This is a genomic window from Novosphingobium fluoreni, from assembly GCF_014196615.1.
Classification (GTDB): Bacteria; Pseudomonadota; Alphaproteobacteria; order Sphingomonadales; family Sphingomonadaceae; genus Novosphingobium; species Novosphingobium fluoreni.
Window position 1 is genome coordinate 1 of sequence record NZ_JACIDY010000008.1, and the last position, 197,770, is coordinate 197,770.

At 62.4% G+C, this 197,770-nt stretch carries 183 protein-coding genes, 1 tRNA gene, 5 pseudogenes and 1 riboswitch; of the genes and pseudogenes, 92 read left to right on the plus strand and 97 right to left on the minus strand.

The features are described 5' to 3' along the window. Positions 1-60: 60 nt before the first annotated feature. Complete coding sequence (locus GGR39_RS14200) at positions 61-1,077, minus strand: LacI family DNA-binding transcriptional regulator (RefSeq protein WP_183617883.1); 1,017 nt, start codon at positions 1,075-1,077, stop codon at positions 61-63. 137 nt (positions 1,078-1,214) lie between these two features. Here GGR39_RS14200 and ptsP point away from each other — a divergent pair, with 137 nt between their 5' ends. Genes ptsP through GGR39_RS14220 form a run of 4 tightly spaced genes read left to right on the plus strand, consistent with a single transcriptional unit; the run spans position 1,215 to position 7,769 of the window. Continuing rightward, positions 1,215-3,725 (plus strand): phosphoenolpyruvate--protein phosphotransferase, encoded by a 2,511-nt coding sequence (gene ptsP, locus GGR39_RS14205; protein ID WP_183617885.1) that lies wholly within the window; start codon positions 1,215-1,217, stop codon positions 3,723-3,725. Continuing rightward, positions 3,725-4,693: a 1-phosphofructokinase gene (gene pfkB, locus GGR39_RS14210; RefSeq protein ID WP_183617887.1), complete on the plus strand. Its 969-nt coding sequence runs from the start codon at positions 3,725-3,727 to the stop codon at positions 4,691-4,693. The genes ptsP and pfkB overlap by 1 nt, the downstream gene beginning before the upstream one ends. Continuing rightward, positions 4,690-6,390, plus strand: coding sequence for a PTS fructose transporter subunit IIC (locus GGR39_RS14215; protein WP_183617889.1), 1,701 nt, complete (start codon positions 4,690-4,692; stop codon positions 6,388-6,390). Before pfkB ends, GGR39_RS14215 begins: the two co-directional genes overlap by 4 nt. 20 nt (positions 6,391-6,410) lie before the next feature. Next, a complete protein-coding gene (locus GGR39_RS14220) occupies positions 6,411-7,769 on the plus strand; it encodes a carbohydrate porin (protein ID WP_221226156.1) in 1,359 nt (452 codons plus the stop codon). A 113-nt stretch (positions 7,770-7,882) separates the two neighbouring features. Here GGR39_RS14220 and GGR39_RS14225 read toward each other — a convergent pair whose 3' ends face one another. Next, entirely contained in the window at positions 7,883-8,656 is a 774-nt protein-coding gene (locus tag GGR39_RS14225) for a hypothetical protein (protein ID WP_183617891.1), read from the minus strand. Positions 8,657-8,770: 114 nt separating this feature from the next. Beyond that, entirely contained in the window at positions 8,771-10,012 is a 1,242-nt protein-coding gene (locus GGR39_RS14230; RefSeq protein WP_183617893.1) for a S8 family serine peptidase, read from the minus strand. Between the two features lie 85 nt (positions 10,013-10,097). Between GGR39_RS14230 and GGR39_RS14235 the strand changes: the two genes are divergently transcribed. Both GGR39_RS14235 and GGR39_RS14240 read left to right on the plus strand, forming a co-directional pair. Continuing rightward, positions 10,098-10,595 carry an RNA polymerase sigma factor gene (locus GGR39_RS14235; protein WP_183617895.1) on the plus strand — a complete coding sequence of 166 codons (498 nt, stop codon included), beginning with the start codon at positions 10,098-10,100 and terminating at the stop codon, positions 10,593-10,595. Then, entirely contained in the window at positions 10,592-11,395 is an 804-nt protein-coding gene (locus GGR39_RS14240; RefSeq protein ID WP_183617897.1) for an anti-sigma factor family protein, read from the plus strand. The genes GGR39_RS14235 and GGR39_RS14240 overlap by 4 nt, the downstream gene beginning before the upstream one ends. A gap of 119 nt (positions 11,396-11,514) precedes the next feature. Here GGR39_RS14240 and fghA read toward each other — a convergent pair whose 3' ends face one another. Then, positions 11,515-12,357 carry an S-formylglutathione hydrolase gene (fghA, locus tag GGR39_RS14245; protein ID WP_183618174.1) on the minus strand — a complete coding sequence of 281 codons (843 nt, stop codon included), beginning with the start codon at positions 12,355-12,357 and terminating at the stop codon, positions 11,515-11,517. A 162-nt stretch (positions 12,358-12,519) separates the two neighbouring features. Further along, positions 12,520-13,632, minus strand: a complete 1,113-nt coding sequence (locus GGR39_RS14250; RefSeq protein WP_183617899.1) for an S-(hydroxymethyl)glutathione dehydrogenase/class III alcohol dehydrogenase — start codon at positions 13,630-13,632, stop codon at positions 12,520-12,522. Positions 13,633-13,798: 166 nt separating this feature from the next. Here GGR39_RS14250 and GGR39_RS14255 point away from each other — a divergent pair, with 166 nt between their 5' ends. The 3 genes from GGR39_RS14255 to GGR39_RS14265 all read left to right on the plus strand — a co-directional run bounded on the left by GGR39_RS14255 (position 13,799) and on the right by GGR39_RS14265 (position 16,045). Beyond that, the gene (locus GGR39_RS14255) at positions 13,799-15,034 is read left to right on the plus strand and encodes a zinc-binding dehydrogenase (RefSeq protein WP_343055895.1); all 1,236 of its coding nucleotides are present in this window, start codon (positions 13,799-13,801) and stop codon (positions 15,032-15,034) included. 517 nt (positions 15,035-15,551) lie between these two features. Continuing rightward, positions 15,552-15,758, plus strand: a complete 207-nt coding sequence (locus GGR39_RS14260; protein ID WP_058737499.1) for a cold-shock protein — start codon at positions 15,552-15,554, stop codon at positions 15,756-15,758. 77 nt (positions 15,759-15,835) lie between these two features. Further along, positions 15,836-16,045 (plus strand): hypothetical protein, encoded by a 210-nt coding sequence (locus tag GGR39_RS14265; RefSeq protein WP_183617901.1) that lies wholly within the window; start codon positions 15,836-15,838, stop codon positions 16,043-16,045. An 18-nt stretch (positions 16,046-16,063) separates the two neighbouring features. On the opposite strand, the gene GGR39_RS14270 is transcribed toward GGR39_RS14265, so the two are convergent. The 4 genes from GGR39_RS14270 to GGR39_RS14285 all read right to left on the minus strand — a co-directional run bounded on the left by GGR39_RS14270 (position 16,064) and on the right by GGR39_RS14285 (position 21,661). Beyond that, positions 16,064-19,489: a chromosome segregation SMC family protein gene (locus GGR39_RS14270; protein ID WP_183617903.1), complete on the minus strand. Its 3,426-nt coding sequence runs from the start codon at positions 19,487-19,489 to the stop codon at positions 16,064-16,066. A 24-nt stretch (positions 19,490-19,513) separates the two neighbouring features. Further along, a complete protein-coding gene (locus GGR39_RS14275; RefSeq protein ID WP_183617905.1) occupies positions 19,514-20,269 on the minus strand; it encodes a thioredoxin domain-containing protein in 756 nt (251 codons plus the stop codon). Positions 20,270-20,381: 112 nt separating this feature from the next. After that, positions 20,382-21,062, minus strand: a complete 681-nt coding sequence (locus tag GGR39_RS14280; protein WP_183617907.1) for a thioredoxin domain-containing protein — start codon at positions 21,060-21,062, stop codon at positions 20,382-20,384. Further along, a complete protein-coding gene (locus tag GGR39_RS14285) occupies positions 21,059-21,661 on the minus strand; it encodes a DUF721 domain-containing protein (protein ID WP_082668083.1) in 603 nt (200 codons plus the stop codon). Before GGR39_RS14285 ends, GGR39_RS14280 begins: the two co-directional genes overlap by 4 nt. 29 nt (positions 21,662-21,690) lie before the next feature. On the opposite strand from GGR39_RS14285, the gene mutY reads away from it, so the two are divergent. From mutY to nudC, 3 genes are read left to right on the plus strand one after another with little or no spacing between them, the layout of a single operon-like run. Then, entirely contained in the window at positions 21,691-22,749 is a 1,059-nt protein-coding gene (gene mutY / locus GGR39_RS14290) for an A/G-specific adenine glycosylase (protein WP_183617909.1), read from the plus strand. Positions 22,750-22,751: 2 nt separating this feature from the next. After that, positions 22,752-24,053: a serine hydrolase domain-containing protein gene (locus GGR39_RS14295; RefSeq protein WP_183617911.1), complete on the plus strand. Its 1,302-nt coding sequence runs from the start codon at positions 22,752-22,754 to the stop codon at positions 24,051-24,053. Between the two features lie 2 nt (positions 24,054-24,055). Next, a complete protein-coding gene (gene nudC, locus GGR39_RS14300) occupies positions 24,056-24,949 on the plus strand; it encodes an NAD(+) diphosphatase (RefSeq protein WP_183617913.1) in 894 nt (297 codons plus the stop codon). Between the two features lie 56 nt (positions 24,950-25,005). On the opposite strand, the gene GGR39_RS14305 is transcribed toward nudC, so the two are convergent. Continuing rightward, the gene (locus GGR39_RS14305) at positions 25,006-25,413 is read right to left on the minus strand and encodes a DUF1489 family protein (RefSeq protein ID WP_183617915.1); all 408 of its coding nucleotides are present in this window, start codon (positions 25,411-25,413) and stop codon (positions 25,006-25,008) included. Positions 25,414-25,442: 29 nt separating this feature from the next. Next, positions 25,443-26,870, minus strand: coding sequence for a magnesium transporter (mgtE, locus tag GGR39_RS14310; protein ID WP_082668084.1), 1,428 nt, complete (start codon positions 26,868-26,870; stop codon positions 25,443-25,445). 148 nt (positions 26,871-27,018) lie between these two features. Between mgtE and GGR39_RS14315 the strand changes: the two genes are divergently transcribed. Beyond that, a complete protein-coding gene (locus GGR39_RS14315; RefSeq protein ID WP_058737489.1) occupies positions 27,019-27,474 on the plus strand; it encodes a peptidylprolyl isomerase in 456 nt (151 codons plus the stop codon). A 71-nt stretch (positions 27,475-27,545) separates the two neighbouring features. After that, positions 27,546-28,661, plus strand: coding sequence for a Tle-like phospholipase domain-containing protein (locus GGR39_RS14320; RefSeq protein WP_183617917.1), 1,116 nt, complete (start codon positions 27,546-27,548; stop codon positions 28,659-28,661). Positions 28,662-28,823: 162 nt separating this feature from the next. Here GGR39_RS14320 and GGR39_RS14325 read toward each other — a convergent pair whose 3' ends face one another. The 6 genes from GGR39_RS14325 to GGR39_RS14350 form a co-directional block, all read right to left on the minus strand. Continuing rightward, positions 28,824-31,019 (minus strand): prolyl oligopeptidase family serine peptidase, encoded by a 2,196-nt coding sequence (locus GGR39_RS14325; RefSeq protein ID WP_183617919.1) that lies wholly within the window; start codon positions 31,017-31,019, stop codon positions 28,824-28,826. An 86-nt stretch (positions 31,020-31,105) separates the two neighbouring features. Continuing rightward, entirely contained in the window at positions 31,106-31,990 is an 885-nt protein-coding gene (locus GGR39_RS14330) for a LysR substrate-binding domain-containing protein (protein ID WP_082667966.1), read from the minus strand. 46 nt (positions 31,991-32,036) lie between these two features. After that, on the minus strand, positions 32,037-32,954 hold the full coding sequence (locus GGR39_RS14335; RefSeq protein WP_058736549.1) for a hemolysin family protein: 918 nt from the start codon (positions 32,952-32,954) through the stop codon (positions 32,037-32,039). 15 nt (positions 32,955-32,969) lie between these two features. Further along, a complete protein-coding gene (gene ybeY, locus GGR39_RS14340; protein ID WP_183617926.1) occupies positions 32,970-33,467 on the minus strand; it encodes an rRNA maturation RNase YbeY in 498 nt (165 codons plus the stop codon). Positions 33,468-33,551: 84 nt separating this feature from the next. Continuing rightward, entirely contained in the window at positions 33,552-33,872 is a 321-nt protein-coding gene (locus tag GGR39_RS14345; RefSeq protein WP_183617928.1) for a hypothetical protein, read from the minus strand. 133 nt (positions 33,873-34,005) lie between these two features. Beyond that, positions 34,006-35,028 carry a PhoH family protein gene (locus GGR39_RS14350; protein WP_183617930.1) on the minus strand — a complete coding sequence of 341 codons (1,023 nt, stop codon included), beginning with the start codon at positions 35,026-35,028 and terminating at the stop codon, positions 34,006-34,008. 250 nt (positions 35,029-35,278) lie between these two features. On the opposite strand from GGR39_RS14350, the gene GGR39_RS14355 reads away from it, so the two are divergent. After that, positions 35,279-35,770, plus strand: coding sequence for an RcnB family protein (locus tag GGR39_RS14355; RefSeq protein ID WP_058736545.1), 492 nt, complete (start codon positions 35,279-35,281; stop codon positions 35,768-35,770). Between the two features lie 79 nt (positions 35,771-35,849). On the opposite strand, the gene miaB is transcribed toward GGR39_RS14355, so the two are convergent. Then, entirely contained in the window at positions 35,850-37,184 is a 1,335-nt protein-coding gene (miaB, locus tag GGR39_RS14360) for a tRNA (N6-isopentenyl adenosine(37)-C2)-methylthiotransferase MiaB (protein ID WP_183617932.1), read from the minus strand. Positions 37,185-37,261: 77 nt separating this feature from the next. Between miaB and argS the strand changes: the two genes are divergently transcribed. The 8 genes from argS to tatC all read left to right on the plus strand — a co-directional run bounded on the left by argS (position 37,262) and on the right by tatC (position 44,082). Further along, a complete protein-coding gene (argS, locus tag GGR39_RS14365) occupies positions 37,262-39,022 on the plus strand; it encodes an arginine--tRNA ligase (RefSeq protein WP_183617933.1) in 1,761 nt (586 codons plus the stop codon). Between the two features lie 3 nt (positions 39,023-39,025). Beyond that, complete coding sequence (locus GGR39_RS14370) at positions 39,026-39,805, plus strand: SPOR domain-containing protein (protein ID WP_058736541.1); 780 nt, start codon at positions 39,026-39,028, stop codon at positions 39,803-39,805. 184 nt (positions 39,806-39,989) lie between these two features. Beyond that, entirely contained in the window at positions 39,990-40,997 is a 1,008-nt protein-coding gene (gene nagZ / locus GGR39_RS14375) for a beta-N-acetylhexosaminidase (RefSeq protein WP_183617934.1), read from the plus strand. Beyond that, on the plus strand, positions 40,994-41,761 hold the full coding sequence (locus tag GGR39_RS14380) for a segregation and condensation protein A (RefSeq protein WP_183617935.1): 768 nt from the start codon (positions 40,994-40,996) through the stop codon (positions 41,759-41,761). Before nagZ ends, GGR39_RS14380 begins: the two co-directional genes overlap by 4 nt. A gap of 5 nt (positions 41,762-41,766) precedes the next feature. Continuing rightward, a complete protein-coding gene (scpB, locus tag GGR39_RS14385) occupies positions 41,767-42,363 on the plus strand; it encodes an SMC-Scp complex subunit ScpB (RefSeq protein WP_183618178.1) in 597 nt (198 codons plus the stop codon). Positions 42,364-42,564: 201 nt separating this feature from the next. Then, positions 42,565-42,843: a twin-arginine translocase TatA/TatE family subunit gene (locus GGR39_RS14390; protein ID WP_058736538.1), complete on the plus strand. Its 279-nt coding sequence runs from the start codon at positions 42,565-42,567 to the stop codon at positions 42,841-42,843. 41 nt (positions 42,844-42,884) lie between these two features. Continuing rightward, a complete protein-coding gene (gene tatB, locus GGR39_RS14395; protein ID WP_183617936.1) occupies positions 42,885-43,250 on the plus strand; it encodes a Sec-independent protein translocase protein TatB in 366 nt (121 codons plus the stop codon). A gap of 31 nt (positions 43,251-43,281) precedes the next feature. Further along, complete coding sequence (gene tatC, locus GGR39_RS14400; RefSeq protein ID WP_058736536.1) at positions 43,282-44,082, plus strand: twin-arginine translocase subunit TatC; 801 nt, start codon at positions 43,282-43,284, stop codon at positions 44,080-44,082. Between the two features lie 57 nt (positions 44,083-44,139). Here the strand turns inward: tatC and GGR39_RS14405 are convergent, their stop codons facing one another. The 4 genes from GGR39_RS14405 to GGR39_RS14420 all read right to left on the minus strand — a co-directional run bounded on the left by GGR39_RS14405 (position 44,140) and on the right by GGR39_RS14420 (position 49,203). Beyond that, positions 44,140-45,870: an amidohydrolase gene (locus GGR39_RS14405; RefSeq protein ID WP_183617937.1), complete on the minus strand. Its 1,731-nt coding sequence runs from the start codon at positions 45,868-45,870 to the stop codon at positions 44,140-44,142. A gap of 157 nt (positions 45,871-46,027) precedes the next feature. After that, positions 46,028-46,873: an arginyltransferase gene (locus GGR39_RS14410; RefSeq protein ID WP_183617938.1), complete on the minus strand. Its 846-nt coding sequence runs from the start codon at positions 46,871-46,873 to the stop codon at positions 46,028-46,030. A 194-nt stretch (positions 46,874-47,067) separates the two neighbouring features. Then, on the minus strand, positions 47,068-47,841 hold the full coding sequence (locus tag GGR39_RS14415; RefSeq protein ID WP_058736533.1) for a glucose 1-dehydrogenase: 774 nt from the start codon (positions 47,839-47,841) through the stop codon (positions 47,068-47,070). Positions 47,842-47,886: 45 nt separating this feature from the next. Beyond that, on the minus strand, positions 47,887-49,203 hold the full coding sequence (locus tag GGR39_RS14420) for a threonine ammonia-lyase (RefSeq protein ID WP_183617939.1): 1,317 nt from the start codon (positions 49,201-49,203) through the stop codon (positions 47,887-47,889). Between the two features lie 103 nt (positions 49,204-49,306). Here GGR39_RS14420 and GGR39_RS14425 point away from each other — a divergent pair, with 103 nt between their 5' ends. The 4 genes from GGR39_RS14425 to GGR39_RS14440 all read left to right on the plus strand — a co-directional run bounded on the left by GGR39_RS14425 (position 49,307) and on the right by GGR39_RS14440 (position 54,601). Continuing rightward, complete coding sequence (locus GGR39_RS14425) at positions 49,307-50,203, plus strand: NAD(P)-dependent oxidoreductase (protein WP_058736574.1); 897 nt, start codon at positions 49,307-49,309, stop codon at positions 50,201-50,203. 149 nt (positions 50,204-50,352) lie between these two features. Next, on the plus strand, positions 50,353-52,059 hold the full coding sequence (locus GGR39_RS14430; protein WP_183617940.1) for an MFS transporter: 1,707 nt from the start codon (positions 50,353-50,355) through the stop codon (positions 52,057-52,059). Next, positions 52,059-53,207, plus strand: coding sequence for an HlyD family secretion protein (locus GGR39_RS14435; RefSeq protein WP_183617942.1), 1,149 nt, complete (start codon positions 52,059-52,061; stop codon positions 53,205-53,207). The genes GGR39_RS14430 and GGR39_RS14435 overlap by 1 nt, the downstream gene beginning before the upstream one ends. Further along, positions 53,204-54,601, plus strand: coding sequence for an efflux transporter outer membrane subunit (locus tag GGR39_RS14440; RefSeq protein WP_343055897.1), 1,398 nt, complete (start codon positions 53,204-53,206; stop codon positions 54,599-54,601). The genes GGR39_RS14435 and GGR39_RS14440 overlap by 4 nt, the downstream gene beginning before the upstream one ends. Before the next feature lie 27 nt (positions 54,602-54,628). Here GGR39_RS14440 and GGR39_RS14445 read toward each other — a convergent pair whose 3' ends face one another. The 7 genes from GGR39_RS14445 to pdeM form a co-directional block, all read right to left on the minus strand. After that, positions 54,629-55,453 carry a phosphoadenylyl-sulfate reductase gene (locus GGR39_RS14445; RefSeq protein ID WP_058736529.1) on the minus strand — a complete coding sequence of 275 codons (825 nt, stop codon included), beginning with the start codon at positions 55,451-55,453 and terminating at the stop codon, positions 54,629-54,631. 282 nt (positions 55,454-55,735) lie between these two features. Next, positions 55,736-56,164: a DUF934 domain-containing protein gene (locus GGR39_RS14450; RefSeq protein ID WP_183617944.1), complete on the minus strand. Its 429-nt coding sequence runs from the start codon at positions 56,162-56,164 to the stop codon at positions 55,736-55,738. Between the two features lie 47 nt (positions 56,165-56,211). After that, a complete protein-coding gene (locus GGR39_RS14455) occupies positions 56,212-57,840 on the minus strand; it encodes a nitrite/sulfite reductase (protein ID WP_183617946.1) in 1,629 nt (542 codons plus the stop codon). Between the two features lies 1 nt (position 57,841). Continuing rightward, entirely contained in the window at positions 57,842-58,138 is a 297-nt protein-coding gene (locus tag GGR39_RS14460) for a DUF2849 domain-containing protein (RefSeq protein ID WP_058736526.1), read from the minus strand. Next, positions 58,135-58,911: a uroporphyrinogen-III C-methyltransferase gene (cobA, locus tag GGR39_RS14465; protein ID WP_246388763.1), complete on the minus strand. Its 777-nt coding sequence runs from the start codon at positions 58,909-58,911 to the stop codon at positions 58,135-58,137. Before cobA ends, GGR39_RS14460 begins: the two co-directional genes overlap by 4 nt. A 113-nt stretch (positions 58,912-59,024) precedes the next feature. Next, positions 59,025-59,543 (minus strand): translation initiation factor IF-3, encoded by a 519-nt coding sequence (gene infC, locus GGR39_RS14470; RefSeq protein ID WP_058736524.1) that lies wholly within the window; start codon positions 59,541-59,543, stop codon positions 59,025-59,027. A gap of 164 nt (positions 59,544-59,707) precedes the next feature. Then, on the minus strand, positions 59,708-60,382 hold the full coding sequence (pdeM, locus tag GGR39_RS14475) for a ligase-associated DNA damage response endonuclease PdeM (protein ID WP_183617948.1): 675 nt from the start codon (positions 60,380-60,382) through the stop codon (positions 59,708-59,710). Between the two features lie 44 nt (positions 60,383-60,426). On the opposite strand from pdeM, the gene hemF reads away from it, so the two are divergent. The 3 genes from hemF (at position 60,427) to GGR39_RS14490 (ending at position 65,044) form a co-directional block, all read left to right on the plus strand. Then, positions 60,427-61,290 (plus strand): oxygen-dependent coproporphyrinogen oxidase, encoded by an 864-nt coding sequence (hemF, locus tag GGR39_RS14480; protein ID WP_183617950.1) that lies wholly within the window; start codon positions 60,427-60,429, stop codon positions 61,288-61,290. A gap of 104 nt (positions 61,291-61,394) precedes the next feature. Then, complete coding sequence (locus GGR39_RS14485) at positions 61,395-62,849, plus strand: S41 family peptidase (RefSeq protein WP_246388765.1); 1,455 nt, start codon at positions 61,395-61,397, stop codon at positions 62,847-62,849. 83 nt (positions 62,850-62,932) lie between these two features. Further along, the gene (locus GGR39_RS14490) at positions 62,933-65,044 is read left to right on the plus strand and encodes a RelA/SpoT family protein (protein ID WP_183617952.1); all 2,112 of its coding nucleotides are present in this window, start codon (positions 62,933-62,935) and stop codon (positions 65,042-65,044) included. Positions 65,045-65,160: 116 nt separating this feature from the next. Here GGR39_RS14490 and GGR39_RS14495 read toward each other — a convergent pair whose 3' ends face one another. Beyond that, complete coding sequence (locus tag GGR39_RS14495; RefSeq protein WP_343055898.1) at positions 65,161-66,339, minus strand: peptidylprolyl isomerase; 1,179 nt, start codon at positions 66,337-66,339, stop codon at positions 65,161-65,163. A gap of 74 nt (positions 66,340-66,413) precedes the next feature. On the opposite strand from GGR39_RS14495, the gene GGR39_RS14500 reads away from it, so the two are divergent. Then, positions 66,414-66,504 (plus strand) — tRNA-Ser (locus GGR39_RS14500). A gap of 127 nt (positions 66,505-66,631) precedes the next feature. Then, entirely contained in the window at positions 66,632-68,017 is a 1,386-nt protein-coding gene (locus GGR39_RS14505; protein WP_343055899.1) for a tyrosine-type recombinase/integrase, read from the plus strand. Between the two features lie 42 nt (positions 68,018-68,059). Here GGR39_RS14505 and GGR39_RS14510 read toward each other — a convergent pair whose 3' ends face one another. The 6 genes from GGR39_RS14510 to GGR39_RS14535 form a co-directional block, all read right to left on the minus strand. Further along, a complete protein-coding gene (locus GGR39_RS14510) occupies positions 68,060-68,626 on the minus strand; it encodes a hypothetical protein (protein ID WP_183617954.1) in 567 nt (188 codons plus the stop codon). A gap of 357 nt (positions 68,627-68,983) precedes the next feature. Beyond that, complete coding sequence (locus tag GGR39_RS14515) at positions 68,984-69,850, minus strand: restriction endonuclease (RefSeq protein ID WP_183617956.1); 867 nt, start codon at positions 69,848-69,850, stop codon at positions 68,984-68,986. Position 69,851: 1 nt separating this feature from the next. Then, positions 69,852-71,267 carry a UvrD-helicase domain-containing protein gene (locus GGR39_RS14520; RefSeq protein ID WP_221226157.1) on the minus strand — a complete coding sequence of 472 codons (1,416 nt, stop codon included), beginning with the start codon at positions 71,265-71,267 and terminating at the stop codon, positions 69,852-69,854. Further along, a complete protein-coding gene (locus tag GGR39_RS14525) occupies positions 71,260-72,966 on the minus strand; it encodes an ATP-dependent nuclease (RefSeq protein WP_183617960.1) in 1,707 nt (568 codons plus the stop codon). The genes GGR39_RS14520 and GGR39_RS14525 overlap by 8 nt, the downstream gene beginning before the upstream one ends. A 155-nt stretch (positions 72,967-73,121) precedes the next feature. Next, complete coding sequence (locus GGR39_RS14530) at positions 73,122-73,742, minus strand: hypothetical protein (RefSeq protein ID WP_183617962.1); 621 nt, start codon at positions 73,740-73,742, stop codon at positions 73,122-73,124. A gap of 25 nt (positions 73,743-73,767) precedes the next feature. Beyond that, positions 73,768-74,220, minus strand: coding sequence for a hypothetical protein (locus GGR39_RS14535; protein WP_183617964.1), 453 nt, complete (start codon positions 74,218-74,220; stop codon positions 73,768-73,770). A 268-nt stretch (positions 74,221-74,488) separates the two neighbouring features. On the opposite strand from GGR39_RS14535, the gene GGR39_RS14540 reads away from it, so the two are divergent. From GGR39_RS14540 to GGR39_RS17480, 9 genes are all read left to right on the plus strand, one after another. Continuing rightward, positions 74,489-76,030, plus strand: a complete 1,542-nt coding sequence (locus tag GGR39_RS14540) for a hypothetical protein (protein WP_183617966.1) — start codon at positions 74,489-74,491, stop codon at positions 76,028-76,030. 511 nt (positions 76,031-76,541) lie between these two features. Next, on the plus strand, positions 76,542-77,207 hold the full coding sequence (locus tag GGR39_RS14545) for an SOS response-associated peptidase family protein (RefSeq protein ID WP_183617968.1): 666 nt from the start codon (positions 76,542-76,544) through the stop codon (positions 77,205-77,207). 93 nt (positions 77,208-77,300) lie between these two features. Further along, positions 77,301-78,077: an ImuA family protein gene (locus GGR39_RS14550; protein WP_183617970.1), complete on the plus strand. Its 777-nt coding sequence runs from the start codon at positions 77,301-77,303 to the stop codon at positions 78,075-78,077. Continuing rightward, positions 77,995-79,812, plus strand: coding sequence for a Y-family DNA polymerase (locus GGR39_RS14555; RefSeq protein ID WP_183617972.1), 1,818 nt, complete (start codon positions 77,995-77,997; stop codon positions 79,810-79,812). The genes GGR39_RS14550 and GGR39_RS14555 overlap by 83 nt, the downstream gene beginning before the upstream one ends. Continuing rightward, entirely contained in the window at positions 79,812-83,072 is a 3,261-nt protein-coding gene (locus GGR39_RS14560; protein WP_183617974.1) for an error-prone DNA polymerase, read from the plus strand. Before GGR39_RS14555 ends, GGR39_RS14560 begins: the two co-directional genes overlap by 1 nt. Beyond that, positions 83,059-83,331, plus strand: coding sequence for a hypothetical protein (locus GGR39_RS14565; RefSeq protein ID WP_183617975.1), 273 nt, complete (start codon positions 83,059-83,061; stop codon positions 83,329-83,331). Before GGR39_RS14560 ends, GGR39_RS14565 begins: the two co-directional genes overlap by 14 nt. Before the next feature lie 29 nt (positions 83,332-83,360). Beyond that, positions 83,361-83,771: a thermonuclease family protein gene (locus tag GGR39_RS14570; protein ID WP_183617976.1), complete on the plus strand. Its 411-nt coding sequence runs from the start codon at positions 83,361-83,363 to the stop codon at positions 83,769-83,771. Continuing rightward, on the plus strand, positions 83,759-84,346 hold the full coding sequence (locus GGR39_RS14575; protein ID WP_343055900.1) for an alpha-ketoglutarate-dependent dioxygenase AlkB: 588 nt from the start codon (positions 83,759-83,761) through the stop codon (positions 84,344-84,346). Before GGR39_RS14570 ends, GGR39_RS14575 begins: the two co-directional genes overlap by 13 nt. Next, positions 84,343-84,834: a hypothetical protein gene (locus tag GGR39_RS17480; protein WP_343055901.1), complete on the plus strand. Its 492-nt coding sequence runs from the start codon at positions 84,343-84,345 to the stop codon at positions 84,832-84,834. The genes GGR39_RS14575 and GGR39_RS17480 overlap by 4 nt, the downstream gene beginning before the upstream one ends. A 286-nt stretch (positions 84,835-85,120) precedes the next feature. On the opposite strand, the gene rlxS is transcribed toward GGR39_RS17480, so the two are convergent. From rlxS to GGR39_RS14635, 11 genes are all read right to left on the minus strand, one after another. After that, entirely contained in the window at positions 85,121-87,085 is a 1,965-nt protein-coding gene (gene rlxS, locus GGR39_RS14585) for a relaxase/mobilization nuclease RlxS (RefSeq protein ID WP_183617977.1), read from the minus strand. A gap of 251 nt (positions 87,086-87,336) precedes the next feature. Then, positions 87,337-87,696 (minus strand): hypothetical protein, encoded by a 360-nt coding sequence (locus GGR39_RS14590; protein ID WP_246388766.1) that lies wholly within the window; start codon positions 87,694-87,696, stop codon positions 87,337-87,339. A 232-nt stretch (positions 87,697-87,928) separates the two neighbouring features. Next, positions 87,929-88,540, minus strand: coding sequence for a lytic transglycosylase domain-containing protein (locus GGR39_RS14595; protein WP_183617979.1), 612 nt, complete (start codon positions 88,538-88,540; stop codon positions 87,929-87,931). Continuing rightward, positions 88,528-89,085 (minus strand): S26 family signal peptidase, encoded by a 558-nt coding sequence (locus GGR39_RS14600; protein WP_183617980.1) that lies wholly within the window; start codon positions 89,083-89,085, stop codon positions 88,528-88,530. Before GGR39_RS14600 ends, GGR39_RS14595 begins: the two co-directional genes overlap by 13 nt. Continuing rightward, positions 89,082-89,312: a helix-turn-helix domain-containing protein gene (locus tag GGR39_RS14605; RefSeq protein WP_183617982.1), complete on the minus strand. Its 231-nt coding sequence runs from the start codon at positions 89,310-89,312 to the stop codon at positions 89,082-89,084. Before GGR39_RS14605 ends, GGR39_RS14600 begins: the two co-directional genes overlap by 4 nt. Positions 89,313-89,467: 155 nt before the next feature. Beyond that, on the minus strand, positions 89,468-89,767 hold the full coding sequence (locus GGR39_RS14610) for a DUF736 domain-containing protein (RefSeq protein ID WP_183617984.1): 300 nt from the start codon (positions 89,765-89,767) through the stop codon (positions 89,468-89,470). A 289-nt stretch (positions 89,768-90,056) separates the two neighbouring features. After that, the gene (locus GGR39_RS14615) at positions 90,057-90,692 is read right to left on the minus strand and encodes a GNAT family N-acetyltransferase (RefSeq protein ID WP_221226159.1); all 636 of its coding nucleotides are present in this window, start codon (positions 90,690-90,692) and stop codon (positions 90,057-90,059) included. Between the two features lie 186 nt (positions 90,693-90,878). Further along, the gene (locus GGR39_RS14620; RefSeq protein WP_183617988.1) at positions 90,879-92,642 is read right to left on the minus strand and encodes a ParB/RepB/Spo0J family partition protein; all 1,764 of its coding nucleotides are present in this window, start codon (positions 92,640-92,642) and stop codon (positions 90,879-90,881) included. 123 nt (positions 92,643-92,765) lie between these two features. Then, positions 92,766-93,185 carry a DUF2958 domain-containing protein gene (locus tag GGR39_RS14625; protein WP_183617990.1) on the minus strand — a complete coding sequence of 140 codons (420 nt, stop codon included), beginning with the start codon at positions 93,183-93,185 and terminating at the stop codon, positions 92,766-92,768. Next, positions 93,182-94,171: a zincin-like metallopeptidase domain-containing protein gene (locus GGR39_RS14630; protein ID WP_183617992.1), complete on the minus strand. Its 990-nt coding sequence runs from the start codon at positions 94,169-94,171 to the stop codon at positions 93,182-93,184. Before GGR39_RS14630 ends, GGR39_RS14625 begins: the two co-directional genes overlap by 4 nt. 381 nt (positions 94,172-94,552) lie before the next feature. Then, entirely contained in the window at positions 94,553-94,831 is a 279-nt protein-coding gene (locus GGR39_RS14635) for a hypothetical protein (RefSeq protein WP_183617994.1), read from the minus strand. Between the two features lie 84 nt (positions 94,832-94,915). On the opposite strand from GGR39_RS14635, the gene GGR39_RS14640 reads away from it, so the two are divergent. Then, a complete protein-coding gene (locus GGR39_RS14640; protein WP_183617996.1) occupies positions 94,916-95,134 on the plus strand; it encodes a helix-turn-helix domain-containing protein in 219 nt (72 codons plus the stop codon). Between the two features lie 8 nt (positions 95,135-95,142). Here the strand turns inward: GGR39_RS14640 and GGR39_RS14645 are convergent, their stop codons facing one another. The 7 genes and pseudogenes from GGR39_RS14645 to GGR39_RS17295 form a co-directional block, all read right to left on the minus strand. Then, entirely contained in the window at positions 95,143-95,916 is a 774-nt protein-coding gene (locus tag GGR39_RS14645) for a DUF2285 domain-containing protein (protein ID WP_183617998.1), read from the minus strand. Positions 95,917-95,939: 23 nt separating this feature from the next. Continuing rightward, entirely contained in the window at positions 95,940-96,806 is an 867-nt protein-coding gene (locus GGR39_RS14650; protein WP_183618000.1) for a phytanoyl-CoA dioxygenase family protein, read from the minus strand. Next, on the minus strand, positions 96,803-97,408 hold the full coding sequence (locus GGR39_RS14655) for an acyl-homoserine-lactone synthase (protein WP_183618002.1): 606 nt from the start codon (positions 97,406-97,408) through the stop codon (positions 96,803-96,805). The genes GGR39_RS14650 and GGR39_RS14655 overlap by 4 nt, the downstream gene beginning before the upstream one ends. Positions 97,409-97,476: 68 nt before the next feature. Next, positions 97,477-98,271, minus strand: coding sequence for a helix-turn-helix transcriptional regulator (locus GGR39_RS14660; protein WP_183618004.1), 795 nt, complete (start codon positions 98,269-98,271; stop codon positions 97,477-97,479). A gap of 591 nt (positions 98,272-98,862) precedes the next feature. Further along, complete coding sequence (locus GGR39_RS14665) at positions 98,863-99,975, minus strand: LLM class flavin-dependent oxidoreductase (RefSeq protein ID WP_183618006.1); 1,113 nt, start codon at positions 99,973-99,975, stop codon at positions 98,863-98,865. A gap of 140 nt (positions 99,976-100,115) precedes the next feature. Continuing rightward, positions 100,116-100,615, minus strand: a pseudogene (locus GGR39_RS17590) (flavin reductase family protein). A gap of 132 nt (positions 100,616-100,747) precedes the next feature. Beyond that, a pseudogene (locus GGR39_RS17295) lies at positions 100,748-101,224 on the minus strand (hypothetical protein); the annotation flags it as partial. 258 nt (positions 101,225-101,482) lie between these two features. Between GGR39_RS17295 and GGR39_RS17300 the strand changes: the two are divergent. Beyond that, entirely contained in the window at positions 101,483-101,836 is a 354-nt protein-coding gene (locus tag GGR39_RS17300) for a tyrosine-type recombinase/integrase (RefSeq protein ID WP_246388767.1), read from the plus strand. A 1,034-nt stretch (positions 101,837-102,870) separates the two neighbouring features. Here the strand turns inward: GGR39_RS17300 and GGR39_RS14690 are convergent. From GGR39_RS14690 to GGR39_RS14700, 3 genes and pseudogenes are all read right to left on the minus strand, one after another. Then, positions 102,871-103,310: pseudogene (locus GGR39_RS14690) on the minus strand (IS5 family transposase); the annotation flags it as partial. A gap of 156 nt (positions 103,311-103,466) precedes the next feature. Beyond that, positions 103,467-103,805 carry a VOC family protein gene (locus GGR39_RS14695; protein ID WP_183618010.1) on the minus strand — a complete coding sequence of 113 codons (339 nt, stop codon included), beginning with the start codon at positions 103,803-103,805 and terminating at the stop codon, positions 103,467-103,469. 244 nt (positions 103,806-104,049) lie between these two features. Beyond that, entirely contained in the window at positions 104,050-105,516 is a 1,467-nt protein-coding gene (locus GGR39_RS14700) for a TonB-dependent siderophore receptor (protein WP_183618012.1), read from the minus strand. A 381-nt stretch (positions 105,517-105,897) separates the two neighbouring features. Here GGR39_RS14700 and GGR39_RS14705 point away from each other — a divergent pair, with 381 nt between their 5' ends. From GGR39_RS14705 to GGR39_RS14725, 4 genes and pseudogenes are all read left to right on the plus strand, one after another. Then, positions 105,898-107,463, plus strand: a complete 1,566-nt coding sequence (locus GGR39_RS14705) for a TonB-dependent siderophore receptor (RefSeq protein WP_183618014.1) — start codon at positions 105,898-105,900, stop codon at positions 107,461-107,463. Between the two features lie 45 nt (positions 107,464-107,508). Next, positions 107,509-107,838, plus strand: coding sequence for a TonB-dependent receptor (locus tag GGR39_RS17495; protein ID WP_183618016.1), 330 nt, complete (start codon positions 107,509-107,511; stop codon positions 107,836-107,838). Positions 107,839-107,848: 10 nt separating this feature from the next. Next, positions 107,849-109,048, plus strand: a pseudogene (locus GGR39_RS17305) (PepSY-associated TM helix domain-containing protein). Then, complete coding sequence (locus GGR39_RS14725) at positions 109,035-109,688, plus strand: energy transducer TonB (protein ID WP_183618020.1); 654 nt, start codon at positions 109,035-109,037, stop codon at positions 109,686-109,688. Before GGR39_RS17305 ends, GGR39_RS14725 begins: the two are co-directional and overlap by 14 nt. Here the strand turns inward: GGR39_RS14725 and GGR39_RS14730 are convergent. The 7 genes from GGR39_RS14730 to GGR39_RS14760 all read right to left on the minus strand — a co-directional run bounded on the left by GGR39_RS14730 (position 109,630) and on the right by GGR39_RS14760 (position 119,347). After that, the gene (locus GGR39_RS14730) at positions 109,630-111,249 is read right to left on the minus strand and encodes a GMC family oxidoreductase (RefSeq protein ID WP_183618022.1); all 1,620 of its coding nucleotides are present in this window, start codon (positions 111,247-111,249) and stop codon (positions 109,630-109,632) included. The two genes, GGR39_RS14725 and GGR39_RS14730, sit on opposite strands and share 59 nt — an antisense overlap. Positions 111,250-111,340: 91 nt before the next feature. Beyond that, entirely contained in the window at positions 111,341-112,027 is a 687-nt protein-coding gene (locus GGR39_RS14735; protein WP_183618024.1) for an RraA family protein, read from the minus strand. 80 nt (positions 112,028-112,107) lie between these two features. Further along, a complete protein-coding gene (locus GGR39_RS14740) occupies positions 112,108-112,956 on the minus strand; it encodes a cyclase family protein (protein ID WP_183618026.1) in 849 nt (282 codons plus the stop codon). Positions 112,957-113,012: 56 nt separating this feature from the next. Beyond that, complete coding sequence (locus GGR39_RS14745) at positions 113,013-114,236, minus strand: acyl-CoA dehydrogenase family protein (protein WP_183618028.1); 1,224 nt, start codon at positions 114,234-114,236, stop codon at positions 113,013-113,015. A 270-nt stretch (positions 114,237-114,506) separates the two neighbouring features. Next, on the minus strand, positions 114,507-115,289 hold the full coding sequence (locus GGR39_RS14750) for an SDR family NAD(P)-dependent oxidoreductase (protein WP_183618030.1): 783 nt from the start codon (positions 115,287-115,289) through the stop codon (positions 114,507-114,509). Between the two features lie 149 nt (positions 115,290-115,438). Next, positions 115,439-117,631 carry a TonB-dependent receptor gene (locus GGR39_RS14755; RefSeq protein WP_221226161.1) on the minus strand — a complete coding sequence of 731 codons (2,193 nt, stop codon included), beginning with the start codon at positions 117,629-117,631 and terminating at the stop codon, positions 115,439-115,441. A 1,005-nt stretch (positions 117,632-118,636) separates the two neighbouring features. Then, positions 118,637-119,347 (minus strand): TetR family transcriptional regulator, encoded by a 711-nt coding sequence (locus GGR39_RS14760; RefSeq protein ID WP_183618034.1) that lies wholly within the window; start codon positions 119,345-119,347, stop codon positions 118,637-118,639. Between the two features lie 543 nt (positions 119,348-119,890). Here GGR39_RS14760 and GGR39_RS14765 point away from each other — a divergent pair. The 16 genes from GGR39_RS14765 to GGR39_RS14840 all read left to right on the plus strand — a co-directional run bounded on the left by GGR39_RS14765 (position 119,891) and on the right by GGR39_RS14840 (position 135,421). Next, positions 119,891-121,933 carry a conjugal transfer protein TraG gene (locus GGR39_RS14765; protein ID WP_183618036.1) on the plus strand — a complete coding sequence of 681 codons (2,043 nt, stop codon included), beginning with the start codon at positions 119,891-119,893 and terminating at the stop codon, positions 121,931-121,933. Positions 121,934-121,936: 3 nt separating this feature from the next. Further along, on the plus strand, positions 121,937-122,338 hold the full coding sequence (locus tag GGR39_RS14770; protein ID WP_183618038.1) for a CopG family transcriptional regulator: 402 nt from the start codon (positions 121,937-121,939) through the stop codon (positions 122,336-122,338). After that, positions 122,335-123,321, plus strand: coding sequence for a P-type conjugative transfer ATPase TrbB (gene trbB / locus GGR39_RS14775; RefSeq protein WP_183618040.1), 987 nt, complete (start codon positions 122,335-122,337; stop codon positions 123,319-123,321). The genes GGR39_RS14770 and trbB overlap by 4 nt, the downstream gene beginning before the upstream one ends. Positions 123,322-123,324: 3 nt before the next feature. After that, complete coding sequence (locus GGR39_RS14780; protein WP_183618042.1) at positions 123,325-123,663, plus strand: TrbC/VirB2 family type IV secretion system protein; 339 nt, start codon at positions 123,325-123,327, stop codon at positions 123,661-123,663. Then, a complete protein-coding gene (locus GGR39_RS14785) occupies positions 123,660-123,932 on the plus strand; it encodes a VirB3 family type IV secretion system protein (RefSeq protein ID WP_183618044.1) in 273 nt (90 codons plus the stop codon). The genes GGR39_RS14780 and GGR39_RS14785 overlap by 4 nt, the downstream gene beginning before the upstream one ends. After that, positions 123,926-126,385: a conjugal transfer protein TrbE gene (gene trbE, locus GGR39_RS14790; protein ID WP_183618046.1), complete on the plus strand. Its 2,460-nt coding sequence runs from the start codon at positions 123,926-123,928 to the stop codon at positions 126,383-126,385. Before GGR39_RS14785 ends, trbE begins: the two co-directional genes overlap by 7 nt. After that, on the plus strand, positions 126,385-127,140 hold the full coding sequence (gene trbJ / locus GGR39_RS14795) for a P-type conjugative transfer protein TrbJ (RefSeq protein WP_183618048.1): 756 nt from the start codon (positions 126,385-126,387) through the stop codon (positions 127,138-127,140). The genes trbE and trbJ overlap by 1 nt, the downstream gene beginning before the upstream one ends. A 137-nt stretch (positions 127,141-127,277) precedes the next feature. Then, positions 127,278-128,591, plus strand: coding sequence for a P-type conjugative transfer protein TrbL (trbL, locus tag GGR39_RS14800; RefSeq protein ID WP_183618049.1), 1,314 nt, complete (start codon positions 127,278-127,280; stop codon positions 128,589-128,591). A gap of 3 nt (positions 128,592-128,594) precedes the next feature. Next, positions 128,595-129,416 (plus strand): conjugal transfer protein TrbF, encoded by an 822-nt coding sequence (gene trbF / locus GGR39_RS14805; RefSeq protein ID WP_183618051.1) that lies wholly within the window; start codon positions 128,595-128,597, stop codon positions 129,414-129,416. Then, a complete protein-coding gene (trbG, locus tag GGR39_RS14810) occupies positions 129,413-130,249 on the plus strand; it encodes a P-type conjugative transfer protein TrbG (RefSeq protein ID WP_183618053.1) in 837 nt (278 codons plus the stop codon). The genes trbF and trbG overlap by 4 nt, the downstream gene beginning before the upstream one ends. Then, positions 130,246-131,430 carry a TraB/TrbI/VirB10 family type IV secretion system protein gene (locus tag GGR39_RS14815; RefSeq protein ID WP_183618055.1) on the plus strand — a complete coding sequence of 395 codons (1,185 nt, stop codon included), beginning with the start codon at positions 130,246-130,248 and terminating at the stop codon, positions 131,428-131,430. The genes trbG and GGR39_RS14815 overlap by 4 nt, the downstream gene beginning before the upstream one ends. A 1-nt stretch (position 131,431) precedes the next feature. After that, a complete protein-coding gene (locus GGR39_RS14820) occupies positions 131,432-131,650 on the plus strand; it encodes a DUF2274 domain-containing protein (protein WP_183618057.1) in 219 nt (72 codons plus the stop codon). Beyond that, the gene (locus GGR39_RS14825) at positions 131,647-131,868 is read left to right on the plus strand and encodes a helix-turn-helix transcriptional regulator (RefSeq protein WP_183618059.1); all 222 of its coding nucleotides are present in this window, start codon (positions 131,647-131,649) and stop codon (positions 131,866-131,868) included. Before GGR39_RS14820 ends, GGR39_RS14825 begins: the two co-directional genes overlap by 4 nt. Before the next feature lie 40 nt (positions 131,869-131,908). Continuing rightward, the gene (locus GGR39_RS14830; protein WP_183618061.1) at positions 131,909-132,751 is read left to right on the plus strand and encodes a hypothetical protein; all 843 of its coding nucleotides are present in this window, start codon (positions 131,909-131,911) and stop codon (positions 132,749-132,751) included. A 49-nt stretch (positions 132,752-132,800) separates the two neighbouring features. Further along, positions 132,801-133,913, plus strand: a complete 1,113-nt coding sequence (locus GGR39_RS14835) for an RNA-binding domain-containing protein (RefSeq protein ID WP_183618062.1) — start codon at positions 132,801-132,803, stop codon at positions 133,911-133,913. 449 nt (positions 133,914-134,362) lie between these two features. Next, positions 134,363-135,421 carry a hypothetical protein gene (locus GGR39_RS14840; RefSeq protein ID WP_183618064.1) on the plus strand — a complete coding sequence of 353 codons (1,059 nt, stop codon included), beginning with the start codon at positions 134,363-134,365 and terminating at the stop codon, positions 135,419-135,421. A 21-nt stretch (positions 135,422-135,442) separates the two neighbouring features. Here GGR39_RS14840 and GGR39_RS14845 read toward each other — a convergent pair whose 3' ends face one another. Further along, complete coding sequence (locus GGR39_RS14845) at positions 135,443-136,708, minus strand: hypothetical protein (protein WP_183618066.1); 1,266 nt, start codon at positions 136,706-136,708, stop codon at positions 135,443-135,445. A gap of 122 nt (positions 136,709-136,830) precedes the next feature. Between GGR39_RS14845 and GGR39_RS14850 the strand changes: the two genes are divergently transcribed. Then, complete coding sequence (locus tag GGR39_RS14850) at positions 136,831-137,922, plus strand: hypothetical protein (RefSeq protein ID WP_183618068.1); 1,092 nt, start codon at positions 136,831-136,833, stop codon at positions 137,920-137,922. 20 nt (positions 137,923-137,942) lie between these two features. Here GGR39_RS14850 and GGR39_RS14855 read toward each other — a convergent pair whose 3' ends face one another. From GGR39_RS14855 to GGR39_RS14895, 9 genes are all read right to left on the minus strand, one after another. Beyond that, positions 137,943-138,881 carry a hypothetical protein gene (locus tag GGR39_RS14855; protein ID WP_183618070.1) on the minus strand — a complete coding sequence of 313 codons (939 nt, stop codon included), beginning with the start codon at positions 138,879-138,881 and terminating at the stop codon, positions 137,943-137,945. After that, positions 138,874-139,662 carry a TauD/TfdA family dioxygenase gene (locus tag GGR39_RS14860; RefSeq protein WP_246388770.1) on the minus strand — a complete coding sequence of 263 codons (789 nt, stop codon included), beginning with the start codon at positions 139,660-139,662 and terminating at the stop codon, positions 138,874-138,876. The genes GGR39_RS14855 and GGR39_RS14860 overlap by 8 nt, the downstream gene beginning before the upstream one ends. Beyond that, positions 139,595-141,499 (minus strand): UvrD-helicase domain-containing protein, encoded by a 1,905-nt coding sequence (locus tag GGR39_RS14865; RefSeq protein ID WP_183618072.1) that lies wholly within the window; start codon positions 141,497-141,499, stop codon positions 139,595-139,597. The genes GGR39_RS14860 and GGR39_RS14865 overlap by 68 nt, the downstream gene beginning before the upstream one ends. Continuing rightward, positions 141,496-143,829 carry an AAA family ATPase gene (locus GGR39_RS14870; protein ID WP_183618074.1) on the minus strand — a complete coding sequence of 778 codons (2,334 nt, stop codon included), beginning with the start codon at positions 143,827-143,829 and terminating at the stop codon, positions 141,496-141,498. The genes GGR39_RS14865 and GGR39_RS14870 overlap by 4 nt, the downstream gene beginning before the upstream one ends. Before the next feature lie 485 nt (positions 143,830-144,314). Beyond that, positions 144,315-144,791 carry a hypothetical protein gene (locus tag GGR39_RS14875; RefSeq protein ID WP_183618076.1) on the minus strand — a complete coding sequence of 159 codons (477 nt, stop codon included), beginning with the start codon at positions 144,789-144,791 and terminating at the stop codon, positions 144,315-144,317. A gap of 10 nt (positions 144,792-144,801) precedes the next feature. Then, positions 144,802-146,052, minus strand: coding sequence for a molybdopterin-dependent oxidoreductase (locus tag GGR39_RS14880; RefSeq protein WP_183618078.1), 1,251 nt, complete (start codon positions 146,050-146,052; stop codon positions 144,802-144,804). An 85-nt stretch (positions 146,053-146,137) separates the two neighbouring features. Beyond that, a complete protein-coding gene (locus GGR39_RS14885) occupies positions 146,138-147,289 on the minus strand; it encodes a TDT family transporter (RefSeq protein ID WP_183618080.1) in 1,152 nt (383 codons plus the stop codon). Continuing rightward, on the minus strand, positions 147,289-148,158 hold the full coding sequence (locus GGR39_RS14890; protein WP_183618082.1) for a LysR family transcriptional regulator: 870 nt from the start codon (positions 148,156-148,158) through the stop codon (positions 147,289-147,291). The genes GGR39_RS14885 and GGR39_RS14890 overlap by 1 nt, the downstream gene beginning before the upstream one ends. Positions 148,159-148,241: 83 nt before the next feature. Further along, entirely contained in the window at positions 148,242-148,838 is a 597-nt protein-coding gene (locus tag GGR39_RS14895) for a uracil-DNA glycosylase (protein ID WP_183618084.1), read from the minus strand. A gap of 182 nt (positions 148,839-149,020) precedes the next feature. On the opposite strand from GGR39_RS14895, the gene copM reads away from it, so the two are divergent. The 3 genes from copM to GGR39_RS14910 are packed head-to-tail and all read left to right on the plus strand — an operon-like array spanning position 149,021 to position 151,406. Further along, on the plus strand, positions 149,021-149,404 hold the full coding sequence (gene copM / locus GGR39_RS14900; protein WP_183618086.1) for a CopM family metallochaperone: 384 nt from the start codon (positions 149,021-149,023) through the stop codon (positions 149,402-149,404). Next, complete coding sequence (locus GGR39_RS14905) at positions 149,401-150,837, plus strand: YncE family protein (protein ID WP_183618088.1); 1,437 nt, start codon at positions 149,401-149,403, stop codon at positions 150,835-150,837. Before copM ends, GGR39_RS14905 begins: the two co-directional genes overlap by 4 nt. Further along, entirely contained in the window at positions 150,834-151,406 is a 573-nt protein-coding gene (locus GGR39_RS14910) for a VTT domain-containing protein (RefSeq protein ID WP_183618090.1), read from the plus strand. Before GGR39_RS14905 ends, GGR39_RS14910 begins: the two co-directional genes overlap by 4 nt. Here the strand turns inward: GGR39_RS14910 and GGR39_RS14915 are convergent. The 5 genes from GGR39_RS14915 to GGR39_RS14935 all read right to left on the minus strand — a co-directional run bounded on the left by GGR39_RS14915 (position 151,390) and on the right by GGR39_RS14935 (position 155,960). Continuing rightward, on the minus strand, positions 151,390-152,787 hold the full coding sequence (locus GGR39_RS14915; RefSeq protein WP_183618092.1) for a phospholipase D-like domain-containing protein: 1,398 nt from the start codon (positions 152,785-152,787) through the stop codon (positions 151,390-151,392). The genes GGR39_RS14910 and GGR39_RS14915 overlap by 17 nt on opposite strands. A 67-nt stretch (positions 152,788-152,854) precedes the next feature. Beyond that, positions 152,855-153,670 carry a universal stress protein gene (locus GGR39_RS14920; RefSeq protein WP_246388771.1) on the minus strand — a complete coding sequence of 272 codons (816 nt, stop codon included), beginning with the start codon at positions 153,668-153,670 and terminating at the stop codon, positions 152,855-152,857. Beyond that, on the minus strand, positions 153,667-154,062 hold the full coding sequence (locus GGR39_RS14925) for a DUF190 domain-containing protein (RefSeq protein WP_036528654.1): 396 nt from the start codon (positions 154,060-154,062) through the stop codon (positions 153,667-153,669). The genes GGR39_RS14920 and GGR39_RS14925 overlap by 4 nt, the downstream gene beginning before the upstream one ends. Then, entirely contained in the window at positions 154,055-155,443 is a 1,389-nt protein-coding gene (locus GGR39_RS14930) for a chloride channel protein (protein WP_183618094.1), read from the minus strand. Before GGR39_RS14930 ends, GGR39_RS14925 begins: the two co-directional genes overlap by 8 nt. A gap of 23 nt (positions 155,444-155,466) precedes the next feature. Continuing rightward, positions 155,467-155,537: riboswitch (Fluoride riboswitch) on the minus strand. 66 nt (positions 155,538-155,603) lie between these two features. Beyond that, entirely contained in the window at positions 155,604-155,960 is a 357-nt protein-coding gene (locus tag GGR39_RS14935; RefSeq protein ID WP_183618096.1) for a hypothetical protein, read from the minus strand. Positions 155,961-156,133: 173 nt separating this feature from the next. Between GGR39_RS14935 and GGR39_RS14940 the strand changes: the two genes are divergently transcribed. Further along, positions 156,134-157,387 carry a tyrosine-type recombinase/integrase gene (locus tag GGR39_RS14940; protein WP_183618098.1) on the plus strand — a complete coding sequence of 418 codons (1,254 nt, stop codon included), beginning with the start codon at positions 156,134-156,136 and terminating at the stop codon, positions 157,385-157,387. Here GGR39_RS14940 and GGR39_RS14945 read toward each other — a convergent pair. From GGR39_RS14945 to GGR39_RS14955, 3 genes are read right to left on the minus strand one after another with little or no spacing between them, the layout of a single operon-like run. Beyond that, positions 157,284-157,565, minus strand: a complete 282-nt coding sequence (locus tag GGR39_RS14945; RefSeq protein WP_183618100.1) for a helix-turn-helix domain-containing protein — start codon at positions 157,563-157,565, stop codon at positions 157,284-157,286. The two genes, GGR39_RS14940 and GGR39_RS14945, sit on opposite strands and share 104 nt — an antisense overlap. After that, on the minus strand, positions 157,562-157,786 hold the full coding sequence (locus tag GGR39_RS17310) for a DUF2274 domain-containing protein (protein WP_183618102.1): 225 nt from the start codon (positions 157,784-157,786) through the stop codon (positions 157,562-157,564). The genes GGR39_RS14945 and GGR39_RS17310 overlap by 4 nt, the downstream gene beginning before the upstream one ends. A gap of 1 nt (position 157,787) precedes the next feature. Continuing rightward, entirely contained in the window at positions 157,788-158,015 is a 228-nt protein-coding gene (locus GGR39_RS14955) for a TrbI/VirB10 family protein (protein ID WP_246388772.1), read from the minus strand. Between GGR39_RS14955 and GGR39_RS14960 the strand changes: the two genes are divergently transcribed. The 4 genes from GGR39_RS14960 (at position 157,999) to GGR39_RS14975 (ending at position 161,654) form a co-directional block, all read left to right on the plus strand. Continuing rightward, complete coding sequence (locus GGR39_RS14960; RefSeq protein ID WP_183618211.1) at positions 157,999-159,183, plus strand: DUF3363 domain-containing protein; 1,185 nt, start codon at positions 157,999-158,001, stop codon at positions 159,181-159,183. The genes GGR39_RS14955 and GGR39_RS14960 overlap by 17 nt on opposite strands. A 97-nt stretch (positions 159,184-159,280) precedes the next feature. Beyond that, complete coding sequence (locus tag GGR39_RS14965; RefSeq protein WP_183618201.1) at positions 159,281-159,703, plus strand: very short patch repair endonuclease; 423 nt, start codon at positions 159,281-159,283, stop codon at positions 159,701-159,703. Next, positions 159,700-160,887: a DNA cytosine methyltransferase gene (locus GGR39_RS14970; RefSeq protein ID WP_183618104.1), complete on the plus strand. Its 1,188-nt coding sequence runs from the start codon at positions 159,700-159,702 to the stop codon at positions 160,885-160,887. Before GGR39_RS14965 ends, GGR39_RS14970 begins: the two co-directional genes overlap by 4 nt. Beyond that, positions 160,884-161,654: a GIY-YIG nuclease family protein gene (locus GGR39_RS14975; RefSeq protein ID WP_183618106.1), complete on the plus strand. Its 771-nt coding sequence runs from the start codon at positions 160,884-160,886 to the stop codon at positions 161,652-161,654. The genes GGR39_RS14970 and GGR39_RS14975 overlap by 4 nt, the downstream gene beginning before the upstream one ends. Before the next feature lie 198 nt (positions 161,655-161,852). Here the strand turns inward: GGR39_RS14975 and GGR39_RS14980 are convergent. The 3 genes and pseudogenes from GGR39_RS14980 to GGR39_RS14990 form a co-directional block, all read right to left on the minus strand. After that, positions 161,853-162,617 (minus strand): annotated as a pseudogene (locus GGR39_RS14980) (S8 family serine peptidase); the annotation flags it as partial. 138 nt (positions 162,618-162,755) lie between these two features. Next, positions 162,756-163,793, minus strand: coding sequence for an AAA family ATPase (locus GGR39_RS14985; RefSeq protein WP_246388774.1), 1,038 nt, complete (start codon positions 163,791-163,793; stop codon positions 162,756-162,758). A gap of 98 nt (positions 163,794-163,891) precedes the next feature. Beyond that, entirely contained in the window at positions 163,892-164,671 is a 780-nt protein-coding gene (locus GGR39_RS14990) for a hypothetical protein (protein ID WP_183618110.1), read from the minus strand. A gap of 63 nt (positions 164,672-164,734) precedes the next feature. Between GGR39_RS14990 and GGR39_RS14995 the strand changes: the two genes are divergently transcribed. Further along, positions 164,735-164,965 carry a hypothetical protein gene (locus tag GGR39_RS14995; RefSeq protein ID WP_183618111.1) on the plus strand — a complete coding sequence of 77 codons (231 nt, stop codon included), beginning with the start codon at positions 164,735-164,737 and terminating at the stop codon, positions 164,963-164,965. 159 nt (positions 164,966-165,124) lie between these two features. On the opposite strand, the gene GGR39_RS15000 is transcribed toward GGR39_RS14995, so the two are convergent. The 7 genes from GGR39_RS15000 to GGR39_RS15030 form a co-directional block, all read right to left on the minus strand. Next, complete coding sequence (locus GGR39_RS15000; RefSeq protein WP_183618114.1) at positions 165,125-165,313, minus strand: hypothetical protein; 189 nt, start codon at positions 165,311-165,313, stop codon at positions 165,125-165,127. A 90-nt stretch (positions 165,314-165,403) separates the two neighbouring features. Continuing rightward, the gene (locus tag GGR39_RS15005; RefSeq protein ID WP_183618115.1) at positions 165,404-166,021 is read right to left on the minus strand and encodes a PDDEXK family nuclease; all 618 of its coding nucleotides are present in this window, start codon (positions 166,019-166,021) and stop codon (positions 165,404-165,406) included. A gap of 151 nt (positions 166,022-166,172) precedes the next feature. Then, complete coding sequence (locus GGR39_RS15010; protein WP_183618117.1) at positions 166,173-166,364, minus strand: hypothetical protein; 192 nt, start codon at positions 166,362-166,364, stop codon at positions 166,173-166,175. A gap of 120 nt (positions 166,365-166,484) precedes the next feature. Beyond that, the gene (locus GGR39_RS15015) at positions 166,485-166,697 is read right to left on the minus strand and encodes a hypothetical protein (protein WP_183618119.1); all 213 of its coding nucleotides are present in this window, start codon (positions 166,695-166,697) and stop codon (positions 166,485-166,487) included. 377 nt (positions 166,698-167,074) lie between these two features. Next, positions 167,075-167,254, minus strand: a complete 180-nt coding sequence (locus GGR39_RS15020; protein WP_183618122.1) for a hypothetical protein — start codon at positions 167,252-167,254, stop codon at positions 167,075-167,077. A gap of 135 nt (positions 167,255-167,389) precedes the next feature. Continuing rightward, positions 167,390-167,722: an HNH endonuclease gene (locus GGR39_RS15025; RefSeq protein ID WP_183618124.1), complete on the minus strand. Its 333-nt coding sequence runs from the start codon at positions 167,720-167,722 to the stop codon at positions 167,390-167,392. Next, complete coding sequence (locus GGR39_RS15030) at positions 167,722-168,849, minus strand: ATP-binding protein (protein WP_183618205.1); 1,128 nt, start codon at positions 168,847-168,849, stop codon at positions 167,722-167,724. The genes GGR39_RS15025 and GGR39_RS15030 overlap by 1 nt, the downstream gene beginning before the upstream one ends. A gap of 354 nt (positions 168,850-169,203) precedes the next feature. Here GGR39_RS15030 and GGR39_RS15035 point away from each other — a divergent pair, with 354 nt between their 5' ends. The 3 genes from GGR39_RS15035 to GGR39_RS15045 all read left to right on the plus strand — a co-directional run bounded on the left by GGR39_RS15035 (position 169,204) and on the right by GGR39_RS15045 (position 173,326). Further along, entirely contained in the window at positions 169,204-170,166 is a 963-nt protein-coding gene (locus GGR39_RS15035; protein WP_183618125.1) for a hypothetical protein, read from the plus strand. Then, a complete protein-coding gene (locus tag GGR39_RS17595) occupies positions 170,135-170,377 on the plus strand; it encodes an ATP-binding protein (RefSeq protein WP_425490606.1) in 243 nt (80 codons plus the stop codon). The genes GGR39_RS15035 and GGR39_RS17595 overlap by 32 nt, the downstream gene beginning before the upstream one ends. A gap of 603 nt (positions 170,378-170,980) precedes the next feature. Further along, a complete protein-coding gene (locus GGR39_RS15045; protein ID WP_183618129.1) occupies positions 170,981-173,326 on the plus strand; it encodes a membrane-bound PQQ-dependent dehydrogenase, glucose/quinate/shikimate family in 2,346 nt (781 codons plus the stop codon). Between the two features lie 272 nt (positions 173,327-173,598). Here the strand turns inward: GGR39_RS15045 and GGR39_RS15050 are convergent, their stop codons facing one another. Both GGR39_RS15050 and GGR39_RS15055 read right to left on the minus strand, forming a co-directional pair. Next, positions 173,599-173,919: a 2Fe-2S iron-sulfur cluster-binding protein gene (locus GGR39_RS15050; protein ID WP_183618131.1), complete on the minus strand. Its 321-nt coding sequence runs from the start codon at positions 173,917-173,919 to the stop codon at positions 173,599-173,601. Then, positions 173,916-175,160 (minus strand): cytochrome P450, encoded by a 1,245-nt coding sequence (locus tag GGR39_RS15055; RefSeq protein WP_183618134.1) that lies wholly within the window; start codon positions 175,158-175,160, stop codon positions 173,916-173,918. Before GGR39_RS15055 ends, GGR39_RS15050 begins: the two co-directional genes overlap by 4 nt. Before the next feature lie 241 nt (positions 175,161-175,401). On the opposite strand from GGR39_RS15055, the gene GGR39_RS15060 reads away from it, so the two are divergent. Both GGR39_RS15060 and GGR39_RS15065 read left to right on the plus strand, forming a co-directional pair. Continuing rightward, a complete protein-coding gene (locus GGR39_RS15060; protein ID WP_183618136.1) occupies positions 175,402-175,938 on the plus strand; it encodes a nuclear transport factor 2 family protein in 537 nt (178 codons plus the stop codon). Between the two features lie 186 nt (positions 175,939-176,124). Then, the gene (locus GGR39_RS15065) at positions 176,125-177,306 is read left to right on the plus strand and encodes an MFS transporter (RefSeq protein ID WP_183618138.1); all 1,182 of its coding nucleotides are present in this window, start codon (positions 176,125-176,127) and stop codon (positions 177,304-177,306) included. Positions 177,307-177,700: 394 nt separating this feature from the next. Here GGR39_RS15065 and GGR39_RS15075 read toward each other — a convergent pair whose 3' ends face one another. Both GGR39_RS15075 and GGR39_RS15080 read right to left on the minus strand, forming a co-directional pair. Continuing rightward, complete coding sequence (locus tag GGR39_RS15075) at positions 177,701-178,924, minus strand: cytochrome P450 (protein ID WP_183618142.1); 1,224 nt, start codon at positions 178,922-178,924, stop codon at positions 177,701-177,703. A gap of 10 nt (positions 178,925-178,934) precedes the next feature. Further along, on the minus strand, positions 178,935-179,258 hold the full coding sequence (locus tag GGR39_RS15080) for a 2Fe-2S iron-sulfur cluster-binding protein (protein WP_183618144.1): 324 nt from the start codon (positions 179,256-179,258) through the stop codon (positions 178,935-178,937). A gap of 526 nt (positions 179,259-179,784) precedes the next feature. Between GGR39_RS15080 and GGR39_RS15085 the strand changes: the two genes are divergently transcribed. The 9 genes from GGR39_RS15085 to GGR39_RS15125 all read left to right on the plus strand — a co-directional run bounded on the left by GGR39_RS15085 (position 179,785) and on the right by GGR39_RS15125 (position 191,146). Next, the gene (locus GGR39_RS15085; RefSeq protein ID WP_183618146.1) at positions 179,785-180,270 is read left to right on the plus strand and encodes a VOC family protein; all 486 of its coding nucleotides are present in this window, start codon (positions 179,785-179,787) and stop codon (positions 180,268-180,270) included. A gap of 165 nt (positions 180,271-180,435) precedes the next feature. Next, positions 180,436-180,711 carry a hypothetical protein gene (locus GGR39_RS15090; RefSeq protein WP_183618148.1) on the plus strand — a complete coding sequence of 92 codons (276 nt, stop codon included), beginning with the start codon at positions 180,436-180,438 and terminating at the stop codon, positions 180,709-180,711. Between the two features lie 81 nt (positions 180,712-180,792). Continuing rightward, the gene (locus GGR39_RS15095; protein ID WP_183618150.1) at positions 180,793-181,965 is read left to right on the plus strand and encodes a DUF1214 domain-containing protein; all 1,173 of its coding nucleotides are present in this window, start codon (positions 180,793-180,795) and stop codon (positions 181,963-181,965) included. A 15-nt stretch (positions 181,966-181,980) separates the two neighbouring features. Continuing rightward, a complete protein-coding gene (locus GGR39_RS15100) occupies positions 181,981-182,367 on the plus strand; it encodes a VOC family protein (RefSeq protein ID WP_221226164.1) in 387 nt (128 codons plus the stop codon). 83 nt (positions 182,368-182,450) lie between these two features. Continuing rightward, a complete protein-coding gene (locus GGR39_RS15105) occupies positions 182,451-184,052 on the plus strand; it encodes a GMC family oxidoreductase (protein ID WP_183618152.1) in 1,602 nt (533 codons plus the stop codon). 280 nt (positions 184,053-184,332) lie between these two features. Further along, a complete protein-coding gene (locus tag GGR39_RS15110; RefSeq protein WP_183618154.1) occupies positions 184,333-186,744 on the plus strand; it encodes a TonB-dependent receptor in 2,412 nt (803 codons plus the stop codon). A 322-nt stretch (positions 186,745-187,066) separates the two neighbouring features. Beyond that, positions 187,067-188,638, plus strand: a complete 1,572-nt coding sequence (locus tag GGR39_RS15115) for a hypothetical protein (protein ID WP_183618156.1) — start codon at positions 187,067-187,069, stop codon at positions 188,636-188,638. A 32-nt stretch (positions 188,639-188,670) separates the two neighbouring features. Continuing rightward, positions 188,671-189,834 carry a sulfotransferase family protein gene (locus tag GGR39_RS15120; protein ID WP_183618158.1) on the plus strand — a complete coding sequence of 388 codons (1,164 nt, stop codon included), beginning with the start codon at positions 188,671-188,673 and terminating at the stop codon, positions 189,832-189,834. Continuing rightward, a complete protein-coding gene (locus GGR39_RS15125; RefSeq protein WP_246388775.1) occupies positions 189,740-191,146 on the plus strand; it encodes a sulfotransferase family protein in 1,407 nt (468 codons plus the stop codon). The genes GGR39_RS15120 and GGR39_RS15125 overlap by 95 nt, the downstream gene beginning before the upstream one ends. 73 nt (positions 191,147-191,219) lie before the next feature. Here GGR39_RS15125 and GGR39_RS15130 read toward each other — a convergent pair whose 3' ends face one another. Beyond that, on the minus strand, positions 191,220-192,014 hold the full coding sequence (locus GGR39_RS15130; RefSeq protein WP_183618160.1) for an aldolase/citrate lyase family protein: 795 nt from the start codon (positions 192,012-192,014) through the stop codon (positions 191,220-191,222). A 205-nt stretch (positions 192,015-192,219) separates the two neighbouring features. Between GGR39_RS15130 and GGR39_RS15135 the strand changes: the two genes are divergently transcribed. Genes GGR39_RS15135 through GGR39_RS15155 form a run of 5 tightly spaced genes read left to right on the plus strand, consistent with a single transcriptional unit; the run spans position 192,220 to position 197,733 of the window. Next, positions 192,220-193,149 carry a DODA-type extradiol aromatic ring-opening family dioxygenase gene (locus GGR39_RS15135; protein ID WP_183618162.1) on the plus strand — a complete coding sequence of 310 codons (930 nt, stop codon included), beginning with the start codon at positions 192,220-192,222 and terminating at the stop codon, positions 193,147-193,149. Further along, positions 193,146-194,018 (plus strand): alpha/beta fold hydrolase, encoded by an 873-nt coding sequence (locus GGR39_RS15140; protein WP_183618164.1) that lies wholly within the window; start codon positions 193,146-193,148, stop codon positions 194,016-194,018. The genes GGR39_RS15135 and GGR39_RS15140 overlap by 4 nt, the downstream gene beginning before the upstream one ends. A gap of 60 nt (positions 194,019-194,078) precedes the next feature. Further along, the gene (locus GGR39_RS15145) at positions 194,079-195,530 is read left to right on the plus strand and encodes an aldehyde dehydrogenase family protein (protein ID WP_183618166.1); all 1,452 of its coding nucleotides are present in this window, start codon (positions 194,079-194,081) and stop codon (positions 195,528-195,530) included. Continuing rightward, a complete protein-coding gene (gene hpaH, locus GGR39_RS15150) occupies positions 195,523-196,353 on the plus strand; it encodes a 2-oxo-hept-4-ene-1,7-dioate hydratase (RefSeq protein ID WP_183618168.1) in 831 nt (276 codons plus the stop codon). Before GGR39_RS15145 ends, hpaH begins: the two co-directional genes overlap by 8 nt. A gap of 60 nt (positions 196,354-196,413) precedes the next feature. Then, on the plus strand, positions 196,414-197,733 hold the full coding sequence (locus GGR39_RS15155; RefSeq protein WP_183618170.1) for a phytoene desaturase family protein: 1,320 nt from the start codon (positions 196,414-196,416) through the stop codon (positions 197,731-197,733). Positions 197,734-197,770 lie beyond the last annotated feature (37 nt).

The following is a 197,770-nucleotide window of genomic DNA, read 5'->3' on the forward strand; positions in this document are numbered from 1 at the left end:
CGGAAAGCTCGTCGACATCTTCCAGCCCGCCGAATGCGCCAACTACTTCAAATCATGCGGCTATGAACCGGAATGAACGGAAACTGCTCTAGCCGCCGACCTGATGGTTGACCCACGGACGATGCAACGCCCGCCCAGGACCATTTTGCGCGGAGGGCCGTCCGGGTGATCCAGCCGCTCTGACAACATCGCCATCGCGGCGCGGCCGATCTCCTCGACCGGCTGCTCGATAACGGTCAGCCCGCCGCCGACCAGATCCATCCACGGCTCGTTGTCGAAACCGGCGAGGGCCACGTCTTGCGGAACCGACAGTCCCAGCGCGTGGATCGCGCGCAGCATCGCGGTGAGCATGACTCCGTTGCTGGCGATCAGGGCTGTGGCGTGCCCGGGCGTGTTCATCAATGTGGTCATCGCACGCTCAGCCTCGCCCTCGCCATGAGCCACCGGGACCGGCTCGGGCGTCAGACCCAGATCGGCCATGGCCTTGGTGTAACCGGCGCTGCGCTCGCTGCCGGTGGTGCTGCTGGCTCCGAAGAAGCCGGCGATCCGCCGATGGCCGCCCGCGTGGAGTTGGTGAACCAGCAGCGCCGCCATCGCCTCATTGTCCAGCACGACAGAATCCTGCGCGGCGCCGGGAATTGTGCGATCGATAAGCACCACCGGAAAGTCGAACCGCTGACGTGCCGCTTGCTCGACGCCGGATTGCGTCGGCGCCAGGATCACGCCGGTCACCCGCTCCTCCTGCATCAGTTGCAGATACATCGATTCCTTGGCCGGATTCTCGTCGGTATTGCACAGGATGACGCGCAAGCCGCGTTCATAAGCGATGTCCTCGACCGTGCGTGACACGGCGGTGAAGAACGGATTGCGGATGTCTGCAACCACCAAGCCGATCGTGTTGCTGTGGCGCGAGCGCAGCCGCCGGGCGGCGAGATTGGGGCGGTAACCCGTCTCGGTGACAGCGGCGAGGACGCGCTTTTGCATCACGGCATCGACCGCACGGCCCGAAAGCACGCGCGAAACGGTGGCGGCGGACACGCCAGCCACGCGGGCGACATCCTTGATTCCAACGGGCATGCGGGAAATCGTTCTCCACGGAAGTGATCGTCACACTCTGTCGCTTGCCGCTTCGACTTGCAAGATCCCTAATGCATCTTGACAATTCTTACAGAAAACGTTTTCTATGCGGAGTGAGAGTCTGAGGAGAGGCCGCAATGACGCTACGAGAACCGGCGGATGCGCTGGCCCGTGATTTGATTCGCATTGATGCCCAGGTCACCGACAAGGCGGATGCGATCCGCCAGGCGGGGCAATTGCTCGTTGCCGCCGGCTGCGTCGCGCCCGGATATGAGGCCAGCATGGCCCAGCGCGAAGCGGTGGCGAACACCTACCTCGGTTCGGGCGTGGCGATCCCGCACGGGCTGGGCGAGGACAAAGGCCTGGTCCGTCAGGACGGGATCGTGGTCCTGCAAGTGCCTGGTGGTATCGAGTGGAACCCCGGCCAGATCGCGCATCTGGTGGTGGGCATCGCCGCCAATTCGGACAGCCACATCGCGATTCTGCGCCGCCTGACTCGCCTGATCCAGGACGAAGCCCGGCTGAAAGGCCTGTTCACCACCAACGATGTGGCGCTGATCGCCGATGCCTTGCACCGCGATGGGGCGGACGCCGCGCCTGCCTCACCTGCCGAAGACCTGGCCGAAACGATCGCATGGACCGTCGACTACCCCTCAGGCCTGCACGCGCGTCCTGCGGCTGCATGGGTCGAGGCGGCGAAGGCCAGCGGCGTCACCATGCGCGTGCGCCACGGCGATGAAACCGGTGATCCGCGCAGTCTCATTTCCCTGCTCCAGCTTGGCCTAAAGGCGGGCGATAGCGTCACCATCAGCGCCACCGGCGACGGGGCCGCTCAAGCGATCGAGCGCTTCCATGGTGTGATCACCCGCCTGTCATCGCGCGAGAAAGCGGATGCGGCGCGCGCTGCCGAAAAGGCGCTGGCTCCGGTGCGCGGCTGGAAACCCGCTGGCACGCCGCGAATGGTGGCGGGCGTAGCGGCCAGTCCCGGCCTTGCCATCGGCAAGGTGCATCTCCTCGCCGCTGCCGAGCTTGAGGTTGTCGATCAGCCGGTCGCACTGATCGAGGGCGGCCAGTTGCTCAATGATGCCTTGGTCCGCACGCGTGCTCAGATGAAGGCGCTGGTCGATGATACCGCGCGCCGACTGGGTGCGGGGGATGCAGCCATTTTCACGGCGCAGGCCACCTTGCTGGACGATACCGACCTGATCACGCTGACCTGCCAGCTGATGGTCGAGGGGCACGGCGTCGCCTGGTCGTGGAATGAGGCGATCCAGCGGCTGGCCGGCCAGTTGACCGCGCTTGGCAACCCCGTCCTGGCGGCCCGCGCGGCCGATCTGCACGACGTGGGTCGGCGCGTGTTGGCGCAGATCGATCCCGGGCTTGGCACCGGCACTCTCGCCGACTTTCCTGACGAGCCTTCGATCCTCGTCGCCGCCGACCTTTCGCCTTCGGACACGGCGTCGCTCGATGTCGCCAAAGTGGCCGGCATCGCTACGGCGCTGGGCGGACCGACATCGCATAGCGCCATCCTGGCGCGCACTCTGGGGCTGCCGTCTGTCGTCGCGGGTGGTGCGGAGCTGCTGGCTCTGGCGGCTGGGTGCACCGCGATCGTCGATGGCGACAGTGGCCGCATCTGGCTCAACCCCTCGGAAGAGGACCTCGCCAGCGCCCGCGCTTGGATCGCCACTCTTGCCGATCAGCGCGCCGCGCAGGAAGCAGAGCGCAGCCGCCCAGCGGTGACGACCGATGGTTGCTCCATCGCCATCGGCGCCAACATCAACCAGCCGGAGCAGGCACCCTTCGCCTTGGCTCAAGGCGGCGAAGGCGTCGGCCTGATGCGCACCGAATTCCTGTTCCTTGAACGCGGTGACAGCCCTAGCGAGGATGAGCAGTTTGCGATCTACCGAGCGATGATCGACGCGCTCGATGGCCGCCCCCTGATCGTGCGCGCGCTCGACATCGGTGGCGACAAGCAGGTGCCGCATCTGGACTTGCCGCGAGAGGAGAACCCGTTCCTAGGGGTTCGTGGCGCACGACTGCTGCTGCGGCGGCCCGACCTGCTCGATCCGCAGTTGCGTGCGCTATATCGCGCAGCGAAGCTGGGCGGCGATCTTTCGATCATGTTCCCGATGATCACCTCCGCGTCAGAGCTGATCACGTTGCGGGATCGCTGCGATGAGATCCGCGTCGCACTTGACGCACCGCAAGTGCCGATCGGCATCATGATCGAGGTGCCCGCCGCCGCCGTGCAAGCCCAGGCGCTGGCCGCCCATGCCGACTTCTTCTCGATCGGCACGAACGACCTTACCCAATATGCGCTCGCGATCGATCGCCAGAACCCCGAGCTGGCAAGTGAAGCGGACAGTCTGCATCCGGCCGTGTTGCGCCTGATCGCGATGACGGTGGAAGGCGCACGCTCGCATAACCGCTGGGTGGGGGTGTGCGGCGGGATCGCCGGCGATCCCTTCGGCGCGGCCTTGCTGGTGGGGCTGGGCGTGGACGAACTGTCGATGACCCCGCGCGATATCCCGGCGGTGAAGGCACGCATCCGTGCCGCCGATCGAACGGCGCTGGCAACTCTGGCCGCCCGGGCCCTGGCGGCCGAGAGCGCGGCGGATGTACGCGCCCTTGATGGAGAAGGCGCGTGATGCGCGTTATCACTGTCACGCTCAACCCGGCGGTGGACGAGACGATCACGATCGATCGGCTGGTGCCCGGCACGGTCCATCGTGCGCGGGATGTGCGGCGGAACGCAGGGGGCAAAGGCGTCAACGTGGCGAGTTGCCTGGCCGACTGGGGCATCCGCGCCAGGGCATTCGGCCTGCTGGGCACCGAAAACGCCGCACCGTTCGAGGCGCTTTTCACCGCTGGCGGTATCGAAGACCGCTTTGAGCGCGTGGCCGGGGCCACTCGGGTGAACCTCAAGATCGTCGACGCGAACGACACCACGGACATCAACCTGGGCGGATTGCCGGTCCGTTCCGAGGATGTCGCGAGCCTTGTTACCAAACTTGAAGCACTGGCGGGACCGGATACGCTGGTGGTGCTGGCAGGTAGCCTGCCGCCCGGTTGCCCGCCGTCCATCTACGCCGATCTGTCTGCCAGGCTGTGCGCACGAGGGGCGCGGGTTCTGCTCGACAGTAGTGGACCCCCGCTGTCCCTGGCACTGGCCGCGCCGGAGCTGCCTTATTGCCTCAAGCCAAACCGCCACGAACTGGCCGAATGGAGCGGCAACGCACTGGATGATCTCGCAGACGTCGTTTGCGTGGCGGACCAGCTGCGCGATCGCGGGGCAAAGCTGATCGCCGTGTCGCTAGGGGCCGATGGCGCGCTTTTCCTGTCTGAAAAGGGCACGATCCGGGCGCAGTTGGCGGCTCCAACCGTCGTCAGCACGGTGGGCGCAGGCGACGCGATGGTGGCAGGCCTCGCAGCCGCGATGGCCGAGGGCGCTTCGCTTGAGCGCACCGCGCGACTGGCGACGGCATTCGCGGTCGCCAAGCTGAGCCTCTTAGGACCGCATCTGCCCGGCCGCGTCGAGGTCGAAGCGCTTACACACAAGGTCAAGATCGTCGCGGTCGAAACGGCCGACGCGAAAGGCATGGGAGAGACACGATGAGCAGGATCCTGGCGGTCGTCGAGGCCGAAGGGGCTGGCGTGACCGGCGTGCTGGCGGGTGAAGCGCTGCGCAAGGCGGCGCGCGCCAGCGGACGGACGATCGAGATCGTCCCGTCCGGGCAGGAAGCTGTTCCGCAACCAGACAAGGGTGACACCCTGCTGCTTGTCGCGCCAAGCGACGACGCCTTGCGGTTCGGCGATCGGCCGCATCGGCATCTGACGCTGGAGCAAGTGCTCGCTGATCCCGATGCCGCGATCGCGGCCACTGACGCGGATGTCACATCCGGGACCGCAACCGTGCCGACCGGTACCCGGCGGATTGTCGCCGTGACCTCATGCCCCACCGGCATCGCGCATACCTTCATGGCAGCCGAAGGCCTGACAGAAGGCGCGCGCCAGTTGGGCTACGATATCCGTGTCGAAACCCAGGGCTCCGTCGGTGCAGGTAACGCGCTGACGCCTGAAGAAATCGCTGCCGCCGACGTGGTGCTGATCGCTGCCGACCGCGAAGTCGATCGCGCGCGCTTTGTCGGGAAGCGTGTCTTCTCCAGCAGTACCAAGCCTGCGATCACCGGCGGGGCGAAGCTGGTCGAGCAAGCGCTCGCCGAAGCGAAAGTGCAGGCCGGCAATGAGCAGGACCATGCCGCGTCAGCCGGCAAGGAGCGCACGGGACCCTACAAGCACTTGATGACCGGCGTGTCGTTCATGCTGCCGTTCGTGGTCGCGGGCGGTTTGCTCATCGCGCTCGCCTTCGCGTTGGGCGGCATTCAGGCGAATGAGGATGCCGCGGCGGGCACCCTGGCCCATGCGCTGTTCGAGATTGGCGCCAAGGGCGGCTTCGCGCTGATCGTGCCCGCATTGGCAGGCTATATCGCGTTCTCCATTGCCGACCGCCCGGGCATAGCGCCGGGCATGATCGGCGGCATGATCGCCGCCAATCTCGGCGCAGGCTTCCTGGGCGGTATCGTTGCCGGATTTATCGCCGGCTATGGCGTTGCCGGGCTTAACCGGGCGATTCAACTGCCCAAGAATCTGCAGGGCCTGAAGCCGGTGCTAATCCTGCCGCTGCTGGGCACTGTGCTGACTGGCCTGCTGATGATCTACGCTGTCGGTACGCCGGTTGCGGCACTGCTGGCTTTCCTTACCGAATGGCTGCGCGCCATGCAGGGATCGAGCGCGATCCTGCTGGGGCTGATCCTGGGCGCGATGATGGCGTTCGACATGGGTGGTCCGGTCAACAAGGCCAGCTATGCCTTCTCGGTCGGGCTGATCGCCAGCCAGGTCTATACACCGATGGCGGCGACCATGGCAGCCGGAATGACACCGCCGCTGGCCGTCGCTCTCGCGACCCGCTTGTTCGCCAACCGCTTCACCGCCGAGGAGCGCGAGGCGGGAAGCGCCGCGGCCGTGCTGGGCCTGGCGTTCGTTACCGAGGGCGCAATTCCCTTCGCCGCGCGCGATCCGTTTCGGGTGATCCCCGCGCTGATGGTGGGCTCGGCGATTACCGGCGCGATCTCGATGGCTGCGGGTGTTGAACTGCGCGTCCCGCACGGCGGGGTATTTGTACTGCCGATCCCCGGCGCGGTGACCCACCTGATCGCCTACGCTGTCGCGATCGTCGCCGGAACGCTGATCAGTGCCGTGCTGCTCGGCATTCTCAAGCGTCCGATCGCCTCAGTCATGGCTGCGCAGGCTTAAGCGAACTCAGGAGACGACGGATGAAAAAGGCCAAGCTTGCCGCAGCTTCGCTAGCGGCGGTCATGGCGCTATGCGCCCCGTTGGCACAGGCACAGGACAATCCCACACCGCAGGACGCACCGCCCCCGACCTTGCCGAAGGTGACAGAGAGCGCTCAGTGGCAGCCGCTCGCAGACCAGGGCATCACCTTGTCGCTCAGCTATACGGGCGAGGCGGCGAGCAACCTTAGCGGCGGATTGCGCCGCGATGCTGCCTACGCCGGCCAGGTCTATGTTGGCGCCGATCTGGACATGGCGAAGATTGCCGGGATCGACGGTGCCACGATCCACGCCGCAGTCACCAACCGGCACGGTGAGAATTTGGCCGCGATCGCGCTGGGTAACAACACCTCAGTCCAAGAGATCTACGGTACGCAGAACACCCACCTGGCCATCCTGACCTGGGAGCAGAAGCTAGGCCCTCTGACGGTGGAGGCTGGCCGCAGTCAGGCCAACGTCCATTTCCTGAGTTCGCCGTTGTATTGCAACTTCCAGACCAATTCGGCCTGCGGCAATCCGACGTTCGTTTTCAAGAACAGCAATTTCACGTACTTTCCGGCATCTAGCTGGATGGCCCACGCCAAGCTCAACCTGACACCGCAAGTATTTGCCCATGTCGGGATGTACGAAGTCAATCCCGATCGCAAGCGGCCCAATGACAACGGCTTCAACTTCTCGACGCGCAATGCCACCGGCGTAATCGTCCCGGGGGAAGTCGGCTACGGAACCGACTTCGCGACCGATCGATTACCGCGTCATTATATCCTGGGCGGCTGGTTCGATCGCGGCGACTACAGCGATCCTTTGCGCGACGATCAGGGTGGCATCGCGATCATTTCCGGTCGGCCAGCGGCCAAGCGCAAGGGGCGCTCTGGCATCTATGTCCGGTTCGACCAGATGCTTACGCGGCCTGACCCCATGAGCGAACGCGGCCTGTCATTGTTCGGTGTGGCGATGACCAATTTATCGGGTCGTGTTGAGGAACGGCACTTCCTGGAACTGGGCTTGCTCCAGACCGGCACCTTCAAGGGCCGCGACAAAGACACATTGGGCTTCGTGATCAACCAGCAGAGCTTCAGCGATCTCGCGCTCGCCCGCATGAATGCTGCCCGCGTGTTCGGCGGCGGCACGCCCGGAGTCCGGCGCAACCAATACATGATGGAACTGGCGTATGGCGCGCAGCTGGGCCCCGCCTTGCGGATATCACCCAATCTTCAGTACATCCTCCACCCCGACCAGACAGGCGCACCGTTCCGCACGCGGCACATCGACGATGCCTTCGTGGTCGGCTTCAAGTTCACCGTAGACGCGATGTCGCTGGCTTCGGCATTCAAGCGCTGAGATTGTTCCGCAACGGCAAACTATCGATACTGACCGCCGTCATATGTCCCACGGGCAGGTCGGCCCCGCAACTCGGTGAAAGTGCGGGGCCGATATTGAAATCATCTAGGCGGTTAGTTGCCGCTGGCGCTCCCGCTCAGGCTCACCGATCCACCAGAAGTCGAGCGTGATGCGGATGCGGAGCCGGAGCCGGAGATGGAGTGCTGCCCCGCCTGGGTTCCGGCCGCGCCGCTGCCAGAGCCTTGCGCCTCGGTACTGCGCGCGGTGTTAGCGGTTTCGCCCGCGTACGAGCTCGCGTCCGTAGCTGCCTGCGTTATTTTGTCGCGCGCACCGCTGGCGGTTGCCGAAACCGCTCCAAGCGTGGGCTGCACCGAACCGGTGAGATTGCCGCTCGCCGAGCCGCTGCCGGAGGCGGAGCCAGTGGCGGTGGAGCGGTCGATACTGCCCGAAGCCGCACCTGAGCCAGCCGTCGCCGCGCTGCCGCCGACCGTGTCCAATTGGCTGCGCATGCCGTCGGCCAGGCCGCTGCCGGTAGACCGGACTGAACCGGCAAGGTTTCCGGCGGCGTTGCGGGCAGGCGAACCCTCGGGAGCAGGCGTGGTGGCGGCATCACGGCGTGATTTGCGCACGTGCCCTTCGCCGCTGCCGTTGACTGCCGAAGTCACCGAACGTCCAGCGCGCGACACGGCGATTTCGCCCATGCCGCTGCCCGCGCCGTCGAGGGCGCTGCCAGCCGAGCCGATGCTGCCACCAAGCGTCCCGCCCAGCGATCCACCGATCGCGCCACCAAATCCACCGCCCCCGCCCAGCAATTGGGCGTTAGCAATGCCGGGCAGTGCGAGGAGTGCGAATGCAGTCAGGCCGGTGCTAAAAAGATGCTTGTTCATGATCGCGGTTCCTTCTCGTTCTCCCGATGGCAGCTGTCATTCGGGATCGTCTGAGAGAGGAACGGGTGGCCCCGGGAACTTCATCCGTAGCGCGCGAACTTTTTTGTCGAGTATCTACGTTCCGGCGCGACAAGTCGCGCACAGGATGCCCCGCCCCGTTCGTTTGGAGGCGCCGCGTGCCTCCCCGTTGGCACCTTGTAGTGCTGCTACCGCGCCGCCGCCTATTCGGGCCGCAATGCGAGATGCGACCAGCGGAGCGGCGTAGGAGGTCCCGCGCAGCTTCACCTGCCCCTTGCCCGGCACCTTGGCGGTGATATCCGCGCCTGGCGCTGCATAGTCGAGATGGGTGGCGCGGCCAGCCTCGATCAGCACGCGACCGCGGCCATCAACGCCGGTCACCGCGATCACATTCGGATAGGAAGCGGGATAGGCCGGTGGAGCGGCGGGTCCGTCGTTGCCGACTGCAGCGACGATCACGGTGCCCTTGGCCTGCGCCGCTGCAACGGCACGCGAAAGCAGCGGATTGGCTGGGCCAACCAGGCTGATCGAGACGACGCGCACACCTTGCCCGGTCAGCCAACCCACGGCGCGTGCGATGGCGAGCGCATTGCCGCCGGCCGGGTCCGAACCATAGACGTCGGCGGAATAGAGCCGCGCTGTTCCTGCGCCTTTCAGCAGCGAGGCGATGGCCGAGGCATGGTTGCTGGCCTTTGGCGCACCAACGGCAAATCCACGCTGCATGACGACTCGGTCGGACCCGGCAATCGCCCCATCGATCACACCAACGGTTCCACCGCGAAGTAGGGGCGTGGCCGGCTCTTTCGTAAGGGCTGGCGCGGATGCGGCACCGGAAGGAAAATGGATCTGGTCAGCCGTGATCTCATGCCCAGGGGCTGCTGCGCGCAATGTCTTGAGCGCGCGCGGCAAGCTTTGGCCGTGCGGGACGGACAACCGGGCATAGGCGATGCCCAGATCGTCGATCGTACCTTGTTCGATAACCGCATATCCTGCGTCGCTCACGGCGGTGAGGCTCTGCGCGTCGGGATCGAGCAAAAGCACCTCGCCCGCACGCGCGGGCTCATGGTTGTCATCCCACTCTATCGCGCCGTCGCTCTCCCCTACAAGGCGGGTGAGCCGCGACAGGCGATCGCGCGCGAGGTCTGCGGCGCCGCCAACGGCGGACCCGACCGGCTCCAGCGCGCGGTCGGCGATGTCGCGCGTGGCATCGCCGACGCGGCGCAGCGCGCCTACCGCGTCGACGCTCCCCGGCAGGCGGAACTGCGCCTGCGCAGGCCCACTCAGGGCGAGCAGCAACGCAGATAGTCCGATCAGACGTGCCAGTTTGCTTCGATCCATCGTCTCGTCTTCATTTCTTAAACTTTCTCGCACTCACGGATGAAACGGTGGCAACCAACCGTTTCATCCTTAGAACGGCATATTGATGAGCAACGCGACATTCTGCAACGAACTGACCGCCCTTCTGCCAAGGCTGCGGCGCTTCGCGCGCGGTCTGACTCGGGACGCCGCCGACGCTGATGACTTGTGCCAGTCAACTCTCGAGCGCGCATTGAAGGCTCGCCAGCAATGGGAGGAGGGGACGCGGCTCGACGCTTGGATATACAGGATCATGCGTAACCAATGGTTTGACGAAATCAGGTCGCGGGGGCGCCGCGCGCACACCTTTGTCCATGAGGATGAGGGGATGACCGTAGGCACGGCGGGCGATATCGACGCAGAAAACCGAGTGGAACTCGGCAATGTCGACCGCGCCCTCAGCCGGTTGCCCGACGAGCAGCGAGAGGCCGTGGTGCTCGTGCTGGTCGAAGGGTTCGCCTATAAGGAGGCTGCCGAGATCATAGGTATTCCGCAAGGCACGCTGACCTCACGGCTCGGGCGCGGGCGCGAAGCATTGTTGAAAGCGCTGGGAGAAACGGCATGAGCGTGACGCGCGAAGAACTCACCGCCTTTGCCGATGGCGAATTGTCACCCGAGGATGCCGCGCGCGTTGAAGCCGCGATCGCTATGGACGCGGAGCTTAGCCGACAGCTGATTGCCGAACGACGCCTGCGTGCAGCGCTTAAACGGCAGCTCGATCCGATTCTCGACGAGCCGGTACCCGATGCGCTCCATGGGCTTTTGGCGCAGGCGGCAGCGCAAGAAGTAGACAAAGAGGCGACTGGCGCCCCATCGGGCGAACCGGCTCAACTGCTCGATTTCGCCGCCGCGCGTCAGCGGCGCAAGTTGGCGGAAAAGCAAGCCGCCAAAAAAGCGCGCGTGCCGATGTTTTCAAATCCGCGCCTAGGCTTCGCGCTCGCCGCTTCGCTCGTGCTGGGGCTGATGCTGGGCACTCAGTTTCACAGCGAGGGGTTGGTCATTGCCCCCAGTGGCGGAGGTCTGCGGGCCACGGGCAAGCTGGCCTCGGGCCTCGACGAACAACTGGCCTCCGCCAATCCTTCGGGTAACTTGCGCATCCTCACCAGCTTCCGCCGGCAAGGAGGCGACTTCTGTCGCGTGTTCGATGGCGGCGGAATAGCGGGCCTTGCCTGCAAGGATCGCAATGGCTGGGTGCTGGAGCGCACGATTGCAAGCCGCAAGGTAGCGACGGGCGAATATCGCCAGGCCGGCTCTGCCGAAGCCGATCTCATGGCCGTCGCGCAGGACATGGCGCGGGGCGATCCTCTCGATCCAGATCAGGAACGGGCAGCAAAGGCGGCGGGGTGGTTAGGCTCCACCAAGTGAGAATGCTCCGATCGTCTTTGAGGTGAGCGTTGCCGGTTTGGAACGCCGCCATCGGGAAAAGCCGTGCCTGACTTCGACCGCGCGCGCCAGCCCGCCGCGATCGGCCACGATGATTTGGGTCATCGCGCTGATTTGCCGAGACGCTCCGCATGCCAGCGTAGATGGTCGTCCACGAATGTCGAAATGAAATAATAGCTGTGATCGTAACCCGGCTGCATGCGGATATTCGCGGGCTGACCGACCTTTTCACACAATTCGGTGAGCAGATGTGTCTTGAGCTGGCTTTCCAGAAAGTTGTCAGCCTCGCCCTGATCGACCAGCAGATCGGGCAGGCGCGCGCCATCCTCGATCAACGCGCAGGCGTCATAGGTGCGCCAGGCATCGCGATCGGCGCCAAGATAGCCGCCCAATGCCTTTTCACCCCAGGGGCAGTGAATCGGGCTGACGATAGGCGAAAATGCGGACACCGAGCGGAACCGGCCGGGATTGCGCAAGGCGATGGTCAGCGCGCCATGTCCGCCCATGGAATGTCCGGTTATGCCCTGCCGGTCCATGTCGACCGGCAGGTGCCCGGCCACCAGATCGGGAAGTTCGTTTTCGATGTAGCGCCGCATCTGATAGTGTCGACGCCAAGGCTCCTGCGTGGCGTCGACATAGAAACCGGCGCCTTTGCCAAAGTCATAGGCATCATCGTCGGCCACACCATCGCCGCGCGGCGAGGTATCGGGGGCGATGAAGATGAGGCCGAGTTGTGCGCACAAGCGCCGAAACTCGCCCTTCTCGGTTACATTGGCGTGAGAGCAAGTCAGCCCGGAGAGATACCAGATGACCGGCAACCGTGCCCCGCGCTCATGCGCGGGTACGAAAGCCGAAAAGGTCATGGGCGTGCCCGTGGCCTCACTCTGGTGGGTGAAGACGCTTTGCGTCCCCCCATGGCTCAAATTGACGCTGACCTGCTCCATGATGCTGCCTTTCAGACGAACGTGTACGCGCATACCTTGTTACCAGCCGGGTCGCGCGGAAAGTTTGGCGGAGAGGCCGGGCAGGCACCTACGCGAAAGTAGGTACGGGAAGGTCCGCCGTCGCCCGGGTTGGAACCTGAAACGCTGTTTCGCCGCAAGGCTTTAGAAGACGACGACGCTGCGGATGCTCTTGCCTTCGTGCATCAGGTCGAAGGCGGTATTGATCTCTTCCAGGCCCATGACGTGCGTGATCATCGGATCGATCTCGATCTTGCCGGTCATGTACATATCCACGATCTTGGGCACGTCGGTTCGACCCTTCGCGCCGCCGAACGCAGTGCCACGCCAGTTGCGGCCAGTGACCAGTTGGAACGGCCGTGTCGAGATTTCCTTGCCGGCTTCTGCAACGCCGATGATGATCGATGTGCCCCAGCCGCGATGGCATGCCTCCAACGCTGTGCGCATGACCTCGGTGTTGCCGGTGGCATCAAAGGTGTAGTCAGCGCCGCCGTCGGTCATCGCCACGATTCGGGCCACGACATCCTCGCGGCTCATGCCCTGGGAGTTGAGGAAGTCGGTCATTCCAAACTTGCGGCCCCACTCCTCGCGATCGGGGTTGAGGTCGACGCCGATGATCTGCTTCGCACCAGCGAGCCGCGCGCCCTGGATTACATTGAGGCCGATGCCGCCCAAGCCGAAGATGACTACATTGTCACCCACCTGCACTTTGGCGGTGTTGATGACGGCGCCGACGCCCGTCGTCACGCCGCAACCGATGTAGCAGCTGGATTGGAACGGCGCGTCCTCACGAATTTTTGCAACGGCAATTTCAGGTAGAACGGTGAAGTTCGAGAACGTGGAGCAGCCCATGTAGTGGTAGATAGGCTGGCCCTTGTACGAAAAGCGCGTCGTGCCATCGGGCATCAGGCCCTGACCTTGCGTGGCGCGGATCGCGGTGCACAAGTTTGTCTTGCCTGACAGGCACGATTTGCACTGGCGGCATTCCGGCGTGTACAGTGGGATCACGTGATCGCCAGGCTTAACGCTGGTGACGCCGGGTCCGACTTCGCGCACCACGCCGGCACCTTCATGCCCCAGGACGCTGGGGAAGATGCCTTCGCTGTCGAAGCCGTCGAGCGTGTAGGCATCGGTGTGGCAGATGCCGGTGGCCATGATCTCGACCAGCACTTCGCCGGCCTTCGGACCTTCCAGATCCAGCTCGACGATTTCGAGTGGCTTCTTGGCTTCGAATGCAACGGCAGCGCGGGTCTTCATACGATATCTCCTGTGGCGGCAGTGCCTAGCACTGTCCCCCGACGGTGATAATATGCTACTTCAGCAAGGCCGTATGTCATTTTAGGCACGATCTGCTGGGCCAATGACAGGCTCAGAAGGCTTCGTGGCAGTGGGGGTACCGGTTTCTATCGCCGGTGCGAACGTCATGACCGCCCGCAAGGTTCGTGCCGCAAATACCCTCAGACGGCCTGCTTGCTTCGGCGGTTTTGCACCCCATGTGCGTTGCGCATCCAGCATCACTCAACGGGAAACGAACATGGCCTTCACGGGACGCGAACTTCGCACCAAGATCGACGAAGAGGGAAATCTTGTGTTGTCGCTGGAGGAGGTCACGATCGACGATCCTGCCGATGACGAGATCATCGTGCGTGTCGAGGCCGCGCCGATCAATCCAAGTGATCTTGGCCTGCTGATCGGACCGGCCGACGTTACCAGCGCGAAGCCAGCGAACGATGGGTGCAGCGGACTGACCCTACACGTACCGTCGCATCGCTTGCCAGCCGTCAAAGGCAGGATTGGTCAGTCGCTGCCCATCGGAAACGAGGGGGCGGGGACTGTGATCGCCGCAGGAAAGGATGCCGTATCGCTGAAAGGCCAGCGGGTCGGCATGATTGGCGGTGCGATGTATGCTGACTACCGTCGCATCAAGGCGAATGATGTAATCCCTCTGCCGGCAGGCGCCAGCGCCAAGGACGGCGCTGCGATATTCGTCAATCCGCTGACCGCGCAGGGATTCGTCGAAACAGCCCTGACAGAGGGGCACAAGGCCATCATCCACACCGCTGCGGCATCGAACCTGGGTCAAATGCTCCAGAAAATCTGCCTTGCCGATGGCATACCGCTGATCAACATCGTCCGCTCGCCTGAGCAGGTCGAGTTGATGCGCGCGATCGGCGCGAAGTATGTTCTTAACAGCAAGGACGCAAACTTTGGCGAGGCGCTGACCGACGCCATTGTCGAAACCGGAGCCACCATAGCGTTTGACGCGATCGGCGGGGGGACACTGGGAGGCGAGATCCTGCAGGCGATGGAGCGCGCGTCCGTGCTTACCGCCTCTGAATATAATCGATACGGTTCGATGACATTCAAGCAGCTTTACATCTACGGGATGCTGGATGCCGCTCCGACAACGTTCGATCGCGGTGGCATCGGCTTTCAGTTCAGCATATCGGGATGGCTTCTCTTCCCGTATCTTCAAAAGGCCGGGGAAGCGGTAGCGCAGCGCTTTCGTGGCCGCGTGCTGGACGAACTGACAACGACCTTCGCCAGCAAGTACACGCGTGTGATCGGCCTGGCGGAAGCGCTTGATCCGGAAATACTGAACGCATATGTTCGCAAAGCAACCGGCGAAAAGTTCTTGATCGACCCGACCATCGGCTAATGTAGCTGATATTGTTGAATCACTGTTTGATCAACTGTGCCGTGAGCGAGGGTAAAATTCAAAAAAATTCAAGGTAGCGGCTGTTTTACCGTTTTTAATTACTCTTGCACTTCTATTTCAGAGTCAGATAAGTCAATCACTGCCGATCGTGGACTGATCGAGAAACGCAACGATCCGGAAGACAAGCGCCGCACTTTCCTGGAGATTTCAGAGCGCGGCCTCCGGGAAATGACGCTTTTCCTCACCAAACTATCATCATCCCGCGAGCCCGATAGCGCCAGACCCTAGCGATTGATGCGGCTCACGTCGGAAATTAGGTGAATGGCGGTCGATGTGCTAGTAAGACTTCGCTGACGTCGAATTTTGCGACGGACTTTGCCGATTGACGAGCGTTGTGGACCTCACTTGTGAGGGAAGAGCGCAGATTTTCCGACGACTTCCTTTCGATTGACGACCTGACGCACGGCCCTGTCGCATGTTGCGGCCGGGCAACCCTGTTTCTCGAAAGGAAACGCATATGCCTATCGGCACCGTAAAGTTTTTCAACGCTGACAAGGGCTATGGCTTCATTCAGCCCGACAATGGCGGCGCGGACAGCTTCGTCCACATCTCTGCCGTGCAGGCCGCCGGCATGCAGACTCTCGATCGTGACCAGCGCGTCTCGTACGAAGTCGAGCGTGGCCGCAATGGCAAGGAATCGGCGACCAACATCACGGCCGCCTGAATCCGATCGCCAGGCCGATCGTTTTGCGATCGGTCTGGCCCACGGCCTGTACCATTTTCTCCCGGAAAGGAGCGCCCATGAGCATTAGCTACGAGTTCGCGACGGAACGTGCCGAAGAAGCTGCTCAAGCTGCCGAAGCGGCGCAACTGGACAATGTGCGTGATCGGGCCCTGCGCTCCGAAGCGGCATGGCGGGACATGGCCGATCGCGCCCAGAAGACCGAGCAATCGCGCGCCAAGCGTGAAGCTGCGGCAGAGGCTGCGCGGGCCGTCGTCGCCGAAGGCTGACCTTCGTGCTGGCGGCATTCACTCTGCCGCCAACAGTTCCTCCGCGCCGCCAAGGTCCACGCTGACCAAGCGCGAAATACCTTTTTCCACCATCGTCACGCCGAACAGACGATGCATCCGGCTCATGGTCACCGCGTTGTGAGTGACGATGAGATAGCGGGTGTGCGTTTCCGCGACCATCGTATCCAGCAGGTCGCAAAAACGCTCGATGTTGGCGTCGTCCAGCGGCGCGTCCACTTCGTCCAGCACGCAGATCGGCGCGGGGTTCGTCAGGAACAGCGCGAAGATCAACGCGACGGCCGTCAACGCCTGCTCGCCGCCGGACGCGAGCGTCAGCGATTGCAGCCGCTTGCCGGGTGGTTGCGCAAAGATCTCCAGCCCGGCTTCCAGTGGATCGTCGGAATCGATCAGCGCCAGATGCGCCTGCCCGCCCTGAAACAAGCGCGTGAACAAGCGTTGGAAATGGGTGTCGACGGCGTCGAAGGCGGCACGCAGTCGTTCGCGTCCTTCGCGGTTGAGGTTGCCGATAGAGCCGCGCAGCCGATTGACCGCTTCGGTCAGTTCCGCCTTTTCCGCAGCGTTGGTGCCCAGCAGGCCTTCCGCCTCGGCCAATTCGTCGGCGGCCACCAGATTGACCGGGCCGATCCGCTCGCGCTCCGACGAAAGGCGCTCCATCTCGGCGGATTCCTGCGCCGCGCCGCGAATCTCTGCTTCGTCAAACCCGAACCGACCCGGCAACAGCGGCGGCGGTGATTGGAAACGCTCACCGGACAACCGATTCATCTCGACGCGCCGGGCATCCTCATTCTCGGCGCGAGCACTGGCCCCGGCCCGTGCTTCACGCGCGGAGGCGGCATCCTCCTGCGCGGTGGCGAGCGCGGCGTCGGCATGGCGAGCAGCCTCGGTGGTCGACGCGACGGCTGACTCTGCTACCGCCAGATCCGCCGCCAGCCGTTGTCCAATGCTCTGTGCGGCGGCGATTTCTTTCTCAAGCGCGGGAGGCACGGCGGCGAGGGCGGCGCGCTCCTCCTCCATGCCTTCCAGGCGCAGCGCGGTTTCCGTCAGGCGCTTGGCGGCATCGCCCGCGCGCGCTTGCCAGCCGCGAATGTCGGCGCGTTGCGTAGCCGTTCGCTCACGTAGGGCGGACATGGCCTGATCCTGCGCCGCCAGCGTTGCCGTGGCAGTTTGCAGCGCGCGCCGTGCGTCTTCATGTTCCGTGCGCGCCGCCAGTAGCGCGGCGCGACCAGTGGCAGGGTCCGGCAGGGCGGCCTGTCGCGCGGCTGCGCCTTCGCTGTCCGTGAGGGCCAGCACGCGTTGCTGGGCCTGATCGGCGATGAGCCGCTCCAGATCGACGCGGCGCGCCGCCTGGCGCGCGCGCGCATCTTCGGCTTGGTCAAGCGCGCGCAGGGCGGCGCGCTCTTCCTCCAAGGCGGTGGCGACCGCGCGTTCTGCGGCAACGGCGCTTTGCTGCACGGTGGTCAGCGCTTGCTGCGCCGTTGCGAGCGCGGTCTCGCTCTCGCTGACTTTGGCGCGCACGGGGGGAAGCTTGGCGTCGAGGTCGGCGAAGCGATTCTCCGCTTCCAGTCGCGCGGCCTCCGCCGCACCTTCGCCGCGCGCCACGAAACCATCCCAGCGCCGCAAAGCGCCGGCTTTGGAAACGAGCCATTCGCCCGGAGCGAGTGCCCGCCCGTCATCCTCCTGTGCCACCCGAACCAGAGCCAGCCGCGCTGCCAGTTCAGGCGGACAGCGAGTGACCTGGTGGGCCAGACTATCAGGCAGGGGAGTGAGCGCGGTGCCGCCGGTCCAGAACCGGCCTTCGGGCTGACCCGATGGCGCACCCAGTGGAGCCTTGGCATCCCGGCCCAACACTGCGGCCAGCGCACGCTCAAAGCCCGGTGCGACGCTGACGGCGTCGATCGCAGGGGTCAGACCATGAGCGGCCTTGGCGCTTTTCGCACGAGCTTGCCGATCACGCAGTAGCGCCGCGTGTTCACGCTCGATCCCGACGAGGTCGGCCCGTGCTCCAGCCAAGGCGTCGGTTGCCGCATCACGCGCGGCCTGCAAGCCGGCCTTGCGTCCGGCCAGCGTCTCTAACGTTTCCTTGGCCTGCGCCAGCTTGGCGGTTGCCACATCCCGGCGACCCTGCGCATCGGCAAGCACGCTGGCGGCCAGGGACGTACGGGTCAACGCTTCCAGTTGCGAGGCCAGTCGCGCGGTTTCGCGGTCAACACGCTCGAGGCGGGCCTGCGCCTGCGTCGTTTCGGCTTCGGCGATGCGCCACTCTGCCTCGACCCCGGCCTGCGCTGCAGTGCGCTGCGCCAGATCCAGTTCGGCCGCGCGCGATGCGGCTTCTGCCCGGTCGAGAGCCAGCGACAAAGCGGGGCGCCCGGTATCGGCCACCTGCAGCTTTTCGGCTGTGTCGGCGAGTTCACGCTCCAGCCGAGTGAGCGCCTGCGCGGCATCGTGTGTCAGCCGATCCGCATCGCGACTGTCCTGCTCCAGCCGGGTGCGTTGTCTGTCTAAATCGTTCAGGCGCTGCTGCGCCGCTTCCAGCTTGCCCACCAGCGTGGTCATGCGATGGCCGTGCGCGTTGGCATCGTCGCGCCGGTCCGCCAGGTCATCACGCGCTTTGGCAAGTGCGGTGGCTGCAACGGCTTGCAACGCCTGGGCGTCTCGCGCGGCCTGCTGCGTGGCGGTGACTCGCGCTTCCGCCGCCTCCGCGTCCTTGCGGGCGGCTTCGGCGGCGGCCGCGGCGTCACGCCAGCGGGCAAAGACCAGGCGCGCTTCGGCCACCCTGATCTGGTCGGAGATCGCGCGATACCGCTCGGCCGCGCGAGCCTGACGCCGCAAGCTGGCGACCTGCTTGTCGAGCCCGGCCATCAGATCGTCCAGCCGGGCGAGGTTCGTCTCGGTCGCGCGCAGCCTGGTTTCCGCATCCTTGCGGCGCACGTGCAGGCCGGCGATCCCGGCGGCCTCTTCCAGCATCGCCCGGCGTTCGGTCGGCTTGGCGTTGATGACGGCGGCGATGCGCCCCTGGCTGACGAGCGCGGGCGAATGCGCGCCGGTGGCTGCATCGGCGAAGATCAGCGCGACGTCCTTGGCCCGCACGTCCCGCCCGTTGACGCGATAGGCGCTGCCCGCGCCACGCTCGATCCGGCGCACGACTTCAAGGTCTTCGCCCGCGGCGGTTCCGGCCGAGAGCACCACTTCGGCAAAGGCGCGAGGCGGACGGCTGGCGGTGCCGGCGAAGATCACGTCTTCCATGCCGCCGCCGCGCAAGGACTTGGCCGAACTTTCGCCCATGACCCAGCGGATGGCCTCCAGAAGGTTGGACTTGCCGCAGCCATTAGGGCCGACGACACCGGTCAGCCCCGGTTCGATGCGCAGTTCCGCCGGCTCGACGAAGCTCTTGAACCCGCTGAGCTTCAGCCGTCGGAAGTGCATCGCCGTCTCAGCTATCCCGGCGCATCAGCGCGCGCCTGCGGCCTTGAGCTTGCCTTCCAGCGTTGCCCAGTCCGCCGTGCCCACCGACGCGTCGTTGATGAAGAAGGTGGGCGTGCCGCTGACGTTGTACTTGGTGGAAGCCGTTTCGGTCTGCTTGGCGAGCACGTCGGCCTTGGCGGTATCAGCCAGGCACGCAGCGCCCTGATCACGCGAGATGCCGCGCGCGGCGAAGAAGTCGGTCATGCCCGCCAGCTGGGCGATGGCCTGCAGGCGCTGGTTGGCCGGGAGCGCCGCCGCCTGCTGCAGCTTGGCGTCGCCAGCGGCCTGCAGGTTGTTGAACATATTGGGCTGCCAGGCCCAGAACTGCTCGCTTAGCGGGATCACTGCCTCGGTCGTGCCACACGTCGCCAGAAGGGAGGCGGGGACATCGAATGCGTTCAGCATGAAGTAGCGCAGTTCATAGCTGACCCGGCCGCTGGCGATGTAGTCACCCTGTAGCTTCTCATTGCTCTCCTTTGCGAACTCCGCGCAGTGCGAGCAGGAGAGCGCGCCGTATTCCACCAGCTTGATCGGCGCATCCGGGTTGCCCATGCGATAGCCGCCTTCGTCGGTCTTGCTGACGATGTCGGTCCAGGCTTTGCCCGCAGGCGGAGCCACATTGGCCACCGGTTCGCCACTGGGGCCGGTGCCTTCGGCTTTCTTGTCGCCACAGGCGGACAGCGCGAGCGCGAATGGCAACGCCACGGCGGACAGGGCAAGAGTGCGAATCCGGAAAGGCATGCAGGCGGTCCTTCTCACAAGAGGCTCTGCGCTAGCGCAGAGCGCGGCGGGAGCAAAGCGCGACGAGTGACACAGACGCGGGCTCTCCACAGTTCGCGGTTGATGGGGGCGGTTAAAGCTTGGCGTCGATCAGCGGGGCGAGCGATGCCCAGTCATGCGCGTCTTGTAGCTCGCCGTTGATCGCGAAGGAGGGCGTGCCTTGCACCCCGGCGGCAGAGGCGGCTTCGGTCTGGCTGGTCACGCGCTTCATCACCGCGCCATCGGCCAGGCAGACGTCCACTTGCGGGCGGGACCGGCCGAAGCGGGCCATGATCGCGTAGAAATCGAGGTCTGATGCGATGGCGCGCAACCGCGTGGGCACCTCGCCATTGGACCAACGCGATGTCTGCGCGGAGGTGAAGGTCTCCAGCTTGCCCAGCCACTGGTCCTGCGCGCCCATGAAGGCGTTGTGGCGCGGGAAAAAGCCCTTGGGATCGCCGCAGTTGGTCAGCATCGCGATCGTCAGGTCCACCGGATTGCGCAGCACCTGTTGCACCGTCACCGAAACCTTGCCCTGCGGAACGTACGTTAGGCGCAGGCGCGGATCGGCTTCCTTGTGGAAGTGTCCGCAGTGGGGGCAGGTATAGCTGACGTATTCAGTCAGCTTCACTTTTGCCGCCGGATTGCCCAGCGTGTAGGCCCCTTGCGCGCCGGTGCCGACGGTGGCGTTCCAGTTGGGGTGCGGGGGCGAGGCCGCGATGCCAAGCGTGGCTGCGGCGAAAAGAGCGGTGAGGCGGATGCTGCGGTGGATCACGTCTTGTCCTCGTTCCTGTCTTTGGCCGCGCCCATGCTGCGGGCAAGGGATTCCAGCACGGCCCGCAATTCCGGGTCGCCGATATCGCGTAGCGATTCGCCCAACTCCATCGGGATAGGCTTGAGCGAGGGCGGCGCGGTCTTGGGGGTAGTAGTGGCGGGTGGCTTTACGTCACCTTGCCGGATCTTGGCGCGGGCGACGGCATTGTATCCAAAAAAGCGGTTCACGCGCTCTATGATCTCGGGGATGACATGCTGGATCAGCGGGGCATGGGCGGGGACCACCACCAGTTGCAGGATGCCGTCATGTTTTTCGCCTGGCGGGAAGCGGATCGATTCCGGCGTGCAGATGCGGGCATGCTTCGCGCCGACGATTTCCGGCCAGCGGGTGACGACGCTGGACTGGACGAAGCCGAAGCGCCGAAACGCGGTGCGGCCCACTTCGGGCATCAGATCGCTGATCGCACGCGCCTGCCCGCCTCGCGGACGTTCGTAGGGCTTGAGCTTGGGGGCGACGCCGCCCGCCTTCTTGGCGCGAGCGGGCGTTTCGGGCCCCGCTTTGCCGGTCTTGCGATCTGTCACACGTTCGGGCCGTTCCATTGCGTCGCCGCCAATGCCATAGCGGAGAGATGGACGCCAGATCGCATGATGTCGCAGTCGACTTGCTCGCCTGGTACGATACTCACGCGCGGAAGCTGCCGTGGCGGTCGCCGCCCGGTGGCCGTGCGCCCGATCCCTATCGCGTCTGGCTGTCCGAGGTGATGCTGCAGCAGACCACGGTGGCGGCGGTGAAGGCCTATTTCGCTGAATTTACCCGCCGCTGGCCCACGGTGCACGACCTGGCGAATGCGCCTGAGGGCGAGGTGATGGCCGCATGGGCGGGGCTGGGATACTATGCCCGGGCGCGCAATCTGCTGGCCTGCGCGCTACAGGTGTCGGCGCGGGGCGGTGCATTTCCGGAAACCGAGGACGGCCTGCGCGCGCTGCCGGGGCTGGGGGCCTACACTGCCGCCGCCGTGGCCGCGATCGCCTTTGGGCAAAGGGCGGTGGTGGTGGATGCCAACGTGGAGCGCGTGGTATCGCGCCTGTTCGCGATCGAGGACCCGCTGCCAGGCTCGCGGCCATCGATCCGCCGCCATGCCGATACGATCACGCCGGATGAGCGGGCCGGAGACTTCGCGCAGGCGATGATGGATCTGGGGGCAACGATCTGCACGACACGCAACCCGCGCTGCCTGCTATGCCCGCTGTCCACCGTCTGCGTTGCGCGGCAGACGGGTGAGCCGGAGCGCTTTCCGGTGAAAGCCGCGAAGAAGGCGCGCCCACAGCGGCAGGGCCGCGCCTTCTGGATCGAGCGAGAGGGCGCGGTCTGGCTGGTGCGCCGCCCCGGCAAGGGCATGCTGGGCGGGATGCGCGCGCTGCCCGACGATGGTTGGAGCGCGCGACAGGATGGCAGCGGCAAGGCTCCGCTAGAAGGCGCATGGGAGCCCGCCGGCGTCGTCAGCCATGGCTTCACCCACTTCGGGCTTGATCTGCACGTGGCCACTTATCGCGGGAACGAAACGGTAAGTCCGGGCGCTGATGGCGGCGAATGGTGGCGGCTGGACGCCTTGGCCGATGCCGGGTTGCCGACGTTGTTCGCCAAGGCCGTGCGGCTCGCGCTGGCCACAACCGGAGTCGATGCCTGACCATGCCGTCCCCCTTGTTCGAAGCCGTCGTCCATCGCCGTGCGCTGTTGCAGTTGGGCGCGGCGGCGGGGCTGGGCGCCTTGCTCCCCAGCCTGGCGCAAGCGGCCACCCGTCCGGACCTGATGGCGAATGTGCGAGCGCTGATCACCCGCTGGGTGGGTCCGGGCAAGTTCCCTGGTCTGGTGGCCTCTTTGGGTCGGCCGGGGCAGGCGACAGAGTTCGTCGCGCTTGGCAGTCAGGGCTTCACCGATCCCGATCCGATGACGCCCGATACGCTGTTTCGCATCTATTCAATGACCAAGCCGATCACCGGCATGGCGGCGATGGGCCTGATTGCGCAAGGGAAGATCGGGCTGGACCAGCCGGTATATGAAATCCTGCCGCAGTTCCGGAACATGATGGTCCAGAACACGTATGACGGCTCCGTCACCGCGCTGCACCCCGCGCCGCGCCCGATCACCATGCGTCATCTGCTGACTCATACCTCGGGGCTTGGCTATGCGATCGTGCAACAGGGGCCGATCGTGAAAATGATGCAGGAAAAGGGCCTGATTCCGGGGCAGGTCACGCGGCTGCCGATCAACGGTTTCACCCGCGCCCGCTCGATCCAGGGGCTGAAGGCCTTTGCCGATGCGTTGGCGCAAGTGCCGCTGGTCTATGATCCCGGCACTCGCTGGAGCTATTCGATGGGTCTGGACCTGATGGGCCACGTGATTGAGGTGGTGACCGGCAAGGCGTTCGACCAATACCTGCAGCAGACGATCTTCGGCCCCGCCGGAATGAAGGATACCGTGTTTCAGGTGCCCCGTGCCGATGCAGGGCGGCTGGCGACCAACTATGGCGTGATCCAGGGCATCTTCGTCGCCATTGATGAGGGTAACAAGTCGCTGTTTCTTGAAAAGCCCGCCGCGCCGTTCGGTGGTGCGGGTCTGGTCAGCACGCCGCGCGATTATGACCGCTTCCTGCGGATGCTCGCGCAGTTCGGCCAGATCGACGGCAGGCGTATCCTGCCTGAAAAGGCCGTTCGGCTGGGCGCGTCGAACTTGCTGCCCAAAGGTGTCACTGGCCCGGCGATCATGGGGCCGGTCGGCGGTTTTGGCGCGGGTGGACGCGTTGGCCTTGGCGCGGAGGCCGGGATCTACGGCTGGGCGGGTGCGGCCGGGACAGTGGGCATGGTCGACATGGTGCGCGGCTTGCGCTCGCAGATTTTCGCGCAGTTCATGCCCGCGGATGCGACTAACCTCTTGCCCGAATTCCAGTCCGCGCTGAAAGCCGATGTCATGGCCCTGTTGGAGAAGCGCTGAGCATGCCTATCGCCTTTGCCGGATCGCGGATCGATCGCGCCGACCACATCCGCTCCGACCCCGCCGCGATCGAGGCCTTGCATGCGGAAGGCCGCCTGCTGCGCATGGAGGGTCTCGACCCGGTGATGACCGAGGAGGGCGACCTTGCCTGGGTATCGGTGGCCGACGTACCTGTCGAGGCGGAGCTGATCTTCCTGGGTATCGATCCAGATCGCGATGGGCGGGGCTGCTTCGTGCAAGTGCCTGCCGGATCGCCGGACGGGATGCTGTTCGCTGGGCCACGCAGCTGGCAGGCGATGTCCGTACTGCCGCCGGAGGAACTGGCGCTTTATGGCGCGGCACGGGCGCTGGTGAACTGGCATTCGCGCCACCGCTTTTGCGCGGTGAGCGGTCATCCCACTCGGCTGGACAAGGGCGGCTGGCAACGCACGTGCACCGATCCCGCCTGTAAGGCCGAACATTTTCCCCGCACCGACCCGGTGACGATCATGCTGGTCGAGCATCAGCGGCAAGTGCTGCTGGGCCGCCAGCCCCGCTTCCCGGCGGGCCGTTATTCCACGCTGGCCGGTTTCGTGGAGCCGGGCGAGACGATCGAGGAAGCCGTCGCGCGCGAGGTGTTCGAAGAGGCGGGCGTGCGGGTGCGCGATGTGACGTATGTGGCCAGCCAACCCTGGCCGTTCCCGTCCTCGCTGATGATCGGCTGCCACGCCTATGCTGACGACGGCGCGATCACGATCGACAGGACCGAGTTGGACGATGCCCGGTGGTTCACGCGCGATGACGTGGCCGAGGCTATCGACGCCGCCAATGAGGGGGGCATGGGCAAGGCCTTTGGCGCGCCGCCTACTACGGCGATTGCCAACGTGCTGATGCGGTGGTGGCTGGATCGGGGCTGACCTGCCACAACCCAGTCAGCGCTTGATTCGACACGAACGGGAGGTGCGGAACCCGTTCAGACCAGCCCCAGCCGTACCAGCTCGCCAATCAGGCGGGGCGGCAGCACGTCGCTTGCATCTTCATCGTCGCCCAGATCGGGGGGCGCGTCCTGTCCATCCAGGTATCGCCAGCCTTGATGTGCGCGGCGGGGGCGGGTGTGGATCGGGATCAACCGCGGCTCAAGCCGGATATGCCAGCGCCCATCCTCGCGCTGGATGAAGCCCAGCAGCGGGGAGCGCCCGATCAGCGTATGCTCGAAAATCCAGTAGAGCGATCCGCCCGTCATCTCCTCATGCCGTTTGGGCAGGTAGCGGGTGGTCAGCAGAGCCTCGCCCCCATTTGCCGTCTGGTGGCTTTCCAGCCACGCCTTGAGGCTGGCGGGGCTCTCGGCGCTGTAGGCGATCTTGGTCATGTGAAGCGGCATCGCAGCTTCAGATAGGTACGCCGATCCGCTCAGGCGAGGCCCATAAGTACGGCCAGGCCCAGGAAGCTGAAGAAGCCCATCGTGTCCGTCGCCGTCGTCACGAATACGGCGGAGGAGACGGCCGGATCGATGTCGAATCGATCGAGGGTTACCGGGACGAGAATGCCGACCAGGCCCGCGACCAGATTGTTGATCAGCATGGCCATCGCGATCACCAGCCCCAGCATCGGCATGCCAAAGATGATCGCCGTGCCCGTGCCGATCAGCGTGCCCAGCGCCAGGCCGTTGGTGAGGGCGATGCGGAATTCGCGCAGGATCATACGCCGGGTGTTCGAACTGGTCAGCTGGTTCGTCGCCAGTGCACGCACCGCAACCGCCAGCGTCTGCGTGCCGGCATTGCCGCCCATTCCCGAGACGATCGGCATCAGCACCGCCAGAAGCGCCAGCCGGGCGATCGCGCCTTGAAACAACCCCACGACGGAGGCCGCGATCATCGCCGTGCCCAGGTTGATCACCAGCCACATCAGCCGGGTGCGCACCGTCAGCAGGATCGGCTCGTTGATGTCGCCATCGCCTGCGCCGGACAGCAGCAGGGCGTCCTCGCCGGCTTCTTCCTGGATGATGTGGACGATATCGTCGACCGTGATCTGGCCGACCAATCGCCCGGCCTCGTCCACCACGGCGGCGGAGATCAGCGCATATTTCTGAAAGCGCAGCGCGACCTCTTCCTGATCCATCATCACCGGGATCAGCGTCTGTTCGCGCTTCATCACGTCTGACAGCGGGATTGAGCGCGGGGTGCGCAGGATCCACGATAGCGCGCACGTACCGACCGGCTTGTGCATCGCGTCGACGATGAAGACTTCCCAGAAGTCCGTCGGCAGGTGGCGCTGCTCGCGCAGGAAATCGATGAGATCGCCCACCGACATCGATTCGGGCACCGCGACGAAATCGCGGCTCATCAAACGGCCGGCGGACTCGTCCGGGTAAGCGAGTGCGGCCTCGATCGCGGCGCGGTCTTCGGGGTCCAGCTCGGCCAGGACCGCCTGCTGGTCCTCACGATCGAGATCCTCGATCATGGCGACGGCGTCGTCCGTGTCGAGCTGCTCGGCAATATCGGCAACGACGTCGGCCGGGAGGCCTTCGATCAGGGCTTCGCGCACCCAGTCGTTGAGTTCGGCGATGACCTCCACGCCCATCAGGTCGCGGATAGCGCGCGCCAGATCGAGGCGCTGGTCTTCGTCGAACAGCTCGAACAAGTCGGCGATGTCGGCCGGGTGCAGCGGTTCGACCAAGTCGTAGACCCGCTCGAAGTCTTCCTCGTCCAACGCTTCGCGAACGGCGCGCAGGAACTCGGGCTTCAGCCGGTTGTCCTCGTCATGGTGCTCGTTCTCCTGGGACGTCTCCTCAGCGATGACGCTGTGGACCTGTTCGTCCTCAAGATGCTCGGCTGCCATAGGGCGGGGTCTAAGCGGCTAGCCCCGAAAAGCAACCGGCGTTGGTGCGTTGCAGCGTGACCGTCAGGAAAAAAGGCAAGATCGGCTACGGCGTGACATTCTACCGCAAGCCCCTATATCCCGCGCGCAAATCCCTGAGGAGAGCCCCATGGCTGACGAATACCTGAACCTTGAACTCACCACCGGTGACGTGAAGATCAAGCTGCGCCCCGATCTCGCCCCCGGGCATGTCGAGCGGATCAAGGAACTGGCCGGCGAAGGCTTTTACGACGGCGTGAAGTTCCACCGCGTGATCGACGGCTTCATGGCGCAGGGCGGTTGCCCCAACGGCACCGGCATGGGCGGCTCCGACAAGCCCGACCTGAAAGCTGAATTCAATGCCGAGCCGCACGTTCGCGGCGTCTGCTCGATGGCCCGCACCAGCGCGCCGAACTCGGCCAACAGCCAGTTCTTCATCGTGTTCGACGATGCCACCTTCCTCGACAAGCAGTACACCGTCTGGGGCCAGGTCGTGGAAGGCATGGAGAATGTCGACGCGCTGCCAAAGGGTGAGCCCCCGCGTGAGCCGGGCAAGATCGTGAAGGCGACCGTCAGCGAAGGCTGAGCGATTTTGATACTCGGCTGAGTATTTGAAACATGTTTCCTACAGGTGACGCTCTGTGGCAGAGCGTCACCATGGGGAATACATCTTACATCAAGGTTCGGCTGCTCGCCGTGGTGGCCTTTGCGCTTGGTCTGAGCGGCTGCGTGACGCGCGCCTTGCCCGACCTGACGCAATCGCATGGCCCTTGCGTCGATCAGGATGGCGGCTGGTGCGGGTTCACGCGCGACACGGCCACCATTTCGTGGCCTTACGGGCAACTGGCGACCAATGCTTATTGCGATAGCAACGATATCTTCGAGCTGCCCGCCGGCTACACCGTGATCCGCCGTTTGCCCACACAGGACGTGTGCGATCTGGAACGGGCGGCATCACGTGGCGACAAGGCGGCCAAGGAAAAGCTGAAACCGATCCACAAGGCCGAAGGCAAGTTGAAGACCCATGGCTTCAATTACGCCATTTACGACAAGCGCAACGCCGCCGGTGCGCTCGAACGGCGCGTGATCGCGTTTCGCGGCACCGACAGCAAGCAGTTGGCCGACTGGTTCTATGGTAACCTCGGCAGCACCCAGCGCGACCAAGGGCTGGCGCTTTACCGCGAAGAGCGGGCGAAGCTGGACGCCGAAGGTGGCAAGAACGTGCCGATCGCGGTAACCGGGCATTCTCTGGGCGGCGCGATCGCGATCCAGGTCTCGTTGGAGAACCCGGGCGTGGATGCTTATGTATTCAACACGTCTCCGCGCTACACGCTGATCCAGCCCAACGCCAACCGTCGCGTCGCGATTTCAGAGCGGGGTGACATCCTGGAAGTGCTGCGCAATCGCTCGATGCCGGTGCGCCAGGACATGCTGGTCATCAATTGCCGCCCCACCAAGGGCGGGGTGAAAGCCCATGCGATTCGCGATCTGGCCGCCTGCGTCACTTGGATCGCAGGCAAGGGCGACGCCGGGGCGAAGGCCTCTATCGCCACGAACAAGCTTATCCAGCCAGAGGGTGAGGTTGCCAACTTGCGCTGGGGCCTGCCACCCGATCCTGATGCCGATGCCCAGGTCAAGGCCCAGGCGGCGAAGCTGGATGCGCGAGAAAAAGCGGCCAAGGAAGCTGGGCCGATCCGGCGGGAGCGCCGCAATAAATCGGCGCTGCAGCCCGCTCCCGTGCCGGAGCCGACGGCGACGCCGCAGGCGAAGTAAGGCGGGCGGTTCCCCCGCTACGTCACCAATTCCCCCGCCCGTTATCCCGGACTTGATCCGGGATCCCGCTTATCCTCTATCGCGACCAGCATGGCAGAAGAAGCGGGCCCCCGGATCCAATCCTGGGCGACGAAAGCTTGGTTTCCAGCTGAGGGGCGACCGCTACTTCGCTGCCGCCGCCTTCACCGCGTCCACGCCCAGTTGATCGAACAGGAACATCGTCACGTCCGTCTGCTGCGCGATCACCTCGTTCAGCGACGAACCCTGGCCATGGCCCGAGCTTTCCGAAGTGCGCAGCAGGATCGGCGCCTTGGATGAGGTCGCCGCTTGCAGCGCTGCTGCGAACTTGCGCGAGTGGAAGGGGTTCACGCGCCCGTCGTTCGCGCCGGTCATCAGCAGGACCGCCGGGTAGGCCGTTCCCTTCGTGACATGGTGCAGCGGTGAATAGGCATAGAGCGCCTTGAACTGCGCGGGGTCCTTCACCGTGCCGAACTCAGTGATGTTGAACGCGCCGTTGGGATCGAGTTCCACGCGCAGCATGTCGTAGATGCCCACCTGGCTCACCACTGCCTTGGCAAGGCCGGGGTGCTGCGTGATCTGCGCGCCCATCAGCAGGCCGCCGTTGGAGCCGCCCTGCAGCGCCAGCTTGTCATGGCTCGTGTAGCCCAGCTTGATCAGATCCTCGGCGGCGGCGGTGAAGTCGTCAAAGACGTTCTGCTTTTTGGTCAGCATGCCCTGCTCGTGCCAGGTCTCGCCATATTCGCCGCCGCCGCGAATGTTGGCCAGGGCATAGATCACGCCGCCGTCCAGCAGCATACGGGTGCGCGCGGCGGAGAAGCCGGGCGTCATGTTCACGCCGTAACCGCCGTAGCCGTAAAGCAGCAGCGGGTTCTGGCCGTTCAGCTGTGTGCCCTTCTTCATCACCAGCGTGACCGGCACCTTGGTGCCATCCTTCGAAGTGGCGAAAATGCGCTTCACGTCGGTATCGGCGTAGGAGACCGACGTGGTCATCTTGATCGCGGTGGCGGCGGACTTGTTGCTGGCTGCGTTCCAGCGCAGATAGTGCGGCGGCTCGGTATAACCGTTGACGTCGTACAGAACGTCGCCGCCGGGCAGGGCGACGATGTTGCTGACCGAAGAGATCGGCGGCACGTCCAGTGCGCCCAGGTCCTTGCCGGAAAGATCGTAGATGCCCACCGAGTTCGGGCCACCAGCAATGCGCGTCACGAACAGGCGGTTGCCTTCGCCCAGCACCAGCGGCGCATCGGATTGGCCGCCGTCAACGATCGCGGCATCGGTGCGCGGCGTGATGATCGTCTGCGCCTTGGCGAAGCCGCCGGTGTACGGCGCGGCCAGCTTCACCACCTTGCCCATCGGCGCGTCCTTGCGCGAAACACCGTAGACGGTGCCGTCCTTGGCGATCACCGCACCGCCGATCACACGGTCGGAATATTCGGCGATCTTGGTGGCCTTGCCATCGGGAGAGAGCACATAGTGCAGCCACTGGCCACCATCGCCCCACTGCACGGACGCGAGAGCCGCCTGGCCGCCTTGCGCATTGCTGAGGAAGATTTCAGCGGTGCGGGGAATGCCGTCCTTATCGCTCAGCACCAGCTTGTCAGTGGCCGCGGCGGTGCCGAGCCGGTGGAAATAGGCGTTTTGGTTGAAGTGCCACTCGCTTTCCGGGCTGGTCTTGCGATCGGGGAAGCGGGTGTACCAAAAGCCCTGGCCGTCCGCCGTCCAGGCCAGCGATCCGCCGGCGGTGGGATACTGTACACGATCGATCGGCGCCTCGATTTCCTTGCCGGTCGCCGCGTCGTAGATGTGCAGCGTGCCATCCTCGCTGCCGTTCTGAGAGATGGATACGGCCACCTTGCTGCCGTCTGGCGAGGGCACGTACCAATCGATCGCGGTATGGCCGCTTGGGTCCATCGTGTTGGGATCGACCAGGGGCTTGCGCGTGGCGGGATCGGCGGCGCCGTTCAAGGTGACCAGCATCGTCTGCTGCAATGCCGGATCGGTGTAGGCGGCGAAAGTGCGGTTGCCCCGATGCTCCAGACCGGAGAACGCGGCTGAGCGGTCCTTGAACATCTGCGTCAGCTTTGCGGAAATGGCGGCGCGGCCGGGCAGGTTATCCAGATAAGCGCGGGTGCGGGCGTTCTGCGCATCGCTCCACGCCTTCACCTTGGGATCGGCGGCGTTTTCCAGCTCGCGATAGGGATCGGCAATCTGCTGGCCTTGGATGGTGTCGGTCGTCTGGCCGGTGGGGAAAACGGGGGGCGGGGGTGGCGCGGCGGCCGTAAGCAGAATGATCGCGGCGCTGCCGAATAGACTGGCCAAAAGCGGACGACGGGCCATGAAATACTCCCCTGTGGTTTTGAACACAGCGCACGATACGCTCGACCTGTCGAAATCGAAAGTGGCGTATCGGCGCGGCGGGCGCACTATAACCCGGCGTTCAGCAGCCACTCGTGGAAGATCTTTACCGGCCGTGCTTCCAGGTCTTTGTGACGGCAAATGAACCAGTACCGGTAGGGGCTTTCGACATTGATGTCGTACAGCACCGCCAGCCGTTCATCGCCCGCGCGGCGGAAGTGATCGTCGTGCATGATGGCGATGCCCAGGCCCTGCGCCGCCGCTTCCAGCACCAGCTGGCCGGAGTTGAACCGGTCGACCGAAGCGGGCTCCAGCTTCTTCATCCCCACCGCCACCTTCCACGCGTCGAAGCTGTCAGGCAGGTCGTTGTGGATCAGGAACGTCTGGCGGGAAAGCTTGGCACGATCAGGCACGTCGCCCAGTTCCGCCGCGATCTCGCGCGAGACGATGGCGTAGATGCGGTTGTGGTCCAGCTGCACGGAATAGAGCGAGGGGTCGGGCAGCTTGGCCAGGATGATCGCGGCATCCAGCGAATCGCCGACCTGCCCTTCCAGATTGGGTGCGGTCTCGATGTCGATGTGCAGGCGCGGGTGCAACTTGCGCAGTTCGGGCAGGCGGGGGAACAGCCGCTGGCTGCCAAACAGCGAGGGTACGCCCAGATGCAAGCGCAGCACCTGCCCCCTGTCGATCTGTGATTCCACCGCCTCGGCCAGTTCCTCCAGCTTGGGCGCGATGGCATTGTAGAACGCCTGGCCTTCGTCCGTCAGTTTCATCGCCTGATGCTGGCGCGTGAAAAGGCGCTTGCCGGTGAAATCCTCCAGCGCCGCCACTCGCCGCGACAGGGCGGACGGCGAGAGGGCAAGTTCGTTCGCGGCGGCCTTGGCGGAGCCCAGGCGAACCACGCGCACGAAAGCCTCAAGGGCGCGCAAGGGGGGAAGGCGGCGTACTACCAAGTCGTGTCTCTAGGCGTTTGTCGATGAAGCGGCGGCGCGGCGCAACTTATTCGGGCTCATTTTCAACAACGGCGACCGGCGGATGCAGCCGCAGCCGCGAGACGTGCCGCTCGTTCCCTTGCGTCACCTCCAACCGCCAGCCACTGCCGTGTTCCAGGATCGTCCCGACTTGCGGCACTTCTCCGGCCAGCACGAAGGCGAGACCGCCCAGCGTATCGACAGATTCCTCCACTTCGGCCAGGCGGGGGTCGATCTTGTCGGCAACCTCGTCCAGTTCCAGTCTGGCATCGGCATCCCACATGCCGTCGCCCAGCGATACCAACAGAATTTCGGGGGCGTCGTCGTGCTCGTCCTCGATCTCGCCCACGATCTCCTCGACCAGGTCCTCGATGGTGATGATCCCGTCGGTGCCGGAATATTCGTCGATCACCACGGCCAGATGGATGCGCTTGGCGCGCATGTCAGCCAGCACGTCCAGCGCGCCGCGCGCCTGGGGCACGAACAGTGGCTGGCGCAGCAACGTCGTCCAGTCCGCCGGTGGCTCGGTGCCACGCGCCAGAATGGGGAACACGTCTTTGATGTGGATCATGCCCAGGATCTGATCGAGTGATTCGCCATAGACCGGCATCCGGCTGTGGCCATGCTCAGCGAAGGATTCCACCACCGCGTCCCATGTCGCCGCAGCGGGGATGGCGATGATGTCGCTGCGTGGCACAGCCACGTCGTCGGCATCGTGTTCGCTGAAATGCAACAGGTTGCGCAGCATTTGCCGTTCCAGCGGCGTAAGGTCGCCGGTCTGGTCCTGGCTGCTCTCACCCTCATGCTCGTTGATGACGTCCTCGATCTGCGAGCGCAGCGATTGGTCGACGTCTGATACGAACATCTTGCGGATGACACGCCACAGCGTGCCGCTACTGTCCCCTTCTCCCGACGCAGTGTCGGTATGCCGGCCATTTTCGGCCATCGTGTGATTCAGCCCCTACTGTTCAAGTTCGCGGCCATATGGGTCTGCCAGGCCCAGGACCGCAAGAGCCTTTATCTCCAGCGCCTCCATTGCATCGGCATCCGCTTCGCTGATCTCGTGATCGTAGCCCGCCAGATGGAGCAGACCGTGGACGATCAGGTGGGCGGCGTGATGATCCACGGGCACGCCCTTTTCCGCCGCCTCGCGCGCGCAAGTCTCATGAGCGAGGGCGATGTCGCCCAGCATTTCGGGCGGGCCTTCGGGCGCGAGATCGAGCAGTTCGGAACGCTCCAACATCGGAAAGGACAGCACGTTGGTCGGCTTGTCCTTGCCGCGCCATTCGGCGTTGAGGGCGTGGACATCCGCGTCCGAGGTGAACAGCACGCTGGTGATCAGCCGTTCCTGCGCAAGTTCCGGTGCGACTTGCGAGGCGACAAGCGCGGCGCGCTGGGCCAGCAATTCCCAGTCACCGGCGGAGGGCCAAGGATCTTCGACGTCAATTTCCAGCTGCATGGCCGCGCTTTAGCGCAAGCCCGGCACAGCACCTAGACCGGAACGACGAAAGCCGCTCGTTTCAATGGCAGCGCAACGGCAAGCTCAGGGCGTGACGCCGCAGGCCAGCGTGGCCTTGCCCAGCACCAGCGCAATCTCGGGGTCCTTCAGTTCACTCGCCACTCGCACCAAGTCGCTCGTGGTCAGGACGCCGGGCGTCGTGTCGTTGTTGCGATAGGCTTTTGCCGCGCGGGCGAGCTGTTGCAGCTGCCCCAGCGAGAGCCCGCTCTGCAGTTGGGTGCCAACACAATCGGAGCGCTGTTCGTCCAGCCCGTGGCGCCGGAGCGAGGTGGAAATGCGCGTGGCGGGCGCGGCGCAGGCGCTGAGGGCTAGGGCCCCGATGATCGTTGCGGCAAGAGCTTTCATGCTGTCCTCTTCCTGCCGCCTCCGCAAGAGGGCGGCACGGTCCTGAACAGAACGATGCGGCCCTCAACCCGTTGCTAGTAGGTTTGCGCGCGGGCGTGAGCATGATGCACCACGCCCGCGCGCAGCCCGTCAATCAGGCGTCCGGCCCTTCATAGGCATCCACGATTCGCCCAACGATAGGGTGGCGCACCACGTCCGCCGAAGTGAAGCGGGTCACATCGATACCCTCCACGCCTTCCAGCCGGCTCACGGCATCGGCCAGCCCGCTCATGCGGTCACCGCCCGGGATGTCGACCTGGCGAGGGTCGCCGCACACAACCATGCGGCTGTTCTGGCCGAAGCGGGTGAGGAACATCTTCATCTGCTCGCGCGTGGTGTTCTGCGCTTCGTCGAGGATGACGAAGGCATCGGCCAGCGTGCGACCGCGCATGAAGGCGATCGGCGCGATCTCGATCTCGCCCGAGGCCAGCCGCCGCTCGACCTGCTCCGGCGGCATGCAATCATACAGCGCGTCGTAGAGCGGGCGCAGGTAGGGGTCGACCTTGTCTTTCATGTCGCCGGGAAGGAACCCCAGCTTCTCGCCCGCTTCCACTGCAGGCCGGCTGAGGATCAGGCGCTGGACGGAACCAGTCATCAACTGGCTGACGGCCTGCGCCACCGCGACATAGGTCTTGCCGGTTCCCGCTGGACCCAGCGCGAAGATGATGTCGGCCTTGGTCAGCGAGCGCATGTAGTCGATCTGCATCGCCGATCGCGGCACGATCGTTTTCTTGCGGGTGCGGATCATGATCGGGGGATTACCGGCGGCATCCCCGGTGATGATCCCTTCCAGGGTAGGTTCGGCGGACATGGTGATCAGCGATTCGATTGCGCCGGAATCGAGGGCGTGGCCCTGCTCCAGCCGGTGGTACATGCCATTCAGCGTCTCACGCGCGCGGGCTACGGCGTCTTCCGGTCCTTCGACCTGGATGCGGTTCCCGCGCGCGGCGATATAGACGCCGAGACGGTTCTCCACCTGGACCAAGTTTGCATCGAACTGGCCGAACAAGGTGCCCAGCATCGCCGGCTCATCATATTCCAGCTCTATACGGGCACGGCGGGGATGCTCGGGCCGGAAATGCGTCGGCTCAGGACGCTGCGCGATCTTGCGGGCCATGCGCTCCTTTCATGTGAAAGCGCTTCGGGGGGTCTGACCAATCTATGCCTCGTTTCGGCGGGCGCAAGCACCGGCATGCCGAGCTTTCCACAGACGCAGTCGGGACCGACCCCCCAATGGCTGCAACCGAATACACGCTGCGACACTTCTGCATGTCACCTGAAGTTGTGGTTCCCGGGCCATTCAGCGGGAGAGGCGCAGATAATGCTTCGTTGCCCGCTCGCCGGGGCACCTGAATAGGAGTGAAGCAATGCGTAAGTTCATTATGACCGCGCTGGCTGCCAGCACCATGATCCCTGCCATCGCCGTCCCGGTCGCCGCGCAGGCGCAGAGCGCACGTGAAGTGCGCGACAGCCAGCGTGATCTGCGCCAAGATCAGCGTGAATTGCGCCAGGCTCAGCGCTATGGTGATCGCCGCGATGTGCGGGACGCCCGCCGCGACGTGCGTGATTCGCGCCGTGAACTGCGAGAAGACTGGCGCGACTATCGCCGCAGCCATCGCGACGCCTATCGCCGCCCCGCTTATGTCGGCCCGCGCGGCTATGCCTATCGCCCGGTAAACGTCGGCTACCGCTTCCAGCCGGAATACTATGGCAACCGTTACTGGGTGAATAACTATAGCGCCTATCGCCTGCCCGCGCCGGCCCGCGGCGCACGCTGGGTTCGCTATGGCAATGACGTCGCCCTGGTGAACATGCGCACCGGACGGGTGATCCAGGTCTACAACCAGTTCTTCTGGTAAGACGCGAGGGGCTCGGCGAAGGCCGGGCCCCTTTCGTTTTTGTCGTCTAGTTTACTGTTCCCAATATCCACGCGCGCCCTCAGGCTGCTTCCAGCGCCACCGCCCGCGCCGAAAGGGAGTTGGGCCCTGCTTCCAGCAATTCCACATGCACAAGATCGCCGATCGCGGCATCGCCGATGAAGTGTACCGATTGCAGCCAGGGCGACTTGCCCAGCCACTGACCAGGCAGCTTCCCCCTTCGCTCCACCAGCACCTCGCAGGATCGCCCGACGCTTGCTCGGTTGAAGGCCAACTGCGTGGTGTTGAGCGCAGCCTGCAGCCGTTGCAGCCGCTCGTCCATCACTTCGGGCGCGATCTGGTTAGCCATCGTCGCGGCGGGAGTGCCGGGGCGGGGCGAATACTTGAAGCTGAAGCACTGCGAGTAACCCACCGCTTCAACCAGCTGCAGCGTCTCCTCGAATTCGGCATCGGTCTCACCCGGAAAGCCGACGATGAAATCGCCCGACAGCGCGATATCGGGCCGCGCCGCGCGGACCTGCTCCAGAATGCGCAGATAGCTCTCGGCCGTGTGACTGCGGTTCATCGCCTTCAGCACCCGATTAGAGCCTGACTGCACCGGCAAGTGCAGGAACGGCATCAACTTGGGCTCGGTCGCGTGGGCCTCGATCAGCCCGGAGGTCATGTCATTAGGATGGCTGGTGGTGTAGCGAATGCGGGCAAGATCCGGCATCGCGGCCAAGTCTCGGATCAGCCCGTCCAGCCCGACCTGACGGCCCTTGGCATCCTCTCCGGTCCAGGCGTTGACGTTCTGGCCCAGCAGCGTGATCTCGCGGGCGCCGCTCTCCACAAGGCGCAGCGCTTCAACCAGGAGGTCCGCGTATGAGCGTGAAACTTCCGCGCCGCGCGTATAGGGAACCACGCAATAGGTGCAGAACTTGTCGCAGCCTTCCTGCACGGTCAGGAACGCGCTCGGCCCCGAACGACGGCGAGCCGGAAGGCTGGCGAACTTGGTTTCGGCGGGCATGTCGGTATCGGTGGAAGACCGGCCGGCAGCGGCTTCGCGCACCATTTCGGGCAGGCGATGATAGGCCTGCGGGCCGACCACCATCTTCACCGAAGGCGCCCGGGCCATGATCTCGTCACCCTCGGCCTGCGCCACGCACCCCGCGACAGCGATCAGCGGCGTGGAGCCATCGTCACGCTTGAGGCGGCCGATGTCGGAATAGACCTTTTCCGCCGCCTTCTCACGGATATGGCAGGTGTTCAGCACCACAAGGTCGGCATCAGTGCCTTCCGGCGCCGCGGTCATGCCTTGATTGGCCAGCAATTCGGCCATCCGCTCGCCATCATAGACGTTCATCTGGCAGCCGAAGCTCTTGACCTTGTAAGTCTTGGGGGCAGAAGTTTGGGGCATCGCGCGCCCCTACAGGAAACCGGGCCACTTTTGAAGAAGGTTGGTTTGCGCCCGCAAACCCGCTAACCGCGCGCGCCATGAGCATTGCGAACCAGACCATCTACGCCGCCTTCACCGGGCACCTTCACGCCGCGCTCGATGCGCTGGAAGCGGCGGGCGTTCTGCCCGGCGGGTTGAAGCGAGGGGCGATCACGGTGGAGCCTCCCCGCGATCCCGCGCACGGCGATCTCGCCACCAATGCGGCGATGGTCCTGGCCAAACCCGCAGGCCTGAAGCCGCGCGATCTGGCAGACGCGCTCGTTGGCGAATTGACCAAGCTGCCCCAAGTTACCGGGGCTGAGATCGCCGGGCCGGGGTTTATCAACCTGCGCCTTTCCCCCGCTGCGTGGCTCGCCGAATTGCGCGCGATTGCCGATCTGGGTGCGCACTACGGTCGCTCGACGATGGGCGGCGGCAGCACCGTCAACGTCGAGTACGTGTCCGCCAATCCCACCGGGCCGATGCACATGGGCCACTGTCGTGGCGCGGTGGTGGGTGACGCGCTGTGTACGCTGCTGGAATTCGCCGGGCACAAAGTGATACGCGAATACTACGTCAACGATGCCGGTGCGCAGGTCGACGTGCTCGCCCGCTCTGTCCACTTGCGGTATCGCGAGGCGCTGGGCGAGACGGTGACGATCCCGGAAGGGCTCTACCCCGGCGACTATCTCGTGCCGATCGGCCAGGAACTCGCGAAGGAATACGGCGACAAATACGTCGCCGCGCCTGAGGGCGATTGGCTGTTGCTATTCCGGACGCAGGCCGTCGCCGCGATGCTGGTGATGATCAAGGATGACCTGGCGCTGCTGGGCATTCGCCATGACCTGTTCTCTTCTGAAGCGGAGTTGCAAGCGGCCGGCAAGCCCGAGGAGGCCGAGGCGTTCCTGCGGGCGCGTGGGTTGGTCTATGACGGTCAGCTGGAAGCGCCCAAGGGCAAGACGCTGGACGATTGGGAGCCGGTGGAGCTGCCGCTGTTCCGCTCTACCAAGTTTGGGGATGATCAGGATCGCCCGATCAAGAAGTCGGACGGCAGCTGGACCTACTTCGGCGCGGACCTGGCCTACCACTTCCAGAAGGCCCAGAGCGCCGACGCGCTGGTCGACATCTGGGGTGCGGACCATGCGGGCACGGTCAAGCGGATCAAGGCCGCCGTCGCCGCGCTCACCGGCGGGGAAGGTGCCGGGGCCACTGGCGAGCCGACGCCGTTCGAAATCAAGCTGGTCCAGATGGTGCAGCTGCTGCGCAACGGCGAGCCGGTGAAGATGAGCAAGCGCTCGGGCAACTTCGTCACGCTGGCGGATGTCGTGCGCGAAGTGGGCAAGGACGTGGTGCGCTTCACCATGCTGACGCGCAAGCCCGAGGCGCAGATGGACTTTGACTTCGCCAAGGTGGTCGAAGCGTCGAAGGACAATCCGGTGTTCTACGTGCAGTACGCCCATGCCCGCGTCAGCTCGACGCTGCGCAAGGGCGCGGCGGAAGGCTTTGCCCCGTCAGGCGAGCATGTGGAGCTGCTGGGCGAGGAAGAGCTGGAGCTGATCAAACTTGCCGCGCAGTTCCCCCGCATCGTCGAGGCGGCGGCGGCGGCGCGCGAGGCGCATCGGATCGCCTTCTTCCTCCAGGATCTGGCGGCCGCGTTCCATGGTTACTGGAACGTGGGCAACGATCGCGTCGAAAAGAGGTTCATCGTGGCACAAGATGGTAACCTTACCGGCGCTAGGCTATTCCTTGCGACCCAGATCGGGCAGCTGATACGTAATGGTCTCGCCCTGCTGGGTGTCGAGGCGGTAGAGGAAATGTGAGGTATGGCGATGTCGTTTCCAGGGGGTGATCACGACAAGCCCGGGTTCGGCCGCGAGCCCGGCACCGGAGACGACGGTCTGGATTCCAGCCCTGAGGGTGAGCGCAAGTTCGACAATCGCTTCGAACAGCCGGGCGAGCTGGATCTGGGCGAGGAAGATGTGCGCCTGCCGTGGCTGGAAGGCGATGATGACGACGATGAGCAGGCAAGGGCCAACAACGGTCCGCTGATCGCGCTGATTTTGGTCGGCATCGTTGCGCTGGTGCTGATCGTGGGCGGGATCTGGTGGCTGCAGCGCGATCGCCCCGACGAAACGCTGGTGGCCGATGGCGAGACAATCGCCGCGCCCAAGACGCCTTACAAGACCCGGCCTGCCAACCCCGGTGGGGAAGTCGTCGCCGGTACGGGGGACACCAGCTTCGCCGTTGCCGAGGGTCAGACGCGCCAGGTCCGCATGGGCAACCAGGATGCACCGGCACCCGCGGCTGCTGCATCGGCTGCTCCCAGCTCTTCGGCCAGCGCGGCCGCTCCGGCACCTGCCGAAGTCAGCGGCGTTGGTGTGCAGGTGGGCGCCTATTCGAACCGCGAATCGGCCGAGAAGGGCTGGACGCGCTTGTCCCAGCAGTACGAGGCGCTCGCGAGCGTGAAGTATCGCATCGTCGAGGGCCGGGCGGATATCGGCACGGTCTATCGCCTACAGGCCGTACCGGGCGATGCGGCGGCGGCGAACCGCCTGTGCGGCACACTGAAGGCCGCGGGATTGAGCTGTCAGGTCAAGCGCTGAGGGCCGGGCGCCGAGCGTAAGTACCGATCTGTTTTCAAACCGTAGTTAGCCCTCGTATCGCCATTCCCGCCTTTTCGGGAATGGCAGGGTGTGAAGTGGCGACGGCACGCTCCTGCTTCTCGCAGCCGCGCAAACTCCGCCGGAGCAACTTGCACCCTTGGGGCATTTCTGCGAACCCGCAGCGATGGTCCCTGCAATATTCGGCTTGTCCGGCCTCACCCTAACAGCCGACGAGCGCGCTTTCTTTCGTGACGCCGATCCGGCGGGATACATCCTGTTCGGCCGCAATATCGACAGCCGGGCGCAGGTCCGCACGCTGACGGATGAGCTGCGTGCAATCCACGGTCGGGAGCGGCTGTTCATCTGCATCGATCAAGAAGGCGGACGGGTCGCCCGGATGAAGCCGCCGGTTTGGGCCTCTTATCCAAGCGGCGAGGCGTTCGATCAGCTGTATGAGATCGCTCCCTCCAGCGCGATCGAGGCGGCGCGGTGCAATGCCCACGCGCTGGGCCTTGATCTGGCGGAGGCGGGCATCACCGTGGACTGCTATCCTTCGCTCGATGTCCGTCAGCCCGGCGCGCATGACGTGATCGGCGATCGCGCATTCGGAGCGGATGCCATGCGCGTCGCCGCCCTGGGTCGTGCGGCACTGGACGGTCTGGCGCGGGCGGGCGTGGTCGGTTGCATCAAGCACATGCCCGGACACGGCCGCGCGATGGCGGATAGCCACAAGGAACTTCCCACCGTCACCGCCACCGAAGCCGAACTGGAGCAGGACCTTGGCGCGTTCCGGCGCCTCGCCCATACGCCGATCGGGATGACCGCTCACGTGCGTTACACCGCCTGGGACGCCCAGAACGCGGCCACGCTGTCCCCTTTCGTGGTGGAGGAGATCATCCGTCGCCGCATCGGCTTTGCCGGGCTGCTGCTGACCGACGACCTCGACATGCAGGCGCTGGATGGCTCGGTGCCGGAACGCGCCGCACGGGCGCTGGCGGCGGGCTGCGATATCGCGCTCAATTGCTGGGCGAAGATGGACGATATGGTGGGCATCGCCAAGGCGTGTCCGCAGATGCCTGATATCACCGCCCAGCGGCTCGAACGTGCGCTGAGCCTGCCCAATGATCCGGCGCCAGCCAGCTGGACTAATCTTGCGGCCAAGCGCGACACGCTGCTGGCGTTGACCGCATGACCGAGGGAGCGAGCGCGGCGGCGGAGGACCGGGCGCTCTACCTCGAGATCGACGGCTGGGAGGGTCCGCTTGACCTGCTGCTGGACCTGGCACGCCGGCAGAAGGTAGACCTGCTGCGTATCTCCATCCTCGAACTGGTGGACCAGTACCTGGGCTTCATCGCCCAGGCGGAGGCGTTACGGCTGGAACTGGCGGCGGACTATCTCGTGATGGCCGCCTGGCTGGCCTACCTCAAGTCCGCGTTGCTGCTTCCGCGGGACGAGCAGGAGGATCCGAGCCCGGAGGAACTGGCATTGCGGCTGCAATTGCGGCTCCAGCGGCTGAGCGCCATGCGCGAAGGTGCCGCCCGGCTGATGGCGCGCGACCGGCTGGGCCGCGATGTCTTCCGCCGGGGTGCGCCCGAAGGCTTGCGGGTCGATCGCCTCAGCCGCTGGCGGTGCGAATGGTTCGACCTAGTACGCGCCTATGGGGACATCAAAGTGCGCCGCCAGCCGGTGGTTCACATGGTGCGGGAGCGCATGGTGATGACGCTGGACAGCGCCATTGCGCGGGTCTCATCGCTGCTGGGCATCTCGCTGGACTGGATGGAACTGCGCGAATTTCTGCCGCCTGCAAGCCAGGGCGAATGGTCCAATCCACGCCTGCGACGCTCGGCGCTCGCCTCTAGCTTCGTCGCCGCGCTTGAACTGGCGCGTACCGGCAAGGCGGAACTGGCGCAGGAGGAGACGTTTGGACCCCTGCGGCTGAAGGCGGCCACGCGATGAGCGCGATGGCCGAAGCTCCGGACGACCTGGTCCGCGCCGTCGAAGCGACGCTGTTCGCGGCGGAAGCACCGATGACGGCGGAAGCGATCTCCGCACACCTGAACGGGATCGCGGTGGCAGCCGCGCTCGACGAGTTGCAGACACACTATGCCTCGCGCGGTATCCACTTGGTCGAACGAGGTGGCCGCTGGCATTTCGAAACCGCATCGGACCTTGCCCAGCTGCTGCGCCGGGAGCGTGAAGAAGTGCGCCGCCTCAGCCGTGCCGCGACCGAAGTGCTGGCGATCGTTGCCTATCACGAGCCGGTCAGCCGCGCCGAGATCGAGGCGATTCGCGGGGTCCAGACCGCCAAGGGCACGCTCGACGTGTTGATGGAGGCGGGCTGGGTGCGCGTGGCGGGCAGACGCGAGGTGCCCGGCCGCCCGGTAATCTACGCAACCACCCCCGATTTTCTGGCGCATTTCGGCCTCGCTTCTTTGCGCGAACTTCCCGGCGTGGATGAAATGCGCGCAGCGGGCCTGCTCGACCCGGTGGACGACGACATGATACAGATGGTCATCACCGGCGAAAGCGGCCGCGCGGCTGATGGCGATCCTGACTGAGCGACCAATCGCCCAATAGTCACGCGGTCGACATAAAGCGGCGGCATTGGCGCATCGTGAGACACGCGCCGGGGTAGCGGATCAGCGACATGGCCGTTGTCAGCGGACCATCGCGGGCGCTGATCGCACTGGCGCGCAAGCGTACGAAGCACTAGATGAAACCCGCGCCGCGCACCGGCGCAAGCATTTGGAGTCGCAATTATGGGTGGCCTTTCGCTCTGGCACTGGATCATCGTCCTTCTGGTCGTGCTGATCCTGTTCGGCCGTGGCCGCATTTCCGATATCATGGGTGATTTCGGCAAGGGCATCAAAAGCTTCAAGGAAGGCATCAACGAGGAAAGCGGCACCCGCCCGGCTCCGCCGCCTGCCGCGCCCGTGCCTCCGGCCCAGATCCCGCCGTACCCGACCGCCGTTGAGCCGCCGCCAGCCGTCACGCCAACGCCCGCGCCCGTTCCCGGCGAGACGAAGACCGGCGTCTGAGCCGCTTGCGCGCGTCCTGACCTAAGCGGACCTGGATAGACATGCTGGACGTTGGCGGATCCGAACTGCTGTTGATCGTGATCGTGGCGATCGTGGTCATCGGACCCAAGGACATGCCGATGGCCTTGCGCACCGCGGGCCGATGGATCGGCAAGATGCGGCGTGTCTCCAATCACTTCCGCGCCGGCCTGGATGCCATGGTGCGCGAGGCCGAGCTGGAGGAAATGGAGCGCAAGTGGCGCGAGGAAAACGAAGCCATCATGAAGGCGCACCCGCAGCCTCCCTCAGCCGAAGATATGGGGCCGCCGCCCACCTCTGCCGAAGCCGCGCTGGCTTCCCTGGAGCAGCAGCCCCACGATCCGAAGCGCACCGAGGCAGAGCCGCAACTGCCGTTGCCGCCGCCATGATCGGGCCTATCTCGCTCGTGGGACGATAAGCATGGCATTCCGCATCCAGGATATCGACGATAGCCAGGCCCCGCTGCTGGATCATCTGATCGAGCTGCGCGCCAGACTGGTGCGCGCGCTGCTGGCGTTCGGCGTGGCGTTCGCTGTGTGCTTCTATTTCGCAGATCACATCTTCGCGTTCCTCGTCCGTCCGCTGACCGAGGCGTTCCCGCCGGGGCAGGGGGTGCTGATCTACACCAAGCTTTACGAGGCATTCTTCGTCGAAGTGAAAATCGCAATTTTCGCGGCGTTTTTCCTCAGCTTTCCCGTGATTGCCAACCAGATCTGGGCCTTCGTCGCGCCGGGTCTCTATGCCAAGGAGAAGCGGGCGTTCCTGCCGTTCCTTATTGCCACGCCGGTGCTGTTCACCATGGGCGCGGCGCTGGCGTATTATGTCGTGATGCCCACCGCGTTCCGTTTCTTCCTGACGTTCGAGGGGCAGAAAGGCGGTCTGCGGCTGGAGGCTTTGCCCGGCACTGGCGACTATCTGGCGCTGGTCATGCAATTCATCCTGGCCTTCGGCATCAGCTTTCTGCTGCCGGTGCTGTTGATGCTGCTGAACCGGGCCGGCATCATCACGCGCGCGCAGACCGTTGCCGCGCGGCGTTACGCGATCGTGGGCATCTTCATCGTCGCCGCCGTGGCAACGCCGCCGGACGTGATCTCGCAGCTGCTGCTGGCTATACCGTTGCTAATGCTATTCGAGGGGACGCTGATCCTGATGTGGTTCACCGAACGCCGCGCTGAGCGCGAGAAGGCGGCAGAGGGAGCGTCCGCCCAGGCGGCGGAGTAACACCGCGCCGCCTCATGCTATCCCGTCATAGGCGGGCACACCACTTTGCGTTCGGGTCTAGCGGGCTTTTCCGCTTGTCAGCGGCTTCGCCACGCCGCGCGCTGCGCTCCAGGCTTGCTGGCCGTTGATCCAGGTCTCCACCACCTTGGTCTGGCGCAGCGCTTCTGGCGGAGCGGTCGCCACATCGCGGTCGACGAATAGGAAATCGGCCTTCATGCCACGCGCCAAACGGCCTAGCCGATCCTCGGCAAACATCGCGTAGGCCGCACCGCTGGTGTAGGCGGCCAAGGCCTGGCCCAGCGTCAGCTTCTCCTGCGGTTGCCAGCCGCCCACGGGCTGACCGTCAGCGCCTTGCCGACTGATTGCGACCGCCAGGCCGACGAACGGCGCGGGCGGTTCGACCGGAGTGTCTGAGCCGAAGGCCAGCGGTGCGCCGGTGGCGGCGATGGATTTCCAGGCATAGGCTCCCGCGAGCCGCGCTGGGCCCAGTCGGGCTTCGGCCATAGTGCGATCGCTCGCTTCATGCTGCGGCTGCATCGACGCAACGATGCCATGCTGGCCGAAGCGGACGACATCGGCGGGGGCGACGACCTGGGCATGTTCGATCCGCCAGCGACGATCGCCCTTGTAGGTCTGCGAAAGCTGGTCGATCGTGTCGAGCACAGTCTCGTTTGCCTTGTCGCCGATGGCGTGGACCGCGACTTGGAAGTTGTCGATCGCGGCGCGGCTCATCAGGTTGCCCAGTTGCGTCTCGTTCATGCGGGGCAGGCCGCTGGTTTCGGGGGCATCGGCGTAGGGCGCTTTCAGCCATGCCCCGCGCGAACCCAGCGCACCATCAAGGTAAAGCTTCACGCCCTGGATCTTCAGCCGATCGCCATAGAGCCAGCCGCCCGGGCCAGAGCCGCCGATCAGCGCCATATCGTCCGTCCCCCGGGCATAAGAGACGATGCGGACGCGCAAGTTGCCAGCATCGCCCGCGCGGCGATAAGCTTGCCAATCCTGGATCGTGGTTCCCATGTCGGCCAGAGCGGTGACGCCTTGCTTCAGGAATTCCAGCTGGGCCTCGCCGAACGCGGTGTCGCGATCGGACGGGCGGGGCTGGGGCACCTTGGCGGCCACAAGATCTTGCGCCGCATCGACCAGCACGCCTGCGGGCCTGCGCGAACCGGCGGCACGCTCGATCCGTCCGCCAGACGGGTCCGCGGTGCTTTCGGTGACACCGGCGGCGGCGAGCGCGGCGGAGTTGACCCACGCGGCATGGCCGTCCACGCGGGAAAGGTAGGCGGGCTTGCCCCCCGTCACGCGGTCCAGCTCGGCGGCGGTGGGCATGCGGTCGAGCCCCCAGTTCGCCTGGTTCCAGCCATTACCCTCGATCCAGGAGCGATCCGGATGCGCCTGCACATAGGCGCGGACCTGGACCAGCGCCTCCTCCAGCGATCGCGCGCCAGACAGGTCCAGCGTCATCTTGGCAAAGCCGGTGTCCATGATGTGGACATGGGCATCGATCATGCCGGGCACCACGTAGCGCCCCTTGCCGTCCACCTTGTAGGCGACCTTCTTCGGGCGCTTCTCCTTGTCGTGATAGACGGCCGAGATATTGCCCTGGTCATCGATCAGCAGCCCGGTGAAGCGCTCAAGCCCGCCTTTGCCATCCGGCGTCAGCCCGATGACGTTATCGACCAGAACGTCCGCGTGGGCCGACAATGCCACAGCGAGGAGCGGTAAGGCAATCGTCGTCGAAAGCCAGCGGCTGAGGGCAGGGCGGCGACAACGAGATGGGGCTGGCATAACTTCCTTTCGAAACCCGCCCCGGGTGCACGCAGGTGGGCGAGGTGCGAACGCGCGGCGCGGGCTGTGGCTGCACGAAACGTAATGGGCCAGCGTGTCTAACGCTGCGAGTTGCACAAGAACAAGCGGGCTTGCGTAACGGGCCAGCCGATGGGTCTTAGCCGACCGAGCAGCCGCCGTTCATCGCCAGACCGTCTTTGCCCGACGCTTCGCCGCCCACGCTGCGCGGATTGCTGGCTGCGACGGCGATCAGGCGATCCTGTTCGTCCTCCGCCATCCGGGTCCAGCCACCCCGGGCCAGTGTTTCGAGCGGGCGATAGCGCACCTTGTATTGCATGCGCGGCGACCCTTCGACCCAATAGCCCAGGTAAACGTAGGCCAACCCCATGTCGGCCGCGCGGCGGATGTGGTCGAGGATGATGAAATTGCCCAGGCCCTGGCGGGTGGGATGATCGGGATCGTAGAAGCTGTAGATCATCGATAGGCCATCGCACTGCTTGTCCGTCAGGCAGGCCCCCACCAGTCGGCCCAGCGATACGCCGTCCGCCGAAGGTTCGCGATATTCGATGATGTAGCTGGTGACCGGCGTGTGCTCCACCATGTCGGCAAAATCCACCTCGTCCATGCTGGTCATGCCCCCTTCGGGATGCCGCACGCCAAGGTACTTTTGCAAAAGCTCGAACTGCTCGCTGGTGGACCAGGGCCGGCAGACGGTGGCCACGAGATCGCTGTTGCGCTTCAGGTTGCGCTTTTGCGTGGAAGAAGGCGAGAATTCGCTTGCGACCACGCGGACCGAGATGCAGGCCTGGCAATCGAGGCACGAGGGGCGGTACGCTACCGTCTGGCTGCGGCGAAAGCCGATGCGGCCCAGCGCATCATTTAGCGAATCGGCGTGCGGGCCCTTCAGCTCGGTGAAGACCTTGCGTTCGCTGCGGCCGGGCAAATACGGGCACGGCGCGGGGCTGGTCACAAAGAAACGTGGAAACCGAACCGGTGCCGTCACCTTTGAGCGCCTCTTCCTTCTTGAGCCATGCGACCTTCAGCCATTCGACCCCGCGTGCAGTCGATATGCCTACCGACGCGGGGTGTTGAAAGTGTCTTAACCACAAAAGCGCGGCAGCCATCGTAAAATTTGTGCAGCGTTGAACCTTTAGCGTATCGGCCGTCCCGTTTCGGGCAAGGCTGGCGAACGATCGATCACGCGCCCTGTGCCGTCAACAGCGTCAGTCCGCCGTCGATCGTGACCGTTGTACCGGTGATATAGTCCGCTGTGGGAGAGAGGAGGAACACCACCAGATCGGCTACTTCCTCCGCCTTGCCGGCGCGGCCCCAGGGGATGATCGCCTCCTTGCGCTTGCGTTCCGCAGCGTCGTCCAGGGCGGACTGGTTCATCGGTGTCAGGATCATGCCGGGCGCGACGCCGTTCACCGCGATGCGATTGGGAGCCAGTTCCAGCGCCAGCGTGGCGGTCAACTGGGCCAGACCGCCCTTGGCGCTGTCGTAATCCGCGCCGCCCGCACGTGGGGCGCGTTCATGGATGGAGGACATGTTGACGATGCGCCCGCCGGATTTCTGACCCTCCAGTCCGCGCACGAAGCGCCGGCAGGTGAGAAACGGGCCGTAAAGGTCCGCCCGCAGCACGCGATCGAACTGGTCAAGCTCCATCCGGGCGATCGGCGTGCCCGACATGTTAAGCCCGGCGCAATTGACCAGCAGCCCGATGGGCCCGAACGCTTTTTCGGCCTCCGCGAAGAGACGATCCACATCGTCCTCGTGCCCCACGTTCGCTTTCACTGCGATCGCCTTGCCGCCGCCGTCGCGGATGGTGGCGACGATTGCGTCAGCCTCATCCTCGCTGGAGAGGTAAGTGATGGCGACGTTCGCGCCTGCTTTGGCCAGAGCCAGTGCGCAGGCCTTGCCGATACCGGAACTGCCGCCGGTGACGATGGCGCTTTGATTCGAAAGGTCCATGAAAGGCGCAACGTGCCGGGCGGCTCCCGGTTTCGCGCCGGTCGATTATCCCGGTCGCTGCGAACGCCCAGGCCGCCTGCCAGAGATGGTCATCACCTCATAAGTATAGCCCGCTGCATCCAAATCCATCAGCAGCGGTTCAAGCGCATGCTTGTCTCGGATTTCGTATTCGATCTCCACCTCACTGCCCTTAGCAGACAGGACACCGAAGATGCGCTGATGCTGCACCTCGATGATGTTGGCATCGTTGCGCGTGAAGATTTCCGCGATCTTCGCAAGTTCGCCCACCTTGTCGTTCAGGAGGATCGCCAACCGCCCGATGCGTCCCGAGCGGGCGAGGTTGCGCAGGATGACGTTCGCCAGAAAACGCGGGTCGATGTTGCCGCCGGTCAGGATGACACCGATCTTGCGCCCAGCGAACTCAGGCCGGAAGGTACCGTTCTTCAGCGGCAGCAGCGTGGCCAGGCCGACCGCGCCTGCGCCTTCGACAACGGTCTTCTCGATATCCAGCAGCAGCGAGATCGCTTCCTCGATCCGCGTTTCGGAGACGATCCGCACCTCGTCGACATGTTCGGCCACGGCGGCGCGGGTAAGAAGGCCCGGCTCCTTCACCGCGATGCCTTCTGCGATCGTGTCGCCACCACCCGCCACCGGCTCGTTGCGCTTGAGCAGGTACATCGCGGGATACTGGTTGGACTGGACGCCGACGATGCGGATATCCGGCTTCAAGCCCTTGGCCGCTACTGCCACGCCCGAGATCAGTCCGCCGCCGCCAACCGGCACCACGATCGTATCGAGCTGCGGCACGTCCTCCAGCATCTCCAGCCCGACGGTGCCTTGCCCGGCCATGATCTCGCGATCGTCGAACGGATGGACGAAGATCAGTCCGCGTTCTTCCTTGATGCGGCAGGCGATGGCGTAGGCCTCGTCGAAGGTATCGCCATCCAGCACCACTTCCGCGCCGTGCCCGCGCGTTTGCTGCACTTTCACGATCGGCGTGGATTTGGGCATCACGATAGTGACGGGGATGCCCAGCCGCCCTGCGTGATAGGCCAGTCCTTGCGCGTGATTGCCCGCCGAGGCCGCAATCACACCACGCGTCTTCACGTCGGGCGGCAGGGTCAGCAGCTTGTTGAGCGCGCCGCGTTCCTTGTAAGCGGCGGTAAACTGCAGGTTCTCGAACTTCAGCCACACGTCCGCGCCGACGATGCGGCTCAGCGTTTTGCTGTGCAGCGTGGGGGTGCGGACCACCGCGCCCAAGATTCGCATCGCCGCCGCCCGTACGTCATCGAGCGTGAGCGCGGCCTCGCCAAGAGTATCTTGAGCGGACGGCGCGGCGATTTCCTGAAGCTGCTGGTCCATGGCTCTGCGCGGTACCGGAATTGACGCGGATTGGAAAGCATTCGGGCCATCGCCAGCCCGCAACCAGTTTGCTTTCGCCGCGAATGCGCTAGAGATGGTTAGCATGAGCGATGCCAAGAACGTTTCCGTCATCGGCCTGGGCGTCATGGGCGGCGCGATCGCGCGGCACATCGGCGAGGCAGGCCATGCGCTGACGATCTTCAACCGCTCGCCCAGTCGCATCGAATCATGGCGCGCGGTGAATTCGGCTCTCGACGCGCGCGTCGCGACCAGTCCGGCGGACGCTGCCGAGGGCGCGGACATCGTGATCACTTGCGTGGGCAATGACGACGATCTGGCCGATGTCGTGCTGGGCCCGCGCGGCGTGTTTCGATCCTTGCGCAAGGGCGGCGTCTTCGTTGATCACACTACGGTTTCGGCGCGGATCGCCCGGCAGATCTCGGTCGAGGCGAGGGACTTGCAAGTCCACTGTATCGACGCCCCGATGACGGGATCGCAGATCGGCGCAGAAAAAGGCACGCTGACGCTGATGTGCGGCGGCCGCAAGTCCGCGATCGAGGCGGCGCGCCCGGTGATGGAGGCCTATTCCCAGCGGATCGTCCACGTCGGCAAGGCAGGGGCGGGCCAGACCGCGAAGATGGCCAACCAGATCTGCATCGCCGGCATCGTGGCCAGCCTGGCCGAAGCGGTGCGCTTCGCCCAGGCCTCCCACCTCGACATGGATCGGGTTTATGAGGCGATCTCCGGCGGGGCGGCGCAATCGTGGCAGATGGACAACCGCTGGAAGACGATGAACGCCGACGAGTTCGACTTCGGCTTCGCGATCGACTGGATGCGCAAGGACCTGGGCCTTGCGATGGACGAAGGCCGGGGGCTTGGCGTTTCCCTGCCGATGACGGCGCTGATCAATCAGTTCTACGCTGATGTGCAGGCGCTGGGCGGCGGGCGGCTGGATACCAGCGCCATCATCAAGCGGCTTCCGCGCAAGGGGATCAAATAGACAAGATTAAATAGGCAGGGGAGTGCGTCCGTCCTGAATCCTGTGCGCCACGCCTGGACACTACGCTGCCTTTCGTGCGTTTGTGCGCGGATGGCAGGGGGACGCCGCATTTCAAAGTCGCTGCGGCGGCTACAGACAGGCTGCGGACGATGATCCGCCGCCGCCGCGCCGCCGTGCCTGCTACCGCCGAATATCAGTTCGCCGCGCATGAACGGCCGACGATGCCCGGCTCGCCCGCCAACCCGGCCCACCCCGGAGGCCGGCGCATCGCCTACTTCGCGATCGGCATCCTCATCGGCATCACCGGTGGCCTGGGCAACGCGCTGGTGGGCGTGAACCTGAACTTCGCGCAAGGGACGCTGGGCCTCGACAGTGACCAGGCGGCAATGCTGACCGCGGTCTATCTGATGACCAACACCACGGCGAACCTTTTGCTGGTGAAGTACCGCCAGCAGTTCGGTTTGCAGCCGTTCATCCGCTACATGCTGCCGATCTATGCGGCGGCCACGATGCTGCATCTGGTGGCGCACGGCTTTTGGTCGTCGATCGCGGTGCGTGCCGCCAGCGGCTTTTCTGCGTCCGCCATGTCGACGCTGACGCTGCTTTACATCATGCAGAGCATGTCGGCCCCGAAGCGGCTGGCCGGGGTGATGATGGGTATTTCGGTGCCGCAGCTGGCGATGCCGCTGGCGCGCGCGCTATCGCCCGGCCTGCTGGTGAGCGGCGATTGGCATATGCTCTACTGGTGCGAACTGGGTCTGACGCTGGCGTCGCTAGCCGCGATCATGAGCTTGCCGCTGCCGCCCAGCGAACGCACAAAGTCTTTCGAGAAAGGCGATTTCCTGACCTTCGCGCTGCTGGCGCCGGGGCTGTGGCTGCTGATCGCGGTGTTGACCGAAGGCCGAATCGAATGGTGGACCGAGCGGGCATGGATGGGCTGGGGCCTGGCGGCCAGCCTCGTCCTTGTCGGAACGGCGCTGCTGATTGAGACTCGCCGTGCCAACCCCCTGATCAACGTGCGCTGGCTAGGCACGCGTGAGATGATGCGCCTGATCCTGGTTGCCGTCGCGGTGCGTATCCTGCTGTCAGAGCAGGCTTTCGGATCGGTCGGCCTGCTGACGGCGCTGGGCATGATCAACGACCAGATGGTGACGCTGAACATCGTTATCATCATCGCTTCGATCGCGGGGATCGTCACCGCGGTGTTCTCGTTCGATCCGGCCGATCCCAGCCGCGCGATCACGCTGGCCGTGCTGCTGATCGCGCTGGGCGCGTTCATGGACGCGAGCGCCACCAGCCTCTCGCGGCCCAGCAGTTTCTATCTCAGCCAGGCGCTGATCGGCTTTGCCTCGATGCTGTTCCTGGCCCATGCCATGGTGATCGGCATATCGCGGACCCTGCTGGCGGGGCCCAAGCATTTCGTCAGCTTCGTGGTGCTGTTCGGCCTTAGCCAGAGCCTGGGCGGCATCGCCGGTACGGCGCTGCTGGGCACCTTTCAGATCGTGCGGGAGAAGTTCCACTCGCACGAACTGGTCCAGTCGATCGTGTTGACCGATCCGCTCGTGGCCGCGCGCGTACGGGGCACCGGTGCCAGCGTCGCCAACGTCATTGGCGATCCTACTCTCACCAATGCCGAAGGCGCCGCGCTGCTGACCCGCACCGTCAGCCGCGAAGCGAACGTGTTGGCCTTTAACGATGTGTTCCTGCTGATTGGAGTTCTGGCGATCTTGACCTTCTTGTGGAGCCTGTCGATCAGGGCGAGCATCCGCCGCCGTGGAGAGACTTCGCCCGTGATCCAGTTGCAGCAACGCTCGCAGGCCGCAGCAGCGGCGGCGGCTGAGGAAAGCACCCGCTGATGGCCGAGGAACAGCGCGATGCCGACGCCGCCACTCTCGCGGCCGATGCCCCTTCCGGTGTCCCCACGGCGGCCGAATTGCCGCCCGAGACGCCCGAGCCCACCGGCTGGCGCCCGCCCGCCCGAACCGGGATCACGCTCGTGGCGATCATCGCGATCGGCATCGCGGCGGTATTTTCCATTCTCTACGCTTGGCAGTTGCCGCCGTTCGCGGGCTGGGCGCAGGAGACGGACAACGCTTATGTGCGCGGCAAGGTGACCGTGATCGCGCCGCAGGTGAACGGCTATATCACCGCGGTGCCGGTGCAGGATTTCCAGACCGTGAAGCGCGGGCAAGTGCTGGCCACCATCGATGACCGGATCTACGCCGCGCGAGTGGCGCAAGCCAAGGCGAACGTTTCTGCGCAACTGGCTTCGCTCGCCAATTCGCAGCAGACCGAGCGTTCACGCCAGGCGGCGCTGGCCGGTCAAGCCGCCGGCGTGGCCAGCGCGCAAGCCCAGGAAGCGCGCGCCGAGGCCGACATGCGCCGCGCCCAGGCGCTGGTTTCCGACGGTTCGATCTCCGCGCGGGAGTTCGATCAGACGCGCGCGGCGCTGCTTGCGGCCCAGGCGGCAGTTCGGCAGGCGCAGGCGCAGCAAGGCGTCGGCCAGCAGGACGTGCAATCCGTCATCGTCGGGCGCGGCGGGCTGGAGGCGGGCGTCGAGAATGCCCGCGCTGCCCTGCGTCTTGCTCAGATCGATCTCGACAACACGCGTATCCGAGCGCCGACGGATGGCCGCTTGTCGGAAGTGGGCGTGCGGCAGGGGGCCTATGTCACGTCCGGCACGCAATTGATGTTTCTGGTGCCGCATGACTTGTGGGTGATCGCCAACTTCAAGGAGGGGCAGACCCACGCGATGCGGATCGGGCAGGCGGTGACCTTCAAGGTCGATGCGCTGAACGGAGCCCGGTTGCGTGGCCGGATCCAGAGCGTCTCACCAGCTGCGGGATCGGAGTTCACGGTGCTGAAATCGGACAATGCCACCGGCAATTTCGTCAAGGTGGCACAGCGTATCGCGGTGCGCATCCGCATCGAGCCTGGCCAAGCGGCAGCGCAGCGGTTGCGACCCGGCATGTCGGTGGAAGTGCGCGTGGCGACCGGCGAGTGAGACAGGCCCTTGCCCTCGCGCTGTCGGGTGTGCTGACGGGCGGGCTTGCTGCCTGCACGGGGCCACGCGTCGAGACGGTCGCGGTAGAGCCGGTCACGCCACCGTCCGGCTGGCGCACGCCGCTGGCTGCGCAAGCCACGCTGGAGGCGCAGTGGTGGCAGGGCTTCGGCGATCCGAAGTTGTCGCTCGTCGTCGAGCGCGCGCTGGAACGTAACCCGGATATCGCGATCGCGGCGGGCAGGGTGCGTGACGCGCGCGCGGCGGAGTTGAACGCTCGCGCCGCGCTGCTGCCGACGCTGGATGCTTCGGGCGGGGTCAGCCAGGCACGAACTGTCAATGCTTTCGGACAGCCCAGCGAATCTACGGGCGCGCAGCCGCAGGTCCAGGCCGCTTGGGAGATCGATCTGTTCGGTCGCCTGGCGGACAGCCGCGCAGCCGCACGGGCGCAGTGGATCGCCAGCCAGGCCGCGCGCGATGCGGTGCGGCTATCGGTCGCCTCTACCGCCGCGAGCGGCTACGTCACGCTTCTCGCGCTGGACGGTCGGCTGAAGGTAACGCGAGAAACTCTGGCCGCGCGATCCGATTCGCTGCGACTGATCCGCCGGCGGGTGGAAGCGGGCTACTCACCCAAGCTGGAATTGGAGCAGGCGGAGGCGGACTATCAGGCCGCCGCACGTCTGATCCCTGCCGCGCGAGAGGCTATCGTGCGCCAAGAGAATGCGTTGCAGCTGCTGACCGGGGATTTACCCGGTCCCGTGACGCGGGGGGCCTCGCTCGATGCCCTGCTTACCGCTCCGGTTCCGGAAGGTCTGCCATCGCAGTTGCTGGCGCGGCGGCCCGATGTGGCGCAAGCGGAAGCCAGCCTGGTCGCCACGGACCGCTCACTGGCGGCGGCGCGCAAGCGTTTCCTGCCCAGCGTGCGGCTGACGGGGGCGGGCGGTCTGGCGATCTCGTCTCTGTTGGGAGACCCGATCACGATCTGGTCGATTGGCGGCAGCGTGCTGGCACCGCTGTTCCAGGGCGGGCGGTTGCAAGCCGGCGTGGAGGGCGCGGCGGCGCAGCGCGACCAGGCGGCGGAAACTTATCGCCGCGCCGCGCTGACCGCCTTTCGCGAGGTGGATGACGCACTGGCCGGGGTGGTGAGCGCGGATGAGCAGTTGCGCATCAATCGCGCGCAGCGAGCGGCCCTGGCGGAAAGCTACCGCCTCGCGCGCAACCGCTATCGCGCGGGCTACTCGCCTTTCCTGGAGCAATTGGACGCCCAGCGTGGGCTGCTGTCAGCCGAACTGTCTCTGGTACAGGCGCGCAGCGATGCGTTAAACGCCCGCGTCACCCTCTACCGCGCGCTTGGCGGTGGATGGACTGACACGCAACTGCTCGAAACGCTGCGCTGAGTAGGCCGCCGGGAGTAATACCAGGTCTTAGAAGACCGGATCGTATCCCGGAGGCAGGTCTGTGGAAACGCTGCTGACGCCGCCGACGTGGATGCCGCACTCAGTCTTGTCCCAGCCCTTCCACCGGCCGGACCGGGCATCCTCGCCCGGCGCGACCTTGCTGGTGCAGGGCGAGCAGCCGATCGAAGGATAGCCTTCCGCCACCAGCGGGTGCGGGGGCAGATCATGCGCGGCGACGTAGGCAGCGATGTCCTCCGCCGACCAGTCGATCAGTGGGTTGATCTTCAAGCGGCCTTGAGCGTCAGTCTTGTCGATCTCGAAGCGGGGCAGGCTGGAGCGCGTGGCCGCCTGGAACGCCTTTCGCCCGGTGATGGTGGCATCAAACTGCGCTAGCGCCTTTGCCAAAGGCTTCACCTTGCGGATTTCGCAGCAGCCGTCAGGATCGTAGGACCAGCGCAGGCCCGTCTCATCGCGCTTGGCAATGTCATCGGCATCGGGGGTGAGATTGCGAACGTCGGTCAACCCAAGCCGGGCGATCAGGGCATCGCGATAAGCCAGCGTTTCTGGGAAGTGCTTGCCGGTATCGAGGAACAGCACCGGCACGGTGGGATCGATGCGGCTGACCAGATGCAGCAGTACCGCGCTTTCCGCGCCGAAACTGGAGACGATCGCCACATCGCCGGCCATTTGTTCACGTAGCAGGGTTTCCAGCATCTCGACAGTGTCGGTGCCGCGAAACAGGCCGTTCAGCCGCAGCGCATCCGCCTCGTTGAAGCGTGCCGACGTGTCCAGCCGATCGCGAATACGATCGGCGCTTTGCGGCTCCAGCTTGGCTTCGATATCCTTGAACATGATGTCGATCCCGAATGGCCCGTGACATCGACACGGGCTTTTCTAGTCACGTTCACATGGGTTGCGGAGCAGCCAGAGTCGACGAAGAAAAAGGAACAGCGGGTTTAGCGCGATTTTCTGCTGTTTGGCGGTAGAGATTTCCCGTCGGTGCTACTGCGTCATTTCGCAATGGCGGCAATGACGCAGTGAAACCTCCAAACGGGTTCCCGGTGAGGGATGTTCAGAAGGGCTGCCGAAGGCATACCCAACCTAAACATGGCGGGCTCCCAGGCCAACTCTGCTTTAGCCGTGACGCTTGGCCCAGATCGGCTGACGGCCGTCGGCTGTGGCTTGATACACGTCCGCCCAGCGATCGAACGCGGCCTGGGCGTCGGCAGGATTGAGCGGTTTTTCAGGCGCATAGGCGTCGAAGCCGCAGCGCTTTAGGTGGCTCAGCATATCGATCACGACATCGCCCACCGCGCGGATTTCGCCGGTGAAGCCGGCTTCGCGCAAAACGCGCGCGGAGGAATAACCGCGCCCGTCGGTCCAGGCCGGAAAATTCACCTCGATCAGCCGCAGGCGATCGAGATGGGGCAGCAGCTCGCGCGCATCATCGCCCGGCTCGACCCGCACGGCGGTGGCGTTGGTCTGGTCGGCAAAGGAGCCGACTGTAACTGCAGGGTCGGATACCGGCTCGTCATCGCGGAAACGGAACTGAACATCAGACATGGAGCGACTTCCGGAACGGACGAGCGGGACGGGTGGGATCGGGCCACTTAGCCATAGAGCGCCTCCTTGAACGGAGCCATGCCGATGCGGCGATAAGTATCGAGGAAGCGCTCCTCGTCTTCGCGCTGGGCCAAGTACACTTCCGTCGCCTTTTCCACCGCGCCGACGATGCCGTCCTCGTCGAAACCGGGGCCGGTGATCTGGCCCAGCGAGGTATCCGCGCCTTCCGATCCGCCTAGAAGGAGCTGGTAATTCTCCTTGCCCTTCCGGTCGACGCCCAGGATGCCGATGTGCCCGGCGTGGTGATGGCCACAGGCGTTGATGCAGCCCGAGATCTTCAGCTTAAGCTCGCCCAACTCGGCCTGCTTTTCGGCAAACCGCTCGGAGATCTTCTGCGCCACCGGGATCGAACGTGCGTTGGCCAGGCTGCAATAGTCCAGGCCGGGGCAAGCGATGATATCGCCGATCGTGTCGAGGTTGGCGGTGCCCAGGTCCGCGGCGTCCAGCTTCTGCCAGATCGTATAGAGATCGGCCTTGCGGATATGCGGGAAAACGATGTTCTGCGCGTGCGTGACGCGCAGCTCGTCAAAGCTGTAGTCCCGCGCGATGTCGGCCATCAGGCGGATCTGGTCGGCGGTGGCATCGCCTGGGATGCCGCCCACAGGCTTCAGGCTGACCGTGGCGATCACGTAGCCCGCCTGCTTATGGCTTTGCGTGTTGCGCTCCACCCACAGGCGGAAGTCGGGGTCGGACAGGTCCAGATCGTCGGACAGGCCGGTCTCGAACGCAGGGTCGCCGAAGTATTGCTTAATCCGATCGAGCTCGGCGATCGGCGGCTCGATGCCCTGGCTCAGCAGGTGCTGGAACTCTTCTTCGACCTGGCGGGTATATTCGTCCTTGCCCAGTTCATGGACCAGGATCTTGATCCGCGCCTTATACTTGTTGTCGCGACGGCCGTAGCGGTTGTACACCCGCAGGCACGCCTCCGAGTACGTGATCAACTGATCCAACGGCACGAAGTCACGGATCATCGGCGCGATCATGGGTGTACGGCCCATGCCGCCGCCCACGTAGAACTGCGCGCCGATCTCTCCAGCGGAACTGCGCACCATCTGGATGCCGATATCGTGCAGCTTCATCGCGGCGCGGTCGGTGTCGCTGGCGATGACGCAGATCTTGAACTTGCGCGGCAAGGTCAGAAATTCGGGGTGGAAGCTGGACCACTGACGCAGCAGCTCTGCGTAAGGGCGGGGGTCGATCAGCTCGTCCGCGGCGGCACCGGCGTACTGGTCGGAGCTGATGTTGCGGATGCAGTTGCCGCTGGTCTGGATGGCATGCATCTCAACGCCGGCCAGATCGGCCAGCAGGTCGGGGGTGTCCTCCAGCTTGATCCAGTTGTACTGGATGTTCTGGCGCGTCGTGAAGTGGCCGTAGCCGCGATCGTACTTGTCCGCGATGTCGCCCAGCAGCCGCATCTGTGCGCTGCTGAGCGTGCCATAGGGCACCGCTACGCGCAGCATGTAGGCATGCAGCTGCAAATAAAGGCCGTTCTGCAGGCGCAACGGGCGGAATTGCTCTTCCGTCAGCTCGCCGGACAGGCGGCGGCGCACCTGATCGCGGAATTCCTCGACGCGGGTGTCGACCATCTGCTGGTCGTATTGATCATACTTGTACATATCAGATCACCCAGTTGAGGGCTGAAGGATCGGCGGGCTTGAGCGTCAGGTCGGGGCGGACCGTGGGGCCGAGCGCGCGAATACGGTCCTTGATGTGCGCGGGGCGCACACCGTCGGCCGTCTTTTCGCCGTCGATGACGTAGGCGGCGAACACGTTCTGGGCCGCTTCCTCACGCGCGATGAGGTTCGCGCCCTGGTCGGCCACGTCGGCGGCGTCATTGACATGGAGCGACCAGCCTTGGCCATCCCACCAGATGACGGCGCCGCTCTTCAGGTCGTTGCCGGTCAGGATCTTCACTGTGCTGCCTCCAGCGCGATCGCGCGCACGGTTGTATCTTGTTCCGCCGCCACATCGCCGATGACGATCAGTGCGGGACTACGGACGCGATGCCCCTGCACCAGGTCGGGCAATCCCGCAAGCGGTCCGCGCAAAACGCGCATCGCGGAACGGGTCGCATTCTCGATTACCGCCACCGGAGTTTCCGGTGCGAGGCCGTCCGCCATCAGCTTTTCCGCGATCTGCGCCGCCGTGGCGAGGCCCATGAAAATGACCAGCGTGCGATCCTTGCCGGCGAGGCCAGCCCAGTTCTGGTCGCTCAAGCCCTTGCATTGTCCGGCGACGAAGCTGACGATCGAGGCACTGGTGCGGTGCGTTAGAGGGATTTGGGCAGCGGCCGAAGCGCCCAGGGCAGACGTGATGCCGGGCACCACCTGCACCGGCACGCCGGCGGCGCGGCATGCCTCCGCTTCCTCTCCACCGCGACCGAAGATGAAAGGGTCGCCGCCTTTCAGCCGTACGACATCCTGCCCGGCCAGAGCCTCTCGCACGAGGAGGGCATTGATATCTTCCTGCTTCATAGTGTGATTGGAGCGGGCCTTTGCGACCGAAACCAATCGGGCACCGCCGCGCGTCATCGCCAGGATTTCGGGCGAGACGAGGCCGTCATGCACGATCAGCCCAGCCGACATCAGCAAACGCGCGGCGCGCAAGGTCAGGAGATCGGGGTCGCCCGGCCCGGCGCCCACCAAGTGGACAGTGCCGACGCGGGGTTCGGATGGAGTGCTTGCCATGATCGCGCCCATGCCCCGATCGCTCGACCGGGGCCAGCCATATTGGCTTAAGCGGTCTGTAGGTGGGCTTTAGGGGTTGCCCCTCTCCCCTTTTCGAGGAGAGGGCAAACCTGTTACTTGGGTGAAAGGACCATCAGCATCTGGCGGCCTTCCATGCGCGGGTAGGCCTCCACTTTCGCCGTCTCGGCCACATCGGCCTGAACACGGCGCAGCAGGTCCATGCCCAACTGCTGGTGAGAAAGCTCACGACCACGAAAACGCAGTGTCACCTTCACCTTGTCACCATCATCGATGAAGCGCGCGACGTTGCGCATCTTCACGTCATAATCGTGATCGTCGATATTGGGACGCATCTTGATCTCTTTGATCTCCTGCGTCTTTTGCGACTTGCGGGCGAGGTTGGCCTTCTTCTGCGCTTCGTAGCGAAACTTGCCGACATCAAGGAACTTGCACACCGGCGGATCGGCGTTCGGCGAAACTTCTACCAGGTCGAGGCCTACCGCCGCCGCCTGTTCGATCGCCTCACGCGTGTACAACACGCCCAGGTTCTCACCGTTTTCATCGATCACACGGACTTTGTCTGACTGGATCAGATTGTTGTAGCGCGGTCCGCTCTTGACCGGTGGCGCCATGCTGCGCCGGGGTGGGGGTGCTATATGCGTTCTCCTGAGTCGTTTACACGTTATGGTGGAATGCGCGCCAATACTGCGAATTCGACGTGCAAGCAAAGTGCGAAATGGCGCGTTCAGTTCCCGCGCAGCTGTTTCTTCGATTTTGCTGGCCGCAATATGGGGTGTCAGGCCGCCGCGCGCCAGAGGGGGTACTGCACGAGACGACCTTTTGCGGGCAAAATCGCGTCGATCGCGCTGGCCGGTTGCATCGCCGCCAGGATCTCCGTCGAGCCGGCATCCATCCCCCCGGTCAAGGCCCCGAACGCGGGCAGGATCATCCGCCGTTCGCTCGCCACGGCACAAGGGCGGGAAATGCGGCGGCCGCGCGTGGCGATCATTAGCTTGGGATGGAAATGGCCCGACAATTCCGGCGCGATTTCCCCAGGATGGGCCTTGTGGCGAAGGATCAGGCGGCTCAATCTGGCTTCTTGGACGACATCGCCGCCCGCCGCCTTTTCCAGCGAGGGATCGTGGTTGCCGGTGATCCAGACCCACTCCACCGCCCGGGTCAGCGCCGCCAGCATGCCGGCGGCGTGTGGCTCAAGCCGGCCGAAGCCGCCATCATCATGGAAATTATCGCCCAGGGCATAGACGCGGCGGGCGCCGCTTTCGCGGATCGCAAGCGCCAGCCGTTCCAGCGTTTCCCGGCTGTCGTAAGGAGGCAGCAACTGCCCAGCGCGGGCAAAGAAGCTGGCCTTTTCCAGATGCAGGTCGGCGACCAGCAGCGCCTGTTCACGCGGCCAGTAAAGCGCACGGCCGACCAGCCGCATCTCCTCGTCACAGAACGAAAAGGGAACCATGCAGCGCCCTTGCCGCACCCGCCATGATTTGGCAAGCGCCCCTGATGACCGACTGGACACCCTTCACCGCCCGCGCCCGAACCTGGTTCGAGCACTTGCGCGATGCGATCTGCGCCGAATTCGAAGCGATTGAGCGCGAGGTCGGCAGCGAGGCCACTTTCGAATATACCTCGTGGAAGCGCGAGGCGCTGGAAGGTGAGGCGGGGGAAACCGGCGGCGGCACGCGCGGTGTTATGAAAGGCAAGGCCTTTGAAAAGGTCGGCGTGAACGTCTCCACCGTGGGTGGTGGTTTCGCCAAGGACTTCGCGGCCAGCGTCCACGGTGCCAGTGCCGAGAACAACGCGTTCACCGCCACCGGCATCAGCCTTGTGGCCCACATGGCGAACCCGCATGTTCCGGCGGTCCATATGAACACCCGTTTTCTTACGACGACCAAAGCCTGGTTCGGCGGCGGCGCGGACCTCAATCCGCCGATCCCGTATGATGAGGATACGGCCGAATTCCACGCCGCGTTCAAGGCCGCGTGCGATCTTGGCGCGCCCGGGTCTTATGATCGCTACAAGGCCTGGGCGGATGAATACTTCTATATCCCCCATCGCGGCGTGCACCGCGGCGTGGGCGGGATCTTCTATGACCACCGCGAGTGCGCGGATGAAGCGCAGTGGGAGGCGAACTTCGCCTTCACAAAGGCGGTGGGCGAAGCGTTCCTGGCGGTTTTTCCGCGCATCGTGCGGCGTCGCCTAGGCATGGCCTGGTCTCCGGCCGATAAAGCGCGGCAGCTGGAATGGCGGGGACGTTACGCCGAATTCAACCTGGTGTACGATCGCGGCACACTGTTCGGCCTCAAGACCGGCGGGAACATCGACGCGATCCTGATGAGTTTGCCGCCCGAAGCCACCTGGAGCTGAGGTGAGTTCCGATCGAGAGGCCAAACTCCGGACTGTCACATAACCTGCTTTGACTTGGGCATATCAGCCGCTAATCCTGATGCCCAAGGGCATTGAGGGCGGGTATGAAGCACAGGGGCACGTTCACTTCGGCTATGGCGGCGCTGGCCCTGTTGTCCGGGTGCGGCGGGGGCGGGGATGGCGGTTCCTTCAGCTCTGGCGGCACCGCCAGCCCGGCGCCATCGCCCAGTCCTTCACCCAGTCCGACGCCGACTCCCTCCGCGGCCTGCTCTCTTGGCTCGCGCCAGCAATGGGCGCTGGGGCAGCTGAACGAGTGGTACCTGTTTCCGGACGATCTGGCGCAGGGCCTCAACCCAGCCAGCTTCAGCGATCTCAATGATTACGTCGATGCTCTGGTGGCACCTGCGCGCGCCAAGCGGCAGGATCGCTTTTTCACGCACGTGACGTCGATCAAGGAAGAGGACGCTTTCTATTCCAGCGGCACCTCGGCCGGGTTCGGCGTGCAGTTCCAGGCCTATTCCGATCCCAAGCTGTTTGTGGTGGACGCCTACGAAGGTGCGCCGGGCCTGTCGGCGGGTCTCGATCGCGGAACGGAAATCCTGGCGATCGGCACCAGCAACAGCAATCTTCGCACGATACCCGATCTGGTGAAGGCGGGCGGATGGGACGCGGTGTCCGATGCCTTGGGCCCCGATACCGAGGGAACCGCCCGCGTCCTGCAGATCCGTCAGCCGAACTCTGCGGTGATCACTATTTCGATCATCAAGCGTCCGTTCGATATTCCGCCGATCTCCTCGCGCTTCGGCACCAGGATCATCGACGATGGTGGCCGCAAGGTGGGCTACATCAACTTGCGGACTTTCGTTGGCCCTGCTGACCGAGCGCTGCGCGAAGCTTTTTCCAATTTCAAGGCGCAAGGGGTCACCGAAGTGATCGTGGACTTGCGCTATAACGGCGGCGGCCTGATCTCTGTGGCGAACCTGTTCAGCGAATTGCTGAACGCCCAACGCGCCGGCCAAGTGCTGAGTTACGAAACGTTCCGGCCTTCCAAGGCGAGCCAGAACGTCACCAACATCATCGGTTCGCAACCGCAGGCGATCGCCGCCACGAAGGTTGCGTTCATCGGCACACGGCGCACCGCGTCCGCCAGCGAGCTGGTGATCAACGCGCAACGTCCGTTCCTGGGCAACAACGTCGCGCTGATCGGTGACAACACCTTTGGCAAGCCGGTAGGACAGATCGCTCTCGACCGTTCGGAATGCGACGACCGCTTGCGCGCCGTCGCCCTGAAAACTGAGAACTCCGCGCGGCAGGGTGAGTACTATTCTGGCCTCGCCAGCCAGATGGCGGTCACCTGCCAGGCGGGCGATGATATCTTCCGGTCGTTGGGCGATCCGCAGGAGCAATCCATCAGCGCCGCGCTAGGCTTCCTGGCGGGGCGTTCCTGCACCCCGATTTCCAGCACCGCCAGTGCCTCTGCCACAGCCGGTTCGGGCATGCACCTGCTGCGTCCTGCCAAGCCGAACGCGGCGCAGCTGGACGTGCCCGGCCTGTTCTAGGGAACGGGGCAGACTCCGGAGGATCGCGCCAGCGCACATAACCCTTGCCGCCGTGGGGAAAAATGCCACATGGTGGTTCGGGAATGCTGCGCCAGTACGAACTTGTCGAACGTGTCCTTGAGTATGCGCCAGAGGCCGACGAGGCCCTGCTGAACCGCGCCTATGTTTATACCGTGCAGAAGCACGGCAGCCAGAAGCGCGCCAGCGGCGATCCCTATTTCAGCCACCCGATAGAGGTGGCCGGCCTGATGACCGAGCTGAAGCTGGATCAGCAGACCATCATCACTGCGCTGCTGCACGATACCGTCGAGGACACGCTCGTCACCGTGGAGGAGATCGAGCAAAAGTTCGGCCCCGAAGTGGCCCGTTTGGTCGATGGCGTCACCAAGCTCTCCAAGATCGAGGCCATGCCCGAGAATGAGCGGGCGGCGGAGAACTTGCGCAAGTTCCTGCTGGCGATGAGCGAGGACCTGCGTGTCCTGCTGGTCAAGCTGGCGGATCGGCTGCACAACATGCGCACGCTTCACTTCATCAAGAGTGAAGACAAGCGCCGCCGGATTGCGCGTGAGACCATGGATATCTACGCGCCCCTGGCCGAGCGCGTGGGCATGTACGAATACATGCGTGAAATGCAGTTGCTGGCGTTCGAGCAGCTGGAGCCCGAGGCCTACGCCATCATCACCGGTCGCCTGGCGCAGATCCGCAACCAGGAAGGCGGGCAGGTGGACGCCATCGCGTTCGCCGTTCGCCAGGCGCTGGCCGAGGCGGGACTTGTCGTCGAAGTGGCGGGCCGGGAAAAGCACCCTTATTCGATCTGGCGCAAGATGAGCGAGCGCCACGTTACGTTCGAACAGATCACTGACATCATGGCGTTTCGCGTCCTGGTGGACACGCCAGGGGATTGCTACAGGGCGCTCGGCATCCTGCACCAGACCTGGCAGATGATCCCAGGGCGATTCAAGGACTACATCTCAACGCCCAAGAACAACGGCTACAAATCGCTGCACACGGCTTTGATCTACGAAAATTCGATGCGCATGGAGGTGCAGATTCGCACCCGTGAGATGCACCGCACCAACGAGTTCGGCCTGGCAGCGCACTGGGCCTACAAGCAGGGTGGAGACAAGCCTGGCAGCGCCATCAGGCCCGACGGCCAGGTCGGCTGGCTGCGCGATCTGATCGAGATCGTCGATGCCAGCCACGATGCCGAAGAACTGCTGGAGCATACCAAGCTGGCGATCTACGCCGATCGCATCTTCGCCTTTACGCCCAAGGGTGCGCTGCACCAGTTGCCCAAGGGTTCGACCGCGGTGGACTTTGCCTATGCGGTCCACACCAAGCTGGGTAACTCCGCAGTGGGGGCGAAGATCAATGGTCGCCTCGTGCCGCTGCGAACGCGCCTGGCCAACGGGGACGTCGTGGAAGTCGTGCGCAGCACGCATACCGAGCCACAGCTGGCGTGGCTGGGCTTTGTCGTGACCGGCAAGGCACGTGCTGCCATCCGCCGCGCCGTGCGCGCCAAGGAGCGGCAGGAAATCGCCGCCATCGGCTCGACCTTGCTGGACGAGATTATCTCGCGCCTGCCTGGCAAGATCGGCAAGAAGGCGATCTCGGCCGGCGTCGGTCGCCTTGGCCTGCGGGACGAGGAGGAACTGATGGTCGCAATCGGCTCAGCCCGCCTGACGGACCGGCAGGTGATGGAAGCGATATGCCCCGGCAGCACTGCGGAACTGCCCGAGGACATCGATTGGCCGGTGCAGGAGCAGGCGATCTCGATCAAGGGCCTCACGCCCGGCATGGGCTTCCATTTGGCCGAATGCTGCCACCCGGTGCCGGGTGATCGCATCGTCGGCCTGCGCCGCTCCGATCAGAAGGTGGAAGTGCACACCATCGATTGCATGACGCTGGCCAGCGGCGTCGATGCCGATTGGCTGGACGTATCATGGGGAGAGCGCACCACTGGTGCGATCGGTCGCCTGCACTTGGTGCTCTACAACCGCCCCGGTACGTTGGCGGAAGTTACTGACATTCTCGCCCGCAATCGCGCCAACGTGGTCAACCTGCAGATGGTCCAGCGCGACGAGCCATTCGGCACGTACGAGGTGGATATGGAGGTGTCTGACTTGGCGCACCTGACACGCATCATCGGCTCCCTGCGCGCCAGCGACGCCGTCTCCGAAGCACAGCGCATTTAGGGATTCCACTGCGGCGGGATGTCTTACGAGCTTAAACAAGCCCCCGCTCGGATCGAGCGAAGTCGAGACACCGGTTGCGCAGCCAAGGCCTCCGGGTGGACTTCAAAACCGGACGATCAGCGCCTTTTTTTCACCGGCGCCACCTCCGGCACTGCCACACGTCGCACTGGCACCGGTACGTTGCACACATCCACCCCGCCGGCCGGCTGCACATAGAAGGCATCCTGCCGGTTCGCGCGCGCCTGTACATATGTCGCGAAACTGGGACTGGTGGTTGAAAGATACTCAAACCCGGGCAAGTCCGGCACATCGCTCCCACGCCGGATCGAGACGATGCGCGCGCGCTGCTCCGCCTTTTCATAGAAGCCCAGATCGCCCGTTCCGCGTGGAAGTGAAGAGAGATGCTCCATGCCTTCGATCACGCGGCCCACCACGGCAATATTGCGGTCCAGCTGGCGCGGCGCCTGGCCGATCACGGCATATAGCTCCGCCCCGCTACCTGTATCGGGCGAATTCTCGCGGCCCACGCCGACCGTGCCGTAGCAATGCGCCGGCCAGCTACGCGCCCCCCGCACCGCCACCGGCCAGCCCGCCACGAAGCCGGCGCTATCGGCATAGGCGTCCTTTATCGCGTCGGTGGTGAAGTAGCCTAGCGACTGCGGGGGGCAGATTTCGGCAAAGCGTCCGCACTCGCCCGGCTTACCCGCCACGTAGTCCGCCGGCGGCATTTTCTGGAGGTGCGAGGGCAGCGCGCGCGCCAGCCCTGGCTCAGCCGCGTCCGGATCACCCCACTGCACGACGTAGTTGTCTTGAACCCGGACGATGGCCAACCCGTCCCACCAATGCTGCGCGGCCAGCAACCGAATGTTCGAAACCCAGCCTTGCGAGTATGGCGGCCCGATTAACTGGATCACGACCCGCTGAAGTGCAATCGCAGGCGCAACCGGCCCGGTCACTACGATATCCCGCGGTGTAATGCTGTCCCGCTCGGCAACCGGCGAAGACGGAGCGGCGACGGCCGCCCCTCCCTTTGATGTTTCCACAGATGCCGCTTCAGGCGCAGCTTCTTGTAGCGGCACGGCAACAGCGGGGGAAAGCTCCAGGATAAGCAGATCCTCCGCCGGAATCGCTATCCACTCGCCCGGCTGCGCCCCTGCAACCACCTGCGCGGGCGTCTTTGCGGCCAGTGCCGGCTTCGAGCCGCCATCAGACCCTGCTTCCGCAAAGGCGGAAAAGCCCACGCCACCCCCGATCGTGAGGAGTCCGCAACCCAACATCATGACCCGTCGAACCATAATCGCTCGATGCCACGCCCGCACGTCTTGCGTAACCCCCCGCCGCACGCTAGGGGCCCCCTTCCAGTGCACGCGGAGCGGTGGCCGAGTGGTCGAAGGCGCTCGCCTGGAAAGTGAGTATACGCCAAAAGCGTATCGAGGGTTCGAATCCCTCCCGCTCCGCCAGACCCCTGTTTTTAGGGGTCCGCAAAAGTCCACCAATATCGACTTTTTCTCCGTGAATACCGACGCTTAGCTCACCGGCTTGGCCATAGCGATCCATGTGCCTCCACTTAAATCGAGGGACTGATTCGTGGCATCGACGGTCGAAAAACGTGGTATTTCTGGAGATGCCAAAATGCTGAGTGATGCGAAGGTCCGCGCGGCCAAACCCCGCCCCAAATCCTACAAACTGTCCGATGCCAATCGCCTCTTCCTTCTCGTAACGCCGAGTGGCGGGAAGCTGTGGCGCTACGGCTACGCCTATGATGGCAAGCAGAAGACCCTCGCCTTCGGTGCCTACCCGCAAGTCTCGCTGTCCGACGCGCGGATGAAGCGCGACGAAGCTGCAGGTCTGCTCGCCGAAGGGCACGACCCGAATGTGGTCAAGAAGCTCAAGATCGAAGCGACGATGGAAGCTGCGCGCCAGACGTTCGAAAAGGTCGCACGTGAATGGCATGAGAACGCTAAAGCGCAATGGGCGTCCGTCCATGCCGCCGACGTGATCCGCAGCCTTGAACGTGACGTCTTCCCGACCATCGGCGAGTTGCCGATCGGGCAACTGACACCCCCGCTGGTCCTCGCCGTGCTTCGGGAGGTCGAGGCGCGCGGCTCGATTGAGACGGCAAAACGCATTCGCCAGCGCATCTCGGCCGTGTTCGTCTACGGGATAGCGCAGGGGATCGTGAAGGACGATCCAGCCGAAAAGCTTGGAGCCGTCCTCAAACCGCTCCGGAAGGGTCGGCAACCCGCAATCACGGACCTCGTTCCTCTGCGGAAAATGATTATCGCGGCCGAAGAGGACTATGCACGCCCCGTAACCCGCCTGGCGCTCCGGCTGCTGGCATTGACCGCGGTGCGCCCGAGCGAACTTCGCGGCGCGGAATGGGTCGAGTTTGAGGGGCTGAACGGCCCTGAGCCGCTATGGCGCATCCCCTCCTCCCGCATGAAGGGCGACCTTGATCGCAAGGATGAACTGAACGGAGACCATCTGGTGCCGCTCACGCCCCAAGCCATCGCCGTGTTGAAGGCGCTCTGGCCCCTGACCGGCTGCGGACCGCTGCTGTTCCCGAGCAACCGCCATACGCATCGACCGATGAGCGAAAACGCGATCGGGTATCTGCTCAATCGCGCTGGCTATCACGGACATCATGTGCCTCACGGCTTTCGCGCTGCCTTCTCGACGATCATGAATGAGTGGGCCGAGCGCGAGGGCAAGGAACATGACCGCAAGGTTATCGACCTGATGCTGGCCCACGTTCCAACCGGCAAGGTCGAGGGCGCCTACAATCGCGCAGCCTATATGCCGAGACGTCGCGAACTGGCGCTTTCCTGGGCCGCGATGCTCACCGACGGCCTGCCCGATCCTGAAGAGCTGAGCGAACGGCCATCGAAGGTGATGGGTGAGCATAGCCGCCGGCGGCTTCCATCGCCAGTCGCCGCGGATTTCAGATTTCCGTCGCGAATGAAGGCGGCCTAGCCGACTGCATGCAGGTCAGCCAGCCCGTTGCCGATAGCTTGGTCATCCGCCAGCGCTATCGGCAATAGCTGCCAACAAGTCATGCCGCTCCAAGTAGGGTTTGATCTCGTCGGGCAGTCCCTTGCCGGGGCTAACCAAGGTCACGGCGTGCAGGGCATGAGCGATGGCCCCATCGGGATCGATGTCGCTATCATCGAGCGTGGCGAGTGGATCCCGGTCGGCGTGTTTCAGGAAGTTGTACGGCTTCACGATGTAGTTCAACAAGCTCCTACGCTCCCCCGCGGACAGCGTCACGGTCAAGTCCGATGCCTGCGTCACCTCGCCGCTCTCGATGCCCTGCGAGACCGCTTCGATGACAGCGTCCATCACCGCATTAGTGGGCAGTTTCACCTCGTCTCCGTTGCGCCGCGCCGTCGCGATCGTGAATGCGCCGACCTTGAGCGTCTGTTCGACATAGTCGTCGCCCTTCTTCTCGATCAGGTCGCGCAAGACGTTCAGGGCCGAAGCGGCAACAACGTGGATCGCGAGAGCGTCCTCACCCCGTTCTCGCATGAGGATTGCGCTCACCAGCATGCGCTCGGCGGCGCTGGCCTTATCGATGGCGCCCATATCTCATCCCCTCCAGCTTACTTTGTCACCAGCGTGCTTTGGCCGCCCGCTCAAGGGTTAGATGCTTCTGCACCGCCTTGGTCTTGCCCGACTTCCCTCCGATATCTTCGACGAAGAAACATGGGCCGGCGGTGTCACTAGCAAATCCTCAACTGGCAGTCTCGCGTCCAGCCAATCCATCACCTGCCTGCGCTCGATCATCGCGCCATGCCGATCCTGATAGCGAGCGACGTCGGGATTGGCCGAAACGGTGATGACCTTGAATGCCAGCGGCCAGCCCGCGATCGCCGGTTCCCAGTCCCACACTCGATCCTTCGCGGAGGCATCTGCCGCCCAGCGGCCGGATGAATTCAAAGATCAAGGAAACAACGCGGTGAACGGCACGAAGGGCGCACCTGTCTCGCCCGCACGGCGAACCTTCGCTCTTAGCAAGTCGGCGAGCGGCACCTGTCTTTCGAACGCGTCGTAGAGGTCACGGCCTTCCACGCAGATAAGACGTTTCGCCGGTCCGAACGCTGCCAGCCCGTCGGCCGAGAAACCATTATAGCTGACCAGCACACCCCGCGTCCAAGCTGCCTTGTCGAGCTTACCGTGAAACGCATGGAGAGTTTCGACGCCAACCGGTTGCTGGACCCACTTCGCTTCAAGAAGATAGATTTGGTCGTCGAGCAGGAAGCTGCCGTCGATTTGCTCGCCGATATTGCGGAATGGCTCGCGCGTTTGCAGGCCGAAGAGATCGAACGCGCGCTTTAGAAACGCCTCGAAGGCGTAGCCTCGTGGTTGAGGCGCCAGATTTCTCAATTCATATAGTTCAGAGCGTAAGCCGGCCATTTGCTCAGTGTTGAATGCGCGCTTAGGCGGTACGTCCGATGCCGGAGAGGCTTCACCGTTAAGCTTGGCGATCAAGGTCAGGAACCGGCCTTCGGCGTTGGCGACCGGATCCGTGGTGCCGGTGGAATAAAGATGTTCGCGGCGATACTCCCACATCGCTTGTAATGTGCGGGCCGCAGTTGCGTTATCGACCTTTCGCAAAAAACAGCGCAGCCGCTTGCCCTTTGAACCACCATCGTCAGCATAGATTGCATCGTCGATGTCGATATCGAGTTCGGTTGCGAAGAATTCGGAAAAGCTCGCATCCGAGAAGTGAAGAACATAGCCGCGTCCGCGGACGAACTCGACCAGCTCTTCGATAAATCGGAAATCGATGGGACGAAGGCTGCTCATACTATCGTAGGCCCAAGTGTGTGGTCCGGGAACAGATAATCAGCCGTTTGGCGCCGCGGGTCATCGCGACATAGAGATGTCGGCGATCCATATCGCTCGGGTCGAGAATGACCGCGGTATCCGCCTCGAGCCCCTTCAGCAACAAGGTGCTTCCGACCGTGCGCTTCGCGAGCGGCCGCCCAATTAGCCGTGAGCGTTCGCGCTCATGAACGGCCGCCTCGGCTGGGACGACACCTGCGGTGTCGCCGCAGCTCTTCAGCATACGGAGCGCGCCGCGCAGGATTGCAGGCCGATGGGTCCGTACCCCGTGCTCGCGGCCGATCTCAACCAGAAGATCGGCCACTAGGTGGTAGGACGGGGCGTTCACTAGCTGCAGCGCAATGGTCTCGACCGGAGACGCGGGACGGCGCTCTCGTCCAGCCCGCAAGGTCGCAATCCTGCTGAGCAAATTCGCGCCGCCTGTGTTGGTCATCACCGTGGTCGCAAACTCCACAACATGCTGGAGCAGTCCGGGCGACGTGAGATCTAGGCCTTCGCCAAACGTCACCAGATCCCGCATGTCGACATTCTCCACCGTGACCGCCCCGTGGATCTGGCTTGCGAACTGCCGTTGCCCGTTCGGGCTCTTGGAATCAGCAATGATCAAGACTTTCTCGCCATCGGCCGCAGCAACCGCTCCAGCGCGCAATCGTCGCTGATGGTCTTCGGTGCCGTCCAGATGCACCCAGCTGATGTTGGGAGGTATGGCGGACAGGTCGACGCCCTGACCGGCGATGAGGGAGTGCCGGACATTCAGGAGATAGCGGCCGAAATTCTCTTCGCCGGCGTTCTTCCAGCGCCAGGGCTCATTCAACTCGGCGACGATCGGGAAATGAGTGCAGACCTGCTTTTCCCAATCGGCCAGCGCATTGCCTTGAAATCCGAAGATCGCCTGCATCGGGTCGCCAAGGACGCAGGTGCGCAAGCTCTGGGCTGCGAAGTAGATGATGGCGTGCTGGACCTCCGAGCAGTCCTGATACTCATCCACGATGAGCCGATCATAGCTCGCTGCCAGCACATCGTTGATATGCCCATCGCGCAGAAGAATGCCGGCGGCCCGACGTATTGACGGATAATGCGCCTTCGGATTTGTCACGGCGAGGATCGCCGGATCATGGCCTCCGCGCTTGGGAAACAGGGTAAGCAAGCGCATACACCAACCATCGATCGTCGCGAGACGGTAGGTTTTCGGCCCCACGCCAGCCTTGTCGAGCCGAGCACGGAGCGCGGCGACCCCGGCATTCGTGTGTGTGAGGACGAGAATTGGCTTTTTGCCATCGTGGCGACCGAGCGCCCGAGCGATCAGATGGGTCTTCCCACACCCGGCTGGGGCCGTCACCGTGCCGCGATCGATCGCGAGCAGATCGACCTCAGACACTGTAGCACCACTGGAAAATCGCATCGATCATTGCCCGGAAATCTTGGTTTGCATTTTGATAGTCCGGGCCGACGATGTCCCGCGCAGCATCCTCCATCCAAGTAACGGTCTTAAACCAAGCGTTCTTCTTCCATTTGGCCGCAGTCGCGAGCGTTTGCCGTGCTTGGGGCGTAACCGGGCCGCGGCACGCCGCCAGCGTCAACGCGTTCTGCGATGCGGCTGTGATATGTTCGCCGATAAGCTCTTCGCCGTGAAGTTCGACCGCGCGCTCGAGCAATTGGTGGACGGCTGCGTCGCTGACGCCGAAGAAGATCGCGTGCTCCAGCGCCTGGGCTGGAGCCCATTTGAAAACAGACCCGCCGTTTAAGGTGAACAGGGCTTCCTCAGCATGATCCGGTTGCACATCGTCGTCGCGTAGCGAGGCCGCGCGAAAGCCAAGGTTGCGGATAACATTGGCGCGCCCATAAATCTTGCTGACGCCGCCGGCATCGACAAGCGCAACACCTGCTGCGTTGATTGACGGGTTTCCGCAGCTGGTAAAATAGAGGTCCAGTCCGCGGACAAGTCCAACTTCACTGGCGCCTTCGCACACCAGCACCGAGCGCGACAAAAAGGCCTCGGGGTGAGCACGGATCGTACCCTGGATCGGATCTGCCGTGCCGACGAGATCCAGCTTGTGCGCTCCAGGCAATTTGCGCGCCACCCAAAGTTGATCGCCCCTCAGTTCACGCAGCGCGACAGGCGAATGGGTGGTGACGAAAGCCTGTATCGGCGGCGGGAGTTCCTTTGCACCGATCGATCCCAAAAGACGGATGATGCGATGCGGCTCAAGCCCGTGCTCAAGCTCATCGACGAGAAGAACGCTCGATTCCTGGGCCGCCTTACGCTGGAGTCCGGCGACGAGGAGTCGGGTCGATCCGACGCCAAGTGCGCGCAGTGGCACGCCGTTTTCGCCGTGAAGCGCAACCGTACCGCCACTGAAAGAGACCGAATGGGCGTCCAGCATTGCTTTCAGCTTGTCTCCGGCAGGAATGCCGAGCTCCCTGGCAGTGTCGGCAACGAGCTTGAGCGTTTCGCCTAGTTGCGCGTCGGCTAGGTCGCCGAATGCCTTGCGAGCATCACGCGCAGCGCCAGCAAGGGCCGCTGAGGTGTCGGCCTTTTCTTCGGTCAGGCGATTGAGAACCGATCCACGGCGCCACGCGAGATTGTGATCGGCCAGCGCGCCGATCCGCGTGGGCGACAAGCGCGTGCGATCACCCCAAGTCAGATTGCGTGACAAACCTTGCGCCTTGGCCCGGTCGGAGATCAGCGTCCAGACGGGGTCGAGATCACTGCCGACGGAGAGCTGAACAGTGAGGACTGTCTCCTTTCCAGCCTCCGGCTCATCGTCGATCGCGCCGGTGGCGGCATCGAAGCTGCGGACGAACTGGCCATAGGTATCGACGCTCTTGAGCGCGTCGGAAAGGTCGCCGATCGTGATGGCGATGGTGACCGGCGTCGCTACATCGAGTCCGTGGAAATCGGCATCGTTGAATTGGACGGTGCGGCGTGCACCGAGACAATAATCGATCGCGTCCAAGACCGACGATTTTCCGGCATCTCCTGGCCCGATCAGGCAATTGATGCCGGCCGATGGAAACCATTCGAGTTTTTCGATGCACCGGAAATTGCTGATCACGATGTGGCGAATCTGCGCCATGTACTCCTCCCTTTGCGAAGGGGGTATCGCGCGGCGCTATCGCTGACCAGCACAGGCGGGTCTGCCGACCTCAAAAACGAATGATAGCGCCAAAGGCGATACCCGCAGTCGGATGGCAGGATGCATCCTCAACAGCTCAAAGCCACGTTTGGCATTCACAGGATGAGCCGGCTGATGAGATCGATGGCCTCTTTGGGCGTCGCCGCGACTTCGCACCCATAGAGCGTGTCGAGTTTAACATGCCCACTGGTGATGAGCGACTTCAGCGGTCCGTCGGTCAGAAATGCTCGGCAGTAGGGAAGCGCGGCAGCGGCATGCCTGAAGTCGAAAATATCGTTGGGCTTGAGCTTGCGATTTGCCTCCGATCGAACCGACGCGTGCAACATCGCTGGAACGTAGAGACTGCCGAATGCCAGCTGATTTGAACGTTGTTGAAGTGCCTCGGCGATCATGCTGGTGATACGCTTGCCGACCTTCCGGCTGCCAATAATATCACTGGCTTCCGCCAGCTTGCCGGCCGCAGCCGCCATCCGCCGATATTCTCGCGCCGCTATGCCCTCCAACATGCTTGCGGCACCTGCAACTTCGATGCGGACGGCGGTGGCATGGCTATCAATTTCTTGGGCGTGCAGCGCCTCCTGCTCATTCAAGAGGCCAGCAATACGTTCACTCTGTAACCGGGCCTCAAACATTTCCGGCGGTAGTTGCTGTGCCAATATTGAGGGTTGTGCGAGCCAGGCGGCTTCAGCGAGCCTAACGAGAAGATCGTCGTCCACATCGACGCCTGGCGGATGCAGATCTTCATATCCCAAGGCAAACGCATAGCAGGTCCAGAGCGGCCGGATTTGCGGCGAGGCTGTGGGGAAAGCCCGTGCATTGAACGCCTCCATTTTCGATGGCCGTGCGCTCAAGATGCGGCACCATCGCTACACCCAGGCTCAAGCTATCCACAATCACCATGGTTGCCGCGAGCCGGTCGGCGGATTGTTTGCTGAACTCTGCGATAAGGTCACTAGTGAGTGGGCAGAACGCCTTGCCAGAACCGACCGCCAGCCGAAGTGCGCCTAGAAGCGAAATCAGTTCGGGATCATCCGTTTCACCGAATGCTGCCTGACGTGCCATCACCCAGAAATTGGTATCGAGGAAGATCGGTATTCGGCTCGACAGGAGATCGGTCAGGTCGAGCTGCCGCCGGTAAATGTGATCGGCACCCATACCCGTCGGCCATGGCCATTCGAAATACTCTTCCTCCATCGGCGCGACCCCATACGCGAAGACGATCGCGGAACCTGCTTGTAGCGTAAATTGTAGCAGACCACTCCGAAAAACGATGCGATCGTGCCCGCTCTGTGGTGCTGAAAATCATCGATTGTGTCAGCGACTGTGACAATTCGGGCAAAAGTTCGTCAAAAATCGAGGAATTACTCAATATTTTTCAAAGAGTTAGATTGGCTCTGAAAAAACGCGACGACGGGTGACATGTACTCCTGTTATTAATAGCGCTGTGTGACAAAGGACGACCGTGGCCGAGCCTATTGAAGAAACGCTGAGGGACGTGGGGCCTGCCCTCAGCAATGAGGTGACGACCTATCTCGTCGAGCAGTTCGGCATGACGCCCGCAGCCGCGCGTAAACGCGTATCCCGTGTTGGTGGCGAGGTCCGGCGACTGGCTGGCATCACGTTTCCGCGCAAAGCGCGTTTCCTCTATTTGCAGCAGCAGTTCGGCTCGCCCTGGTTTTGGGGGAGGTTGATCGAGGCTCTTCTCGAAGAGCGCTCGGCTTACGGTTATGCGCTCGCCGCGCTTCGCCAACGCGGCGGTATCGTCCCCGCGCGACAGTTCGCCATCGTCTGCGGCGCACCGGTGAAGCAAACCAAGCAGCTGTCGCCCGACACCATATATATGCGGCTGAACGAAGCAGGCTTGCTGTGCAAGATCCCTGTCTCTGGTGTTGGCGAGTGCGTCGCGCTGACCCAGGGGCAGAACCACTACGAAACGCAGGCCGCATTGATGCAGGCGCGTCTGATCACTGAGGACATTCTGCTTACGGCGGTGAAGGACTGGCTCAAGAAGCTGGGCATCGTAAGCTATGGCAAGGTCGCGGTACGGTCCGACGACGCGCTTCCGAAGGTTGGCACATTCGTGTGGGATCTTTCTGCACCCTGCTATTTGGGTCACATGGTTCGCCAGACGGCTGCCGGGAAACCTAAACCCGGCTTTGTCGCATGCGACGTGTTCATCGGCGAAGACATGACCGTGGCTGGCGCGATGCCGTTTTTGCGCAAGTGCGTCACGCTGCGCAGCTTGAAGAATGTCGGTCCGTGCATGCAAGTGCTGGTGGCAGACCGGTTCGATCGCGACGCTTTCAAGCTGCTGAAGCAATATGGGGTCATCCCCGCTACCCCAGAAAACCTTTTCGGCGAGGAGGTGGCCAAGGGGCTCAGCCAACTGACGTCGGTGCTGCACAACGCTGCACTCGCGGTCATCGACCCCCAAGCGTTCGACGAATTGTTCAGTCGTCTCGGCAAGATCGAGGGCGCGGCAATCCAGCTGCGCGGCACGCTCTTTGAGTTTCTCGCTGCTGACATCGCTCGCAAGTCGATCGCGCCCGACGTCAAAATGAATCGCTTGTTCAAGCAGGCTGGCAAAGGTGAAGCCGAAGGCGATGTTGTTGCTGTTCGCGAACATCAGTCCATCACGGTCATTGAATGCAAGGGCTACAGCCCGCGGGCAACGATACCTGACGAGCTGTTCGAGCGCTGGCTCCATCACAACGTTCCCATCTGCTACAACGCAATAAGGGAGCATCCCGACTGGAAGAAGCTCGACGTCCGTTTCGAGTTTTGGACGACAGCGCCACTGACCGAGAAATCCATGGCTCTGTTCGTAGCGGCGCAAAAGGCCGTCAAGCCAAGCCGGTATTCGCTCGGGCTTCAACTTGGCGCCGACGTGAGAGCAATCTGCAAAAAGCTGAAAGATCCAAGCCTACTTGTTGCCTTCGAAAATCATTTCATGATTGTGGAGGCGCCGCTCTCGCCTGCGAAACAGAAGAAACTCGCTTTTTGAAGGCAATTGCCTTGGCGGAAAGCGATGGATGCTTCCGCGAGCGATCCGCGAAAATTGCTCTAGCTAAAGTCCAAGCTGGGTCTGGATCGCCTTTCTCTTCCCAGATTTTGCTGTGATCTCTTCGACCATAAACACATGCGCCGGAGGGGTGACGAGCATACCCTCTGGCGAAACGCCAGCACCAAGCCAGTCCATGACCTGCCGCCGTTCTATCATCGCGCCATGCCGGTCCTGATAGCGCTCGACATCGGGACTGGCAGCGATTGCTCGGAAACATCTTCCCCTCCGAGCGGACAAATCGATATTCGACACCACCTGCGAACCTAGGGTTGGTGCCCCAGTGCGCGTTCACCAGCTCCTGCTTGCCAGAACCGTCCGGCTTCATACGAATGATATGATGCGAGGTGCCTTCCGCCGCATCCGAGTCGAACGGTGTAGGGTTAAGTGCCATGACGAGAACATATATGGAACACAAATGAGTCGCAAGACGAAGGAGCGTTGACCCGCCGGCATGTGCAACGACTATCGCCAGGAGGTCGAGATCGCCTCGATCATGGAAGATTTCGAAGACCTCGAAATCAATATCGAGACGCCCGAGGGTGCGCCTGACGACAATCCGCGTGAGGACATCCGGATGACCGATGTTGCGCCGATCGTCCGCGCGACAGGCCAGCCGCCCGGCAATTATCGCGCCGTCGGCGAGCTGGTGGCCCGGCGATGGAGTTGGCCGGGCAAGTCCGGGAAGCCAGTCTACAACCTTCGCACAGAGGGGTTCGGCGGCAAGCCGCCTGATCTGAGCATCAATCGCTGCCTCGTCCTGTGCGACGGCTTCTATGAGTTCACCGACCCCGTCATTCCGGGCCCGAAGGACAAACGGCTCGACAAGTGGCTTTTCACGATGAAGGGGCGCCGCTGGTTTTGCATGGCCGGCGTCTGGCAGGCCGATCCGAAAGTCGGCGAAGCGTTCACTCTGCTCACAATGGATGCAGGGGACGACATCGGCCCTTATCATGATCGCCAGATCATCCCGCTAGCGCCGGAGCAATGGGCCGACTGGCTCAATCCCGACGTGCCGGCCGAGGATCTTCTCAAATATCTGCCCAGCGGCACGCTTGAAGTAACGCAGGTCTATCCGTTGCCGGAACCGGAGCCCGAGCAACCGTCGCTCGCCCTCTGACTCCGTAGGCGTGCCTCTGGTCGCCGCAAGCGTCTTGACGATCAGCACGACTCATTGGAACATAAAGCGAACATTCGAGTCGTGTGCTGGTCCATGTCTGCACCTTTGCCCTTGCCCGATCGGCCCTTAGCCGAGCACTTGGCGTCGCTACGCGCCGAAGTGGCGCGCGCCCGTGAAACGCGGGGGCCGGCGTTAGCGTTCGATGTTGCCACGATCGACGACCGTCTTGCCGACCATGGTCTCGACGGTGCCGGGCTTCATGAGGTTGCCGCTGCGACCGCCAGCCTCAACGACGACGCAGCCGCTACCTTGTTCGCTGCCGGCATCGCGGCCCGGTTCGCCAGCAAACGTGGTCTGACGATTCTCTGGGCGCTCTCGAAATTCGATCTCTACGCCCCATGTCTCGAACAGGTCGGCCTCGGCCCCGACCGTATCCTCTATGCGCAGGGCACCAAGGACGCGCAGGTGCTCGCGATGGCCGAGGACGGCCTTCGCGATGGCTCGCTCGCCTGCGTAATCGCCGAGGTGAAGGCGGCTGACATGACCGCTACCCGCCGGCTTCAACTTGCGGCATCGGACGGCAAGACCCCGATATTGCTGTATCGCCGGCATCGTACCCGCGAGCGCTGTCCTCTCGACACGCTGTCCGCAGCAATGACCCGCTGGCGCATAGGCTGCGCGGAGTCCGCGCGGCTCCCGCATCCGGGCATCGGTCGGCCCCGCTGGTCGGTAGAACTCGTCCGCCAGCGCGCTGGTAATCCATTCACTCTCGAGCTGGAGGCCTGCGATGAACAGGGTCGCCTCGCTCTTCCTGCCGCAGCTGCCGATCGAACGACTGCGCGCAGGAGAGCGGTCGCGCAGGCCGCCTGAGCCGGCGCGGACTAATACCGCGGCGCTCGCGCCTCCGATCGATGACAATCCTGGAGCCTGCTCGGTCCCGCGCGGCGGTGGCTGGCGGCCGGGTGCGCGCTGGGCGCGAGACGGCGCCATGGTGGGCAAGCCGAGCCAGAGCGATATCGACCGGATGCCCGCCCACCAGCGCCCAACCATGCGTGAGATGGGCCGGCGCAGCGAAGCGGCCGAACATCCGTTTCGGACTTTGCGCGGTGACGATGGGGTATCAGGTTCATCGCCGGCGCCGGCTCCGCTGACCTGGGCGGATCTCTGGGGCCGGCCGACGATCCTCATCGCCCGCAGCGGCCAGAAAGAAGTGGTGACCGCTGCCTGCCCGCGGGCGCTGGAGCTTGGCCTGCGGCCGGGCATGCTTGCCGCGCACGCCCGCGCGCTGGTCGCCGATATCGACGTGCTGGACGCTGAGCCCGACGCCGACCGCGTCTGGCTCGATCGGATTGCCCTTCATGCTGTGCGCAAGTGGACCCCCATAGCGGCGGTATCCGGACCGGACGGTCTGTGGTTCGATCTTACCGGCACCACCCATTTGTTCGGCGGCGAGGACCGCTTCTGCCGCCGCCTGCTCGTCTTCCTGAAACGGCTGGGGTTTAGCGCCACGATCGCGATCGCCGGCACGCCGGGTACTGCCTTCGCGCTGGCGCGTCATGGCGGCGTGCCTATCACGATATTGCCGTCTGGCACCGAGGCGGAGGCTTTGGCGCCGCTACCGCTCGCAGCGCTCCGGCTCGAAGCATCAGCGTTGAGCGCTGCGGCGCGTTTCGGCCTGGATCGCATTGCCGATCTCTATCCGATGCCACGCGGTCCTTTGGCGCGGCGGCTTGGTCTGGCGACCGTGGAGCGGCTCGATCAGGCACGCGGGATGGTCGCGGAGCCCATCATTTCGGTCACGCCCTTCGAGCAGCCAGAGGTCGTGCGGCGGCTGCTTGAACCGATCGGAACGCCCGAGAGCATCAAGCAGGTCATCTCCGATCTGGTCGACGATCTGGTGCCGCTGCTGCGCCAACGCGGACTCGGCGCGCGCAAGGTCGCCTTGGCGCTCGACCGGGTCGATGGCGAAGTCCAGAACCTTGCCGTCGGCGCCTCGCGCGCGACGCGTGACGCCAAGCATCTGAAGCGCATGTTTGCGCTCCGGCTCAGTGAAATCGAGCCCGGGCTCGGGATCGAGACTATGCGTCTCGTCGTGCCACATAGCGAGCCACTCGGCGCCAGCTCCGTCGCGGCGCTGATCGAGGATAGTGCCCGCCCGCCCGATCTCGCGCCGCTTGTCGACCAGCTAGTGGGAAGGTCAGGACCATCGGCGCTGTTCCGTATCGCAAGCCGTGAAAGCGACGTGCCCGAACGCGCGGTCCGGCAGGTCTCGCCGCTCAGCGAACCACAGGGCTGGCCGGCATGGAAGCGGCCCGCGCGGCTGCTGGCGCGGCCTGAGCCATTGCGCAATGTCATTGCACTGCTGCCCGATCATCCGCCGCGGCGGTTCACCTGGCGGCGGCAGGACTATCGCGTCATTGCCGGCGACGGTCCCGAGCGCATCCATGGCGAATGGTGGCGGCGGCCCGGCGAACTCTGGGCGGTGCGCGATTATTTTCAGGTCGAAGCCGAGGGAGGGCTGCGCTTCTGGGTGTTTCGGCGTGGTGACGGCGTCGATCAGCCGACCGGCGATCTCACTTGGTATATGCATGGGATCTTCGGCTGATGGCCACCTATGTCGAACTCCAGGTCACCAGCCACTTTTCCTTCTTGCGCGGTGCGTCTTCGCCCGAGGAGCTGTTCGCCGCTGCCGCGCTGCTGGGGCACGGTGCGCTCGGCCTGGCCGATTGGAGCACAGTTGCGGGCGTGGTGCGCGGCTGGGACGGCCAGAAGGCGACAGGGTGCCGGATGATCCCCGGTGCGCGGGTCGTGACCCGCGAAGGCCATGCGCTGCTCCTCTATCCGATCGACCGCCCAGCTTGGTCGCGCCTCACTCGGCTTTTGTCGATCGGCAAGGGGCGCGGCGGCAAAGGTCATTGCCTGCTCGATCTCGCCGATGTCGCCGCCCATGCCGAGAATATGGTCGGCATATTGGTGCCGGATATGCCCAGTGCGAGCACAGCCTCGCAGCTCGGAGATGTCCGCGAGGTCTTCGGCGTGCATAGCTATGCCGCCTTGTCATTCCGTCGCAGGCCCGGTGACATCGCCCGGCTGCACGCGCTGGATGCAATGATCCGTGATACCGGGCTTCGCGCAGTCGCAACCGGCGATGTGCTCTATCACACCCCCGAGCGCCGCCCGCTTCAGGATGTTGTGAGCGCGATCCGGGAGAAGTGCCCAGTCGAGGAATTAGGGTTCCGGCGCGAACGGTTCATGGACCGCAATCTCAAGTCACCGGAGGAAATGGAGCGGCGCTTTGCCACCTTCCCGGACGCGATCCAGGCCAGTGCCGACATCGCCGGCATCTGCCGCTTCGATCTCGGTGAGATCCAGTATCAATATCCCTATGAGCAGGTGATGGAGGGACGCACCGCACAGGAAGCACTCGCGTGCCTGACGGAAGATGCCGCCACCGCGAAGTTCCCCGATGGCATCCCCCAGCGCTATCGCGACCAGATCGACCATGAGTTGCGACTGATCGGCAAGCTCGGCTACGCGCCCTATTTCCTGACCGTCAATGCGATCGTCGCCGAGAGCCGGCGGCGCGGTATCTTGTGCCAGGGGCGTGGGAGCGCCGCCAATAGCTGCGTCTGCTATTTGCTCGGCGTCACCTCGATCGATCCCATTCAGCACGAGCTGCTGTTCGAGCGTTTCGTGTCCGGCGAGCGTAAGGAGCCGCCGGATATCGACGTCGATTTCGAGCATGAGCGGCGTGAAGAGATCATCCAGTGGATATATGAGACCTACGGCCGCCATCGGTCGGCTCTGACCGCCGTCGTCACCCGTTATCGGACCCGTGGGGCGGTCGCAGAGGTCGGCAAAGCCCTTGGCCTGCCGCGCGACCTGACCAAGATGCTGACCGGGCTCGTCTGGGGCTGGAGCATGGACGGCATTCCCCAGGACCGTGTCGAGAGCCTCAACCTCAATGCGCAGGATCATCGCCTCAAGCTGACCTTGGAACTGGCACGCCAGTTGATCGGCACGCCGCGCCATCTCTCGCAGCATCCAGGCGGGTTCGTGCTGACCCAGGACCGGCTCGACGATCTCGTCCCAATCGAGCCGGCGCGGATGGAGGACCGGCAGATCATCGAGTGGGACAAGGACGATATCGACGCCCTCAAGTTCATGAAGGTAGATGTCCTTGGGCTAGGTATGCTCGGCTGCATGAACCGCGCCTTCAACCTGCTGGAGGTGGACAAGGGCATCACGGTCGGCATGGCCGACCTGCAGGATGATGATCCCGCAGTTTATGCGATGATTCAGAAAGCGGACACGCTCGGTGTCTTCCAGATCGAGAGCCGCGCGCAGATGTCGATGCTCCCGCGCATGAAGCCGCGCGAATTCTACGATCTCGTGATCGAGGTCGCGATCGTGCGGCCCGGCCCGATCCAGGGCGACATGGTCCATCCGTATCTCAGGCGACGCGAAGGCAAGGAGAAGCCGGAATATCCCCGGCCTGAGCTGCGTGCCGTGCTTGAGAAGACGTTGGGCGTGCCGCTCTTTCAAGAACAGGCGATGAAGGTGGCGATCGTCGGCGCCGGGTTCACCCCGGTCGAGGCCGATCAGCTCCGCCGTGCCATGGCGACCTTCAAGCTTACCGGCGGGGTCAGCCATTTCTACGACAAGCTCGTCGGCGGGATGGTGGAGCGCGGCTACCCAAAGGACTTCGCCGAGCGGACGTTTAAACAAATCGAGGGGTTCGGCTCCTACGGTTTTCCCGAAAGCCACGCGGCGTCGTTCGCCAAGATCGCCTATGCTTCATGCTGGATGAAGCATCATCATCCGGACGTGTTCTGTGCGGCCCTGCTCAATGCGCAGCCCATGGGCTTCTATGCTCCCGCCCAGATCGTCGACGATGCCCGCAAGCATGGCGTCGAGGTGCGCCCCGTTTCGGTCAACCACAGCCATTGGGATTGTACGCTGGAGAAGACCAACGAGCGTTATTTGGCGGTGCGGCTAGGCCTCGGTCAGATCATGGGGCTTGCGAACGTCCATGGCGCGGCGATCGTCGCCGCGCGCGGGCCTGCTCCCTATGAGAGCGTCGAGGAGGTCTGGCGGCGCGCCGGCACGCCGCGCGCCGCGATCGAGAAGCTGGCCGAGGCCGACGCCTTCCACTGCATCGCCGAGAACCGCCGTCAGGGGCTCTGGAAGGTCAAGGGTCTCGGTGAAGCGCCGCTGCCGTTGTTCGCCGCTGCCGACGCGCGCGAGGGCGGGTTTTCGCCCGAAGGCATGGAGCCCGAGGTGATGCTGCGGGCCATGACGCAAGGCCGTGAGGTGGTGGAGGATTATCGCTCGATGGCATTGTCGCTACGCGGGCATCCCGTTCAGTTCCTGCGCCATGAGCTCGAAGCCATGCGCATCATCAAATGCGCTGATCTCCATACCATCCGCGACGGGCGCAACGTCGAGGTCGCGGGCGTCATCCTCGTGCGCCAACGGCCGGGCTCTGCGAAGGGTGTCCTGTTCGTGACCATCGAGGACGAAACCGGCGTCGCGCAGGGTATCCTCTGGCCCAATCGGTTCGAGATCTATCGCCGTCAGGTCATGTCATCGTCGATGATCGCGATGCGTGGCAAGCTGCAGAAGGAAGGCGAAGTCATCCATGTCATCTGTGATCGCATCACCGATCATGATGCGATGCTGCGCTCGATCGCCGGGCGTGAATTCCGCGTGATGCCGGGCCATGGCGATGGGGCGACCCATGGCGGAGGCCCCGATCCTCGCGATCCGGGTCTCCCGCGCGGCCGAACACTGTCTTATCCGCCGTTCAACGCCGTGCTCACCGAGGAAGAACTCGTCCGTATCCGCAGCCATGACTTCCATTGATACGGCAACGCGCAAGGCGGGGACGATCCGGCGTGCTCTCAATGTCCTGCGCGAAGCCACACGAGCGACTGGCAAGACCCAGAGCCGTGGTGTGGCGCTGGCGCTCTGGGATCTGCGACCATGGTGCTCTGACGACTGGCTCGTGTCGTTCTGGGAGGCGGCCGGCTCAGATCACGAGATCGGCCGCAGTCAGGGACTGCACGCCGCCTATAACGGCATCGTCCGGCAGATCCGCACGCAGGGCGGCACAGTGAAATGACGCCGCCCCCTCCTTACATAGGCCTGTCCATGACCGCTCGTCTCACTGCCATCATCGTCGCTTGTACCGCCGGCGTCTGGACCGCCCCGGCTCTGGCAGACCCGTGCGAAGGTGTGCTGCCAACGAAAGGGACGACCTTCTCCGGTGTCGTCCGCTATGTAGGCGACGGCGATGGCCTGTGCCTCGGCCCGGCCAATCGGCCCGACCGTTGGATCGAGATCAGACTTGCCGATTTCTACGCGCCGGAGTTGCACGAGGCCGGCGGTGCTGAAGCAAAGAGCCGCCTCCAACGTGTCGCCATGGGACGGACGTTGGTGTGCCGCGCGGGTCGCCGCAGCTACGATCGCGTGGTCGCGGCCTGCACGATCGGGGGCCGTCCGCTCGGGGACATGCTGCGCGCCGCGGGGGGCACGGAGGGCGGACGAGCATGGCGAAAATGAATACCATGCTCGATCTGTTCGACACACCGGCCGTGTCGGGTCTGTCGATGCGCGACGACATCATCACGCCGGCGGAAGAGGCTGCGCTAATCGCGTGCATCGATGACACCAGTCTCAGCCCATTCCGTTTCCAGCAATGGACCGGCAAGCGGCTCACCCGCTCTTATGGCTGGAGCTACGATTTCGAGCGAGGCACATTCGCGCCCACCGAGCCGATGCCCGATTGGCTTGGCGCGGTGAAAGCGCGCGCCGCAAAGTTCGCCAGTCTCGCTCCCGACGATCTCGTCCAGGCTCTGCTGATCCGATACGATCCCGGTGCGGGAATTGGCTGGCATAAGGATCGGCCGGTGTTCGAGCACGTCGTTGGCATCTCGTTGGGCCATGGCGCGACATTGCGACTGCGTCGGCGAAGCGGAGCCGGGTTCGAGCGCGCCAAGGCCGATCTCGCGCCACGGTCGATTTATCAGCTGTCCGGCGACGTTCGGTATGAATGGGAGCACAGCATAGCGCGGATGGATAAGCCCCGCTGGTCGATCACCTTTCGCAGCCTGTCCCACAAAGATCGCAGGGAATGAGAGAGCGCAAATATCCGACCACGCCTGACGGTCGCTATTTCGTGGTGCGCGGACGGCTCTGGCGGACGAGCAACCCTTCGCTGTCTCCCGGCGAACTCGACCGCCTCGTGAAGGAATTGATGGCGGCGCGCCGCGCCGTCGGTATCGCCAAGCGCAATGGCGATGCGGCGGGGGAAGCGACCGCCCATGAGGATGTGGAGCGTGCGAAGGTCGCCCTCGGTGAACGCGGCCCGGTCTGGTGGGACGACGGCGCACCCGATCTGAACCGACATCTCGCCCGCACCGGCCCCTATGCCGAATGGTATGCTGACCTTGCCAAAAAAAGGCCGGCCCATCGGGCCGGCGCTGAATTGTTGCATGGGTGGATTATGGGACGTTACAGGGACAGTGCGTCGATGCCTACCGTGTGGAAAAGCACCGTGATCGGTGCAGCCTTCGCGAGTTCGCGGATCATCGATTTGCCCATATCTACCAACCTCGTCTTGTAGTTCCTTTTCGTATCGTCAGTTTTACGCTTCTTACTCAACTTCCTGACCTTGTTACCCGGCGTCAGGAACCGGCATGCTGCTAAGGCCGCCAAGGCGGCCCAGATGAGAACGGGGCAAAGCCCGCCCAGTGTCGTCACGGCGGCGAGGACGAATCCACCCACGGTCCCTGTAACGTCCCACCACTGGTGTCGCCGAAGCGTGTCCCGTTGGGGGCAGATGCAATATAGTGTGGGAAGGCTCTGATCCCAAGCCTCCCGTTAAACGCCATCTCAAATTCTGACCGCGATCAACTGATCGCCGGACCCGATCGCCCGCGCCCGAACTGCAAATTGATACCGTCCGCGCGCATAATGCCTGACGCGGCCTTGCCGATGTTGCGGTCAAGGACATCGCGCCATGGCACCAGCGTGAAGTCCCGCGACCGTTCGACCAGTGCGTGAGGACCGCTTTCGAGGTCCACGCGCCGCGCGATGACGCCCTCGATTGCCTCGCCCACTTTCGCGGGCGCAAAGGGCTTGCCAAGCTCCTTGCCAATTCGCTCGCCAGCGCCCTCCAGCTCGCGCAGACGAAGGCTCTCCAACGCCCCGCGCCGCAACCGGAACGCCTGCCCGTCGCCATCCGCCAATTGCTGTTCGACCAGCCACTGCCGCCGCGCGGCCAGCGCATCGCGTACCTCACGACCGAACCCGGCATCGCGGACCGCTCCGGACGCGCCCGACGCCAGCTCGCGATCGAGCCAGGTCGGTGCCTCCACGCCGACGAGATCGCCGACGGGCCGCGGGGACAGGATCGCGAGCGCTATCGGACGATCGCGTTGCTGCCGCTGCGCGAAGCCTTCTGCCCGCACAAGATGATCGCTGGGAATGGTCCAGCTTCCGTCGGGCTGGCGCTCCGGGCCGACGCCCGCTCGGCGCATCGCTTCGAGGCGGCGGACATGGCTCTCCGCATAGGACTCGCTGGCCTGCGGGTCATGGCGCAGATGCAGGTCGACCGAGTATCGCCCATCATTGGCGCGGGCGACCGCATCGACGGTACGATCGGCATTGGTCGCGTCGGCCCTGGTCGGCTCGATCCGCACCGCCGCACCCTCGGGCACCGAAGGGGTCGCGTCGCCGCGCCCGATATCGACGTAGTGAACTCGCCCGTCGATGCCATCGACCATCATGTAATGCCGGTCGCGATGCTCGTCGGAGAAGCCTCGGCTGATAAGCTTACCGACGACGGGTTCGCGCAACTCGGAGGCTATCACCTGTTCGACCCCGGCACGGTCGAGGCGGCGGGCGGTCAGCTCGCGTTGCATGATCCGGATGATGTCGCCGCGTTCGCCCATCCTGCGGAGCGTGTCCTCAAGTCCCTCTGCAAGCCGGTAGCGCCCGCCGCCGATATCCTCGGCCAGGCCCATCGCCTTCAGCTTGCGCAACCGTCCCGCTGCCACAGATTGCTGGAAGGGATCGTTGTCGGCCGAAGACACGGTACGATCAGCGTCCATCCGGCGCAGCAAACGCCGGTCGATCGCCGTCAGTCGTTCTTGACCGACATCGTGGCGGAGGCGGTCCTCGATCTCTCGATCAGTGCGCGGCCCCAAGTCGAGGGTCACCAGTTCGGACGCGCGCTCGCGAAGCCCGTGCGATATATACTCCCGTGCAATAATAAGATTGTCGCCGCGATCGTCGACACCACGCAGCACGATATGGGTGTGCGGACGCTCGGTGTTGAAATGATCGACCGCCACCCAGTCCAGCTTGGTACCGAGATCCTGTTCGACCTGCGTCATCAGCCGCCGGACATAGGGTTTGAGATCGGGATATTCGGCACCGTCCTCGGCCGACACGATGAAGCGAAACTGATGCCGGTCGCCGGCCGTCCGCTTGAGAAAATCGTCGCCATCGGCGCGGTCGGTCTCGGGACCATAGAGTTCCCCAGGCAAGCCCTCGCGGGTGACCCCGTCACGCTGGATGTACCGCATATGCGCGCGGGCGACCTGACCAGCCTTGCCCTGTAGTCGGATGAGGCTCGCCTTGACGACCGCCCGGCGACCTCGAAATCCTGCCAGCCGATCACGGCTCGACAGCAGCCGCCCCATGCTTGCGCCACGGCCGATCCGGCTGCCGTCGAACCGCCGCGATCGCACCCCGGTCTTGCTGCCCGCAAGCCGGGCTGCGGCGAGGATGCGCCCACCATATTTGACGACGCGCTTGCCGTCCTTGCCGGACTTCCGGCCGAGCTTGGGGGTAAAGTCGTCGTCAGACATGACGATACCCCACAGTCTCGTGATTTCGGTACGAGAATGGCGGATTTCCGCCGTTTCGCGCGTGACTGTCTCGCAACCGGAGACTGCTATCTCTCAAAAAAAGAATGTGCAGACAATCACTTAGGACGTGTCGCGAGACACTGCCTTTATCTTGTTTCCCCTCTCTCCCTTCCTCCCAACCCTCACGGCTCAAAAAAAGGGGAGAAACGACGCCGAACCGACGCCGCCTCTCCCGGTGAAATGCGCTGCGATCAGTGCGCATGGAGCATCGCATCCCGCGCCCTGACCAGCGACCGAAACTGCCGGCACCCCATCATCCCGTGCGCCCGACCATCGCCATCCACGAGCATGGTGGCGCAGAACCACTTCCCGTCGAGCCGCCCGCAAATCGCTATCCGATCGAGTTCCAAATCCTCATCGTCAGCGCTCTCATAGGCTCCGATCCAGCGCTCCTCGACCCGCGCATCCCAGCGAAAATCCGTTTCCTCAGCCTCCAGAAACCGATGCGCCAATGCCTCTCCGGCACCGCGTCCGAACTCCAGTTCAAGCCCAGCGACCAGCGCTTCCATCACGCGATCCGACGCCGTTCCGATGCTCTGATACATGCTCATGATGACCTCCAACGTTCGCGTCCTCATCATCGAGAACAGCGTCCGAGGGACGGGTGGCGGAGCGGCTGTCAGGGCCGCGGAGCGAAGCGCAGCGCCGCGAAGCGGACGTGGGGGGAACCGATTTTCGCAGAAAATTGGGGGGCACCCGCGGTCCTTGATAGGCGTTCCGCCACCCGTCATGCTGGGACTATCGAGACGAGCTTCCGCCCTCTCGATGATGCGCGACATCGCCTCAATTCCTCTGCGACAGCACGACGAACAGCGGCGACGCGGGTGAATCTCCCTGTGCCTCGGCCTCCGTCCGAACCGGATCATTGCGCACGACAAACAGCGTGGCCGGCGGCGCCTGTGTGCGGGCGATCGTCACCGACGAAGGGGCAATCGGCGCGACCTTGGCGAGGTAGGTGACGGTCTCGCCGGGCAGGGTGCGGCGTCCGGCAAGGTGCTCGGCGTAGCGGCCGGGGCCGGCGTTGTACGCACCGAAGAGACCCGGATAGCCGAACCGGTCGTACATCAGGCGGAGGTAGAAAGTGCCGGCGAGAATGTTGTCGCGCGGATCGTCGGGATTGAAGCCGAGGCCGAGACGCGATCGCATGTCGGCCCAGGTCGCGGGCATCAGCTGCATCAGCCCCATCGCTCCCGCCGAAGACCGGATCGGTCGACCGTTGAGGGTCGTCTGACCGTTGCTTTCGGCGCGCATGACGTGCTCGATCCATGCTGTCGGCACACCGAAACGGGCGGATGCTTCGGCGACATAGGGATGCCAGTCGGCGACGGATTCGGCGTTTGCAGGCGCGGCCAGCGCGACGACGGTAGCGGCCACCGCGATCCTCAGCGCGCCCATAGCAGCCGCGCCTTTCCAATGATGTCTGCTTCGCCGGTGGGACCGAGATAGCGTCCATCGAACGATGCCGGATTGTCCATCAGCAGGAAGAGCTGGCGGCCGCGCAGGCGCACGCAGCCCGACCACATCGGCATCGGCCGGCCCTTGGCATCGGCCACGCGGCGTTCGGTGATCCAGCGTCCGTTGATGAAGATTTCCTGCCCGAGCGCGCACACGTCATCGCCGGCGGCGGCGGCGACGCGCTTCACCAGCGGCACATTGGCGGGAAGATAATGACGGCGCGCGGCAAGGTCGCGCCATGGCTGCGGCACGCGTGCGATCACCATGTCGCCGGGGTCGGCGGGCACTCCGGGCGACACCACATAGAGGCCGATCGGGGCGCTCGCGCTCGCATTCCAGACAAGGCGTGGAAGCGGCGGGAAGATTGTGGGTGATAGCGTCAGACCGATGAAGACGCCAAGTGCGGCGAAGCGGCGATTGAGCTTAGCGCGGCGAATTTTCTCTGCGCGAAGGGCATCGCCCCAGTCGAAGAGCGGACCGATCATAGGTCGATCCCCCGGCCGCTATGTTCCCGGCTCCAATCATCGAGATCGTCGATGTGATATTGAACGTAGCGGCTGTGCCGGCGGAACACCGGCCCTTTGCCGGCGCGGCGCAGACGCTTCAATTGCCGGCTGGAAAGCTTGAGATAGGCAGCCGCCTGATCGGTATTGAGGAAGGGAGAGCCGCGTTTAGCGCGGTTAGCGCGCGTGATGTCGTCGTTGTCGTCCATGTGCTGGGTGTCCCGTCGCAAGGAATCGTTGGTGCACGATCGCGGCACCGGAGATGCCGGGCGGGACACCGGCTGAAGAGTGTCGAAGAGCGGAAGCTCGAATTCGACACCCCTGTCAGGTAGTGGCCCGCGCCGGGGGGCGCGGGCCGTCTTGCTTAGCGGGACCAGATGAGCTTGTGCTCGCCATTGTCGCCCTGTGTCAGCGTCGCGTAGATCGGTGCCGGAAAGGACGGATCGTCGAGCTTGAGGCTGAGATATTCGGCGCCGGTATCGCGTGCTGCCTTGGTCCAGCCCGCGCCAAACTCGACATTGCCAGCGTTGACGCGATGGTCCGGTGCCTTGTCGTGCTCGCGCTCGACGGGTCGGATCGTGGCCTTCACGCGAAGGGTCAGGGTGCGGATTTCGCCGGTGTAGATGCCGTTCTCGCCGCGAGTGAAGCTGCCGATTTGAGCCATTTTAATCTCCTGATGCTGGTTCGAATGCCGCCCCATGCGGCCTCGATGGCAGTCGATCAGGTGGCGGTCGGCCGCCGCGCACCGGTAGGCCGAAGCGCCAGCGGAGGACGGCCCGAGCCGGGCTTCTTGGTTCGCGAGGAAGCCCGAAGGGCGGGGAAGAAGGTCGGCGAAGCCGTTGCGCGGACAAGGCCGAGCGTCGCCAGACCTGCCATGAAGAGAGGTCGCAGGGCTGTATTCAAAGCCAGAGCGAGGAGAAATTCGTCGGTGGGGCGGATCACAGTGGCCGGGTTCAGTCCCCGGCGATATACGCAGTCGTGTAGACTGAAAGTGTCCGCCATCGCAGGCTTTCGTAAAGCCGACGACCATCGGCTGTAGCAACAAGAAGTTCAGGCGAAGTCGAAGTTTGACGGCATTGGCGAAGGGTGTTCATCAGAGCGGTTGCCAAACCTCGGCGACGATGCTCGGGTGAAGTGATGATCCGATCGTAGACAAAAGCGGCATCGGTTTCCGCAGCATAGCCACTGGCAGCGACAGCTCCATCGGATGATCTAACCTTGGCTGATATCACCCTGCCCTCAGCCTGTGTCTCGATCGAGTAGCCCTCGGGCAAAGTGTGGAGCGGCCAATCCCGCGACGCTGCCATGAAATATCCGACCGGTCCCAGCGTCCAGCCATCGGGAAGACACCCGCGTATTTGTTCCGGCGTCGCGCAGGCCTTGAGCAGATAACCCGGCGATGTGATCTCGTTTGCGAGGTTGGCGAGGCCATCTGAAAGGTCGGGAAAAACCCAACGGCTCACCTCGGTATCGGAATTCGTGTCCACGCGAAATCCACCACGGTCAGCTACCGGCACGGGCAATTTTCTGGCCAGAGATCTACCCTCAAGCCAGGTACGAAGTATCGCCAAAGGGATACCCTCACTCATCATATCCTTTGCTTCCACTACCAAGCCTGGTCGATCCAGTGAGCGTGCCATTCCACTTCCATATCATGCGAAGGCATCGGGGCTGTCAGAAAATGACCGCGCCGCCGAGGCCATCCGGGCGATGGCGGTGCGTCAATTTTTCTGAGCCAAGAGAAAATGGGCGGGCCGAAGCCCGCCCGCATCACATCATGCCGCCTCGGCGAACGGCACCTCCCTTTCCTCGGGGTCCGGCTGCGCCACCTTATCGCGCACGGCCATGACCTTGGCATGGGCCGTGACGGTCGCGACACCGCCGCGCGCGGTGTAGGCGTTCGGCGGGAACGCCATCCACCGGGGCACCCAGCGTTCGACCTTTTTGCGCCCGTCATTGCCCGCCAGATGATCGGTAATGATTCGCTTCAAGGTCTTGGACTTCTCGCCCGCGTTGGCGCTGGCGATCGTCTTTCCCGCGACCTCGGCGGCGATACAGCCCAGCACTTCGCGGTCGCGGATCAGACCGAAAAGCGCGTCGTCGGCCTGCCACCAATCGGCCATGTCGATGCCGATCTCGGTGCCCACCGCCTCGACTGCGGCCCCGCCAGCGGCCAGCGACTCGCCCATGACGATGGTGACTACCTCCATGACGGCGGGGTCCGGGAGTTCGATCAGGCGCAAAAACACGCCGGTCACGCCGTAGTCGTCGCCGTTGCCGCCGGTGACCGTCGGTTCCTCGGCGGAGAACCCCAGCATGTCGAGAACGGCGCGGCGGCGCTCGTCGAACACCGCTTCGCCGCGCGCGGTTTCGATGCTTTCGCGCACCTCGTCGTTGCGCGTCGATTGCGGTTCGGGCCGCACGGTCCACAGGTGCGAACCGACGATGGCATGGGCGACCATCAATCGGAGCGCGATGCCCGGATGGGCGAGCAATCCGGCGCGCACGGCGGCGTGACGGTGCAGATCGACATAGGTTTGCAAGGTCGAGGTGATCTCGGGTCGCTGCGGCTTTGCGGCATTCGATGCTTCGCCGCGCTCGACCCGGCGCGCTTCCTTGCGGCTGAGATAGCCCTCATGGAAGGTCACTTCGCCGGTCGTGCGCACATCGATATAGACGCGCCCGCCCTTGCGCTTGGCGGTTTTCTCGAACTCCCATGAATGGAAGTGATCGGACGGCGGCACGATCACGACATCGCTCCAACCCTGTTCCAGATAGGCGTCCTTCGCGGCATCGATGGCGGCATTCTGCGCATCCCAGAAGCTGTCAGCATCGGCGAAGTAATGGTCATCGCCGAACAGATCGGCGATGGTCACACCCTTGAAATCGTTGAGGCTGAACAGCGCGAAGCGCGAGGGGATCGACTGCCCGCCGAACAGCCACGCCTTCAACTGGTGGCCGGTCGGCACATAGCTGTCGGGATCGTCGTAGAGCGCGAGCCAAGCCTTTTGCTGGCTCTTGCTGGCAAGGGTCAGGTGGCGGACGGTGGCGCGGTCGATCTTCTCGGCGCGGTAGAGGTCGCGGATGCGCGGCAGCAGATTGCCGAGCGCGAGGATGCGCCGGATCATCAGGTCGGGAAGCCCGAAGGTCGCGGCGATATCGTCCACCTCGCGGCCCTCCTTCACCAGCCGGGTGAAGGTGTTCCACTGCGTTACCTCATCGGCATCGAGCCGCGCGAGATTTTCGATCATCGAGGCTTCGACGGCGGCGGCATCGTCGGTTTCGGCGAGGATGCGGCAGGGCAACGGCTCGGCTTCGCCGGTTTCCTGCGCCACGATCAGCGCGGCATGATAGCGCCGCGCGCCTGCGACGATCTCGAAATGCCCCTCCTGACAATTGGGGCGAACCAGCAGGGTCTGGATGATGCCGCGCTTGCGGACGGTCGGCAGGATGTCGGAGACATCGGGGGCTTTCTTTCCGTAGCGCATGTTGGTCTTGCTGACGGAAAGCTTGTCTTGCGCGATAAAAACGAGTGTCATGGCACAACTCCTTGTGAGTGCCGGTCCGTCGTTCTTTGCGGGAGGGCGGATCGGCTTAGGGGGGGGCGGCGAACGGCCGCCTGCATCAGGGACCCCATCAAAGTATTACTTTGACGGGAACCCTCATCCGCGCGGGCGCGGAAGTTCGGTAGCCGCGCGGTTTGCGGTGCGGCGGAATTCGGATTGAGCGTCCAAGATCGAGCCGCAGCGGCGCGCGGCGTCGGCCCAGACCGACAGGCGATGGGTCGTCTCGAAACCCAGATCGCGTTCGATCCCCAGCCCGAACGGCAGGCGCACGGATGCAATCTCGGACAGGCTGAAATAGCCAAGCTCGGGGCACCCGAAGCCGAGGTCGGCAAGCCCGAACAGCGCATCGCCATCCTCCGCGAGTTCGGTCGCGAGCCATGTGGCGGGACCAAGCGGATTGAAAAGTTTCAGCACCGGCACCGGGTCGGGTTCGGGCTTGCCATCGCGCTGCGCGGCGCGGTGATTGATGTCATTGGCGCGCAGCGCGAAACGAATGTCGGGGGTCAACAGGATCATGCCGCCCTCCGCAGCCGCTGGTCTGCTTCGGGCCTCCGCGTCATGCTGGCCTCTTGGGCCTCGCGGTATCGGGTCAGCAGCCAGTCGGCGGCTTTGGTGGCGGCGCTGGCGGCGCGGAAGATCGCGCGGCTGTCCTCGCGCAGCACCGCGAGCCATGAGCCGATATAGTCGGCGTGGCGCACGGTCGGGGCGATGCCGAGCGCGGCGCACAGGAAGGCCGATCCCATCTCGGCGACCAGTTCCTCCCGCGCATAATCTTTGCTGCCGAACGCGTTCCTGAGGTCACGGCCCAGCCGCTTGGGGTGGCCGGTGGCGTGGGTCAGCTCGTGAAGACAGGTCCGATAATAATTGATCTGCTCGAAGAAGGCGGACTGCGGCGGCACCTGCACGAAGTCGGGGTCCGGCGCGTAGAAGGCGCGGTCGCCGCCGACGCGAAAATCCACGCCCGACGCGACAATGACATCCTCGGCGACCGGCACGATCTCGCGGTCGGGCAGCGGCGCGGGATCGGTCGCGAGGCCAGCGCGCAGCCCTTCGCACTGCGCGACATTGAAGACGGTAAAGCGTTTGAGGAACGGCACAGCGCGCGCCTCGTCACCGTCGCGGCGGGCGCGTTCCTTCTCAGTTTCGGGTGTGAAGCGGTCGGCATAGACCACGGTCACGCCGTGCTCGCCCTTCATCACGCAACCGCCCGCCTCCTGCGCCTGGCGGAAGGTCAGCCACGATTGCGTCGGGAAACCCTGTTCGATGACCGCGCCCCACAGGATCAGCACATTGACCCCGGAATAGTTGCGACCGGTCAGGGCATTGCGCGGCAGGCTGGGGCCGGTAGTGTCGATGCGGCCCCACGGCTGAACCCAAGGCAGGCGGCCCGCCTCCAGTTCGGTGATGATCCGGGCGGTCACCTCGTCATAGAGGTTGGCCCGGTCCTGCGGCTTCTCGGCGCTGCCCTTGCGGCGGGCACTGCGGCTCGGTTGTCTCGGCACGGCTCGTCTCCAAGCCACCCCAAAAAGGCACAAAGCCTCCCCGCGAAGGCGGGGGTGGGCGGCGAGACGCGACCAAGAGGCCCGGCACGAGCGGGCGACGACACCGCCAGGGCGGAACGCCAGTGGAGCACCCCGAAGGGGTTGGCGTCGGCCGCGACGGGCCTAGCCGGGAGCGCCGCCCACTCCCGCCGCAACGGGAGAGGCAAACAGATGACGCCGTCGCGCGGTCACGCGCGGCGACCGTCAGGTCGGGCGTAGCTCGACCCGATGCCAGCGATCGTTATCGGATGGCCGAGACCCGGCACGGGGCTCGGGGACGCACGCCGGCGCATCGGCGAGCGGAGTAGAGCGCGATCGCGGCAGCGCCGCGAGGCGATTGTCCTAGAGCTGCTTGGGCAGGCCCCGCTTGCCAAACGATTGCAAGGCGGCGGCCATGCCTTCACCGACGATCCACTGCGCGCGCTTCAAATGCGATCGCCAGCATGGCTCTGCCTTGGGACTTTCTGGATCCAGCCCCATCAAGTCGGCGGCGGTCGTCCGCCATTCGGTTGCTCTCTCATGCGCGTCGATCAGTGCGGCATAGAGTGCAAGATGGTTCTGATCATATGGCACAGGTGCTCCGCTAGGGGCCAGATCCATCAACTGATTCTGCACGAACATCCAATGCTCCTCCATAACCACACCATAACGATTAGGAACGATCGTTCCTAGAAGGATCGTTCTAGTCGCCTGACGATTGAGGCGATGGATTTGAAGGATGTTCTTGCTGTGAATCTTCGCCTGCTGCGGCAGGAAAGGGACATCACGCAAGAAGAACTTGCGGATCGAACCGGACTTAGCTCCCGATATGTCGGGTCGATAGAGCGCGCCAGAGTATCGGCGAGCATCACTGTCGTCGGCAAACTGGCAAGTGCTCTGGAGATCCAACCTTGCGACCTCATCCGGTCAAGGATGAAGAAGTGACAGAAGATTCAAGATCGCAAAAGCCCTCGATATCCGCCCCGCACCATCGCTCGCGCCATCGCGATCAGGCGCCTGCACTGCGACTTTAGCGCTTCGTCAGCCCATTCTTCGCTGACCCGCTCGGCACCGTACAGCATGATACCCACGTCCCGGATACTGGCGCCCTGCGCCAAGGCATCGGCAACGCGCAGGATAACCGCCTGCCGCCCTAGGCGCTGGCTTGCCGGCGGACTATAGGCCGGCAATACTCCGACCCGGCAAAAATGCAGGAAGCGGCGCAGTGCAGCCATTGCTGGCTTGTCTGCTGGGGCCAAGTCGTGGGCGAGCGAAACCGGACCATCAAGAAGCGACCCGGCTACCACGTCGAGGCGCACGGTTGCACCGCCGCGACCTAGCAGAACATGCTCACAATCGCCGGCAGTGACCAAAGCCGTTGGAACACGGCTATCTCTTAAGTCAAATCGCGCGCCAGGTTCGCAGGGCCTCATCACCAGTACCCTGAGTACCGACGGATCGACGGCTGCGCTCCACAGGACGGGCGCGGCGGCGAAGTTGAGCCCAGGGTCCGGTTGCGTAAGGCACCCCCAGCGTGCGGTACTATCCGCCGATGCGGCCTGGAATATGCTCAAGCCATTTCCGACCCAAACCGATCGGTCATGCGCGAGCCGCTGGTACTCGGGATCGCGGCGCAGCCATTCCCACGCCAAATCGGCCGGTCCGGCCTTGTTCAGATAGTGATAGGAGCCGGCGGCGGGCCAAGCAGAATGCGCCGCCGCCGGCATTTATTACTCCGGCCGCCTAAGCCTCAGCCCATCTCCCCGAGTTGCCCGCGGACAAACGCGGCCACCGCCTCGGCCTGGTCGGGACGCAGCGCATCGATTGCCGGCGCGTGGTCAGGAATAGCTTCGCTAAGGAGCAGCGAGGGGCATTGTCCCTCGACATTGCCCAGATTGGGCCGGTGCAGGGCATATCCGACCAGCGACGCGAGTTCGGGCGGGAATTGGCGAGCAACCGCCGGCGGATAGACCAGCCATTGTAGTTCGAAGGGCTTCAGCCAGCCGAGACAATAGCTTATGACTATGCCGCGCCTCGGGTTAGCGGTACGGTTGCCGCCGCCGCCGTGAAGTGTCGAACCGAGGAGGAGCAGAGCATCGCCCGGCATCAGGCGGGGCACAATGGCGTCAGCGTCATCGACGTCGATCAGGTCGGGATCGACATGGCTGCCCGGCCAAAGACGCGTGCCGCCATTCTCCCGAGCGAAGGGAGCCAATGGCCACATCACATTCACGAGATATTCGATCGTCCCCTTGGGACCGCCCCACATGTCCTGATCGCGATGCGGGGCCTGCGCGAGCGCGCCGGGGTGGATTTCAATCGCCTGCGCAAGATTGAGGGCGATGCGGTCACACCATGGCAGAAGCACTCCCTCGACGATAGCGAGCACGCCCTCGTTCATCACAAGCGCCGCTGTCTCCGGCGCCCGGGTAAGCAATGTGCCGAACCGCTTGGTCCTTGGTCCGTAGAAGTTTCCCTGGCACATGGGTGTCGCGGCAAAGCGCGCGTCCAGCCCAGCATTGATCCGCGCGATCAGCGCTGGATCCGCTGCCTGCTCGATGACGCAATAGCCATCGCGGGCCAATGACGCAGCTTCGTGTTCGACAGGCCGGGTCATGCCGTCACCGCCGGCGCATTCGCGACATAGGTGCCGGACCAAGTCAGCCGTTCGGGTGTATCCGGCCGCACATGAGCAGCGAAAGCACCAACCAGGCCGCTATCGACACGCATCGCGGGTCCGAGTGGCTCCGCGGCCCAACCCATCGCCAGCACTTCCCTGCGAAACGCATCGGGCAAAACGCCGGTGAGGCAGTCGATTCCGCGGGTGAGCGCGAAGTCGACCATGGCCGAAATGAGCCTGTTGCGAAGCGCGCGCCGCCGCGCAGCGCCATGGCGCTGCGGCAAGCAAAGCCTTGTGCTTTCCCACGTCGTCGATCCAACCGGAACGCCTAGAGGGCAAAGATCGGGAAACAGCACGGCGAGCATGTGGGGCCGCGTGCTCGGCATCAGCCGAAGCGAGGCCTCGTGCGCGCCATCGTCATCCGCCGCGATGATGTAGACGGTGTGTGCGGTGTCGAACTGGTCGATCTCAAAACGGCCGTCGACCACAGGAACGTCCCAGCCGAACAGGTCGACGAAAAGTCGCTTGCGGTCGGCGAACATAGTCTCGAGCAGGCGGCGAGTGCTGCTCCCCAAATGATTTTCGACGATGTGGATCATGGAATAATGCTCCCGATGGATGACCCCATCAGGAAAGCAGCACATCGCCCCCGAAACAGGCCGAGCAATTACTCGGGTTGACGACGCGCCAGTTCATGCAGACCGATTTCGCCCGCCAGCAGCGCGCTAGCGACGAGTTCGGTTCGGCCATGGACATCGAACAGTGAACGGGCCTCGGTCAAATATCCATCTACGGTGCGGGGCCGAAGCGCGAGAACGCGGGCAATTTCCTTGTTGGACATGCCTCGACCGGCAAGCGCCACGCAATCGCGGGGCCGCGGATGAAGTTTCGGCAGAGGCGCAGGATCGCGCTCGGCTATCTCCGTAAGCCGCCGTGCGGCTTGGAAAGCGAAAATTCCGATCATTTGCGCCATTCCAAGCACCCGAGAGATTCGCTTGGGCTGCTTCGTGCCTGCGAAGGTACAGGACCCTGTACATTCGCCCAGAAGATGGAAGGGGATGGTGATGCCTTCGTTCAGACCCGCCAGCGCGCCGCTTGCGAGCGCAGCCCGATCGCGGCGATCGAAAGTGATGATGGCGGGCAATTCCGACCATAAGAAGGCCTGCTGCCTGAAAGAACAGGCTCTTATGATCGGGTCGCGGCGCCACGTTCCCTGACCGATGATCCTCTCCTCGGCCACAGAGGGATAGGCGAGGAGTTTGACACGTTGCCCCGACTCGCCGCGAAGGTCGTCGTGATGGATCAGCGCATAGTGCCGAAAGCCCAACTCATTCGTTATTGCGGCCATGAGCGTCGCTAGCTCTGCTTTGGTCGCGATAGCTGCGAGCGCGCGTAATACCGAATCGACAGTCTTCGCGCAGTCGGCCAATCCAAATTGAGCGCTCGTGGACGTCTGCGTCATTTGCCCTCCACCCTCAAAGGAGTTGCGGTTTCTGGCTCCCTCCGATGTTTTCCTTCTTTATACTTCAGCTTACCGGCTCATCAGGTCCGGCGGTCTCGGCATCGTGGAATTCGAACCGCGACGGTGCAGCGATATGCGGGCCTTAACGCGCTGCCGACTTGTCGCGCGAATTTCGGCCCTAGGTGGCTGCGTGTACAGTGCGGTTTTGGGGAGCCACTTTCGTCTTCGAATGCGATCGGACGAAAACTAGCGTATGAACAATTCGACAGGTGCGACGAGTTCGAAAGTATCTCCTGGTTTATCGGCAGGGGGCTTTGGTAATGGCTGTGCCCGACTTGGCAGACTCAGCGCTTCTCTGTCCGAATCCGCTACGCCGCTGGATTTCTCCAAAAAAGCCTCTCGGCCTCTCGCCAGAAAAATACAATCATTTTAAATAATTGAATACATGCGCGCACATATAGCGAAGGGATCTCGTCAATTCACATGAGGATCCCCTATCCTTGCGGCAAGCTGATGCGCCATGCCGCCCCGACCGACGCCCCGGTACAATTGGCGTACCGGGACTTCGGATTGGGCGGAACGGCTCCAGGGTCAGGACTGATGCTTCCCGCGAAGTCCCCGCATCTCCAATATAGGGAGAACGTCACTCGAAAGTCGCTTGATCCCGTCGACGTAATCCACCCAGGTCATCAAAACACCGTCAATCCCGCACTGCGAATACATCTCCAGCTTGTCGGCAATGTCCTGCGCAGTCCCTACTATGATCGAACCACCGGCGCAGGCGGCGAAACGCACGCGGGCGACGGCATATTCTTCCCGCGTCATAAGCTGCGACTGGGCCTTCAGGAGCGCGGTGGACACATCCACGCTTTCGGTGTCTTCGTTTTCGACCGCGAAATAATTCAGATAATCTTCCGCCTCTCGCCGCGTATCGCGCTGTGTGACGGAAGAGTGAATCCATACCTGGACCTCGCGTCCATAGTGATCGCGCGCCATCTGCTTATAAGCCTGAACCTGAGCCTTGCACTGGTCGGGATCGTCATTTTTCAGGATTACAAAACACACGTCAGCATTCTTGCAGGCAAAGTCCTGCCCTCTACCAGACCCACCGGCATTCATAATCGGTATGTGCTGCTGGATAGGATGCGGCTGCGACGTCGCCCCGTAGACCTTGTAGAACGCCCCTTCGTAATCGAATTCTGGTGTTTCAGTCCAAAGCCTTTTTACAATCTTCAGCCACTCTTCAAGGCGATCGTAGCGCTCGTCATGTTCGTTAATTGGAACACCGAACATCTCGAGTTCGGGCTTGTTCCAGCCGCCGACAACGTTGAGCGCAAACCGGCCATTCGAAATGATGTCAATGGTAGCGCATTGCTTGGCAATAGTCAGCGGGTGGAACGCAGGCGCATTGGTCGTCGCGAACACGGCCGAGTGACTTGTCGCCTGGGCAATCCCCGCAGCCCAGGTGAATACGTCCATGACGACCCCGCTGGCATGAGCAGGATTGTTGGCGAAGTAGCCCTTCCATCGCGAATATGGGACAATGGCTTCCAGGCCCGCGCCGTCCGCCAACTGCGCTGTCTCGACAGAATTTCGCCAAGATGGCTGGTGAGCTTCGGGAACGAGCGTCTGCGCACCGCCCTTCCCATTCGTGGCGAATATTCCCAGCTTCATTTTGTTTTCGTTGAAAAGCGGATTTGGCATATTGATATCCTCAAAAATACTTTTTTATATTTTAGATCACTTACTAATATGTCAGGCTCGAGAAAATCTATCTGATATAAAATATCTTCTAAATAATCATGCGTTACGGAAATCATCTAATTATTCGGATAGTTCCGCTTTCAGCTAGGCACAGAATACGCAATACTGTCGCCCACCCCACGGTAGCTGCCATTATAAAAAACCAGGGGCTCGCCAACGTCGCCTTGGTCAAGTGCATCGACTTGTCCTACCACAAGGAAATGATCACCAACCTCGAAGATACTGTGAACTGCGCAATCGAGCCACGCGACCGAGTTTCCGAGCAAGGGCTGGCCAGAAGGGCTTTCAGCATGAGCGATCCCGTCAAATTTGTTTCCGCATTGCGCTGCAAATCTGATGCAATCATCGAGCTGACGCGAGCCAGTATGTTCACGCAAAACCTTCTAACGCCTTGCATTCTTACCCAGCTTTGCGACGTGGCTGCGGGAAAGAAGGCGACCAAAGGTGGGGCAAGGGAAATGGCCGTGAAGGACCCCACCACCATAGCGTGCGGCATACCGAACTCATCCCGGGCAGTGATTACGCGGACACCGGTCGGATAAGCGGACAGCACTTTCCGGAAATGAAGAGGATCGAACATGAAGGCTCCAGAATCTCACTAAAGCACGGCCACCGCTACTCGCCGGACGAGATTAACGAACTTGCTATAGTGTAGCAAGTGATAATATTTTCACGTTAGCCATCATATCGCGAAGATTACGACTCGTCTCCACTACTGTGGCAATTTTCTGCGGATCATTCGTCGCCATCGTCTACGGCAGTGCAGGCACGTTGGCGGCGGAGGCTGGCTGAGGTGGGTCAGGATTGCCTGCATGATGGCAGGCAGGGTCGGCTGCGGCGGGGGGCTCGGGCTTCTTTTTTTCCGACCCGCTACTCTGAGGCGACGGGCTTGTAGGAAGGCGAACGCGATCACGCTCATGAGGGTGTGTCAGTGAAGTCCCAGCCACGATCGCCCCTTGAAGTGATCGAGGCCGAGCTCTTCCTTCTGCTGTTAATTGGCTTGCTCGCAGACCCAGTGGGCCTTGATGGCGCCGGTCAGCTTCCTGAGCGATGTGCCGACGGGCAGATTGCTGAAGTAGCATTTACGCTCGCCGGTGGAGCGGTGCTCGCCGACCAGCCATACCTCGTCGCCGGGAAGATGCTGCTGGCCGAGATCACCGATCCGCGGCGGCGGGCCGTCTGCCACCCGACCGTCCGAAGTCGGCGCACTGCTTCGGGCGATCGACGCCTACAAGGGGCACAAAGTGACCGTCATGGCCATGCGGCTGTCGCCGCATGTGCTGCTCCGCTCCGGCGAACTCCGGCAGGCCAAGTGAACGGACATTGATTTCGAAGAGGCTATCTGGTTCATTCCGGCCGAGCGGATGAAAATACGCCGCCCGCACCGGGTGCCGCTATCACGCCAAGTGATCGCAATGCTCAGAGAGCTTCACGAGCACACGCACTGGTGGAAGTATCTGTTTCATGCCTCGGCAAACCGCACAAGGCGATGTCGGAGAACGCCGTCAACCAAGGCCTTTGCAAGCTGGGGTACACGACTGACCGGATGACCACGCACCGCTTCCGGGCGATGGCTGCGACAATGCTCAACGAGATGGGCGAGTGGAATCCCGACGAAATCGAGCGTCAGCTTGTCCACGTCGACACCAATCAGGTTCGGCGCGCCTACGCACGCGGTAAGTACTGGGACGAGCGCGTAGCGATGATGCCGCACTGGTCGGACTATCTCGACCGGCTACGCGATGGTGGAAAGGTCTGTGACCTGATTGTAGGGCAGCGCAAAGGTCTAGATCTTAAATAATCAGCGGGCATTGCACTTGCCAGTGCCAGTCGAATCACCAGCTTTGGGACGAAGCCGTCGTTCATGAGTTCAATCATGAACGACGGCTCATAACATAAACGGACGGTCAAGCCTGTCGCTCTTGAGCGAGAGAGCGTCAATATATTGACGCGGTTAGAAACCGCGCCCCGAATGCGAATGCCATCCGATCAGCGTTGAAGTGTTATTCGCTCAATCCGCTACAACTTTCCAGTTCCGGCGCACACGCACTCCAGTAACTACTCCAGCCGATTAGTTGCATCAAAATCACCGCTAGGTTGTGGGCACAGGATCGTACAATCTCTCACTGCCGGAAAGCCCGTAAAACTGCTTAATTATTCAATTGTAGGCGAATATATCTTCGGAGATGGCGACCTAATTTCAGTGCATACGCTTCACAGTCCGACTGATTTGCAGCGCGGCTATTCCTCATCCTCCACCGCCTCGTTTCGCGGAGGCAAAATCGAGGGGGAGCTTGATAAAAATGATCGCTCGACCTTCATTGTGCAAAATGGCGAAGGACATGAAATCATCCGGCGGACGTTAGAGATACCCAATCGGCAATTCCGCGACCAGGCATTCTAATTGCACACGGCCGCGCTAGAGGCTGCTAGGAAGGATCGAGACACAAAATTGTTAGAAAAGGTGAATGTAAACACCCTGCCAGCTGACAAAGCACACTGCCTTTTATCAACCACATAAACGAGACAGTTTATCGACGACAGCACCTATGATCCGATGCCAATAATACGCAGATAGCCGGACGCTTACTGATGATGCGATACGCCGCTGCTGTGACAGGCATATAAACAGAGTGTCGGAAATCTCATAATTTCCGACAGGGGGCACGTAGCTTCATCAGGAACAGGTCATAGACGCCGGTTCTCGGCATTCGCGTGAACGTGAATGTACGGGAAATCCCGATGGATTGGAAATATGTTGGAAACCCCGTTCAGCGATGTTTTCAGACACGCCCCATCTACAGCTATCTCACTTGTGCCTTCCCAAATGCGACAATTGCTCGCGGTCAGCATGAGCGCATAGGGCCGTCCCAGCACATCGGTCAGGGCATGGACCTTGGTTGTCCAGCCGCCGCGAGAACGACCGATCGCCTGCCTCTGGCGCCCCCTTTTCCACCGAACGCCGAGCGCTGGGCCTTGATGTAGGTGCTGTCGATCGCAGTGCTCTTTGTCACCGCGCCTGCTTCGGCCAGAGCATCGAGCAACTTCGTCCAGAAGCCCCGCCGCGACCAGCGGTTGAAGCGGTTGTAGATCGTCGTGGAAGGCCCGTAATCCGCCGGGCAGTCGCACCAGCGGCAACCCGACTTCAGAACATGCAGGATGCCCGAGATTACCCGGCGATCATCGACGCGCCGCGCTCCAGGCTGGTTCTTCGGCAAGTGCGGCTCGATCGCCAGCCAAGCTTCATCCGACAACCAGAACAACGAACGCGACATCGACAACGGCCTCCAGTCAGCTTGGAGACCCATTGAATCACCCTACACCCGTATTTTCAAGAGGATGATTGGGTCTTAACCGTAACAGCGTCCCGTCATTTGATCCCAGTCGGGCTTAGCCTACGATTTTGACCATCCTCTCACCAGACCCCTAGTTTACTGGTGCGCCAAGATGTTCAACAAGCGCCCGAAAGGATCGCGAACGTAGAAGCGTCTAACGCCCAATTCCTCGTCAGCCGGGCCATACTCGATCTGGTGTCCTGCGGCGACGACGCGCTCATATGTGGAAGAAAGGTCATCGGCCTCGATCGACAAATCAGGAACAGCCGTGCCGGAGCCGCCCTCCAGCGCGAAGCTGAGCTGAGGCGTCGATTCGCCGGCTCCTACAAACGTGATGATCCATCCGTGATCCATGCCCAGCAAATCCCCATAAAATGCTTTCGCCGCATCCATGTGCTCAGTCGCTATGTTCGCAACAACGCGCTTCACCGTCATGCCCTTACTCGCATCATCAAACGACACCGGGCCAGCATATCGGCCGGCTGGATGGCATTGCTCGTCTCACAATCAAATTTCACGACCTCTACTATAGGATGCTTAGAAAATTGAGCATCGCTGCGAGGGAACCGCCTTCACACACCAAACGGGCATAGATTTTTGTAGCGATTACGATCACTGTGGTCGATCGCTGATATATTGGGCGGGTTTTGCTTCAAACCGTTTTCGGCGATCAGGTCTGCTAGAAGCGATAACCCAGCGTTCCGACGACGTTTCGCCCATATCCTGGCCCGCAGGCCGTGCGCGGCGAACAACTGCCATAATAGTGCTTGTCCAGCAGGTTCGTAGCGTTGAGGCTGAGCGACCAGCGCTGCCACTCCAGAGCGGCTAGCGCATCGACGAGGGTAAAGCCCGGCGTCTTGAGGCTGACGATCGAACCGGCAGGATCGAGATCATAGAACACGTTCGCTTCGACGGAAGGCCCGATGTAACGGACGCCGCCCCCCAGCCGGAGCGCAAGGTCATCGCGCAGGACGATCTTTTTCTCCCCCGAGAGCGATGCCTGATGCGTCGGCACAGCCGAGATGCGCAGCTTTTCGCCGAGGCTGTCTGGCCCAGCGCCGGTGCGGGCGTGAAGATAGCTGTAGGAAGCGGTGATGGTGATGTCGTTCGCGATGATCCGGCTCGCTTCGAACTCGATCCCGCGTGAGCGCACGAGGCCGATCTGGATCTGATTCTGTCCGTTATTGGGATCGGTCTGGACGAGGTTGCTGCCCTTGATCGTGAAGGCGGCAAGAGCGATCAGCGTGGCGCGATCAGGCTGCCATTTGACACCCGCCTCATATTGTTGACCGCGTTGCGGGACGAATGGCTTGCCATAGAAGTCACGACCAATGGTCGGCAGGAAAGACTGCGAATAGCTGAAATAAGGCGCGACGCCGGGCAATGGATGCAGGGTGATGCCGGCACGCCAGGTCGTAGCATGATCGACTTGGCGCGGGCTGCCGGCCGTGTCAGCCACCGCACGGTCGCGGCGCACGCCTACCAGCAATGTCGCGATGCGGCCCACCTCCACCTGATCCTGCACGTAAAAGCCGAGCTGCGTGTTCACCGATCGCGGGTCGGGCTGGAAGTCGGCGGCAGGCACATTGGCCGGATCATAGACCGCATCGTACAGATCGACGGGACCGGCTTCGACCGTCGAGGTCTGGCTGTTGATCCGGGACCGCAGATAGTCGGCACCGGCCAGAATCGTATGACGCAAAAGACCGGTGGTGACATCGATCCGCAGAGCGTTGTCGACGGTAAGCATGTTCGCACTGCCACGTTGGTCGTAGCGGCTGCGGGACATGACACGATTGAATGGCGGGTCGGGGAAGGGGCTGGGATCGAGAGTATAGGCGTTCGTCTCGATGTCGCCATTGGCGGCGCTCGAGTGAGAATAGCGCAGCGATCCCTGGTAGCTCAGCGCCTCGGAAAAGCGGTGCGTCGCGAGCACGGTGCCTGACGTCTGGCGTGAATTGTAGAAATTGAGGCTCGGCTCGCCGAGGTAAGCACCCCATCGCAGGCGTTCACCCTCGGGTGCCAGCAACGTCGCCGATACGGGGTAGAAGGTGTAGACCGAGGCGGCACGATCACGCTGGTAAAGGCTCATTAGAGTGATCTCGGTTCGGTCATCCGGTCGGAAGCTGATCGAGGGCGCGACCATGATCCGGTTATCCTTGCCGAAGTCGGTCTGCGTGCCAGCATCGCGGGCGACAACGACAAGGCGTGCGGCGAGCGTGCCGGCCGCATTGATTGGTCCGGTGACATCGGCCTGCGCCTGTTTGCGTTTAAAGCTGCCATACTGGACCGCGAACTCGCCAAAGGTTCATTCGGCCCGGCGGAAGGCTTGTCGCGCATTCTTGCGGGCACAGGCATCAGCCTCCGTCCAGACCGGCCCGCGCGGCTTCACTCTCGAACCCGCACCGCGCGCAAGCAACGATGCTATCAAACTTGGCCCGGTTCGGGTCGAGGGAAATGAAAGCGGCGGCGGCGCAACCGATGCCCTCGTGGCAGTGAAGGCACGAAATCCTATGCAGCGCAGGCGGTGACGATTGGCCGCCAGCGACAGACGCTGAAGGAAATTCCTAACTCCGTCAGCGTCGTCACTCGTCAGCAGATCGAGGATCGCAACTTCAATACGGTCGCGGATGGATTGAAGCAGGTCGTCGGGGTGCAGGTTGGGCAATATGGCCTCGGCAATTTCAGCTTCACTTCACGCGGGATGGATATCTCGACCCTTCAGGTCGATGGTCTGCAAACCGCGGATAATCAGGGAGCGTGGACAACCGACAGCTTCGACATCGCGGTCTATGATCGGATCGAGCTGGTCTGCGGCCCGGCGGGACTGTTCCAGGGCAGCAGCACGCCAGGTGGGGCGATTGATCTGGTCCGCAAACGGGCTTTGCCGGACACGCAAATCAACGTGATGGCCCAGGCTGGATCATGGGATCGCTTTCGCGGCGAGGTCGATGTAACCGGCGCGCTTGTAACTGATGGCAGCCTGCGTGGGCGGGTGGTGGCCGCTTATGACGATCGCGGCAGCTATATGGATCACATTTTCGCGCGCAAGTTGGTGCTCTATGGCACCCTCGAATACGATCCGACGCCCGATACGACGATTGCGATCGGCGCAATCCATCAGGGCGGCCCCTCACGACCGATCTTCGGCCTTCCCAACTATGAAGGCGGGGGCCTCTACCGGGGGCGGCGCAGCGTCTACATGGGCTCGCTCTGGGACCGCAAGCGTGACGATGCTGAGCGCTACTTCCTCGATGTTGAGCATCGGCTGGCCGGCGGCGGCACGATTCGCCTGCGCGGCGACAGGACCGACCGCGCCTATCATTTCAAATCCGGCGCGTTCACCGATAGTTATATCGATCGCGCCACCGGCGATGTCGATATCCAGCAGATCGCTGGCGACGGCCATTCGTGTGACGAGGCCGCCGATCTCAGTCTCAACCTGCCGGCGCTTTTCACCAGCGCCGACAGCCTGGTGCTTGGCGTCAACCACAGCCGCAACCGGACATATACGCTGTGGACCTACGGGCCGGTCATCACGCGCAACGTCTTGGCGCCGGACCCAACAACGCCTGAGCCGGCGTTCGCGCCGGATGGCTCGACCACGACCAAGACCGTCCAGACCGGCCTCTATGCCAACGCGCGCCTGAAATTGCTCGACCGGCTCATGCTAACGGCAGGCGGGCGCCTTGCCTGGTACAAGGGTTCGGGCAACGGTCAGCCGAGCGACAACAAGGTGTCGGGACGCGTCGTTCCTTATGCAGCACTCAGCTACGATTTCACGCCCGGACTGTCGGCTTATGTGAGCTATGCGTCCACTTTCGTGCCGCAGACCAGTGTAGATCGCAATGGCAACCTGCTGAAGCCGCGCACCGGCTATCTTTACGAATTGGGCATCAAGGGTGAGTGGCTGGATGGGGTGCTCACCGGCCACGCGGCGCTGTACCAGATCATCGATCGCAACCGCGCCGTGACCGACCCGGACTTCCTTCAAGCGTCCGTAGCGCTGGGAAAGGTGCGCAGCCGTGGTTTCGAGGCAGAGGTTGTCGGTGATCCGGCGCGAGTCTGGAACGTCACCCTGGGCTATGCCTAAACGCAGACCCGCTATCTTACCGCTGACCAGGGCCTTGCCGGTCTGGTGTTCGCGCCCGGAACGCTCAAGCATGACGCCAAGCTGTGGGTGATGCGCGATTTCACCAAGGATAGCGGTCGCGGACTGATTTTGGGCGGCGGGGTCAATGTCAGCAGCGGCATTTATGCCGAGGCGGGCGATCTGCGCTTGAAACAGAGTGCCTACGCGCTGCTTTCGGCGCAAATCGGCTATCAGTTCAACGAGCGCGTCAGCCTTCGCCTCACCGCCGAGAACCTCACCGATAAGAAGTACCACACCCGCATCGAAGGTTGGTCGCGGCAGAGCTATTTTGGCGATCCGCGCAATTTCATGCTGACGGCCCGGCTCGCGCTCTAGGCTCGATGCGATGCGCGCCACGCTGGTAAAGCTTCATCGCTACGTCGGGCTCTCCGTCGCCCTCTTCCTGGTCGTCGCCGGACTGACGGGCAGCGTGCTCGCGTTTCAAACGGAGATCGATGGCTGGCTGAATCCGCGCTTGTTCAAGTCGGAGACGCCCGGCCGCTCGCTGCTGCTGTCCATGGTGGTGTCGCGCATTGAGGCTGCCGTGCCGGGTGCTAGCGTGCGCGGCATCACTATGCTGGGCAACAAGCATGGCAGCCTGCGCGTATCGCTCGCGGGGCGTGGCGAGGAGCCGATCGCGCAAGACAAAATCTTCGTCGATGGGGCGACGGGGCAAATACTGGGTGGCCGCCTGTGGGGCGCGGCGCGGTTCGACCGGGCGCACCTGATCCCGTTCCTCTACAAACTGCACTATTCGCTGCATCTGCCGGGCAGTTGGGGCATATGGCTGATGGGCGGCGTGGCGCTCGCATGGATGCTGGATTGCTTAGTCGGATTTTATCTGACCTTGCCGCGGGGCAAGCGATTCTGGAAGAAGTGGCGGCCGATCTGAAAGATCAAGCGCGGCGCGGGCTCCTACCGGCTCAACCTGGACCTCCACCGCGCGTTCGGGCTATGGTTGTGGGGCCTGCTGTTCCTGCTGGCGCTGACCAGCGTCGCATTCAATCTCAATGCGCAGATTTTCCGGCCCGTCCTGACCGCGGTGCTGCCGACAAGCCCCAGCATCCGGGATCAGCCGGGGCCAGCGACGCTGCCTCAACAGCGGATCGGCTGGGATAGCGCGGCCGCAATCGCCAATGCGGAGGCGGCGCGGCGGGGATGGCCACAGCGCCCCGTCGCTCGCATAAGTCTCGCACGGGAACAGGGCTTTTATATGGTCCGGCTCGGTCGGCTCCATGAAGCAGGCTTCGGTCCTGCGGCTGTCTTCGTGGCGATGGACACAGGCCGCGTCCTCGCCACCGAACGTGGCGGTGAAGGGAAGGCCGGCGACGTCGTCGACGCGCTCGTCTACCCGATCCATTCGGGCCAGATCGCGGGGTTGACGGGTCGCATCCTCATCTGTCTCACTGGGCTTGTTGTGGCGACGCTGTCAGTGACCGGGGTAATCGTATGGTGGAAGAAGCGAGCGCCGCGCGTGGCCGCTCGCCATCGGGCTCGTTCTAAACGGCCATCAATCGAGACAGGATCACTCCATGCTGCGGAATGACGCTCGCCCATTTGCACTCGAATGCGACAAGCAGGCAGCACCGGCAGTTTCGCCGCAATCCGAAAAAGTCTCCATTGAGCGGCATGGTTACCAACCTCCGGCGAGTTCGCGCTGGCTTGGTCTAGGCGGCACGAGCCTGCTCGGCGTGCTGCTGGTAGTCGCCTTCTTCGTCACCCTGTCGGTGCAATTCTCGCCCCCGCAGCCTCAAACCGCGCTCACCGTCTTCGACGTCGCCGCACCGGCATCACCTCCCGAAGCACAGCCGGAAGAAAAGGTGACGTCAGACAAGATGAGCAAACCGAAGGTGAGCGAATTTCCGGTTCCCGAACCCCTTCCACTTTCCATCCCCGTGGCACCAGCGCCTTCCGCTGCGCCGTCGAAAGTGGTGACGGTCGCTGACAGCCCGCCTCGACCCGAATCTGCTGCAATTAGGACATTTCCCGCACCGCCTGCGCCGCAACTGGCCAGTAATGGGCCGGACAGTTGGGAGGGGCGCGTACTGGCGCAACTGAACAGGCACCGCCGCTACCCTCGCTTGGCAATGTTTCGTCGGCAGCAAGGTGTTCCCTATCTGCGCTTCGTCATGGACCGGGACGGCAAGGTGCTCTCATCGACTTTTCGGAGCATTCGCCGCGAATGAAGGACGCTGCGCGTTCACCGACCATCATTGAGGATGCGAAGGTTCCAGCCGTAGTCAGCATCGGCAGAACCGACGCGTCTGCAACCCTCAACCCATCTACGCCCCTTACACGCAGTTTAGGGTCTACCACCGAGTCAGAGTCTGCGCCGAGACGGCACGTTCCGCCAGGATGAAACACGTTGCCTGCGTTCTCTTTAAGATGCTGTATCAGGGCTAGGCCATCTTCGGCCAATGGACCAGGGCGAAGCTCCTTGCTGACATATCTCTGCATGTCCGGTTGGGCTGCGATCCGCCGCGCGGTTCGCACCCCATTGGCGAGGACCTCGATGTCTCTCGGATCGCTGAAGTAGCGCGTGTCGATCACCGGGGGCGCCATCGGGTCAGCAGAACGCAACCGCACCTGGCCTCTGCTATAGGGTGTTCCCTGACGCACGCTTAACATGAAGCCGTGAGCCTGAGGCATCGTTTTCCATATACCCGGCCCAGGTCCCATGAGCGCCGAGGACAAAGCAATATTGACGTCGGGGACCATTTCGCCCGGTGATGTCGCAATCACGCCGCCGGCGGAGAACGTTGTTTCTGCGAGGAAACCGTCTCGCTGGAAGGCATAAGCAAGCCCGCCAGCGATAGCGCGCAGTGGCGAGCGGAACCGGTAGGCCGTTACCGGCTGCGAAACTTCATACATCAAAGTGTAATTAGCGTGATTACTGAGGTTTCGGCCAACTGCAGGAACATCGCAGATTGCCTCGATGCCGAGCGCCCTCAATTCGTCTGCTGGTCCGATGCCCGATCCCAGCAGCAACTTGGGGGAGTTGATCGCGCCTGCCGAGATTATCACTTCACACTCTGCCCTTATCAACCTTTGTCCGTGGCGGTCAGCAATTGCTACGCCCACAGCCTTGCCTTTGTCGACAAGGATGCGCAGGGTCCGGGTATCCCGCAGAACTGTCAGGTTGGACCTGTGCTTGACACCAAATCTTAAGGCAGCGCTTTGCCGGATTCCCCGGCCAATCGCCACGTCGATTGGCCCAAAACTATTCAACACGTCGGAGTTAAGATCGCTCGCCCTTGCAAATCCGGCGCGCTCTGCAGCAGTAAGGAAGGCGTTGACGATTGGCAGGTTTAAGGTCGACGGGCGGGTCATTATCGGACCGCTGCCACCTCGCCATTTGGTTTCACCGCCGGAATAGCTTTCAGATCGTTTAAAAAAAGGAAGCAGTTCGGCGAAGGACCACCCTGGAACCTGCCAGCGGTCGAACTCTGCGGGATGCCCGCGCGCATACAGCATTCCGTTGATGGATGTCCCTCCGCCCAAAATCTTGGCTTGCGTCAATGCCAATTGACGTCCGTCCATCGCAGCATTCGGTTCGGTCGAATACCCCCAGGACCATTGCGGCCGTGACCATGCCACGAAGCTAAACATCGGAATTCGGACCCAAGGGCTGGCATCGTTACCGCCGGCCTCGATCAGGCAAACCCGGCAGGCGCGATCTTCTGCCAGACGGACCGCTGTTATGCACCCGGCGGCTCCAGCTCCGACCACGATATAGTCGAATGACATCAGGCAACCTTTTCGATCATGGGCACGAGAAACCGGCGCACGCAGCGCAAGCGTGTACGGTAAGGGGCGGGCCTAGGGGCAGAAACTTGGGTCAACTGTCCGGCTTTGACCAATGTTGATCGACAATACTGCCCCCTGCCCCGAGCGCAGCCTGGCTGCCTGCAGCCTTCGCAACGTGAGCGGCCCCTTGGCTGATGATTGCCTCGCACCACTCGACGTCGAAAACAATGATCCCATCGTGGTCGGCTGCGATGACATCGCCAGGCCGGACCTCCACCCCGCCGACCGTGACCGGCACATTGACCTGGCTTACCTTTAACAAATTGTATGGCCCGAGCGGTGATAATCCTCGCGAGAAAACCGGGAAATTGCGCCCGTTTATCTCGTGGGTATCGCGTGCCGCACCGTCAGTAAGCAACCCGGTTATGCCGAGGGAGCGAGACCACACCGAGAACCCATCGCCGAACACGGCGCATTCACGTATTTCCGGCGATGCTACTGCGATCCATCCGCTGCCGGCCGCCTCGAAGCCCTCGAAAACTAGCATCATTCCGCTGTATTCCAGCTTCCCAACCGTCAAAGGTGTGGGGGAGCTGACGAGGGAGACGGTCAGCGCCCGACCGACCATTTTGGAGTACGGTAGGACCGGACGGATTGCCGCATCCATCACCCGCGGCATATGGCCAAGCTCCATGATCGAATCAGCGATTAGCGCGGTAGTCATATTGTTCAACCGGCCGCGCAGCCGCTCATCCAGTCCGCCCATCACTTCCATCATAGCCTCTTCTCATTTTGTTGTTTTGCAAGATTTGGCGGTGTAATTCTCTGTGTTCCGCCTGCGCCACCTCGAGGTCCGCGTCAGACGATCAACAACGGATTGATCGGGCTCCCGCTGGCGCCCATGATCGGAAGCGGCGCGGCAATGAACATCCCACGATTCACCCCATCAGAGATCGGCTGGCGCAGATCGAGGTGTTCCAGCAGCGGTATTCCGCGGTTCACCAAAAGCTCGAGGTGCAGTTGTAGAAAAGTGGTGGACTGGCTGCTCATGATTTCGACAGCCGGATTGTCAGCCCCGATGGCAGCCACATCCCGATCGATCAAATATTCAGCGCCGCTCATCCCCAGACCTGGGACATCGTAAAGTGAGGGCGGCATCCCATTTGCCTCACCGGCAAAGTAATGGCCAAGCCAGCCGGTATGCAGCAAGACAATGTCGCCGGCGCGTATCTCGATATCCTGGCGCCGCTCGGCGGCGGCGATCATCTTCCCGGAAATCGCAACTGTTTCGTCGAGCACCGGAGCGCCCACAAGCCCCGCGAAATCGAGAAGGACCGCCCGTGACACGATGCCGCCCATCTTCTCGATCCCGCAATGCTGGGCACCATCGGCAGTCTTGAAGCTGTTGCTCGGAAAACCATTATAAAGCTTCCAGTCCGAATATACGTGGCACAGCGCATCGATGTGGGTGCCGTTATGTGTCGCTGCGATAAGCATATCAGCGTTCGGTCCAGTGCCCGAAGGAACGCCACCATTGAGATGGCGCGGTTGGTCTTGGTCATTAACCGTGGTAAGTCGTTGGGGAGGGCCGCGATGCGGGAAGATCGGCACCCCCGTGCGCTGGATCGGAATGGCCAGCGAATAGATCTTACCACGTTCGACCAGTCGGGATGCTGAGATAACCTCGTTGTGGCCGATCAGGTTCAACGCTCCGCGCTCGTCCGCTGGACCCCATCGCCCCCACCATGTGTCGGATCTCGAAGTCATGCCGGGTTCATCGGCTGCTGCAGTTCTTGCCACGCGCATTCCACGAGCGTTTGGCCAGATGTGACCAGATGAATATTGTCGATATGAAGGTGTAGTGTGGCCACTTCTGCATCACGTATCACCCGGCCTAGATTGGACGGATTGCGGAATGCCTGGCTTGCAGCCCACAGCCGGGCAAACGAGACGACCTCGTCAGCCACGCGATGAACCCAGACTGCGGCCTGATGCGCCCGTGCCCGCGTTTCGTTGCCAACGGCGCCGTCCCGTTTTGCCTGTTCGATGGCCTCCTTGTAGATTGCGATCAAATAGGCGCGTGCGCTGCGGTACTTTGCGTCTGCTTTGGCAAACTCGAAGTCGAACACGGGGTACTGATCGACTGTCGTGGGGTAGCCCCTGCGGACCTTGCCGGTTGCGATGGTGGCGACTTCCTGAAGCGCTCGCTTCATCAGCCCCAGGGTTACGGCAGAATGTCCGGCCCATGCAGACAGATCCTTGCCCAAATAGAACACGGGATCTTTGCGCACAGGTGCGGTCGAATAGGCATCGATGATATATGTGTCTGGTATGAAGGCTTCTTTGACCACAATGTCGTGGCTGCCTGTCCCCTTCAGGCCTGTTACGTCCCAGTTGCGGCTGATGACGCCCGAATCCCTGGGGGTTACTGCATAGAGCGCTTGTGGCTTGCCATCGGGGCCTTGGATGGGCTTGCCCTCTCGATCTGTCACAAGGAAGCCCAGGCCGAGCCAGGTCGCCCAGTCAGACCCGCTGCTAAAGGGCCACGTACCGGAGATCAGGTATCCACCCTCGATTTTTACCCCCGTGCCGGTCGGGGCGGCGGCACCTGCGAAGCGAGGCGTGGGTTTGCCGGTAAGAAACAGTTCGGTCGAGGATTCCAGCGGCAGGTAGCCGGCGTGCAGCAAGACGCCAATCCAATAGACCATGGTGACCCAGCCAGTTGATCCATCGGCGCGGGCAAGTTCTTCCAGAACCTCGATCATGTCGATCACCGAGCCACCGCTGCCACCGGCCGACTCCGGAACGCCTACAGCAAACAGGCCCTGCGCCTGCAGCGCATCGACCACCCCGCTTGTCAGTTTGCCGTCTGTTTCGATCCTGTTGGCGTCGCCCTCGATGAGCGGCGCCAGACACCTCGCCTTTTCGACATGGCAGGACCTCTCACTCTGAGGGGCAAGGAGAGGCCGGAGGGGTTTAATGGCCACGTGTCTTCCTTTCGTTTGATTGGGATTCGAGCCGCTTCAACCGGGACACAAGGCGGCGGTGCCAGCGAGCGCGGTGGCTCTGAAACTCACTTGGGCAGCTCTTCAAATCTGCGACCAGATTAATCGTTATCCTGACGTTATGGGCACTATTGTGAATATAGCTTTGATTCCTTTAGGTCAATGATTTGCTTGGCCACCGCGAGGCTGACGTTAGGCAACTTAGTTGGCAAACGCCGGCCCCGCTTATTCTCACGCTGGGCTGCTCATGTGTTAAGCGACAAGCCCATTGGTTCGGGCATCGCCAATAATGCCTCCTCCATCGACCATGAGGGTTTGACCAGTCATGCAGGCGGCAAGGTTCGACCCACAGAACAGCACGGCGCGCGCGATGTCATCTGGATAGGCCCCACGACCGAGCGGAATGTCTGAAAGCCCCACGGGACGGAACTCGCGTCCCAGCATCCTTGCCACGCCGGGTGCTGCGGTGCTTCCCGGGGCGACTGCCATAACGCGTATGCGGTGTTCGGCAAGTTCGAGCGCAAATGCCGGGGTCAGGCCGACGACGCCATGCTTCGCCGCGGCGTAGACACCGAGGCCCTTCTTCGCCCTAAACGCGAACATTGATGCGATATTGATAATAACGCCCTGGTCGGGCTTACAGGCGATCATCAGTCTCCCTGCGGCCTGCGTGCACAGGAAGACGCCCTTCATGTTAACTGCGATCCCGTCGTCCCACGTTGCCTCTTCGGTGTCGAGCAGCAAGGACCAGGGGAACAGGCCGGCATTGTTTACCCAGACATCAATCCCCCCGAGGATCCTTCGAGTCGCGTCACAGAAATCGCTGATGGATCTTGCGTCAGTTACGTTTAGTTCATTCGCTTGGCATATCACTCCGAAACGTGCACCCATGTGACGAGCAGTTTCTTTGGCCAGCACAAGATTGATATCCCCGATCATGACATTGGCGCCAGCCTCCGCCATGCGTCCGACGATTGCCGCGCCTATGCCTTCCGCGCCGCCCGTGACTGCGACCTGTCGGCCTTTGTAAGACATGAGTTGATCAAGGGGCCTTAAGGAGTGGTCACTGACTACCATGTAATGACTCCGATCGAATTCGGGCAGGCGACCGGGCATTCCACGCCCCGGGGCGGGATGAGGTGGGTGATCCGGGTCGGCGGCTGGCCGGCCCGGATCATCTGGGTTCAGAAGGAGTAGGATGCGGACACACCGACTTGGCGTGGCGCACCATAGATGACGGGAAGCTGGCCGGTTGACGGATTGCTGCCGACGATCACAGCATTGTTGAAGAGGTTGCGCCCGTAGATCGCGAAGCGGATCCCGTTCCTGTCGAGGTAGATTTGACCGGACAGATCCTCATAGGCATCGTTTTTGATCGTGCCGAGGTTGTCGAACTTCTGAGCGCTTGAATGATAGAGATTCGCATCCGCACCGAGCTGCCCGAAGTGGTATTCATGCGACCAACTCAATCCGATTGTACCAGATAGTTTGGGTGCCTTCAGTAGGCGCAAGCCGCTCGCATCGCCCAGTGAGGCAACGGGGGGGCCGAACCCGGCCTGGTTGAAGGTCAGAAACTGCGCCACGGGGAAATCGGCATATTTTGCCGTAGGCATGTAATTGAAGGCCACCGTGAGCCGTAGATTTTGCGTTGCCCGAACCCAGCCTTCCACATCGAATCCATCCATTTTCGCCTTAGCGGCGTTTTGCGTGGTAGCTAGCGCCACACCCGGGACGAAGGCCGTCAGCTGAAGATCCTTGTAGTCGTAGTGGTAGTAAGCCAGATTGAGGGCGTAGTCGCGTCGCGCGGTCTTGAAGCCCACTTCGTAAGCGGTCAATTTTTCAGGCCTGACTAACAAGTTAAGTGTACGGTAGGGCTCGAAGGCTCGCGGCAACTGGCCGCTCTTAAACCCTTGGCTGAAGGTGGCATAAGCACTGGTCGACGGATTGAATTCATACCGAAGCGAAGCTCTTGGCGTGAAGGAACTGTCCTGGATGCCGGGGAAATCGGTTAACGCGATGCCATTAAGACTATTCTTCGGGGTCTTTTTTTCGTTACTGTACCGGCCGCCGAGAATCAGGTGAATGTGGTCCGTCAGATCGAGATTGCCTTCGGCGTAAACCGCATAGGCCGTCGTGCGAGTGGTATCCACTGTTGCAATCACAGGGACATTGAAGTTAGTGCCCGACAAGGCTCGGGTGTCCTGCGTGGTACCAAAATCACGATAGAGAAAGGCGCCAGTGGTGAAGGAGAATATGCCGAACGTCTTTGAGGTAAAGTTTAGATCCTGCGACAGCGATTCGTGGTAATTATTGTAGTCAGGCCAGTAGGTACAGCGAAGTGCGGTAAAGCACTGCTGAGACCATGCGGCGGCCGGCCCGGTCTGTGACCGCTGGTTGACCTTGCTGTACGTGGTGACTGCGGTGAGACTGCCGACATCCAGATCAAACGTACCCTTCAGGCTTGCCGAGATTGTTTTCAGACGGAGATGCTGTGGCTTGCCCGGTATATTCGATACCTCCCAAGGGCGGGTCGGCAGAACTGCATCGGGAAATCCCGCCGCGATCGTTGCTTTGTTCAGCGCCGCTCTGTTGGAAGTAGAGTAATCATCCTGCCACGAATAAAATCCAGTCAAGAGGAACTTTGCGCGCTCACTCGGTTCGAACAGGAGCTTGCCCCGGACGCCGTAGAGGGACTGCTCGCCTGTGCGCTTGTTGCTTGCAATATCCTGCAGGAAACCCTGATTATGGCGGGCATAACCCGCAATGCTTACCGCCAGCTTGTCCTGCACCAAGGGGCCGGTGATGAAGCCGCTGCCGCTGAACTCGGTAGCATCGCGCGCCCCCCCCGTGTACAGGCCGGCTGTTCCGATGATCTTCCCGCCAAGCTCATATTTCGGTTCTTTTGTGAAGATCTGGACCGCGCCACCGGTGGCGTTGCGACCGAAGAGGGTTCCCTGCGGTCCCTTGACGACCTCGATCCGCTCGACATCAGGCAGTTCGAACTGAGCGCCAAACATGGCCGGCTGGTATGAACCGTCAAGGTAGATCGCCACCGGACTCTCGCTGCTTGACGCGAAGGAGGTGGTGGTGACTCCGCGGAGCGATGGCTGGGCGAACAGTTCATTTTGAGCAAAGTTGAGGCCTGCCACCAGCTTGCCGATGTCGCTGATGGAGCGAACGCCTGCCGCTTCGATCCGCTCGGCGCTCTGGACGCTGACCGTGACCGGGACGTCCTGAAGCTTCTCCTCCCGGCGCTGCGCCGTGACCAGAATTTCCGCGTCCGTGCTCTCGACCCTTTCGGTCTGCGCGAAAGCAGGAATGGCCGTGGAACACACGCTTGCCGCGGATGCTATAATAAATATATTTACTCCCCTCATTTCTCTCCCTTTCTATGAATATTATAAAGTTTTAGGTTTGGTAATATTTTTTATAATGATTATTATATATTTATGGGCGACCACGTGTCGGTGGAAGGCTGCCACGCCTTGATGTCACCCCTCACTTCCCGTTAGTGATACTAACGAATCGTTAGCGGATAAATGTATAAGATATGCATTATATGTTTACAAGCCCGTTAGCATTCCGCTTGAAGCGTAGGAAAAGGCTTGGTGCGCCGCAGCGGCAGAGGGGCACAAATCACCCCGCCGGACGGGAAATACCGGCTCTCGGCGATCACTGTCCCGAAGATTGCAAGTGAGCCCCCAAGGCCGAACCCGGCTTCAGTGCTGGCACCGACGGAGCGTTATAGCTAGGGCGGGACGAGTTTAGGGGGGCATATTCAGTAAGCCCCCTCCCTAGGTGTCGAGTCCCGGCAATTGGTGGACCAGCCTGACAAAGAACCGCTTTGGTCCCGAAGTTCAGATTTTGCAGATGTGTTCGAGGGTGTGAGGCCGCCGAGCACCTTAAGCCTGCGAGCGAAATTGTTAGATGCAGGGTCAACGGTTGAGTGCATAGAGGCAGTCATCCGGCGGCAACAGCGCAGTCCGCCGGAATGCGACAATCATCGCCTGTTCCACTTTTGTCAAAGTTATGGAATGAGGTGGCCTTCGGTCTGGCCTTCAGATCCTCGACGGTCGCTATCTTGGACCACTTGACTACTGTCTTCGGATCGATCTCCAAAGCCCGGCTCAACGCCGCGAGGGGAGCTTGCGATCGCTATATCGCTGCTCGGACAGCGCGCGTGGTCGTGGCGCTTTGCGCTCCCGTGACGTGCTTGCCCGATATGGCTTCCTTCCATTCAAACGAAAGGATCGCTCCATCATACTATCAGATCAATCGCCTAAAGCCCGTAAAAGGGTGACCTGCCATGAGTGGTATCGTAGTAAGATAATCTCGTCGTACCATTGCAAGCGAGCTATTCAACTTCCGCCCCGACCTCTCGGTCAGCTAAGTACTTCGTTTTCATTCAAAACGAGCCATAGCATCTTAGCGAACTGATCTAGCATTAAGCTGGCACGCTTCTTGTTCAGCTCAAACGTCACCATGAATGCAGTCTTGTTGGCCAGCGATATCATAAGAGACATGCGGAGATTGAAACGCTCCTTGTCTTTCATGGTCGAAATGACGCGCTCCATGATGTTGCCACATTCGCCCAGATGTGTGACCACATTGGTGGCATATTGCACGTCGGAACTTATCGCTTCCCAACTGGCCGCGCAGAGCTTCTCCATTCCTGTCCACATCACGACATAATCGTTCAACCAGTCCCTCACCGCAAATTGGTCGCGCACATCGATTGCATCGAGCTGCTTCAGTGCCCGATCCACTTCCGCGTTCAGGTGGTCACAAAGGAGATCGAGCAGGTCACTTTTGCTGGGAAAGTGTCGGTAAAAGGTCGGCACGGTGGTTCCAGCCAAGGCAGCAATCTTGTCGACTGTAGCTGCATAATAGCCTTGGTCCCTGAAGCATTGAAGGGCTGCATCAACCAAGCGCTGCCGCGTAAACTCCTTCAGATCGGAACGCAGCGTGACCGCCGCGAGTCCATTGGTCCGCGACGATGACTTTACCTTTGCGGCTTTTGATGCAGCTTTTGGCGGATTGTTGACATCAGTCTTACGCGCACGCGAAGTCTTTGGATTGATCTTCACTGACACTAGCTCATTTCCTTTTCTATGCAACCTGCGAACTGAAGGGACTGTTGATGTGGCCCGCAGGCTGCACTCAGAAGACGCTAACACATCGACAAGCCTTCTCAAAGCGGTGTGACTGAGAACACCACGACGCCATTAGTGAACCGCCCCGGGATTGCTGGAGGCCCTAACTTCTGAGAGGGAGGGCCACGACGAGCAAGACAACCACAAGGTTGCGCCGGAGGTTCGCGCACGGCCTGTGCGGATGGTGTCGAAGACAAAGGCAAAGGTGGTGAGGCTTTTCGAGCGCCTTTGGAAAGACGCCGTCGATCCCCGCGCTCGTGCCTAGATCGCATCGAACGTCATGTTGTTCGTATTGTGGCTCGGTTTTGTCGTCGACCCCGCGATGCAACCGACCTTTGTAAAATAGCTAGTCATCTGGGCATGTAACCGGAGTCATCACAGAGGTATCCAAAGGCACCAGCCGGTGCCTGACGAGGGGGTGCGAATTCTAATACTTTAGGGCCAACCCAAAGCGACATCCGGTCGATGCGGGCGGAGGCCTGCATGACCCCGACTAAGTTGCTCATTGGACAGTTCCTGGTGGTGCTAGCGATCGTTGTCGCGAGCATCTGGATCGCTACGCAGTGGGCAGCCGCGCAACTCGCCTATCAGCCCGAACTCGGTCCTCCGTGGTTCATCGCATTCGGCCTGCCGATCTATCGCCCATGGTCGATCTTCCCGTGGTGGTTCTCGTTCGACGCCTATGCGCCGATCATCTTCGACGAAGCAGGGGCGATCGCCGCGCTGGGCGGCTTCGTCAGCTGTGGCGCCGCGATCTTCGGATCGCTTTGGCGCGCACGCCAATCGAATAATCTCACCACCTATGGTTCGGCCCGTTGGGCGACGCACAAGGATATGAAGGCTGCCAAGCTATTCGATGATCGCGGCGTCGCGCTCGGTCGGATTGGAGACAACGATCTCCGCCACGATGGACCTGAACACGTCATGGCGTTCGCACCAACCCGCTCCGGCAAGGGCGTCGGTCTCGTTGTGCCGACGCTGCTCAGCTGGACCGGTTCGACCATCGTTCACGACATCAAGGGCGAAAACTGGCAACTGACCGCCGGCTGGCGCGCGCGCTTCTCGCACTGCTTGTTGTTCAACCCAACCGATGCCCGCTCGGCACGTTATAATCCGATGCTCGAAGTGCGGCGCGGCGTGAACGAAGTCCGCGACGTGCAGAATATCGCCGATATTCTTGTGGATCCGGAAGGCGCGCTGGAGCGTCGCAACCACTGGGAGAAAACCAGCCATTCGCTCCTGGTGGGCGCGATCCTCCATGTCCTCTACGCCGAGGAGGAGAAGACGCTCGCCCGCGTCGCGACCTTCCTTTCCGATCCACAGCGTAGTTTCGCCGCGACGCTGCGCCGGATGATGGCGACCAACCATCTCGGCACTGACGACGCGCCGTTTGTGCATCCGGTTGTCGCCTCGGCCGCCCGCGAACTCCTCAACAAGAGCGAGAACGAACGCTCGGGCGTGCTCTCAACGGCGATGTCGTTCCTCGGCCTCTACCGTGATCCCACCGTCGCGGCCGTGACCGCCGCGTCCGACTGGCGCATCGTCGATCTCGTCGAGGCCGCGCACCCAATCTCGCTCTACCTGGTCGTGCCGCCGTCCGACATCAGCCGCACAAAGCCTCTGATCCGCCTGATCCTCAACCAGATCGGCCGCCGGCTGACCGAAGAATTGCACGGCACTGGCAAGGACGGCGAAGCCGCGCGAGGCCGACACCGTCTCCTTATGATGCTCGACGAGTTCCCGGCCCTGGGGCGGCTCGACTTCTTCGAGACAAGCCTCGCCTTCCTTGCCGGTTATGGCGTGCGCGCCTTCCTGATCGCGCAGAGCCTCAACCAGATCGAGAAGGCCTATGGCGAGCACAACGCCATCCTCGACAATTGCCATGTGCGTATCGCGTTCGCCACCAACGACGAGCGCACCGCCAAGCGGATATCGGATGCGCTCGGTACCGCTACTGAGCAGCGCGCTATGCGCAACTATGCGGGGCACCGGCTCGCGCCCTGGCTGGCGCATGTGATGGTCAGCCGACAGGAGACCGCCCGCGCCCTGCTGACCCCGGGCGAGGTGATGCAGCTCGCGCCCACCGACGAGCTGGTGCTGATCTCGGGTCACCCGCCGATCCGCGCCAAGAAGCTGCGTTACTATGAGGACCGCCGCTACGCCGCCCGCGTTCTGCCCGCGCCGGTTCTAGATTCCGCAGGTTATCGCGACCTACCGGCTGCGCGCGCTGACGACTGGGCCGGTCAGGTTCGCGGCGCCGATATGCGCCTCGTCAGAAGCGCCGATACCGAAGAGGACGCTGATGCTGGAGGCCTCGAACAAGCCCGTCATCCTGCTCATGAGATCGTGCCGACCATCGTGGTGGAGCCAGACATCGCCGACCCGCTCGGGCTCGGCGAGGATGACGGTGACCAAGCGGCCGAGCGCCGCGCGATGGACCGCGTCCAGCAGCTCGGCACCGCCCGCACTGTCTATGGCCTCGATGCCGCCTCGGGCCGGCCCGACGATCTGCAGCTGGGGTTCTGACCGATGGAAAAGGTCCGCCACCAGCTGTTCCTGCCGAAGCCGCTCTCCGACCGGCTCGAAGCGCTCGCCGCAAAGCCCGGCGCCAGCAAATCGGCGATCCTCGTCGATGCCGTCACTGCCTGGCTCAATCGGCGCGGCGCATCGGAGCTGGAGGATCGGTTCTCGATCCGGCTCGACCGGCTGACGCAAGCGATCGGCCGGGTCGATCGCGACGCCTATGTTATCCTCGAGACGCTGGCGCTGTTCGTCCGGTTCGAACTCGCGATCCAGACACCGCTTGCAGAGAACGACCAAGCCGGCAGAGCGCTCGGCGCCAAGCGGTTCGAAGCCTTCGTGACGCAGGTGGGTCGACAGGTGTCGACGGGGCGGCGCACGCTCGGCACCGCGGCGGAGGATGGCGAATGACCGCCAGCCTCTCCGCCGAACGCCGTCGTCGCATGCTGATCACGGCGCTCGGGACCGACATCGCCGCAGCTATGCGCGATCCACTGGTCATCGAGATCATGGTCAATCCCGACGGCGCGCTTCGGCTCGACCGCCTCGGCGAAGGTCGCACTGACACGGAGGTGCGGATGGAGCCGGATCAGGTCGAGCGCATCATTCGGCTGGTCGCAAGCCATGCGCGCGCCGAAGTCCATGCCGAGCATCCGATCATCTCGGCCGAGCTGCCGCCCCATATCGAGGGCCGTGCCGGCGAGCGTTTCGAAGGCGTGCTGCCGCCGGTCTCGTCGGCGCCTTGCTTCTCGATCCGCAAGCCCGCGCAGAAGCTGCACACGCTCGACGACTATATCGCCGACGGGCTGATGACGGAGCGCCAAGCCGACACGCTGCGCGCTGCGGTCACCCAACGCTATAATATCCTCGTCGCCGGCGGGACCAGCTCGGGCAAGACGACACTCGCCAATGCGCTGCTTGCCGAGATGGCTTGGGTCGATAGCCGCGTCATCCTGATCGAGGACACGCGCGAGCTGCAATGTACGCTGCCCGACACGGTGGCGCTTCGCACCCGCCCGCCGCATGTATCGATGACCGAGCTGGTGCGCTCGACCATGCGCTTGCGCCCCGACCGCATCGTCGTCGGCGAGGTCCGCGGCCCAGAAGCGCTCGACATGCTGAAGGCATGGAACACCGGCCATCCCGGCGGGATCGCAACGGTCCATGCCAACAGCGCGATCGCGGCGCTCTATCGCATCGAACAGCTCGTGCAGGAAGCGGTGGTCACCGTGCCGCGCCAGCTGATCGCCGAAGCCATCGACATCGTCGTCTTCATCTCCGGGCGCGGAGTCGACCGCCGTGTCTCGACCATCGCGCGCGTCGCCGGACTCGACCCCGACACCGGCACTTACGCGCTCGCCGACCTCCCCAAGCCCAACCCCAAGGAGACCTAACCTATGACGCGCAACCTCAATCGACTGCCGATCAACCGACACCTGCTTGCAGGTGCCGCCATCGGCCTCGCGCTCACCTTCGCGACCCAAGTCCAGGCCGCCGGCTCCGGCATGCCGTGGGAGCAGCCGCTCCAGCAGGTTCTGGAGTCCGTGCAAGGACCGGTCGCCAAGATCGTCGCCGTCATCATCATTATCGTCACTGGCCTGACGCTCGCGTTCGGCGAGACCGCGGGCGGGTTCCGGCGGCTGATCCAGATCGTGTTCGGCCTGTCGATCGCGTTCGCCGCGTCGAGCTTCTTCCTGTCCTTCTTCAGCTTCGGCGGCGGGGCGCTGATCGCATGATTGGCGGCGGCCAGCATATCGACGGCTTCGAAGTGCCGATCCACGGCTCGCTCGGTTCGCCGCTGCTGCTCGGTGGCGCGCCACGTGGGCTGGCGATCGTCAACGGGACGCTGGCCGCCGCGGTCGGCCTCGGCCTCCAGCAATGGGTGGCCGGGGTGCTGCTCTGGGCGGTCGGCCACAGCATCGCCGTGGTGGCCGCTCGCCGTGATCCCAGCTTCGCGCCTGTCCTCCTGCGCCATATCCGTCAGAAGGGATATTTCGCATGCTGAGCCTGCGGGAGTATCGCGACAGCGCCGAACGGCTCGCCGATCATCTGCCCTGGGCGGCACTCGTCGCGCCGGGCGTGGTGCTGAACAAGGACGGGAGCTTCCTGCGGGTACTAGCTTTCCGCGGCCCCGATCTAGAGTCAGCGACCGAAGCCGAGCTGGTCGGCGCCTGCGCGCGGGCGAACAATGCCCTCAAGAGATTTGGCAGTGGCTGGGCGCTGTTCTTCGACGCCGAGCGGCGGGAAGCGCTTGCCTATCCCGACAGCGCCTTTCCCGACGCGGCGAGCTGGCTGATCGATGGCGAAAGGCAGGCCGCGTTCGAGGCCGAGGGCGCCCATTTCGAGAGCCGTTACCACCTGACCCTGACCTGGCTGCCCCCGGCCGACACGACCGATCGCGCGGGCCGGAGCCTCGTCGAGCGTCCGGACGGCGACCGGGAACGCGATTGGCCCGGCGCACTGGAGAGCTTCGTCGCCGAGACCGACCGCGTGTTGGATCTGCTGTCAGGCTTCATGGCGGATGTACGTCCGCTCGACGACAGCGAGACGCTGACCTTCCTCCACGGCACGATCTCTGATCGCCGCCACCCCGTCGCCGCGCCCGACACGCCAATGTATCTCGATGGCGTCCTCGCCGATACGCCGCTGGTCGGCGGGCTGGAGCCAAAACTCGGCGATCTGCATGTCCGCACGTTGACAGTGCTCGGTTTCCCGAGCCTGAGCCGACCCGGCATCCTCGACGCGCTCAATCATCAGGATTTCGGCTACCGCTGGGTCACGCGCTTCATCGCGCTCGACAAGACGTTGGCGACCAAGACACTAACATCGCTGCGACGCCAGTGGTTCAACAAGCGCAAGTCGGTCACCGCGCTGCTGCGCGAGGTGCTCTATAATTCGCCGGCGCAGCTGCTCGACAGCGATGCCGACAATAAGGTCGTCGATGCCGACCAGGCGCTGCAGGTGCTCGGCGGCGACCATGTCGCATTCGGTTATCTGACCACGACGATCACGGTGACGGATCGCAGCCGGGGGGTAGTGGAGGACAAGGTCCGCGCGGTCGAGCGCATCGTCAACGGCCTCGGCTTCACCTGCGTGCGCGAGACCGTCAATGCGGTCGAAGCCTGGCTCTCGTCGCTGCCGGGCCATGTCTATGCCAATGTCCGGCAGCCGCTGGTGCATACCCTCAACCTCGCGCATCTGATGCCGCTGTCGTCGGTCTGGGCCGGCCCGGTGCGCAACGGCCACCTCGACGGCCCGCCGCTGCTGGTCGGAAAGACCGCGGGCTCGACGCCGTTCCGGCTCTCCACCCATGTCGGCGATGTCGGGCACATGATGGTCGTGGGACCGACCGGCGCCGGCAAGTCGGTCCTGCTGAGCCTCATCGCACTCCAGTTCCGCCGCTACCCAGGCGCGCAGGTCTATATCTTCGACAAGGGTAACAGCGCCCGCGCCGCGGTGCTGGCGATGGGCGGTGCGCACCATGCGCTCGGATCGGCCGAGACAGACGGCGAGACGCTCGCCTTCCAGCCGCTCGCCAATATCGACGATGCGGGCGAACGCAGCTGGGCGTCCGAATGGATCGCGGCGCTGCTGGCACACGAGAATGTCGCCGTCACGCCGGAGGTGAAGGACGCGATCTGGACGGCGCTCGGCAGCCTGGCCTCCGCGCCGCGCGAGGAGCGGACGATGACCGGCCTCGCGCTGCTGCTTCAGTCGAACGCGCTGCGCATCGCGCTCCAGCCCTATACGCTCGAAGGACCGCACGGCCGGCTGCTCGACGCCGCCGAACAGCATCTCGCGCTGGCCGATGTCCAATGCTTTGAGACAGAGGCACTGATGGGCCAGACCGGGGCGGTCGCGCCCGTGCTGACTTATCTCTTCCACCGGCTGGAGGAGCGGTTCGACGGGCGGCCGACACTGCTGATCCTCGACGAAGCCTGGATATTTCTTGATCACCCGCTGTTCGCCGCGCGTATCCGCGAATGGCTGAAGGTGCTGCGCAAGAAGAATGTCGCGGTGCTGTTCGCGACGCAGAGCCTCGCCGATATCGCAGGCTCGGCGATCGCACCCGCCATTATCGAAAGCTGCCCGCAGCGCATCCTGCTGCCCAATGATCGCGCGATCGAGCCGCAGGGCCATGACATCTATGCGCGCTTTGGCCTCAACGACCGACAGATCGAGCTGATCGCGCGCGCGACGCCCAAGCGCCATTATTACCTCCAGTCCGCGCGCGGCAATCGACTGTTCGAGCTTGGGCTAGGCCCCATAGCCCTGACGCTGTGCGGTTCGTCGGACCCGGCTGCGCAGGCCCGGATCGATGCAGCAATCGCCGAACACGGCCGCGACCGCTTCACCGAAGCCTTCCTGCGCGATGCCGGCCTCGACTGGGCAGCCGATCTCGCCGCCGATTTTCCCGGTCCTCCCGATCCCCAAGCCCCCCAAGAAGGAGAAGAATGATGCGCATCCCCACCAGACAGCACCTGATCGCGGCCGCGCTCGGCCTCGGCGCGTGCGGTTCGCTCGGCATGGGCGTGATGACGATGACGGCAACGCCGGCCCATGCGCAGTTCGGCGGGATCGTGTTCGATCCCAGTAACTATGCGCAGAATATCCTGACTGCCGCGCGCACGCTCCAGAGCGTCAACCAGCAGATTCAGCAGCTGCAGAACGAGGCGCAGATGCTGGTCAACATGGGCAAGAACCTGACCCGCATCGACTTCCCGCAGCTCGATGCCTTGAAGCAGAAGCTCGCCGAGATTGATCGGCTGATGGGTCGGGCACAGGCGATCGACTTCAAGGTCTCCCAGCTCGACGGCAAATTCGCCAATCTGTTTCCGCAGGACTTCTCGTCTGTCCTGCGCACTGATGCCCGCGTTCGTGATGCCCGCGCGCGCCTTGACGCCAGCATGGGCGCGTTTCGTCAGACCATGACCGTCCAAGCGCAGGTCGTCGAAAACATCCAGTCCGACACACAGGCACTCGCCGATATCGTCGCGCGCAGTCAGGGCGCGGAAGGGTCGCTCCAGGCACAGCAGGCGACCAACCAGCTTCTCGCGCTCACTGCCAAGCAGCAGTTCCAGCTCCAGCACATGATGGCCGCGCAGTTCCGTAGCGAGGCGGTCGAGCAGGCACGGCGCGCGACGCAGGCGGCGGAAGCCCGCGCGGCGACCAAGAAGTTCCTCGGCTCCGGATCGGCCTACACGCCGCGATAGCCCCCTCGCGGCCCTGAGCCGATCCGGAAAAGCGGTCGGCGGTCCGCCCCTTAATACCGCCGATCGCCGTCGCGGGGCGCAGCCCGCTCCCCCGCTGTGCCCCGCTACATCTTCAAGTTCCAGCAGGAAGATCAGCCTTGAACGACCTGAATGTTATCGACCGCTTCCTGCAGGCGTTCATCACCTACATCGACAGCGGATTCGGGCTGCTTGGGCCGGACGTCGGCTTTCTGACCTCGACGCTGATCGGGATCGACATCACGCTAGCCGGTCTGTTCTGGGCGATGGGAGGCGAGGACAATGTCATCGGACGCTTCCTACGCAAGATCCTCTATATCGGCGCGTTCGCGTTCATCCTGAACAGCTTCTCGACACTCGCCGACATCATATTTCGCTCGTTCGCGCAGGCTGGCCTGACGGCAGGCGGCGGAGCCATGACGGCCGCCGATCTTCTCAAGCCCGGTCGATTGGCCGGCACGGGATTCTCGGCGGCATGGCCGCTGCTCGAACAGGCCAGCGATATGGTCGGGTTCACGACCTTCTTCGACAATTTCCTGACGATCATGGTGCTGCTGTTCGCCTGGGCGCTCGTGATCGTCGCCTTCTTCATCCTCGCAGTGCAGATGTTCGTCTGCATCGTCGAGTTCAAACTCACCAGCCTCGCCGGCTTCATCCTCGTGCCGTTCGCCCTGTGGAACCGCACCAGCTTCCTCGCCGAGCGCGTGCTCGGCAACGTGGTCAGCTCCGGCATCAAGGTGATGGTGCTCGCCGTGATCGTCGGAATCGGCTCCAATTTCTTCACCGAGTTCACCGACGCGCTCCAGGGCCAGGAACCCGATATCGGGCAGGCCATGAGCCTTGTGCTCGCCAGCCTGTCGCTGTTTGGGCTCGGCATCTTCGGCCCGTCGATCGCATCCGGGCTCGTCTCCGGCGCACCGCAACTCGGCGCCGGAGCCGCACTCGGCACAACGCTTGGCGCGGCCGGTGTGACGATGCTCGCGGGCGGCGCGGCCGTCGGCGGAGCGCGCGCGCTCGGCGGCGCGGCGTTGGGTGCGGTCCGCTCCGGCACAGCGATGGGGTCGGCGGCATCGACAGCCTACCAGCTAGGCAAGGAAACCGGGGCCACGCCCTCGGTGGGCGCCGGTCTCGGTGGCGTGGCGCGCGCTGCGGGAAGTGCCGCGCGGGCGCGCGTGAGTAGCGCGCTCGGGTTAAGTGAAGCCGCAGCCGGCGGGCGGCAAGCGGCGTGGAATGCACTCAACCAGAACTCTCCGTCGCCGTCGTCGGGTGGACCGGGCGGCGGCGGGGAGACCAGCGGCACGCCCGCCTGGGCGCGCGCGATGCGCGAGCAGCAGACCAATCGGCACCACCGCCAGGTCGCGATCCACGCGCTTCAGCAAGGCGACCGCGGCGGTGCCTCCGCCACTCCCGATATCAAGGAAAGGAACGACTAAGCCATGTTCTTCAAGCGAAGTGCGCAGCGCTACGGGCGCACGCCACCTCCCGAGACGCCATATCAGCGTGCCGGGCAACTCTGGGACGAGCGGATCGGCTCGGCACGGGTGCAGGCGCGCAACTGGCGGCTGATGGCGTTCGGATGCCTCGCACTGACCGCAGGCACTTCGGCAGGTCTCGCATGGCAGTCGCTGCAGAGCCGCGTGACACCTTATGTCGTGGAGGTCGATCGGCTCGGCGAGGCGCGCGCGGTGCAGGCGGCCGATGCCGCCTATCAGCCGACCGATCCGCAGGTCGCGTGGCACCTCTCGCACTTCATCACCAACATCCGATCGGTATCGCTCGACCCGGTGCTGATGCGGCGCGATTGGCTGGAAGCCTATGACTTCGCGACCAAGCGCGGCGCGCAGTTCCTCGGCGAATATGCCCGATCGGCATCGCCGTTCGCCAATGTCGGCGAGCGCACAGTGTCGGTGCAGGTGACCAGCGTCGTTCGCGCCTCGGAAAAGTCGTTCCAGGTGAAATGGACGGAGACGGCGTTCGAGCGCGGGTCGCAGGCTGGGATTAGTCGCTGGACCGCCATCCTTACGACCGTCATTCGTCCGCCCGTCTCGGCCGATGTGCTGCGCAAGAACCCACTCGGCATCTATGTCGACGCGATCGACTGGAGCCGCGAGCTCGACACGGCTTCGCCATCGCCGCAGGCGACCAGGCCGGCACCGCAACCAGAGCCGAACCTACCGCTCGGGTCGCCGCTCGATCCCACGCTCGACAGCCAGTCGAGCGCGCCAAGCCTGTTCAATTCGCAGGAGAAGAACCCATGAAGGCCACAATTCTGCCGGCGATCGCCGGAATGCTTCTCTCGTGTCCTGCGCTCGCGCAGGAGCGCCCCGTATCACCGCTCAAGACCGTCCGCTCGGCAACACGCAACGCCACGATCGAGCCGGCTTCGACCGGGTTCGTCAGCGGGGCGCAGGTCTATCCGTTCAGCGATGGCACGATTTTTCAGGTCTATGCCGCGCCCGGGCTCGTCACCGACATCATGCTCCAGCCTGGCGAGAATCTCGTCGCGGTCGCAAGCGGCGATACCGCTCGCTGGGTGATTGGCGACACGACGAGCGGTTCGGGGGATGGCAAACAGACACATGTTCTGGTGAAGCCGTTCTCGGCCGGATTGCTCACTAACCTCGTCATCACGACTGACAGGCGCGCATATCATGTCCGGCTGGTCAGCACCTCGGCGACAGCTTTGTCTTCGATGCGGTGGACCTATCCGCAAGACGAGCTGCTGGCGCTGAGGCGGAAAGCGGACGCCGCCCAGGCCATCGCTCCAGTGGCTACGGGTCTGGCGATCGAGCAGCTTCATTTCAACTATACGATCAGCGGCGATCGGCCGGCGTGGCGCCCGCTGCGCGTCTTCGACGATGGGTCGAAAACCTATGTCGAGTTCCCTGCGTCACTCGCCAATGGCGAGGCGCCGCCGCTGTTCGTCGTCGGGGCGGACGGCAAGGCGGAGCTGGTCAACTATCGGCTGCGTGATCGCTTCTACATCGTCGACCGGATTTTCGACGCTGCCGAACTGCGGCTCGGTCTCAAGAAACAGCAGATCGTCCGCATTGATCGCGTGTCGCGTCCCGCGAAGCGGAGGGGCGCATGACCGACACGCCCGTCACCGACCCGCCGATCACGACGCCGAAGGTCGATCCCGAAACGCTGAGCATCCGGTCGCGGCCGGCACGGGCAATCCGGTTCCGTCGGGGTGCCATCATCGGCGCTGCGGCACTCGGCTCGGCCAGCCTGATCGGCGTCGCATGGATGGCATTGAAGCCGCAGGTGTTCCGGCAAGTTGCCCAAGAAAGCGAGCTGTCCCAGCCGATGGCGAAGCCGGCTTCGGATGCGCTGTCGGGATTGCCGGCCAGCTACGGCGAAGCGCCCAAGCTAGGCCCGCCATTGCCGGGCGATCTCGGCCGACCGATCCTTCGCGCGCAAGAGAGGGCCGAGGCGACTGCGGCGCCCACCTCGGTCGATACCGAGGCGGCGGCTCGTCAGCAGCGACTTGCCGAGATCAAGGCAGCGCGGGAATCCGGATTGATGGCGCAGACCACGACCGGCCGGGGACCAGCTGCACCGACAGCATCTGATGGTGCGCCGTCCTCGACAGACGCGCAAACCGCGAGTTCGACGCCGACTAGCACCCGGAAGGAGCAGTTCGCCACGACCCGCGACACTGGCAGCGATCTCAACTCAGGCGGGCTGGTGCCTCCCGTATCACCCAACAGCCTGCTTTCCGGGAGCGTGATCGCGGCGAGCCTCATTACGGGGCTCAATTCCGACCTGCCGGGGATGGTCACAGCGCAAGTGACCCAGAACGTCTTCGATACCGTCACAGGCAATATCCTGCTCGTGCCGCAGGGTGCCCGGCTGATTGGCAAGTATGATTCTGTTGTCGCGTTCGGGCAGCGACGGGCGTTGGTCATCTGGCAGCGCCTAATCCTGCCCGACGGCAGTGCGGTCCGGCTAGATAACATGCCGGCGACCGATGCCGGCGGATATGCCGGTATCGCTGACAAGGTGGATTTCCATACTTGGACGCTGCTTAAGGGAGTGGCGATCGCAACATTGCTCGGCGGCGGTTCTGAGGTGACGATCAGTGGCGAGAATGACCTCGTGCAGGCCATTCGTCAGTCCGCGCAGACAAATACGGCGCGTGCTGGCGACCAGATTACGCAGCGGAACCTCGATATCCAACCGACAATCACGATCCGCCCCGGCGCGCCCGTGCGCGTGCTGGTGACCCGGGATCTCATTCTCGCGCCTTGGCGCGGAAAGGTAAGCTAACATGGCCGACCTCAAGCTTGGCAAGCTGCCCGACCGCACGCCTGTGAAGCTCGCAATCACAATCACGCCGGATTTGCAGTCCGCTCTTCAATCCTACGCGAACCTCTACGCCTCGACCTATGGGGTGGAGGAGCCCGTTGCCGAACTGATCCCGGCGATGCTGGTCGCGTTCCTCGAGAGCGATCGGAGCTTCGCGCGAACGAGAGCGACGACGAAATGAGCGACGTGGAGCAATCTGTCGATCGCCTCATTCGGATCGACGAAGTGAAACGCCGCGTCGGCTTGGGAAAGTCGATGATTTATCGTTTGATCCAAGAGGGCAGATTCCCCGCGCCGTACAAGATATCTCCCTTCGCGTCGCGCTGGAGCGATCGTGAGGTAGTAGCTTGGATCGATGACGTGAAGGACGGGTTTGAAGGCAAGAAGCGGAAGGTATGACGTTCGTCGCGATAAAATCGTGGCTGTGCTACTTCGGCGTATGGACAACGAGAAAGCTCTCTGTGAAGCGCTTGTACGGCTGCTGGAAGAAGACTTCGGGACGACACGGAGCGACGTGACCTTCCCCGAGACGGACGGGTCCGGACCGCCTGTCGAGATGCGCTTGCGCCTCGGCGATCGCCGTATTGCAATCGAACATACGCTCCTTGAACCATTTCCGATGGCGATCCAGACTGGCAAGGAGTTCATCGAGCTGACGGCTGCGATCGAAGCCGATCTCAATGGAAATTTGCCGACCCCAGGAACTTATGTGCTCGTTTTCCCGGTCCACCCAACACAGGGGAAGCATCGGCGAACCCATGCGGAATTGCGTGAAAAAATTTCGGCTTGGATCATTAGTGCCGCAAATGACCTCCACGACGAATGCCCCGAACGCAAGGATCGCGACCGGTCCCCGCACGGATATCGCGGTACACGGACAACCGAGATTGAAGGCATCCCGATGGAGCTGTCACTGCGCGTGCATTGGTCGGAGACCGATCGCCACGATGGCGCGCTATTTCTTTCGCGAGCAGTCGGCGAGGATGTCGAGCAACTCCGTCTGGTGCGCGTGAAGACGGCCCTGAACAAGAAACTGCCGAAACTTTGCGCCTGCGCTGACGACGGCGATACGACGTTTTTAATCTTGGAATGGTCGGATATCGCGCTGAGCAATCACATCGTGATTGCCGAGGCTCTCAATGCTGCCCTCGCGGGGAGGGACGACTGGCCCGACTACGTGTTCCTCGCTGATACCGCGACAGACAGCTGGCACTTTTTTCAGCCGGTCATCGACGGTCAATTCTCGATCGACATGGAATATATCGATATTGAGAAGCCGTAGGCAGCGGCCTCCGAGGCTTGCTCCAACTAGCTATGAACCGGGAAGCCTCGTGATTAAAGTCACCACCACGGACGATCCAATGTATCCCAGATCGAGGCGCAGCACGGTTGTGCCACTCAGCCTGGCTGAGATCCAAAGCGGCGATCTCCAAGAGGGGCAGTACCTCGATTTCAAGCGGCAGATCGATCTTGACCAGCCCGCCGCCAAGGTCCGCCTGCTCGATGATGTCGTTGCGTTCCTGAACCGCGGTGCCGCCCGGATCATCGTGGGCGTCGAGGAACGCGCGGGGCGCTTCGAAAGCTTTCGGCCGATCGAGGGCGATGCCGACAAGATCGCGTTGCGCCTACAAACGATCATCCAGGACGGCATCACGCCGACGCCAGTCGATGTAGACGTCGTGCCACTTCACGGCGAAAGTGGGTTCATCCTCGATATCCGTATTCCGAGCCATATCGGCGGACCGTTCATGAATCGTGTGACCGGTGGGTATATGATCCGATCGGGGTCGAGGAATCTCCCTATCGACCCAGGCATGCTTCGCAGCCGGTTCGTGGACGAGTTGCAGTGGCTGCGCACACTCGATCAGCTGACGGCCGACGAGGATGCGAAATTGGCGGCCAGTAATGTGGTCGAGCAAGGTCGATCGCTTCGCATAGGCATTCTGCCTCGTGAGCATTTCGATCATTTGCGACGGCCATTCGCCCAATCGGACTACGTCCGGTCATCCGCACCGTGCTTCCACGAGCATTCACGGGGCTGGTTCAAGGCCTGCGAAGACGGCCATCAGGTGCTGATACACGATCTGCGATCGCAAGGAATCGAACGGCTCTTCATCCGTGACGACTGGTTCATTCACGCCCATGTATCTTTCGCGCTGCAGGAACGAACCGGGGAAGGCCGGCTGGCGCTTCACGAGTTCGAGCAGGAAAGCAGACGGTATCTCCAATCGCTGTCGGACTTCCTTGACGAGCAAGAGGTCGAAGGGCCGTTTGCGGTTACGCTCGCGCTCCAGTCACTTGGGGAGGCTGAGCATTTCCACGCGTGGTTTAAGAACACTGCAACGGTCCGGACGCTGCGGCCCCACCTCGTCTCAGCCATTGATGACAATGTGCTGATCACCGACTTCCTTCGCAAGGTGAGACAGGCCTCCGTGTTGGGGTAGCCAATAGCTCCACTGATGGCCCTCCCATAATCCAGACGTTCAGATAGAGCGCTGCATACGACCAGATTGCGTCATTCGTTGGTCGATCCTCCAACGGCGGCTTTCGTCAAAAGCCGATGTCCAGTGTTTTCGCGACGGCCATCGGAGTGCGAGCGAGCGTAGCCGCCAGCCGACTGGTACGTGATGGGTGGGCCTCGTGAGTAAGCGCTGGCCGCAAGCCGCTTTTCGTCCACAATCCGCGCCTAACCGTCAACAGCGATGAGCACCGTTAGGACAACGGAAACCATGTCGGATAAGTTGGGAGTGCACCGTCTGATATTCCGCTGTAGCCGAGCCCGCGAACTCCGCGGGTCGACCTTCACGTCGATCACGCGGACGACCATCGGCAGGCGGCGGGGATAGCGACAGTCGTGGCGCGCTGGTCGGTGATGATTTACCATCGACATGACATGACCATCATCGACCAGATCATCGAAAGACGCAGTCAGCAGAGTCGCTGGGATCCCGCGTTGTGGGACTTCACCGAGCGCGTGCAGTGCTTACCCAAAGAGAAATGGAACGATCGGAGCGTCGAGCCGCGCCCGCTTCAGCATGTCAGTGACGACGCGCTCCAAGCCCGCCTGGAAGGCATCAACTCCAACATCCAGTATCTCGACGATCCAGACGGACCGCGGGACGACTGGCAGCCTGAAAAGGGCTGGCTCAGCCCTTGGTGGTGGCTCCGGCTACGGCACTGGACACTTTCCGAATTCAAGCGGCGCGGGCTGGCCGTCCAGCTCACGCGCGAGATTCCGCCCGGGCCACGTCTCCAAGACGAGTTCCTCGGCATCCATGCGGGAGCTTCACCGAAGCTGTTCCGGCTCAGCCGCATCCCCTACCTGATGAAGGCGCTGGAACAGGGGCAGCTTCGCTTCGCGCCGGCGTTGGGCTACAAGGCGATGGAAAACGACGAGGCCCGGGCCGACGACGAGATGAGCAAGGGGTACAAACGGGCCGGCAACCGAGTGACCATCACCACTCTCGACGGCAGGCCGATCAAAGCGCTGAGCGACGTCTCGTTCGACACCAGGCGGATGACAGCTGACATGGTCGACCTTCCATACTGGATGCTCTGCGCCAGCACGGATTTCGATCCGCGCCTGTTCGACGAGTTCCCCGGCGGCCAAGGCGATGACGGTATGCTGGCGATATTCGATCCGGTCGAATTCAGGCGGCGGGCCGGTATGAAGATTGCCTCGGCCCTGCCGCACGTTCACCTCGCAGGCACCGTCGTGGAATACTTCGACGTCTATCACCCGGAGAGTGGCGACATCTCGCCCGTCACGATGAAGGCGATGCGCTTCGCATATCAGCGGGAGCACCGTCTCGTACTCGATCCAGGTCACGGCCCGGCCATCGCCGCGAAGGACTATTTCATAGACATCGGTTCAATCGAGGACATCGCCGGGGTCTATGGAGTGGACGGAAGAAAGCTCGCCGGCACCGGGCCCGACAGCTTCCTTGCCTGAACGTAACCGATCGGCGGAAACCTATCCCACCGGTCGACAGGTGGGGAAATGCAGCGTCTTGTCCCGGTGGAGCCAGCTCTGGTAGCCGCCGACGAAGCCGAGCATGTGCAGGATCAAGCGCGTCGCGATCTCTCGCGCCCAGATGACATGGCCTGGAATTCCGCTTTCGGTATCGACGTTTGCCGGGATCACGCCGGTATGGACGATGTGGTTGCGGACCTTGATCAGTGCTGGCAACCATCCGTCGGGCAAGTCGTCCGTGACGATCCCCCATTCGGCGACAAGCGCCTCGATCTGCTCACGGAAGGCTCGGCGGTTCAGTTCGGGCAGCTTGTCGATCATACCGGACGGCGCGTCCGACTCCGTCAGCAGTTTGCGAAGCGGGCTGACCCTCTTCTTGAATGCGCTCGACGTCTCGAACTGGCGTGACGCCGCGGCGAGCTCGCCCTCCAAGATGTTCTCAATCGACGTCATCGCGTTGACGAGCTGCGACTCGAAAGTCGGGGCCGGCATCACGAACCAGCGGATCGCGGCGTCGAGCTTGGCCACGGTTTCTGCTCGCGTGGAGAAGGTGTCGCAAGCGACGGCGAAGATCGGTTCGAGGTGGATGGGCGGGAACGGGGCAAGGCCCGGTCGGACCGCCCGACCTCGGCGCACGACGCGCATGCGCTCCGTCGTGCCGCTGAAGACGCGTTCGACCACGGGCATCAGATAGCTGCTCGATGCGAAGGACATGACGCGCAGGACGTGAATGAAGAAGCGTTCCGACTCCTCCAGCCAGGCATCGTCGGCGGTGTCAGAGGGGTCGAACAGATGAAGGAAACCGCTTGCCTTCTGCGAATCCGCGCTCTCGTCCATTCCGCCAGCCCAGACCTTCCCAAGCGGCGTCTCCCTCGAGATACGATGGATGGTGCCGAACTTCCGGAACAGCCACAGCTTGCTTGCCTGCTTGTGCGGACCCGCCATCGTTCGCGTGATGTCAGCAACGGCGCACTGCCCCTGGAAGCCGAGTTCCTGCCCCTCGATCGATCCGTGGCTGAAGTAAAGGATGCTGAAGCTGTCAGATCGGAAGGTTGTGCCGTTCTCGGCGATACCCTCGAGCACGATCCTGTCCAGCAACTCCGTCGGCTCGGGCGTGTGATAGAGCCCATAGGCCGTATCGGAGAATGGGAGTCGCGCGAGCTGGACAGAGAGCACACCTTCGTCATCAACCTCAGCGGTGAAATCAATCGGGTGGCTATGGCCATGACCGGATAGCGATCCGGAGAAGGAGGTGAGTTCGAACATGCTCGCATGGTCGTTCGCATCTTTCCGTAGATCAAGACGAGCATGGCTGCGGGCGGACGGAATTCGTCATCGCTCAGGCGGCGACTGGCTATATGGTTCAAGGCCCACAAAGAGTATGCAAGATGACCAAGTCTCCCGTCGCAATAGTGCCACCGGACGTTTCCATCCGTAACGAAGCGGGAGAGGTGCTGCTCTTCTCCTGGCCCGAGTTCGTCAAGGCGATATGCGAGGGATCGTCGTGCTTCGTCTGCGGGCGGCCCCGCGCCGGCAACACCTTCAACGACGAGCACATCGTTCCCAACTGGGTGCTGCACGCCTTTGCTCTGCACAAGAAGGCGATCACGCTGCCGAATGGCAGGCAGACCGTATACGGCAACTACACGATTCCGTGCTGCGCGGACTGTAACACCGAAATGGCGCGTGAGTTCGAGGACGTCATCAGCCCGCTGGTCCGAGCGGGGGGCGATGCCGTTCAGAACCACGTCGCCGGCGGCGGTGGACAGCACCTCTTCACCTGGATGGCGCTGATATTCCTCAAGCTGCACCTGAACGACCGGCGGCTTCGGAAGCATCGCAACTTTAACGACGGCGACGATCCGATATCGGTGGACTACACCTGGGAGCACATGCACCACCTCCATGCGGTCGCGCGCGCCTTCCATATCGGCGCAACCGTCATGCCCGAGGCGACCGGATCGCTCTATGTCTTCCCAATCGACGCGGGCGAGCGTGACTTCGACCTCCTCACGATAACCGATGCGCAGACCCTGTATCTTCAGCTTGGCCGCACTGGGATCATCGCCGTGTTCGACGACGCCCATGCCGCGACTACCCGCGTCATGTGGATCATCGAGAAGATCAACGGCCCGGTCAGCAGCTTCCAGGCCCGCGAGCTGGCAGTCCACTTTGCCATGGCGAACCTCGATCTAGTGAACCGACCGCGCTTCTGGACCCAGGTGTCGGCGGACCGGAAGGACGTGCTGATCGGCGGGGCCACCGGACCAGAACCACTGTTCCGGCAATACGATCAGGCGCTGTTCGGCCATCTGATGACGGTGGCGTTCCCGGTGCTGCCCGAAGTGGCGGGGTTGGATCGGGATCAGGCGGCGGCGCGGCTCGCGTCGGGGGACATGAACTTCCTGCTCGACGACAAACTCGAATTTGTTTCCGGCCATGCCCGCAAAAGTGGTTTCAAAGCTGATAAAGGCAGTTGAGAGGCATCCCATCCGTCCGATCAATCGTTTCCATAGTCCGGTTCATATTCCATCTCTCGCTCCTGCTGATCGGTATGAATGTAGTCGATCCCAGCAGCATCCAGTTCGTCACTGCCGGTGAGCGCGAGATCGCAAGTGGGGCACTTGAACTCCTCACCGACGAATTCCCGATCGACGGTTTCCCAAATCCCGTATTCGTCCGCTTCTTTCGTGATGTCCTCGCCTGTCTGCTCGCCTGTAACGAACGCACGACAGGCGCAGGCCGGGCAGGATACCGTCCAGATTTCGTCATACCTCTCGGGGAAGAGAGCGGTCTGCTTATCCGGTTCGCGCAGCTCAGCGAGTGCATGGAGATTCTCCCTTTCCGCCTTCTTCAGCTCCTGAAAAGCCGCCCGATGGGATTCGACCAGCAGCTTTACCGCAGCGGTCAGGGCCAAGGCAGCCTCGGCCAGGAGTTGACGCGGAGCTGCGGCATCAGCGGCGCCGATCCAGTCCTCCAACGAAGTCTCTATATGGCGCAGTATGGTGTCGCAGGCGTGCCAATAGCGTTCCTCCCAAGCCTCAAGGCGCATCGTCTTGAAGGGAAGATCGGCTGAATGAAGTTCAGCATTCCGGCGCTCTGCGATCTCCATGCAGAACTTCTGCACCAGCTTGTCGAAGCGCGGCACGAGATGTGTCAGGCGTTCGAACAGGGTCTTCGCGGTAATCGTCTTCACGTCAGTTGTGATGTTGAACCCGGCTGCTACGAACATAGACGGGGCATGCTGGGGATCGACGACAAGGCAAGGGTGCTGTCGCGCGAGGGCTGCCTTTCCGAGAAGCTCGAGGGCGAGCGACGCCCAGAGCTGGTACTCATCAAGGTCACCGGCCGCCTTCCGCATCATTGCGCGGCCCATGTAGACCTTGGACTTCGCATGCAGCGCCTCGCTGTTGATAGCGATAAAGACGTCATCAGCCATCAACAAGCATCCTTGAAAGGCGGCGCCCAACAGCACCTTCGGCCGACGTGCGTCCATGCAGAACGCGCCAATTATCAATAACTAAGATCCCACCAGCGATCCAGTGATGAAGGGTCGGCGAAGAACGCGTGAGGAGCTCCTCGACCATCTCGATGGCCGCACGACCGCGCGCGTCAAATGCTTCCATGCACCCGGTGTCGAACCTCATCCACGCCTCGTCAGCCGGCAGTATCGAGGAGTAGAAAGATCGCCTGCCAGAGCGGACCAGCACGACGGCATTGCGCAGCATGGCTTTCTCATCCGCCGAAAACGCGAGCTGGTGGCGGTCAAGCAGTGCCGTAGCCACAGACGGGATACCCGGGTTCAAGCATGCCAAGACGACATATCGGCACGGACGTATGCGATGGCTGAGTTCGATGTGCAGTGGGAACGTCCCCAAGCCGTGTACTGAACTTAGCGACCGTGGATGAGCCAGTTCCCGTGGTAATGGGGCTATGGTCTCCAACTCAACACCGCCCCGTCCATGAACAGCCGTGCCGAGCTTGATGCAGATTTGTTCAGCTGCGTTGACGATCTGCTGGTCGACCCCTTCAACCTTTGTCGTGAACCATCCAGTATCGCGCAAGCTCGCGGGAAGCGCGGACAAGAGGGCCGAGAAGTTAGATGCAGAAAGCTGATCCTTCACGCTATCCTCGATGAACGTCTGGTCACGATCACTGCGGATTCTCGGGCAACGCCAGAACAACCTCATCGTCATGAAACCAGCCAGCCGCAACAACATGCGCTTTCACGGCGGCTGGATCGGCCGAATAGGTAATCAGTGCGAGGCTGGATTTGGCGCGACTACAGGTCACGTAAAATAGCCGTCGCGTCCGATCGATTGCCGAATCGCGCCCTTCTTCGGCATTTTTTAGATCGGTCGCGCTGGGTGCCTTAGCGCCAAGCAGCTTCTCATATCCGAAGAGAAATCCTCGGGCGTCGCCATCGTCCATGAGGACCATGACCCGATCGAACTCCAGGCCCTTCACTCCTTGATGCGTGTCGAACGCCGCTTCCTTGGCGACATAGGCCGCATAAGGCGGAATGACCGAAAAGGGGCAGCCGAGGAAATTCAGTATCGCTTCGAGGTTCCGGCCGACAGGATCGGCGGCTTCATCCTCGGCGTCCACGATCTCGTCTGCGCGCTGCGCGGCAAGCGCGGCCTTCAGACTTTCCGGAACCTGGAACAAGCCGGTGCCGGCGACATTTTCGAGCACGGCAGCGCAGCTAGGCTCTCCCGGTGTCCAGAGCGCCAAAAGACTGTCAATCGCGGACTGCGCCAGTCGAAGCTGATCGAGCGGCTTTGCAGATCCCTTCAGATTATCCTTGCTCAGCAGAGGCGAGGCATCTCGGATGAGTTTCGCGATGGCGAACTTGTCGTTGCGCTGATGAGCGGAAACCAGCGGCAGCACATAGTGCGTGAAAAACCGTGTGGCCGGAAAGCTGCCGTCCAGAAAGCTGGTGCGAAACTCGTCAACCGAAGCCAGCGCCTCGAACAGGGGCTCGAACCCCATCCGCTTGGCGGCCATGTGATGTTCGAGCGTCAGAACCTTGCATTTCGCCGGGTCATTCCACGCGTCATCACTGGTCAGCGACGCCATATAGGCGCGGACCCGGTCCTCGGCGGCCGGCTTGTCCGGGAGGTCGCTGGAGAAGGCGAACAGCCGTGCCCAGCCTTCACCCGCATCGTCGCGCGGCTCCTGCTTGTGAGTATCGGCGCCGTCCCGGATGTCGTTGATGAGGCGGACGATGCGATGCGGACTGCGGTGATTGAGGCGCTTTTCCGGAAACGCCCAGCCTTCCGGGATATCTCGCTCGATCTGTTCCTTACCATCGAGATAGATGCGCTGCATCGTGTCGCCGATGAGCCCGAGGCAAAACCGATCGGCGTGCGCCTGCTGGACCGCGAATAGCGCATCGATCAGCGTCTTGCTCGTATCCTGGCTCTCATCGATCAGCAGGAACGGATATTTCTCCACGAACATGCGCTGCATGAGCGACTTTTCGAGCAGAAATGCCGCGAAAATCTTGATGACCTCGGCATGGTTCAGCGCGTTCCGTTCGCGATTGTCGCCGCTCGGATTGTAGGTGAAGACCTTGATCTCGTCCAATCGGTCAAGCCGGCGCTGCTTTGATTCGATCTGGATCTGACGCGCGGCAGACGCCTTCGTGCCGGCACGGCCCTTCTCTTCCTCGATCGTGAGGGCTTCGATCTCAGCCTGCAGATTGTCTCGAAGCCACACGCGTATGTCGGTATTGAAGTTCTGGATCTGCATCCATGCGAAGCTGTGGATCGTGCGCACCACGAATAGCGGATTAAACTCGAGGCGTCGCGTGATCTCATCGCAAGCCGCATTGGTATAAGTGATCACCGCGACATGACGCGCCCGCAACCGAAGGACGTCGCGATACTTGTCCGCGACATGGCGAAGCGCGTTGACGAGGGAACGCGTCTTCCCCGAGCCCGCGCCGGCGAACATGAAAAAGCTCTGCGGGTGCTCCAGGTCGAGATACGTCGCAAGCTGGCTTTCGACATAGTCATCGAGCGTGACGTTCAAAAAGGCGGGAGCGTCGGTCATTGCGGGATCTCGGGCGTCGGTGCTTCATCGGGCGGGGGATCGAGCGCGAGGATCTGGGCGAGGCCCAGTTCGGCCTTTTTCCGTTCGAGCTGCGTACCGAGCCAGAGGAGGCCTTCGCGAATATAGTGCGGCGGCCTCAGGTCTCTGGGGTTCTCGATCTCCAGCAAGTCCAGCGCAAACTCGGCTTTGTTTCCGCTCTTCAGCGCCTGCTTCATCGCCGTGCTGAGCGCGGCAAAATCGGCGCTGTCGGCGATTGCTCCCCGAAACTTCGCAATGAGCCCGGACCCGGGAAGGTCGGCGAACAGGTCGAGATTACCGACCACGATGGCATCCTCGAGGGTATAGGCCAGCGCCTCGGTCGTCGCTCCCTTGAATTCGACCTCGACCGGGCACTGGTAGGCGATCCGAAGCTTGAAGCGCTCGGCATCATAGGCCTTTTCCTTCTCGGCCTCGGGCTTGTCGAGAAGAGCATCCAGCTCGCTGATCGCCGGCCACCAGTTGCGCAGAGTGTAGTTGCCGGACGTGTGCGCGGCCCCGCGCACGGGCGCTGCTGTGTTGCCATCGGCATCCTTGAAATCGATATCGGTGATCACCAGCGTAGTAAGCCCGATTTTCTCGATCAGGCTGCGCAGCTTGTGCGCGTGGCTGCCGCCGATTTCCAACCAAGTAATATAACTCTCTGACAGCTTCGCGAACTCGGCATGGGAATTCACGAAACTGGGCACGAGGATGCGCTCCGCCGGTCCCTCGATCAAAACCGCGGCGTCAGCGAAAAACAGGTCGCAATGGGTGACCTTCAGATAGCGCGTGACAAACCGCTTGGTATCCAGGTCGCCGCCGAACGCATTTTCCAGATTGATGACGCACGACGTTGGAATCGTCTTTTGCCCGCCGGGCAACCGGCGGAAATACCGAAGCGACTCGAAATTGCATTCATGCGCGATATGGCTCGAGTGCGTGCTCACCACCATCTGAGTCATGAAGTTCGGATTGGCGCGCAACAGCTCGTGGTTGCGCAGGATCTTGTACGCCTGACGGATGAAAACCTGCTGCACCTGCGTGTGCAAATGCACCTCGGGTTCCTCGATCAGGACGAGGTGCAACGGGGCGATGATGTCGTCCTCGGCGGCCTTGTGCTGGGCCTTGCCGACCCGCATCCAACTGTCGCGGAACGCCATCAGCCTGAAGACCATCGAGATCAGGTTCTGGTAGCCGAGGCCGTTCGAGTCCTCGGGTAGAAACAGATCGACCGAATTGTCGCCGTCCTGCATCGGAACGACGAACTGCACCGCGGCATCATGATTCAAGCCCTCGACCGGCCGGATGCGCGTCGAGATGCTGAGCTTAGGATCGGTGACCCCCGGATATCCGAGGGTGTCCATCTCGGTGAGCGGGCTTTTGAAGCCGTCGGTCAGCCGCAGGTTGAACGCCTTTTGGGCTTCCTCGATCGCCCTTAGCGCCAGAAGATCCTGAGCATCCGGATTCTCATACGGATCGAGATGACGCGAGTAATATTGGCGCAGTTGCGCCGAGAGCCGCCGCGAGGTCGCGCTGCTCGCGCTCGTCTCGCCCTCCGCGCTCACCTGCTCGCCAGCATGCCCAAAACCACGTTGGGCGCTGATCTCGTGAATACGGATCAGGCCCTTGAAGGGGTCACCGTCGATGGGGTCGGCACCCGAGAGTTGCTGAGGCCGGGCCAGCCCATGTTCGGGTTCGACGCAGGCCGCCGGGTCGAGAACATAGGTTCTGACCCCGAAATAGGTCGAGACACGACGCTGCAGGAACTCGACCAGAGACTGGGGCCAGATCGCGACCTGGAAATTTTCCGGTGCTTCGCCCTTCTCCTGCGCGAGTGCCGCGCCGGCGGCTTGCAGCTTTCGCGCGTCGCTGCGGGCACTCAGATAGTCTTTCTGAAGCTGCTCACCATCTTTCGGTTCATACCGTAACCTGACGCCTAGGCGTCCTCCCGCCCAATCCAGCGTCGGCAGGATTTTCTGGACATAGTGTACCTCATGCTCCTCGACGTGGAGCCAGACATCCAGCGACGGCAGCACATCGTCCCAGGCTGGCGGCGGCAGCGGCGCTTCAGCGACATGCGCATCTTCCCAGCTCTGGCCCATCGCGTTGATCGCCGGCCAGTGCGAAAGGGTGAAGTCGTTGAAGCAGAAGCTGGAGCGTTCCCAATCGACGAGGAAGTAGCGCAGCGCAGTGATGGCGGAGGTCTTGCCGCTGTTGTTCGCGCCGACGAACACCGTCTTCTCAGCCGACAGTCCGATTCGTGTCGAAATCAGCTTCCTGAAATTGGCAACCTCAACGAAATCGATGCGCATATGCCCCCCTCTCTCCAGGGAACATAGTCAAACGACTCCCCCACGCAACGGAGTGGATGGCTTAGGGCGGATTATGGCGCGCTGGACGGATCGACGTTGAGCACATCGTAGCCCGCCTGCTCGCGACAAGCCAGACTCGTTCTACTGCGGCAGGATGGCGTCGATTATTTGCGCAGAAACAATTGAGGCCCTTGGGCTAGTTAGCCGGCCTTGCTCACATTGCGGCCCAGCCGAGCGGACGCCGGTAGTCGGCTCCGGACAAGAACTGCCGTTCGGCTCATTACCTGAGAACGACAGCTAAGTCCCACGAGCCGCCGACGGCAGTCGACCAACTCTTGCCGCTCACCGGCGCGCATCTGAATGACCTCTCCTGCCGAAACCCGCCATTACCATTCTACTGAGCGGCCGGGCGGCTGCGCGCCCATTCCCGCCGCTCAATGCTCCGAGGGTAGCGCCCGAAAGCAGATGTTATGCAGTTTTGCGCCTCAACCGGTTCCTCCAGAAACATCCGGCGCGGTGCCGGGCGCAGTATCCTGAGCCTTTCCGGTCGGCGCCCCATCCTGCGCGACGCTCATTGCCGTCAGATAATCGACGATAGCCGGAATGTCCTTCTCCGCCACGGGAGCCTTGTAGACATCCTTCATCTTGGTGACCGTGGCCTTCCACTGGTCCGCTGAAAGCACGGGCTGGGTCATCGCCATGCTGGCCGAATGGCAGGACGTGCAGTTCGCATTGATGACATCGGCATGAGGGCCATCGGGATATTGCTGCTCATCAATAGGAAGATCGACAGTATCCGAGGTCAGGGTAAAGCCGTTCACGGAAATGCTACTGGGTGCAGGCCCTGTCGATTGGGGCTCGGGCGGCGGGGTGTAGCTGCCGGGAGGGCCCACCATCATGAGAGTGAAGACAGTGACGCCGACCAGTCCGGCGGCCAGCATGCCTGGGGTTGGCGGTTTCATGCCGGGCTCCTTATGCCGTCACGATGGTGGTGGTTTCGATATTGCCGCGCATAAAACCGCCGGGGTTCCAGATCGGCGCCATTGGCTGTGCGACGCCTGCAGTGTTCCAGCAGCGCGACATGAGTGCAGTCTGTCCGGGGCCGGGCAAGGGAACCTGCGCGTCCCACCGCCGAAAACTGTATTTGCCATGATCCGGACCCAGCTTCGTCGCGAACCAATGGCGACCGCCGTCGGTGGACACATCGACCCGCGCTACGCCGCAGTCACCCCCCATGGCGATACCGCCGAGCGGGATCGAAGCCTCGTGTGCGATCCGCTGACCTTCGCCCAGACCGGTGACCCACGAACGCGGGATCATGCGGTTGATCGGAACGGTCGGGAAGTCCTTGGCGCCAGGCTTTACATTGGCGCCGGGCGTTGCCGGGATCTTGTAGGCTTTGGCCATCCAGTATTCATCGTCAGGCCCAGGCAGGACCTCGATGTCGTTCAGCATCTTGACCCAATAGGTGGAATACCAGCCCGGCACGATCAGCCGGATCGGAAAGCCGTTGAGAAGCGGCAACTGCGTCCCGTTCATGCCGAAGGCGATCATCACTTCCCCGTCGCGGGCATGGTCGATGTCGAGCGCCTTCTCGAAGTCAGGGGCGCCTGCAACCACGGGTTGGTCGAGCGCCCCGAAACGAACCTGGACGGCCCCCGCCTTCACCCCGGCCAGATCGAGCACATCGCGCAGGCGCACCCCGAGCCACTTTGCATTGCCCATCGCACCGTTGCCCCACTGCGCGCCGGGGACGCGGGGCTGGAACAGCCCGCGCGAATTGCCCGAGCACTGGTTCACCGCGGCCATCTCGACCCGTGGTAGGCGCATAAGCTGTTCGAGGCTGATCGCGATCGGCTTGTTGACATGACCTCGCACGTTGAGACGGAAGGCATCGACGTCGATCGAGGTAGGGATGTCTGCCCAATGCCAGCGAACGAAGAACTGATCATTGGGGGTGAACACATCTCGGTCGAACACATCCATCGGCGTTTCCAGCAACGGCGGATGGACGCGCTGGAGGATCATGCTGCCCTTGCCAGGAAAAGCGCTCGTCATCGGGCGCTGCGCATTGCCGCCGGGCAGATGCAAGTCGGTCAGACCCTGCGTGATGCCTTGCGCCAGAGCGGGCGCGGCAGCGATAGCTGCCCCGCCGAGAGCGGCATTCTGCAGGAAACGGCGGCGGCTTGTTTCGGCCGCGAGCTCGGCATCCAGTCTGTCCATGGTCGTATCCTCTCGGGCAAAATGGTGGCGGGTGCTGCTGTGAGAAGCAAGCGATCAGAACGCTGTGACTGATCGCAATGCCCGATCAGTTTGTGGCGGCGATACAGGGCGATACGAACAGATTGCCGCGCCATCCGCCAATCAGGGTCTTGGCGGCGACCACCATCCACATCAGGGCGAGCGCCAGGGTCAGAACGGCGCCGACGATACCGAAGAAGGCAAGGTGCAGGGTCGTGCCAAGACGAAAGGTTGCGACGGTGAAGACGCCTAGCGGGAAGGTGTAGCCCCACCAGCCGAGGTTGAACGGGATACCCGCCCGCCAGTAGCGCCAGGTGATGAGCGAGGCGAGTGCCAGCCACCAGAGGCCAAACCCCCAGAGCAACAGGCCGGCGATTGTGCCGATACCCTGAGCGACAGCGCCGACATCTGCCAGCCCATGCGCAGCCATGATCGCAGGGGCATCGCCGCCCAGAACCAGCATGCCCAGCGCGCCGGTGCCGATAGGGCCAAGTGCTAGCCAGCTTGATGCGGCCATGCCCTCATGCGGCTGCTTGTGCAGAGCCATGCGCAGGATCAGCAGCGCCAGGATGCTGAAAGCTACCGGGACCGAATAGGCCCACAGGATATAGGACGTGACGAGCATCCCGAACTGCGCGCTGCCTTGCGCCAGATGCGGCGCCAGCAGTCCTCCGCTGGCAGCCGTCACTTCTGCCGCCACGACTGGCAGCAGCCACACCGCCGTCATACCGTCGAGCGAATGCTGGTGGCGCGTGAACATGAAATAGGGGATCAGCACACCGCAGCTCACCGCCATGGCGGCGTCGATCCACCACAAGACCGTGGCGACAGGCACGATGCCCTCGCCAAACCGCGCGATACCGAATGCGAGGCAGCCGTTGATGATCGTGGCGAGGCCCATGGGGATCGTGCCGATGAACATCGATACGGTATTGTGCCCGAAGATGCGCCGCGCTTCGTGGCCGAACAGGATCCAGCGGGCGGTATAGAGCGCGGTGAAAAGGCTAAAGAGCCCGATGTTGAAGAACCACAGCACTTCTCCCACCGGCTTGAGCGAAGCGCCGATGCCCGGCACCTGCGGCAGTGCCAGCGCGAGGATGCCGGTGCCCATGGTGGCCGCAAACCAGTTGGGCGTGAACTGGCGGATCATCTCGCGCGGGTGATCGAGCCGGCTGAGTGGGCGCATCCCTTCGAGGATGGGCTTGATATCCGCGGTCATCATCCAAACTCCTTGACCAGTTCGGTCAGCGCGTCGGCCGCCCGAGTGCGATACCGCTCCTTGTGGCGTAACGCTTCAAATGGACGGGCAGGCATCGCGAGCGGCAATTCGTGAAGATGCCCCGCTGCAAGCGCGCGGCGCACCACCAGTTCGGACAGGACCGCGACGCCCGCGCGGGCCTCGACAGCAGAACGAACCGCTTCGTTGGACGGCAGCGTCATGGCGATGTTGAGGCCTGCCGGATCGATGCCTCGCTGTCGCAGGATGTCCTCGAAACTCGATCGTGTGCCGGATCCGTGCTCCCGCACAATCCAGTTGGCGCCGCGCACCCAGTCCTCGTCGATGGTATCAACAGCCTGCCCCGAGATCAGCAGCATCCGGTCCTCGCCGACTTTCCAGTGGGCGAGTGCGGGCTGGTCGATCGAACCTTCGACAAACCCCAGTTCCGCGCGGCCATCCAGTACCCGCGCTGCCGCACCTTCGGTGTTGTCGATTGCCAATTCGACGCGGATCGCGGGGTGCCGGCTGTGAAATTGGGCTAGGCGTGAAGGCAACCAGTAGCTGGCTATGGTCTGGCTGGCGACAAGGCGAAGGGTTCCGCGCTTCAGACCACCGAACTCGGCAAGCGTCAGCTCCGCCGTTGCGGCGCGGCCAAGGACGGCGCGTGCTTCGTCGAGGAACATGCGACCCGCCTCGGTCAGTTCAATGCCGCGGCCTACGCGGTTGAATAGCGGAACGTCGTGCCTGGCTTCCAGCGTGGCAATCGCGGCGCTGGCGGCCGACTGGGTCACGCCCAGTGCCTCTGCAGCCCGCGTCATATGTTCGCGTTCGGCAACGCCTACGAAGATGCGTAATTGTTCAAGGGTCATGGTGATCTCCTGTCACCATCGATACCGCAGCCCGATCAATCACTCCAACGCATTGATTGTATCATTCCAATCATAATGGAAGATCATTCGATCAGGACGTTCTTGGCGGCCGCCAGCGCGCTCGCGATCCGTTGGCCGACATCAGGACTGGTGCAGACATTGGCCGGACTGGGGTGGGGCATAGTGATGATCGATACGTCGGGCCGTGCCTCTTTGATAAGCGCCTCCGCGCCCGCAGCCACCCGTCCCGCCAATATGCAGACCCGCACGCCCGGCAGTTTCGCAAGCAGGCCGTGAAGCGTTGCGATGCCTTCGGCAATCTCGGCGCGGCGCAGCGCGCGATTGCGGGCCCCGGGAGAGTGGACGATCCAGGGCACGCAGTTCCACTGAACGATGTCGTTTCGGTCAATGTCTGCTGCCTCAAGGTAGCGGCGAAGGTTCCGGGCAGTGCCTGACGGATTGTCCCGCGACACGAAGCGGGTGCGCTCAGGCCCGGGCCCCGGCGTTTCGAGAAGCAGGAGAAGGCGCGCAGCTATGCCGGCATCGAACGGGTCGAAATGCGGCACCGGGTGTCCTGCGCCAACGAGCCCCTCACGCCATATCTCCAGCGGTGCGATGTGCGGCTCACCAAGTGCTGCGCTGCGTTCGGCGATCAACGCGGGATCATCCAGCCAGACCATTGATCGTCAAATCCTATTGAAACTACAAAAACCATCGGTTGGATCGATGGCCCGTGTTGCGCCATGTGTTCGACAGGCAACGCATGCGTTGACGCGCCTGCTCCTCAGCAACTCGCATTTTTTCCGTTGCACGCTGCGACGATGACACTCGCGTCCGCTGTGGGCGTTATCGCCGGAACGCCATGACGAAAGGGCTTCACTTGAAACTGCTATGGGGATTGGCCGGCCTTTGCACGGCAACAGCATCGGCGGCCGCACTGGCGGCATCGCCTGATGGCTTTGCAAGCCAAATGGCAGCCTCCATGCAGCGCATGCACCATGCGATGATGATTGCGCCAACCGGCGATCCGGACCGCGACTTCGCGGCAATGATGATTCCCCATCACCAGGGCGCGATCGAGATGGCGGAGGCGGAACTCAGGTACGGAAAAGACGAACGCCTGCGCCGTCTGGCTCAGGGCATCATCGTCGAGCAGCGGCAGGAGATCGCCGTCATGCAGGACATACTCGCCGGTAAGACCGGCCCCGCTGCCGGCGCGCACCATCACATGGGAGACGACAAATGAAGAAGACGCTGAGCATCGCGTCGCGCACCTTGCCTATAGCGGCTGCACTGGTCGCATTCCCGGCAACTGCGCAGCAGGTCCCCAATGCCCAGCCTGACAGAGCAGTCAGTGCGCAGGACCGTTTCTACACCTCGGACCAGTTTTCCAACACGGTATCGGTCATCGATCCGTCGACGAACACGCTGCTGGGTGTCATCAAGCTCGGTGATCCCACGCCTGCAAATCTCAGCCCGCTCTATAGGGGCCAGCTTCTGGTGCATGGCATGGGCTTCTCGCCCGATCGCCGGACCCTGGCGGTCGTATCGATCGGGTCCAACTCGGTCAGCTTCATCGATACCGCGACCAATGCCGTGAAGCACACCGCCTATGTCGGGCGCTCGCCGCACGAAGCATTTTTCCGGCCCGACGGCCGTGAAGTCTGGGTGAGCGTGCGCGGCGAGGATTATATCGCCGTGCTCGACGGGACCACCTTCAAGGAAACGGGCCGTATCGCCGTGCCCAACGGGCCGGGCATGACGATCTTCTCGCCCGATGGGAAATACGGCTACGTCTGTTCCAGCTTCTCGCCGGAAACCGTCGTCATCAACACCAGGTCAAAGCGCATCGTTGGCCGTGTGAAGCAGGACAGCCCGTTCTGCCCGGACATCGCCGCCACGCCTGACGGCAAGCAGGTATGGCTGACGCTCAAGGACGTCGGCAAGGTCATGGTCTTCGATGCCAAGCCGCCCTTTGCCGTGCGGAAGACAATCGACACCGGGCCGATCACCAACCACGTCAACATCGCCAGGACACCCAAAGGCCAGTTCGCCTATGTCACGGTCGGCACGCAGAGTATCGTCAAGGTCTTGCGCACCGACGACTTTTCGGAAATTGCCTCGGTGCCGGTCGGCGCCCTGCCGCACGGCCTTTGGCCGTCAGGCGACGGCAGCCGGATGTATGTCGGGCTGGAAAATGACGATGCGGTCGCCGTCATCGATACGGCCACGAACAAGGTCATTGCCACGATCCCGATCGGACAGGGCCCGCAAGGCGTCGCCTATGTTCCCGGCGCCGTGCCATCAGGGCAAGGCCTCGACAACCTCGTGCCGCTCGCCAAGGCGCAGGGCAAAGTGCAGGTCGTGCTGGAAGGTCAGGGACAGAGCCAGGTGTCGCTGTTCGATCAGGGCCAGGTGCAGATCCTGCAGGCCGCGGTCGCCGGACTGGCGCCCAAGCAGACCTTTACGCTGGGTCTGGCGGCGCGTCAGGATGGTACCGGTACGGTCGAGCCGCTGGCCAAGTTCATGACCAATCCGGCAGGCGCGGCGATCGTCAATGCGGTTGGCCCGATCCGGCAGATCGTCAAGGACGCCGCGCCTGCAGAGCGCCGCTTCCTCGTAATCCGTTCCGGCGCGCCGGATGAGGCAGGCGCGGTGGTCCAGCGGCAGAAGCCGTGACGCTTGAAGCGGTCCTTAGCCAGTACGGCTTTGCCGCTCTGTTCCTCGGCGCCGGGATCGAGGGCGAGACGGTGGTCGTGCTGGGCGGCGTGATGGTCCATCGTGGCCTGATCGCGTACCCGGCGGCCATCGCGGCGGCAGCACTCGGATCCTTTATCGCGGACCAGATCTTCTTTGCCCTCGGCCGCCGGTTCCGCGATCATCGCTATGTTCGGCGCGTCCAGCAGAAGGCCGCGTTCCGCCGCGCCATCGATGTGTTCGAGCAGCGGCCAGTGCTGTTCGTGTTCGGGTTCCGCTTTCTGTATGGCCTGCGTACTGTCAGCCCCATCGCGATCGGCACGACAGCGCTTCCTGCCTCCCGCTTCATGGCTATCAACGCATTGGCGGCCGTGGTCTGGGCGACGGTTTTCGTGACCCTGGGTTACCTGTTCGGTCAGGGCATCGAGGCCGCTTTTGGCCGCGTCCGCGATGTGGGCCATGTTCTGCTGCCCGTACTCGCGGTGCTGCTCCTCGTCGGCCTTGCCGCACACTTCCGGCACCGCAGGCGTGAGGTCACAGCAAGGGACTGACGAGGCGAGCCAGATTTTCGCAGAAGCGGGAAACACGCGGGCGATCACGCCATTCCTCCAGCAAAAGTCGGTCGCTTCGGCGGATGTATCCCCGTTGGACATCCGCGAGAGGTCCGGCGGACGCTTCATCATGCAAGATCAGGCTGATCTCCGCATTCAGCATGAAGGAGCGGACATCAGCGTTGCTGGATCCGATGACGGCGATGCGGCCATCGATCGATACGTTCTTCGCGTGCAGCAACCTGTCGCGGTAGCGGTGGAGGCGTACGCCTGCCTCGAGCAGTTCGGTGTAATAGGATCGCTGGGCAAGGTTCACGAGCCGCTGGTCCACAACATGCGAAACGACAAGGTCGATCGCGACGCCGCGTGCGACCGCGTTCTTGAGCGCGGTCAGCAGGGCCTCGTCGGGGATCAGATAGGGCGAGACGATGGTGATATTCTCTTGCGCCTCGTGAACGAGTTCGACGAGCAATCGCTCATAGCCTGGCACGCGGTAGTCCGGGCCACTGGGCATCGCCTGCAACTCTGAGGCGCCGGTGACGTCGGGCAAGGGCAACACCGCGATGGTCTGTTCGGTCTCAAGAAACCAGTCGCTGGCAAAGACGGCATCGAGCGCGCAGACGACCGGGCCTTCGACCCGGGCGACAAGTTCGTCATTGACGATCCCGGGTTTGAAATCACGGTTCACGATATTCTGCGATCCGACGAAAGCGACCATGCCATCTACCAGGCATAGCTTGCGGTGGTTGCGCAAATCGCTTCGCGCACGGCGCAGCGCTGCGAAGCGAACTGGTAGGACCAGCTGGGCGGTGACGCCTCGGTCCGCCAGCATCGCCAGGCTGCGCTTCACCCAGGGGCGCGACCCTAGCGCATCGATCAGCACGCGGACATCAACGCCCCGCGCGCGGGCGCGGCCAAGGGCATCTGCGACTTTCAGTCCCGTCCTATCGTCGGCCAAGATGTAGGTCAGCAGATGAACCCGAACATGGGCCGCATCTATCGCTGCCACCATAGCGGCGATCGCACCGTCATAATCCTCCAGCAGAGAGAGGGCATTGCCACCACAGCTCGGAAACCCGCCCAGCCATTGTGCAAGCACGGCTGTCGGCGAAGGCGCGCTTTTACTGCTTGTTAGCGCCTGCGCGGCGCTCTCCCGCTCCGGCGCCGCACGCCTGAAGCGATCCCGCCGCCAGGACGGGAACGCGGCGCGGCCGATCAGGCGGTACAGGATGAAGGCGGGCACCGGCAGGAACAGAACCAGTAGCAGCCAGCTGCGTGCCGCTTCGGGCGGACGTCGCAGCGGAATGACCACCACCATGATGAGCCGTATCGCCCATTCGAGCAGCAGATAAGCGAGCGTCAGGTTCGGGATGGAGATCATCGTACGATGCTATCCATCTCTGCCGCACCATGTCGATGGGGGCCGCCCGGCCATGCCGTCTTGTGCCTCAATGGATCATCAGCAGCGGTATGTCCGCGCAAGCAAGCAAGTGCCGGGTTGTGCCGCCTGCGAACCATTCAATCAGCTGGTTGTGCCGATAGGCTCCCGTCACCAGCATATCCGCTCCGGCTTGATGGGCTTCCGTCAGGAGTTGATGGCCAAGGTTCCCGTGCGAGCGCGGGACCACGCGCAGTCTGTTCGCAATCCCTGCGTCATCGAGCAGCGATTCCAGTTTGAGCGCCGGATAATCTGCATCGCCGATCCGAATAGCGGTGACGTCAGTGGCACCTTTCAACCAAGGCGTGGCCGCCTCGACAGCGCGTCTCGCCGCAGGGGAGTCGCTAAAGCCTACAGCGATATGCGAAAAGCGCTGACCGGCCCTTGGCTTCCAGGAAATCGGGACGATCAGCACCGGTTTCTGGGTGCCGAACAGCGCGGCATGCAGGGCGTCCCCACCGTCCATGTTCCGCTCGTGGGCGATCACGACTAACAGGTCGGCATTCTTGGCCTCCTCCGTCACCACGGCTTCTTCATCGCCAACCACGGTCCGCCAGGTGACGGACGGAACGTCCTGCGCCGCTCCTGCGTTCCACGCGAGGAAAGCCGTGTGGCAGGCGGCCGATCGCTCGCTGGCCGTGCCTTCCCAACGTTCGCGCAGACGCTGCATGTCGACCTCGTCGCTGGCAGCAACCAGATGGGCAGGATCGACCACAACGTTCAGGGCTTCGATCGTACGCTCCCCCACGCACTGCGCTGCGAGAACGGCTGCGTTGAGGCACGTCGCAGTGCTGTCGGCTCCGACGATGACGGCGAGAATCTTCATACATCGCTCTCCTGCTTTGTCACAGCGTCGATCGCCCAATGCTCGAGCTGCTTGTAGATGACCACCTTCGTCTCCAGCAGGGCGGCGTGGCGCTGGCAGAACAGTTCGAGATCCGCCCGATGACCGATCAGTTCGACGCACATGGTCAGATAGGGATTGCTCGTTTCCGCACCCTGATCGAGCACCGGTCCGTGATTGCTGAAACCGTAGTGGGTATGATGGGCTACAGCGTTCATCAGACCGGCAGCCTTTGCCTGGACGACAAGCTCGCGATAGAGCGGACGCGCTGACCACAGCTTCCATGCCTTGCGCGGCTCTGCCGTATCACGCGGTGCCATATAGATACGCAGCATGCCGATCTCGCTGGACGTAAGGATAGCTGTGTCAGTCATTTGTGTGGAGGTCCTGCCTGGTGATCTGGGTGCGCGCTGCGCGAATGCCCCGCAGCGTCATGCCTGGGCTGATGGAAATGCGCGGATGCTTGGGGACGGCGATCTGCTGAGACAGATAGATGCCGCTGTGGCCTGAGCACAGGTAGGCGACGAAACAGGCAACGGCGATGTAGACGGCATGGGTCGCACCGAACAGTTCGATGCCCATGATGGTGCAGGCCAAAGGCGTGTTCGCCGCCCCGGCAAAGACGGCGACGAACCCAAGTCCCGCGAAGAGATCGACAGGTCCGCCGAAAAGCGTGCCGAGGGCATGACCCAGTGCCGCGCCGATGAAGAACAGCGGTGTTACCTCGCCGCCCTTGAAGCCTGTGCCCAGCGTCACGACCGTGAACAGCAGCTTGAGCGCCCAACTCCAGTAATCCTGACCGGGCGAGAAGAAGCTTGCGATCGTGGGTGTGGAGGCATCGGGCGCCCAGACCCCGAGACCAAGATAGTCGCGCGTGCCGAGCAGATAGACCAGAGCGATCACCGCAAGGCCGCCGAGGAAGAGACGCAGCGGCCCGAACCGGATGTGGCGCTTCACGAAGTCGCCGAAACCGTGCGACAATTCGGAGAACAGCAGGCCGACCAGTCCAAACGCCACGCCGGCTATAGCAGCCTCAAGCAGAATTAATGGATCGACGGCGATCGGCACGACCGTGCCCTTGAGATAGTCGATGTGATAAAGCCCGTGGTGGATGCCCCACTGGTGACAGGTCCAGTCGCCGACAACAGCGGCTATCAGTGTCGGCACCAGCGCGCGATATTCCACACGGCCGACCGCCAGTACCTCGAGCGCGAAGATCGCGCCTGCCAGCGGTGTGCCGAACACGGCCCCGAAACCTGCGGCAATACCGGCCATCAGGATGATGCGGGTACTCTCGGCATCAAGCCGAAACATCGTGGCGAAGGCGCTGGCAAGGCTGCCGCCCAGTTGCACAGCCGTGCCCTCTCGCCCGGCCGAGCCGCCGAACAGGTGCGTGACAACGGTGCCGACGAAAATCAGCGGCGCCATGCGTAAGGGCACGCCGCCACCCGGTTCATGGACCTGCTCGACGATCAGGTTGTTGCCGCCTTCGACGCTGCGACCGAACAAATGATACAGCAGCCCGACCGCGAACCCGCCGACTGGCAGGAGGAACAGCAACCATGGATGCGCAAAGCGCGTGCGCGTGGCAACATCCAGGCTCCAGAGGAAGGCCGCGCAAAGACTGCCCACCGCCGCCGCCATGGGAACAAGGAGCGCCAGCCATCGCAACACGGACAGGGCATGGGCATGCCGGTCCCTGGCAAAGGCCAGGACGTTCAGGTTCGACAGCAATATTGCGAATTTAGCGCGCACGATTCCTCCTTGTTGCGAAAACGCATCAGGTAGGAATCATCAGCCCGAAGGCGGTTCGGCCGAAGCCCGGCGGAAATCCATCGCCTTGGCAGCGCATATCGTATGACATGCGCAGTTGGTCAAGCTGTAACGCATGCGGCGGTGATACTGTACGGCAGCTTCATGCAGCTTCTGCGCTGGCAGCGGCCGTTTTCCTTAAGGCGGTTCCCTGCCGCTGCTTATTTGCACCCAGAACGTCCGGTGTTCCGTTGAAAGCCGCCCTTTTGACGCAGGTCTGGGAATGACGGCAATGTCCCAAAGGCAGTCGTTTGGCCGCCGTCGAAAACTTGCAGTCCATCTTGGGTTCGAATACGATGCCATTCGTCGAACGCTGGCAGTAGGTGCCGGTATTTCGGTGAAAAAGCCGTCGTGGCACTTTTCGTGGTACGCGGGGCGTAAGAGCAAAAGTACAGCACTTAAAATCAACAGCTTGCTGGCTGAGTTCGAATCCCTCCCGCTCCGCCATATTCCACTTCATCGGCGTTCGCCCACGTTCGGAAAATGCCAATAAATAACGGAAATTGCTCGATAAATTTTCCGCTAATGATCGGTGGCGTTCGGGGGGTGCCGAAAAGTCTTGTGGGACTGAGTGTGGGACTGAAGCGGGGTGGAGGGGTTCAATAGCCGGCAGCGAAGTGCTATGAATCCTGCATGGGAAAGCTCACCAAAGCGATCATCGAAAGCCTGAAAGAGCCTGGTCGGTATGCCGACGGTGACGGGCTTTATCTCAAGATTTCGCCGAGCGGCGGCAAAAGCTGGGTGCTGCGTATCCAGATCAAGGGCACGCGGCGCGATATTGGGCTTGGCGACGCTCGTTATGTCCCAGCTCAAACGGCGCGCCTCGAAGCAGCGGCCGCAAAGAAGCTGGCGGCGTCTGGCATCGATCCGCTTGAGGAGCGCCGCAAGGTAGCAAAGGTTGTTTTGACCTTTGAGCAGGCCGCCAAAAAGGCGCACGCCGAAATGATCAAGGGGTGGAAAAACGGCAAACACACCAAGCAGTGGATCAAGACCCTTGAGCGTTACGCCTATCCCAAGCTCGGCAAGCTGAAGGTCGACAAGATCGACGGGCCGCTCATACGCGACGTGTTGGCCGAGATCTGGCTCGAGATTCCAGAGACCGCGCGGCGCGTGCGCCAGCGAATCGGCACGGTTCTGGACTGGTCCTACTCGAACGGCCTCCGCGATACCGAGGCGCCGATGCGATCAATTTCGAAAGGTTTGCCTCGGCAGCCGAAAAAGACAGGACACTTTGCTGCCCTGCCACATGCGGAGGTGCCGGCATTTCTCGTCCGCCTTCGGGCCAAGGAGTTGTCCGCAAGCCAGCTTGCTCTTGAAGCTCTCATTCTCACCGCCGTGCGATCCGGCGAGGTCCGAGGGGCGCGCTGGCCCGAATTGAACGACGACCTTACGCTCTGGAAGATTCCCGGCGATCGGATGAAGGCCGGCGTCGATCATGTCGTACCGCTCTCCCCCCAAGCGGCGGACGTATTTAGGCGTGCGCAGGCCCTTCGAGTCGAGGATTGCGACCTCGTTTTCCCGTCCAGCATGTCAGCGACGGTGCTTTCGGACATGGCACTTCTGGAGTTGGTGCGCGGCATGGGCGTCACTGCTACAGTCCACGGGTTCCGATCAAGCTTTCGCGATTGGGCAGCAGAGGAAACCGATGTCGCCCGCGAGATCGCCGAAGCTGCCCTCGCACACACGTTAGGGAACAAGGTCGAGGCAGCGTATCGGCGGACCGATTTCCTGGCGAAGCGGCGTGCGTTGATGGAGGCGTGGGCGAACCACTGCCTCAGCGAGCCTAAGGCTCGCGTCCGGAAGCCAGCTCGCGAAAAGTCTTCCTCGGCCGCCCGCGCTTCCGGGGCATCGGCGTTGCGGAGGCCGGTTCGCGCTGCCGCTCGATGAAAGTCTCGATACTTGCGCTAATTATCAGGGTGGCGCGGCCGAGCTTTATGATTTCGATCTCACGCGCACCGATCAGCTCGTAGATTTTCGTCTTGCCGACACCGAGCAACCCTGCGGCGTCGGCGACTCTGACCGTCAGCGGGCTCAATCGAAGCGCTCGGTCGGATGGCTTGGTCACGACCGCTGGACGCCCCTCTCCCGTGCCTTTGCGAAGCCTCGGTCGGTTGACAGGAAGGTCGCGAGCATATGCGGGATCAGCTCGGTCACCGGCTCTTCGCTGCCATAAGTCTCCGCATAGCACCGAGCGTAGTCCCGCAGTGCCTCGTGAAGGTCGGGCATGACCGTGATGGCGAGTTTGACCGGGGTGCGATCGGGCAATTTTCTGAGCTTCAGTTCCACGTTAGCTCGCCCTTCCGCGCCACGGCGCAAGGATGAGATCGCGGGTCACCATTACGCGGACAGGCGCGCCGGGGCGGATCGTGATCGTCGGCTGGATGTCGAGATTCCGCTGCGTAATCTGGTCGCCAGCACGCGCGGTATTTGTCTGCGTGGACTGGCGGATGGCCTGCACGAGGTCATTCTCGCCACTGATCGTCACCTCGGATCGTACTGTGTCTTCGGCCGACAACGATCCCTTCCAGCAATCGGTAGCGGTGGGGCGGCTGCGCAAATTGAAGTCCATGAACCTGGCCGAAGACCTCGGGGGCGGACGCTACCGGCTCGCTGACGGGATGGAGGAGACGCTCCGCCGCATGGGCGAGCGCGGCGATATCATCCGCGTCATGCAACACGAGTTGACCGCCCGCCGTCTCGACCGCGCCGGTGTCGAACGGGTGATCGCTTCAGAGTTGCGCGAACCCATTGTTGGGAAGCTCATCAGCCGCGGCTTTTCCGACGAGCATCGCGACCGTCATTACATGATGGTCGATGGCATCGACGGGCGGGTTCATTATGTCGATATCGGCCGGGGCGATGTCGTCCAATCGGTGCCTGAGAATGCGACCGTGCGGATTGAACCTAAGAAGGCGGGCGTAACGCAGGCGGATCGCACCATCGATACCATCGCCCGTGCGAACGGCGGGCGCTACTCCGTGGACCTTCATCTGGCCCATGATCCGCAGGCCAACGAAGCCTTCGCCGCCAGCCATGTCCGGCGTCTGGAAGCCATGCGGCGGGTGGGTGCCGGGCCGGAGCGATCGGAGGACGGGAGCTGGGCCATAACCGATGACCATCTTGCACGCGCCGAGACCTATGCCGTGCGGCAGCAGCGGGACCGGCCCTTGGCGGTATCGGTCATGTCCCGAACCCCTGTCGCCGAACTGGCAGGGAAGGAGGCGCCGACCTGGCTCGATCGGGAGCTGTCTGAGGGTAACGGAAGCCCGGTGCGCGATGCTGGCTTCGGGCGTGAGGTCAGGGCCGCGCTGGCAGCGCGACGGCAATGGCTGGTCGAGCAGCAACTGGCTGATCCGGACGGTGCAGTGCTTCGGTTCCGGCAGGGCGCGATAGACATGCTTCGCCAGCGTGAACTTCGGCAGACCGGTGAGCAGCTGGCGGATCGCATCTGCAAGCCCTTTGCATCTGTCGGGATCGGCGAGCGGATCGAGGGCGTGATTGCCCGCCGGGTTGATCTGGAAGGTGGCTGCTATGCGCTGGTCGAGCGGTCGCGGGATTTTACTCTCGTGCCCTGGCGCGACGTGCTGGAGCGCAACATGGGCAAGGCGGCATCCGGCATCATGCGGGCGGATGGGATCAGCTGGCAGTTTGGGCGCGGCAGGGCCGGCCCTTCGATCAGTTGAGCCAGGATGATCATCGGCCGTGGTCGGTGCGGATCGCCGTGCTTTCCGTTCGGACGGGACGTCCCCATCTTGGCCGTGGGTCCCAGTGGAGATTATGATGGTGGACACACTCACGCCTGTCGAGCGCGCCAAGCGCATGGCGCTCATCAGGGGACGCGACACCAAGCCGGAGATTATCGTCCGACGGATGCTCCATGCCATGGGCTATCGCTATCGCCTTCATGCCAAGGATTTGCCCGGGAGGCCGGACATAGTGTTCCGGTCGCGACGCAAGGCGATCCTTGTTCATGGCTGCTTCTGGCATCGCCATCCCGATCCAGCCTGCAAGCTCGCCCGGATGCCCAAGAGCCGCGTTCAATTCTGGGAGCGGAAACTGGAAGGCAATCGCGAGCGGGACGCCGCCAATGAGGCAAGGCTGAAAGAAATGGGTTGGAAAGTTCTGACCGTATGGGAATGCGAGTTGCGTGATCTGGAACAATTAGGCAACAAGCTCTCCAGATTCATCGGGAAGAAATCATGAAGGCGATTGAACTATTCGCGGGCGCTGGCGGCCTTGCCCTTGGCGTGTCGCGTGCCGGGTTCAAGACGCTGGACGTGGTGGAATGGGATCGTTGGTGCTGTGACACGATCCGCGAAAATCGGTCGCGCGGGAATGCCGGCATGGGCAAGTGGCCCAGCCCTCGCGAGGGCGATATCCGGGATTTTGCGTTCACCCAGTTCGAGGGCCAGCTGGATCTGGTGACGGGTGGGCCGCCTTGTCAGCCATTCTCCCTGGGTGGGCGGCATCGCGCTTATCAGGATGATCGTGATATGTGGTCCGAGGCGGTCAGGGTCGTTCGCGAGACCAAGCCGAACGCCTTCATCTTCGAGAATGTGAAGGGTCTGACCCGCGCCACTTTCGAAACCTATTTCAGCTATATCTACCTTCAGCTCTCCTACCCCGAGATCGCTATCAAGGATAAGGAAGGCTGGCTCGATCATCGCGCTCGCCTGGAGCAGCATCATAGCTCCAAGGGCAGTTCTGCGCTGTCCTACCAGGTGCTGCCTCCCAAGGTGCTGAACGCGGCGAATTTCGGCGTGCCCCAGAAGCGCGAACGTGTGTTCTTCGTGGGATTCCGTTCCGACCTGGGTGTCAAATGGTCCTTCCCGAAGGAAACGCATTCCCGCGAGGCCCTGCTGTGGGATCAGATCCATGGCGACTATTGGGATCGTCATCGGGTCGCCAAGCGGGACCAGAGCGACCTGTCCAGCCTCGCCAAACGCCTCGGTGACCGCCCGACGCTCAAGCCGTGGCGGACGACCCGCGACGCGCTGATCGGGCTTCCCGATCCCGAGCTATCACCGCGTGAGAAATCGGAATTCGTCGACCATCGCTATCAGCCGGGCGCGCGTAGCTATCCCGGTCACACCGGTAGCCCCCTGGATGAGCCGGCCAAGACGCTCAAGGCCGGCGTTCACGGTGTCCCGGGCGGCGAGAACATGCTGCGGCGCCCGGACGGATCGGTGCGCTATTTCACGATCCGCGAAAGCGCCCGGCTCCAGACCTTCCCCGACCAGATGATATTCCATGGCTCGTGGTCGGAAACGATGCGTCAACTCGGCAATGCCGTGCCAGTCGATCTGGCGCATGTCGTGGCCAAATCGACCTTCGACCATTTGCAGGCGCAGTGTATTGCCAGCCGGTCGGGAGGTGCGGCCCGATGAAAGGCTATACCGAGTTCGAATTCGACCTGCCGAGCGCGCTGCTGTCCCGGCTCATTGAGGTGATCGACGGCATCGAGCCAGAGCAGCTCAATGCCGCCAATCTCATCGAGATTCCTGAAGAGCAGGGCGTATATCAGCTCTTCCTGGATGGCCGGCTCGTCTATGTCGGCAAGACCGACGCGGATGCGGGCCTGCGGAAGCGACTGACGCGACACGCGCGCAAGATCATGCATCGCGTTGCGCTCGATCCAGCCCGTGTGGGTTTCAAGGCCGTCCGCATATTCGTATTCACGGCAATGGATCTCGAAAGCGACCTCATTCGCCACTATGGCGGCGTCAAGGCGATCGACTGGAACGGCAGCGGCTTTGGTTCGAATGATCCCGGCCGCGAGCGGGACACCACCAAAGTCGATCCCAGCAACTTCGACGCGGTGTTTCCGATCGATATTGATCGGGAGATGGCCTTCGCGATCGAGGAGGGGGAACGTGCGGCGGATGTGCTTGCGAGGTTAAAAGATGCGCTGCCGTTCACGTTCAGATTCCAAGGCGCGGGCGCGCGCAGCCGTAAGCCCCATCCGGACATGGACGCCATCATAACTCAGGGCGCGGCTGGCCCGATTACGCCGAGAGCCGCAGTCGCCCATATCGTATCGGCTCTTCCCGCTGCGTGGCAGGCGACCGCGCTTCCTGGGTACATCATACTCTACAAGGAAGCGCCGAGAGAATATCCGCAGGCGCGGGTCATCGCGATCAGTGGCGATAGCTGAATTTCGTAAGGCTGGGACATTGTGCTCTGTCCGGTCTTGACCGTCAGGGCGAGGAAAGCGGACGTTCCCGGCGTAACCCAACGGCGGGTTTGCCCCCTGCGCTGGAGCCTATTGGTTACGTCCAGACCTAAGGCATAAAGTCCCTAACCGCGCATGCTCAATACCGAACCCCGCCAGTGGGAGGAAGTAGGCGTGCAATCAGGCGCGGACGCGCACCTGCTGGCGGAGGCGCTCATACAGCCCCACTTCGGCTTCATGCGAGATTTCGACCGCGACCGCGAAACTCTGCTGTCCAGCGTCACCGGCCCAGCCACCTGCACAACGGACAACCAAATAGTAGACGTCGCCGTAACCGCTCACATCGCGAGCGAAACTGACCGAAGCGCTTTGGAGGCTCGATTTCTCCCGCGCCGTCGACGACGGACTGAGATTGCAGTTATTGCGGTTTGTCATCTCAGGGATCGGCCCGTCCGCCTGAGTGCGTCGGCGATAATGGTCGAAGATTTCTTCAGGGGCGCACCCGCGTACAAGCCGAAAACTCATGGAGACGCCGTTATAGTCGAGCCGGCTATGCCGAACCGGCGGATCATAGGCGAGGCTCACCCGAATTGTGCGGCGGCCACGCTCCGTTTGAAAAGGCCTCGGAATCGGAATCTGGTACACCGCGAAATGGTCGATCGTCAGTTCGTCTTCGGCATAGAGGACCACTCGATTGTCATCGGAGTAGGATGCCATTTCGGCATCCACCATCCCATAGCCGCACTGCGCGCGAGTCGGTGCTTCGCCGAGCGTCGCAAGCCGGCGCGTGGCTTCTGCAGGGATAGCGGCGCTTCCAGCCAACAACGCGCGCACCAGATTGGCTGACGAGTTAGGAAAGCGCCCGAGGATCTGACCCGCCTTATAGGCAACCAGAGGTGCTGCGTGAGATGTGCCAGACCGCGTTGCGAACAGGCGGTCGACCGGCCGATGGTGAAGCGCCTGCGGCTATGGCCGCCTGGTTCGCGCATTGGCGGCGGGCCACCGCCGCCGGTCTTGCGCTGCGGCATCCGCTCAGGCAGCCGAACAAGCTGCAGATGGTCGTAGCGGGCCATGCAGTCCGAATCAGGCTGATGTCACGCGCCGCGTTCGACGCTGCCGCCGTTGCTCGTCGGCGACAGCATGCTTGAAATCCGAACCAGAGACCTCCTTGCGACGATCAATGATCGCGGCCTTAATCGCCTGCACGCAGATACGATCCAGTTCTGCGTAGGAATGGCCCTGAAGCTCATCCAGATGATCAGCGGGGTCGAAAGCGATCGCCACATTCTTGAATTTCATCTTCAGGAAGCGGGCAACCATTCGCTGATCCGGGCGGTCAAACCACACGACCTCGTCGAACCGGCGCCAAATTGCCGCGTCGAGCGCATGATCGAGGTTGGTCGCGGCAACCAGATAGCCCTTCGGCTGGATCCGATCGATGAAGATCAAGAGGCTGTTCACGACCCGGCGCAGCTCATTGTGCTCGCCATCCTCATCCCGCGCCCGCGCGATCGCGTCGAACTCGTCGAAAAAGAGGACTGATGGCTGTTTCCGCGCGAACTCGAAAATCTTGCGGATGTTGGTCGCCGTCTCTCCAAGATAGGAAGAAATGAGACGGTCCAGCTTGACGACATAGAGCGGCAAGCCAAGCTCGGCGGCGAAAATCTCCGCGCACAGTGTCTTGCCGCATCCCGGCGGGCCGCAGAACAGCATCTTGGACCGCACCGACAGTCCCCGGCGGCGGATTTCCTCGCCACGGCGAAACTCGTCCAGCAGTCCCTGGAAGATGCGCGTATTCTCAGCTGAGAGGATGATATCCTGCTTATTATGGCTTGGCTCAACGAGTTCGATGAAGTCGCCCGCCGCCTCCGGAAAAGGAATCAGCGACGCAAGTGCCTTGGGCCGACTCGCCTTGGGCGGCGCGACTTCCAGCGAACGGCGGAGCGATCGGGCGAGAACCTTGTTGTTCTTCGCTTCCTCCTCCGTGATGATCTGCTCGGCAACTGCCCGAAACTCATCGTCTCGGCCGTAGCTCGCCAGAAGTTTTTTCATCAGCTCGCCGCGCGCCATCTCACCCTTGCCAGAAAATCGGTCCCCGAAATTGGACAATAGCGGAATCATCAGATTTCGCCATATGTTCGCGATCCCTCCGCATGATTTTTGTCAGCCGGGAAGCTCACTCGGCTCGGTTCGAGTGCGAGATTCAATAGAGCCCCTTCCTATAGAAGCTGAGGAATAGAATCGGCGCGATCGATCACATAACCAATCGTCTCCTTCGCCTCATTTGTGAGCGTGTGCCCCTCAAATTCATAGGCGAGTCCGTCCTTCAGGCGACCGACATGCCTGCCATGGGCAGGTAGCAGAGCTCCGTCCATGCCCTCGAGCCTGACATAAATTGTCCGATCGACTTCCCGAACCGTGCCATGTCGCTTGAAGCCAGGACCGCGCTGGGCAGAGGGTATCCGCCACTCCACCTCATCATGCGCTATGACCGGCCGCAAAGGCGTCGGTGCCTTTTTCGAGAGGCGTTGCGCCTCCGCAACCACGATGATCTGATCGACCTGTTTGACCGTGGTAATTTCGAAGGGCTTGATCGTGAGGCCGCTGATGACGACGGCCTGCACCGTCTTGTTCGCGATAGCTTTGCGGTAGGCTTTGAGCAGATCGGTAAACAGCGCGCTGAATTCAGATGGGTCGCTCGCAAAGCCGAGGTGCACAATCTCGGCAAGGTGCGTCATGAAGGCGGGAAAAATGTCGGAACCTAGTTGCAGGAGGCCAGCGACTTCGGCTGCGTCCTTCAATCGCGCCCAATAGCTGCCAGTGCCGCTATCGACGATAACAAGGTCGCGAGCGCTCTCGCCATTTGCACGACACCAGGCGCGGAACGCCTTGTTATGGGCCTTGAGCAGATCAGCTGCGACATTCGCGCTGATCGTTCCACGGATCTCGACCAGCAATCCCGGTTCGCCGCGGGCTTCCTCCAACGCGGTAAGCGCCACTCCGTCATCCCCCCAAATCTACCCGACAAATTCAATCTGACGCGATGCTAGGGAAATGACAACGTGAGGCAATACCGGCCGGCCAGTGGCGCGATTGAAACTCGTGCCACCTCCGCAGAGTCGGCGATCGCGCGTGGCCATGCCGATGCAGTCTCGTTCGGCCAACCGTTCATCGCCAACCCGGATCTTTCGCAGCGCCTGTTTGAAAATGCGCCGCTCAACTCGACGGACAGGAATACATTCTATGGCGGCGATGGCCGGGGATATGTCGATTATCCAACCCAGGAACCATAGGTGGCTCACCGCAGAGGGCATCGGACCAACACAATATCCTGAAGGTTCAGGCTGTCGCTCACGACCTTTGCCTTTCCCGCTATCTCGGTCGGCGCTGTCAGGTCGCCGATCTGGCGGTTCCCGTGGGCCCAATGTCTAGGTCGCGGGGGCCACCGAGCGTCACGCGCTATAGGTCAGACGCAACGGGCTGTCGGCCTCGCCAGACAAAGCGCTATCAACGGACGCATCGGCTGCCAGCGCTTTTGCCACCGTGGCGAACGGATGCTCGATGAAGTGCTGGTTCATGGCGTCGGCAATGGCCTTTTCCTTCCCGTCGCGCGCAAGCGCGAGAACCGCTTTTCCATCCATCCACCCGATCGGGGCCTTTACCCGTCTTTCCCGCTCGGCCTCGAGCTTCGCCAGGGCATCGGGCGCGATCGAGCCGCTGGTCCAAATCTCTTATCGCTGTTCCGCCTCGCGCAGCGTATGGTGATGCGCATAGTGGGCGCGGAACACCGGGATCTTCGCGAGCCAGTCATCGACATCTTCGAGGCTCAACGTGCCACCCGGTTCCTTCCCTTTGCACTCGATCGCCGTCACGCGGCGGTTGTGCGCCGTGATCGCCTGGACATCGATGTCTTTGCTCTTGCCGCTCTTTGGGTCCTTGGCCCTGATGCCCATGTCGATCGAAACGGCGTTCCTGCGCGCGAGATAGCCGGCCATCAGTTCGAACAGGATGCCGCGCAGGTTTCCATTGCGGCCTTCGATGTCGAAGAGATTGTCGAGGAGGAAGTTCAGCCGATCCGGGCTTGACGACGCGTAGCGCGCTGCGTCCTTGAGGACTTCGCATAATGAGGTGATCGCCGCCCCGACCTTTCTGCCGAACAGATCCTTTGGCGTGGCAAGCATCACGCCGGCGGCATGCCCGGCCGTCAGTGCCTCGCCAGTGAAACCCTCGGCGATGATGATCGCCAAAACCCCGACGTCCTTTAGCGTAGACTCGAGGACGCGTGCCTTGCGAATGAAATATTGGATCTCCTGGATCGTGAGAATGCCCTCGGCAAACGCATCGGCCACGACGAAGCCCGGCTTGGAGCCAGCCCCCTGCAATGGCAGGAGTTAGCTCGGTCCAGCCAGGTCGAAGGCGAACGGTCCTATAGGTCGCAACTCGTCCTCGCCCCTGATCCGGATCGCATTGTAGCTGGCCATGCCAATCTTGCGACACCATTCACGCACGCCATCCAAAGTGATCCGCTCGGTCAGGTCGCGCGCGCATCACGGCGGTCGTGCCGTAGGCGAGGGACCCGGCAAGTTCATAACAATGCCCGTCATCGGCATCGTGCACTTCCTTGATGAAACTCGCCGCGATCAGGCGCTTGGCGACCGCATCGACATGCAGTTGCCCCTTGCGCGGTGACACGGTCGCCCCGCTGATCACCGCAAACTGATCTGAGGGAAGACGGCCACCCCGAGCGATGAACCCGTCAATCGCCGCCGCATAGACCGAGTTGGTCTCGCGCAGGTCGCGCAGGAAGTGCCGTCAGAAGCGCTCGCCGTTCCGATCTTTCGCCAGATAGAGAAAGGCTTCCCGCTTCGGCAGCAAAGGAACAGGGAAGCGCAGGACCGGCTTGGAAGCGCGCGACACACGTTGCCGGACCGCGACAGGCGAGAGGCCAGACGCCACCAGAGCCTCCACGATCAGCGACGAGCGGGATGGGCCGTGGTCGGAAAGGAATTGCGCAACCGTGGTCATTTCCGTACGTCACACTGCTTAATTTATTAATACAACTACCTTACGAGGAGGCGCGTCGCGCTTGGGTTTACGGACCCCATAATTTCAATAGGTTATATTGCACTTTCCAGCGACATTTCGTCGTCTCATGTCACAAAACCCTTAGATAAGCTGTCTTCGCCGTGCGTTTGAGCGCGCAAAGCGGGTCTCCGTTGATCTTCATCACTCTGCCAATTCGGCGTCGCCGGCGGCCCTAGCCTTCGGGCAAACGCGATGGGGCCGGGCCGCCCCGGGGGCGCCTGACGGCGCCCCAATCCGTGGATCAGTAAAGGCACAATTGTGCAGGTCCGTGCCGTCACATCTCCTGAAGACTAACATTACGGACAGTTATCGACGGCTCAATTCGCCTGACCGTGCAGCCGGGCCAAATCGCGGATCGCGTCCGCCACCGATCCGTCAGCCGCCTCTAGTCCCTGCGCTCGGTTGAAAGTGTCGATCTCCAATTCCTTTAGGGCAAAATATTCGTGGTGATAGCTGCCCTTGGCGCTTCCCGGCACGACCGTGAACTTAACCAGCACATCGCCGCCGGTCTGAACCGTCGTTCTGAGCAGATGATGGTTCCGGACGTCGAAATTGGGGTGGACGAGCCGGTAATTTGCGCCCGTGTCCGCTGGGCCTGCGCCCTACGCATCGATCACAAAAGCCACACAATCCTACTTGAACTGCATGTTGCAGCGCTTGCACGAGACGGACAGGTTCCATGGCGCGAAGGTGAAGGGCTTATACAGGCTCTTGGGGAGGATATGCTCCCGGTCGATCATAAAATAGCCGCCGCCCTGAAGGATGGCGCGGCAATAGCAGCATTGCTGCTTGTGTCGCGCCATATGGTAGGAAAGGATACGCTGCTTGGCGCTCTTCATCGCGTCTTTGTGGGCGGCAGGCACCTTGTCCCATGAACTTTCCTCAAGCATCGCCGCAGCGATCGCGGCTTCCTCTTCGGCGCTGAACTTGAAATCGCTTAACGCAGGCAAATAAGCATCGACCATCAGGATACGCCGCTCCCGGCGGTGAGCTTCTTATCGAGGTCGTCCACCAGCTTCGAGACCGCCTCCAGAAACGCTTCCTGTTTCCGGTCGAAACTGGCCTCTTTCATGGCTGCGATAAGGTCAAGAACCTCCGCCTTCGTCGTATCGCCAGCCTCGAACCGCGAGACCGCGCCGACTAGCTCCTCGCTCACGAAATGGCTGACCGGCGTGACCACGTCGAACGCCTTCCACAGCATCTCCTCGATGCTGCCACCGGCCGCAGCGGTATCAAGCTTGAGGAGCTTGGGGCACGCATTCTCGACCTGAAAGACCGATATCATGCCCGAATTCTGGGCGATCGCTCCGGTAACGACGAGTGGCGCATGAGTGGCCACGACGATGGCGGCATCGCGATAGCGCAGGGTTGTCAGTACCGTGTCGATATATTCGCGCTGCCAGTTGGGGTGGAGACTGTTCTCCGGCTCGTCGACGATCACCACCCCGTCGTCGATGACGTTGGCGACCAGGAAGATCATCGACGACATGAGTGACAGTTCGCCCGAACTTGCCCGGTGCAATTCGATCGTCCGACCGTCAACATAGCGCTCCAGATAGACATCGATGCCGCGCACCATCCGGTCCCGGCGCAGATCGCGCTCGAACGACAGCAAAGCCTGCACATCATCCGCGCGGTAGGAAAAACGCGTACCGGAGGAAGCTGCATCGATCCAGAATATGTCCGGGAACGCTCCCCGCTCGATATTGTCGACGAGATTTCGATACACATCACTCTCGTAATAGACGGTGGACCGCTTACGGTCGCCGCGTTTGCCCGGCTTCACCCGGAAGCCGAATTGCGGCCTGTAATGGCAATATTCGAGCGCGGATCCGATCTGGTAGAAGCGTGAGTCCATCTCGGCGAAGGTCATCTGGACGCAGCGTTTTATGATCGAGATCGGCGAATTGAAGCCTTTGCCCGCCGAGATGCGTTCGACGCCCCGCAAGCCGCTGAATCGATCATAGGCCGTGTTGGAGATGATGGCGACCTTGCGATAGTGTCGATTGCGTTGCGCAAGGTCGAACAGGAACCGGCTCTTTCCCGCGCCGTTCGGTCCGACAAGGATCGCGACCCGCTCGTCCTTTCGCATACCCTCTTCTAGACCGAGTTCAGAATATAGCATCGCGCGTTGCCCCGCATTTCCGACGTCATCGGTTCATCACGGCATCGTGCCGAGAAATCAACCAGCAGCCACGCATGCCGACTGTTCGAGCATTGGAGTCGGCGCGCTCAATTTTCGACGCCGGTGCGATCTCGCCGAAACAAGCTTGAAATAGCTTTGCCGACACGGCAATATCGACCTTGCTCTTGGTAGGAGCACGCTACCCGCCGTTGCGAAGCTGTTGACAGCACTACTCTATGACATTCGGTCTCGATCAACACATTGTTCGGACCTGTGAAGTGGTTGGCGGGCAACACTTCGTTGCAGGTCGGGAGAATGATGATGTTGAATCCTGATACCCGTCCCTCGTCCATCAAGGGCATCAAACGACTCGCAACCCAGATCAAAAAGACTGTGGGCATCCCGCATCATGAGGCGCTCGATCTTGCGTCGAGAGCGGCCTCATTCCGGAGTTTCCCGCTCGCCCACAAGGCATTGGTGCGGCCGGCAGAGGGCTATTTACGCTTCCAGCTCTTCCTCACGTTCTACTGGACCGACCGCGAAACCTATAGGCGCGGCCGTGAAACGCTAGAAATCTGGCTGTCCCGGCCGCTGCTCGACCTGTGTAGTAAGGCCGAAATGAAGATGGTGAGCGGTCTTGCGAATATGCGTCTGGTCGCGCCCGATCATCTCGTGACGGACATGATGGGGCAGAGCCAGGAGTTCTCGCGAGGTCAAATCCTCAAATCGGTCCGCGCGCTGAGATTCATAGAGGCCACCGGCCTGCGCCCGTGCGACCATGAGCCGTCACGCAAAGCCAAGGCGTCGCTTTCCGAAGAGTTGCCGGATCACGATCACGACAGTGACTGGTATGATCCGGTCTCCGGTCACTATGTCATGATCGACGAGCCTTATAGCCGCCCGGTTGTTTCGAGCAAACGTGCAGCATGGGCACGCGTCAATGGCTGGCACATCGAAGCGGCGCGTTGGCCCGGTATCTATTTCCCCAACCGATGCGCCTTTTTTCGTGGCGGCCAATGCCAATGCCGGTTTCGACTTCTCCGCGTTGATGGACCGGATCAACGCGATCCCGGTCATCACCGACAACTGGTTAGAATTGTTGTTGACCGAAGTCGACTTGGCCTCGATATGGCACCGACGCTGACATTGATGTTGGAGCCGGTTGGATTTTCGGTGAAGCTGGATCTCCACCCCTGCACGGCTCGGGCCGATGTCGGCCGCATTCGGCAGGCAATCCTGGCGCTCGTCGACAATGCCAGCATCAACGAGAATCGTGAACAGTGAAGCGTCGATTACGGTCGCTGATGCAGGACCAGGACTTCCACACGACCTCGAGCAAGACGCGTTCTATCAGTTTGTACGCGGGACGCAGTCAAAGGGAGGATCAGGGCTTGGTCTAGCGATTGTTCGAGGAAAAGCTCGAGCGCATGGAGGTGATGTGCATTATGAAGCCGAGAGTGGCGTATTTGCCTTCGTTATGAAATGGCCGACATAGTGGCTCGATCGCTTCCTCCTGGTGCGGCCGGGTCGTTGAAGCGGAGTGAAAAGGCGCATATTGCAGACGGCTTTTTGTCCCGATGCGGCCATACCGGACGCTCCCTCATCAGCATTACCAAGACGTGATATTATCGAGGGCCGCGCCCGCACTAGCCTTGAATATCTCCGCATCTAGGCTTCAAATCGGACGATCGCCTTTATCCGTTCATTCTATCCCTTCATGAAAATTGGAGGGTATGGGCGAGGCAAGCCATCATTTTCTAACCAGAATCGTCGGGGATGGCGCTACCTCTCGTAAGTACGCAAAAGCCCACGGCTCACGTTTTTGTAGAGTATCACGCCACCAATAAGCTCACGCCCGCGACCATCCGCCTGCCATGATACCACGACCCATTTTCTACCGCGCACAGGCGCGGCCTAACCGCAACCGTTTTAGCACTTCTCTCTCCTCCCGCAGCGCACGGTTCCGAAAGCGAGGGCGGGTATCCCTTCGGGTGGGACAGCGGCTACTGAAATGATCGTCTATCCCATGTGGCTGATCGAGAGAGACGGCACGGAAGGTGACGCTGTCCTCTTCTAAATTTTCCCGCTGAGGATATCTATGTTGCGTTTGATTTTGGTGCGAGGGCTGGCCGCCGTACTCGGCGTCATTGCGGTCATTTTGATGTATGGCGGCATCGTGCTCGCGGCCAACGGCGGGTCGATCTATTATGCCTTGGCCGGGGTGGCGCTCGGCATTTCTGCATCGCTCCTCTTCGTCAAGCGACGGGAGGGTGTGTGGCTCTATGGCGGCATCATTTGCGTGACGATGGCCTGGGCGATCGCCGAGGTGGGCTTCGATGGCTGGTCGCTGATGCCAAGGTTGATCGCATGGTTGCTGTTCGGCCTTCTGGTAGCGAGCCCATGGGTCAGGGGAACGCTTCAACCTGCCACCATGACTTCATCGATCCGCAAGCTTTTCAGCTGGCGGGGTATGGCTGGGTGCCTGCTGGTTGCGATCGCGCTGGGTTCTGCCATCCACATGACAAGTCCGCGGCGGTTTGATCCCCGCTACCAGGCCGGTATGGTCTCGTTCCCCGAGGTTCGGGCGGCGGCCGGCGGTGCCGAAAGCGGTAGGGACTGGCCGCAATGGGGTGGCAATTTGGCCGGCGAACGGTTCAGCCCACTGACGCAGATCACGCCGAACAATGTCGGGCAGCTCGAACTTGCCTGGACCGCACCCGTTGCCGCGACCGAAGCCGGCAAGACCGGTGGTCTTGAAGTGACGCCGCTGATGGTGAACGGCATCGTCTATAGCTGCAGCGGTACACACGAGATTTTTGCGGTCGATGCCGAAACGGGCAAGCCGGTGTGGCACAGCCCCGTACTGGGGGCGCCTGGGCGACCGTGCCGGGGTATCGCCTATTACCGCGTTCCAAATGCCACGGGTGCTTGCGCGGGGAGAATCCTGACAGCGACGGGTACGGCACTGCTGGTCGCCCTGGATGCCAGGACAGGCAAGCCCTGCAGCGATTTCGGGACCAACGGAAAGGTCAACCTGCTTGAGGGCTTGAGCACGGCGCCCGAAGGCTATTACCGGGTAACGTCGGCCCCGCAAATTGTGCGTGGCAAGGTCGTGCTGGGCGGCTGGGTATCGGACGGACAGTATTGGGGAGAGCCATCGGGCGCGATCCGGGCGTTCGACGCTGTGACCGGCAAGCTGGCCTGGGCATGGGACATGGGCCGTCCGGACCGTACCGGCGCGCCGCCGCCGGGGGAAAGCTACACCCGAGCAACCCCCAATAGCTGGGCGCCGATGAGTGCGGATGAGAAGCTTGGCCTCGTTTATGTGCCGACGGGCAACGCCACACCGGATTATTTCGGCGCTCAACGTCGCAGTTTCGACGACAAATATTCTAGCTCGGTCGTGGCGCTGGATGCAGACTCCGGCCGCGTGCGCTGGAGCTTTCAAACGACCCATCATGATGTCTGGGACTATGATGTCGCGTCGCAACCGGTGCTGACCGACATATCGACCGGGGGCCATGTGGTCCCGGCGGTGGTGCAATTCACCAAGCGTGGCGAGATCTTCGTGCTGGATCGCCGTACCGGCACGCCTCTCCGGCCCGTTATCGAAAAGCCGGCGCCGCAGGACGGCAAAGTACCGCAGGAGCGTCTTTCACCTACTCAACCCTTCTCGGATGCAATGCCCTCGTTCCGCAATCCGGATGTTCGGGAAAGCGACATGTGGGGTGTCACGCCGCTTGATCAATTGTGGTGCCGCATCCGTTTTCGTCAGGCGCGCTATGAAGGACCACTGACGCCGCCGGGCACCACACCATCGATCTCATCGCCAGGCTATGTCGGCGGAATGAACTGGGGCACAGGCGCCGTGGATGTCGATCATGGCGTGATGGTCTTTACGTCAGGGCGGGTGGCCAATTACGTCAGGCTGATCGAACGCAGGAAAGCCGATGCGATGGGCGTCAAGCCGATAGGGGACGGATCGAAGGCATCGGATTACGGAGGGATGGCGGCACAAGCCGGAACGCCCTACGCGGCCGACATCAAGCTGTTCATGTCGCCGCTGGCGATACCCTGTCAGGCACCTCCGCTCGGCTTCATCAGTGCGGTTGATCTGGTCACCGGCAAGCTGGTCTGGTCCCGGCCGTTCGGGACGATGTTCGGCCTGCAATTCGGAACGCCGGCCATTGGCGGGCCGATCGTCACGCGCGCCGGCCTCGCTTTCATCGGTGCCAGTATTGATGGACGCATGCAGGCGATCGACATCAAGACGGGCAAGGAAGTTTGGCATTCGCAATTGCCCCGGGGCGCCTTCGGTACGCCGATTACCTATACGTCTCCCAAGAGTGGCCGCCAATTTGTCGTCATCGCCGCGGGAAGTTCGCCACAGTTAGCCGGAAATGATGACGCAGTCCTGATGGCGTTCGCCCTGAAACGCCGCTGAAAGTTGTGATCATTGCCGAGTTCCCTCTCGGTGCCGGTAGGGCTGCAGCGTGACAAGAGCGACGCTGCACGTTGATGGGGGTACGATGGCCGCCGCCGGCATGATTGATTGGCCTCACGGCAACGGGATCATGGTCGTCCCGCTCGCGGGGACCACGCCGCGACTATTTGGTGATCAATCCCGATCCGCAATCCGGGCGGCCGCATCATCGACGGCACTCCTTATCCCCCTCACTGCCCGAACACCGCGCGGCGCAATCCCGCAGCCGGGAGTCATATCTGCCTCGGCGGCAGATGAAGAATGAGGCCGTCCAGAGCTTCGGACAGTCGAATCTGGCATGATAGCCGGCTGATGTCCTTCCGGTCGAAAACGCATTCTAGCAATTCCTGCTCGACATCGCCCGGCGGGGGCAGCTTAGCAGCGAAAGCCGGGTCCACCCACACATGGCATGTCGCACATGCCAGTTCACCGCCGCATTCGCCGATTATACCGGTGATGCCATTGTTGCGGGCCGCGTCAAAGGCGCGATCGTCAGGGCGAGCTTCAACTACGCGGCGCGATCCGTCAATCTCAACAAAGATGACGCGAATCATCCGGCGTTCTCCGTCTGTGGGATTGACCAGGTCAGAGGCAGGGACTTCAGACCTGTTACGGCTCCATTCTCGAACGAAAGCACTGCACCCTCCGCAATCGCAAAATCAGGGATACGCGCCAGCCATTCCTCAATGAAGATGCGCAGTTCCACCCGAGCGAGATTGGCGCCGGGGCAGCGGTGCGTTCCACTGCCGAACGTCAGATGATCGCGCGTGCTGCGCCCGAAATCCACCGCCAGCGGCTCATTCCATTGCTGCTCGTCCATGCCATGGGCAATGGTAGGCAGCATTATGCGATCCCCTTCTTTCAATTGCACGCCTCCTAGTTCGCTGTCCCGGCTCACATAGCGGGCAAAGGTGCTAAGCGGGTATCGGCGCAGCATTTCCTCGATGGCGGCGGGGATATCTTCCGGGTGCTCGCGCAAGTGGCGACGGTGTGCGTCGTGGGTCGCCAGATGCATCGCGGTCATGCCCATCATCCCACCCACCGTGTCGAGCCCACCCAGCATCAGCGTCGTCATGTAACCGACCCGCTCCGTCTGCGTCAGCGGTCGGCCGTCAATTTCCATGTTGACCACGGTGCTGAGGAAATCCTCTCCCGGTTGCGCGAGGCGCTTATCGACCCAGCCACTGATATAGCGGTTAAGTTCCTCGATCGCCGCGTGCCGACGCGCGGGGTCGGCCACCTTCAATGTTTCGTGTGCCAAGCCCAGAAGATATTCCCGATCCGATGAAGGCAGATCGACGAGGCGGAGAAACAACTCCATCGGCATCTTCAGGGAGAAATCCCTGATGAAATCACAAGTGCCGCTGTCCTTCAGGTCATTGATCAACTGAATGCAGATTTCGCGTGCACGCTTTGCGAGCCCCGCCACGCCCTTTGGTGACAAAGCAATATTCAGGGGCCGGCGCAATTCCTTATGATAAGGATCGTCCGCCTCGATCGGAAGGCAGGCCGGGACTTCAGGGGGATTGGGCGGGATGCCGATCCCTTTGCCTGAACAATATATATCTGCTTGCCTGAAGGCCTGCTCAAGCAGCACCGCATCATTGAGGACCCAAAAGCCCCCATATCTGGGTGTGAAGAACAGCGGCGGCGCAGATCGGCCGAGTTCGTGCCAGGCGTTATAGATGTCCTCGCCGTCTCGTACCATGTCGAAGAGGTCGAAATCGCGCACCAGTTCTGCAGGAACATGCGGCGAAACAGTGTTGGAAAGGGCCCCCAAAGCCGCATCGGTCATCGAGCTTTCTCCTGATGATGCCGGCACATTTGTATTCGCCAGCGTTGACGACGAATTTTTACGTTACCGATAGGCGGCCGTCGGTGTCGGGTCATGTCCCTGAACAAGGGGCAGCAGGCCAACTTCCAAATGAGGCACTATCCATCCTGCCCGGAAATGGCGGCACGTCGACCCGCATCGAACCTGCTGTTGCCACTGCCTGGGCTGGGCCCAAAAACGCCATCCGTGGTGGGAGAGAGAGATGAACGACGACGAAAGAGTAGTTCTGCGCGAGCTCAAGGACCGACAGGACATTCTCGACTGCATCCATCGCTACTGCCGTGGGGTCGATCGATTTGACCGTGACGCGGTGCGATCGGCCTATCATGATGATGCGCTCGACGATCATGGGGAATTCGTCGGCGGCGTCGAAGGGTTTATCGACTGGGCCTTTGCTTATCATCAGCGTTACCAGCTTCGCACGCTGCATAGCATCAGCAATCACCTTTGCGAGATCGATGGCGATACCGCTCATGCCGAAACCTACTGGACATTCCATTCGGTCAATCGCGATCCCCCCCACCATACTACCGCCACGGGACGCTATATAGACCGGTTCGAACGACGCCGGGGCCGATGGGGCATCGTTCGGCGCATATGCGTAATGAATTCGCTGGGCGGGGAAATCGATCCGCTGGGGCAGTTGGCGGACGCGCATTTCTTCCCATCGTCTCGCGACCAAAGCGATCCCGCCTATATGCGCCCGCTGGAAATCGATCCGGCCCGCTTCACGGTCTGACCGGCTGTCCGGAATGCACCTTTTGAACGAACTCTCGACATCGCGTTCTTGCCGCCGTCCCATGAATCGGGGATGGCGCCCGGCCGCGCAGCCATCCACCTCTCGCTGAGGCCGGGGATCGACCGGTATCAACGGGCCTGACCTGCGCCAAGAGCGGGGCAGGCGCCATTTTCTGGGAGAGGTTGGGTGACGGCGGTCGACACAAACCAGGAATGGAATCGGCTTAGCCCCTCCGCCAAGGCGGCGCTGGTCGCCGGTGGGCCGCTCGTTTCGATCGGTATGTTCTCGATGGGCACAGCCCTTCCCGGTCTGGCCCGCAGCTTTGCCGACGCGCCAGACAGCGCCTTCATGGTCCAGATCATCGGCACCATCGTCGCGCCCGTCTTTGCCTTTGCGTCTCCACTTATGACTCGGGCCATCGCACGACACGGCCCCCGGCGCGTCATGCTGGGGTCGTTACTGTTGTTCGCCGCTGGCGGAGCGGCCCCGGCGCTGCTTTCCTCGCTGACCGCCATTCTGATCACCCGGGTGATCCTGGCGATTGGGGTGGCGGGGGCGTTCGCTGCGTCGATGGCGGGGATAGCACGCATGCCGGACGCGCAACGGCACCGGCTTCTTGGTCTCATCAGCTTTTCCGCCGGTGGTATTGCCATCGTCACCTTCCCGTTGATCGGCATGCTCGCGGCGATGAGCTGGAGGCTGGCATTTCTGGTGCATCTAATCGTCATTCCGGTGGCGTTGCTTACACTTCAACTGCCGCGCAGGGGGCATGCGCGCGCGGCCTTCCGCGGCTCCTGGCAGCGTGGCCGGCTGCTGGCAGGCGTGCCGATCACCCTGCTGCTGGCCTCGATCGTTATTGGTTGGGGAATGGTGGCAAGCGCGGTTTATTCCCCCTTCTTGCTCGGTCATCAGGGCGTCCGCGATCCGGCGCGCGTCGGGCTGTTCCTGGGCATAATGTCGACCTGCTCACTTCTGGGCTCGGGCGGCTATAGCATGATCCAGCGGGCGTTGGGGACGCCTGCCACCCTAATGCTGGCGATCCTCACCGCCGCCGCCGGTTCGATGATGGCGGGCCTTGCCATGTCCGTGCCCGTTACCATAACCGGCATAAGCATATTGGGCATCGGCCTTTCGCTGTTTAGTGGCGCGATCTATGCCGCCGCCATGGCCGCGGCGGGCCCCGATGGGGACGGCACTGCTGGCGCGGGCGTCGTCACTTTCGTCAAATACGGCGGACAGCTGATCTTTCCGGCCTTCGCCACGCTCACAGCCCAAAAATGGGGCACGGCGACTGTCTATCTCGCGCTAGGAGCGTTAATGATCGGCGTCGCGCTACTGCTTGCACCTGCCACCATCCGCCGACGCTAGGTCACCGCCTCGGACCGCGCCATAAAGATTGGAGCGACCGTTATGATTCATAGAACGGGCCCAGTCCGGAGTCACGGTCAACACGATCAGTCCCGGCATCATGCATACCGAAATGATCGAGCGGATGCTGGATCAGCTAGCACCGGCTTATGTTTGAGAATACGATTATAACGGGCGCGTCAGCGCACTGATGCAATCTGGTGTTCTTTCAGTGACTACTGCGGATCTGGGACATCCCGCAGATTTGGGTGCCTTGGTTGCACTCGTGGCCAAACCGCTAACGGCCTTCATCACGGGGGCTAATTATCGCTTCGACGGCGGCGGTGCGCTTTCCGTCAACTGACGGCTAAAGGGTTGTGGCTGGACCAGCCTGGGCATCCGGCCGCCATCTGTTTTAGTTGCGGCGCATGCGGACGGGCATAGCCGTGATCGTCCGAACGAAGGCCGAATAGGCGTAGGTCGGCGGGGCGAGCACATCGAATGCGATATCCCGCGCCACGATCTCCTCCCATAATGTCCGCAACTGCAGCTCCGCCAGACGCGACCCGAGGCAGCGATGGGGGCCCATGCCAAAAGCGATGTGCTGACGGGCATTTTCGCGATCGACCCGCAAACGATCGGGGTCTTCGAAAACGCTCTCGTCACGATTGCCCGAAATATACCACATCATGACCTTCTCGCCTTCGCGGATTTTGCGGCCATGCAGTTCTATGTCTTCGGTCGCAGTCCGCCGCATGGTGATGACCGGGGTCTGAAACCGGATCATCTCTGCCACCGCGTTACCGACCAGCTGAGGCCGTTCGCGTAGCAGGCGGAACTGTTCGGGACTCTGGCTGAAACCCCAGATGCTTCCCGACATCGTGTTGCGGGTGGTGTCGTTGCCGCCGACCAGAAGGACTGAAAACGTCGTCGTCATTTCCAATGGCGATGCATCGGCAAAGACCTCGCTATGAGCCAGCAGCGAGACAACGTCGAACCGGGGTTCCTCCAGCCGTGCGCGTGCTACCGCTTCGTTGACCATCGTGTGAAATTCGCCGACGACGGCCATACGCTGTTCTTCCGTGCGGATCGGGCTGTCCGGATCGTCGAGGTCAGCGGCGATGACATCCGACCAATGAACCAGCCGGCGACGATCCTCGATGTCGTGGCCGAACAATGTCGCCAACATCATCGAAGTCAGCTCGATCGAAACCCGCTCCACCCAGTTGAATTCTTCGTCGAGAGGCAAGTTGTCCAGCACCGAACGGACGCGATCGCGGATCAACGCCTCGAATCGCAGCAGGTTTTTGGGTGCGACTACAGGTGTGACGGCTTTCCGCTTTGTCGTATGCTCGGGCGCATCCATCGTGATCATGGTGGGATTTGGGTTGTCATCAAGCGTCACCCCGCCGCGCTGATAGGAAGAGGAGAAGCGCCCCGGATCGGCGTCAATCGCGTAGATGTCCTCATATCGAGTGATCGACCAATAGGGACCGAACCGGCTGTCCTCGCAATAATGAACGGGATCTTCAGCGCGAAGCCGGGCGAAAAGGGGACGCCATGCATCGTCGCGATAGATCTCTGGGCGGCTGACGTCGATCGATGAGATGGCGCTGCGCGAATTCGTGGTTCCAGACATATCCTGCCCCTTACTGCCCCTCGGGCACTTCGACGACCAACCCGTCGAGCGCGGCATTGAGCACGATCTGACAGCCAAGACGCGAGGTCGGCTTGGGGTCAGCTGGCGCGACTTCGATCATGCAGGCCTCTGTCGAATCCGGCTCGGGCACGCCGACACGGTCAATCCATGCCTCATCAATGTAAACGTGGCACGTGGCGCAGGCACAACCGCCTCCACAGTCCCCCGTGATCCCGTCGATGCCGTTTTCAACCGCCACGCGCATCACCGTTTCACCTTCTTCGAACGGAACTTCCCGATTTTCATCGGGCCCCATCCTGAAAGTAATCTTCATACTGAGACGCTCCTTTCCTGGCTGAAATTGCACTCAACCGTTGAGCCGTAGGCAGTCCCTCGAATTCTTGAAATCATGACCAAACCCACAGCGAATTTTTCGGGAGAGGCCACCCTCTTGCCGATGCACTGCATCCCTTGGGTTTGGATGAGATCGCGAGATAACATGCGAGGAATGCCCACCCTGAGATTCGATCGTTAACGGCGCCGTATTGGATAGCCATCGCCCTTTAGGCGCGGCGGCGGGGCGGAGCTATCGCCGTCAAGGGGGACAATGCCGTCCCGTAGGGCGGGAGCGGGTATTCCCCGCTTACGCGCGCGGCCGTTCTGCGTGTCCCCCCCGACGGTACTTGATCCGCCACCCGCATAGCATGACTGTTGCCCACGATCGCCAATGGACATGGCCAATGATGACATCATCAACATCTCGGCCACTCTGTTGCAGTACACCACGGCCTAGATGCCCGAGGGAGGCCTAGCGAATGCAAATCCGGCGCAAGTCTTTGCAAAGACGATAGGGATTGCCCATGAAGAGACCCGATCTCGTATCTCCAAACGCTGGTTTGCTCGGCTACCGGCAGTTCCAGATGGCCTACGTCACCAACGATCTCGACCGGGCTCTAGCGATCCTGCGCGCCCAATATGGCATCGCCGATTTCACCGTCTTCTCGCCGGCACCGGGTCAGCCGATGAGGATCGCCCTTGCCTGGTGCGGCGAAACGATGTTCGAGGTGATCGACGCGACAGGCATGGGGATCGACATTTACGACAAGGCGCTACCAAACGATTTCGCAATTCGATTTCATCACATTGGGTTGGAAGTTGCTGATGAAATCCAATGGGATCGCCTGCAAGCAAGCATAAGGGCGGGGAACCACGTCGTGGATTTCGCCGGCGACAACGACGTGGCGCGTTTCGCCTATGTTCATGCCCCGGAGCTTGGTCATTACGTCGAATATGTCCTGTTGCATGAACAGGGCCGGCTATTTTTCGAAAGCGTCGCCGCCAATTGACAGGATGGGCGGGTGTTGGATAGCTGTCGCGCGCGGCCTAACAACGCAGAGATCGTGCCGGTTCCACGTTGCGCTGTCCGGCCTTCAACCGACACAATCGCTTCTCCTATCGCTCTCAAAGCGCATGGCTGTGGTCAAATCGCACGAGCTGCGGCGTAATGCTCAATGGAACCCATCACTCGCCGCCCTGGAGTTCTCATCATGACTAATGTCGGGATCATCGGCGCAAACGGGCCGCTCAATGTCAATGGATCGACGCGGCGCGCACTACCCAATACGCGCGTTCGCGCCCTCTACGCCGACCACCAGAAAAGGTTAAAGGCAGATGCCTCGGCGATTGCGGATCGTCGAAAGCTATCGCCCAGTTTCGATGAAGCGCTCCATGCATGGCGCATCGCCGAAGCCTTGACCCATCCCAAGGGCTACGGTGAGTTGAATTGAGATAACTACGATATAATATTTCCTTGCTGTCATGCCCACCAAGGGCGGGACTGGCAAGGTTCGCAAAAATGGAGAGAAACGATGCGCACCTGGGACCAATATGTCGACATGCTAAAGCCGGCGGCAGAGCTTGTAGGGCAGATAACTGCGCCTGTCGACGAGCAGATTACGGCCGACATGCTCCGACAGTTTGCGATGAATATGTCTCAAGGGTATCTTCTATATTTCGCCACGAACCCCGATTATCCCGAGTTTGTACCTTTCGAGAATAGTGCATTCCTTGCGCAGCCAAATCCCGATGCAGTTTATTATTATACTCGGATCAATGGCAAAGGAATCTACCGGATTGTTGGCGAACGAGGCACGGCGGTGGTCGCCAACCTTGCCTATGGTAACCGGATTTTCGGCATGGCCGGATCGCCCGGACCGGTTCGGGGCAATGTGGATGTCGATCGCTTTGCCATGGATGAGCATGGCCGGTTCGAGGTCATCTTCAGCGAGAACCGACCGGAAGGCTATACGGGCGACTGGGCCTATCTCGATCCCGAGGCCGACTTCATCCTGCTGCGTCAGTTCAACTATCGGTGGGGGCGCGAGGTGGACATGCGCATCGCCATCGAACGGCTCGATCCTGTCCCCCCCAAGCCCCGCCTCTCGCCCGAGCGGACGGATGCCCTGCTGGCTGAGCTTTTCGGAACCTACGTAAAGGGGTTAAGCCAGGTATGCATGGCGAGCATGAAGCGACCGTTCCAGAATGGTCAGCTCAACAAGATGGCGCTGCATGACTTCAAGGATGTCGGCAATAGCGGAGACTGGCCGCAGATATACTTTGAAAGCCTTTTCGAGATCGAAGATGACGAAGCACTGATCATCGAAACCGAGCTGCCGGCGGAGCGGCCCTACTGGAACGTCCAAGTCATCGACGGCCTCTGGAACCAAGCCGATATCCCCTACCGCAACACCAGTCTGAACGGCCATACGGCTAGGATCGATGCCGACGGCAAATTCCGGGCGGTCCTGTGCCGGACTGATCCCGGCTACGCCAACTGGCTTGACACTGCTGACCATAAGTTTGGCCTGCTGATCGGGCGGTGGTTCAAGTGCAGCTCTCATCCGCTGCCCACCGTCACGCGCATGAAGGTGGATGAGGTGGCCGATTATCTGGGCGATCGCAGCCCCCGTATCACCCCGGAGGAGCGTAAAGCGGAAATGCGCGAACGGCTGATCGGCTCGCAACTGCGGCGGCGCTGGTAACGCGAGGGTCGCTTCATGGCCGTCCCCGGCATTTCCGGCCTGGATCACCTGGTGCCGACCGTCAGCTCGATCGATGTCACCTGTGCGTTCTACGCGCGTGCGCTGGGCTGCGAGGAAGTACGGTTCGGCCGCGGCCGGCGGGGGCTCTCATGCGGCTCCGTGCGGATCAACCTGCACCAGGCGGGACAGTTTGTCGAACCCCGCGCGGCAGCCCCAACCCCCGGATCGGCCGATCTGTGTTTCGTCACCGTCGAGGGCCTGGATACCGTCGCCAGTCATCTGGCGGCGCACAAAATATCCATCATCCTTGGTCCGGTGGTCCCCAAAGGGGGCCAAGGGTGCGATGCGCTCACTTTATTTCCGAGACCCGGACGGCAACCTTATAGAAATTGGTCACTATGACGGGGGCGTCAGGCTAGAGCGGCACCGCTCTCGGAAGGTTCGTCTTAATCGATTGTAACATCGGACTGTGCGGAGCCAAAGCAATGACTGACCAGCAGCGGGCGGACGTGATCATCATCGGATCAGGTAGCGCTGGCGGCGTACTGGCCGCACGTCTCAGCGAAAACCCGCGACGTCGGGTCGTTCTGATTGAGGCGGGACGTGATCGATCGTCGAGCCTCTTCGTAACCATGCCTGCAGGCACTTTCGCCATGATGGGTCGGCCGGGCTTCGACTGGGCCTACCAGACCGAACCCGATCCGACGATCCACGGTCGCACGCTGGGATGGTCGGGGGGGCGGATGCTGGGCGGGTCCAGTTCGATCAACGGCGTGATCTATGCCCGGGGCAATCGGCAGGACTATGAACGTTGGGTTGTGGCGGGCGCCACGGGCTGGGGCTGGGACGCCCTGCTGCCCTACTTCCTGCGCGCCGAAGATTATCAGGGACCGCCGTCACAGTGGCATCGTAATGGCGGACCGCTGCCCGTCGGTCGAGCCAACGAGCGACATGGCCTGAGCGATGCGGTCCTGGCGGCCTTTCAAAGCATAGGTGTCCCCCGGCTCGAGGATTATTGTGCCGGAGATCAGTTTGGCGTCTATGACGTGCTGACGACCGCGGTTGGAGGCCGAAGGCGCGGCATAGCGGAAACCTACTTAAGGCAGGCGCGCGGGCGCCCCAATCTTCAGATTGTGAAGCAGACTTTGGTCGATCGCATCATGATCGAGAAAGGATGCGCTGTTGGAGTGAGCGTGGTGCGCGGCGATCAGGGTCTGGAATTCCGCGCGCCCGAGACGATTGTCAGTGCGGGCGCGATCCAGTCGCCAGCTATTCTCATGCGATCAGGCATCGGCCCTGCATCGCATCTACGCGACCACGGCATAGCGGTCGAGGCGGACCTGCCTGTGGGACTGAACCTTCAGGATCATTGCGGCCTATCGGCCAGCCGATTCGTAGATGTCCCGACCTATAACAGTCCTTTTGGTCCCTGGACGATCGGCAAGGCGCTCGCCCGCTGGGTGCTGACCAGGCACGGGCGCATGGCGTCCCCGGCGGTCCATGTCATGGCCGGCTTGAAATCTGCGCCGGATGGCCGGGAAGCGGACATATCGGTCAGCTTCATACCGTTGGCGATTGATTTCAATTCCAGCATCCCGGCGATGGCGGCTCAGCCGGGCATCACCCTGGGCGGGGTGTGCATGCGTCCGGAAAGCCGCGGCGCGATCCGCCTCCGCAGTCGCGATCCACATGCAAAGCCTGTAATCGATCACCGCCTGCTCGCCGAAGGCGACGTGCGCCGACTGACGCAATTCGGCAAAATCATAGAAGAGGTATTCGCCGCCAAGCCCTTGGCCGATCATATAATCGGCCGCAGCTTTCCTCATGAGGTGCCGCGTAGCGACGCGGAATGGGAAGAAATCATCAGGCAAACGGCCGGGATTGGTTATCATGCGGTCGGTACCTGTCGGATGGGAGGCGAGGATTCCGTCCTTGATCCCCGGTTGCGGGTTCGCGGGATCGGCAATCTCCGCGTGGTCGATGCGTCGATCATGCCGTTCATCGTATCGAACAACACGAATGCGGCGACCATCGCGATAGCGGAACGTGCCTCCGACTTTTTCCAGGAAGATGTGATGGATACATAGGCCGCCGTCCGCCTCGCTATCTCGTTCCTGTTTGCTGTCCGCCACAGACTGGCTTCTGCCGGCATGGAGCTTCAGGGCCTGGCGCTCAACGAATACCGCTTCCGCTACCACGGTGTACTGGACCGACTCGCCAAGACAATGTCGCAACTCATGAATTCGAAGACGCGGCCATCGAAACCACCAATGGTAGGTTCGAAAGATATCCGCTAACAACAGAAGCCAGCGGTATGCGATCAACTCTTCCATCATCGACAAATAATAGATGAAGGGGAGGAGTGTCATGGATAAATGGGATCTCGCGTTCCGCACGAGCCTCAGCGCGATTGCATTGGCCACGGCCATGCCGGCAATTGCACAGACCAGTAGCGTACCACAGAAGAACACCGGCGTCGAAGATATCATCGTCACCGCGCAGCGCAAGAGTGAGTCCCTGCAAAAGGTCCCTATTGCTGTTACCGCCATATCGGAGACCACCCTGCAGAACGTGGGTGTTACCGACCTTACAACTGTCAGCAAGCTCGCGCCAGGCGTGCAGATCCAGCCGTTCTTTAAAGCCGGCGACGCCATCTACCAGATTCGCGGCCAGACGCAGACCGATGCTTCGCCCACGATCGATCCATCCGTCGGTGTCTATTTCGACGACGTTTACATCGCGCGCTCATCGGGTTCGCTGACGAGCTTGCTGGACGTGTCCCGCGTCGAAGTGCTTAAGGGGCCGCAAGGTACGTTGTTTGGCAAGAACACAACGGGTGGCGCGATCCGAATTCTTTCCAATCAACCGACATTTAATCTCGGCGGCTATGGCAAAGCGGGTTACGAAAGTTTCGACCGTTACATCCTCGAAGGTGTACTGAACGTTCCGCTCAGTGAGACGGTCGCGACACGCATCGCCGCAAAGTATTCCGACAAGCGCGATGGATACGCAACGAACGTGGTGACTGGCGACCCGATAGACAAGATGAAGGATTTTGCCATCCGCGGGTCCTTACTTTGGGAACCCAACGGTGGTACGAACGTTCGTATACAGGGTGATTATTCGCGTACTACTGGTGGATCGTCACCTGCATATATCGTAAGCTACAACCCTCAGAACAGCCCGTTTCCCGCACTTGAAGCTGCGCTTGAGTCCGGCCTAGGTGCCGATTTCGCAGCGGGCAACGCGATAATCCAAAATATCGCGACGCGTGAAGGCGGGCGTCCGGTCTTTGGCTCTGACCTTCGGATCAATACGGGTGCTAATTTCGGCACATCTGCCACCTTCAATCCAGCGACGGGGCAGTTCAGCTATGTGAACGCCGGCTCACCCAACCCAAGGACCGATCTTAAGACCTGGGGCGTGATGGCGACGGCGAACATAGATCTTGACTTCGCGAACCTCAAGTCCATCACGGCTTATCGCCAGACCGACTCTTATTACACCTATGAAGTCGATGGAAGCCGTTTCCACATTCTGGATGCGCTGCAGACGAACCATAATACTCAGTTCTCACAAGAGCTAATCCTCAACGGTCAGCTCTTTGATGACAAGTTGGAATGGAGCGCCGGCGGTCTGTTTTATACCGAAAAGGCGTTCCAGCTCAACAATCCAAAGGTTCTCAGCGCGCTGGTGTCCTTCAGCGGTGGTAGCGGGACCTATGATACCGGCACCGGTAAAAATACCTCCTATGGTGTATTTGCACAGGGCACCTACCATCTGAGCGATAGCTTGTCGGTCACGGCAGGCGCGCGCTATACAATTGACCAGCGTAAGGCAAATCAGTCTGCGTATAATTTGGCGCTGGGCGGGGCACAGACTTGCCTGTTCTCGACTTTCCCCGGGATCGACACTACGCCGGGGTTCGTACCGCCATGCTCGCTACTGTCGAACCGGACGTTCCGAGATTGGGCCTATACGGCGTCGATCAACTACCAAATCGACCCAGACAAACTGGTGTACCTGCGCACCAGCCGGAGTTTCCGCGCGGGCGGTTTCAATTCGCGTGTTACCGCCCTACCTGCCTTCGCGTCCTTTCGTCCTGAATTCGTGACCGACTATGAGGGGGGGCTGAAGGCGATCTGGTTTGATCGCAAGTTGCGCACAAATCTCGCCGTCTTCTACTCACATGGTAGCGACGTGCAGACAACGGTGAGTCAGGTCGATCCCAACACCCTTGTTTCATACAACGTAACGCAGAACATTGGTGTACGTAATGTCAAGGGTGTTGAACTCGATGCGACCTTGCAGGCTTCCCGGTTCGTTTCGTTGGATGGCGGCCTTGCTTATCTTGATGGCAAATCAAAAAACCCGCTCGCGCCGGATGTGCGTTTCATCATCAAGACACCCAAGTGGTCGCTTAACGGGGGTGTGAACATCGATATCCCGGTGTCGTCAAATATCGATGCGAGGCTCCACGGCGATGTGTCCTACCGCGGACGAATGTTTGATAGCACGGCTCCGCTGCGTGATCCGGGAACAGGCGCTATTCTCGAAGTAACAACCTATCGGCCGATAACGCTGGTCGGTGCGCGTATCACTGTAACCGAAAAGAATAGTGGCATTGAATTTTCGGTATATGGGCGAAATCTTACGAACGAACGTTACAATGCGAACCAGTCGGCGTTCAACGGCGTCGGATTGCTCGTCGGTTGGCTCGCGGAGCCACGGGTGGTGGGGCTGGATGTGAAAGTCCCCTTCGGCGGCGGCGGCAATTAAGTGGATCGTTCACCCGGCCCGTCACCAGGGGCGGGCCGGGTGGAAACCAAAAGAGACCAGCGACAGCCACCCGTATTGGGGCCGTCGACCAAGTCTCTCGCCGGGTAACTAGCTGATGGATGGGCGCTACAATGACGACGTAGTTAAGACCGATGCTCTGGTTAAGCCGATGCGCGAAGGCGATCGAGGGTTGGTGGTCATCGGTTCTGGCGACCTATGGCCGTCAGTTCGATCTCTTCTTGTCTTAAAATAATAGTCTCGTAAATGTGAAAGTCCTGACTTCGCCGTCGAGCGGAAAGAGGGGCAGGGGAGTAGGTGTCTGATGCGCTTCATCATGCAAGTTACTTCCAAGGCGGTCGTCGGTCGCGAGGTAGCCTATCGCGATTGGTATAAAAGCTATCATCTAAGCGATGTTCTAACTTTACCAGGTTTCAAGTCGGCGACGCTGGATCGCCAACTGGGTGAGAACGAAAACGCCACCGGTGGCTTTATCGCACGCTACGAAGTCGAGGCGGAGACGCCTGCTGCGGCAATGCAGGCGCTTGGCGCCGCCTGGCCCAGCATGCGCCATACCGAAGACACGGACGCGGATGGCACACGGGTTGAGTTTCTCGTTCGAGAAGCGGTCGAGTCGGCCAAAGATGTTGTCGAACAAGTGTCTGATCATGACGTCAGCTCCTATCGGGACAAGATTCTCGCCAGAGCCCTACGGACTATCCAGTCGCCACAGGTGGTGCGCGCGCGTCAACTCGCGGCTATGCGGTTTCGTTGGGTTTTGCGGGATGATCCTCCCGACGAGGCATGGTCCAGCTTCGATGCCATGATGGACGAATATGTCTTCAACAACGCGCTTAAGGCCGCGAATGCTGACCCGAATTATCCCGAGGTTATGCTGAATTATGCGATGCCGCACCAGTGGCATGGCATTCACGTTCCGGGATCGCGGGTGAACGGGGATAACTGCGACAATGCCTATCGATTGATCCCGATCGACGGGAAGGCGAACTTTCGCCTGGAGGGTCGTCGCGCGGCGTATGGTCCATCCGATGTGACTTTCACACTTGTCGGCAATTGGGAAATGACCAAGACGTTGGCGGGGCTTGAGGGCAGTTCACTCGAATACGGTCCGGACGGAAGGTTCGTCATAACGATCGGGCCCGATCCTGCAAATGGCAAACCCAATCACATCCAGTCCCGCCCCGGGGCGGTCATGCTCTTCGTGAGGGATTCCCTTGGTGACTGGGACCAGCAGCCGAACGAGATGCGCATCCAGCGTCTCGATCCGCCGGACGCACCGCCTATGACGGACCAGCAGATCGCTGAACGAGCCGCAGAGTTGATCATCGACAGTGTGCCGCAGGTCTATTGGTACCTCAAATACATCCATGGCAGCCCCAATGCCTTTCCGCAACTCATCAAGTCCGACACAGCGGGTGGCCTTTCAACGCAGCGGGGGAATGCGGCGTCGGCAATCCTTGCCGACGATGAAGCGATGATACTGACCTTTGACCCATGCGGTGTCAATTACTTCAGCGTCATCTGCCAGGACTATTGGTGGATCACGATGGACTACGGGCAGATCACATCAAGCCGCAATACCGCCCAAAGCGCGCTCAACGAAGACGGAACGGTCACCTACGTCGTGTGCGGACAGGATCCTGGCGTCCACAACTGGATAGACACCGCCGGCCTGCACAACGTGGTGCTGAATGTTCGGCTACAGGGGCTTCCTACCGAATTGGAAAAGGAACCACTAATAACCAGCCGTATCGTAAAGTTGCGGGATCTGGATGCATCTTTGCCGGCGGGCATGAGGCGGGCGACCGCCGAGCAACGCACCGCTGAGATTGCCGAGCGGATGCGACAAGTCGCCGAGCGCTACGCCCGCATTTGAATGGGCCAGGTAAATATCCTCAGGGGAGCATGATGAGCACGACACACCTGCTCGACACGGATTCGATCATCGAATCGGCAGAAATCGCAGTGGGCATCGATAGTGCGGTCGATGCCCACCTGCATCAGCGGGTTGACGCCCTAGTGCGCCTTTTCCGCGAACAGGCCGCGTTCACTGCCGACCAGATGATCGCCACACGGCGTCAGATCGTGAAGAACCTCGCTCGGCGAATGGGGATAGAGGCCGATATAGCCCGTCATCCAGAGATACTGGATGAAGACATCGAAGCCCCCATTTTCGTCGTGGGTTTCGCGCGTACCGGCACGACCTTGCTCCAGTCTCTTCTTGCTGCGGATCCTGCCAATCGCGCGATGCCCGCGTGGCGCATACGGGAGCCTTCGCCGCCGCCCGGGGACGGGCCAATGTCGCTGTATAGGCTGCGGGCCGCCGAGGATGATGTGTTTCGCTACGTGGCGCGCTGTCCGGGCAATTTGCCGCTGCATCCGTATTGGGATGCAGGCGCGCTCGCCCTGATCGAGGACGACGAGATATTCACCATCGATTTCGCGAACGCCTATCCCACGCTGCTTTACGATGCGCCTGTGCTAGCCGTTATGTTCGAGCTCGATGATCCGGACCGGGCATACGGGTTCCTGCGCCGCTTCATGCAGCATCAGCAATGGCGCGCGCCTCGCAAACGCTGGGTGATGAAGGGAACGGCCCACCAAAAATATATGCCGGCTCTGTTGCGAGCATTCCCCAACGCACGGTGCATCTTTCCTCATCGCGAGCCAGCCGAATTCATGCCATCGATCATGGCGATCGTGGCTTCGGTCTATGACGGGATCAACAGTGGCGGCGTTACGCGCCGTGACATGGGCCAATTCCTGATTGAAGACTTCAAGCGATCCGCTGCCGCGCTCGCCGATGATCCCGCACTTGACGATCCACGGATCGTGCATCTGCCCTTCGCCGACATGGTACAGGACCCGATTGCGTCATTGCATCGGTTCTACGATCACGCGGAGATCGCGTTTACCGCTGAAAGCGAGGCCGGGATGCGCGAATGGCTGGCGAACCCCGCTAATAGCGCGGACCGCTATGGCCGCAGGCGTTATACGTTTGAGCCGTTTGGCATTGAATGGGCCGTGCATTCTCGCGCATTCGATCCCTATCGGGCGCGGTTTCTGGAATGATGCCGCCAGGTTTAATCTGCTTGGGCGACCATCCGCAACAGGGTCAGAGAACCGGCAAAGCTACCGCCGCGCGAGCTTCGGGCGCGAGTTTTGCGATCGAACGGCACGACATCAAACCATGTTTGACAAGGATACCAGCATGACGACCACCAAAACTGACGCAGCGCCTGAAGGCGGGCTCGATATCGACAGCCTTTGCGCAGCTGCGGCGGCCCGGGCGGGACATGACGATTTCGGCACCAATTGGCGCGAGGGATTGGAGCAACTCGCTGTTTCCGCCAACGCGCTTAATCTTGACGCCGCGTCCTATCAGGGCATGGTGGCGCAGATCAGTGCCTTTCTGGATGCCCGGCTCCTTGCACACAAGGGCTTTGCCGAAAATCCAGGCTACAGCACCGTCACAATCCGCCAGCCGATTATCATCGCCGGGCTCGTCCGTTCAGGCACGACGATACTGCACAAATTGCTATCCATCGATCCCCAGTTCCAGGTGCCGGAGCATTGGCTCACCATGGCCCCCATGCCCCGGCCCCCGCGCGATACCTGGGCCGAAAATCCGATCTATCGCAAGCTTGCCGGTATCCTCGACGCACAGATGGAAATTTCACCAGAACTTATTGAGCATCATAATCAAGCCGCTGATGAGGCGGACGAAACGCTCCTGCTGCAAAGCCAGACATTCTGTTCCAACATCTTCCCGTCGGCTTTCGGCGTTCCGGACTATGATCGGTGGTTCCGGTCGGTCGACGAGAGGCCCTATTTCCGTTACGTTGCCGATGTCTTGCGGTTGATCGGCATGAACGAACCTGACCGTCGCTGGCTGACGAAGAATCCCACGGACCTGTTCTCGCTCGACAGTGTGCTCGACGTCTTTCCGGACGCGCTGATCGTGCAGACCCACCGGGACCCGGTGCAGTCGATCCCGTCCGTCGCAGGTACGATTCGCAGCGTTCGGCGTATCTTCCTGCCTGGCGAGCCCGACAAGGCGGCGATCGGCACCCGGGAGGCTGAGTTTTGGGCCGAGGCGCTCCGCCGGGCCCAGGAGACAAGGCAACGGCGAGAGATCCATGCCATCGACATCGAGTTCGGCGATTTCATGCGCGATCAGATCGGCGTCGTGCGCCGGATATACGATCACTTTGGTCTGACACTGTCGCCACAGACGGAGGAGGCGATGCAGGATTGGCTGGCCGCCCACCCCCGTCAGTCGAAGTCGTTGCAGCGGGTGGCGCCGGAGGAGTACGGCCTCACAGCGGAGGGGCTGGCTGAGACATTCGCCGACTATCGTCGCGCGCGATGCTATGCAGGATGATGCCGGACCGGGGGGTGGGCATGCCTCCCGGGCCTGGCCTTTTTTCCGCTCGGACGAAGCTTGCTCCGGCCGTCTAGTACGGGCCGGTCTGCGGACCGCGGGAAGGGGCATTGAGGCCATAAGCTGCAGCCAAGCGATCCGCGCCACCTGCCAGCAGTCCGACATCGTTGCCCACTCCGACGAAGGTGCAGCCAATCTCGAGATAGCGCTTGCCGGAGTCGATATTGGCCGTCAGCGCACCCGCCGCCTTGCCGCACGAGCAAATGAGTGCGATCGCCTCCTCAATGCGGCGGACGACGTCGGGATGGGTGGGCTGCCCCCGGTAGCCCAGCGCCGACGACAGATCGGCCGCGCCGAGGAAGATGCCATCGACGCCATCAGTTCGGACGATCGCTTCGAGATCGTTCAGCGCCTCTACCGTTTCGACCTGGACGATGAGGCAAATTCCATCGTTCGCTTCCGCCAGATATTGATTGTTGCGGTTCCAGTTTGAGGCGCGCGCGATGCCGGCGCCGACGCCGCGGATGCCCTCTGGGGGATACTTCGTCATGCGCACAATATCGGCTGCGTGGTTGGCATCGCGAACCAGCGGAACCAGCAAGTTGCGAATACCGATGTCGAGATACTGCTTGATGATCCAGGGTTCGGCAATGGGTGGACGGGCAACGACTTCGACACCGGCGCCGGATACAGCCTGAAGCTGGGAGACGAGGACCGGCACGTCGATCGGCGAATGTTCTCCATCGAACAAAAGCCAATCAAAACCGGAACCTGCGCAAATTTCAGCTGTGTAGGGGTTGGCCAGCGCGATCCAGAGACCGATCTGGCGCTTTCCGTCCGCAAGTGCCTGTTTCAGTTTGTTCTGCATTGCGCCAATCACCCCATTCCGTTGGCCGCTTGCATACCACGATGCCACCACGGATCGTCCGCAACAATAGGAACATCGGCTTGCAGCCCAAAGGAATTCCTAATGGCGCTGGGACGCCAGGTTGGGGCAATGTGCAAAACAGCTTCCACAGCGTGTCGTAAAAACAGGCGCGGAACGCGCCAAGCCACGGTGATCAGGAGGACGCATGCAGATTGTCGGAATGGTGACAATGTCGCATTCGCCATCCTGGGACCTCGGCCCCGTGGATGGGGCTCCAAAGGCCTATGTCGATGCAGTCTTTGCGGCTCGCGACATGGTGGTTGCCGCACGCCCGGACATAATGGTGGTGTTCGGACCCGATCACGCGCGCAACTTCTTTTTCGATGTTATGCCGTCCTTCTGCATCGGTGTGGATCGTGTCAGCGGCTTTGGCGACTTCGGATCGCCCAAGGGGGAACTGCCGTCCGATCCGGCGCTGGCGCGGTCCGTTGCCGATCGTGTGGCGGCCGACGGGTTCGACCCAGCGCTGTCCTACAACATGGGTGTCGATCATGGTATGTCACAGCCGCTTGCTGCGCTCACCCCCACCCTCGACATACCTGTACTGCCGGTCATGATCAGCACCGGCGGCCCGCCGTTACCGACCTTGGCGCGCTGTCATGCTTTTGGGCGAAGCGTGGGGCATGCGCTGCGCGCCTACGACGGTGCCGGGCGGGCGGTCATTGTGGGTTCGGGCGGCTTATCGCATTGGCCTCCCTCGGTTTCCCCTTCCGATCCGGAAGTTTCGGCTGAAACGCGCGATTATGTCATCAATGGCCGGACTCGCTCTGCCGAATTCAACGCCGCTCGCGAAGCATCGTCGCTCGGCCGTCGCGCGAAGGGCGGCACAGGTCCGATCAACGAAGAGTGGGATCGCTGGCTGCTGGACTGCCTGAAGGCGGGTGACATCGAGGCGGTGCTGGGCATCGACAACGCCACTCTACTGGATAAGGCCGGGCCCGGTGGGCAGGAGATCCGCGCATGGATCGCGGCATTGGGCGCCTGGGGGTCAGGCGTGCAGTCCATCGCCTACGCCCCGGTGCCGACCTGGATAACGGGAATGGGCTGTGCGACAGCCTTTTTGGAGGACGCATGAGCGAGGGTTACGAACACCGCAGCATCTGGGGTCATCTGATGAAGTTGGCCTTCTGCCAGAACTATGTCGATGCGGGCGGAATACGGACGCGCTACGTGGAGGCAGGGCCGAAGGATGCGCCGGTGGTGCTGATGATCCACGGGACCGGCAGCAGCTGGGAGTGCTTCTGCGCGACCCTGTCCAGCCATTCCGAGCATTTTCGCTGCATTGCCATCGACATGGCGGGCAGCGGGTTCAGCGATCGTCCCGACGAGCCCTATGAGATCGGTTTCTACGTCAACCATGTGCTCGCCTTCATGGACGCCCTGGGGATCGAAAAGGCATCGTTCATTGGCGTTTCGCTGGGTGCATGGGTCACCAGCCGCCTTGTTGTCGATCACCCCGAACGGGTGGAAAAGGTTACGCTCCTCGCGCCTTCGGGCCTGATCATCAACAATGCCACCATGACGCGGACCAAGAGCGTGCGCAACGCGGCAGTCGACGACCCGTCATGGGAGAACATCCGCCCGGTGTTCAATTCGATCCTTTACAAGGAGGAAGATCGTCTGGCCGATCTGGTTCAGGTGCGACAGGCGATTTATCGCGAACCGAACATGAAGATGGCGATGAACAACATCCTCGTCCTGCAGAACGCAGATGTCCGGGAACGCAACCTTGTTACCGAGGAGGAATGGCGCGGCGTCGACAAGCCGATCTTCATCATCCTCGCCCCCGATGACAACCCAGACTACACGACGACGGGCAAGCGGATCGCCGAACTTGCCCCCAATGTGCGAACGCTGACCATCGAAAAGGTAAAGCACTGGGCGCACTTCGAAGCGCCGGACATTTTCAATCCGGCCAATCTCGAGTTCCTGCTGGGCCGCTGAATTCGCGGCATCGGGGCAGCACGCCAGACTGGGTGCGCCCCACGTATGAAAGGGTTTTCAATGGCCGGTGTTGCGGCATACGGTGCGTTCCTGAACAACAAGGTGGTCGCCTCGCCCGACGCCTATCTGGTTGACGTGGTAAATCCGGCAACCGGAGAGGTGTTCGCTCGGCTAGCCGAAAGTGCAGCCGAGCAGGTCGACGAAGCGGTCCGCTCGGCACGGCATGCGCTGGAAGAGGGGGCATGGGGGCGAATGGCGGCCTATGAGCGCGGTCGGCTGCTTGCCCGGTTCGGAACCCTTATTCTCGACAACGCCGACGAGCTGGCGGCGATCGAGGCGCGGGACACAGGTAAGCCGAATGGACAGGCGATGGCCGACATTCGCGCGACGGCGCGCTACTTCGAGTTCTACGCCGGCGCGGCGGACAAGCTCCATGGCGAGACGATCCCCTACCACGAGGGGTTCTTCGTCGCCACCGAGCGCGAGCCGCACGGTGTAGTGGCGCACATCATCCCATGGAACTACCCGGCGCAGATGTTCGGCCGCAATGTCGCGCCGTCGCTGGCAGTGGGCAACGCTGCCGTCGTCAAGCCGGCGGAGGATGGCTGTCTGTCGGTGCTGCGCATGGCGGAACTGGCGGTCGAAGCGGGCTTTCCCGAAGGTGCGTTGAGCGTCCTGCCGGGGCGGGGAAGCGTTACCGGGCAACTGCTGAGCAACCACTCCGATATCGATTATATCGCCTTTACCGGCAGTCCGGGCGTCGGAGAGCAGATCCAGATCGCCGCCGCCCGGCGCGCGATCGGTTGCACGCTCGAATTGGGCGGCAAGTCGCCGCACCTGCTGTTCGGCGATGCGGACCTGTCAGTGGCAGTGCCGGCAATCGTCAACGGCATTGTCCAGAATGCTGGACAGACCTGTTCGGCGGGGTCACGCGTACTGGTGGAGCACGCACATTTCGAACGGCTGGTGGGAGCTTTGGCTGACGCATTCGCGAAGTTGCAGGCAGGCACGCCGGAGATGAACCTCGACACCGGGCCGGTCATCAACGCACGCCAGCGCGATCGCGTTGAAGCCTTCTGTGCCCAGGCCGACAGCGACAATCTGACCTTGATTGCAGAAGGTTCGATCGCCGAAGATGCGCCCAAGGACGGCTTCTTCGTCCGCCCGCGCCTCTACGGTCCGGTCGACCCGAACAATATCATCGCAAGGGAGGAGGTTTTCGGGCCCGTCCTGGTCGTGATTCCGTTCGAGGATGAGGCCGATGCCCTGCGTCTGGCCAATGACAGCGAGTTCGGTCTGCTTGCGGGCGTGTGGACGAAAGACGGAGGCCGATCGATGCGTCTGGCCCGCAAGATCAAGGCGGGGCAGGTATACATCAACGGATTTGCCGCGGGCGGTGGCATTGAATTGCCGTTCGGCGGGGTAAAGCGTTCTGGCCATGGACGAGAGAAGGGATTTGCCGCCATGCATGAACTATCGACCAGCAAGACGATCATCCATCGCCATGGCTGAACCCGTGATAACCGACGCCGCCGCTCAGGCACTTGCAGCCGAGCTGGACGAGGCCGAGCGCACCAAGGTGCAGATACCGCAGTTTTCCCTGCGTTATCCCGATATCACCGTCTCCGACGCCTATCGGATTCAGCGCGCGTGGGTGAAGCTCAAGCTGGCTGCCGGTCGCCGCATCAAGGGGCACAAGATCGGGCTGACGAGCCGCGCGATGCAGCGCGTGTCAAACATCACCGAGCCGGATTACGGAACCTTGCTGGACGACATGTTCTTCGAGGGCGGTGGTGATCTCGACATGACGAAGTTCATTGCGCCGCGCGTTGAAATGGAGCTGGCGTTCGTTCTCAAGAGCCCCCTCGAAGGGCCGGAATGCACGATCTACGATGTTCTGAACGCGACAGATTTTGTTACTCCGGCAATCGAGATCGTCGATCAGCGAATTCAGCCCGTTGACCCTGCCACCGGACGAACCCGCAAGGTATTCGACACGATCTCGGACAACGCCTCCAACGCAGGGGTCGTGCTTGGTGGCTGCGCGGTGCGGCCTGATACGCTCGATCTGCGCTGGGTTGCGGGCATAGGCTATCGCAACGGGGTGGTGGAGGAGAGCGGTGTCGCGGCAGCGGTGCTCAACAACCCCATCAACGGACCAGCCTGGCTTGCCAACAAGCTGTTCCCCCATGGCGAACGGCTGGAAGCGGGGCAGATCGTGCTGGGCGGCTCGTTCACCTCGGTCATCCCCTGCGCTCATGGCGACAACTTCTTCTTCGATTATGGGCCGCTTGGGACGATCGCCTTCCGGTGCGTACGCGAGACGGGCGCGTAAAGGTACAGGCGGCTTCCGCCAGAGCAGAAGCCATGCCCGTTCGTTTGGGGACTTGCGGACATGAAGGTCTATGATGTTGTCGTCGTGGGAGCGGGGGCCGGGGGACTGTTCGCAGCGGCCTGTGTTGCCGCAAAGGGCTTTGCGGTGCTCCTGCTCGACGATGGCGAGCGGGTAGGCGGGCGCGCCACATCTTATCAGATCGACGGGTTCACCGTGAACACGGGGGCCATCGCGCTGAAGACCGGCGGTGTGATGCAGGACATCCTGGATGACCTTGGCATCGCGCTTGACGTCAGGATTCCCGAACCGCGCACGACGTTCCGCGTCGGTGGGCGCTCGGTCGCGGCAGGGAAGGGAGGGCTCGGCATTTTGCTGGGAAGCCTGACCAAGGCTGCGGCGCGGATTGGCCAGACCTTTGCGCAGGCACGCCATGGGGAATTGCCCGAGGAATCGCAGACCACGCAGGAATGGCTCAACGGCTTTACCCGCAACCAGACCGTACATGGCCTTTTCCGTAACCTGTGCGGCGTGCTCTTCGCAGTCCATCCGGCCGAGCTTCCGGCGCGGACCTTCTTGTCCTTCTTTGCGCGCAGCGCTTCGGTGCCATTCGGCTATTGTCCGTGCGGAACCATTGGCGTGTGGGAGGATGTCGCGAATGTCATTCGCGCGAGAGGCGGAGAAATCCGACTGGCAACGACAGTCGAAAGGATCGTTGTCGAGGGCGGTCTTGCGCGCGGCGTAATCGTTGCCGGATCAGACGGCGGCACGTTCATCGGGGCACGGGCGGTGATCAGCAACACCGGCGTCACCGGCACGATCGCGTTGGTCGGGGCCGAGGCGTTGGGTAAGGAGTACACTGCCCTGGCTGCGCGCCGGATCAAGCCGACGACGATCTATAATCTCTATCTCGCCTCGCGAGAAAAGATCATCGAAAGCGCCGGGCTGGTCACGCTGGCCGATACGCAGCGACTGTGCACGGTCGGCGACATGACGTTGACCTGTCCCGAACTGGCGCCGCCGGGATGGCATATGTATGTCGCCTATGCCGTGCCGCAGCCCGGTGACCGGATGGACGACGCAGCGCAGATCGAATCTGCCCTGGCGGAACTGCAGCGCGAGTATCCGGCCTTCGCATCTGCGCGCGTGCTGCTGGCGGAAAGGATGGTCGGCAGCCGGACCCGCGCAGGATATGCGATGGATCAGGCGACGCCCGTCGCGAACCTCTGGAACGTTGGCGATGCGGTCATTTCTGAAGGCGATGGCGGCACACAGGCGTGCGCAGAGACAGGTCGCAAGGCGGCCGACATGGCCATTTCCTTCCTTAGAGCGGTTTCCACACGAACTGACTCGGCGGGGATTCCCTTTGCAGGCTCGTTGTGATTCAGGCTTCCTGCTGGTGGCAGGAGGCCAGCGTGGA

Excerpts from the sequence above, each read along its gene's own strand:
- trbB (WP_183618040.1), top strand. The coding sequence starts at position 122,335 with ATGACCGCCAGCCTCTCCGCCGAACGCCGTCGTCGCATGCTGATCACG.
- nagZ (WP_183617934.1), top strand. The coding sequence starts at position 39,990 with ATGGTCCCTGCAATATTCGGCTTGTCCGGCCTCACCCTAACAGCCGAC.
- GGR39_RS14865 (WP_183618072.1), bottom strand. The coding sequence starts at position 141,499 with ATGACCGACGCTCCCGCCTTTTTGAACGTCACGCTCGATGACTATGTC.
- GGR39_RS14235 (WP_183617895.1), top strand. The coding sequence starts at position 10,098 with ATGAGCAACGCGACATTCTGCAACGAACTGACCGCCCTTCTGCCAAGG.
- GGR39_RS14780 (WP_183618042.1), top strand. The coding sequence starts at position 123,325 with ATGACGCGCAACCTCAATCGACTGCCGATCAACCGACACCTGCTTGCA.
- GGR39_RS14575 (WP_343055900.1), top strand. The coding sequence starts at position 83,759 with ATGGCGAAAATGAATACCATGCTCGATCTGTTCGACACACCGGCCGTG.
- GGR39_RS14660 (WP_183618004.1), bottom strand. The coding sequence starts at position 98,271 with ATGACGCAGACGTCCACGAGCGCTCAATTTGGATTGGCCGACTGCGCG.
- cobA (WP_246388763.1), bottom strand. The coding sequence starts at position 58,911 with ATGGCAAGCACTCCATCCGAACCCCGCGTCGGCACTGTCCACTTGGTG.
- miaB (WP_183617932.1), bottom strand. The coding sequence starts at position 37,184 with ATGCCCCAAACTTCTGCCCCCAAGACTTACAAGGTCAAGAGCTTCGGC.
- GGR39_RS14295 (WP_183617911.1), top strand. The coding sequence starts at position 22,752 with ATGCCGTCCCCCTTGTTCGAAGCCGTCGTCCATCGCCGTGCGCTGTTG.
- GGR39_RS15085 (WP_183618146.1), top strand. The coding sequence starts at position 179,785 with ATGAAGAGACCCGATCTCGTATCTCCAAACGCTGGTTTGCTCGGCTAC.
- trbF (WP_183618051.1), top strand. The coding sequence starts at position 128,595 with ATGTTCTTCAAGCGAAGTGCGCAGCGCTACGGGCGCACGCCACCTCCC.
- GGR39_RS14965 (WP_183618201.1), top strand. The coding sequence starts at position 159,281 with ATGGTGGACACACTCACGCCTGTCGAGCGCGCCAAGCGCATGGCGCTC.
- GGR39_RS14905 (WP_183618088.1), top strand. The coding sequence starts at position 149,401 with ATGAAGAAGACGCTGAGCATCGCGTCGCGCACCTTGCCTATAGCGGCT.
- GGR39_RS14435 (WP_183617942.1), top strand. The coding sequence starts at position 52,059 with ATGGCCGAGGAACAGCGCGATGCCGACGCCGCCACTCTCGCGGCCGAT.
- GGR39_RS15115 (WP_183618156.1), top strand. The coding sequence starts at position 187,067 with ATGCGCTTCATCATGCAAGTTACTTCCAAGGCGGTCGTCGGTCGCGAG.
- GGR39_RS15145 (WP_183618166.1), top strand. The coding sequence starts at position 194,079 with ATGGCCGGTGTTGCGGCATACGGTGCGTTCCTGAACAACAAGGTGGTC.
- GGR39_RS14590 (WP_246388766.1), bottom strand. The coding sequence starts at position 87,696 with ATGAGCATGTATCAGAGCATCGGAACGGCGTCGGATCGCGTGATGGAA.
- ybeY (WP_183617926.1), bottom strand. The coding sequence starts at position 33,467 with ATGCAGCTGGAAATTGACGTCGAAGATCCTTGGCCCTCCGCCGGTGAC.
- fghA (WP_183618174.1), bottom strand. The coding sequence starts at position 12,357 with ATGGAGCAGGTCAGCGTCAATTTGAGCCATGGGGGGACGCAAAGCGTC.
- GGR39_RS14430 (WP_183617940.1), top strand. The coding sequence starts at position 50,353 with ATGATCCGCCGCCGCCGCGCCGCCGTGCCTGCTACCGCCGAATATCAG.
- GGR39_RS14845 (WP_183618066.1), bottom strand. The coding sequence starts at position 136,708 with ATGTTCGAACTCACCTCCTTCTCCGGATCGCTATCCGGTCATGGCCAT.
- GGR39_RS14915 (WP_183618092.1), bottom strand. The coding sequence starts at position 152,787 with ATGATCTCCATCCCGAACCTGACGCTCGCTTATCTGCTGCTCGAATGG.
- GGR39_RS17595 (WP_425490606.1), top strand. The coding sequence starts at position 170,135 with ATGCCAGCATCAACGAGAATCGTGAACAGTGAAGCGTCGATTACGGTC.
- GGR39_RS14270 (WP_183617903.1), bottom strand. The coding sequence starts at position 19,489 with ATGCACTTCCGACGGCTGAAGCTCAGCGGGTTCAAGAGCTTCGTCGAG.
- GGR39_RS14495 (WP_343055898.1), bottom strand. The coding sequence starts at position 66,339 with ATGGTTCGACGGGTCATGATGTTGGGTTGCGGACTCCTCACGATCGGG.
- GGR39_RS14605 (WP_183617982.1), bottom strand. The coding sequence starts at position 89,312 with ATGGACGACAACGACGACATCACGCGCGCTAACCGCGCTAAACGCGGC.
- GGR39_RS14650 (WP_183618000.1), bottom strand. The coding sequence starts at position 96,806 with ATGACCCGGCCTGTCGAACACGAAGCTGCGTCATTGGCCCGCGATGGC.
- GGR39_RS14325 (WP_183617919.1), bottom strand. The coding sequence starts at position 31,019 with ATGGCCCGTCGTCCGCTTTTGGCCAGTCTATTCGGCAGCGCCGCGATC.
- GGR39_RS14850 (WP_183618068.1), top strand. The coding sequence starts at position 136,831 with ATGACCAAGTCTCCCGTCGCAATAGTGCCACCGGACGTTTCCATCCGT.
- GGR39_RS14765 (WP_183618036.1), top strand. The coding sequence starts at position 119,891 with ATGACCCCGACTAAGTTGCTCATTGGACAGTTCCTGGTGGTGCTAGCG.
- GGR39_RS14870 (WP_183618074.1), bottom strand. The coding sequence starts at position 143,829 with ATGCGCATCGATTTCGTTGAGGTTGCCAATTTCAGGAAGCTGATTTCG.
- GGR39_RS14695 (WP_183618010.1), bottom strand. The coding sequence starts at position 103,805 with ATGACGGTGAAGCGCGTTGTTGCGAACATAGCGACTGAGCACATGGAT.
- GGR39_RS14600 (WP_183617980.1), bottom strand. The coding sequence starts at position 89,085 with ATGATCGGTCCGCTCTTCGACTGGGGCGATGCCCTTCGCGCAGAGAAA.
- GGR39_RS14305 (WP_183617915.1), bottom strand. The coding sequence starts at position 25,413 with ATGCCGCTTCACATGACCAAGATCGCCTACAGCGCCGAGAGCCCCGCC.
- GGR39_RS14445 (WP_058736529.1), bottom strand. The coding sequence starts at position 55,453 with ATGTTCAAGGATATCGAAGCCAAGCTGGAGCCGCAAAGCGCCGATCGT.
- GGR39_RS15135 (WP_183618162.1), top strand. The coding sequence starts at position 192,220 with ATGCAGATTGTCGGAATGGTGACAATGTCGCATTCGCCATCCTGGGAC.
- GGR39_RS14485 (WP_246388765.1), top strand. The coding sequence starts at position 61,395 with ATGAAGCACAGGGGCACGTTCACTTCGGCTATGGCGGCGCTGGCCCTG.
- GGR39_RS14595 (WP_183617979.1), bottom strand. The coding sequence starts at position 88,540 with ATGGGCGCGCTGAGGATCGCGGTGGCCGCTACCGTCGTCGCGCTGGCC.
- GGR39_RS15050 (WP_183618131.1), bottom strand. The coding sequence starts at position 173,919 with ATGATTCGCGTCATCTTTGTTGAGATTGACGGATCGCGCCGCGTAGTT.
- GGR39_RS14830 (WP_183618061.1), top strand. The coding sequence starts at position 131,909 with ATGGACAACGAGAAAGCTCTCTGTGAAGCGCTTGTACGGCTGCTGGAA.
- GGR39_RS14260 (WP_058737499.1), top strand. The coding sequence starts at position 15,552 with ATGCCTATCGGCACCGTAAAGTTTTTCAACGCTGACAAGGGCTATGGC.
- GGR39_RS14820 (WP_183618057.1), top strand. The coding sequence starts at position 131,432 with ATGGCCGACCTCAAGCTTGGCAAGCTGCCCGACCGCACGCCTGTGAAG.
- GGR39_RS14885 (WP_183618080.1), bottom strand. The coding sequence starts at position 147,289 with ATGACCGCGGATATCAAGCCCATCCTCGAAGGGATGCGCCCACTCAGC.
- GGR39_RS14510 (WP_183617954.1), bottom strand. The coding sequence starts at position 68,626 with ATGGGCGCCATCGATAAGGCCAGCGCCGCCGAGCGCATGCTGGTGAGC.
- GGR39_RS14825 (WP_183618059.1), top strand. The coding sequence starts at position 131,647 with ATGAGCGACGTGGAGCAATCTGTCGATCGCCTCATTCGGATCGACGAA.
- GGR39_RS14240 (WP_183617897.1), top strand. The coding sequence starts at position 10,592 with ATGAGCGTGACGCGCGAAGAACTCACCGCCTTTGCCGATGGCGAATTG.
- tatB (WP_183617936.1), top strand. The coding sequence starts at position 42,885 with ATGCTGGACGTTGGCGGATCCGAACTGCTGTTGATCGTGATCGTGGCG.
- GGR39_RS14420 (WP_183617939.1), bottom strand. The coding sequence starts at position 49,203 with ATGGACCAGCAGCTTCAGGAAATCGCCGCGCCGTCCGCTCAAGATACT.
- hpaH (WP_183618168.1), top strand. The coding sequence starts at position 195,523 with ATGGCTGAACCCGTGATAACCGACGCCGCCGCTCAGGCACTTGCAGCC.
- copM (WP_183618086.1), top strand. The coding sequence starts at position 149,021 with ATGACGAAAGGGCTTCACTTGAAACTGCTATGGGGATTGGCCGGCCTT.
- GGR39_RS15055 (WP_183618134.1), bottom strand. The coding sequence starts at position 175,160 with ATGACCGATGCGGCTTTGGGGGCCCTTTCCAACACTGTTTCGCCGCAT.
- GGR39_RS14665 (WP_183618006.1), bottom strand. The coding sequence starts at position 99,975 with ATGCCAAATCCGCTTTTCAACGAAAACAAAATGAAGCTGGGAATATTC.
- GGR39_RS14985 (WP_246388774.1), bottom strand. The coding sequence starts at position 163,793 with ATGATTCCGCTATTGTCCAATTTCGGGGACCGATTTTCTGGCAAGGGT.
- GGR39_RS15140 (WP_183618164.1), top strand. The coding sequence starts at position 193,146 with ATGAGCGAGGGTTACGAACACCGCAGCATCTGGGGTCATCTGATGAAG.
- GGR39_RS14370 (WP_058736541.1), top strand. The coding sequence starts at position 39,026 with ATGGCGATGTCGTTTCCAGGGGGTGATCACGACAAGCCCGGGTTCGGC.
- GGR39_RS15035 (WP_183618125.1), top strand. The coding sequence starts at position 169,204 with ATGTTGAATCCTGATACCCGTCCCTCGTCCATCAAGGGCATCAAACGA.
- pfkB (WP_183617887.1), top strand. The coding sequence starts at position 3,725 with ATGCGCGTTATCACTGTCACGCTCAACCCGGCGGTGGACGAGACGATC.
- GGR39_RS15100 (WP_221226164.1), top strand. The coding sequence starts at position 181,981 with ATGGCCGTCCCCGGCATTTCCGGCCTGGATCACCTGGTGCCGACCGTC.
- argS (WP_183617933.1), top strand. The coding sequence starts at position 37,262 with ATGAGCATTGCGAACCAGACCATCTACGCCGCCTTCACCGGGCACCTT.
- GGR39_RS15125 (WP_246388775.1), top strand. The coding sequence starts at position 189,740 with ATGGCCGCAGGCGTTATACGTTTGAGCCGTTTGGCATTGAATGGGCCG.
- GGR39_RS15080 (WP_183618144.1), bottom strand. The coding sequence starts at position 179,258 with ATGAAGATTACTTTCAGGATGGGGCCCGATGAAAATCGGGAAGTTCCG.
- GGR39_RS14320 (WP_183617917.1), top strand. The coding sequence starts at position 27,546 with ATGGGGAATACATCTTACATCAAGGTTCGGCTGCTCGCCGTGGTGGCC.
- nudC (WP_183617913.1), top strand. The coding sequence starts at position 24,056 with ATGCCTATCGCCTTTGCCGGATCGCGGATCGATCGCGCCGACCACATC.
- GGR39_RS14815 (WP_183618055.1), top strand. The coding sequence starts at position 130,246 with ATGACCGACACGCCCGTCACCGACCCGCCGATCACGACGCCGAAGGTC.
- GGR39_RS14895 (WP_183618084.1), bottom strand. The coding sequence starts at position 148,838 with ATGGTCTGGCTGGATGATCCCGCGTTGATCGCCGAACGCAGCGCAGCA.
- GGR39_RS14555 (WP_183617972.1), top strand. The coding sequence starts at position 77,995 with ATGAACAGGGTCGCCTCGCTCTTCCTGCCGCAGCTGCCGATCGAACGA.
- GGR39_RS15075 (WP_183618142.1), bottom strand. The coding sequence starts at position 178,924 with ATGTCTGGAACCACGAATTCGCGCAGCGCCATCTCATCGATCGACGTC.
- GGR39_RS14655 (WP_183618002.1), bottom strand. The coding sequence starts at position 97,408 with ATGATCCACATCGTCGAAAATCATTTGGGGAGCAGCACTCGCCGCCTG.
- GGR39_RS14570 (WP_183617976.1), top strand. The coding sequence starts at position 83,361 with ATGACCGCTCGTCTCACTGCCATCATCGTCGCTTGTACCGCCGGCGTC.
- GGR39_RS14200 (WP_183617883.1), bottom strand. The coding sequence starts at position 1,077 with ATGCCCGTTGGAATCAAGGATGTCGCCCGCGTGGCTGGCGTGTCCGCC.
- GGR39_RS14275 (WP_183617905.1), bottom strand. The coding sequence starts at position 20,269 with ATGCCTTTCCGGATTCGCACTCTTGCCCTGTCCGCCGTGGCGTTGCCA.
- GGR39_RS14940 (WP_183618098.1), top strand. The coding sequence starts at position 156,134 with ATGGGAAAGCTCACCAAAGCGATCATCGAAAGCCTGAAAGAGCCTGGT.
- GGR39_RS14255 (WP_343055895.1), top strand. The coding sequence starts at position 13,799 with ATGACCGCCCGCAAGGTTCGTGCCGCAAATACCCTCAGACGGCCTGCT.
- GGR39_RS15105 (WP_183618152.1), top strand. The coding sequence starts at position 182,451 with ATGACTGACCAGCAGCGGGCGGACGTGATCATCATCGGATCAGGTAGC.
- GGR39_RS14785 (WP_183618044.1), top strand. The coding sequence starts at position 123,660 with ATGATTGGCGGCGGCCAGCATATCGACGGCTTCGAAGTGCCGATCCAC.
- GGR39_RS14525 (WP_183617960.1), bottom strand. The coding sequence starts at position 72,966 with ATGGCGCAGATTCGCCACATCGTGATCAGCAATTTCCGGTGCATCGAA.
- tatC (WP_058736536.1), top strand. The coding sequence starts at position 43,282 with ATGGCATTCCGCATCCAGGATATCGACGATAGCCAGGCCCCGCTGCTG.
- GGR39_RS14220 (WP_221226156.1), top strand. The coding sequence starts at position 6,411 with ATGAAAAAGGCCAAGCTTGCCGCAGCTTCGCTAGCGGCGGTCATGGCG.
- GGR39_RS14925 (WP_036528654.1), bottom strand. The coding sequence starts at position 154,062 with ATGACTGACACAGCTATCCTTACGTCCAGCGAGATCGGCATGCTGCGT.
- GGR39_RS14405 (WP_183617937.1), bottom strand. The coding sequence starts at position 45,870 with ATGCCAGCCCCATCTCGTTGTCGCCGCCCTGCCCTCAGCCGCTGGCTT.
- GGR39_RS14425 (WP_058736574.1), top strand. The coding sequence starts at position 49,307 with ATGAGCGATGCCAAGAACGTTTCCGTCATCGGCCTGGGCGTCATGGGC.
- hemF (WP_183617950.1), top strand. The coding sequence starts at position 60,427 with ATGACCGACTGGACACCCTTCACCGCCCGCGCCCGAACCTGGTTCGAG.
- GGR39_RS14750 (WP_183618030.1), bottom strand. The coding sequence starts at position 115,289 with ATGTCTTACAAAGGCCGACAGGTCGCAGTCACGGGCGGCGCGGAAGGC.
- GGR39_RS14935 (WP_183618096.1), bottom strand. The coding sequence starts at position 155,960 with ATGAAGTGGAATATGGCGGAGCGGGAGGGATTCGAACTCAGCCAGCAA.
- GGR39_RS14335 (WP_058736549.1), bottom strand. The coding sequence starts at position 32,954 with ATGGCCGAAAATGGCCGGCATACCGACACTGCGTCGGGAGAAGGGGAC.
- rlxS (WP_183617977.1), bottom strand. The coding sequence starts at position 87,085 with ATGTCTGACGACGACTTTACCCCCAAGCTCGGCCGGAAGTCCGGCAAG.
- trbG (WP_183618053.1), top strand. The coding sequence starts at position 129,413 with ATGAAGGCCACAATTCTGCCGGCGATCGCCGGAATGCTTCTCTCGTGT.
- GGR39_RS14855 (WP_183618070.1), bottom strand. The coding sequence starts at position 138,881 with ATGGCTGATGACGTCTTTATCGCTATCAACAGCGAGGCGCTGCATGCG.
- GGR39_RS14315 (WP_058737489.1), top strand. The coding sequence starts at position 27,019 with ATGGCTGACGAATACCTGAACCTTGAACTCACCACCGGTGACGTGAAG.
- GGR39_RS14610 (WP_183617984.1), bottom strand. The coding sequence starts at position 89,767 with ATGGCTCAAATCGGCAGCTTCACTCGCGGCGAGAACGGCATCTACACC.
- pdeM (WP_183617948.1), bottom strand. The coding sequence starts at position 60,382 with ATGGTTCCCTTTTCGTTCTGTGACGAGGAGATGCGGCTGGTCGGCCGT.
- GGR39_RS14345 (WP_183617928.1), bottom strand. The coding sequence starts at position 33,872 with ATGAAAGCTCTTGCCGCAACGATCATCGGGGCCCTAGCCCTCAGCGCC.
- GGR39_RS17480 (WP_343055901.1), top strand. The coding sequence starts at position 84,343 with ATGAGAGAGCGCAAATATCCGACCACGCCTGACGGTCGCTATTTCGTG.
- GGR39_RS14970 (WP_183618104.1), top strand. The coding sequence starts at position 159,700 with ATGAAGGCGATTGAACTATTCGCGGGCGCTGGCGGCCTTGCCCTTGGC.
- GGR39_RS14455 (WP_183617946.1), bottom strand. The coding sequence starts at position 57,840 with ATGTACAAGTATGATCAATACGACCAGCAGATGGTCGACACCCGCGTC.
- GGR39_RS14535 (WP_183617964.1), bottom strand. The coding sequence starts at position 74,220 with ATGGAGGAAGAGTATTTCGAATGGCCATGGCCGACGGGTATGGGTGCC.
- GGR39_RS14515 (WP_183617956.1), bottom strand. The coding sequence starts at position 69,850 with ATGAGCAGCCTTCGTCCCATCGATTTCCGATTTATCGAAGAGCTGGTC.
- GGR39_RS14355 (WP_058736545.1), top strand. The coding sequence starts at position 35,279 with ATGCGTAAGTTCATTATGACCGCGCTGGCTGCCAGCACCATGATCCCT.
- GGR39_RS14635 (WP_183617994.1), bottom strand. The coding sequence starts at position 94,831 with ATGTTCGTGCAGAATCAGTTGATGGATCTGGCCCCTAGCGGAGCACCT.
- GGR39_RS14490 (WP_183617952.1), top strand. The coding sequence starts at position 62,933 with ATGCTGCGCCAGTACGAACTTGTCGAACGTGTCCTTGAGTATGCGCCA.
- GGR39_RS14700 (WP_183618012.1), bottom strand. The coding sequence starts at position 105,516 with ATGGTCGCGCCCTCGATCAGCTTCCGACCGGATGACCGAACCGAGATC.
- GGR39_RS14625 (WP_183617990.1), bottom strand. The coding sequence starts at position 93,185 with ATGATCCTGTTGACCCCCGACATTCGTTTCGCGCTGCGCGCCAATGAC.
- GGR39_RS14840 (WP_183618064.1), top strand. The coding sequence starts at position 134,363 with ATGACCATCATCGACCAGATCATCGAAAGACGCAGTCAGCAGAGTCGC.
- GGR39_RS15110 (WP_183618154.1), top strand. The coding sequence starts at position 184,333 with ATGGATAAATGGGATCTCGCGTTCCGCACGAGCCTCAGCGCGATTGCA.
- GGR39_RS15095 (WP_183618150.1), top strand. The coding sequence starts at position 180,793 with ATGCGCACCTGGGACCAATATGTCGACATGCTAAAGCCGGCGGCAGAG.
- GGR39_RS14230 (WP_183617893.1), bottom strand. The coding sequence starts at position 10,012 with ATGGATCGAAGCAAACTGGCACGTCTGATCGGACTATCTGCGTTGCTG.
- GGR39_RS15045 (WP_183618129.1), top strand. The coding sequence starts at position 170,981 with ATGTTGCGTTTGATTTTGGTGCGAGGGCTGGCCGCCGTACTCGGCGTC.
- GGR39_RS14225 (WP_183617891.1), bottom strand. The coding sequence starts at position 8,656 with ATGAACAAGCATCTTTTTAGCACCGGCCTGACTGCATTCGCACTCCTC.
- GGR39_RS15130 (WP_183618160.1), bottom strand. The coding sequence starts at position 192,014 with ATGCAGAACAAACTGAAACAGGCACTTGCGGACGGAAAGCGCCAGATC.
- GGR39_RS14250 (WP_183617899.1), bottom strand. The coding sequence starts at position 13,632 with ATGAAGACCCGCGCTGCCGTTGCATTCGAAGCCAAGAAGCCACTCGAA.
- GGR39_RS14640 (WP_183617996.1), top strand. The coding sequence starts at position 94,916 with ATGGATTTGAAGGATGTTCTTGCTGTGAATCTTCGCCTGCTGCGGCAG.
- GGR39_RS14755 (WP_221226161.1), bottom strand. The coding sequence starts at position 117,631 with ATGAGGGGAGTAAATATATTTATTATAGCATCCGCGGCAAGCGTGTGT.
- GGR39_RS15000 (WP_183618114.1), bottom strand. The coding sequence starts at position 165,313 with ATGGATGGAAAAGCGGTTCTCGCGCTTGCGCGCGACGGGAAGGAAAAG.
- GGR39_RS14545 (WP_183617968.1), top strand. The coding sequence starts at position 76,542 with ATGTGCAACGACTATCGCCAGGAGGTCGAGATCGCCTCGATCATGGAA.
- GGR39_RS14725 (WP_183618020.1), top strand. The coding sequence starts at position 109,035 with ATGCTGCGGAATGACGCTCGCCCATTTGCACTCGAATGCGACAAGCAG.
- GGR39_RS14380 (WP_183617935.1), top strand. The coding sequence starts at position 40,994 with ATGACCGAGGGAGCGAGCGCGGCGGCGGAGGACCGGGCGCTCTACCTC.
- GGR39_RS15030 (WP_183618205.1), bottom strand. The coding sequence starts at position 168,849 with ATGCGAAAGGACGAGCGGGTCGCGATCCTTGTCGGACCGAACGGCGCG.
- GGR39_RS14450 (WP_183617944.1), bottom strand. The coding sequence starts at position 56,164 with ATGTCTGATGTTCAGTTCCGTTTCCGCGATGACGAGCCGGTATCCGAC.
- GGR39_RS15155 (WP_183618170.1), top strand. The coding sequence starts at position 196,414 with ATGAAGGTCTATGATGTTGTCGTCGTGGGAGCGGGGGCCGGGGGACTG.
- GGR39_RS15025 (WP_183618124.1), bottom strand. The coding sequence starts at position 167,722 with ATGGTCGATGCTTATTTGCCTGCGTTAAGCGATTTCAAGTTCAGCGCC.
- infC (WP_058736524.1), bottom strand. The coding sequence starts at position 59,543 with ATGGCGCCACCGGTCAAGAGCGGACCGCGCTACAACAATCTGATCCAG.
- GGR39_RS14215 (WP_183617889.1), top strand. The coding sequence starts at position 4,690 with ATGAGCAGGATCCTGGCGGTCGTCGAGGCCGAAGGGGCTGGCGTGACC.
- GGR39_RS14390 (WP_058736538.1), top strand. The coding sequence starts at position 42,565 with ATGGGTGGCCTTTCGCTCTGGCACTGGATCATCGTCCTTCTGGTCGTG.
- GGR39_RS14620 (WP_183617988.1), bottom strand. The coding sequence starts at position 92,642 with ATGACACTCGTTTTTATCGCGCAAGACAAGCTTTCCGTCAGCAAGACC.
- GGR39_RS14645 (WP_183617998.1), bottom strand. The coding sequence starts at position 95,916 with ATGCCGGCGGCGGCGCATTCTGCTTGGCCCGCCGCCGGCTCCTATCAC.
- GGR39_RS14265 (WP_183617901.1), top strand. The coding sequence starts at position 15,836 with ATGAGCATTAGCTACGAGTTCGCGACGGAACGTGCCGAAGAAGCTGCT.
- GGR39_RS14880 (WP_183618078.1), bottom strand. The coding sequence starts at position 146,052 with ATGGACAGACTGGATGCCGAGCTCGCGGCCGAAACAAGCCGCCGCCGT.
- ptsP (WP_183617885.1), top strand. The coding sequence starts at position 1,215 with ATGACGCTACGAGAACCGGCGGATGCGCTGGCCCGTGATTTGATTCGC.
- GGR39_RS14890 (WP_183618082.1), bottom strand. The coding sequence starts at position 148,158 with ATGACCCTTGAACAATTACGCATCTTCGTAGGCGTTGCCGAACGCGAA.
- scpB (WP_183618178.1), top strand. The coding sequence starts at position 41,767 with ATGGCCGAAGCTCCGGACGACCTGGTCCGCGCCGTCGAAGCGACGCTG.
- GGR39_RS15120 (WP_183618158.1), top strand. The coding sequence starts at position 188,671 with ATGAGCACGACACACCTGCTCGACACGGATTCGATCATCGAATCGGCA.
- GGR39_RS14560 (WP_183617974.1), top strand. The coding sequence starts at position 79,812 with ATGGCCACCTATGTCGAACTCCAGGTCACCAGCCACTTTTCCTTCTTG.
- GGR39_RS15060 (WP_183618136.1), top strand. The coding sequence starts at position 175,402 with ATGAACGACGACGAAAGAGTAGTTCTGCGCGAGCTCAAGGACCGACAG.
- GGR39_RS14770 (WP_183618038.1), top strand. The coding sequence starts at position 121,937 with ATGGAAAAGGTCCGCCACCAGCTGTTCCTGCCGAAGCCGCTCTCCGAC.
- mutY (WP_183617909.1), top strand. The coding sequence starts at position 21,691 with ATGGACGCCAGATCGCATGATGTCGCAGTCGACTTGCTCGCCTGGTAC.
- GGR39_RS14285 (WP_082668083.1), bottom strand. The coding sequence starts at position 21,661 with ATGGAACGGCCCGAACGTGTGACAGATCGCAAGACCGGCAAAGCGGGG.
- GGR39_RS14920 (WP_246388771.1), bottom strand. The coding sequence starts at position 153,670 with ATGAAGATTCTCGCCGTCATCGTCGGAGCCGACAGCACTGCGACGTGC.
- trbE (WP_183618046.1), top strand. The coding sequence starts at position 123,926 with ATGCTGAGCCTGCGGGAGTATCGCGACAGCGCCGAACGGCTCGCCGAT.
- GGR39_RS14415 (WP_058736533.1), bottom strand. The coding sequence starts at position 47,841 with ATGGACCTTTCGAATCAAAGCGCCATCGTCACCGGCGGCAGTTCCGGT.
- mgtE (WP_082668084.1), bottom strand. The coding sequence starts at position 26,870 with ATGGCAGCCGAGCATCTTGAGGACGAACAGGTCCACAGCGTCATCGCT.
- GGR39_RS14975 (WP_183618106.1), top strand. The coding sequence starts at position 160,884 with ATGAAAGGCTATACCGAGTTCGAATTCGACCTGCCGAGCGCGCTGCTG.
- GGR39_RS14565 (WP_183617975.1), top strand. The coding sequence starts at position 83,059 with ATGACTTCCATTGATACGGCAACGCGCAAGGCGGGGACGATCCGGCGT.
- GGR39_RS14860 (WP_246388770.1), bottom strand. The coding sequence starts at position 139,662 with ATGTTGTTGCGGCTGGCTGGTTTCATGACGATGAGGTTGTTCTGGCGT.
- GGR39_RS14550 (WP_183617970.1), top strand. The coding sequence starts at position 77,301 with ATGTCTGCACCTTTGCCCTTGCCCGATCGGCCCTTAGCCGAGCACTTG.
- trbJ (WP_183618048.1), top strand. The coding sequence starts at position 126,385 with ATGCGCATCCCCACCAGACAGCACCTGATCGCGGCCGCGCTCGGCCTC.
- GGR39_RS14350 (WP_183617930.1), bottom strand. The coding sequence starts at position 35,028 with ATGGCCCGCAAGATCGCGCAGCGTCCTGAGCCGACGCATTTCCGGCCC.
- GGR39_RS14730 (WP_183618022.1), bottom strand. The coding sequence starts at position 111,249 with ATGTCATTCGACTATATCGTGGTCGGAGCTGGAGCCGCCGGGTGCATA.
- GGR39_RS15090 (WP_183618148.1), top strand. The coding sequence starts at position 180,436 with ATGGAACCCATCACTCGCCGCCCTGGAGTTCTCATCATGACTAATGTC.
- GGR39_RS14875 (WP_183618076.1), bottom strand. The coding sequence starts at position 144,791 with ATGAAACCGCCAACCCCAGGCATGCTGGCCGCCGGACTGGTCGGCGTC.
- GGR39_RS14735 (WP_183618024.1), bottom strand. The coding sequence starts at position 112,027 with ATGATGGAAGTGATGGGCGGACTGGATGAGCGGCTGCGCGGCCGGTTG.
- GGR39_RS14615 (WP_221226159.1), bottom strand. The coding sequence starts at position 90,692 with ATGAGTGAGGGTATCCCTTTGGCGATACTTCGTACCTGGCTTGAGGGT.
- GGR39_RS15015 (WP_183618119.1), bottom strand. The coding sequence starts at position 166,697 with ATGACCACGGTTGCGCAATTCCTTTCCGACCACGGCCCATCCCGCTCG.